We start from the raw sequence: 230,686 nt of genomic DNA, 5'->3' as shown, positions 1-230,686 counted from the left end.
GGATTCGTATATGCACTATCTACAGGGGTTGTTAAAAATTTATCCACAACTGGGGACAAGGTTGTGAGTATTGGGTACTCCAAGGCGAATATCCCTGATATCACGGGGTCTTGGGGCTGTTAATAACCACTAGGCCTCGAGAGTTACACGCTTGTAAGTTATTAACAGTGTGGATAAGCAGTGTGGATAACTGCATTGCTTCTTTTCGAACTATCCCAAGGGCCACTTCACTGCTTCCGTGGAGAGGTAAAGGGCTGCCAGCAACGCAATCGACAAGGCCGTGAGTAAAAGTATCTGGTTACGCGCACGCTGTGGATTACTTCGCGGGATCAGCACAATGCAGCAGGCTGCGAGGATACCCAATATCGCTCCGCCCAGATGCCCCTGCCACGAAATACTGGGAATAACGAAGCCGAGAACGACATTCAGCGCCAGGATAATTCCCATGGAGCGAAGTGCCTGCTTGTTGGAACGGAACACTACAAAAGTTGCGAGGAACAAGCCTGCCAGTGCGCCCGAAGCGCCGAGCGTGGCGCTGATCGGGTTGCTCAGCAGGAGAACGCCCAGTGAACCGCCAAAAGCGCTGAGCAGGTATAGCCAGGTGAAGCGCAGCCGTCCCATCCTTGGTTCGAGCATGGTGCCGAAGATGTAGACGCCGTACATGTTCATGGCAAGGTGCAAGAAGGAGCTCGTCGAGTGGGCAAAGGCGCTGGTGATCAGGCGCCATGGCTCATAGGCGGCCAGAGCCGGCGCAAGTACAAGCTGATTGGTGAATCCAGGGATGATCCACTGCAGCAGATACACCAGCACGTTCAGGCCGATGAAAGTGTAGGTGATAACAGGAGCACCGGATCGAGCCCGGCCACCGAATTGGGTCTTCTGCCGCGGCAGGTTCTTATTGGCTTGCGCGACGCAGTCTACGCATTGCACACCTACAGGCGCAGAGACCTGGCACTGCGGGCAGACCGGACGTCCGCACCGGTGGCATGAAACATAGGACACCGTCTGCGGGTGTCGATAGCACGTCGGAGTTGCTTGGCCCTCTGGGAAAACCTGTCCAAAGGACATCAGTACCTGCCTTGAGTTGGGGGAGAAGGATTAAATACTCGAGGCCCCGACAATGCCGCTAGGGAATCGTCGGAGCCTCGGGTTGGTGCGCCCGTGTTGTTACAGGGTCTCGATGTCGACCGAGTTGATAACGACGTCTTCCAGTGGCTTGTCACGGCCATCGGTAGCAACGGCGTTCAGCGCGTCAACGATCTTGCGCGAGTCAGCGTCAAGGACTTCACCGAAGATGGTGTGCTTGCCCTGCAGCCAGGTGGTAGGAACGGTGGTGATGAAGAACTGCGAACCGTTGGTTCCACGGCCCATGCGGATGCCCGCGTTGGCCATGGCCAGCTTGTAAGGCTCGTTGAAGTTCAGTTCTGGGTGGATCTCATCATCGAACTGGTAGCCTGGGCCGCCGAAGCCCTGGCCCAGTGGGTCGCCACCCTGAATCATGAAATCAGAAATGATGCGGTGGAAGATGGTTCCGCTGTACAGCGGGGTGTTGGTCTTCTTGTCACCGGATTCTGGGTGTACCCACTCCTGCTCACCGGTCGAGAGGCCAACGAAGTTCTTTACGGTCTTTGGTGCGTGGTTGCCAAAGAGATCGACAACGATATCGCCCAAAGTAGTGTGAATCGTGGCTTTATGAGTTGCGTTTGCGGTCATGCCTTCATTCTTCCATGATCTATGCTCGACCCGCTAAATACTGACGTACGCGTTGAGAGAAAATTTGGACCATTCTTAGGTTGCTTGTCCGATACTGCTGGCCACTGGGCATAGAACTGCCTAGTCTTGAACTGTCGGTTAGCGTGAATTTTTTCGGATCGGGAGCAATGCATGAGCAAGAAGAGCAAAGCAGGAAAAGTACTAGCCGTTGGCTTGATTGCGGGACTTGTCGCAGTGCTGGTAGCTGTGTGGAAGGCCTCGAAACCAATTGAGGATCCATGGGAAAACGAACCACTTCCTGCACAACCGCACGAGCCTGTTGAATCGCGTGAAGCCAGCGTGGAAGAAATCCGCGAAATCCTCGAAGATGACAAATAAAGCCGTCTAGGCTGCTTTTGGTTGGGCTTGCCCTCGAATCACGAGGGCAAGCCCAACAAGTATCACGGCCAACCCGGCATAGGTAGCGATAGGAACTACCTGCCCCAAGAACATTGCCGCCAGGATTGCCGCGCCAGGAATCTCGAGCAGAATCAGCGTCGAGACCGTGAGCGGACCGAGCACGCTGAGCAAATGATTCATGGCGGTATGGCCAAAGATCTGCGCGCAAAGCGTCAGCAGAATGATCGCCATCCATCCTCGGGCGTCGAAACCCCAAATCGGCGTTCCAGTCAGGAAACACAGGATTAGCAGCACTGCGGCGGTAATGGCATAGCAGCTCGAGGCATACGTTGTAGTTCCCAAGGTCCTGCGAGCCACGGATCCGGCCAGCGTGTACACAGCGGCCAAGACGCCACCGGCTAGTGCCAAGAGGTCGCCAATGATGGCATCACGTCCCAGCCCCATGTCGAATCCCGTGATGATGATTGCACCAAGCAGCGCAATGCCCATGCCAAGGAAAACCTGCGTTCGATATTTGGTTCCGCGAAGAACCTGGTAAATCGCGATCCAGACACCTTGGATGCACACCAGTGCCGTTCCAGCAGCCACGCTGGTTAGTCGCATCGAATACATGAAGCACACGAAATGCAGTGCGAGAGCTACACCTGCTACCCCGGTGAAGAACCATTCTCGCCCGGTCATCTGCAGATAAGCTTTGGAGTTCTTTCGCAGTGCCGGTGCGCTGAGCGCGGCCGCCGCAGCTCCATTGCGCCAAAAGGCCATGGAGAGAACCGGGACACCAGGGAAGGCGGCAATAATGGGGCCGGATGCCGAAATCCCGAGAATTCCGACCAAGGCAAGCAAGATGGTCACCAATCAAGATTACAGTTTCCCAGCGCATGGGCTTCATTCGAACTCGGAACGTGCCGGATCCGGCGAATACTTGGACAGATCAAGATATTCTTATGATGGAATACTTTTATCCGTGCCCGCACTCTCGAGCTATTTAGCGTCTTTTCTCCGCCAATAAGCTGCGATCAATGCGCCGGACAAGTTATGCCAAACAGAGAATACGGCACCTGGCAGAGCGGCTTCAGGCGAGAAGTATTGCTTCGCTAGCCCACCGGCGAGGCCTGAATTCTGCATGCCGACTTCGATGGCAATTGTGCGCCGGGAAGCTTCGGGAACGCGCAACAGGACACCCATGGCATACCCCAAAGCCAGGCCCAGGGCATTATGCAAAATGACCGCAACCAGGACCAGCAGGCCAGCAGTCAAAATCGTCTGTGCACTGCCCGCGACGATGACCGTCACCACGAAGGTGATGGCTAGCACCGACAGCCATGGCAGCACACCACCGATCTTCGCCACGAACCGGTTGAACAGCATGCGCAGGACGATGCCTAGGACCACAGGGATCAGTACGATCTTGATGACGCTGACGGCCATGGATCCAGCATCGACCGGCATGTACTGGCCAGCCAGCCACAAGGCCAGCGCCGGGGTCAGCAGCGGTGCGAGCAAGGTCGACACGGACGTCATGGCAACGGACAAGGCGACATTGCCTCGAGCCAGGTAGGAAACCACATTCGATGCCGTGCCACCTGGTGCGCAGCCAACCAGGATCAGGCCGGCGGCCAAGGCAGGTTCAAGCTGCAGCAGCGTGGCGACCAGCCAGCCCATGGATGGCATCACGATGAACTGCGCTGCGACACCGCCGAGCACCGGCAACGGGTTCTTGAACACCAAGGCGAAGTCTGGCAAGGTCAGCGTCAGCCCCATGCAGAACATGATCACCATCAGCAGGGGATTTATCCATCCGGAAAACCCCACGAACGCTTGGGGAACGAGCATTCCGCACAGTCCGCCCAGCAAAATCAGCACAGGGAATAGCAACACCGCGATGCGGGAGTCTTTTTCGTTCTTATTGGCATTTACCGCCACGGCGGAAGGGCTGGACTGTTCATAGGGCACCTAGGTATTTTGCCACTAAAGAGTTGCGGCCACAACGAGACAGCTGAAGTTAATCCACTACCCTTGTCATATTCACTTGCGTGTAATTGACGAAAAGCATGCTGAAGATGTGAAGGTAGCAATCGTCGCTGAATCGTTCCTTCCCCATTTCAATGGGGTCACCAACTCAATCCTCAAGACGCTGGATCACCTCAGGCAGACTGGCCAGGAGGCCGTGGTCATTACCCCTGCAGGCTCGCTGGCAGGGGAGCTGTCGGGCCATGGCGTGCCAAAGCTCTATCAGGGCTTCAAGATCCTCACAGTTCCGTCGATGCCTTTGGCAAGCTATCCCGAGGTTCGGGTCGCTACCACCAGTGTGGCGCGCCTGCGCAAGATGCTGGCTCGAGAGCGCGTCGACGTAGTTCATCTGGCTAGCCCGTTCATCCTTGGATGGCAGGCTCTGCGCGCTGCACAGGAACTCGAATTGCCCACCGTGGCGCTGTATCAGACCGAGGTTCCCAGCTACGCGGCACGCTACAAAATGCCGTGGCTGACGCAGAGGCTCTGGGAGCACGTCAGAGCGATCCACACGGGTGCGGACCTCACTCTGGTTCCAAGCACGTTTTCCTACCACCAGCTCGAATCTCTGGGCGTTCCGCGGCTTGCCATTTCAGGCAGGGGAGTAGATACAGCGCAGTTCACGCCAAGACGGCGAAGCGAGCAGTTCAGGCAGGCGGTTGCCCCGAATGACGAGGTAGTCATTGGCTACGTCGGCCGGCTGGCAGCAGAGAAGCAGGTCGCGGACCTGCAGGCCCTGGCGAGTCTTGAGAATACTCGGCTGGTGATCGTCGGTTCCGGCCCACTCGAGGACGAACTGCGCAGCCTTTTGCCCAACGCCCACTTCACCGGTTTCCTTTCCGGGGAACGCTTGGCCGAGGTCATGGCTTCGATGGACATCTTTGTGCATCCTGGCGCCTCAGAGACCTTTTGCCAGACCATTCAGGAAGCCATGGCCTGTGGTGTGCCTGTCGTGGCCGTAGGCCGTGGGGGACCGCTGGATCTGGTGGATTCCTCGCGCACGGGCTGGCTCTATCAGCCAGGAAACCTTAGTGAGCTGCGCAGTCGGGTCAGCGACTTGGCCTATGACGATGCGAAACGGCTGGCTTTTGCCAGCGCTGCGCTTAGCAGTGTCCAGGATCGGTCCTGGCACAGCATTGGCGAGCAGCTTATTGGACACTATGAGCATGTCCGGATGGCCCGGATCCCGCACTAGCGAAATAGAATTTTCTTCTGGATACGCAAAAGGCGGAAAGTTTTCACTTTCCGCCTTTTGGCAAATGTGGAGCCTAGGAGAATCGAACTCCTGACATTCTGCTTGCAAAGCAGACGCTCTACCAACTGAGCTAAGGCCCCGTATTCAATTTTGAAGTTTCCACTCCAAGACCAATCCAACCGGATCAATCAAAAAGAATTAGCGGAAAGTTTTCACTTTCCGCCACTTTCTTTTGTGGAGCCTAGGAGAATCGAACTCCTGACATTCTGCTTGCAAAGCAGACGCTCTACCAACTGAGCTAAGGCCCCAAAAGCTTTAGGAAACTTTATCGGCTACCTGATGCCAGGTTTCCTTCGTTTCCGACGAAGCCTTCGCTTTCTTGACCAAGACTACTGCAGCAGCCGCGATCGATGCGAGAACCAGGAACTTTTTCATTACTCCCTCTTTCTCTCCAGCAAGGTTTCCGTGGGCGTACCAAGACTTGAACTTGGGACCTCTTCGTTATCAGCGAAGCGCTCTAACCGCCTGAGCTATACGCCCTTGCTTTTGTTTTTGTTCCCTTCGGAACGAAATAAAACTTTACCGGTGTTCTCCCAAAGATACAAATCGAGCCCGGGTGTCATGCATCACAGCATGAATCCCGGGCTCGACTTGGGGTGTTCCTAGTCGTCGGTGAGGGTCACTCCGGCTCCGCCGACCAGTGAAGCAGCAATGTTGTACAGCACCGCGCCAAGCATGGAGACCACGGAAATTACCACTACGTTCACCACTGCGATGATCGTCGCGTAGGAAGCCACCTGGCCCAGCGACATGGTGTCGCGCAGGTCGAAGTTGCCGTCGGCGCCAATGGCCTCGCGCATCAGCTGGTTGAACGCATCAAAGGTTCCGGTCAGATCCAAGACAGCCCAGATGCCCACGGCGGCAACCACGGTGATCACACCGAAAGCTACCGAGAGCAGGAAGGCCAGCTTCAGAACCGAGAAGGGCTCCACCTTGGAAACCAGCAGGCGGGCCTTGCGGACCTTCGCCTTGGGCGCTGGACGAACCAGGCGATCCTGGCCATTGGCCGGACGCTGCTGGCTGGTTGGGCGCTGCGGCGCTCCTGTCGGGCGCTGGCCCGCTGGACGTGCCTGGCCTGCTGCTGGTCGTGCGCCGGCGCTAGCCGGACGGGCGCCAGTACCGGTCGGAGCTGGACGCTTTACCTGGGTAGGTCGCGGCGCTGCGCTCTTCGGGGCACCGCCGCTGGGGCGTGGCGTCGAGGGCGTGCTCATGCGTTACCTCCGTTAGTGTTGTCATCATTTTCCGCGCCGGATTCGTTTTCTGGCACAGCCGATGACTCATCGATCGTGTTTTCTGCGTCCAACGTTACGGCATCTTCCTCCAAGTTCTCTTCGAGCTCAGTCTCAGAGTTCTTGGCAACCGCAAGGATCCGGTCCTTCTTGTCCGGCTTGGCGAAGATGACGCCCATCGTGTCGCGGCCCTTGGAAGGAACCTGCGAAACGGCCGAGCGGACCACCTTGCCCGAGCCCATCACCACCAAGACCTCATCGGTCTCGTCGACGATCAGCGCGCCAACCAGCTCACCGCGTTCCTCGTTGAGCTTGGCCACCTTAATGCCCAAACCACCGCGGGATTGCACACGGTATTCCTCGACGGTGGTGCGCTTGGCGTAGCCCTCGTTGGTCACGGTGAAGACATAGGAGCCTTCGCGGACCACATCGGCTGCCAGCAGTTCATCGTCTTCGCGGAACTTCATACCGGTCACGCCCGAGGTTGCACGGCCCATGGGGCGCAGCGCGGTATCGGTGGCGGTGAAGCGGACCGACTGGCCCTTGCGTGAGACGAGCATCACGTCATCGGATTCGCTGACCAGCTGCGCGGAGACCAGTTCATCGTCCTCGCGCAGGTTGATCGCGATCACGCCGGCGGTGCGGTTGGTGTCGTAATCCTCCAGGCGAGTCTTCTTGACCAAGCCGTTGCGGGTAGCCAGCATCAGGTAGGCCGCATCCTGGTAGGTGCGCAGGTCCAGCACCTGGGCAATGTGCTCGTCCGGCTGGAAGGCCATCACGTTGGCTACGTGCTGGCCCTTGGCATCGCGGCCGGCCTCGGCCAGCTCGTAGCACTTGGTGCGGTAAACCCGGCCGTGGTTGGTGAAGAACAGCAGCCAGTTGTGGGTCGAGGTGACGAAGAAGTGCTCCACCACGTCGTCCCCGCGCAGGTTCGCGCCCTTGATGCCCTTGCCGCCACGTGCCTGCGAACGGTAGTTGTCGATGCGGGTGCGCTTGACGTAGCCGCCGCGGGTGATGGTGACGACCATTTCCTCTTCGGGAATCAGGTCTTCGACGCTCATGTCGCCGTCGTAGCCCATCAGCACCTTGGTACGGCGCTCGTCCCCGTGCTTGTCGACGATTTCCTGCAGTTCTTCGGAGACGATCTGGCGCTGGCGTGCCGGATCGGCGATGATCGCCTGGAATTCGGCGATCATGCGCTCGAGCTCGGCATGGCGATCCTGGATCTTCTGGCGCTCGAGGGCGGCCAGGCGGCGCAGCTGCATGTCGAGGATGGCGCGGGACTGCGCCTCGTCGATGTCCAGCAGCTCCATCAGCCCGTCGCGCGCCGCCTCGGTGGTAGCCGAGCGGCGAATCAGGGCGATGACCTCGTCCAGGGCATCCAGGGCCTTGAGCAGGCCGCGCAGGATGTGGGCTTCTTCCTCGGCCTTCTTCAGGCGGTATTCAGTACGGCGGACGATCACTTCGATCTGGTGGGTGACCCAGTGGCGGATGAATCCATCCAGCGGCAGGGTGCGCGGCACCCCGTCGACGATCGCGAGCATGTTGGCCGAGAAGTTGGACTGCAGCTCGGTGTGCTTGTACAGGTTGTTCAGCACTACCTTGGCCACGGCATCGCGCTTGAGCACGATGACCAGGCGCTGGCCGGTGCGGCCCGAGGTCTCGTCGCGCATGTCGGCGATGCCGGCGATCTTGCCGTCGCGGACCAGTTCGGCGATCTTCACCGCGAGGTTATCCGGGTTGGCCATGTACGGCAGTTCGGTGACCACCAGGCAGGTGCGTCCCTGGATTTCCTCCACGTTGACCACTGCGCGCATGGTGATCGAGCCGCGGCCGGTGCGGTAGGCATCGGCGATGCCCTTGGTGCCCAGGATCATGGCGCCGGATGGGAAGTCCGGGCCCTTCACGCGCAGCATCAGCTCGGCGAGCAGCTCCTCGCGCGAAACTTCCGGGTTCTTCAAGTACCACTGCACGCCCTCGGCGACTTCGCGCAGGTTGTGCGGCGGGATGTTGGTGGCCATGCCCACGGCGATGCCGGAGGAGCCGTTGACCAAAAGGTTGGGGAAACGCGCCGGAAGAACCGTTGGTTCCTGGTTCTTGCCGTCGTAGTTGTCCTGGAAATCAACGGTGTTCTCGTTGATGTCGCGGACCATTTCCATGGCCAGCGGGGCCATCTTGGTTTCGGTGTAACGCTGGGCGGCGGCGCCGTCGTTGCCCGGGGAGCCGAAGTTGCCCTGGCCCAGGGCCAGCGGGTAGCGCATGACCCAGTCCTGGATCAGGCGGACCAGCGCATCGTAGATCGCGGTGTCGCCGTGCGGGTGGTACTGGCCCATGACTTCGCCGACCACGCGGGCGCACTTGTTGTACGAGCGCTCAGGGCGGTAGCCGCCGTCGTACATTGCGTACAGCACGCGGCGGTGCACCGGCTTCAGGCCATCGCGCACATCCGGCAGCGCGCGGCCGACAATAACGGCCATGGCGTAGTCGAGGTACGAACGCTGCATTTCGGTCTGCAGGTCGATCTGGTCGATGCGACCGCCTTCTGGGACCGGCTCGATGATCTCGCCGTCCATTGGTGCGTTCTCAGGGGTTTGCTCGTCGCTCAATTTCTTCCCTTACAAGTCAAAAAAGTCTTCGGTGGATATCTGTGGTGGCGGCGGCCGGCTAGATATCCAGGAAGCGCACGTCCTTGGCGTTCTGCTGGATGAAGTTACGGCGGGACTCGACGTCCTCGCCCATCAGCACGGAGAACACCTCGTCCGCGGCGGCCGCGTCATCCATGGTGACCTGGCGCAGCGTACGGTGCTCCGGATCCATGGTGGTGTCCCACAGTTCCGAGTAGTCCATCTCGCCCAGGCCCTTGTAGCGCTGGATGCCGTTGTCCTTGGGCAGGCGCTTGTTGGCGGCCTGGCCGGCAAGCAGCTCCTGGTCGCGTTCCTTGTCGGTGAACACGTAGTCATGCGGCGCATTGGACCACTTGATGCGGTACAGCGGCGGGGCTGCCAGGTAGACGTAGCCGTGCTCGATCAGCGGGCGCATGAAGCGGAAGATCAAGGTCAGCAGCAGCGTGGTGATGTGCTGGCCGTCCACGTCGGCATCGGCCATCAGCACGATCTTGTGGTAGCGCAGCTTGGCCATGTCGAACTCTTCGCCGATGCCGGTGCCGAAGGCGGTGATCATCGCCTGCACTTCGGCATTGCCCAGCGCGCGGTCCAGGCGGGCACGTTCCACGTTCAGGATCTTGCCGCGCAGCGGCAGGATGGCCTGGGTGTGCGGGTCGCGTCCGCGCTTGGCGGAGCCGCCTGCGGAGTCGCCCTCCACGATGAACACTTCGCACTCGGCAGGGTTCTTCGAGGAGCAGTCCGAGAGCTTGCCCGGCATGCCGAAGGATTCCATCGGCGACTTGCGGCGGGCGTTGTCGCGGGCCTTGCGGGCGGCCATGCGGGCCTGCGAAGCCAGTTGGGCCTTGCGGATGATGTCGCGGGCCACGTTCGGGTTGCGCTCGAACCAGTCGCCCAGTTCCTCGTTGACCACGCCCTGGACGAAGCCTCGGGCCATCGAGTTGCCCAGCTTGGTCTTGGTCTGGCCCTCGAACTGGGGCTCGGAGAGCTTGACCGAAATCACGGCGGTCAACCCTTCGCGGGCGTCCTCGCCGGTGAGGTTGTCGTCCTTTTCGCGCAGGATCTTGTTATCGCGTGCGTAGCGGTTGAGCAGGCCGGTCAGGGCCGCGCGGAAGCCCTCTTCGTGGGTGCCGCCTTCATGGGTGTTGATGGTGTTCGCGTAGGTGTGCACGGATTCGGCGTAGGCGCTGGTCCACTGCATCGCGATTTCCAGGCTGATGCCGCGGGTAGCATCTTCGGATTCGAAGGCGATGACCTCGTCGTGGACCAGTTCGATCTTCTTGGCGGCGTTCAGGTGCTTGACGTAGTCCAGCAGGCCGTCCTTGTACAGGTAGTCCACCGTGCGCGGCTTGACTACCTGGTTCTCGATTTCCTCCTCGACCTCGGCCTCGGGCTCTTCGTTGTCCTGCACTCGCTCATCGGTGAGGGTGATGCGCAGGCCCTTGTTCAGGAAGGCCATCTGCTGGAAACGGGCGCGAAGCGTCTCGAAATCGAATTCGGTGGTCTCGAAGATTTCCGGATCCGGGTAGAAGGTCTGGCTGGTGCCGGTCAGCTCGGTTTCTTCGCCCTTGGTCAGCTCCTGGACGGTGTGGCCGCCGTTGCCGAAGCCGATGCGCCACGCATGGCCCTGGCGGCGCACGATGGTGTCGACCTTCTCGGACAGGGCGTTCACCACGGAGATGCCCACACCGTGCAGGCCGCCGGAGACCGCGTAGCCGCCGCCGCCGAACTTGCCGCCTGCGTGCAGGATGGTCATGACAACCTCTACGGTTGGCTTGCCCTCGGTTGGGTGGATGTCTACTGGGATGCCGCGGCCGTTATCTTCACAGCGCACGCCGCCATCGGCCTGCAGCGTGACGTTGATGGTGTCGCAGTAGCCAGCCAGCGCCTCATCGACGGAGTTGTCGACGACTTCGTAGACCAAGTGGTGCAGGCCTCGAGGGCCGGTGGAACCGATGTACATGCCCGGGCGTTTGCGTACCGCTTCGAGTCCTTCGAGGACGGTAATATCCTGGGCGCCGTAAGTGTGTTCGACTTTGGAAGTCATCGATTCCGCGGGGGCTTGGCTTTCAGCCGGTTCCTGCGGTGAAGCATTTTCGGTAGACACGGGTGCTACGAACTCCTCGGATTTGGCGCGCGATTGCCCGCTGCGATGGATTCAGCGCGTCAGGCAATCATGGTCTGGAGGGACACCGCCCCGGGCAAGCCCGCAGCGGAGTCATTTCACTACCTCTAATTCTACCGCGTAGACCAAAATAAACGGTGGCTTTGAGGCCTAAATCGCCCACCAAAAGCTGCTAATTGACGTTCTGAGGCAGTTGGGGCGATCAAGTGTGGGGGGATCCACCCTCCGGGTCCGTGAGTGCGCCATATGCCGTGCCAGCAATTTCTACCCGTATGTGTCGCGTGGACCCCGGCCGGCCACCGAACGCATGCCATGGCGCCAGGAGGGAGCATTAGGCCCGAGCACCTTGATCACGGTGACGATCCCGGGACCCAACTCGGCATCGAATTTCTTCAGAATATCGTGGCTGAGCAGGCGCATTTGCGCAGCTCTCGCTGTTGTATCGCAGCGCATCACCACCACCGTGTCTTCAAAGGATTCCGGCTTGCAGTGCTTCGCGTTCTCCACGCCAATGATGTCGGGCCAGCGGCCGAGTACCGATCCGACCGCGACCTGGGTGTTCCAGCCGCGGGACTTGGACAAGCGGGAGACTACTTCGCCGATGGCGCGCGGATCGCGGATCGCCCCCTCGGCGGATTCCGGCTTTTCAGCGGCGAATCCGCGGCGGGCGGCTTTTCGCTTGCGCACTTTGTCCATGCGCGCCGCATCTATGCGCTTCTCGCCACGTTCTTCGGCGAGCTTCCGCATGCGGTTGAGCAGTGCTTTGGCCGCATCGATCTCTGGATCGAAGCGGTGTTCATCCCGTTCTGATGGCTCATGCATCGACAACCTGGCCAGGGGAGACCTGGAAGAAATGTCCCTTCAGTGCTTCTGGAACATCTTCGACAACGGCGGCGGTCACCAGAACCTGCTCGGCTCCGGCAACGATATGCGCCAAACGATCACGACGGGTGGTGTCCAGTTCGGCAAAGACATCATCAAGGATCAGGATGGGTCCGGAACCTGGGCGCGGATCGTCATCGCCGAAAACACGGTAGGCGGCAAGGCGCAGGGCCAGGGCAAAGGACCAGGTTTCCCCGTGCGAGGCATAGCCCTTGGCAGGGGTCGGTCCCAGGATCAGGGTCAGATCGTCCCGGTGCGGTCCAAAGAGCGAAATTCCGCGGTCGACTTCCCGACTGCGATTAACTTCAATGGCGTTCAGCAGCAGTTCCTGGATTTCTTCTTGGTCCAAGGATTCAAGGTCCTCTGCCGGAGGGCTGTTTTCATCGAGTTCGCCCTCGAGCGAGGACCGGTAGACGGCGCGCGCTTCCTTCGCGCCATCGGCCAAATCCGCGTAGGCGGCCTGCATGTACGGGCGAATCAAGGCCAGGACGTCAAGGCGTCCGCGGATCAATCGAGCGCCCGTCAAGGCCAACTGCAGATCCCAGGCCTTGAGGGTGTTTTCCTGCGAGGTGCTCAGCTTGGACTTGCCGCGGATGGATTTGAGCAGGGCATTGCGTTGCTTCACGATGCGGTCGTAGTCGTTCTTGGTGCCGGCTTCTACCGGGCGCAGGGCTACCAGGAGCTCGTCCAAGAACTTGCGGCGGTTGGACGGGTCGCCCTTGATCAGCGCCATGTCCTCCGGGGCGAAGAGCACGGTGCGCACCATGCCCAGGATCTCCCGAGCGCGAACCGGGTTGGCCCGGTTGATGCGGGCACGATTGATCTTGCCACTGGTGATTTCGACCTCGATCACTGTGGTTTGCGGGCCGCGATGCACGGTGCCGCGGATCAGCGCGCGCTCAGAACCGAAATGCAGCAAAGGGGCGTCATTGCTCACGCGATGCGAAGAGAGATTGGCCAAATAGCCAACGGACTCAACGATATTGGTTTTGCCGACGCCGTTGGGGCCGATCAGAACGTTGATCCCAGGGGCCAGGTGCACGTCGGCCTGCGCATACGAGCGGAAGCCCGTGAGTGAAAGCTGCGAGATATACACCGAGGTCCTGACAGAAAGAAGGTGGTGGATGGCTTTAGCCATCCACCACGAAATTGGCTTAGTTCGAGTTGGGCAACCGAACCGGCATCACGAGGTAGCGATACTGGTCCTGGTCATCCTCATCCAGCTTCTTCTGGCCGGTCAGCATGGCCGGCTTGGGCGCACTGGTGAAGGAGAAGCGCACGAAATCGGTATTGAAGGAGTTCAGGCCTTCGGACAAGAAGGTCGGGTTGAAGGCAACGACGATGTCTTCGCCGCGAAGAGACGCAACAATAGCTTCTTCAGCCTGCGCGTCTTCGCCGGTGCCAGCATCCAAGGTCAGCTGGCCATCGGTAAAAGCCATGCGAACTGGGGTATTGCGTTCGGCAACCACCGATACACGACGAACAGCTTCCATCAGCTCGCTGGTGCGAACGGTGGCATGGATTGGGGTGTCGCTTGGGAACAGCGAGCGGATCTTCGGGTATTCGCCATTGATCAGCAGCGAAGTGGTCCGGCGGTTGGAGCTTTCGAAGCCAACCATTTCTCCGTTCTCGCTCATTGCAAGCTTCAGCTCGCCAGAGCTCGAGAGAGTCTTGGCAACTTCGTTGAGGGTCTTGGCTTTGATCAGGAAGGAGGTCGAGATTTCTGCCTGGTTCGGAGTCCAATTGAGTTCACGCAGAGCCAGACGGTAGCGGTCCGTGGCCAAGAATGTGATCAGGTCATTTTCAATTTCAACCTTGATGCCGGTGAGAACTGGCAAGGTGTCGTCCTTGGACGCCGCAACGATAACCTGCGATACAGCTTCGGAGAATGCTTGGCCATCGATAGTGCCGGCGATAGCTGGAAGTTCAGGCAGGGTTGGGTATTCATCAACTGGCATGGTGGCCAGGTGGAATCGTGAACGGCCACAGGTCAGCGAGATCTTCGAGCCTTCGGTCTCCAAGGTGACCGTCGAGTTAGGCAGCGATCGGGTGATCTCAGCCAAGAGCTTGCCGGAAACCAAGATCGAACCCTGCTCAGAAATGTCCGCGGGAATCTCAATATGCGAGGAAATCTCATAGTCGAATCCCTCGAGCCGAACCAGGCCTTCATGGGTGGTGATGAGAATGCCAGCCAAAACAGGTGATGGTGGTCGCTGTGCCAGGGACCGGGCAGTCCAGGATACGGCGTCTGCCAATACATCCTTTTCAACGCTGAACTTCACGAAAAATCCGCCTTTCGGAACCCATAAGTCTTAAGTCAGGCCAAGAAGGTTGTTCCCTCGCCAAGTTCTTAAGCATAGAGCAGGTAATTGCACGTTTTATCCATCTAATCTTGCCACGCCCTGATAGCGCAACGTCTGCTCAATGAACGAAGTGTGGACGATGCAACAAAAAATTGTTCTGCACAGGATTTGGCTCGAGGGTGTGGAGTGGACTCGTTATTTGGATGATTAAGGGTTTAAAGGAGAAGTGTTAATAACCCTTGTGGATACTGTGGATAAGGCCTGTAACCCCAGACCCGCCCACGATTGTGCATGTGAACAATCTGTGGTTGAACATGAGACTCAGTTCCATCATCCTGTTGATACTCAGTTCCATGATTTTTAACGTCCACATGGTTTGCGCACTTATCCGCAGGTCGTCACCAAATCATCCACAGTCTTATCCACACCTGTGATTTCTCGCCGCTAGTGCTCCCGCTGGCTCTGCTTAATCCGGTTGGTTAGCTCGGTGACCTGATTAAAGATCGCTCGGCGCTCGGCCATGAGCTCACGGATCTTACGATCCGCGTGAATCACGGTGGTGTGGTCGCGGCCGCCAAGTTCTGCACCAATCTTCGGCAGCGACATGTCGGTAAGCTCACGCAGCAAGTACATGGCGATCTGGCGCGCGGTGACCAAAGTACGAGTTCGCGACTTGCTGTTCAGCTCATCAATACTCAGTCCGAAGTACTCTGCGGTCTGCTTGATGATGGTCGACGGCGTGATTTCCTGGGCCCCGTCTTCGCTGATCAAGTCCTTGAGCACGGTTTCGGCCAATGCAAGGTCCACGGGCTGGTTATTCAGCGACGCGAAAGCGGTGACACGGATCAAAGCACCTTCGAGTTCCCGGATATTCGTGGAAATACGCGAAGCAATGTACTCCATGACATCACTTGGAGCTGAAAGATTTTCAGCGTCGGCCTTCTTACGCAAAATCGCAATACGCGTCTCCAGCTCTGGTGGCTGAATATCGGTCAGCAGGCCCCACTCGAAGCGCGAACGCATGCGGTCTTCGAATCCCTGCAGCTGCTTGGGAGGCAGATCAGAGGTGATGACAACCTGCTTGTTGTGGTTGTGCAGCGCATTGAAGGTATGGAAGAACTCTTCCTGGGTAGCGTCCTTGTTGGCCAAGAACTGAATGTCGTCAATGAGCAGAATGTCGACATTGCGGTAAGTCTGCTTGAAACTTGCGCCCTCGTCGTCGCGGATCGAGTTGATGAAATCATTGGTGAACTCTTCGGAGTTCACGTAGCGCACGCGGATGCCCTTGTAGAGATGGCGTGCGTAGTGGCCAATGGCATGCAGCAAGTGAGTCTTGCCCAGACCTGAATCACCATAGATGAACAGCGGGTTGTAGGCCTTGGCCGGCGCTTCGGCAACAGCAACGGCTGCGGCGTGGGCAAAGCGGTTCGATGAGCCGATCACGAAGGTGTCGAAAATGTACTTCGGGTTCAGCCGGCCGAACTCCTGCGAATTCGATGGGGGAGTTGGCTGCGGTGCTGGCTGGGGGCGCGGACCAGGAGTCTCAACGACTGCTGGAGCTGACGGCGCGGCGGCTTTGGCTTCAGGCTCATCTTCTTCGAGCTCATCCGAGAGCGAGAGATCAACGCTGACGGCGCAACGGATCTCGTCCTGGAAGACTTCTCGCAGTGCTTCATCCAGCGGCTCGCGCAGCTGAGTCTGCAGAATATCGCGGGTGAGGTCATTGGGTACCGCAACTAAGAGCGTCGTACCGATTAGTCCCTGAGGTTTAGCCAGCGATACGAAGGCACGGTAACGCGCCTTGACGCGATCATCATCCTCGATCTTCCGGATGACTTGGCGCCAAGAGCTACCAATGCTATTGGTTTCGTCGCTGCTCACTAAGGGCGCCCCGCTTCCGTTTAAATGCAATCTTGGTCACAAGAATCCTGTTTCCAGGCTTCTGAAACGTCGTTTTCTGGACCACGTCTGCATTGATTCTATCCATCATCCACACAGTTATGCACAGCTCCGTGGAAAAACCGGGTGTTATTACTGTGGAAAACGGGTTTTCCCTTGAAATCAAGCGTTTTTCGCTGCGAGATGACTAGCTGTTTTGCGGAAAACTGTGAATTTTCTTTCGTTATGCACAGCCTTAATCCACAAGTCTGGGGTAGATTATTCACAGGCCGACTCTCGAAGTAGGGAGCATGGGCAGAACTCGTGCGCCAATTTGACCTTGCGCGCATAGTTTTCTATTGTTATTCAGTCCTATGCGCATCTTTTTGCGACTTGCTCATTTTTGGAAGAGCCCGCGAAAAAAGCGCATTTTATAAAAAGCACGAGCGTCATCCTGTTGTTATCCAGCTAGCTAGTAACGGGTAGTACGCATCATCTAAAACGTTTTGGAGTGTCACCGTGAGCAAGCGGACTTTTCAGCCTAACAACCGTCGTCGTTCGAAGAAGCATGGCTTCCGCCTTCGTATGCGTACCCGTGCAGGTCGTGCCATCCTTTCGGCACGTCGCGGCAAGGGTCGCACCGAGCTGTCCGCATAAATTTGCGAAACAGCTCTTGGCAGCATGACTTCAACGAGCTCAGCTAAAGAGCAACCCGAAGCCGATGTTGCCTAAGAATCAGCGACTGCGCCTAGCGCAAGACCTTACAGCCACTGTACGTTCCGGCGTCCGAAGCGGACGCCGGAACGTCGTGCTATATGCACGGCACCGAGAAACCGAAGAGTTCCTTGGTGACAGGTTTGGATTCATTGTTTCCAAGGCTGTAGGTATTGCCGTTAAAAGGAATCTCACCAAACGACGAATGCGGGAAATCGCCCACGAGCTGCGGCGCGTGGACGGCGACGTCGATTTCGTCTTCCGTGCACTTCCTGGCGCCGCCGAACTCTCTTGGGAAGAACTCAACTCCCAGGTCAATTCAGCCTTCTCCGCTGTTTTGCGCAAGATTGAGGCGCGCTGATGCGTAAGGACTTAGCTCCGCGTACCGGTTTGCTGTGGTTCATCATCGATATCCCACGCAACATCGTTATCGGGCTGCTCAAGACTTACCGAAAACTCATCTCGCCACTATATGGCGATGTATGCCGATACTTTCCTAGCTGTTCTGCCTATGGGCTCGAAGCAGTGACTCAGCACGGCGTTGTCAAAGGCGCCGGATTGACCACTTGGCGGATTCTCCGATGCAATCCGTGGTCCCACGGAGGCGTCGACCACGTTCCTGAGGGACCGAGGATTTGGCCAGAAGGCAAACTGCCGAGGATCATAGTTCTGAATCATCCTGTGATTCCCGACGATGAAGACGCCGCGGAAAGCGGCCGCAAGGAGCTCGACCACTGATGAACAACTTCCTAGACACGATACTGACTCCGTTTACGTACGTAGTCTCGTGGGTTCTGTGGGCATTCCACGAACTGTTCACCGCGATTGGAATGAACGGGGATTCGGGTGTTACCTGGACCTTGTCGATCATCTTCCTCGTGCTGCTGATCCGTACTTTGCTGATCCCAGTGTTCGTCAAGCAGATCAAGTCCCAGCGCGCGATGCAGGCACTGCAGCCTGATCTGCGCAAGCTGCAGGCCAAGTACAAGGGCAAGACCGACCAGATGTCGCGCCAGGCTATGGTTCAGGAGCAGCAGGCGCTGTTCAAGAAGCATAAGACCAACCCGCTGTCTTCCTGCTTGCCCCTGCTCGTGCAGATGCCGTTCTTCTTCGCGCTGTTCCGCGTTCTGAACGAAGCCTCCCGCGCCAGCGATGATGGACGTTCGATCGGCGCTCTGTCCGCTGAGCACATCCGCAGCTTCGACAATTCCTCGATCCTGGGCGCTCCGCTGTCCGAGACCTTCTTGGGCACCATCAATTCCGGTGCCATCAACTGGGCAGTGATCATCGTTGCGGTGGTCATGATCCTTGCAATGACCGCATCGCAGTTCTTCACCCAGCGACAGCTGATGACCAAGAACATGAGCAAGGAGGCCCTCGAGGGCCCGTTCATGCAGCAGCAGAAGATGATGCTGTACATCCTGCCCCTGGTCTTCGGTATCGGTGGTATCAACTTCCCAATCGGTGTGCTGATTTACTGGACCGCTTCGAACCTGTGGACCCTGGGCCAGCAGTTCTGGGTTATCCGCAACAACCCGACCCCTGGTTCGGAAGCAGAGCGCGAACTTAACGCTCGCCGCGCCGCCAAGGGCCTGCCTCCAGTAGGCGTGAAGAAGGAAGACGCTGATGCCGCTGCCGCCGCCGCGGCAGAGCAGCAGGCCAAGGGCCAGCGTGAACAGCCGCAGCGCAAGAACCGTCGAAAGAAGAAGTAGCCATGACTGCAACTGAGAACATCGACGCACCAGAACTGGAAAACCAGATCGAAGACGACCAGGAAGTTCTGGACGAGGGCGACGTCGCCGCCGACTACCTCGAAGAGCTTCTGGACATTGCAGATCTGGACGGCGATATCGACATCGAGATCCGCGGTGGCCGCACCTACATCTCGATCCTTGCCGAGGACGCAGACGCCTCGTTGGAGAGCCTCGTAGGCAAGGATGGAGAAGTCCTCGATGCCCTCCAGGAACTCACCCGGCTGGCAGTGCTCACTGCTACCGGTGAACGTTCGCGCTTGATCCTGGATATTGCCGGCTACCGCGCAGAGCGCGCAGAACTGCTCCGCAAGATCGCTGAAGATGCTATTGCGTCGGTACGCGAAACCGGCGAGAAGACCCACTTGGATCCAATGAGCGCCTACGAGCGCAAGCTCGTGCACGACGTGATCGCCGATGCAGGACTGCACTCGGAATCCGAGGGTGAATCGACCCGACGCCATATCGTTATTTCGGTACTGGACAGCTAAGAACCATCACGCGAGAGCGTGCTGATCGACCTAAGGACCAACGACCATGACTGAGGACCTCAGCCTTACTGCAGAAGAGACCCTGGCTGCCGAGAAGATCTTCGGTGACCGCCTGGATCTTGCCAAGCGCTATGTGGAGCATCTGGCGACCTCGGGCATTGAGCGCGGGCTTCTTGGCCCACGGGAAGTACCCCGTCTGTGGTCCCGTCACGTGCTCAACTGCGCCGTGATCGAAGAGGTCATGGAGAAGGACGCCGAGGTAGCCGACGTAGGCTCCGGTGCTGGCCTTCCAGGGCTCTGCTTGGCAATTGCCCGCGCGGACCTCAAATTGACGCTTATTGAGCCTCTGGAGCGCCGCTGCATCTGGCTCTCCGAGGTTATCGATGATCTGGGTCTGGACAACGTCACCGTGATGCGTGGCCGTGCAGAGCAGATGGTCGACGTCGTCAACGCACGCTATGTCACGGCCCGTGCCGTATCTGCTCTGACCAACTTGGCTGGACTGACTATTCCATTGCTACACGGACAGGGCGAGCTCATCGCCATCAAGGGCCGCTCCGCTGTCGAAGAGATCGCTAAGGCTACCAAGGCGATCCGCAAGCTTGGCGGCAGGGAAACCGAAGTGCTCACTGTGGGCGAAAGCATCCTTGCAGAGCCAACCACGGTGGTTCGCATCAAGGTTGGCTAAGGTTGACGCGATAGTCTGTTAAATAGTTATAGAAGCGAAATGGCTTTCATCCTCATAGTTTTCGAGGATGAAGCCATTTCGCAATCTGAATGACTTGTTTTGAATGTTTCACGTGAAACATTATCGGTGCACGCCATGAGCATTAGGTGCATCAATTCACGAGGAGGAGTTTTACCTTTGTCTAAGACTAAGGATTCATCGGATAGCGCGTTTGATTTCAACGACTCGTCCTCGCCTTTGGCTACTCAGATAGCTAGTGAACATCGTCGTCGCGAAGCTTTGGAGGCCCGCAAGGTGCCAATGCCTGAGAAGACCCGCTATTTCACCATTTCCAACCAGAAGGGTGGCGTAGGCAAGACGACGACCACGGTCAACCTTGCCGCCGCCCTAGCCAAGGGCGGGCTAAACGTCCTGGTCATTGATATCGACCCGCAGGGCAACGCTTCTACCGCGCTGGGCATTGAACACCACGCTGAAGTAGACAGCATTTATGACGTGTTAATCAATGATCTTCCATTGGCTGACGTAGTAGCTACATGCCCAGAGTTGCCAACCCTGCAGGTCGCTCCTGCAACCATTCACCTGGCAGGCGCTGAAATCGAGTTGGTTTCATTAGTAGCCCGCGAACAGCGCCTGCAGCGCGCCCTGGATGACTACGCGCGTACCCGCCAGCGCAAGGGGCTGCCTCGCTTGGACTACGTCTTCATCGACTGCCCGCCAAGCCTAGGCCTGCTGACCGTTAACGCCTTCGTTGCCGCTCGTGAAGTTCTCATCCCAATCCAGTGCGAGTACTATGCGCTCGAGGGCCTGAGCCAGCTACTGAAGAACATTGAAATGATCCAGAAGCATTTGAACTCCAAGCTGACGGTTTCGACGATACTGCTGACCATGTACGACGGTCGCACGAATTTGGCCGCGCAGGTCGCCAACGAAGTCCGTGAGCACTTCCCAGAGCAGGTGCTCAAGGCCGTCATCCCTCGTTCGGTACGAATCTCTGAAGCGCCGAGCTACCAGCAGACCGTCATTACTTATGATCCAAATTCGACTGGTGCATTGTCGTACTCCGAAGCAGCCGTAGAGATGGCTGAACGAGGCGCGTAAGACCTTATAAATACGTTTCACGCTGGAAAAGATCATCCCCTTAGATTTTCGTTTGTTTTTCCAGATCTATCTGATGCGGATGCGAGATTCGTACGGTGAGAGCCACGGCTGACGCACTGTGCGCATCCCCGGTTCAAAGCCAAAAAAAAGTAGACTAGTCTCGGGCTGAAATTTCGGATGAAAGGGCGTGCGAAGAACATGGCAGATAAGAAGCGGGGATTGGGCAGGGGACTGGGTGCCCTTATTTCCAGCTCACCGGCGACGGCGGCTCCTGAGGAAAACCAGAATGTTTCACGTGAAACAGCTCCTGTAGATCCGGCCGCGGAAGCGTCGAAGTCGCGCGCTACACGTCCTGTCGATATGTTCTTCGAACCGGGACGCAAGTCCTCGGCACCTAAGGCGCCAACCACTCCCGCAAAGCCGGCAAAGCGCGCTCGCGCAACTATGCCTGGCTTGAATACAACTCTTGGGGGAAAGAATACCTCTGCACCTCAGGAAGACGCATCAGCTGAGAAACCAGCACCTAAGAAGACCGAGCCGCAACCTGTAAAATCAGACTCTCCCGATCTTGTCGAAGTTCCTGGCGCACAGTTCGCTGAACTCGACGTCCAGCTGATTCACCCAAATCGCAAGCAGCCGCGTACCAACTTCGATCAGGAGCACATGGATGAACTCATCCATTCGATCCGCGAAATTGGATTGCTTCAACCTATCGTGGTCCGCCCTTCCCGCGAGAAAGATGACGCTCCGTATGAGCTGGTCATGGGTGAACGCCGTTGGCGCGCGACACAGGCGGCTGGCCTAGCGACTATCCCGGCCATTATTCGCGACACGCATGACACCGATCTGTTGCGCGACGCCTTGCTCGAGAACCTGCATCGCTCACAACTGAATCCACTGGAAGAGGCCGCTGCTTATCAGCAGCTTCTAGAAGAGTTCAATTGCACCCAGGAAGTGCTTTCAGAACGAATCGGACGATCCCGTTCGCAGATTTCCAATACGATTCGCTTGATGAAACTACCTCCACTCGTTCAGCGTCGTGTTGCGGCTGGCGTTCTTTCTGCCGGTCATGCGCGCGCGTTGCTAGGACTGTCGAACAACGAAGTCATCGAGCAGCTGGCTCAGCGAATCATCAATGAGGGCTTGTCCGTGCGCGCGACCGAAGAAGCAGTGGCACTGAGTGACGACAAGCCACGAAAGCCAGCAAAGAAGGCGCGAGAGACCCAGCGCAATGAACGCCTGGACTTCCTGGCAACTTCGCTCGCGGACCGCTTGGACACTAACGTCAAGATTCAGCTTGGCAGCCGCAAGGGCAAAGTCAGCATCGAGTTCGCTTCGGTGGATGATCTGAACCGCATCATGCAGGTTATTGATCCGACTATGAACTCGTAATTTCATGAACTGGCGCATGTTTCACGTGAAACATGCGCCTTTCTTGTATCTAGAGCCTGTGTTTCACGTGAAACAAATACTCCATGCGAGGTTACTGCCAACCAAGTATGAGGGCGGCACATGGAGACGAATCGTTGGTGGGTAGGAAACCGCTGCTGTCCATAAACGGATACTTATGTGTGCCCGCATAGCTTTCGCATCAAATGGATCATGAACCACAGCAAGCATAAAACTGATTGTTGGCATCCGCCGTTGGCTTATCAAAGAGGGAACGTACATGCCGATGGCATGAGCACGAAGTAGCCACGACGCTGTCCAGAAATGTAGAGAAAGCAGGACACACCGTACCAGGTTCGGGATTGGCACCGCATCGCTGAGCCGAGCCCTTCACCTCGCTTCGTAACCATTCTCCGATGCCTGCTCCTGAGGATCAGCGAGCCATTCAGTTTAGGTCACCGAAATGCCTCCACTTAATGAATTCTACGGAGAACGGGAAGAGGATAGAACGCATGATTCGACCCGCCTGGCTGCGGGAACTACCCCAGCGGATACGGATTTGGGCAGCCAGTATTCTGCTTGGTAGGACATCCGGGGCGATAGGTGCCGCATTTGGTGCACAGTATTCCGGCTACCTTCCAGTGCGAAGGAGAACACAAGGTGCGATCAGTAGAGACACTGATGGTTTTCGCGGTCTATCCCTGCCTGGCTCTACTCCATCTAATGCACAGTGGCATGTGTCAGCCATGCTTCTTAGATTGTTCGAGGACTGATGTGCAAGGGAGCCAGGATGCTGTCCGCAACTGAGCACAACTCCGAAAACCTTGGACCGAGAAGCCGTATCGGGCGATTCCAAGGGTACGTTTCATCGTTCTTGCTTAGGGCAGATATGCAACGGCGTTGAGTAAGGACTGCATACAGCATGTTCTGGAACAGCAAGATCAGATAGTCAGGCATACCGTGATGACTCTCTGAGCAGCAAGGTGGGCGTATAGCGACGCCACGAGAGCCGGGAGTCGGGTAGGGGAGAGGAAGGCTCGCACGAAGGCCGAGAAGGGCCAAGGAAGGCCGCTATGGACTTATGGCAGGACCAACCGGGGGCAAGTTCGGAGGGGTGCCAACGCTAACTGAATGCTAACCATTGAACGACTTTTGAATATTCACCCCACCTGATCCATTCAACAGACATTCTGAGGGAAGGATCAATGTGGAACAGTACGCAGAGATCCGTCGACTGCATTGAGCAGAAGGCGTGCCAATAACGGCGATCTCGCGGCGACTTGGCATCGCACGTAACACCGTATGTTCAGCATTGGCAGTCACCGAGTCTGCAAATGACCTGCAGACGAAGCGTGGTTCCATCGCTGACGCTTTCGAACCAGAAACCCGCAGGCTGGTCTGCGAGTATCCGCGCATGCCGGCGACGGCCATCGACGAACGAATCGAATGAACGAATTCCATCTCCACGTTGAAGAACCGGGTCGCACTGATATGTCCGGAATACACGAACGTGGGCCCTGCGGACCGGATGTTCCACGAATCAGGGCAAGCCGCGCAAGTGGATCTGTGGTTCCCCAAGCCACGGACATCTGTCGGATCCGACCAGGCTCTGATGCTGCCGGAGCTGATGATGAGGCTGTCGCATTTGAGGGTGTTCAAAGCGCTGATGATTCCTAGCTGGCAATGCCCGGATCTGAGCGTTGGGATGTGGAGCTAGAACGACGATGATGACGCGGTCCTCAAGAGCAGAATCTGGGACCGTGAATCCGCGATTCGGAAGCAAAAGGAAAGACACGGAAGTCAATTCAGTGCTTGCCGAGCCGCTGGCTAGCAGGAGCATTCTGGCTCCACCGAGAGATTCTGAGTTCAAAGAGCAAACCGAATGCAACCAGTTGCTTGAATCCTCTTTCCTTCAGAATCTCAGCAAACAGCTCGACGGGTGTCTACCGAAAGCCAATGTACACCGTTCAGCCCGATCCAGGTCCGGAGCATCGACCGGTCGCCGTAGGCTCTAGGCACAATGATCATCTCGCCTTCGATGCCATCAGTACCGGGCTCAGCCATCGGGCACGATGGAGAAGGACCTATAGCATGAGTCTGGGCCGCAATAATTAATTGGTGCATCCTTCAGACATTGGCCGGATTGTTGATTCCACGGTGACCATGGATAGAGGGTCTGCGGCCAGCCGGTGGTGGCTGATCCTCCGCGGTGCTGGACAAGCTGAATATTGGACTTTTCGAGAGCCGCCAATATTGCGGTTCTGAGCCACCCAGTATTCTGTCCGCGCGCGCCGGTGGTTGCGTCTTGCTGATGGATGAGTGGCTTTTGGATCCTCCAGCCGGCGGGTTGCTGAGAATCATCTTCGAGCTCATAGGGCGGCGGTATGACGCTGCATCCACCATTTTCTGTACGCAGTACAAGCAATCGGATTGGCGTGCCCGGCTGGACGCTGGTGCGTTGGCCGACGCGATCATGGATCATGTCGTGCACGATACGATTTGGGTTGAGACCGGTGGGCGCAACATGTGTGAGGTGTACTCTCGGCCGGAGCATTAGCCACGGGGCGTTGATTCGATGGAATCCCCGTTCAGGACTGCCTGCCGGACTGATGATCCGGCAGGTGGTTCTAAGGGAGACTATTGGGTGGATCTGAACCACAATAACGACTGGCCCAGAAGCGCAATATTGGGTGGCTCTCAAACCACCGAATATTCACAAGCACCAGATGATTACCGATCCGGCACATGTGCAGATTACTGCGTTGTGCGTTGAGCAAGATTCGACGCACAACCGTTATTTGGCCACGACCACGGCTGCGTGGTCGCGTCACGCCAGATATCGGCCGGCAATAGAATCCCTTGCCTGGACATCCACGACTTTCATGATGACCAGTAATGCGTACTTCGGAAGAAACGATTGAGCAGTTGGCGAGAGCCATGAAAATGCCATCAATCTGTCGGACGTGCAAGTAGCATGTTGATCCAGCACATGATGAGGGATGGACTCGTGAACCTGCCGGGCCAGGACGGCGATCATCCCGACAGCTATGCTCGTGACCTGTAGAGGACCGCCATGGGCGGTGAATACTAACTCGCGTATTGCGCTGGGTGTCAAAGCCTGCCGGCAGTGGTATCCAATGCTCTTCGATGAACAGCTCTGGCTGCGCGTAAAGGTTGGTGGCGGCGCATCACGGAGGGAAATCGACTCATGAGTTGCTGCGTCTTATGCAATACAAACTGTTGATCATCGTCAAGGTGGATTACATTCCATTCGGTACTGCGGCCGTTGATGCAGCTGATCGTTATTAACAGAAGTCGGTGCTAACCAGGTCCAATCCGCCGATTGTCCGCTGGGGTGAGGCCAATGGTGACGAGGTTGATGCCTCGGCGAATACTGATTGCTTGGTTCACCCTGAGGAGAGGCTGTCTTCGCCTAACCATCCATATCGGGCGAAGAACCGTCGGGTTTGCTGACCAATGCCGAGCTGGCGTAGGGAGAATTGGACGGTACAGGTCCGATTCCGTTTGACGATAAGAAGGCGATTTTCAGTTGGTGTTGCGGGCATGACCGGAACTTCTTATGTCGAATGCGCCATGCCGTGCGATGGGGGAGTGGTACTAGCCCTTCCCGAAGCCATTACGCGCACCCTGAGCCAGGGCACGCTGATGAGAAGCAACGACTCCATTAAGATTCCTGACGCAGGTGTGGGATTAACATTGGTGCGCACCCTTGCCGAACCGACATCCAGATCTCTAGAAATCCGAGTTCGAGCTGTCATGAAATCGTGTCACCGTCTCTCGAATTTCTTGAATCGGCGACTGCGACTGGTGGGGGGCGGAACCGCAACATGAACACTGAGAGCAGCTGCCTTGAAGCAACGTTTCACGTGAAACATGATCCAGACCACCCTTCGAACCTGCTGACGTCTGCGAAGCGAAACGTGTTTCACGTGAAACATTAACCTGACCGCCCTTTGATTGTCCTGAATTCAACGATGCGCTTGGTGTTTCACGTGAAACAACCAGAACGACCTGAAAGCACATGCAGGGTTGACGTTGCACAGAATGGAGCGGCCACGCACGACCTGGGCACCCCGCCCCCGAGATGAATAGCTAATGATGCTATACCCACTACCCGCAGGCTGACAGCCTTTGCTGAGATGAGGCATAAGAAGCTTGCTGAATACATGCGTAGGCCTGTACGAGCGCCGGAGAGGACCTGTCTGGCCGGTGCCTACGTGAGAGGACAGTGATCAGCCTGCGGCTTGCGGCGCGGACATGAGGAAGTTCGTTCCAGCGCCAAAAACCCGGCGAGCACGCACGGCGTGCAGGAAAGTAAGAGCGTCGCGAGATGCCGAGGGATAACTTGACCCTTGGTCCCATACGCGCGGAAGGTGAAGCCTGGATACGATCGTCCAACCACTTCAACGCCAGCAGCTGACAGGAGGAAATGACGCCAAGGCCCTAGGGAGGGGTCGAGCAACAGATGGCCAGAAAGCCTTAGGAGTGACTTATGAGGCTGCAGAAGCGCGTCCTAGGCGGATGTATGGGTCTCCGGGAGCCCTGTCGGGCATGAGCGGCCCGGCAGCGCTCCAGATCCCGCTCATGAGCAAGGTGAGCGAAGGGAAATCCAGAAGGATCACAACCTTCAATCCAAGAGAGTAGGAGGATTAGCGGTGAAATAGGTTCACTAGAGTCTCCGCAAACCCGGCTCAACCCGCTCCTGCTTTTGTCCCGGTTCGAAGGAACTATTCACTAGAAAAAAGCCCCAAGGTAAATAGCGCGGGAATTCGGACCAAGCTGTCCATGCACCAGCCGCGCAATAGGTAGGCATGATGCCGTGGAGTGCGAAGCCCCAGGTGCCGAAGCCCGTAGTAGTGATCAACCTAAATTTCTCAGGGTTGGAGAACTGGGCGAAGACCTCCATTAATTGAAAGGCAAGAGAACCTGAAGGAGGGAAGCGTGTGAATGAAAGAACTTATATGTGGGGTTAGTACTGGCCCTCGGGGAAACCGACTTCCCGAAAGATAGGTAGCGCGCTGTTCAGAGTTAGTTGATTGCACTAGGACCTAGTGCAGAATTGCAATGACCTGATCAGAGAGAAACCCCTCCGATCACTAGCAGATTGGAGATTCAGGCCTTCTCTTCGCGAGTCGACAGTAGGGCAACGAGCATGAGTCTAAGGCCTTTGTCCCTGATGCAGGTTCTACCGGCAAGCTTCGCCCCGATGGGTATGAACAGCTATTCAGCGATGATGTGGCTCGTTCGCTCCACGGCAATCGACCTCAGATTCATTCAATCTTCGACAGGTCGCACCTCATCATTACCCAGCGGCCCATGTGACAGTTGCGCAGTGGGTGATGACGTATCGGCACGAAACATGGTTTGGGCCGCAGCAACTGACTTACGACAACAACTCACAAGCCGAAAGATTCTGTTCTGCTTACTGCGTGCCAGTTTAGCCAGAGAACGTCCTCAGGAACTCGTTGCTGAACCGTTCGGACTTTGGAGGAGATAGCATCATGGATTCTGACGATTGACGGCGAAACAGTAGGCTCAGTGAGCAACCAGTGGATACGCGGAAGGGGAGTGCTCCGCTAATTCCCTGGAACTCCGTTAGCCCTGGCAGTTCTCACTGCGCGTTGAACCCTCCCCAATAATCAAGACCAAGAGATGCTGTTCCAGCTAAAGACGCCCATGAAAACTGAGTGTCGCGGCGACACGGGGATGCGGCAGTCGGCATGGCCTGGATTATCCATGGACAGAATTTGACGCAATTTCGACCGGAAGCGGATAGTCCCATGAGGAATTGGTTTTGGCTGCCTCTCAGAAAGCACATCCAATCAGCTAGCATGTGCGGCGTATCCGGATGCGTTTCCGCGGCCCTTCACAGTGCAGTCTGGAATTGTGGGCCGAAGTTGAAGGGCTAGAAATACGGCGATCGCGGATCGCTGAATTTTGCATAGGACATCAAGATTCAGAATTCGGGAACCTGTCTAGGTGGCCAGAGAAACGATCAAATGCGAACCCGAACTTGCCGGGTCCATTGCTGAGCATGAAATGCGCATCTTGGCTGACGGGTGCCAAAGAACTGTGCAAAGCGTCATAGAACAGAGCCAGAATAATAAAAACAAATATTTTACCTTGGATATTCGCAACAGCATGTCAAAAGGGCCTTCAGATGAAGAACCGGCTCAACCTGAGCTGGGGTAAGGCTCGGAAACGGCCAGAAAACGAAAGCAAGTGAACTTCTCGCGGCGCCACGGTTAAATAAGAAGTGGGGACCAACCTTGCGGTTGATCCCCACTTCAATCATGTTCTTGGCTTACAGGTATTCTGCGAAGTCCTTTTCGATGACAGCCTTCGGCTTGGCACCGATGGAAGTAGCGACATGCTCGCCGCCCTTGAAGACGTATACGGCTGGGATGCTGGTGATGCCGTACTTCGCGGCAATTGCCTGGTTCTCATCGACGTTGACCTTCACGACGTCGACCTTCGCAGCGTGCTCTTCTGCGATCTGATCCAGGATTGGACCGAGCTGGCGGCAAGGGCCGCACCATTCAGCCCAGAAATCGACGATCACTGGCTTGTCGGCATCCAGGACATCGGCCTGGAAGGTTGCTTCAGTTACTGCTTTTGCGTTGCTCATGAGAGACAACCCCTTTCTGAGAAAACTATTAGGCGGTAGCGAGGGTTTCGGAAACGTTGGCCAGGTAGTGCTCCACGTCCTGGGCCGCGGCGCAGCCCGAGCCGGCCGCGGTAATGGCCTGGCGGTAGGTGGAATCGATGACGTCGCCGGCGGCGAAGACACCTGGCAGCGAGGTCTTGGATGTGCGGCCTTCAACGGCGATGGTGCCTTCGGAAGTCAGCTGCAGCTGGTCCTTGACCAGATCCACGCGTGGGTCGTTGCCGATGGCCACGAAGATACCGGTGACATCCACGGTGGATTCTTCGCCGCTGGTGCGGTTCTTCACGACCAAGCCGTCGACCTTATCGGCACCGTTGATGCCGATGACTTCGGAGTCCCAGATGAATTCGATCTTCTCGTGGGCCAGGGCGCGGTCGGCCATGATCTTCGAAGCGCGCAGCTCGTTGCGGCGGTGCACGACGATGACCTTGGAGGCGAACTTGGTCAGGAACAGGGCTTCTTCCATGGCGGAGTCGCCACCGCCGATCACGGCGATTCTCTGGTCGCGGAAGAAGAACCCGTCGCAAGTGGCGCACCAGGAGACGCCATGGCCAGAGAGGCGCTTTTCGTCCTGCAGGCCCAGCTCGCGGTAGGCGGAGCCGGTGGAGACGATGACAGCACGAGCACGGTAGATGGTGCCGTCAGCCAGGGACAGTGTCTTGATTTCGCCTTCGAGGTTCATTTCGGTGACGTCGTCGAAGAGGATCTCGGCGCCGAAGCGTTCGGCTTGCTTCTGCATGTTGTCCATCAGGTCTGGGCCCATGATGCCCTCGGGGAAGCCTGGGAAGTTCTCCACGTCGGTGGTGTTCATCAGTTCGCCGCCGGCAGTGACTGAGCCGGCGATGACTAGTGGGTTCAGATTCGCACGGGCGGTGTAAACCGCGGCGGTGTAACCGGCCGGACCGGAGCCGACAATGATGACGTCGCGGATTTCGTCGTTCTGTGCTGAAGTCACGGGGGTAGAACCCTTTCGTTCTAATAATGCGAGGTGGATAGCAAGGTCTAACCTCACTATCCACCTCAACGCATTGCTTTCGTAAAAAATTCCGCTTCTATTACTTGGCGGAGAATTCACCGATCTGGAGACCGAATGGACGTGAATCATTGCCGCCGGATGCCTTGCGAGGCAGGTCGGTGATGTCCAGGAACACGTGGGTTCCTTCCATGTAGTCCTTGTCGTCGTCCTTGGCAGTTACCGAAACCGAAGGACCGGAGAATGAACCCTTGGCTACCGACTTGGCATCGCCCAGGTCTTCGGATTCGCCGACGAGGATTTCGTAGTTGCCGCCGGTGCCGTTCAGGCCCTCGAGATTGACCTCGGAGATCTTGGACTGCTCGTCCAGTTCCAGGATGAAGACCATGTTGGAAGCGAAGCCGCCAAAATCAGCGGTGGTGTACGAGTACGTTGAGTAGGTGCTCGAGGCGTTGCCGTCGATCATCTGGCCCAGCTTGCCATCGGTTTCGGAGTTCAGCTGCTGATTGCCGGGAACCAGGCGGGATACGTCGTCGATCTTCGGAGCAGGCAAGGCGTCCTCGGTTGAGTCCTTTTCCTTCTCGGTCTCGGATGGCTTTTCCGGGGACTCCACGGCAGTTGGCTGCTCGCCATCGGCGGTGGTGTTCTTGTCCCCACCAAGGAAGTTGAAAGCGAACACGACTGCAACAATCAGCACGATGAGCAAGACGGCGCCAACCAGCAGGCGAGTTCCCTTGGAACCGCCTTCTTCCTCTTCCTCTTCGCCGACCTGGGGGTCCTGGGCAGAAGCATTCTTGGCAGCTGCGGGGAAGGTCGAGGCTTTCGGGGCAGCGGCAGCGGCGGCACCCGCAGCGGCGCCTGCGCCGGCTACGGCTCCAGCTGCTGCAGCCTTCTTCTTTGCCGGCTTCTCATCTTCCTCGGCAGGCTTCTGGGTAGGCTTGGCCGGCGTCTTGCCCTTGGACTGCGCAGCGGCAGCCAGTGCCGCAGTTGCGGTGACATTAGGCTCGTCTTCGTCTTCCAGGCGGGAGACCTTCGGCTTATCTTCGGCCGCTGGCTTTTCAGCTGGCGCAACCGGGGTAGCCATGGTGGCGGGAACCTGCTCATTAGGCGCAGTCTGGTCGAACTGTTCTTCTTCAGGCTGTTCCTGGTTCTTCTTGCCGAACCGGTTCTTCAGTCCTGCGAAGCCACCAGCCAAGGCGGAACCGATCTTGCCCTGCTGCTCTGGTTCGTCTTCGTACTGCAGCTGGTCGTAGTACTCGTTGTCGTCTTCGTAGGTCTCAGGGACGGCCTGGCGGGACTCGCCGAAGATCTCGGTGCCCAAGGTGTCGGTGAAGAACGGCTCAACATATGGAGCGTCGTCGGTTTCCAATACCAGGTCCAGCAGGTCCGAGGAACGCGCGGTGTTGGCGACGAGGTAGGTCTGGTTGGCATCGGTGATGCCCAGATCCAGCACCTGAACGTTCGAAGCGCGCTCGCCCATGGCGATTTCGCGTGCGCTCGTTGCCAGCTGCGATGAATTCTCCACGGAAGCCACCATGATGCTGACCGAGCGGTTCAGTACCTGGTCTACGCCACCGAGTACCAAGTCTCCTTCAGCTGATGAAAGGACACTCTCGGTTACTTGGTAGCGACCGCTGAGGACAGAGCCGACATCGATTGGCTGCGACACGTGCATCTCCAAGGGGTTGATTTTGGTTCGGTGGCGGTCCACGGACCACCACCTGCCATGTTACCGGTCAGATCAAGCTATTTGGTGCCTATTTGCCCAGAATCACTAGCAAGTTTCAGCGGACCATCAGCGATTGAGTCCCGGGATTCTGCGAAGGATCGGACCCAGGAACGACTGGAGCTCCGGGACCTTGGTTTTGTACAGCAAGCCAATGAAGACGATGCCCATCACCAGCGCGACAATAGCCACCGAAACCAGGGCGCTGAATACGGAGTCGTAGGCGAATCCGAAGTTGAATCCACCCAGCAGCCAGAGCGCGATGCATCCAATGATGGAGGAGAGCGTAGCCATCCAACCGACTCGAATGTAGGTGTCGATGACAGAGGAAACACCGTAGTTGCCGTAGCGGCGCTTGATCAGATAGTGGGTGCCGACGCAGGTCAGCACGTTGGTCAAGCCGTAGATGAAGGCAATGGCGGCGGCGATATGCAGCGGATCGACCACGGCGGCAGCGGCGAACGCCAAGATCAATCCGAGCCCGGCGGTGGCCGACTGGATCAGCATCGGGGTGCGGGTATCTTCCTCTGCGTAGAAGACACGCAGCATGAAGAACTGCAAGGACTTGAACGGCAGCCCAAGCGCGGTGAGCACCAGCAGCTGCCCGAGAGCGCCCGCGGCCTGCGCAGCATTCTCGGAGTTGCCGGCAAAGAGCCTGCCTAGCGGTCCGGCCAGCACGATGAAGACCAGCGTGCAGAACACGATAGGGATTGCGGTGGAGCGCATGCCCTGATTGAGCAGCTTGCCAACATCCTTGCGGCGGTTCTCGGTGAAAGCCCGGGCGAAGTCGTTGAACAGCACGGTGGCGACGGTCAGCGCGAACAGGGAGTGCGGCAGCACGGTGATCAACTGCGAGGTGTTCAACGCGTACTCGCCGGCTACCGAGGCGGCCTGTTCGGGAGGCAGCTGCGCTCGAGCCGCGGTAGCTCCGGACACGATCTTGGAGTACACCAGCGAGGAGAGATTGCCGATCACCATGGCCGCCAGGGTCCAGATCGCCAGCTTGCCCACGTGGCGCAGTCCCATGCCGCGCCATTGGAAGTCCAGTGTCAGTTTCAGCCCGGTCTTCTTCAGTGGCCAGAACAGCGCCACCGACTGCAATACGATACCCAAGGTGGCACCGCCAGCCAGCCACATGGTCTTGACCCCGCTCCAATCCTGCATCGGGTCGCCCGAAGAGTAGGCGCCGAAAGTCAGGATGAAAGCGCCAATGACGATCAGCTGGATGATGTTGTTGACCGCAGGAGCCCACATGAATGCGGCAAAGCGGCCATTCGCGTTCAGCACCTGGCCCAGCACTGCGTAGAGCCCATAGAAGAAGATCTGCGGCAGCGACCAGTAGGCAAAGGCCGTTCCCAACGCGATCATCGGCTCGGTCCAGTTATTGGTGAGCACTGTGATCAATGGCCTAGCGCAGAGCGTGAGGATCAGCGTCAGGATACCCATGCCCACGACGGTCAGCGTCACCAATTTCGACGTGTACGCGGCGCCGCGGTCCTTCGCCTTGGAGGCCTTGATCAGCTGCGGGATCAGCACGACGTTGAAAATGCCGCCGGCCAGCAGCATGTAGATGATAGTCGGGATGATATTGGCTTTTTCAAAGATGTCAGCCACCGAGGTGACCGAACCAATGGCCATCGCCAGCAAGGCCGTGCGCACGAAGCCCAGCAAGCGGGAGACCATCGTGCCGGAGGCCATCAGGGCATAGATCCTGGAGCGCGAGCCAACAGGCTGAGCTGCCTGCTGCGGGGGAGGTCCGGCGACTACGTCCATGGCTCCGGTGTGTAGCTGATCGGAGCCCGCAGATGGATTAGGAACCTGAGACATGCTTTGTAAGGACCTCGCGTGCCAGATCAGCGATCCGGCGCTCATTAGGGAAGGACAGGCGCTTGCCCAGGGAACCGATGGGGACCCAGGCAACATCGACGGCTTCATGATCGGGATCATTCTCGATCGTCAGATGCCCGCCGGTAGCTTCCAGCAGGAAATGGTGCACGGTCTTGTGCACACGGTAATTCGTCACGGTGAACCAGTAGTCGACCGAACCCAGCGGGGCGAGGATGCGTCCGGCAATGCCGGTCTCTTCCTCGATTTCGCGGATAGCCGCTTCCTCATTGGTTTCCACGCCCTCCGGGTGGCCCTTGGGCAGGCACCATTCCAGCCGTCCGCCACGGTTGTACCGGGCAATGATGGCCACTGGGAAGGTGGGGTCGTTGAAGTCGATCACGATGCCGCCGGAAGAGACTTCTTCCACGGTCGGCAGGCTCGTGTGACCGCCAGTTGCCTGCGCGCGAGCCATTGACGCAGTCAATGGGGTGCGCTTTGGGGCAGACGGGATCGGTCGGTTCATGGAACCACTCTATCGAGAAAGTACCGTTCGCCGCCTGATCGACGTGGACAAGTAAGTTATCTCGCAGGCAAATCCGTCGGAATTTCAAGCATTCTTCCGGGATTTCTGGCACGCTTAAGTAACTATGCATGCACTTCCCTCGCCTGACGCACTGCGTCAAATCCTGCCCTCGGTTATTTTCGACTTGGCCGACCGTTTTGTTCGGGCGGGCCATGAATTGTCGCTGGTAGGTGGGCCGGTTCGGGATCTGTACTTGGGACGCGTATCCCCGGACCTCGATTTCACCACCAGCGCTCGCCCGGAAGAAACCATCAAGGTGATTTCCGGCTGGGCCGATAACGTTTGGGATGTGGGACGCGAGTTTGGAACTATTGCCTTCAAGAAGGGCGAACACACGCTAGAGGTCACGACCTACCGCGCTGATGCCTATGACAAGGAGTCGCGCAAGCCGATCGTTGCCTTCGGTGATAACCTGCACGACGATCTCTTCCGTCGGGACTTCACCATGAACTCGATGGCTCTGCGCTTGCCGCAGCTCGAGCTGGTGGATCCTTTCGACGGCGTAAGCTCGCTGGAAGACGGGTCCATCCGCACCCCTGGTGCACCTGATATCTCCTTCTCTGACGATCCGCTGCGCATGATGCGTGCTGCCCGTTTTGCTTCGCAGCTGAAGATCGAAGTCAGTCCAGAGGTGCGCGAAGCCATGAGCGGAATGACCGATCGGATCGACATCATTTCCTCCGAGCGGGTTCGCGATGAACTGGTCAAGCTGATCAACGGTGCAGACCCGCGCGCGGGAATCGACCTTCTGGTGGAAACTGGCCTGGCCGATAAGGTGCTGCCCGAAGTCTCGGCACTGCGTCTGGAAATTGACGAGCACCACCGGCACAAGGATGTCTACCAGCATTCGCTGACCGTGCTGGAACAAGCCATGGCGTTGGAAACCGACGAAGAGGGACCTGTTCCCGGCCCGAACTTCGTGTTGCGCTTCGCGGCGCTGATGCACGATATCGGTAAGCCGGCGACCCGCAAATTTGAACCAAGCGGCGCGGTATCCTTCCGCCACCATGACATGGTGGGTTCGAAGCTCGTCAAGGCGCGTATGCGCGCCCTGCGTTTCGACAAGGACACCACCAAGTCCGTAGCCCGACTGGTCGAGTTGCACATGCGCTTCTATGGCTACGGCGAGGCCGGCTGGACCGACTCGGCGGTGCGCCGTTACGTCACCGATGCTGGAGACCTGCTCGAGCACCTGCACCGCCTGACCCGTTCGGATGTCACCACCCGCAATCGCAAGAAGGCCGACCGCCTAGCTTTTGCCTACGACGACCTCGAGGCGCGCATCGCGCAGATCGCCGAGCAAGAAGAGCTCCAGTCAATCCGCCCGGATCTTGACGGCGAGCAGATCATGCACCTGTTGGGAATCAAGCCGAGCAAGGTCGTTGGCCGCGCATACAAGTTCCTCTTGGAACTGCGTTTGGACGAAGGCCCGCTGGGCGCGGAAATCGCCACTGAGCGCTTGCGCGCCTGGTGGAAAGAACAGCCTGAAGCCCAGGAATCGGCTACCGAGGGGTAACCTCTGACCTGAGCACCAAGGGAAAAGCACCTGAAATCCGCATGGATTCGGGTGCTTTTGCCGTCCCCGGGAAAGTGCTTAAAGTTTCTGCGCAAATTTGTAGCGCATCGGGGATAATCCATGTATGCTGAATACTGTGATTGGGAAGTCTCAATGAGACTTGCGGATCGAGAAAACTTTTCAAAGAGGCCCCATGGCATCCATGGCCGGCCGAGAGCAGATTTTAGGAGGTGGCGAAATGATTAATACCAATTGGTACACAGAGACTCATCGCGGAGCGCGATTTATTGGCGGCTCTCCCATGTCTCGTCTGTGCAAGCTCATTTCCCCAACCTCCGGACAAGCGGATTCCTAACTCACGGTAAATCCCGCATAAGTTCCTGAGGTTGCAGGTCAGTAATCGACTCTCACCCTTAGGAACTTTTTTCATGCCTAGTCCACTGTTCTCCTCATCCGCTCAACGGGCAGTTCGCACCTCGGAATTAATCTTCGCAGGACCAGAAAGCCTGAAAGCTCGCGCCATTTCAACTACGCGCCAAGATCTTCCCTCCCCTTCTACTTTGACCGAAGGGAGGGACAGCAAATGAAAAAGCGTCAAGACAAGCGCAAGTTCACCAACCTTGATAGCACCGAGTTCAACCGCCGCATGCGTCAGCGTGAGCTGAAGAACCACGTGCCACCAGAAATGTACCTTCGAATTCGCTAAGGCCGGCAGCGCCATTACCGTTGCCCGCTAACAAGAATCCGAGGTACCCATGATGAACTCGCAAGGCATCGCCAAGAGGCCCGCCGGCCTGCAAGCCGGCGGGCTTCTCCGCATCCAGAGCACTGTCGAATACAGCAATGGCCAGGACCGAACGGTCCTGGCCATTGCCTTTCCGCTAACGCGGAGGGCTAGCGCTCGATGTCGCCGCGAATGAAGGCTTCCACCTTGTTGCGCGCGGTCTCATCGTCGTACTGCTCTGGTGGCGACTTCATGAAGTAGCTCGAAGCCGACAGGATCGGACCGCCGATGCCGCGGTCCAGGGCGATCTTCGCTGCGCGTACGGCATCGATGATCACGCCGGCCGAGTTTGGCGAGTCCCAAACTTCCAGCTTGTATTCCAGGTTGACCGGAGCATCGCCGAAGTTGCGGCCCTCGAGGCGGACGAAAGCCCACTTGCGGTCATCAAGCCATGCAACGTAGTCGCTTGGGCCGATGTGCACGTCGTCTTCGCCCAGGGCGGCGGAGGTGTTCGAGGTGACTGCCTGGGTCTTGGAGATCTTCTTGGATTCCAGGCGATCGCGCTCGAGCATGTTCTTGAAGTCCATGTTGCCGCCAACGTTCAGCTGGTAGGTGCGGTCCAGGACAACGCCGCGGTCTTCGAACAACTTGGCCATCACGCGGTGGGTGATGGTTGCGCCGATCTGGCTCTTGATGTCGTCGCCAACGATTGGCACACCGGCGTCAGTGAACTTCTGCGCCCACTCTGGGGTGCCGGCGATGAATACAGGCAGGGCATTGACGAATGCAACGCCTGCGTCGATGGCGCACTGTGCGTAGAACTTGGCGGCCTGCTCGGAACCAACTGGCAGGTAGCAAACCAGGACATCGACTTCGTTGTCCTTCAGGGACTGGACGATGTCAACTGGCTCGGCTGCAGACTCTTCGATGGTCTCGCGGTAGTACTTGCCCAGGCCATCCAAGGTGTGGCCGCGCTGAACGGTCACTCCGGTGGTTGGAACGTCGGCAATCTTGATGGTGTTGTTCTCGCTGGCCAAGATGGCTTCCGAGAGGTCGAGCCCGACTTTCTTGGCGTCGACATCGAAGGCGGCAACGAACTGAACGTCGCCCACGTGGTACTGGCCGAACTGCACATGCATGAGACCTGGAACCGTGGAATCAGCATCGGCGTTTCGGTAGTACTCAACACCTTGGATAAGGGAAGTGGCGCAGTTGCCTACGCCTACGATGGCAACGCGAATCGGGTTCGCCGACACATGAACTCCTTATTGAAATGTATAAAACCTTTGGGCAATAGGGCGCGCAAAAGCGCATTGCGCAAATTGACCCATAATGATCTTAAGTCTTAATGGAGTGCAAACATTCCCAATCGTGCCCGGTATCACCGAATAACTATCGGGGCGGCCTCTCTGGGCTAGCGAAACCGAGGTGATTACTGCACTGTCTCAGCGAAGCTGCACCAATAGCAGGTAAAGCACCTAAGGATTGGATACTACTGACAGTGACGATCAATTCAGGCATTAAAGTGACTTCATGGGCTAAGACCTAGTTGGTCATGACCATGAGTTGGCGCCATTTTTGCGTGCTAGCCCGAACTGGTGCCGCAACTTCACCAAAACCCTGACTAGCGGTGCAGGCAACGTGGTTCTGAGGCGGTGGCGCAAAGGCTGGCGGCGAATATGCGCCAGCATTTCCGGATCAGTGTGCAGCTTTCCAGCTCGAGCTCGCTGCGCGAGAATCTCGAGGGACTGAACGAAACTGTGGTCCACCCTGTGGAAGTAGTTTTCCCGCAACCAGGCTTTGGTAGGTTCACCGAAGCTCAAGCCGGCGACGTCATCCAAGGTGCCGATGACGCCGGAGGCAACAAAGACCGTATTGATCATCTGCGCGCTGACGCCGAAGTCGGAAAGGACCAGCGTTGGCAACCCGCGATCAATGGATTCCAAGGCAGCAGTCGAAGACACTGTTACCAAGGCGCTGCCATCGGCCAATGCTTCACTCATTGATCCGGTATCGAAGCGAAGCCGCGACTCGGGCCCGATCCGCCGTTCGGACTGCAACTTCTCGAACAGCGAATCGTACGGGAACGCCTCGAGATGCGTTTGGGGCTCACCGGCCTTGGCGCGGAGCTTGACGATCACCTCAAGTTCGGGATTCATCTTGCTAGCCTGCTCGAGAGCCAGCAGGATCGACTCGCGTTCGCTCTCTTGGGCAGGTACCTTCGCTTGCGGCGCGAACACCAAGCGTTCGACCACCTGCTTTTGCGCTGGCGGGAATCCTGCCGAGTGCAAGAACGGGAGCTTGCTGACCATGATGGTCGGCTGGTGCCCTACCTGGCCTTCGATCATGAATGAGAAATCACGGGCTTCGGCATGCGAATGGCAAATGAACGCATCGCCGGCTCGACGATAGTTCCACCCCTTCTGCGTGGCGGGGAATGCCACGCCAGGCAGGGCGGAAATCAGTGCGGTGCACCGGCCATCAGTCGGCTCGGTGCGAAGCATGCGAGAGTAGATCTCGGCAACTACCGGCCCGGTGGCCGAAGCGAAAACAATGTCTTCATCTACGGTGTCGGCTTCTAATTGGGATACGGAAATCACCTGCAGGATATCCGGATCCAGATCCGTGCCTTCAAAGGCGGCTGCGATCTGGTCGGCGGTCGGCATCACCGGGGTCCGCGCCAAATACACCTTGCGATCCCATGCGGGACCTAGGCGGTTCAGGAAGCTCGTTGCCAGCTTCAGATAGGAATCCGAGTCGGCGATGGCAAGTATTGATGGCTTCATCGGCTGATTCACACCTTCAATGAACTGGATAGGTGCTCGCGCAACTCGGATGGGGTACCAGGGGTCCACCAGCTGTCAATCACGGCTTGCGGATAGAGGCAGCGGGCATCAGGACCCAGCAGCAGGCGCAGGGATGGAATCACCGTGGAAGGCAAGGCGCGGATCTCCTGGCCTGGTCGCAGGACACGCAAACGCATTTCAATGGGAACGGTGTGCTCCTTGAGCACCACCTGATCAATCCCCGAGATCTTCTCCAGCAATTCGGGAGTTTCACGGCGATGCGGGAAGTACGCAACCGGGCCTTCGGAAGCGATCTGCTCAATCCAGCGCAGATACGGCTGCTCAAAAATCAGCTCATCAGCCACCATCGCCGAACCGATCAGCAAGGTAGATTCGGTGAACTGCTCGGCTACCGGCTGGGTAGCGAGCCATTCAAACTTGTGCTGCGCGAATTTGATCCCCAGATCAGCCATCTTCTGACGGGATGCCGGGTCGACATACAACGCTGAAACAATCAACAGGCGATCTTCACGGGCCAGCTGGCGCAAACGATGCCAGGTCGCCAATCCCATGGCCACGCGTGCTGCGGAATTCCTGGTCCGGGCGCGCACCAACGGGGTGGGCTCATCGGAAATGAGCTGCTTGATCAGGGCCAGCGTAGCCATGCCGTCATCGATGATCACGATTTCCTTGGCCCGTACGCCTGCCAGCAGCGTGCGCTGGATCTTGCCCGAGTAGGCGTCGCCAGTGACATACCGATCGGCAGCGCCTTTGGGCTGCGGAGGCTTACGAGCGGCCGGTTCAAAATGAACCCCTGCAGGGGCATGATTCAGCATTGCCTGCGTCGTGGCTTCCAGGGGCATTCCCTGACGGGGGATGATCCGGATGTCCGTGCCCAGCAGCCCTGCGGCATGCGTTTCTACCGCCGAAAGCAGCTGCAGTGGCGACTCCACCCAAACGTGCGCGGTGCCGAAACGCGGGCGTGGCACCTCGTGGGTGTCATGTTGAGTCAGTTTCATCATGGTGAGGGTCATTTTGCCAGTCGGCTCAGGGATTTGGAAAGCGTGTCCAGCTGCTTGGAACCATTGCGCAGCACACGGCGCGAGGCCCCGCGGACTTTGGAAGGCAGCGAGCGGCGCGAGCTGATGTGCGCCCAGCGTGGAGGCAGCTCCAGCCTGGTGATGCGCCGGCGCTTGAAATGAGCCGAGAACTCCGGGTAGTGCGCGGACAAAAAGGACTCGGCCTGCTCGCGCAGGTGAGGCAGTTGCGCGGCCTGCATGCAGTAGGCCACGGCAGCCAGCAGTTCGGTGAGGCGGTCGCTGCCGCCACCGTGCGCCGGAACCGGCACGTCCTGGACGAACAAGGCATGGATGATGGACAACGGGATGCGGTTGGAATTCTCGTAGGGAGCCAGCGCCTGGAGCAGTCTGCCGGTGCCCACTGCGTAGACCTCGGTATCCAGGATGTACTTGGCGGTGGCCAAGCCTGTGGAGAAGCAGGAGATCACCACGGCTGGACGTACCGCCGCGATGACGGTTTCCGCCAGATGATCGGTGCCGACCAACCGGAAATCCAGCCCCATGTCCCTGGCGGCTGCAGACAAGCGTGCCGCTGAGGTGGCGCTGGCCGATGGGTGCGCCTTGAACAGGACGGTGGAAATTTCCCGGCGGGCCACCTCGTTGAGCATTTCCAGATGCAGCTCGAATTCTTCCTCGGCATCCATCAGGCCCAAGGAACCCAGGTACTGGCCGAGGATCAGCGCACTGCCGGTTGGCAGATCGAATTCTGCCCCCTGGGCCAGTTCGCCGAAGATTGCAGCCAGGCCGCCGGTGGCCAAGACCTCGCGCCGCGGCTCGAGCTCTGCGAGCAGGTGAGGCTGCAGTCCTGGAACCAAGTCCACATGGATGGTGCCCATGACGCGCTGGCGAAGCGGCATTGGCAATCGATTACGGGTTGGGCCATAGGACATCAAGCCGTCGGAGTGGATCCACAGCTGGGCATCAAAGAAAATACGCGCCAGCGCACGCGCCGGATTGACCTGGATGGATTCCAGAACCAAGGTCAAGGGTTCATTGCCCAGATCCCAAGCGCTGCGCAGGAGGCGTTCGAAAATATGCAGCTCGTCCTCACGCGGGTTGAACTGTGCCGGGCGACGCGGGGAGGTCAGCGCAGCGAAATCCACCACGCGGTCAAAGCGGGCGGCAAGCTTCTCGAAGCCCGGGACTTCATCCAACGCAGTAGTCAGTTCCGGAACCTGCGAGCCGTTAGCCAAGACGAGAATTCGTTCATCTGCCTCGGGGAGCAGTCCTGCATCGGCCATCGCGGCCAGAGAAGCAAGCTGGAAATAGCTGCTGGCTTCAATCAGTGCGATCACTTGGCGGCCCCGATCTGACCTGGCTGGAGGAAGGAGAGAATATGGCGGCGACGGGCAACGTCCATCTCGAGGGCAACCTGGCGGGCCATCGGCGCATCAATAGTGGTGAATACCTGGCGCAGTTTCTGCTTCATCTCCAAGCGGACTTCCGGCGGGTAGTTCTTCGCGCGCTTCTCGTGGTGGCACACGATGGCGAAGAACTGCCGCATCGCCTTGGGCAGGTGGCGATCCGCGTCCGGGTGCAAGCGCACCTCGGTGAGGATCTGCGAGTAGGCCGGAATGAAGCCGAGCTGACGGTGGTCGAAGACCTGGGTCAGCGAGCCGGGCAGGCCGCGGCGGTAGAACACCCCGGGGGAGGAAACGACGGAATAGCGCTCGGTGTTCAGATGCAGCTTCCATAGCCAGAGGCGGTCTTCGGCGCTGTGCAACTGCGCGTCGAAGTACATCAGTTCGCGGGCGCGCATCAGGTCGGTGCGGTACATGCCCGCCCACACGAAGGCGTAGTCCACCATGGACGGCGAATCGATAGGTTCAATGTCATCGGCCGGGTTCAGCGGCATGCCGCGCAACGCCTGCGGGGCGCGGTGGATGACGCGATTGGTGCCGGTGACACGCACATGATCGCAACGCACGAAGTCCACGTGCAGTTCGGTCAAGGATTCCGCCAGGGCTTCCAAATGCTCGGGGGAGTACCAGTCGTCGGGGTCGAGGAAGGTGAAGTATTCGCCGGTGACCTGTTCCAACCCGGCATTGCGGGCGGCAGAAACTCCGGCATTCTCAGGCAGCGAGATCAGGTTCAGGCCAGGCAATTGGTCTTGGTAGCTGCGAACCAGGGCAGCAGTCTGGTCATCGGAAGCGTCATCAACCACGAGCACTTCCAGCTCCCAGCGTCCCAGCTTCTGCCGGACCAGCGATGACAAGGCATCGCAAATATATGCTTCTTGGTTATAGGCGGGGATAACCACGGAAATGCGCCCGGGGATCAAACTCATCTGTGCTTCAAGGCCTTCCTCATGCAGACAAAAATAAACGGCGGTTGGACCCGTCGGTGAGTCCAACCGCCGGATACGTAGGCGTGCTTAGGCGTCGACGCGGCGCAGGCGCGAGAGCGGTGCCAGCTCGCCTGGGAAGACCTTCTTCACGCCGTCACCCATGGCCTGCTCCAGGATGCGGATGTCGCGGATCAGCGACTCGAAGCCCTTTGGCTCCAGCGACGAGGCCTGGTCCGAACCCCACATGGTGCGGTCCAGGGTGATGTGGCGCTCGACGGTCACTGCGCCCAGGGCAACAGCAGCCAGCGAGATCTGCAGGCCGCGCTCGTGGCCCGAGTAGCCCACTGGGACCTGGTAGCGGTCGCGCAGGGTCTCGATCATGCGCAGGTTGGCCTCTTCAGGAGGCAGCGGGTAGGTGGAGGTAGCGTGCATCATGACCAGGTTCGAGGTACCCAGGGTCTCGACGGCCTTGTCGATCTGCTCGATGGTGGACATGCCGGTGGACAGGATGATCGGCTTGCCGGTCTGCGCCAGGGCCTTGAGCAGCTCGATGTCGGTGACCGATGCGGAGGCGACCTTGTGGGTGACTGCACCCTGCTCTTCCATGAATTCGACCGATGGAACATCCCATGGCGAGGCGAAGGCGTGCAGGCCCTTGGAGGCTGCGTAGGAGATGAGCTCCTTGTACTGCGCCTGGTCGAACTCGACGCGGTAGCGGTAGTCCAGGTAGGTCATGTCGCCCCATGGGGTGGAGCGGATCTTGTCGCGCATGTCCATCGGGGTGGAAATGTCCGGGGTGCGCTTCTGGAACTTCACTGCGTTGGCACCGGCTTCAGCAGAGATATCGATCAGCTGCTTGGCGATCTCGATGTCGCCGTTGTGGTTGATGCCGATCTCGCCGATGACGTAGACCTGCTGGCCTGCGCCAACCTGGACGTCGCCGATAGCAACAGGCTTGATGTCAGTAGTCATGGAAGTCATGGGTATTGCCTTTCAGTGGGTGAAACTTGGAGAACTCTTGGTGGCGGTGCGTGCGGCGAGAACCAGTTCGGCTAGTTCCCGTACCGCTCCGTGCCCGCCCTTGCGGGTCAGTTTGTACCGTGCTGCCCGGTGCACATCTTCCTGGGCATCGGCCACGGTGATCGGCCAGCCGACCAACGCCATCGCGCCCAGATCGTTGATGTCGTTGCCCACGTAGGCAACACGAGCCGGATTGATGGATTCGTCAGCCAGCCAGCGGGCCAGGTATTCGGCCTTGTTGTCGATTCCGTGGGCCACTTCGACGTTCAGCTTGGCGGCGCGGGCGGCGACAACAGGGTTGATTTCCTTGGAGAGAATAAGGAACTTCACTCCGGCAGCCCGCAACCGGGCCACTCCCATTCCATCGGAGCGGGAGACGCGCACGGTTTCGGTTCCGTGCTCATCGACATACGCGGTGTCCGGGGTATGCACCCCGTCGAAATCCGTGATGACCGCGTCGACTTCGATCGGTTCCCGGGTGGCCGGAACGGCCAGCCCAGCGAGCAGCAGGTCTGCCTCGGTATCGATGTCGATGCCGTGCTCTGCTGGAACTTCGTGAACCCGGACCTTTCCGAAGAAACGGTGCCCTGCCTCGCGGAATCCGCGGGTATCCATCACGTAGAAGGCCCCGGTTTCGCGGAAGCGCGGTTCGCGATCCTGGCGACGCGGACGGTGCAGCTTGTCGTGGCCTACGGCGACCGCTTCGCCCTGCGGATCCAGGCCCCAATGGAAACCGTGGTCCGCAACAGCTGCGAAGCTGACGTCGGCGCGTTTCGAAGAAACCGCCGCAATGGCTGCGTCCAGATCCTCCGGATCGATGAACGGGCTGGTGCACTGGATGAACACGGTGATCTCTGGCTGAGATTCCGCATTCGCTAGCGCATGGAGCAGAACTGACTCGCTGCTGGCCGTGTCGCCGGCGATATCTGCCGGTCGATCGATGACTCGCGCCCCGTAGCGAAGCGCTTCGGCCTTGATCTGCTCATGGTCGGTACTGACCACGACGTCGCTGACTGCCGCCGCGGATCTGGCTGATTCGATTGCGCGGCCCAGCAGCGATTTGCCGCCGATCTCACGCAGGTTCTTAAGCCGGATGCCCTTGGATCCTCCCCTGGCGGGGATGATCGCCATGGCATTTGGCTGGTTGGTTTTGCTCACGAGTAAGACGCTATGGGCATAAGTTAACTAAGAGGGGGCATCTGGGTTAACGCACGGTGAAGTGCCGGTGTAATCACCTGTTTGTTTGCTGAATGCGAGGTCAGCAAGCGTTTTACGTACGATTCGGTGAATCCGGAAGAGGGATTTCGAGCCCTCAGAACCGCATAAAAGATCAAAGCGACTAATGAAACATGAGTGTGCAAGGCGGAGCTTAGGCACAGAACATTTAGGCTGGAGGGTATGCACGAGCCAAACCAGTCACAGCCCACGCGTGGCCCCCTGCGGATTACCGTGCCATCACGCGCTGACGGGTTCCTTCGACAGTTCACCGCAATGATCGGTGGCCGCCTGGGACGACACAGCGATCCAGGCCGAGTCGATCCAGGATTCTTCAGCGTGGAACGAGTCATTATCCTGATGACCACCGTGGGCGCCTTGCTGATGCTCCTTGCCAAGAACCCCTGCCGGGTCAACGGGTGGACTGGCAACAACCCGTACGCCTATGCGTGCTACAGCGACTGGGTTCCGCTGTTCTCCGCCCGCGGCTTCGCCGAGAACCCCTGGGCGCCATTCAGCGCGACCGCCCAGTTCGAGTACCCGGTACTGATGAGCACGGTGGCCTCGGCCGTTGCCTCGATCATCCCCACGGGGATCGAAAACCGTTCGCTGCTGTACTTCGACATCAACCTGCTGCTCGTTGCGATCCTGTGGATGGTCACCGTGATCGCCACCCTGCGGATGACCGGGCGCCGCCCGTGGGATGCCGCAATGGTGGCTATTGCCCCGGGCATCATCCTGGCCGGCAGCATCAACTGGGACATGTGGGCTGTGGCCTTGCTGGCCCTGGGCATGCTGGCATTCGCACGAAAGCACACCGTCCTTGCCGGGGTGCTGATCGGCTTAGGTGCCGCGATGAAGATCTATCCGTTCTTCATCCTCGGCGCGGTGCTGATATTGGCCATTCGCACCGGCAGGCTCAAGACCTTCTGGGTGACTGGCGGAACCGCCGCGGCGACATGGGCACTGGTGAACCTTCCCTATGCGCTGGCGTTCCCCGACTCGTTCATGCACTTCTTCAACTTCTCTTCTGAACGCGGGGCAGGCTTCTCCAGCTTCTGGCACGCATGGAATGTCATCGCCGATAACAGGGGAGGGGTCCCGCTCTTTGAAGCCGAACAGATTTCCCGTTACGGCCTGGTCCTCTTCTTCCTGTGCTGCGTGGGCGTCGCAGTGCTGGGCTTGACTGCTAAACGCACCCCGCGCCTGGCCTCCATGGCCTTCTTGATCATTGCTTCCTTTGTCATGGTCAATAAGGTGTATTCACCACAGTTCATCGTCTGGCTGATTCCGCTGTTCGCCCTCGCCTTGCCGCGCTGGCGCGAATTCGTTGTCTGGATGCTCGTGGAAATCGCGCACTTCTACGCTGTTTGGTTCTACCTTGATTCCCTCTCTGCGGAAGAAGCGCAGAAGGCCTTCCCTGAGACCGGTTATGCGGTGCTGGTGCTGGCGCATATGGTGATGCTGGGATACCTGATGTTCTTGGTGGCACGTTCAATTCTTGATCCACGCCACGACCCGATTCGTGCCGTGGGCCAGGATGATCCTTTGGCCGGCCCATTCGCCGGACTGGAGGACCGCTGGACCCTGCGCGGACTGCTGCCTCAATCCAAGAAAACGAATGAAGTGGCGGGAAATAAATCATGAGCGATGTTGCCGTTGTCGGTGCGGGACCCAATGGGCTAGCAGCCGCAGCAGTTGCTGCCCGTGCTGGATTAAGCGTCACGGTATATGAAGCCAACGACACCATCGGCGGGGCCGCCAGAACGCAGCCGCTGAATGGTTCTGCAGCGAAATTCGATTTGGGCAGCGCAGTGCATCCGATGGCCATGCAATCCCAAGCCATGCATGAACTGGGCGTCCACGACAAGGTGGAGTTCATCGTCCCCGAGCTGTCCTTCGCCCATGTGCTGGATCGCCGGACTGCCTACGCGTACAAGGATCTGGAACGCACCGGGCAGGAACTTGGAGGCGCGGACGGCGAGATGTACACCCGGCTCCTGGGCCCGCTGGTCAAGCAGATTGACGGGGTCAGCCAGACACTGCTCAATCCTCTGCTGAGGGTTCCCTCGAACCCCGCAGCGTTGGCGACCTTTGCCGTGAGCACGGTGGCGGGCATGGCCGTCAAGGAACTCTTTTCTGGAAAGTTTGAACGCGCCGCCGCGCTCTACGCAGGCTGTTCCGCCCACGTTGCGGGAGGCTCTCGCGGACCGGCCAATGCCGGGGCAGGACTGTTCCTTGCAGCAACAGCGCACGGCAAGGGATGGGCCATCCCGCGTGGAGGTTCCCAAGCCATCAGCGACGCCTTGGCCGAAGAAGCGATGGCTCATGGAGCAAAAATCCTTACCGGCACCCGCGTCAACCATGTTGATGAGCTTTCTGCGCAGAGCATCCTCTTCGATACCTCCGCCGAAAACGCTGCCAAGCTTTCAACAGGACACCTGCCTGAACGGCTCTCGCACGCGTTGAGCAGCATCCGGCGCTCGCCGGGAAGCTGCCTGGTGCACTACGTCCTTTCGGCACCGGTTCCATGGCGCGACGAGACTCTGGGCAAGGCCGGCACCGTGCACCTGGGCGGCACCGCGGCGCAGGTCGGGAAGGCCGAACGCGCCGCAGTGCGCGGGGGAGCGGCGAAGCCGTTCATGATTGTTGCCCAGCCCTCGCAATTTGATGATTCGCGGGCACCGCAGGGCCAGCACGTCATCTGGGCCTACTGCCACGTGCCACTGGATTCTCCGGTAGACATGAGCCGGGAACTGAAGGAAATGATTGAACAGGCAGCCCCTGGTTTCAGCGAGACAATCATTGAATCCCATGTTGTCACCGCCCAGGACTTGGAAGTGCAGAACTCGGCACTGGTCGGTGGCGATCTTTCCGGGGGAACCATGGACCTGCTGGGCAGCATCAAGCGGCCTCGGATCTCGGCCGACCCGTGGTACCTGCAGTCCAAAGGACTGTACTTGGTATCCTCGGCTGCGCCTCCGGGGCCGTCGGTGCATGGCATGGGCGGATTCCTCGGAGCGCAATCGATGCTCAAACGGGAATACGGAATCGCAAACTGGAAATCGGTGAACTGAGAGGCAATGGAATCAGTGCTCGCGCAGCTCGTTGGCTGGGTCTTCCTGGCAGCACTCTGGTGGCTGTTTATCCGGCAATACCGCAAGGACCCACGCCGCTTGGGTCTGGCTGCACTTCTCTTGCCGCTGGTGTTCTTCACCATTTCGGCGGTCGTCGACCTGTTGACCAGTGTGATCCCCGGGTTTGGGTTCCTCTTCTCCATAGTGCTGGTGCTGACCCCGCTGATGGTCGTTGTCTTCGGTGCCGCGCTGATCTACAACGGGATCCTGATGTGCCGGCGCGAAGGAGCCAAACCTGCGAATCTGCTGTCATTGGCAGCCGGGCTATCCGTCTTTGTCCTGCCAGTCATTGCGGTGCTGCTGATTCGCATCGAATCCTGGTGGACCTATTCGCTGGCTTTCGTCCTGTTCATGGCCTCCGTCTTCACGGCGAGCTTGTTCGCCATGCTGTTGCTGTACGCATGGGTGCACGCCAGATACCCATCCAAGGGCGAAGCCGCCGCCGTGGTGGTCCTTGGTGCCCGCACAATCAACGGCAAGGTCACCCCGTTGCTGCGTGGCCGCTTGGACAAGGGCATAGACCTGCATCAACTGCAGGCATCTGCTCGCCCCTTCATGGTTCCGACCGGGGGACAGGGCCATGATGAGGAAGAACCAGAGGGCGTAAGCATGGCCCGCTACCTGCGTGAGCAGGGCATTGCCGATGAACAGATTCTGGTTGAAGACCGGGCCAGGGACACCCTTGAGAACCTGGAGTTCTCCGACGCCTTGGTCCGTGCCCAGCGTCCGGATGGCCAGCTGTGGTTGGTCACCAGCGACTATCATGCGCTGCGTGCAGCGATGGCGTCACGCAAGCTCGGCTTGGATGCCCGTGCCTTCGGCGGGAAAACGGCGGCCTACTACCGTCCGAGTGCCTTCCTCAGGGAATGCGTTGCGATCGTGCGGGATCAAAAGAAGCTGATGGTTTTGCTGGCCCTGCCCTTCGCATTAGCCGTCGCAGGGATGATGTTCGTGCTCACGACGACCTTCTAACTTCCTTGGCACCCTGGGACCATGCACCATCTGGTGCATGGGCCCAGTTTTCGGTTCCCTGCCATCACCCTTTTGGTTGAGCCATAAATCAGCACTGGGGGCGGTGAGAGCTGGGCTCGAATTCCTTAGGCTGGAAATATGATCCAGGCAGAGCAGTTGACGAAGAAATACGGTGGAAAAACCGTGGTCGATAATGCGTCGTTCACGGTCCAAGAAGGCATGGTGACTGGGTTCCTCGGCCCCAATGGTGCCGGCAAGTCCACCACCATGCGCATGATCGTGGGATTGGCCAAACCTACCAGCGGTGAAGTGCTGGTCAACGGGCACGATTTCAAAAAATCACGTCACCCGTTGACCGAAGTCGGCACCCTGCTGGAAGCTAAGTCGGTGCACAAATCCCTGACTCCGCTGGCGCATTTGCGTGCCATGGCGGCTACCGCGGGGATCCCGAAGTCCCGAGTGCACGAAGTGCTCGATCTGACTGGCTTGTCTAGCGTGCAGCGCAAGAAGGTCGGCGGCTTTTCGCTGGGCATGGGGCAGCGGCTGGGCATTGCCACGGCCCTGCTTGGAGATCCGCAGGTGCTGATCCTCGATGAGCCGGTCAACGGCCTGGATCCCGAAGGCGTGGCTTGGGTCCGCAACCTGGCCCGCCAGCAGGCGGCCGATGGCAAAACCGTTTTCATCTCCTCCCACCTGATGAGTGAAATGGCCCAGACGGCGGATCACCTGATCGTGATTGGCCGTGGCCGCATCATGGCCGATGCGCCGATCACTGAATTCATCGACAACGGTCTTGACCAGACCATTGTGCGTTCAGCCGACATTGAGATCTTGATGAATGCGTTGAATGGTGAAGGTATTCAGCTACGCCGGATTGATGAGCATGGCCTGGAAGTTACCGGCCCCGATTCAGAAACCATTGGCCGCCGTGCCTTGGAATACGGGGTGGTGCTCAGCGAATTGCGTCCGCTGCAACGCACCTTGGAAGACGCCTACATGGAATTGACCCGCGATGCCGTCGAATACCACTCGAACACAGTTGCCGAGACTGGCGGCGGGAAGTAAGGACATGTCTAACCATCTAGCAACCGCACCACATGGCAAGGTCACCCTCTTCGGCGTGCTGCGCAGTGAGTCCATCCGTTTCTTCTCCCTGAACTCCACCCGCATCCTGGTTCTCTTGGCCATCGTGTTCTATGTGGGCATTGCAGCCGTGGCCACTTGGGGCATTGGTTCGCTCAGTGCCAGCATGGGCGACACGGATCAGATGCCGGGCATGGAAGGCCTATCGGCCCCGGGATTCGCCGCTGAGCTCATCGGCTCGGGCCTGGTCTTCAGCCAGCTGATCCTTGGCGTGCTTGGTGTCCTGCTCTTCAGCGGTGAATTCACCACCGGTTCAGCGGTAAGCACGTTCCTGGCCAGCCCGCGGCGACTGCGTGTCCTGGCCGCCAAGGGCATCTTGATCATCCTGCTTACTGCCGTCGTCCAGATCATCAGCTCGCTCTTGGCCTTCGCGATCAGCAAGCCGATTGCCGAGAACTACCAGATGAATCTGGAATTCAGCAGCGACGCCTTCCAACGGGTGCTCTGGTACGGGACGCTGGCGGTGACCATGGCGGCGTTGATCGGTTTGGCGTTGGGGATGCTGCTGCGCAACTCGGCCGGCGGCATCACCAGCCTCGCTGCCCTGTTCTTCGTGCTGCCGATCATCCTTTCCATCCTGACCGCCTTGACCGACTGGGCGCAGAACATCGCGAAGTTCACCCCTGACCAGCTGGGCATGGGGTTGGCAACGCCCGCAAGTGTTGTCACCGACTTGGAGACCTGGCAGCAACTGCTGGGCGTGGCGGGTTGGATCGTGCTTCCACTGGTGTTGGGTGCAATCCTGCTGACCAAGCGGGACATCAAGTAGCGCAGGGATTGATCGAGAAAACTAGACTGGAAACATGAGCCAACCGACGCTGCAGGAAACTGTGGTTTCCTTCGATGAACTGGCCGCCAAGCGCATGGGCCGGATACGCCGTTATTTGCGTACCCACCCGCGTTTGGTGGTCATCGGTGCGGTAGTCATCTATCTGCTGCTCACACTGCCCGGTGTCCTGGTCATGGCAGCGATGCCAGAAGCAAACGCCACCGGCCTGCTGGTCGTCACCCTCGCCGTCAGCGCTGCCTTGTTGTACCGGCGCCGGGCACCGATGACGGTGATCATCCTGGTGTTCATTTTCGAATGCCTGGCCCTGGTGATTGCTGGTCCGCAAGGTGGACTGGGCGGGGTAGGCATGATTATCGCCCTGTACACGGTCGCCACCAGCTATTCGGCCAAACGCACCATCCCGCTGGCCATCCTGGCCGGCAGCTTCCAGACGGTCCTGATGGTGCTGATGGGCTTCCCCGACATGGCCGGAATGGAATTCGACCCGCAAGATGGAATCGACGAAACCATCTTCACGCGCGTCATCATCGCCGTCTCGGGCAGCTTCGTCATCGGTTTCTACATTGCCGCAGCCGCGGTGGGCATGAATGTGCGCAACGCGCGCATCCACGAAGCTGAACTGAACCACTGGGCCTCGCAGGTCTCCGGACTGGCCCAGGTGCAAGAGCGCAACCGCATCGCCCGCGAAATGCACGACGTTGTCGCCCATTCGCTTTCGGTGATGATTGCCCTGTCAGAGGGGGCACGAGTGGTGGCCAAGCGCGATCAGGTCCGTGCCGACGAAGTGCTCAATGAGCTCTCTGGAACCGGTCGCGCCGCCCTGGCGGATATGCGCCGCATGCTGGGCGTGCTTCGCCAAGAAGAATCCGGAGAGCTGGCCCCGCAGCCTACCGGCGGGAACGTGGAGCAATTGCTCGAAGGATTCCGTACCGCAGGTCTGCCGGTCTCATTTACCCATACGGGCGATCCTCTGCCGGAGGACACCACCTTCCAGCTGACCGTCTTCCGTATCATTCAAGAGTCCCTGACTAATTCCTTGCGCTATGCCCGTAACGTAAGTGATGTGCAGGTTCGCCTGGAACGGCGCCGCGAAGAACTGCGCATGGAAATCATGGACAACGGAGATGCAACGAGAGTTCCGAGTATCGGCAGCGGACGCGGTCTGCGCGGCATGCGCGAACGAGCCGCGCTCTTTGGCGGAACGGTTGATGCCGGACCGGTAGCCAGTGGCGGATGGATTGTGAAAGCGGTCCTCAAGCTACCCGAATGCAGCTTGCAGAACGAAAACCAGAAGGCAGTGAAGGAATAAGCGTGGAAGACAAAATCAAGGTACTGCTGGTCGATGACCAGCCCCTCTTACGCATGGGATTCCGCCTCATCCTCGAAGGTGAAGACGACATCGTCATCGCCGGCGAAGCTGTCGATGGACTCGATGCCCTTGCCCAGACGGCCGCACTGAAACCCGATGTGGTCCTGATGGATGTGCGCATGCCCAAGATGGACGGCTTGGAAGCGACCGAACGCATCGCCAAGGACCATCCGGAAACCAAGATCATTATCCTGACGACCTTTGACCTGGACGAGTACGCCTTCTCAGGGCTGCAGGCAGGAGCCAGTGCGTTCCTGCTCAAGGACGTGGCCCCGGAAGAACTGGTCCAAGCGGTGCGCCTGGTAGCTTCCGGCGACGCTGTGGTGGCACCCCGGGTGACTGCCCGCCTGCTGGAAACCTATGTGCGCAACGCTGGCGCCGGGAACCGGAACCAGCCGGCCGAAACTCCGCATGACCCGCTGCTCGATGATCTCACCCCGCGTGAGCAGGAAGTGCTGCGTGCGCTTTCCGAGGGACTATCCAACGCCGAGATTGCACACCGTTTCTTCCTTTCCGAAGCAACGGTGAAAACCCACGTGCGGCGCATCCTGACCAAATTGCATCTGCGCGACCGCGTTCAAGCGGTGGTGTACGCCTACGAGACCGGGCTGGTCATTCCATCCCAAGGCCTGGACTACTAGGCATCGCTGAGGCAGCAAAATGGCCGCCGGGTGAAACCCCATGGGGTTCCGCCCGGCGGCCATGGAGCTTTCTAGCGCTTATTGGCCTTGCGCTGCTTCTTCGCCGTAGAGCGCAGCTGTATCACGCGGGCCACCCCGGCGATCGCGACCACTAGGGCGCCACCAATAGCGGCAAAGAACAATGCCAGCCCGAGGTTGACCTGTCCCTGATACGCGAAGTAGTTCAGGGTCACCTGCTCCTGGTTCTGGGCAATGAAGATGATCAGCAGGATCAGCACGAGCAAGCCGAAGATCGTAGCGGTCCAGATACGACCCAACTTGGTCGCTGGGAGCTTATCTGCACCGGCAGGTTTGGCCCGTTGGACCTTGGAATCCATCGGTACGGTGGTCTCCACTTCGACCTCGCGTGATTCTGCTGGAATGTTCTCTTGCTCTGGTGTTCGATCAGCCGTAGCCATGATGAACTCGCTTTCCTTGTCTCCGGGACTGCTTTCAGCTTCGTCGAGAGCGAGGTGCCAAGTCAAGACCCGGATAGGGGTGTCTGCCAGGTTGCCAGGGCGGAGGCAGGCTCAGCAGGACATCAGCAAATGTGGTTCAGGCTACTAAGCTGGGAGGCAACTCGACTTTTCAGGCGGGAACCAAAACCTGAAGAACCGTCTGACAAACATCTCTTGACAGAAAGAAGTGAGTAACCAGCCATGGCACAAGCCGCAGCAATGGCCCACATTGCAGATCTGGCCGAATACGTCGCAACCTCGCCATCGAGCTACCACGCCGCGGCCTCGGCCGCGCAGCGCTTGGACGCTGTTGGATTCACCGGTCTGGACGAAAAGCAGGCTTGGAACCTGGTCCCGGGTTCCTACTACGTGGTCCGCGACGGTGCGATCATCGCTTGGGTGCAGCCAGAAGCTGCCACTGCGACCAGCGGATTCCATATCCTCGGCGCCCACACCGACTCGCCGGGCTTCAAGCTCAAGCCGAAGCCAACCACCGGTTCCAACGGCTGGTGGCAGGCAGGGGTCGAAGTCTACGGCGGACCGCTGCTGAACTCCTGGCTGGACCGCGAACTGGTGCTCGCCGGCCGATTGGTACTCAAGGACGGTTCCGAGCACCTGGCGAAGACCGAACCAATCCTGCGCATCCCGCAACTAGCGATCCATCTGGACCGCCAGGTCAATGAGGGCCTGACCCTGGACAAGCAGACCCACACCAATCCAATCTTTGGCGCCGGCGATCTGGCGGATGCCGACATCCTGGCGATCCTGGCGAAGTCTGCAGGTGTCGACCCGGCCCAGGTAGCCGGCTACGACATCCTGACCGCGCCCGCGCAGCGCGGCGAGGTCTTTGGCGAGGGCAAGAACTTCTTCGCCAGCGCCCGGCTGGATAACCTCACCTCGGTGCACGCAGGCCTGATTGCGCTGACGGGCCATTCCCGCAAGCCAGCAGGCAACCGCATTGCCATGCTTGCTGCCTTCGACCACGAAGAACTGGGTTCCTCCTCGCGCTCGGGCGCTTGCGGCCCATTCCTGGAAGAGCTGATCAACCGCATCCAGGCATCCATGGATGCTTCAGTTGAAGACACCGCTCGCGCCCTGTCGAATTCTGTATGCCTGTCTGCCGATGCTGGCCACGCGGTTCACCCGAACTACCCAGAGCGCCACGACCCAGCCAACCGTCCGCAGCTGAATGCCGGCCCGCTGCTGAAGATCAATGCGAACCAGCGTTATGCCACCGATGCGGTGGGTGCTGCCGCATTCGCCAACTGGTGCGAGTCGGCGGGAGTTCCCTACCAGGAGTTCGTGTCCAATAACCGCGTACCGTGCGGATCCACCATTGGACCATTGACCGCGACCCGACTGGGCATTCGCACCCTGGATGTGGGAGTCGCGCTGCTGTCCATGCACTCGGCCCGCGAGATGTGCGGCGTTGACGACCCTTGGTATCTGTCCAAGGTCTCTCGCGAGTTCTTCGGAGCCTAGCAAGTCCAACCTGAAAAGCCGGCCTGCGGGCTGGCTTTTCGCCTCCCCGGGGGATCTTCGCCCGATGTGCCTAATCGATGGCATAATCGGCACCATGACGATCCTCAACCAGAACACGTTGATCTTCCAGCAGACGAAGAACATCTCGAAGAACGACTTCGCGATTCTTGATTCTTCCGGGATGCAGATTGCCCACGTGGATACCGGCGGAAGCGCGCTGGGCCGCATGTTCGTTGGGGCTCGCGAACTCACGGTCTTCGATGGACCAGGCAATCCGGTTGTCATCGTCAAGGACACGATGACCATGGGCCGCGATCGTTTTGAAATCCTTGATGGCAACGCTGCCCCGCTGGCCAGCCTGGTCAAGAGGATCACCTTCTTCAAAACAAGGGTCTCCATCTCGATGCTGGGCGAAGAGCTCGAATTACTGGGCAGCATCTGGGACTTCGACTTCCAGATCACCGGTCCCGGCGGGGTTCTGGGAACCGTGACCCGAGAATGGTCCGGGATGGGCAACGCATTGCTCGGCAAGTCAACCTATGCCCTGCGCTTGGCGGAAAACCTCAACGCACAGCAACGCCAGGCAGTGATCGGCTCGGTGCTGGCACTGGATTTGATCCGTGAAAAGCAACAGCGCAATTCTTAACGGAGCTGAGGTAGTCGCCGCCAGGAATACTTCTTCGTCGCAGGCCAGCCTTGGTTCTTGGCCGCTGTCGTGTTGCAGTCGGGTAACTGTCACGTCGATGTCGTGGTGCTTTCGGGGCGCCATTGGCTAGCGTAAGTGGCATGAATGAATCACGGATTGCAGAGCTTCGCCGTGCCAAGGGCTGGACGCAAGAACGTCTAGCCGCCGAAAGCGGCATCACTGTCAGAACGGTCCAACGGCTCGAAGCCGGAAATGATGCGAGCTTGGAGACTATCTCACTGGTCGCCAAGGCCTTGGAGGTGCCGGTTGGAGACCTGTTCAAAAGCGTCCAGACTCCGAAGTTCTCCGAGGCCGTGGATGGGCTTGAAGCGCGGGCCCAAGCAGATCAAGATCGTCGGGATTCGGCAACCAAGGGGATCCTGGCCGTGTTCCGCGGGCTGGGCATCCTGGTCACTTTCGGCACGGTCATCTTGGCTACCACCGGCAACTTTGGGTGGTACATCTGGTTGCTGATCCCGGTGTACTGGGGCGTCGGGCAGCTGCTGCTTGAGGCTGCTTTCCGTCTGAGCCTGGATGCCAAACTCGACGCCAAATACCCGCTGTCCACGGCAAATCGGAAACTGCTGGGCTAGGTCCATGCTGCGAAGCGCAAACCCAGGCACCGCCCATGAGGTTCCCACGGGTCGTTAGACCGACTGTTGCCCATTGATAACCTGCTGTTTACCCCCTGCTGGTCTGATCAATGACTATGAGTTCGAATTCCCTGCAGGTCAAGAATTTCCGCCCGGAGATCCAAGCGCTCCGCGCCTTGGCGGTTCTGCTGGTCGTCGCCTATCATCTTGAGCCATCCGCAGTTCCAGGCGGTTATATCGGGGTTGACATCTTCTTCGTCATCTCGGGCTTCCTGATTACCTCGCACCTGCTGCGTGAAGCCGAACGCACCGGCCGGGTCAGCCTCGCAGCCTTCTTTGCCGGCCGAGCGCGAAGAATCCTCCCGGCTGCCATGCTGGTGATCCTGGTAGTTGTCGTGGCAAGCCTGCTGATCTTTCCCAAAACCCAGTGGGGTGCCTTGGGCACCCAGGCCATCGCCTCTGCCTTCTCGGTGCAGAACTGGGTTCTCGCCGCCGACTCCGTCGACTACCTCGCTTCGGATCAAGCACCCGGGCCGTTGCAGCACTTCTGGTCCCTGGGCGTGGAGGAGCAGTTCTACCTTTTCTGGCCGTTGCTGGTTTTGGCCGTGTGCCTGTTGGCCAAACCGAATGCGGACGCTAGCAGTGGCGATGGATTTGCCCCGCGGCGCCGCATGCTCTGGATCATTTTCTCAGCCACCGCACTTTTGTCGCTGGGATACTCGGCCTATGCCGGTTACTCAGGCAATAGCGCCGGATACTTCATCACCACCACCCGCATTTGGGAACTGGCCGTCGGCGGACTGCTGGCCTTGGCAGTCCAGGCGCACGCCAACGGCGCCTTGAAGCTTCCACCGTGGGCAACCAGCTGGCAGTTCAGAAATCTTGCCGTACTCGTGGCTTTGGCGGCGATCTGCTTCGCGGCATTCAGCTACAACGCCACAACAGTCTTCCCGGGGATTGCGGCGGCCCTCCCGGTTCTTGGCTGCGCCGTGGTGATTGCCGCAGGCAGTACGCGAGGACCTGGTTCCCTGCACCCGCTGGTGAACTGGGCTCCCGTTCAATGGGTCGGCCTCGCCTCGTATTCGCTATATCTGTGGCACTGGCCGCTGATCGTATTCTTCATCGAACTGGCCGGGGGCAACCCGGACCCATTGCAGTCGCTGGCCTTGCTGGCCGGGTCCCTGCTCTTGGCTTGGGCCAGCTTGAAGTGGGTCGAAACTCCCATGCGCCACTTCCGCCCCATAGCCGGTTCTCCTGCCCGCTCCTTGATTGCAGGGGCGGCGATGGTCGGGCTGGCCGCGTCCATCGCGCTATTGCCAGGTGCCATGCAGCAGCATCTTGTGGGCCAGGAGCAGCGTGAGCTGGGCGCGATGATGCAAAACCCGCCAGCTGGTTTTGGCGCGGCCTCCGTGGGCCAGGGCGCACCTGCGTACCTTTCCGGCCATCGCCAGGTCGTCCCGCTTCCTGCGACGGCCGCCGAGGACCAGCCCGAACTGGGAGATTGCGTCCAGGAACCGAAATCCACGCAGATCAAGGAATGCGAATTCGGCAGCGAGGACGCCAGCTACACCGTGGCCCTGGTGGGTGATTCCCATGCAGCCCACTGGTTCGAGGCCGTCAGCCGATACGCCCAAAGCAAGGGCTGGAAAGTGGTGACCTATCTGAAGAATTCCTGCCCGTTCTCCGAGGCCCAGCGCAAGGCGGATCGGGATGGCAGCATCAACTGCGAAGAAGCCATCGACCAGACCATGGAAGCTCTGGCTGCGCGCGATGACATCAACGCGGTGATCACCTCGAGTTGGGGAGGAGCCACCTTTACCACTGACGCGGCACAGGGGCTGGCTTCGACGTGGTCCACCCTTGAAGACGCGGGCCTGCCGGTCTACGCCATTGTGGACACCCCGCGGCCGCCGCAGGATTCCTATGCGCGCGACTGCGTGGAAGAAAACGTGCAGAACCCGGATAAGTGCGCCTTCCCGGAAAAGGGAGCCTATGAAGTGGGCGATGCCACCAAGCAGGCCGCCGAACTGGAGCCGCGCGTCGAAGTGCTCGACTTCAGCGATTACTTCTGCATGGATGGAACCTGCCCGGCAGTGGTGGGGAATGTCTTGGTCTACCGGGACAAGCACCACATCAGCGATACCTACATGCGCACCTTGGCCCCGATCTTTGGCGAAAGGATCGAGGTTGCCTTGGATTCCGAGTAGCCCAGCATGATTTAGGACACCAAGGCTTATGCAAGTTCGGGTCTCTCGGGTAGGATTGGAAGGTCTGTGCCACTGCATGCCCGAAAGTTGGGCGTCTGGTGCACAGATAACGCAAGAACCTCCTGTTGCGGAAATACCGCGACCGTTTAGCCCAAAGGAGGTGGGTTCACATGCGTGCTTATGAACTTATGGTCCTCATTGATCCAGAGGTCGATGACCGCACCGTAGAGCCAACCATCGAGAAGTACCTCGAGGTTGTCCGCTCCAACGGTGGCACTATCGAAAAGGTTGATGTCTGGGGTCGTCGCAAGATGTCCTACGAGATCAAGAAGAAGGCAGAAGCCACTTACGTAGTGGTGAACTACACCGCAGAGCCAGCAGCTTCCGCTGAGCTTGAGCGCCAGCTCAAGATCAACGAACTGATCCTGCGCCACAAGGTCACCCGTCCGGAAGAGGCACGCGTTTAATTACGCGCAACCTTCCGTCGTAGGAATTAACGTTCAATCTTTTTAAGGAGAGTCAATGGCAGGCGAGACTGTTATTACCGTTATCGGAAACCTGACTGCCGATCCGGAGCTGCGTTTTACGCCGTCCGGTTCAGCCGTAGCGAACTTTACGATCGCTTCGACTCCTCGCACCTTTGACCGCCAGTCCAATGAGTGGAAGGACGGGGAAGCCCTGTTCTTGCGCGCATCGGTGTGGCGCGAAGCTGCAGAGAACGTTGCTGAAACGCTGACCAAGGGCATGCGTGTCATCGCCCAGGGCCGGTTGCGTTCACGTTCTTACGACACCAAGGAAGGCGAACGTCGCACCGTCATGGAGCTTGAAGTCGATGAAATCGGCCCATCGCTCCGTTTCGCGTCCGCCAAGGTCACCCGTACCCAGCGCTCCGGCGGTGGCAACGGTGGCTTCGGCAACGGTGGTGGAGGTTTCTCCAACGCACCGCAGCAAAGTGCACCAGCTCAGGCGCCGCGTCAGCAGCAGCCTCAGCAGGGTGGCGGATGGAATGCTCCAGCCGCAGACCCATGGAGCACCGGCGGAAACAACGGTGGCGGCTGGGGCAACCCGGGCGCAGACGAACCGCCTTTCTAAACAATATTTATTCACCATCCCGCAGATCACTCTGCGGGCTCCAAAGCTAAGGAGCTCCACGATGGCTAAGGCTGAAATCCGTAAGCCCAAACCAAAGTCCAACCCATTGAAGGCCGCTGACATCACTGTCATCGACTACAAGGACACCGCACTGCTGCGCAAGTTCATCTCCGACCGCGGTAAGATCCGCGCTCGTCGTGTAACTGGCGTTTCCGTTCAGGAACAGCGCAAGATCGCACAGGCAATCAAGAACGCACGTGAAGTAGCCCTGTTGCCTTACTCCGGCGCTGGCCGCGGCTAAGGAAGAGGGATAGCAAAATGGCAAAGATCATTCTGACTCACGAAGTATCCGGTCTCGGTGCTGCTGGCGATATTGTCGAGGTAAAGAACGGCTACGCCCGTAACTACCTGCTGCCACGCGGCTTCGCAATCGTCTGGACCCAGGGCGGTGAGAAGCAGGTGGAGTCGATCAAGGCTGCACGTGCTGCTCGCGCCGTTGCAAACCTTGAGGATGCTCAGGCACTTGCAGCTAAGCTGAAGTCCCAGCCGGTGAAGATCACCATGAAGGCTGGCTCGAACGGTCGCCTGTTCGGCACCGTTAAGACCACCGAAATTGCTGCTGCCGTAGAGGCTGCCGGTCTGGGTAAGATCGACAAGCGCAACATCGAGGTCAACGACCAGATCAAGTCGACTGGCAACTACACCGCAACCGTTCGCGTTCACGCTGACGTTCTTGCAAACCTGCGCCTGCAGGTTGTAGCTGCTGCCAAGAAGTAAGTCTTCTAGACTCAGCTTCTGTCCAAGAGGTGGCGTGCACTCCGCAAGGAGAGCACGCCACCTCTTGGCGTTAACCCGCCGTCCAGTCTGCTAGCGCCTTGGGTTCAGCCGTTGCTTGAGGTGCGTCCGCTGGACGCCGGGATTAACGGCTGATGGCCACGATGCATTGGCATCGCAGCCACCGATCGGGATTACAGTTTCTCAGTGCGCCATCCGGGATCCGCCAGTTTCATGGCGCATCTGAATGGCAGGGGCAAGCGCGAGCAGGCCGGCAACGACGCCGACGCCACCGCAGATCCACGACATCCAGGCGATACCAGCGGAATCCGTATACGATCCCATCCATGGCGAGGCGAATAGCAAGGCGCTGGCGATGGTCAGTGCCCATTCCATTGAAACCAGGCGTGGCATCATGACGCTCCAGACGCCGGTGATCACCATGAGCAGGCCGAAGGCCACCATCAGCATCATCGAAGTGCTGGTTCCATCGAGCCACGTGGTTGAAACTGCGGCCGCAATACCTGCCGCGACGCCGACCCAGTCTTGCCACCGAGTCCATTTCTTCATTGCAAATACCTCCAACATTCATCGCAGAGGGCTCCTAAGCGGGAGTCGATTTAAAGGTAGGCTCGCGATTGCCGATGCGCAATCCACTTTTGGGAGCATTTTGGTAAATCCTTGGCCCCCATGGCGCCATTTCCCGCCGGCCGCTGGCCGATGCCTTCCTGTTCCAGGATTCGTACCGCCTATGGCGCTTCGGGTCGCTCGTACTGTGGAGCCACCGCGGGTTTGCGCATAATTCACCAGATCGTCTCGCGCAAGGCGCGTCTTAATCGTTGGCGTTGGCTTCGCAGGATCGTAGCGTCGAAGATGAGTACGTCCAAAGCCAGCACGATCGAGAGAAACGGTGGAACAAATGGGTTTTGCGTATGCGGATCCTGAAGTATTGACCGAGGCGCAACGCGAAGCTGTGGCAGAGCATCAGCGCCGTGTCCAAAGCGACTCCCGGCGCCTGTCGTTGCGTGCGCTGCGCGAAGAAGCGGAGCTGAGCCAGGTAGAACTTGCCACCGTGCTGAAGCTGAGCGTAGACCGCATTGCCCGCATGGAGACCGGCGACCTGGACCGCGTCCAGCTGGCCACTTTGCGCCGCTACGCCGAAGCCATGGGTGCCCGCCTGCAAGTAAAGGCGATCCGCGAGGACATGCACGCCGAACTTGGCTAGCGATTCAAGCCCCCGGCAATCACTGCCAAGCCGCCATTCCTTTCCGACCGGTCAACGCAAATAGCGCGCACCTCGTCGATAAATATGCCACCCATCGCTCAGACGCGCCCAGCGAGGTCTGACTCACTGCGCCGACCAGCTAAAGTATTCCGGTGAGATGCGGGTTATAGACCTGTGTCACAAGGAAGTTCTGAAGGGGTTATTTTGCACGAACGTATTCACCACCGGGCCTTTGCTGATCGCTTGATGAGCGCCGAGCAGGCTGCAGAGTTCATCAAGCCGGGCATGACCGTAGCCATGAGCGGCTTTACCGGTGCAGGATACCCGAAGGCCGTGCCCGGGGCACTGGCTGCGCAGATGGAGCGCCAGCACGCTGCAGGCAAGGACTTCAAGATCAACGTGCTTACCGGCGCTTCCACCGCCCCTGAGCTTGATGGCGTGCTGGCCAAGGCCGAGGGCATGAACCTGCGCCTGCCATACATGTCCGACCCTGAGCTGCGCCGCCGCATCAATGACGGCAACATGGAATACATGGACATCCACCTGTCCCACGTTGCCCAGCACGCCTGGTTCGGCTTCTACGGCAAGATCGATCTGGCCATCGTCGAGGTTGTCGGCGTCACCGCCGAGGGCGATTTGATCCCTTCCAGCTCGGTGGGCAACAACAAGACCTGGCTGGAGATGGCCGACAAGATCATCATCGAGGTCAACGCCCAGCAATCCGCGGCCATGGAAGGCATGCACGATGTCTACTACGGCACCGCACTGCCTCCGCACCGCAAGCCAATCGACCTGAGAACCGTGCGTGACCGCATCGGCCAGCAGTACATGGACGTCGACGTCAACAAGATCGTCGCCGTCGTGGAAACCGACGCGCCAGACCGCCTGAGCCCCTTCGCCCCGGTGGACGAGACCAGCGAGAAGATCGCCGATCACCTGCTGACCTTCCTGGATTCCGAGATCCGTGCCGGACGCCTGTCCGAGAAGCTGCTCCCGCTGCAGTCGGGCGTGGGCAATATCGCCAACGCAGTGCTCGCTGGCCTAGCCCGTGGCGGCTACAAGGGCCTGACCGCCTATACCGAGGTCATCCAGGACGGAATGCTGGAGCTGATCAAGGACGGGACCATCGAGTTCGCCTCTGCCACCAGCTTCTCGCTGTCTTCGGAGGGCATCGAGGAATTCAACCGCAACGTCGACCACTACCGCGAGCGCATCCTGCTGCGCGCCCAGGAAATCTCGAACCATCCGGAGATCATCCGCCGGCTGGGCTGCATTGCGCTGAACGGCATGATCGAAGCCGACATCTACGGCAACGTGAATTCCACCAACGTGCTGGGATCGCACGTGATGAACGGCATCGGCGGCTCGGGCGACTTCGCCCGCAACGGCTACCTGTCGGTGTTCATGTCCCCATCGACCGCCAAGGGCGGCAAGATCTCGGGCATCGTTCCTTTTGCTTCGCATGTGGACCACACCGAGCACGACACCATGATCCTGATTACCGAACAGGGCCTGGCCGACCTGCGCGGCCACTCGCCAAAGCAGCGTGCGCAGCTGGTCATCGATAACTGCGCCCACCCGGAGTACCGCCCGATGCTGCAGGACTACTTCGACCGTGCGTGCAAGGAAAGCTACGGCAAGCACACCCCGCATCTGCTGGGCGAGGCCCTGTCCTGGCACCAGCGCTTCCAGGAGACCGGAGACATGCGCCCGGCCAGCTAGTCGCCGGCCAGACGGGGCGCGATGCGCAGGATGCGGTCATCGCCCGCCCCTGGCTGGCCGCGCCCGTCGGTATTGTTGGTCAGCACCATCAGTGCGCCGTCAGGATCCACTAGCACGTCGCGTAGCCGGCCGAGCCGGCCATCGAGCAGTTCATGCTCGGTGGCCGGCTCGTCCTGTTCCACCGCGCGCAGCACTTCTCCGCGCAGATTCGCCAGGTAGAGGGTGCCATCGAGGATCGCGATGCCGCTGGGGCTGGCTTCGGACGGGGACCACTGCGCAATCGGATCGGTGTACGACGGATTTCCGCCGCTTTTTCCCTCGGCTTCGGGCCAGCCGTAGTTTCCCCCGGCTTCGATGATGTTCAGCTCGTCGAAGGTGTTCTGCCCGAACTCGCTGGCGAACATGGTGCCATCAGCACCCCACGCCAAGCCCTGCACATTGCGGTGCCCGTAGCTGTAGACGAGGGAATTCTCGAACGGGTTGTCGTCCGGGACGCTGCCGTCAGGTGCCATGCGCAGGATCTTTCCGCCCAGCTGCTGCAGGTCCTGGGCTTGCTGGGGATTGCCCGCATCGCCCACGGTGGCATAGAGCATCCCGTCCTGACCGATGGCCAACCGCCCGCCGTTGTGGATGCTGGCCGAGGGCAACCCGTCAATCAAGGTGCGCGGGGCCGACAGTGAAAGATTCCCGGCGCTGCCTTGCAACGTGAACCGCTGGATGCGGTTGCCGAATTCCGCGGTGGAATACGCATAGAGCCGGTCCGGTGCGAGGAAGGCCAGGCCCAGCAATCCGCCTTCTCCCGTCGCTACCAGATCATCGAGCCGGGCTAATTCGCGCAGTTCTCCGGACTCCAAAACCTCCACGATCCGCCCGGAATCACGTTCGCTGACCAGCAACCTGCCCTGCGCGTAGACCATGGACCAGGGGGCTTCGAGTCCGGTGGCCAGTGGTGCTGGAACAGCTTGCGATTCGGTAGCCGTGATTGGAGGCGGCGTTGTCGCGGAGCATCCGGCGAGGAACACTGCGCCGAGCACTAGGCAGGTACCCAGAATGCGCTTCATCGAGCTGCTATGCATGGGCTGGTTGATGGCGCGTCGGGCGATAAGTCAGTTCCTGGATCCGTCCGTCCAGCAGCTTGGACTCGACAAGTTCCAGATCGTAGTCATCGACCCCGCCAAGTACCGGGGCGGAACCGCTATGCCCGGTCAGTACCGGGAAGATGGTCACCTGGATGAAGTCCACAAGACCTGCCGCTAGCAGGGAATGGTTCATCGCCAAGCAGCCGTGGGAGCGCAGCGGCACATCTGAAGCTTCCTTGAGCTGTGCGACGACTTCCAGTGCATCAGCGCGCTCCAGCGTGGGGTTTGGCCAGGACAGCGGCTCTTCCAGTGTGGTGGAGATGACGGTGGCGGGCTTGTCGTGCAGGGCCACACCCCACGCGTCTTCAACCTCGGGATTCGCCTCGATTTCTGCCCAGAAGCGGCTGAACAGACGGAAGGTGTTGGCCCCGAAAACCATGCGGCAAGCCGGAGTGTAGAGCGCGAGGCGGTGGGCTAACAGCTCTGGCCCCTGTTTTCCCCAGTAGCCGCCCCAATCGCCGGCGGCGCTGCCGAAGCCATCGAGGCTGCTGAACACATCGAAGGTATAGGTCGCACTCATGGCGAATCTCCTGGAGCTTGAGCGTTAGATGCCCTCTACCGTACGCCCGTGCTCGCGGTGTGAAAACCAGCTAGGCCGGATTCTCAGGCAAATCCACATTCTGGGTGCGCAACTGGCCGCGGGATAGCTGCTTGCCGGTGGATTCATCGGTGATGATGACCTCCCAGAGCTGCTGGGTGCGCCCTTGGAATAGCGCGGTGGCGATTACCTGAACCCGTGCTCCGGTGGAAGGGCGCAGGAAGTCGGTGGCGTTGTGCACGCCCACGGCGAATTGCCCGCGTTCGGCCACCGCGTAGCTGGCGCCCACTGATCCTGCGCTCTCGATGATCGAGGTGTAAACGCCGCCATGCACCACGCCCCAAGGGGTGTGGTGGTTCTCGTCCAGCTGCGCGTGGCCGCGTACTTCCGTGGCCGTGATTTCGTCGAATTCCAGTCCGATGCTTTCGGTGAAGCGGCTGGTCTTGTTGGGAATCCGCGGTGCAGTGTTTTCCAATTGGTGATCCTCAGGCTAGTTCGGTGTGCTGGCTTCGAGCGCCTGGGCGCGCAGGACATTCTTCTGCACCTTACCAGTGGAGGTGCGCGGCAGATCCTGCGGGAAGACGATGGTGCGCGGCACCTTGAAACCGGCAAGCTTTTCGCGGGCGAATTCAATCAGCGTTTGCGCGTCCAGGGAGGATCCGCTGGCGCGGATGACATATGCCACCGGACGCTCGCCCCATTTCTCGTCCGCGATGCCGATGACGGCCAGGTCCAGCACCTCTGGGTGCGAGGCGAGGGCTTGCTCCACCTCGATGGTGGAGATGTTCTCGCCGCCGGAAATGATGATGTCCTTGGCCCGGTCGCGCACCTGGATGTAGCCATCCGGGTGCATGACACCCAGATCGCCGGTGTGGAACCAGCCGCCATGGAAAGCTTGGGTAGTGGCCGCTTCATCGCGGTAGTAGCCGATCATGACGTTATTGCCGCGCAGCACGATTTCGCCCATGGTCTGTCCATCCGCCGGGACATCGTTCATGTTCTCGTCAACAATGCGTGCGGACTCGGCGGTAATCATGCCAACGCCTTGGCGGGCGAGCTTCGCGGCCCGGTCCGGGCCATCGAGGGCATCCCACTCATCCTGGTACTCGCACACCGTGTACGGTCCGTATACCTCGGTGAGGCCATATACATGGACTACCTCGATGCCCAGCTTCTGCAGCTTGGAGATGATTGCCGGGGACGGGGGAGCTCCTGCGGTGGTGATGCGCAGTGGCGCATCGAGCTGGTGGGCGCGGGTGGAGTCGGCGATGATGGAGCAGACGGTCGGAGCGCCGCACAAGTGGGTGGTTCCAAGATCCTCGATGGCATCCCAAACGGAATCTTCGCGCACGCCGCGCAGGCACAGGTGCGTTCCTCCCGCTGCGGTGACGGCCCATGGAGTGCACCAGCCGTTGCAGTGGAACATCGGCAGGGTCCACAAGTAGCGGGTCTTGGCGGTGAAGCCCTGGTGGTGCGCTTCGCCCAACGAGTTCAGGTAGCTGCCGCGGTGCGAGTAGAGCACGCCCTTCGGCTTGCCGGTGGTGCCCGACGTGTAATTGAGAGTGATCGGAGCCCGCTCATCGGCGATGGCGTAGGGAAGTCTTTCATCCGAGGCTTGTGCGATTAGCTCGTCCAAGGTGGCGTCCACGGGCACGTCCGGACGTTCTCCGGCGTACTGGTCATCGGCGATCTCGATGAGCGCCTCCAGCGTTGGGTTCTCGCGGCGCAGGGTCTTCGTGTTCTCCAACAGCTCTGTGTCGGCAAGCATCAGCTTGGCAGCAGAATGATCAATGATGTATTGCAGCTCGTGGGCCGAGAGTCGGGTGTTCAGGGCAACGAGGACTGCGCCTGCCAGCGGTACGGCGTAATGCGCCATGAGCATTTCGGGAGTATTCGGTGCCAGCACGGCCACGCGGTCGCCCGGCTCAATGCGAGCCTTCAGCGCCTGGGCAAAGCGGTGCACCCGTGCTTCGAATTCTTCATAGGAGAAGCTGCGAGTTCCATGGATGACGGCGGTCTTCTTCGGATAGGCCTCGGCTGTGCGTTCCAAGAAACGCAGTGGGGTCAATTCTGAATGGTTTGCCTGAATCTCTACCATGGTGTGGCTATTCCTCAATCGTCATCGATGGTTACGGAGAACAATAAGCAGGAGTGTGACTCAATGCACTCCATGACCAATAGTGGCATGAACCTCAGCGTCATGCCGGGAAACCAAGTTTCATTACGGTGGGCGGTAGGGAATTCGCGCCAGGGCCCCGAGCCCAGGGGAGGAGTTAGTGTTCTGCCGAATCAAGAGCGGCGGAAGCCTGCTGCGATCATGGGGGCCGAGGGGTTCAAGAAGCGCGGCGTATGGCGAATAAAAGACTGCCCAAGGACTTCTGGCGGGGCCTTGGATCGAATATTGCGTCGAATATTGCGATTTGCGAAGTGAAATGTTTGACGGCTGTTCGTCATGAGCCATATCGTTTTAAACAGAATCAAGAGCATCAGCTATAAGCCCTGGCTTGCTGATCGGCAACCCTCTCAACGGTAGTGGGGTGCTCCAGGTGAGGATTCGGTTCCACACAAAATGTGCTGGAACAAGTACCGCACACGGCGCGGAACTTCAGCCCAAGCGGCTTCGAGTAACGAGAAGCCAATGCTTGCAGGCTACTGCGCGGTGGGCAAGACCCAAAGGAATCGAGCCATGTCATTGAATCTTGAACTTGACCCGTTGACCCTGCGCAAGGTTTTCGCTCAGCATCCATCAGGGGTAGCCGCCCTCTGTGCAGAACTGGATGGCGTGAAGACCGGAATTGTCGCTTCATCGTTTACCGTGGGAGTTTCCCTTGAACCTGCACTGGTGATGTTCGCCGTGCAGAAGTCCTCGAACACTTGGCCAAAGCTGCGCGAAGCTGGCCGCATTGGCGTCTCAGTGCTGAGCGAACGCAATGATGGTGTCTGCGCTCAGATTGCGTCGAAAAATGGCGACCGGTTCCGCGGAATCGATACCTATTCCTCGGATCAGGGCGCGCTCTTCGTCAACGACTCCACGTTGTGGCTGGAGACTTCGATCTACAACGAGGTCGAAGCGGGGGATCACTGGGTAGTCCTGATGGAAGTCCACGGGCACCGCACCTCCGAGCACTCGCCACAGATCTTCCATGATTCGCGGTTCCATTCGCTGCCGATTCCTGAGCTCGTATAAGCGCTTCGCATCTTCCAAAGCTCCGGCCAGATCAAATCATCGATCTGGCCGGAGCTTTTTGAATTCCGGTTAGGCGGGTTGAGCCGTTCCCCGCAGCCCTCGACACCGGCAATGCCCGTTCTCTCTCGCCACCCTGAAGACGTGGCAAGATGGCTGGCAATCTCATGGCCTGCCATCTTGGGCCAGCTGCCCCAGGCATTTGGCGATAACCTCGTCATCAAAGTATCTGTCGCGAGAAACCTTGAACTCGCCATATCCGCCACCCGCCTGGGCTGTCGAACAGAACCGCGCAGGTAGCTCATGGATCCTCGCTGCACGCTGGACCGGCCTCGGTTCGTAAGCAAATCAATAACGTGGCCACGGCCGCGGTTGATGAAGCCCTAACTGAGGAGCTCTTGGAATCCCTCAGGCAGCGAGCTGTCCAGGCGGCCGTGGCCGCCGTGACCGAACAGGTGGAGGCCAACGAGGCAGCCGAAGAAGCCCAAGACGACGAGGGCGAGGCTGAACCGGAGGAAACCCTTTACTACGGTTCCGTTGATGAGTTTGTCCGTGAGTACCTGCGCAATGTCTATCGCCGGGCGATCAACGGCCGGTCGCGGGTCTGGGCTGCCCGGTGGTGGGAATATGACGAGGCAGTGATCCGTCTGGAAGCGCTGTGGCGTTCCTGGGAACATCTGCGCATGGACCCCAGCACCGGCATGAGCGTGTGGTGGCGTGACCACGCGGACCACCATATGGCGGTCTTGCTGGACCCGGATGGGCCGTTTTCCTCGGCAGCGGACACCGACGAAAACAAGTCCAAAAAAGGGCAGCCGTTGCCTTATGCAGCGCCGCCGGAGGGCTTGTTCCCTGACCAACGTCAAATCCACCTTCCAGTTGTTGAACCTCCAAAAAAATATTTATTCTAGTGGGTAAGTTTCTTTGATATAGTAACTACGACTGATCAGAGACGGATCTTGTAGTCGATCTTGACTTCGGTCGTGCAAAGCTCCTGCGCATCAATTTTCAGCGCCAAATCTCATTTGGCGAATGGAACTTGGAAGTTAGGAGCAATAACTCAGGGCATGTGAAAATGCGATTCTTCGTGTTTCCACAGGGCCTCAATCAAAAGGAAAAATATGTCAAGCGTTACCTCAGAAAAGAGCACGGTCCAAGCGATCTCGGCAGGAAAAGGGATCATCGTACTTGCGGCAGTCACGGCGTCACTCACCATCCTTCTGGTAGCATCCGCTGTAATGCCAGAGGCACTAGTTGCCTTCTTTGGCTTTACCACGGCCAATGCAACGGCAGCGGCAACAGCAATTCTCGCTGGCATGGATGTTGCGACCGCGGTCTCGCTCTTCGGTGGTGCCACTGTTATCGGTGGTGCTGCCTTGGCTATGCTCCGCCGCGCTATTGGCAAGAAGGCTCTGGTTAAGTAGAAACGATGGGCGGACCGACAAGCTGTCGGTCCGCCTTCGAACCTATGACACATTATTTAAAGGGTCTTTTTGCAAGGCAGCGCTTAGCATTATGCATTGGAGCGTTGCTGTGGCTGGGCGCCGTAGCAGCCGGTATTGCAACGGTACCTCTTGAACAAGAGAGTCATTCAGGTTTGGTTCCGGCATCACCTTCATGGGCCCTATGGTGGAGCATATTATCGAACAATGCAATCATTGCTCTGCTGGCCTTTGCAGGAATTTTGACCTTCGGCATCATCACGGTGTTGTATGCCCTTGCGTCGGGCTTGCTTTTTGGCCATTTTCTGGCACAGGCAGTCAACCTCGCTGGCTTGCTCGGCGTTATTCGAGGGGTTGGACCACACGGGATAGTTGAATTTCCGGCCATTATTATCGCGATTTCAGCAGGGATCTCGCCTCTGGCTTATTTTCTACGGACTGCTCTCGGAGGCAGAAAAGAACCTAGAGAAAACCTGTTTCAGGCCGCACAGGGCGTAATCCTTGATGCGGTCTCCCTACTTTGCATCTCCCTCCTCATGATCGTTATAGCCGCAACTATAGAAACTTGGGTTACTCTCCTATGACACAGAACGACCTTTCCAGCAAAACCTCACTTCTCAACAGCAGGTTTGCTTGGCCTTTGACTATGCTTCTGATCGGGGTCAGTGTTTTCATGCTGATGGGCAGGTTCGTCGGGGTCTACGAACATGAAGTGTCGCTGAAGCTACCTGAAGCACAGCCTGCTGAAATTCGACTTGGGGCCGTCACCGCACTTATCACCAGCGCCCTGCTAAACTCCGTAATCCTTGTTTTACTAACTGCATTTGCCGGTTTCCTCACAGCTCGACTCAATGCGCGTCTTGACGGCGCTGAAACAACCCGCACAACCCGCCGCTCCATTTCGGTAATGGTTGGTCTGTATGTAGCTTTCAGAAGTCTCGGATGGTACCTAGCCTCAGTCTTCGGAGTCGTCGTGCCGACGATAATGGATTCATTCTTTGAGGCTGATATCTCGGTGCTGGTGGTCTATTTTGGTGGAGTTCTGCTACTGGCGCGCGAAGGCGGATCGAGAAAATCAGTGTTCATCGTACCCCTGGTTCCAACCGCCTTGTTTGCGATCGCTTTTTCCGTACTATAAAAATAATAAATCATCTGAACAAAAACCATTAGGGTTTTAAATATGAATAACGTAATCAAAAAAAATAGAACTCGTAATATTTTTTACGGAGCGCTGATAGCACTTTTCCTAACTGCATGGGGACGAGCCGCAATATATTATACAAACCGTGAAGCTATCCAAGAAATGTCGCGATTGAGTCCAGTTGTTGCAAATAATAACCGCGACTTCGTTATCTCTATTCAGGACCCTGCCAACATTGCTTGGATCGCAGCTCCAGTCATTGTTACAGTATTGGCCCTGGTGCCGCTGTTCCTTGGAATTGGGCATCTAGTGCTCATTGGAATTAACGGAGTTATTGGCGCCGTCCTCTTCGCTATCGGAGTTTTCTTTCCAACAACGATCTCGTCGAAAATTCTGGCTGCACTATTCCTGGTTGCACTGATAACCGTCGTTTATCTCGTGGTAGCCAAAGCGGATAAAATCATTAGCTCGGGAAATGCCCAGCGAAGTTCCGAGTAGGAAACAACGAGAACCGACTATGCGTCGCATCAGAAAATTCCCAATAATTGCCGCAGTGCTGGTCTCTGATCGGCGACGGCAACTTAATATGTTGAATGGACGTTCACTTCCATTCCGGGTTCAGATCGCGGGCGTTGTGCTCATCATCCTCTGTATCGTTCTTGCCGGAGCAGTCGTTTTCACTGTTTCCACTCAAGTTGGTAGATTTGCCCCTTTAAACAGCACCACACAGCCCACGTTTCTTCTCATATCGTGGTTCGTGTGGGTGATTCTTCTTGTCGCGCTTGCTGGGAGTATAGATCCAGAATCAGCAAGAGCAGTTAATGAACCAACTGATGCGGCAGTGCTGAGTTCCTTCGAAGTTCTACGCCGACATTTGATATGGTCCCGCCTCTTGATCCCCATGATGGCCAGAGTGCTGGGGATGAGCTTATTCTCCTGCTTAGCCTTTGGCCCGTGGTTGGCATCTTCCAACGCAGGGGTTGAAATGCTCCCTATTGTTTTTGCAGTGCTATTGAGCACCATAGTAGGCGGAAATTGTATTGGAATGGCAGCAACTTTGTTGTTGACTCGATGGGGCAAGGCGTCAACCATTTCGGTCAGACACATAATAATGACGCCCATTCTGGCAATGCTTCTTGGTACTTGGCTTGGACCCAGCGTCAGACAATTCTCGGAGACCAGAAACATAGTCGAATCAGGCTACACCGTATTGGCTGAAATCATCGCGTCATCCCGACCAGACTGGTGGGAAGATCTTTTCCAGACTTCGCCAGTTGCTGTAACAACATACTGCATTGTTCTAACCGGCCTTTCGATCCTTCTTCTTGGCGGTGTGGCGCTGTCGCTGCTCAAAGGCCCTGAGTCTCAAGCTGGATTTAAAGTAGATGATGACCAACGAGCCTCATCTCACGTTTCCCTTGCGATGTCCAAAATGTTCAAAAACATTGCTCTGCGTCGGTCCATGGCATTCCGAGTGCTTGCCAGCGTCATTACCAAGGACGTATTAGCTTGTTTCCGCCAAGATCGGCTCGCGCTCAGAAAGGCCTATCTGACCTTTCTCGGAGGCCTGGCACTCTTGGGGTCCGGCATCGGGGCTTATCTGTCCCTTGATGGCAGGGCTGTTCTGGATGCTCCACTGATTCTGAGTGGCACTCTTATAACGGCATTCATGGTCCTCGCGGCCGATGGATCCGTGCAGATTTCAAGTATCGAGGCTGAACGAAACAATTGGCAGATGCTGTGTTTGATGCCACTGACAACACGCCATCTGCGGGCTACGAAAATCTGCTCCTTTGCAATGGTTACAATCATTATTTCAATGCCGGGAGTGGTCGGAATTGTCTTACTCACATCAGGCCAGACAAGTCAGATGTGGATTCTTTTGGCAATCTCTACTTCCATCAGTCTTTTAGCAGGGCTCAGTTCGGTTTTGACGCAGGTTCTGTCCCCCCTCACCGAAGCCAACTCCATGCGCGTTATTGAACGATCACCCGTGGCGGATCTAGTACAACCAATACTTATTTCTTCTGGTGCTGCCGTAGTAATTTCGTGTGTCGCACTTATGCCGTCACCAGCACTACAGGGACTCGTTGGCTTGGTTCCTCTGGCTTTGACTGTGGTCTTTGTAGTAACACTATTTTTCAAAAACAATAGGGAAGATGTCAAAGTGTATGTTTAGCCTAAAAAACATCAGCGTCCGTTACGGTGAAAATCTTGCCATAGATGACGTGACGGCAGCGTTCGAACCGGGTGATTTTATCGGTATTTTTGGGCATAATGGATCTGGGAAAAGCACCTTACTCAAAGTTATCTCCGGACTTGAGAGGTCCACCTCTGGAAGCATTCTTGTGAATCAACAGGAAATGTCTCAAAATATTCTGAAAAGCCATGCCGTCTTTATTCAAGACAGCCCCGCCCTATACGATTATCTAAGCATCAGGGAGAACGTAGGGTTTGCTTGTTCAATTTGGGGTGAGGATGTATCAGAAACACTAAATAGACTTCTCTTATTCGGTGTGCAGAGCGATTTTGAAACGTTGGTAAAAAACCTTTCTTTGGGCACCAGAAAAAAGATGGGTTACGTGCTATCGACTTTAAAAAAAGGTCCTCTTTTCATACTCGATGAACCCTTTAACGGTTTGGATGCAGAAACCGTTAAGCTGGTTGCCCGCGATCTGCGTCTGGCTAAGGAACGGGGAAGAACTGTCGTGATGACCGCCCATGACCCAAGTCCGATCCTCGACTTGCTGGATCGGCAAATTGTCTTGGAATCCGGGCGGGTACTGGATGACGTTCCGAGACCTTTCAATGGGCCGCTGTCTACTGCAGAATTCCAGGCAAAATGATCACCGCATCAGGTTTGACAAAAAGTTTCGGTGGGAAAAATGTCGTTCGGGAAGTTGACCTAAATGTAGATTCGGGTCAGGTACTAGGATTCATTGGACCCAACGGTTCCGGAAAGACAACAACTCTTCGCATGTTGGTAGGACTTTGCCGGCCGGATGCCGGCTCTGCTCTACTCAACGGTGTGCCGGTGCCACGGATGACTTCGCCCCTTAAAAGTGTAGGTGTCCTCATCGATGCCGCTGCACCTTTCCCGGGCAGGACCGCGTTCGAGCATCTATATGCGTCTGCCTTGGCATCTGGGCTTCGACGCTCTAGGGTCTTGGCTGTGCTTGAAGAAGTCGGCCTGCTGGCAGCCAGAAATACTAAAATTAAACATCTTTCCTTGGGAATGCGGCAAAGGCTGTCCTTGGGTGTGGCTTTCGTGGCGTCCCCGCGTATTTTGATCCTCGATGAGCCGCTTAATGGGCTGGATCCTGAGGGCATCAGATGGTTTAGGGATCTCGTGAATCAATGGAGGAGCGAGGGGCGGACGGTACTCATTTCGAGCCATTTGATGAGTGAACTTTCGCCCATAGTAGATAAGGTCGCTGTCATCAAAGACGGTGCAATTGTTTTCCAGGGCTCCGTCAAGTCTTTGAACAGAGTCGCCGGCGAGCCAGGTTTCATATTACGTTCCGAGGAATCAAAGAGGTTGAGGACAATGTTGGACGGCCTAAACATTGGATGGAAGGAGCTGGAAAGTGAGACTACTCTGATACAGATGGTGGACATAAAACAGGTCGCGCGGTTAGCTGCGGAGGCATCCATCCCAATGTATGAAATCTGCTGGACCGAGCCCTCTCTTGAGCAGGCCTATTTCTCTTTAACCACGGGCATGCACAATGCATCCGTCTAAGCTAAACATCGGGGCCGAGCCGACTTATCCAAAGCCTACTACCAGGCAAGCGGCCAAGAAGAATCGGCCGCGGACCGACTGGTCGATAGCTGATTCAAGAAACCTTTTGTACTCCGAGCTCTTCAAGATACTTACCTGTAGATCGACAATGGGTGCTGCACTGTTCATCGTCGTCCTGACCGCCGTCATCTCTTGCGGATCAGCCTGGGCTGCTTCCCTTCTCATGATGGGTAGCAACGAGGTAGGAAACGACCTGCAAACCCACGATTTCCAAACCGCCGGTGTAAGTATCGGTCAAGTAGCAGCCGTGGTGCTCGGCGTACAGGCCTACTGCACGGATTGCACCGGGCCACATGCTACTGCTTCATTCTGTATCATTTCGCGACGCGCGGTGTTTGTACTGCACAAAGCTGTTACCGTGGGCGCGATAGCTTTCTGTTCCGGTTTGCTCGCTACCATCATCAGCGCATTCTCAATGGCTCTGGTCTCACCTGATATATCGCCGATACAAGATGGCTTGTCTTATCCAGTGTTTGGAGCAGCCCTCTATTTTGCGATGGTGTCAATCATAGCCATGAGCGTTTCTGCACTGTTCCAGGGAAACATACTGTCCATGGCGGTAATCTTTGGTTTCTCCCTTTTTGGTGCCCCAATTTTTTCGCGTTGGCCTGAAACTTCCATTCTCGTGCCGTATTTTCCTGACGTCGCGGGATCACAAATGTTAATCGCTCGGGAAGGCGTTGCGCTGTCCCCCGTACTAGGCGGTACCGTGATGGCTGCCTGGACTTTGGCGCTGTTGATAGCGGGGATCGTTCGGCAAAGGTTTACCAACATATCTTAAAGTTAAGTCCGTGAACCTGCAGGTAGGCATCGACCATCTTTTGATAAACGCAGAGTGGCAGCGAATTGCCGGCAACCCTCGGATGGGGTTTCCGAGCCATGCAAAGGCTGCGCATCACAAATGAAACCGGCGCTTTATGGGGTCTTCACTGGCGCGCGTCGCGGACGCGAAGTGGCGAGAGTGCGCCGGCAGCCCAGTCGCTGATCCAGGTTCGCCCGCCGAGTCGTTGCACACATTAAGTTATCCACCGCCCCCGAACGCAGAAACCCTCGCCGATTGTGGACTACTGAAAGATCCGGCCTTGCTGGCGAATTTAATCCACGGTGACTTAGGGTTTTGTAAATTCACCAGTATCCACAAGGTTATCCACAAAACTGTGGACAAGACATGGGCAAATGTGTGCAAAGGGTGAAAAACCCCGGGAACTGGGCGATTAAGGGTGTTGATAACCTTGGGCCGGTTGGCGTGAGCTTCAATGAATTAAGTTTCTGTCCACAGGTGTGCGAATACAAACAACCAAGTCAACAGATATTAATGATACGTAGAGTGGGGTAATCCACAGAGTTCTCCCCAGACTGTGAACAGGGAACTCCACAGGTAGAGGAGTGTTATCCACATATTCTGTGGATAATGAGGTTTACGCCTGTTAATAACAGCCCTAGTGTTGGGTTCGGGAGAGAAATATCCACAGGCGCCTGACATCCAAATGTCCGTATCGACTGACACGATGAAGCGTTGCCATGAGGCAAGGATAATTTTTCCCAGCGGGTCAATAGGGGATGGAAGTGTCTGCAATGAGTGCTGAGCCGGTTTACGAAGGACGAGATTCCGACGCAGGGCGCAAGCCGCCACAGGATATCGAGGCCGAGATGTCGGTCCTCGGTGGCATGATGCTCTCCAAGGACGCCATTGCTGACGTCGTTGAATCCATTCGCGGCACCGACTTCTACCGTCCCTCCCACGAATCAATTTACGAGGCGATTGTCGACCTCTACGGTCGTGGCGAACCAGCCGATGCGGTCACCGTAGCCGACTTGCTGACCAAGCGCGGCGAGATCTCGCGCATTGGTGGCGCCGCCTACCTTCACAATCTCATCCAGCAGGTTCCAACTGCAGCCAACGCCGGGTACTACGCAGAAATCGTGCGCGAACGCGCCGTGCTGCGCCGATTGGTTGACGCCGGAACGCGTATTGTCCAGATGGGCTACTCTCCAGATGGTGAAGTTGATGCGATCGTCAACGAAGCCCAGGCAGAGGTCTACAAGGTGGCCGAGAACCGCAGCAGTGAAGACTACGTGCGCCTTTCGGACATCATCGAAGACACCGTTGATGAAATCGAGAACGCGGCCAACGCGGGCGATGGCATTACCGGTGTGCCCACCGGATTCTATGAATTCGACGAGCTGACCCAGGGCCTGAAGGGCGGCCAGATGATCATCATCGCCGCCCGTCCTGCGGTGGGCAAGTCAACCTTCGCGCTGGACTTCGCCCGTTCTGCTGCCATCAAGCACAATATGGCCACCGTGTTCTTCTCCTTGGAAATGGGCCGCAATGAAATTGCGATGCGCCTGCTCTCGGCCGAAGCATCCATCCAGCTCCAGGATCTGCGCAAGGGCTCGGTGGAAGACGCGCAGTGGACCAAGATCGCCACGACCATGGGCCGGCTGAACGAAGCCCCGTTGTTCATTGATGATTCGCCGAACATGTCCATGATGGAAATCCGTGCCAAGTGCCGTCGCCTCAAGCAGCGCAACGAGCTGCGCATGATCATCCTGGACTACCTGCAGCTGATGAGCTCGGGCAAGCGTGTGGAATCGCGCCAGCAGGAAGTTTCCGAGTTCTCGCGTAACCTCAAGCTGCTCGCCAAGGAACTCGACGTTCCGTTGATTGCGCTGTCGCAGCTGAACCGTGGTTCCGAGCAGCGTACCGACAAGAAGCCAATGGTTTCGGACCTGCGCGAATCGGGCTCGATTGAGCAGGACGCCGACATGGTGATTTTGCTGCACCGTGATGACGTCTACGACAAGGAAAACCGTCCGGGCGAAGCTGACGTGATTATCGCGAAGCACCGTGCCGGTCCGACCAAGACCATCACCGTGGCCTTCCAGGGCCACTACTCGCGCTTCAACAACATGTCCACCGAGGGTTAGTCCCAGTCAGAACTCATATGGCACCTACTAAGCCAGCGAATTGCTGGCTATAGTGGGTGCCATGTTCGCTTCGATGCAGGCTTTGCTGTGGGGCACTGTGGCCGGCTCGGCCCTGCTGCTGGGATCTGGCGCGGCCTGGTGGCTGAAGATCCCCAAGGTCTGGGTCAGCGCCATCATGGCCTTCGGTGCCGGGGTCCTGGTCAGCGCACTGGCCTTCGAGCTGGTGCTCGAAGCCTATGAAACCGGCGGCCTCGTTGCGACGCTGGGCGGCGTGATCGTGGGCGCTGCCTTGTATTTCGGCGCGAACCGGCTGCTGGCCTGGAGAACCTCAAAGCGGCAGGCGCAGCGCGCAGGAGAGCAGGAGTCATCGGGAACCGCGCTCGCGGTCGGTGCACTCATCGACGGCATTCCCGAGTCCGTGGCCCTTGGACTTTCCGTGGTCGCCACCGCGAGCATTAATCCGGCGATGCTCATCGCCATATTCATCTCCAATGTCCCCGAGGGGCTGGCGAGTACCGCACAGATGAAAGCGTCCGGGCGCAAGGGGTCCTCGATCGTTTTGCTCTGGGGATCGATAGCCATTTCCTGCGGCATCGCTGCCTTCCTCGGAGCGCTGCTGCTGGAATCCATGCCCGGTGAAGTGCTGGCCTTCGCCACCGCGGTCGCTGCCGGAGGCATCTTGACGATGATCGCCGACACCATGATTCCGGAAGCCTACAAGGTGGAGCTCGACTACACAGGGTTGCTGGTGACCTCGGGCTTCCTGGCGGCCTTCAGCCTGCACGTGATCGGCGGCTAGGGGAAACCTGAGATCATGGATGCATGCCCCTGAACCGCAGCAGCCAATCAGCCGAGCGCGCCGAGTCAACGATCTATGCTCCGCAGTATCTTGCCACCACCCTTGGCATGTTCGTGCTCGTCTTCCTGGTCGCTTTCGAATCCATGGCCGTGACCACGGTAATGCCACTGGTCAGCGAGCTGCTGGAGGGCGAACGCTACTTCGCCCTGGCCTTTGCCGCGCCAATCGCCAGCGGGATGCTGGGGATGGTTGCCGCCGGAGAAGTCACCGACCGGTGGGGGCCCAAGCACCCGCTGTCCATCGCCGTGGCCGTTTTCTGCATTGGGCTGCTGATCTGCGGTTCAGCCGAGAACATGCAGGTCCTGATTGCCGGGCGCATCTTGCAGGGAATTGGCGGTGGCGCGATCACCGTCGCCATCTACGTGCTCATTGCCCGCGCGTATCCTGCGCATCTGCATTCCAAGATCTTCGCCCTGTTCGCTACCGCCTGGGTGGTCCCGGCGATGATCGGCCCCTGGCTGGCCGGCTTGATGGCCGTGCACCTCGGTTGGCGCTGGGTGTTCTCCGGCGTGGCGGTGCTGGTGGTTCTCGCGTTCTGCGGGATCGTGCCGGCGTTGAAGTCGCTGAGCTCCCAGCGCAATCCGGACCTGGGGCCGATTTCCAAGAAGCGGCTGATGCTGGCCGGCCTGGCTGGACTGGCTGTCATCTGCATGAACTTGCTCGGCAATGCGCAGGGCAGCTGGTCCCTTCTGGGACTGGTCTTGGCATTGGCGGTAGCCCTTGCGGCGATTCGCCCGCTGCTGCCCCAGGGCACGTTCAGCTTGGCCAAGGGGCTGCCGTCCACCATCATGACCCGCATCTTCGTGGCCGGGGCCTTCTTCGGCGTGGAAGTCTATCTGCCGTACCTGCTGCGCGAGGATTACCAGCTGGGTCCCGACCGGGCGGGCCTGATCCTGACGGCCTCGGCATTGTGCTGGTCGGTGGGTTCATGGCTGCAAGGAAAGCTGGGGGATAAGGTGGAATCCTCCACCTGCATCACCGTGGGTGCGATCGCCGGCAGCGTAGCGATTTCAACCGCATTGGCCACCGCGATCTTCCATCCGCCGGTCCTCGTGCTGGTCTGCGGATGGGCCGTGGGCGGCTTCGGCATGGGGATGATCTTCCCGCGGCAAAACGTGAACATGCTGGCCCTGTCTGCCAAGGATGAACAGGGATTCAACTCATCGGCAATGACCGTGGCCGACTCCCTGGGCAACGCCGGAACCACCGCCATCGGTGGCGTCATCTTCGCGATGGCCGCCACCGGGATGGAGTTCATCTCGGTCTTCAGCTTCAGCCTCTTGCTGATTCTGGTCCTGATCGCGATCTCGCCGCGCACCAAACCTGTTGCGCAGCCAGCAGCCTGACTACGCTGGGATCATGGACACAGAGCTTCCCAAGACGAGCAACCCCGCCGCCAGGGCTTTCGAGCAGGCCGGCATCACCAGTCTCGAGCAGGCGGGGCAAGCCGGCACCGCGGCGCTGCTCGCGCTGCACGGCGTCGGCCCGAAAGCCATCCGCATCCTCCGCGACGAGCTGGCCGCACGCGGCCTCAAGATGAACCCCTGAGATCTCCGGTTTAGCCGCGCGGCAGGATGCCCAGGTGGTCCTTGTCCGGTTCCACGATATGCTGCGCATACTCGGTGTGCTTGGCAACGTAGGCCTTCACGTACGGGCAGACCGGAACGATCCTGGCACCGCTGGCGATGGTGTTCTCCAGCGCGAATTTCACCATGACGCTGGCTAGGCCCTGTCCGCCGTATTCCTCATCCACGGTGGTGTGGAAGAAGATCCGCTCGACGCCTTGGGCCCCATCAAAATCGCGGTAGTGCGCCGCTCCGATGATCTTGCCGTCATCGTCGAGGGCGAAGCGCTGGCGCTCGGGCAGGAATACTGGTCTGATGTCGCTCATTGGGAGTTCCTTACTGGTTAGGCGGGGTTCACGCGCGGGCGCAGGCGAACGGTGGGAAGTGCTGGAGCCGGCAAGGCTGCCGGAGTATTAGGCGGGAAAGGCCCGAAGCGATCCTCGGAGGCATCCCCGGGCTCGGCCCCGATCTCGGCCTGCCATTGCGCGCGGAACGCGAGGACTTCCTCATGGGTGCGGCCTACGAAGTTCCACCACATCAGGATGTCTTCCTTCAGCGGCTCTCCGCCGATGAGCAGCGCCAGAACCGGCTGGTCCCCGGACTTCAGGCGCAGGGTCGTGCATCCCGCACGCACGAACCCGAGATCGCGTGGAGCGAGTTCATGGCCGTTGACTTCAAGATTGCCGGAGTCCAGGAGGATCCCGTGCTCATGGTGCCCGGGGACAACCACTTCGATCTCGGTGTTCGGTTCAAGGCGCAGTTCGGCGCCACCGAGCTCGGTGTGCGTCTTCACCGGGGAGGTGGACGACTTGCCCGACACCCCGTAGGTGCCAAGGAAGACCGACAGCGACCAGCCGGGAGCGGTGAGCGCTTCCGGGCGGTAGTTCTCAAAAGTATGTTCCATATCCCGTGCATGATCCGGCAGCGCGGTCCATAACTGGGCGCCGTGAAGGATGGTGGTGTCTTCGGTGAGGATCTCCGAATGGCTGATTCCGTGCCCGGCGGTCATCAGATTGACCTCGCCGGGTCGCACGGTCGCCTTGAACCCGGCCGAATCCATATGGTTGATCTCTCCGGTGAAGAGCCAAGAGACAGTCTGCAGTCCGGTGTGCGGGTGACGAGGCACGTTCATCCCGCCGGTGACTGCGACATCGTCAGGACCGTAATGGTCCAGGAAGCACCAAGCGCCGATCAGGCTGCGCTGCTTTTGCGGCAGTGTCCGGAAGACCGTCATTGCCCGCGGACCGCCCAAGGGCACTTCGCGTGGTTCCAGGATTTCAACCTCTGCCTGGGAACGCACTGCACTGCAGCCGATCTCCTCAGGCCGGTGCTCAAGATTGCTCATATGCCAAGGCTATTCACTGTGGCCCGCTTTGACTACTTGCGCCACCGATTCGAACGCAACTGGAATTGGCGCTGCGACCCGGGGCAGCTTTCGGCCCGGGCACGGTATTCTCGACCGCGGTACGATCAATGCAGTGGTATTAGGCATCTTTCAAGGAGCTTGCGACAACGTGGACAGTGCTATTCTTCGCGACGAAGATCTTCTCAAGCTGGAAAAGCAGGTGTGCTTCGGCCTGGCCGTAGCCTCGCGCTCGGTGATCTCGGCATACAAGCCCGTGCTGGATCCGCTGGGGCTGACGCATCCCCAGTACCTGGTGATGCTGGCCCTTTGGGACTTGGGGCCGATCAGCGCCCGTGCCCTCAGCGGGCATCTGCACCTGGATCCGGGAACGCTTTCCCCGTTGGTCAAGCGCCTCGAAACTGCCGGTTTGGTGGCAAAGACGAAGAACCCGGACGATGAGCGGGCCGTCATCATTCAGCCCACCGAGAAGGGTGCCGCGCTGCGTGCTGAAGCGGTGGAGGTGCCGCGCGAAATGATGGCCCGGCTTGCCCTGACCGACAAGGATGTGCTGGAGCTGCGCGGCATCCTGGACCGCATTATTGCTGCAGGTTCGAACGCTCCGAAAAGCTAGAACCCCATTTAGTTGGTGCACCAACTAATGACGTATGATTGAAGTGCCAGTACTCGCAAACCCAATGACCGAAGAGGACGACGATCATGGATGAATCACCCCTGCCGATCATTTCCGATACCACCGGACTAAGCGTCGGCTACCGCATATTCTGGCGTCTGAAGTACTTGGGATTGTCCATCTTCGGTCCGGCCGAGCGCCGTGTCCTCGCCAGCCCTCGCGAACGCATCAAATGGGACCGCGCAATGAAGGTCATGCGCGCCCATGAAGCTGCCGGAACCTCGCCGGATGAGCAAACGGTGTACACCGCGAGCCGCATGGAGCCTCGCCGTCCGCAGGGATAGCGGCGCCCGCAGGTGAACCTGATGGCGGGCCGCGATAATATTGACCTTATGGAACCGATGACTGAACTCGTAGTCGCCCGGCAATTTTCCGCACCGAAGAACGCCGTTTGGGCTGCCTTCGTCGAGCCGGAAATCATCGCCCAGTGGTGGGGTCCCGATGGCTGGCTTGTCGAGGAAGATTCCGTCGTATTCGAAGCCAAGGTCGGCGGCCGGCATGAGCTGAATATGGTGCAGGCTGAAAACCCGGATGCCAAGGTGCCGCTCAAGGCGGTCCTGACGTCTTTCGACGAGTACGAATGCCTGGTCAGTGCCGACGGCCCGCACGAAATGACCTTGGACCTCGTGATCGAAACCCGTATCGAATTCAAGGAATTCGCCGGGCAGACGATGCTGACGCTGACCCAAACCCCATTGCCTTATGAGGTTCTCGAATCCAGCACCAAGGCATGGAATTCCGCTTTTGCGAAGCTCGAAGCGCTGCTGGCGGAATTCTTCTAGGCCTTTAGTACGGCAGGGGAAGAACCAGCACAGCAGCTGCGAACGCCTGCCAGTTTCGCGCTCTTGCCGGCGGAGTCAAAGCGCAGCACGTGGCTGAAAGGCGTTTCGCTGCGGCCACTGGCGCAGTTCTGGCAGGTTCATGCCGTGTAGCGCAACCAGAATCCCATGATGATCTGATGGCGCGGAGCATTGCCGCACGCAACCGGAGCATCGACTTGCACGCCAATTTCTTCCTCCGGTTGCCTGCGCCCTAGCCTCGCCCGATGTAGGGCATTCCGCCAGCAGTGATGGTGAATTGGTTGATGGAGGTACCGAGCGGAACCCCGGCGATGTGCGCAACGGCCTCAGCGGCTTGGGCCAGCGGGAATGTCGGCTCGACGAGCCGTTGGCCGCCCGGTTGCAGGGCACCCTGGGTGGCACCGAAATCATCGAGCAGGTCACTGGCGGTGTTGCCGATATCGAGCTGCGTGGCCCTGATCCGGTGCTCCCGTCCATCAAGTTCAAGGCATTTGGTCAAGCCGGCGATGCCGTGCTTGGTGACGGTATAGGCAACGGAGTTCACGCGCGGAACCTGCGCTGAAATCGATCCATTGTTGATGATGCGTCCGCCGTCGTTGGCCTTGAAATGGGCAAAGGCCGTGCGGGCCGCGTTGATGGCCCCGGTGAGGTTGATCCGGCAAACCTCATCCCACTGGGCCGGACTCAGCTCATCGATGGCTGCCGAGGGACCGAAAATCCCGGCATTATTGAACAGCGCATTGACCGTGCCGAAACGTTGCGCCGCTTCGGCAAACAGGTGTTCCACAGCCTGCGGATCACTAACATCCGTGGGAACCACCAAGGCGGAACCGTGGCCTTGCGCCGTCTCATGCAGGTTAGCCGCGGTGCGCCCGGCGAGCACCACATTCCATCCCTGCGCCAGCAGTAGGCGTGCGGTGGCGCGGCCAATGCCTGATCCTGCGCCGGTGATGGCAATCGTGCGCGGGGCCTGCGGGACTCCAGATGCGTGGGACATTAATTCTCCTTGCGGAAAGCTCAACAGTGATCGGACGAGGCGCGTGGTCTCATCCTAGGAATTTGCGCCGCCAAACCCCAGTTTTCGCCTGCATGTTGCGAAGCGCCCCCGAGCGCATTTCCCGGATCAGCCTGGCAAGCAACTAACCTTGAAGTGCTCGGTCCCCGCGACCCCGGCCGAACATTCCCTAAGGAGGCTTGTGTTCCTCGACGTGCTCTATGGCGTGCTGCCGCTGTTCTTCGTCATGCTCATCGGCTACGGCGCCAGCCATGCACCCAAATTCCCGGCCAGCGTGGAACCGGCACTGAATGTGTTCGTCTTCTATGTCGCCTTGCCGGCGCTGCTCTACAAGGTGGTAGCCCGGGCGGATATCAGCGAAGGCGTGCCGCTCGCATTCCTGTGGATCAGTATCGTCTCCGCGCTGCTTTTCGCCCTGCTCAGCTGGCTGGCTTTCCGCTATCTGCTGCGCGCAAACCGGGCGCGGGCGCTCGCCGGCATGCTGACCACCAGCTTCGGCAACGTGTCGTACTTGGGAATCCCGATTATCCTCGGCGTCATGGGCACAGAAGCCGGGTTCGCCGCGGGCATGGGGCAACTGGTCCACAACATCATCTTCATGGTCGGATTCCCCATCCTCGCCCAAATTCTCTTGCCCAACGGCAAAGGAGGCCAGCATCCGGCAAGCGCCGCGCGCATCGCCCGGACCATCCGCAATGCCCTGGTTTGCAGCCCGGTCACCTGGGCCATGGTCCTTGGCGGCACGGTAGCAATCCTCGGTGTGCCCGTACCACGGCCGGTGGACGACACCGTTGACCTGATATCCGCCGCGGCCGCCCCGGGGGCGCTCTTCGTCATCGGCATGTCGCTGAAGCGGACCATTGACCGTTCGCGTGCCAGGAAGCATGCACCGGTTGCTCCGGATGGCTCTGGGGCTGGCGGCAGCTGGGCGAGAACCTCCATCGCGGCCATGGTGCTGGGCAAACTCGTGGCGATGCCATTGCTGACGGTGGCCATGCTGCTTGTTTTCGCCCCGGATCTGGATCGCATCTGGTTCAATGCCGCGGTGCTCATGGCGGCCATGCCGGTCAGCGCAACCGCCTACATCATGGCCCAGAACGACACCGGGGATGGCGAGCCGACCGCGGTGGCCATCGTGATCACCTGCGTCCTGTCGGTCATTGCCTTGCCGGTGCTGGCTCAATTGGTACTGAAGTAGTCCCCGCGCTTTCCTTGACCTTTGCCCCGGTGCGGGGACAGTCTTGTAGCAGCACAGGCTAATCAGCCCGGAGTATCCAGCCCGAGAGATGAGATGCAGGGATTTGATGAAGAAGTTTTCGCTGGCCGCCATCGCCCGAACCCAGCTGAGGGAAGCCGCGGATGCAACCAATGGCCGAGCTGCCAGCACGGTTTTCGGCGGACATGAGCACACCCTGCGCCAAACCGTCATTGGGCTCACGGCCGGCACCGAGCTGCAAGAACATGTGAATCCCGGCGAAGCGACACTGCTGGTCCTCCAGGGCAGGGTCACCGTTTCATCCATGGGCAACCAGTGGGAGGGGCGCAGCCAGGATCTCATTGTGCTTCCCGAGGGGAGGCTGAAAATCAGCGCCACGCAGGATTCCAGCGTGCTGCTCACCGTAGCCAAGATCGATCGCTAGGGGACACCAAAATGCGGGCCAGTTCACATCCATGAACCGGCCCGCATCTGCAGGGGAGAAGGACTGATTAGACGCTGACCGCGTCCTTCTCCCGGTCTCCAGTGCCGCTTTCGCCGGCCGCGGCTTCGGCGTCTGCCAAGTCCCCGGCTTCAGCGTCGATGGCGTCGGCGGATGCCGCGGCTTCGCTCGCCTTGGCTTCAAGCGCCCGGCCTTGCAGCGCGGCGAGCTCCTCGGCGGAAACCGGGTGGCTGGAGGTCTGCACCGGCTTGAGCTGGTCGATGACCATGGTCACGGCCAGGCAGGCCAAGGCCCAAATGGCCAGGACCACCAGGTGGGAGCCGAGCCCGACCCCGTCGAAGTAGACGATCGCGCGGATGGCTTCGACGGCAGCCGGCATCGGCAGGATGTCGTGCAGGATGGTGAAGATGCGCGGTTCCATGTAGATGGACAGCCCGCCATTGGAGGCGGGGACGCCCAGGAACATCACGATCAGCATGGTCGGGACCAGGCAGACCATGCCCAGCAGGCGGTTGAATACCGTGGTGAGCATGGCCACCGCGAAAATAGCGAGCATGCCGACGCTGAACAGCTGCCCGAAGTGGCCCTCCACTGCCCCGGTGAACGGGCCGGCGATCAGGCAGAGCACGGCGGACATGAAGGCCGAGTACACGGCCACCAGCGGGACCAGTTTCTGCAGCGGGGCCATGTGCGGTGCCGCGGTGGCGCCGACCATGATGACCATGAAGCCTGCCATCACCCAGCCCATGCCCAGGTACATGGCCACGGTGCCCATATTGTCGTGCTCCGGAAGCGGGGCCAGCTCCTGGTGGTCCACGTCCATCTGCTGCGCTTGGCCGATCTGCGTGAACACCTGGACCACCAGCTGCGATGCGGCGTTGCCGGAAGCCTGGGCGGTATAGACGGCAGCTTCCGGGCTCTGCTCCGAAGGCAGCACGAAGGCCCCTGTCAGCTCCTGGGACTCGACCAGGTACCGGGCGTCAGCGGCATTGTCCATGGCGGTTAACTCGAACATGCCCTCCATGGATTCGTTCAGCGAATCCACGGTCTGCTGGGCCTGCTCCACGGAGGAGCCCACGACGGCTACCGGCATGTCGCGTGGCACCGGGGTCTGCATGGCGCCGAGCATCGAGCTGAGCATGATGGCGATCATGCCGAAGGGCAGCGCGGCCAAGGTGATGTAGCGCCACGCCTTGTTCTTGGGGCGCGGGCCGCCATGCAGGGAAGCGACATTGATCTGGGTGGGGATATCGCTCTTGCCCTTGGCGATGCGCAGGGCATCGAGCAGGGCGACCAGCAGCAGCGCCGCGACGGCACCGCCGGCGAGAATCAGGATATGCCGGGCCGCTCCGTCGCCGTTGAAGTACAGCACCGAGCGCATGGCTTCGCCCAGGGCGGGCATCGGCAGGAACTGGTGCAGGAACGGGAAGATCTTCGGCAGGGTGTAGACCGACATGCCCATATTGGAGGCCGGCTGGCCCAGAACCATGAACAGGAACATTCCGGGGATGACGGCCATGGCGCCGAATATGCGGGTCAGCAGCAGCTGCCCGGCGCCCACGGCGAAGACGCCCAAGGCCAGGGTCGACCACGCGGGCAGGATGCTCGCGGCAGGAATGACGCCCAGGATCGGGCCGCCGACGAGGATGCCCAGCCCGGAGAGCAGGATCGACCATCCGCCCAGCAGCGGCAGCGCGCGGCGGCGCTTGAGCAGTTCCGGGGAGTTCGAGAAGGCCATCGACCAAGGCATGTAGCCGGCAGTGATCATCGCGGTGGCCAGCAGCATGGCGCCCATGCCCATGGAGTCGTTCTCCGGAAGCGGCACCAGATCCTGGGAAGCCAGTTCCAGCGACTGCTCCATGATGACCGGCGTGAGCACGGCCGTGATGGCAGAGGTGGCTGACATGCCGGCGCCGCTGGCGGTGTACAGCGTGGCCGTATCGCCATCGAGGTCCACCGCAGCGGTGACTTCGCGGTCGTAGACCAGCTCGCGGGCTTCGCGGGCCGAGTCCACGATGCGCAGGTCCACGGCCTCAGCATTGCTGTCCTCCAGCGCCCGGGCAAAGTCACCGGCCGCTGCGCTGCTGGTGGCCGAAATGGCCACCGGCATGTTCGCGGCTGACTGGTGGTGCATGGCTCCCAGGTAGCCCCAGATCATCATGCCCACGATCATCAATGGCATGATGAAGACTGCGACAGTCCTGCCGATCTTTTCGGCCTTGGCGCGTTTGGCGGCCGCTTCCTGCTCGGAAAGAGGCTGCTTCTCGTGCTTGGCCCTGCGGGAGGGCGGCGGGTTTTCAGTGACTGCGGCGTCGTTGCTCAACTGCGCATGCTCCTTGGATTCTCGGTCTGCAGCGGGGTGCGAGGCAACCCGCCAAGGTCTTTAGTTGAATACTGACAACTAATTTACGCCACATGGCGTAAAATTGTCAGCAACTGTGCCGAGGTTCACTTCCTGGACGCCGGGACGAGATGATGCGAGGAAAGGCGGGAATGGTGAGCCGACACGGCGATAAGGCGCGGGAGGTCTTGCTCGATGCGGCAGAAGAGCTCTTCGCGAGCCACGGCATAGACGCCGTATCGAATCGGAAAATTACCGAGCATGCCGGTACTGCCAACCATTCGGCGATCAAATACCATTTCGGGAGCCGCGAGGACCTGTTGCAGGCCATGCTCCAGCGGGCGCTGGACGACATGCGCAGCTGCCGCAATCGCCTGCCATCCCTTGCTGGCGGACCGGAGGCGAGTCTGCGCGAGGTGGTCACCGTGCGGACCCTTCCCTGGATCTATTCCTTTGACGCGCTGCCGCGGCCCTCCTGGCGGGCGCAATTCCTCTACCAGGCACGGCTGCATCCAGGACTGCCGGCGATTGTGGGCGACAGCCTGCGCGACGAGGTGCTGAGCGTGGCGGGCCCAGGACGTGCTCGCAAGGAATTCGAGGGCATTCCGGAGGTCGTGGTCAGGTCGCGTGCGCTGATTCTCGGTCCGATGTTCCTGGGGCTGTGCGCGCAGTACGAGCGCACGGTCAATGAAGGCAAGCAGCAGGGCAACTGGGAATCGCTGGGCTACTTCCTGGTCGATTCCATGGTCGGCATGCTGGCGGCGCCAAGCACCGCTGCGGCCGACTTCATGGGATTCGGCGAGGACTAGCCGGGCTGGCGCGAGGCGCTGCAGCTGGAACTAGAAAAACGCAGAGGCCAGGTCCCGACGCCTCAGGGGTTGGCCTCTGCGTGGTCTTCAGGGGACGCTTAGCGTCCCGGGTGCTGGCCGAACAGGCGGCTCCACAGCGAGGGAGCCTCGCGGGTGATCCGCGGCTGGCGGGCAATATCCGGATCCAGGTTCTCGATGGGCTGGAACAGTCCGGTGCGCAAGGCGTCGGTGGTGGCAATGAGGCGCTGGCCCTCCGGTGTGCAGTTGATCTTGCTTGGGTTGATAGCGGTCATTGCGACCCTCCTTCACGATTTCGCATTTCCACAATATGGAAATTATCTTCTGTGTTGTGAAACCATTATGTGGGCTAGGTCGGAGCGTTTGCAATAGCTGGGCGCAAAATTATCTATCCACGATATGGAAACCGGCAAAAAGTCACACTTGTTAAAGTTTTTCCAGCTTTCGCTTGACTGCGACGCTGTGAGGTGGATTACAGTGGTGACACAAGGTTCCACGAAACCAGCATCGAGTCGAAGCCGAAGTCTCCTTCGGTGGTAAGGGTGTTCAGCCAAGGTCCGTGGAAAGAACGACCGTTTGAAAAGAGCTGATCACCCGATGCGTTTAGACGTATTCAACCAATTGCCCGCAGCCGAGGCCGCTGATTTCCTGCGCCCCTGCGTCGATGTCGACCGCTGGATCGATGCCCTTGTTTCCGCCCGTCCTTTCAGCAGCTTCGATGCGCTTTCCAGCTTTGCGCTGCAGGACGTCGCTCCCTTCAGCCGCGAGGAAATTGCCGCCGCCCTGGCCCACCATCCGCGCATCGGCGAACAGGCGCAGGGAAGCAGCAAGGAAGCGGACCTCTCCCGCGGCGAACAGGCAGGCCTGGACCTTGATGACGATGTCGCCGGCCGCCTGGCAGCAGCCAACCGGGCCTATGAGCAGCGCTTCAACAGGGTATTCCTCATCCGCGCCGCCGGCCGCAGCACCGAAGAAATCCTTGCCGAATGCGAACGCCGGCTGGCCAACGCAGAACAGGCTGAACTGCTTGAAGTAGCCGAGCAGCTGCGCCAGATTGCGCTGCTGCGGCTGGAGAACTCGGTGGACAACTAAGCCCATGCCCGGGGCGAACCCCTGCGCATTTATCGATACCAATCCCTCCGACAGCCAGGAGATGAACATGGCAGATGGAAATGGCGAACGCAGCCACATCACCACCCACATACTCGACACCGGGACCGGGAGGCCTGCCTCCGGTGTCAAGGCCACGCTGGAAGCCAAGACGGCATCCGGCTGGCAAGAAATCGGCTCGGGTTCCACGGATGCCGATGGCCGCATCAAGAACCTCGGACCGATACAGGTTGAAGCCGGCCGCTACCGGATTTCCTTTGAAACCGGCGGCTACTTCGGGAAGCAGGGAACGGAAAGCTTCTTCCCCGCGGTAAGCATCGATTTCTTCGTCAACGACGTCGACGAGCACTACCACGTACCTCTTCTTATCAGCCCGTTTGCATATTCCACGTACCGAGGGAGTTAGAACAATGACTACCGAAATCACCGCCCCAGCAGATACCAAGATCGTGCTGGGCTCCAACCAGTACGGCAAGGCCGAAGTCCGCCTGGTCAAGATCACCCGCGACACCGTGCGCCACCAGATCCAGGACCTGAACGTCACCAGCCAGCTGCACGGCGACTTCACCGCCGCGCACCAGGACGGCGACAACGGCCGCGTCGTCGCCACTGACACCCAGAAGAACACCGTCTATGGCCTGGCCCGCAACGGCGTGGGCGCCATCGAGGAGTTCCTGGTGCAGCTGGGAAACCACTTCACTGGCGAATTCGAGTGGATCACCGGCGGCCGCTGGGCAGCCCAGCAGTTCTTCTGGGACCGCATCAACGACCATGACCACGCCTTCTCGCAGAACAAGTCCGAAGTGCGCACCGCCGTGCTGGAAATCGACGCCGAAGGCAAGAAGTCCATCGTTGCCGGCCTGGAGGACCTCACCGTCCTGAAGTCCACGGGCAGCGAGTTCCACGGTTTCCCGGTGGACAAGTACACGACCCTGAAGGAAACCACCGACCGCATCCTGGCCACCGACGTGACTGCGCGCTGGCGCTACACCGGCCAGGCCATCGCCCAGGGCATCGACTTCGACGCGGTCTACACCTCGGTGCGCCACCTGCTGCTGACCCGCTTCGCCGACACCCACTCGTACGCGTTGCAGCAGACCATGTTCCAGATGGGGCAGGCAGTGCTCGAAGCGCATCCGGAAATCGCCGAAATCAAGATGTCCCTGCCGAACAAGCACCACTTCCTGGTTGACCTGGAAGTCTTCGGCCAAGACAACCCCAATGAGGTCTTCTTCGCCGCGGATCGCCCATACGGCCTGATCGAAGCGACGATCACCCGCGAAGGCACCGAGGCGAATCACCCCATCTGGGCCAATATTCCGGCATTTATCTAACTGAACGGCGTTGAAGGTGGGCCGGCGCTGGCACGCCGGCACACCTTTGGCAGCGACTGACGTAGGAGGTCAGCCTTGAGCGCTACACAAGATGAATCTATCAAAGGCAATCGTCCCGAGGACGCGAAGCTCCCTCTGGGGAAGTCCTTTGCCTATGGCCTGCAGCATGTCCTGACGATGTACGGCGGCATTATCGCCCCGCCGCTGATCATCGGAAACGCTGCCGGCTTGGCCCCGGACGAGGTGGGCCTGCTGGTCGCCTGCTGCCTGTTTGTCGGCGGGCTGGCCACCATCCTGCAAACCGTGGGCATCCCGTTCTTCGGGGCGCAGCTGCCGCTGGTCCAGGGCACGTCCTTCGCATCCGTGGCTACCATGGTGGCCATCGTCAACGGGGGAGGCGGAATCCAGGCGGTCTTCGGGGCCGTGCTCGTCGCAGCGCTGATCGGCTTCCTCATAGCGCCGTTCTTCGCCCGCATTGTCAGGTACTTCCCGCCGGTGGTCACCGGCGTGGTCATTACGATGATCGGCATCTCGCTGACCCCGGTCGCGGCCAACTGGGCCATGGGCGGGGACGCGAAGGCCGATGACTACGGGTCGCTGGCCAACATCGGCCTGGCCGCCGGAACACTGCTGGTGGTCCTGCTGCTGTCCAAGGTCGGCAATGCAGCGATTTCCCGCATGTCGATCCTGCTGGCCATCGTGCTGGGCACCGTCGCCGCAGCGCTGCTGGGCATGGCCGATTTCTCGCAGGTCGGGCACGGCGCGATCTTCGCCTTCCCGCAGCCACTGGCCTTCGGCATGCCGGTCTTCGAAATCGGCGGCATCATCTCGATGACCATCGTGGTGCTGGTGATCCTCACCGAAACCACCGCAGACATCCTCGCTGTGGGCGAGATCGCCGGATCGAAGGTGGATTCCAAGCGCATTGCCGACGGCCTGCGTGCCGACATGGCCTCTTCCGCAGTGGCGCCGATTTTCAATACCTTCACCCAGTCGGCCTTTGCGCAGAATGTCGGCCTGGTGGCCATCACGGGCATCACCAGCCGCTTCGTTGTCGCGGCCGGTGGCGGCATCCTCGTCGTGCTCGGCTTGCTGCCGATCCTCGGACGAGTGGTCGCTGCCATCCCGACTCCGGTGCTCGGCGGCGCAGGCATCGTGCTCTTCGGCACCGTCGCCGCTTCCGGGATCCGGACCCTGTCCAAGGTGAAGTACGACGGCATGAACCTGGTGATCGTCGCGGCATCGATTGCCTTTGGCTGCATCCCGATTGTGAAGCCGGACTTCTACGCTGGATTCCCCACGTGGTTCGAGACGATCTTCCACTCCGGGATTTCCTCGGCGGCCGTGATGGCCGTGCTGCTGAACCTGCTGTTCAACGAACTCAAGTTCGGGAATACAAAGGATGCATCGGTCTTCTCGGCGGCTCCGCCGCGCATGGTCAAGACCGAGGAGATCTGCGGATTGCTCGATGGCGACCACTACGTGGGCGGCAAGCTCATCGACAAGGAAGGCTACGAAATTCCGGTGGTCACACCCGATGAATTCGAGCAGATCCAGACCGGAGCCATCCAGATGCCTGTACCCAGGCCTGCCGAGACATCAGGGCACTGAGGAATCGGCCCCATCCGAACCCGACGTCTACGACGAGCTCGATGACGAGAAGTAGCAGCTAGCGCGAAATGCTCGCAAACTCCGGTTTGCGGGCATTTTGCGCGAGCTCGAGCAGTTGCACTTCACAGCGCGAACAGCCAGGGAGCACCGCCGGACGAGTTTTCCGGGCACCTTGCGCAGGGCTGGCCCAAGTGCTGGATTGCGTTGGAAGTTCCGTGCAGGCACCGGACCAGTCAGGGGCTCCTGTGCGGCAGCGGGAGCATCGGCGTTTTGCGAGGGTCTAAGCTAGATGACTGTGAGTTCAGCAAATCTTTCCATCGGCGTTGACATCGGTGGCACCAAAATCCTTGCAGCCCTTGTGGATCAAGAGGGGAACGCCTTCGGGCAAATCCGCCGCGAGACACCTGACCATGACGTGGCGGGGACCGAACGTGCCCTGGCTGAGATGATCCGCGAGCTCTCGAAGGGCAACGAAGGTCTTCCGGTGGGCATTGGCGCCGCGGGATGGATGGACCGCAAGGGGCAGAACGTGCTGTTCAGCCCCCACCTGTCTTGGCGCAATGAACCGGTGCGCGACCGTCTGATGCAGCTGGTAGGACATGAAGTGACTCTGGTCAACGACGCTGATGCGGCCGGCTGGGCCGAGCATCGTTTTGGCGCGGGCCGGGGCGAAAGCGACATGGTGTGCCTGACCCTCGGAACGGGGATCGGCGGGGCGGTCATCCTCGGAGGGCAAATCCACCGTGGCAAGTCCGGGATTGCTGGCGAATTCGGGCACCAGGTGATCGTTCCCGGCGGCCATCGGTGCGCCTGCGGAAACCGCGGTTGCTGGGAGCAGTACGCCTCTGGCAATGCCCTGGGCCGGGAAGGAGCCGAACTTGTGCGCAGCAAATCACCGGTGGCCTTCCGCCTGCGCGAGGCCGTGGGCGATGATCCGGACGCCGTTACCGGGGCGGAGGTAACTCGACTTGCCGCAGAGGGCGACCCGGCGTGCGCCGACCTCATTGCGGATATGGGCGAATGGCTCGGGTTGGGCATTTCGAATCTGGTCTCGGTTCTGGATCCGGGGACCATCGTTATCGGCGGCGGCTTGGGCGCGGCGTCGAAGCAACTGGTGGCCACCGCGGAGGAGACCTACCGCCGCACCCTCTCCGGCAGGGGCTACCGTCCCTTTGCGAAGATCAGCCAAGCCGAATTGGGTCCGGTGGCAGGCCTGATCGGGGCTGCTGATTTGGCGAGGTTCAATCAACAGCAATAAACATTGACAGGACATTAGGTCTTATCTAGGCTCAGTTTGTTATTCAACACGAGAGCGAGGTTCCGGCATGGTCCTGCCAGAGAAGCCGCCGCAGACCCGTGGCTGGCCGCTAGCAGTCGTTTTGGGAACCTACGCAGTCGCCATGTGCGGTACCACCATGCCGACCGCGCTGTATCCAATGCTCCAGGATGAATACGGCCTGAGCACCGCCGCCTCGACCCAGCTTTTTGCGATATACGCCCTGGTGGTGCTCACGGTGCTGTGCATCTTCGGTTCCCTCTCCGACGCCATTGGCCGCAAGCCCGTCATGATTCTCGGGTTGCTCTCCTCGGCCGCCAGCGGGATGCTTTATGCCGTGGCCACCGACGTTCCCATGCTGTTCATTGCCCGGGCCCTGTCCGGGGTGTGCGCCGGGCTGGTCACCGGAACGGCCACAGCCTATTTGGCGGATCTGGTCTCCAGCTCCGGACGCGGTGCCGCCATTTCCAGCCTGGCGAATATGGCGGGACTAGGCAGCGGGCCGGCCTTGGCGGCATTTCTGACTTTCTTCTTCCCGGCTACCCCCATGATCGCTTTCAGCGTGCACGCGGTGCTTTCGGGTCTGTGCATCGTGCTGCTGGCCATGATCCCCGACAGTGTTGCGCACCGCCGGGGCGGGTGGAAACTCAGCCTTCCGCTGGTGCCGCGTTTGGCACGACGGGACTTCTGCGTGGGTGGACTGATGACCCTGGGCTTTGCGGTCATGGGCGGCTGTACAGCCATGACGTCCATCCTGGTGGTCCGCGCCTTTGGGATTACCGACCTGCGCCTGCTGGGGCTCATCGGTTCGCTGATTTTCGCCGCCACTACCGTGGGCCAGAAAGCGGGCGGGAAGCTGGTCAGCGAAAAAGTGCAGCTGGGCTATGCCGGGCTGGCGGTGGGAGCAGTGCTGATAGCTATTGCCCCGAGGTTGGGCGGGGGCTTGGCGGTCACGGTGTACCTGGTTGGCCTAGTGGTTGCTGGACTGAGCCATGGTGCGCTGTTCCCGGTGGGACTGGGCATCGTACTGCGGCGCATCGAGCTGCGGCATCGAGGCAGCGCCAGCTCCGCCTTCTGGGTACTGGGCTACGCCCTGACCGCACTTGGGGCGCTGGGGCTGGGCTGGGTAGGGCAGATCAGCGGCGAATCGATGGCAGTGACCTGCTTCGGCGCAATCATCGCACTGTGCGCAATCGGGTGCGCCAGGCTTCATCGCCGCTGGGACGATTCTGCAAACTCGCGAATCCCTGCCGGACCCTAGGTCTGCGTGCGGCGGGCATTGCTGGCAGGACAGCCGAGCTCCAGACGAGCCCCGGCCTGCGTGTGGCAGAGAACACGTGGCTTGCCGGAATGAGGTGCAGCCGATCCTCGTTGGGCATTGATAGAAGAAAACCGTATCCGGCAATGGCCCGAACCAGTGGCCTCGGACAGATCTGAAAGGCAATCAATGACAGTTGCATCCCAGGAAATCCAGGCCGACACAGCAACGCTCAACGCCATTTTTGGCGAGGCACGCACCGCTAACGCGTTCACCGGAGAGGTTACCGAGGAGCAGGCCCAGGAAATCTACGAACTGGCCAAGTTCGGTCCAACCGCGTTCAATTCCCAGCCGCTGCGCGTCACCTACGTGCGGTCGGACGAAGCCCGCGCCACCCTGGTCGACGCGCTCTCCAACGGCAACAAAGCCAAGACCGCAGCAGCTCCGCTGGTAGCGATCCTCAGCTATGACACGGCATGGCACGAACAGTGGGACAACTTCCTGCCCGGCTACAACGCGCCCAAGGCCATGTACGATGCTGATGCGGACTTCACCGCATCCACCGGCAACAACAACGCACACCTGCAGGCAGGCTACTTCATGCTCGCCGCGCGCAGCTTGGGCTTCGCGGTGGGTCCAATGACCGGCGCAGACTTCTCCGCCATCGACGCATCGTTCTTCCCGGAAGGCGATCAGAAGAGCTTCCTGGTCGTGAATATCGGCCAGCCAGCCGCAAGCGAGATCGGCTCGCCAAAAGCACGCTTCGGCTACGAAGCAGTTGTCCGCACCGTCTAGGTGCATCGAGTACTTCGAAAACGGCATGCGCCAGAAGCCCGGAATTCACACGGTGAATTCCGGGCTTCTGCACGCCAGCGGGAGGATCCTAGGAGGTTGCGGCCAATGAAGCTTGCAGGGCTGCGTCGGCCTCAATGAGTACCTTGGCGGCGACTTCCAGGCCCTCAACGGCACCTAGCTCGGTGTCCTCGTGTTCGATGTTCACCATCATTTCCGGATCCACCTCGTGCAATGCGCGCAAGAACTCGGTCCAGAATGCGGTGCCATGTCCCTTGCCCAAAGCCACGAAGTCCCAGGCTGAATTCTTCGGCCACTCGTTCGCCCATTCATCCCCGCCGAGGTTGGTGCGTGGTTCGTCTTCGCCCAGTTTGCGGAAGCTGTTATCCAATACGCCCTGGATGGCCGCATTCGGATTGACGCGCACATCCTTGGCTGCTGCGTGGAAGAGCCATGGGCCCAGGTCGCGGACAACGGCCACCGGATCCATCTGCTGCCAGAAGAGGTGCGAAGCATCCAGTTCAACTCCGATGTTGCTGGTACCGGCCCGCTTCAACAGCTCTCGAAAGCTTGCAGGGTTGAAGACCAAGTTCTGCGGGTGCAGCTCCAGAGCGACCTTGACTCCGTGTTCGACAGCCAGCTCATCGATTTCTTTCCAGAATTCCGCGGCAATCCCGAATTGATAGTCCAGCTGGTCCAGAGCTGCCGAATTCCAGGCATTGACTACCCAATTCGGGGTCGAAGCTTTGGGGTCTCCAGCGGGCAGGCCGGACATGGTGACCACGCGGGTCTGGCCTAGGCGCGCGGCCAGCTTGATGGAGCGGCGAATGTCCTCGGCGTGCTTCTGGCCGATTTCGCGATTGGGGTGCAACGGGTTGCCGTTGCAGTTCAGCCCATAGATTTCCACGCCGGTGCCTTCGAATTGGGCGAGGAAAGCATCGCGAGCGATGTCCGATTCCAGGATTTCATCGATGTTCGGCACGTGCACTGGGGGCAAGAAGCCACCGGTATTCAACTCGATGCCGGTCAGTCCCTGGGCGGCAATGACCTCCAGGGCTTCGGCCAGCGGGCGGTTGTGGAGGATTGCGTTGTAGACTCCGAGTTTCACAGTGAAACCTTCTTTCCGTCATTGGCAGCGGACTGCACGACCGCCTGGAGGACCTGCATATTGTGCACGCCCTCGTCGAATGTTGCGTTGATGGGAAGTGCAGTGCCCAGGCCGCAGACCTCGTCGAGGAAGGCGCGCGCCTGGTAGCCGAAGGCATCATTCTGGCCGAAGCCGACACCTGGCGCATCCATGGGCAGTCCGCCACTGAGGTAGGCGTGTTCCGAGCCGAGATTCACCGTGCGGTAGCCATTGGTTGCCGAAGGCCCCTCGGTGAGCATGATTTCGATTTCCGCTGGACGCAGCTGGCTGAAGCGTGCGGCGCCCTTCTCGCAAAAGACCTCGAAGGTCAGCGTATTGGGGTGGCCGGCTGCCACGCGGGAAACTTCCAGGCTGCCTGCGGCCCCGGCGAACTGTACGTTGAACGCCGCGTAGTCGTCGTTTTCTACCGGCTCGGACGTGTCGCTCAGTTCCACGAGATCGTGGCCGGTGACGGCGCCGGCTGGCAGGAAGCGTTCGGTGATGCTGGTGCTCAGCTGGCCGCCGCTGACCGAAAGAATCTCGCCGGCCAGGAATTCGGCAACGTAGGCCAGGTGGCTTCCCACATCGGCCAGTGCGCCCGAGCCTGGCTGGCCCTTGAAGCGCCAACTCATCGGTGCCTGCGGGTTGTGGCCGTAGTCGGTCCAGTAGCGTCCGGAGAAATGCAGCACCTTGCCCAGGGTGCCATCGGCGATCAGGTTCTGGATCGTGGCGATGCCCGGGGTGCGGCGGAAGGTGAAGCCAACGCGGGCCACGGAGTCGGCGTTGCGGGCCGCGGTGGCCATCGCTTCAGCTTCTTGAAGGGTGTCAGCCAGCGGCTTTTCGCACAAAACGTGCTTGCCGGCAGCCAGCAGGCCCTCGACTGCTTCACGGTGGAAACGGTTGGCAATAACTACCGAGACCACGTCGATATCTGGATCTGCGGCCACCTCTTGCCAGGAACCGAGCGCCTTTTCGTAGCCGTAGCGCTTGGCGACCTTGGCTGCGAGCTCGGTGTTCACGTCAGCCACGGCAACGTAGCGAAGCGGTGGCAAGTCGGAGCTGTAGAGGGTGGGTGCCGTGCGGTACCCAGCGATGTGGGACAGCCCGGCCATGCCGGCGCCAATGACGGCAATGCCGATGGTTTTTGTCATGGAATTCTCCTGGATGAAAGCTGTTCATGGAATATTTTGGAGCGCTCCAAAAGAGTCTAGAACCTATTTCAGATCGCGGTCAAGGGGTCTGCAGGAGAAGGTTTGGAAGCGGAAGGAATCAGGGCCGGCGTGGTGCCGCGCAGGTGCCGCGCTCGATGAGCATCGGCTCCATCAGCACGCGCTGGGCTTCGCGTTCGGGATTGGCGAGCCGGGAGAGCACCTGCTGGGCCACGTGCAATCCAAGCTCGTGGTTGCGGCTATCCACGGTTGTCAGGCGCAGCAGGTGGGTGCCGGAGAGCGGCGAGTTGTCGTAGCCGATGATTGACAAATCCCCAGGTGTCGACAGGCCGGCTTCCCGGGCGGCTGCCATGGCTCCCATGGCCATTGAGTCGTTGCCGGCCAAGATGGCCGTTGTTTCCGGGGCTTCGCCCAAAAGCTGCCGTGCGCACTGGTAGCCGGTGTCTTCGGTGGTCAATTCGCTGACCGAAACTATGCGCTCTTCGAGTCCCACGGCCTTCATTGCCTCCTGGTACCCGGCCAGGCGCAGCATCGAGGCTCCGCCGCCACCGGCGATGTGGCCAATATTCCGGTGGCCCAGCGAAACCAGGTACTCGATGGCTTGGCGTGCCCCGAGCCTGTCGTCACTGGAAGAAATGTCCGCGCCGCGAACCTGGGTGGCGCGATTGCCGGCCACAATGACCGGAACCTGCGCTGAAAAGCGCATGGCAGGAGTCGGTTCGGTGGCCAGTACCAAAGCCTCTACCCGGGTGCTGAGGAATCCATCGAGCGGGTCCGACTCGACGTGGGTGTTGAGTGCCCGGTCGGAAACTGCGATGCGCAATCCTGCGCTTGCCAGTCCTTCTTGGAGCCCGCGAAGAAGTTCCACGAACCAGACGTTGGTGTAGTCGTCGATGACTACGCCGACTGTCTGGCTCGTGCCGCCGGCAAGTGCCGTGGCGGCCTGGCTGGGGCGGTAATCCAGTTCCTTGATGGCGGCCAGTACTGCCGCGCGACGTGCTTCCGAGACGCTGGGGGAGCCGCGCAGCACCAGGGACACCAGCGACTTGGAAACACCTGCGGCCTGGGCAACGTCGTAGATGGTCGCTCGACGGCGTGCTGCGGCCACAGTTCCTCCTGGGGGTGTCGGTTGTTCTCGTTAAGAGCCTAGCGTTTTGCTCGAGCGCACGGCCGTTAGGGGGTGGATTCTACTCGTCGAACTTCGCGGGCCACGCCATGAAGCCAAGACATGGCATGTGGAAATTTTTTTATTTTCAACGTCCGAAACAGATGGAATACCCCGGAATTCCGCGGATTTGTCCACACCATGTTACTCATGTTGTAAATATGTCAGTACAAACCTTTGACAGTGCCGAATTCATGGTGCAAAGTATTTCTTGTGGCACCGTTCACATCTTCGGCAGTTGGCCGATCCCTGAACTTCTGACTCGAAAGGACGTCGATCTGCGTGACTTACGACGTACTCACCCTCGGACGCATCAGCGTCGACGTGTATCCGAATGACATCGGCGTTTCCCTCGCGGATGTGAACACATTCAGCAAGTACCTCGGCGGCTCCGCCACCAACGTCGCCGTGGCGGCCGCCCGGCACGGCCGAGCAGCCGGTGTGATCACCAAAATCGGCGACGACGACTTCGGCACATTCCTGGAACGCGAATTGGACCGCTTCGGCGTGGACCGCACCCAGGTAGCCCGCGACGCCACGTTGCAGACGCCAGTCACCTTCTGCGCCATCATGCCGCCGGACGACTTCCCGCTGTACTTCTACGGACGCTTCCCGATGGCGCCGGACTGGAACATCGACAGCAGCGACATCGACCTCCAAGCCGTCAAGGACTCCAGGATCTTCTGGAGCACCGTCACCGGCTTGAGCCGCGAACCTTCGCGCACCGCGCAATTGGCGGCCTATGCCGCCCGCCCAGCAGATTCCCTGGCCCAGGGTCAGTTCACCATTCTGGATTTGGACTACCGCCCGATGTTCTGGGACTCCGTGGAACAGGCCCGCGAACAGGTAGCGCGTGCCCTGCCATCGGCCACCGTGGCCATCGGCAACGACACCGAATGCTCGGTAGCCGTCGGCGAAGGCACCCCGGATGAGCAGGCCGACCGCCTGCTGGAGGCCGGAGTGCAGATTGCCGTGGTCAAGCTCGGCCCCGAAGGGGTCATGGCCAAAACCCGCACCGAGCGCGTGGTTTCCGCGCCGGTCCCGGTGCAGACCGCTAACGGACTGGGTGCCGGAGATTCCTTCGGCGGCGCCTTCTGCCACGGACTGCTCTCCGGCTGGCCGCTGGAACAGGTGCTTGACTACGCCAATGCCGCCGGAGCCATTGTGGCCTCGAAGGTTGCCTGCTCCGACGCCATGCCGGACCCGGAAGAAGTCAATGCCCTGCTGGCCGAGCGCGGCCGCACCGTCCCCGACTCCCAGAAAGACCTGGTCTAGAAATGAAACAGGCATCAGAGCTGCCAGTGGACCGGGAAGACCCGCGCCGCTACGAATCCATCACCCGCCAGCGGCTGGAAGACCCGGCCTCGGTGCAGCGCGCCGCTTCGCTGCGCCGGAAGCACGCCGGCCCGGTGCTGGGACGGCAGAACTTCATCATCGCCGCCGACCACCCGGCCCGCGGCGCCCTGTCCGTGGGCAAGCGCGCCACGGCCATGGCCGACCGCCGCCAGCTGCTGGACCGGCTGCAGATCGCCTTGCAGCACCCCGCCTGCGACGGGGTGCTGGCCTCGCCCGATATCCTCGATGACCTGCTGCTGCTGGGCGCGCTGGAAGGCAAGCTGGTCTTCGGATCGATGAACCGCGGCGGGCTCACCGGCTTGGTCAACGAGATCGACGACCGCTTTACCGGGCACAGCGCGGCCGCCCTGGCTGCCCTGGGCGCCGACGGCGGCAAGATGCTCACCCGGATCAGCTACGAGGATCCGGACACCGTGAAAACCCTGGCCGCTACCGCCGACGCCGTGTCGGATCTGGCCCGGCACCAGCTGGTGGCCATGGTCGAGCCGTTCATCTCCAAGCGGGCCGAGGGCAAGGTAGTCAACGACCTGCGCCCGGAGGCAGTGATCAAGTCCATGGGCATCGCCTCGGGACTGGGCGAAACCAGCGCCTACACCTGGCTGAAGATTCCCGTGGTCCAGGAGATGGAACGGGTCATGGCCGCGACCACCCTGCCCACGGTCCTGCTCGGCGGGGATCCATCGGGCAGTCCCGACGAGGTCTTCGCCTCGTGGCAGGCGGCGCTGGCCCTGCCTTCGGTGCAGGGGCTGACCGTAGGCCGGACCCTGCTGTATCCCGAGGACGGGGATGTGGCCGCCGCCGTGGCAACCGCCGCATCGCTACTGGACACCACCGCAACCGTACGCAGCTGAGAAGGACGAAGCTCGATGACTACACGCACAATGACCGTTGCCCAGGCGGTCGTGGAATTCCTGGGCCGCCAGTACACGGTGGATTCCATCGGCGGCACGCACTACCGCGAACGGCTGATTCCGGGCATGTTCGGGATTTTCGGCCACGGGAATGTTGCCGGGGTGGGCCAGGCGCTGAAGCAGTGGCAGGCCAAGGACCCGAGCCTCATGCCGTACTACCAGGGCCGCAATGAGCAGGCCCAGTCGCACCAGGCCGTCGCCTACGCGCGGCACACCCGCCGGCGCGCCACCTACGCGGTCTCCACCTCCATCGGCCCCGGGTCCTCCAACTTGCTCACCGGTGCGGCGCTGGCCACCGCCAACCGCCTGCCGGTGCTGCTGCTGCCTTCGGACACCTTCGCCACCCGCGCCGCGGACCCGGTGCTCCAGCAGCTGGAAATGCCGCACGGCTACGACATCACCGTCAACGACGCCTTCCGCCCGCTGTCCAAGTACTTCGACCGGGTCACGCGACCCGAACAGCTGGCCAGTGCCTTGCACCACGGGTTGCGGGTGCTCACCGACCCCGCCGAAACCGGAGCGGTGACCATCTCCTTGCCGCAGGACGTGCAGGCCGAGGCCTTCGACTTCCCGGAAGAGCTCTTTGCCGAGCGCGAGTGGAAGATCCGCCGCCCGGCACCGGAATCCGAGGACATCGCGGCCGCCGCGGCCATGATCCGCAAAGCCAAGCGCCCATTGATCGTCGCAGGCGGCGGCGTGCTGTATGCCTACGCCACCGAGGAGCTGGCCGCCTTCTGCGAAGCCACCGGCATTCCCGTGGGCAATACCCAGGCCGGGGTGGGCGTGCTGCCGTGGGATTCCAAGTACTCCCTGGGCGCCATTGGCTCCACCGGCACCACCGCGGCCAATGCGCTGGCCGAGCAGGCGGATCTGGTCATCGGCATCGGCACCCGCTATGAGGACTTCACCACCGCCAGCCGCACCGCATTCCAGAACCCGGACGTGAAGTTCGTGAACATCAACGTCGCCGCGCTGGACGCCTACAAGCACGGCACCGTGCTGCCGGTGGTCGCCGATGCCCGCAAAGCGCTGATCGCGCTGCGCGAGGCGCTGACCGGATACCGGGTCGAGGGGGCCCTGGAAGTCCAGGCCGCCACCGAGAAGCAGCGCTGGGACGCGACCGTTGATGCGGCCTTCGCCGAGCGGCTGAGCCCGCTGGTCAGCCAGAACGCCATCATCGGAGCGGTGAACCAGGCCATGGATCCGCGCGATGTGGTGGTCTGCGCCGCCGGCTCGCTGCCCGGGGACCTGCACAAGATGTGGCGGGTCTCCGACCCGTTCGGCTACCACGTGGAATACGGCTTCTCCTGCATGGGATACGAGATCGCCGGCGGGCTGGGCATCAAGCGCGCCGCCCTTGCTGAAACCGCGCGAGGCTCCGAAGAGCCCCGCGACGTCGTGGTGATGGTGGGTGACGGCTCCTACCTGATGATGCACACCGAGCTGGTCACCGCCGTGGCCGAAGGCCTGAAGCTGATCACCGTGCTGATACAGAACCATGGCTACGCCTCCATCGGAGCCCTGTCCGAATCACTGGGCTCCCAGCGTTTCGGCACCAAGTACCGCACGCTCGATGCCCAGCGCCACAGCTTCGATGATGGTGCGACCTTGCCAGTGGACCTGGCTGCCAACGCCGAGTCGCTGGGCGTGAAGGTCATCCGGATCGAGCCCGGGCCCCAAGCCATCGATGAGCTCTCGGCGGCCATCGCCCAGGCCAAGGCCGCGCCCGAGGGTTCGGGGCCGATCCTGATCCACATCGAATCCGACCTCTACGCCGATGCTCCCTCCAGCGAGTCCTGGTGGGATGTGCCGGTCAGCGAGGTCGCCGAGCTGGACTCCACCACCCAGGCCCGCAAGACCTACGCCGAGCACAAATCCCGCCAGAAGCCCCTGCTGGGCTAGGCGCACCGCACCAGACCAACTCGAATACCGAAAGACGTGAACCCATGACTGCTACCGCTACCGAAGTCACCGAAATCCTGCACTACATCAACGGCAAGCCCAGCGCCGGCACCGGCACCGCCACCCAGCCGGTCTACAACCCGGCAACCGGAGAAATCACCGGCCAGCTGCACCTGGCCAGCGGCGAGGACCTGCAGCAGGCTGTGGCCGTGGCCAAGGCCGCCTCCGAAACCTGGGGCGAAGTATCGATCGCCAAGCGCAGCAAGATCCTCTTCCGCTTCCAGCAGCTGCTCACCGAGCACACCGGCGAGCTGGCCCGCATCGTCACCTCCGAGCACGGCAAGGTCCTCTCCGACGCCGCCGGCGAGATCAGCCGCGGCATCGAAGTGGTGGAGTATGCCTGCGGCATCTCCCAGTCGCTGAAGGGCGAATACTCCGACCAGGTCTCCACCGGCATCGACGTGTTCTCCTTCCGCCAGCCGCTGGGCGTGGTCGCCGGCATCACCCCGTTCAACTTCCCGGTGATGGTGCCGCTGTGGATGGCACCGGTGGCCATTGCCACCGGCAACGCCTTCATCCTCAAGCCTTCCGAGCGCGACCCTTCGGCCGCCTTGCTGATCGCCGAGCTGTTCAAGGAAGCCGGCCTGCCCGACGGCGTTTTCCAGGTGCTGCACGGCGGCAAGGAAACCGTGGACGGGCTGCTCACCCACCCGGATGTGGATGGCATCTCCTTTGTCGGTTCCACTCCGATCGCCAAGTACGTGCACGAAACCGCCACCAAGCACGGCAAGCGCGTGCAGGCCCTGGGCGGAGCGAAGAACCACGCGGTGATCATGCCCGATGCCGATATGGACTTGGCCGCCGACCACATCAACGCCGCCGCTTTCGGCTCCGCGGGCCAGCGCTGCATGGCCATCTCCGTGGCCGTCGCCGTGGGCGATGCCGCCGACGGCCTGGTGGACAAGCTCGCCGAGCATGCCCGCAACGTCAACGTCTCGAACGGCTTCGATGAGACGGCGGATATGGGACCGGTGATCACCCCGGCCTCGAAGTCCCGCCTGCAGAAGATCGTTGGCGAGGCGCAGGAAGCTGGCGCCGCGCTGGTCATCGACGGACGCGACCTGGTGGTCAAGGACCACGAGAACGGGTTCTTTGTCGGCCCGACCATCATCGACAAAGTCAGCCGCGAGATGAGCGCCTACACCGAGGAGATCTTCGGCCCGGTACTGGTGGTGCTGCGCGTAGACAGCCTGGAAGAAGCCATCGAAGTGGTCAACGCGAACCCCTACGGCAACGGCACGGCCATCTTCACCTCCTCCGGCGCCCACGCCCGCACCTACACCCGCCGCATCCAGGTAGGCATGGTCGGGGTCAACGTGCCGCTGCCGGTGCCGGTTGCCTGGCACTCCTTCGGAGGCTGGAAGGACTCGCTGTTCGGCGAGCACCACATCTACGGCCCGGACGGCGTGCGCTTCTACACCCGGGGCAAGGCCATCACGCAGCGCTGGCCGGAGCCGGCCCAGGGCACGGCCGCCACCTTCAACTTCCCCTCCAACTAGGCACCTTGAACAGAAGATAAGGTACGCACCATGGCACAGAACATCACCATTGGGACTGCCCCCGACTCCTGGGGAGTCTGGTTTCCCGATGATCCCCAGCAGACACCCTGGCAGCGCTTCCTCGACGAAGTGGCTGAAGCCGGCTACAAGACCATTGAACTGGGTCCCTACGGGTACCTGCCCACCGACCCCGCGCAGCTGGCCGACGAGCTGGCCGCCCGCGACCTGAAGGTCTGCGCCGGCACCGTCTTCACCGCCTTCCACCGCGGCATCGACGGCAGCGCCAGCGCCTGGGAAGAAGCCTGGGAGCCAGCCCGCAAGGTGGCCGAGCTGACCGCCGCCATGGGAGGCGAGCATATTGTGGTGATCCCTGCCATGTGGCGCGACGACGTCACCGGCCAGGCCATCGAATCGGGCACCCTGGACGGTTCGGCCTGGGATTCGCTGGCCAAGGGCCATGACCGGCTGGGAAGGATCCTGCAGGAGGAATTCGGCCTCAAGCAGCAGTTCCATTCCCACGCCGACTCCCACGTCTGCGGCCAGGGCGACATCGAGAAGTTCCTTGAGCTCACCGACCCGCAATTCACCACCCTGTGCCTGGACACCGGACATGCCGAATACGGTGGAGCTTCCAGCGTGGACTTGATCCGCCGCTTCCCGGAGCGCATCGGGTACCTGCACCTGAAGCAGATCAACCCGGACATCCTGGCCACGGTCCGCGCACAGGACATGACCTGGGCCGCGGCCAACTTGGCCGGGGTGATGTGCGAACCGCCTTCCGGGTTGCCTGACCTCAACGAGGTCTTGAAGGAAGTGGAGAAGCTGGGCCGTCCGATTTTCGGAATTGTCGAACAGGACATGTACCCGGTGGCCGACTTCTCGGTGCCGCTGCCCATCGCCACCCGCACCCGCGACTACCTGCTCAGCTGCGGCTCGCGCAGCCGCGTCTAAGCAATCCCCACCTAGCCAAGAATTCTTGAAAGGACATATCGTGCCAGATAACCTGCGCGTCGCCGTCGTTGGAGCCGGGCGCATGGGCGCCGACCACATACAGCGGATCCACCACCGTATTTCCGGAGCCGAAGTCGCGGCCGTTGTCGATATCGACACCGACCGGGTCGCTGCGGCCATCGACGGGATCCCGGGTGCCAAGGGCTACGCCGACCTGTCCGCGGCGCTCGCCGACGGCGAGGTCAACGCGGTACTGCTGGCGACCCCCGGCTTCCTGCACCACGATGCATTGCTGGCGGTGCTCGAGGCAGATATTCCGGTGCTGTGCGAAAAGCCGCTGACCCCCGATGCCGCTTCCTCCTGGGAGATCGTCGAGGCCGAGGCCAAGCTGGGCCGCAAGCGCATCCAAGTGGGCTTCATGCGGCGCTTCGACGCCGAGTACCGGCAGCTGCGCCAGCTGATCGAGGACGAGAGCCTGGGTGAATTGCTGGTGCTGCACCACCAGCACCGCAACCCCTCCACCCCGGAGGGCTTCACCAATGAGATGCTGATCAACGACTCGGTGGTCCACGAATTCGACGCCATCCGCTACTTCACCGGTGACGAGATCACCTCGGTGCAGGTGCGCTTGGGCAAGGCCACCCGCAATGCTCCCAACGGCCAGCACGACCCCCAGCACGTGCTGCTGGAAACCTCGACCGGAGTGCTCGCCGACGTGGAGATCTACGTCAACGCGAAGTTCGGCTACGAGGTGGCGACCCAGGCTTCCTTCGAGGAGGGCATCGTGTCCATCGGCAATGACGCTGGACCGTATGTGCGTACCGCCGGGCAGTGGGGCGGCAAGGTCACCCCGGGCTTCGAGGAGCGTTTCGGCGCCGCCTACGATACCGAAATCCAGTCATGGGTGGACGCCGCGCTGCGAGGCGAATTGGGCGGGCCCAGCGCCTGGGACGGCTACGCCACCGCGGCCTGCTGCGAGGCGGGAGTCGAAGCCCAGCGCACCGGCGAAAAGGTGGCAGTCAAGCTGAACAGCAAGCCGGATCTCTACAGCTAAGGGCATCATGAAATACGCACTGGACCCGACCCCGTTCCATTCCACCCATTCGCTGCTCCAGTTCCCGGAACTGGCAGCGGAGCTGGGCTATGACAGCATCCAGCTGACACCGCATGCGGACATGATTCCGTTCTTCACCCACCCCAAGGCCGACGATGACCTGGTCGCGCAGCTCGCGGCCCGTTGCCGGGCTTCCGGGGTGGAGATCGCTTCGGTGCTGCCGGTACTGCGCTGGGCCTCGCCCGATGAGAATTTGCGCCAGGCCGCGGTGCGCTACTGGAAGCGCGCCATCCAGATTGCCGTGGATCTCGGCGTGAAGCAGATGAACACTGAATTCTCCGGGCGGCCGGAACGCGCCGAGGAGTCCGAGGCGGCGTTCTACCGCTCCATGGAAGAGCTCGTGCCAATCATTGAGCGCGAGGGCATCAATGTGGCCATTGACCCGCATCCGGATGATTTTGTCGAAGAAGGCCTGGCCGCTTGGCGGGTGATCCGCGGGGTGAACTCGCCGAATCTGTCCTTCGTCTACGTTGCTTCGCATTCCTTCCACATGAAGGACAAGCCGCTGGATATCATGCAGGCAGTGGGAGCGCGGCTGCGCGTGGTGCACGTGGCGGACACCATGAACCATCATGCCTCGCACGGGTTGCGCTACATCACCAACCCGCCGGGCAATGCGGTGCGCGTGCACCAGCATCTGAAGCTTGGCGATGGCGACGTGAACTGGGACGAATTCTTCTCCGGCCTCGTGGCCAACGGATTTGCCGACCGCCAGGACAGCGTGATGGTCTCCTGCGTTTTTGCCGAGAACGAGAACGCCGTAGCAGTCGCCAAGTACCAGTTGGAGCAGATGCGCAGCCGCGTTGACGCTGCCCGTGCCGTGCGCGCCTAGCCAAACCGGCTTCCCGAGCCGAATTGCAACATGACGAAAGCCGAATCCGCAAGGGTTCGGCTTTCGTCGTCCTGCCAGGGGCCATCCTGCGCAGAAGGCGGATCCAGCAAGAGCCGCAAAATGCCGTGATGATCTGTGGGCATGGTCCCGGGAAGTGGCGGACCGGGAGGCTGCGGCAGTCCAAAAAGCAGTATCCGCCAGGACAAAATGTCCAAGAATGCTTGCCCGGAAAACACTGATGACGTATTGTCCTTACATAAGGGCTGTGAAGCCCATCACTTTCAATTATCGACGGGGCCGGAATAATGCTCAATGGCCCCCGCCGCACCGAGTGGAGGAAGCCGGATCGCAGTTGATCCGATGGATGGCCGCAGGCCAGCCACGCTTCCACCCGGGCAATCCAAAGGAGTCCCCATGTCCAGTGCGCAGAGTGCTTCTGCAGAGTCGAGTCTGCCGCCCCTTAGTCCGGGCCCCCATGCAAAACGTCTCGGTTTAATCTCCATCGTTGCCTGTTTCGGCGGCCTGCTTTTCGGCTATGACACAGGTGTTGCCAACGGTGCTGAAGGCCCGATGGCCGCCGAGCTGGGCCTGAATCTCCTGCAGATTGGCGTGGTGATCAGCTCGCTGGTCTTCGCCGCCGCAATTGGCGCACTGGTCGGTGGGCAGATCGCTGACGTGTGGGGCCGGCGGAAAACCATCATCATGCTGGCAGTCCTCTTCTTCGCGGGAAGCCTGCTGGTTGTCTTTTCGCCTGCTGGACCGGAACTGGGAACGTTCTCGCCCTTTGGCTACAGCGTGCTGATTGCCGGACGCATCATGCTCGGATTGGCCGTCGGCGGCGCATCTACGGTCGTACCGGTATACCTGGCTGAACTGGCACCGTATGAAATTCGCGGCTCGATCACCGGCCGCAATGAGTTGGCCATCGTCTCGGGCCAGCTGGCCGCCTTCGTCATGAACGCGATCATTGGAACCGTTCTGGGCGGGACCGTGGATGGCATCTGGCGTATCATGTTCGCGATTTGCGCCTTGCCGGCATTGGCGTTGTTCTTCGGCATGCTGCGCATGCCTGAATCCCCTCGCTGGCTCGTGGAAAAGCGCCGCTATGCCGAGGCGTTGCGGGTGCTCAAGACCGTGCGCTCGCCTGAACGCGCACTGGCCGAAGTCCACGAGATCGAGATTGTCGCCGACGAGGAAAAGCTGGCTAACAAGCCGGTGGGCATCAAAGCGGTGCTGAAGAACAAATGGCTGATGCGCATCATCGCCATCGGCATCGGCGTTTCCATGACTCAGCAGCTCACGGGCATCAACTCGATCATGTACTACGGCACGCGCGTGCTGGAAGAATCCGGGATGTCAGAGCAGCAGGCAGTACTGGCGAATATCGCCTTTGGCGTGGTTGCTGTCATTGGCGGAATTATCGCCCTGCGCAACATGGACCGCATGGACCGCCGCAAGACGTTCCTGATTGGCCTGTCGCTGACCACCACCTGCCACTTGCTGGTGGCTATCGCGGGCATGCTGCTGCCAGTTGGCAGCCCGATCCGGCCAGTGGTGATCCTGATCCTGGTGGTTGCCTTCGTGATGTCCATGCAGACATTCCTGAACGTGGCCGTCTGGGTATGGCTGGCTGAAATCTTCCCGCTGCATATGCGCGGACTGGGCATTGGCATCTCGGTATTCTTCGGCTGGACGACCAACGGCGTGCTGGCACTGTTCTTCCCGTCGCTGGTCTCCGGGATCGGGATTACCGGATCCTTCTTCATCTTCGCTGGCATCGGTGTGCTGGCACTGTTCTTCGTAGCCACTCAGGTGCCTGAAACCCGTGGACGCTCGCTGGAAGCGCTGGAAGAGGATGTTTCCACCGGAGCGATCTACCACGTCAAGCCTGTGGTCAACGCCTGAATCCCGGCGCATCGCTGAGCTGGCAAGCCCAGCCCCCGCCGCATGGCAAGGGGCTGGGCTCGCCGCTATGCCCGGGGCCTTGCCGTGCTGCCTCGCACTACCAGCTGCGGGGCATGGGTGCTGGAAGCGCCCGGGGCGTTCAGGGCCGCGTGCATGGCGGCTTGGGCCAGTGCCGCGACATCTTGCCGAACGCTGGTCAGATCGGCGTGCGCCAGCCTGGCGAATTCACTGTCGTCATAGCCGACCAGGCAGATCTGCTCGGGAACATGCAGGCCGGCAAGGTCGATTGCTTGGCGGGCGCCGAGCGCCGCACGGTCATTGAAGGCCAGTACCGCTGTGGCGCGTTCGGCTGGGGTAGTCGCTTCCAGGTATTCGCGCAGGACCGTGAAAGCGGTGGCGTCATCGGGGCCAGCTGGGAGCACTTGGCCGTGCGCGTTGGCGCGGGCGGCGGATTCGGCAAAGGCATCGCGCCGCTGTTGCGCCGCGATGGCAGATCCGCCATCCAGATGCAGCAGCCGTGTGTGGCCGAGCTGGGCCACATGGCGGACGGCTTGTTCAACGCCGGCAGCTTCGTTGGTAATGACGGATGGGATGCCGTCAATCGTGCGCAGCAGGCTGATTATGGGAAGCTGCTTGGAGGCGTGGACCAGTTGAGCCGGCGGAAGTTCCGGGAACAGGCCGATCACCGCTTCGACTCCCGCATCGATCAGCGTATTGAGCACTCGGCGTTCATCGCGGTGCTTGCCGGTAGCGCCCAGGATGATCTCGAAGCCGTTCTGGTCTGCCTGCTCGTACAGGGCATCGGCCAACTCCGCATGCAACGGTTCTCCCAGCGCCAGGGCCAGACCGATGGTCCGGCTGCGGCTGCTGCGCAGCGACCGCGCGCGCGAATCCGGGCGGTAGCCCAACTCCGCGGCCGCCTGCTTGACTCGGGACCGGGATTCTTCGCTGGCACCCTCGGCATCGCGCATGACAATCGAGGCCAGCGCTACCGAGACCCCAGAGGCGCGGGCGACGTCGGCCAGTGTGGGGCGTTTTGCAGGGGGTGTCGGCATGGGCGGAACTTTCTTCTAGAACGTTATAGACAGTTGCTATCCAGTGTGCCATGATTTTCCTGAACACTAAATCTAGAACGTTCTAGGAGAGACTTCATGGCTTACCAGACCCTGCCAGAAACTTCAGTAAAGCCGCTGCGCCTGGCCGTTATCGGTACCGGGTGGATCGGAGCATTCCACGCCCGCACCGTGGCGCAGCATCTGCCGGATGCGCTATTGCATGTCATAGCGGACCCGGCGCCGGGCCGGGCCGCTGAACTGGCCGCTGAGCTTGGTTGCCCGAATTACACCGAAGACATCGCCGACGTGCTTGCCGACGACAGCGTGGACGCCGTGGTTATCGGGGCGCCTTCGAGCTTCCATGCCGGCTTGATCGCCCAAGCCGCCGCAGCCGGAAAGCACATCTTCTGCGAAAAGCCGGCAGCGCACGCGTTGTCGGACTTGGACGCCGCGCTTGACGCCGTGGAGGCTTCCGGAGTGCTGCTGCAGATCGGTTTCAACCGGCGCTTCTCCCGGGACTTCGCCGTTGTGGCGGAACAGGTGCATTCCGGAGTTATTGGCACCCCGCAACTGCTGCGCTCGCTGACCCGGGATCCAGAAGTGGCCGGCGGGCTGCCCAACGCGGCAAAGATCCGTTCCCACGTCATTTTCACTGAAACCCTGATCCACGATTTTGACACCCTGAACTGGTTGAACCCGGGAGCCGAAGCAGTGGAAGTCCACGTCATGTCCGATGCGCTGGTGGCCCCTGAGCACCGGGGCTCCGGTTTGCTGGATACCGCCGTGGTGAGCCTGCGCTACTCCAATGGGGCAATCGCCGTGGCCGAGGCGAACTTCTCGGCCAGCTACGGCTATGACGTGCGCGGAGAAGTCTTCGGTTCAAAGGGCATGGTGCAGGCAGGCAATCCGGTGCAGCTGGCCGCGGCCAGCTTCGACAGCCAGGGAGCGCATGCGCCAACCGAACGGTTGAACATCGAGCTATTCGCCCAGGCCTACCGCGAGCAGCTCTCGGTCTTCGCCCGCAAGATCCGGGGCTTGCGCGAGGATACGGCTGATGCGGCCCTGGCGGTCCCCACCGGCGCCGACGCCCGCGCAGCCCTGCGCATCGCACTGGCGGCCTTGGAATCCGCAGAATCCGGGCTGCCGGTCAAGTTGGAATCCGCCACCCGCCTTGCGGTGAACCCATGAACGGGCAACTGGCGGTCTGTGCCGAAATGGTCTTCCTGGACCTTCCGCTGATCGACCGGGTGAAGCGCCTGGACGAGGCCGGCTTTGAAATAGAACTCTGGGATATCCGGGGCAAGGACCTGCCGGCATTGGCGGCCACCGGCGCCCGTTTCGGCTCCATGACAGGCTACAGCGCAGGCAGCCTCTGCGATCCGGACAGCGCGGGCGAAGTTGTTCGCACCGCCAAGGAATTGATCCCGGCAGCCCAGCGGCTGGGCATCCACCGGCTAGTTGTGCATCCGGCCCAGCTCGTTGACGGGCAGGCGGCCAGCCCGCAATTCCGGGCTACCGGAGAGATGTGGCTCACCGCAGCGCGAACGCTGGAAGCACTGGGCCGCATCGGCGAAGAGCACCAGGTCACCTTCATGCTGGAGAACCTGAACACGATCCTGGATCACCCTGGAATCCCGCTGGGACGCGCCAAGGACACGATGTCCCTGGTCAAGGCCGTCGGGCACCCGAACGTGAAGATGATGCTGGACCTGTACCACGCCCAAATTGGCGAGGGGAACCTCATCGAACTGGTGCGCTCGGCGCTTCCGCACATTGGGGAAATCCAGGTCGCAGACGTACCCGGACGGTGCGAGCCGGGCACCGGGGAGATCAACTATCTGGCCGTCGCCCGTGTGCTGGCCGAGCTGGGTTATTCTGGCCCGATCGGCATGGAGGCCTACGCCAGCGCAGATTCCGAAGGAGCCATCGCGGCCTTTGCCCAGGCGTTTTCACCGCTGTCCAAGCCCGTGGCGCGCTAGCCATCATGCACCGAGCATCGGAATGAGAGTCTAAAGCCAAGTGGCGGCAGCAGGAAAACCTGCTGCCGCCACTTGGCGTGCGTTCCGAGAAGCTACGCGCCAGCGCCGAAAGGCAAGCGCGAATCCATGCTCTGCGAATCCCAAGTCTGGCGGATCCAGCCGTGGTGGGGATCATCGCTGATCAGCCAATCGCGCACCCGCCCCGGGCCGGCCATGACGTTCAGGTAGTAGAGGTCGTATCCCGGCCCGGCCATGGCCGGACCATGCCAGCCGTAGGGGACCAGGACAACGTCCCCGGTGCGGACCTCGGCATTTACATCGATGGGGCGTTCATCCGAGGCATAAACGCGCGCGTAGCCGATGGGATCGCTTGCCGCCTCGGCGGGCATGCCCTGGGCTAGCTGCGTCTCGAAGTAGTAGATTTCCTCGAGGCTGGTTTCGCCTTCCTTCTCCTGATCATGCTTATGCGGAGGGTAGGAAGACCAGTTGCCCGCCGGAGTGATGACTTCGCAGACGATGAATCGGTCCGCTTCCAGGGCGGCCGGGGTGCCGAAGTTGTGGACCTGGCGGGAGCAGTTTCCTGCGCCGCGCAGCTCCACAGGGGTCTCTTCTGCCCTGATCAGCCGGGTCGGGTAGGACTGCTTGGCCGGGGCCAGTGCGACGGCGACCCGGCCCCCTTTGGCGGAGCTGATGGACAACGCCGTGTTGATGCCGGTGTAGAGGACATCAGCAGGTCCAGCAAAGACTGATTCGCGACCCTTGAGAACATGTTCGGTTCCTGCCATGGCGACAGTGAATGATTCGCCGCTGAGCGGGACCACGATCCGTTCTTCGCCGCAGGCCTCCAGTTCAAGTGTTTGGCCAGGGGCCAGCTCAGCTACCTTGAGTCCGGTGTGTGCCCAGCCGTCTATGGAAACGGCTGAGTCATGGGCACCGAGCGAGATGCTCCATTCTCCGTTAGCGGCCGAACCTGCAGGGTAAATCCAATCGGTCATCAGTCGATCCTTTCGACGGCGGGGGACAGGTGCCTAGCGTTGCACCAAGGTCATTTCAAAACTGTAGGCGTCTGCTCGATAAACATGGGAGCCGGTTTCCACGTTGCGCCCAGTGTCATCCACCGCGGTGCGCTGCATGGTCACCAGGGCCGAACCGGCCGCTGCGTCCAAGGTCTTGGCCTGGGCTTCATCTGCGGTCGTGGCCCCGATGCGCTGCTGGGCCAGGCGGAAGTTCACCCCTGCTTCGCGCAGGAGCTCGTAGAGGCCATGGGCCTGCAAGGACTTTTCGTCCAGCTCGACAATGTCGTCGCGAACCCAGTTCTCCATGAGGGCCAGCGGGCTGCCTCCGGCAGAACGCAGCCGGGTGAAGTGGTAGACAGAGACGTCCTTGGGCAACGAAAGAAGATCCTGGATCTCCGGCGGAGCGGGAATGTGCTCGAAGCTGAGCAGGGTGGTAGAAGGCTTCTTCCCGGCGCGCTCAAGGTCGTCATTCAGGCTGGACAGCTCAAGATGCCGGCGGATCTGGCTGGAAACAACCTGCGTTCCCACACCACGCTTGCGCACCAGCAGGCCGGACTGGACTAGGTCATCCATGGCCTTGCGAATGGTGGGCCGTGAAAGCCGCAGCCGCTGGGCCAGCTCGATTTCATTTTCCAGTCGAGTGCCCGAGGCCAGCGAACCGTCGCGGATCGCGCCTTCGATGCCTTGCGCTACCTGGTGGTAGAGGGGAATGGGCGAAGATCGGTCGATCTTGATGCTCAGTGGTGTGCTCACAGTTGCTCCTTGCCGGCGACTTTGTCATGATATGTCGCTTTGACAGGACAAACTATATATGAAAGTTCATGATTTGGGCATCCTTTGGCTGGAAATCCATTCATTCCAAAGCATTCTCCACGCTAGTTGGTGATCCCCAGCGGCGTTGCCAACCGCGGGGTTCGAGTCAGACATGAGGTCCGACAAGGGGAATTGGACAACAGGTTTGATTGTCCAATTGTCCTGATAAGAAATTCGGCAGATTCCATTGCCCGAGGATTCCAGTGGCACATATGGTTTTTTGGAACGGTCCAAGACTTGAGGCGAGCCGCGGCGGCCACAGAGAATCACGGCGTTAAACGCCGCAGACAGGAGAACATCATGAATGAACAGCGCAGCATCGGCGTGGGGCTGATCTCGGTGGGATGGATGGGCAAGCTGCACGCTCGCGCCTACAGTTCGGTGCCCTATGCTTATCCAGAGCTGGGCATCAAGCCAAGACTGGTCATAGCCGCGGACACCGAACAGTCGCGAGTCGACTTCGCGATCTCAACACTGGGCTTCGAGCGCGGAACACTGGACTACCACCAGGTACTAGCCGATCCCGAGGTGGATGTCGTCTCGATTTGCGCTCCGAACTTCCTGCACGCCGACATGGCGATCGCCGCAGCAGAGGCCGGCAAGCACTTCTGGATCGAAAAGCCCGCCGGTCGAAGCCTTGCCGAAACGCAGGCTATCGAGCAAGCCGCCATCCGCAATGGCGTGGTCACCTCGGTCGGGTTCAACTACCGGCATGCGCCAGCTATCGCACGCGCCCGCCAGCTGGTGCAAGAAGGCCGGCTGGGATCCATCACGAATGTCCGCGCCAGCTTCCTTGCCGGATATGCGGCAGACCCCCGGGCCGCTTTATCGTGGCGCTTCAACCGGGAGCTGGCCGGCAGCGGGGTGCTTGCTGACCTGTTCAGCCATGCAGCTGATCTATGCAGCCATGTTGTCGGCCCCATCCAGGGTATTTCCGCATCCACCAATGTCATGATTCCGTCCCGGCCGAAACTATCCATGGGCCAGGGCACGCACTTCGACCTGATCGAAGGCGGTGACCAAGGTGAAGTCGAGAATGAGGATTACGCCGCAGCGTTGGTGCGTTTCAGCCCAGAAGGCGTGGCGGACCGCGCGATCGGAACTATCGAGGCATCCCGGGTGGCTGTGGGACCGCAGTGCGGTTACCGGCTGGAAATCTACGGCACGGAAGGTTCGGTCAAGTGGGATTTTGAACGCATGAATGAACTGGAAGTCGTGCTCGGTCGAGACAACGAAGAACAGGGATTCACGACGGTGATCGGCTCGCCAAAGCATGGCGAATACTCCCGGTTCCAGCCAGGCCCAGGGAACGCGATGGGCTTTGACGACCTCAAGACCATCGAGGCCAAGAAGTTCCTGCTGGCTGTCGCCGGTGGCGAGAAAACGAACTCCACCATCGCCGATGCGGTGGCGGCAGCCGCAGTGGTCGAAGCGGCCGAAGCATCTGCCGCAAGCGGCACGTGGCAGGCGCTGGATGAGCCGGTGCGCGCTGCGAGTGTGCAATACTGACCGCCATGCCTGACTCGTCGCGCCGCCGCCCCACGATCCGGGACGTCGCCAAGCATGCCGGGGTCTCAAAATCCTTGGTCTCCCTGGTGCTCTCGGATCCTAGCAAGGTCAGTTCGATGCGGCGTTCGCTGGTCGAGGACTCCATCCGCGAGTTGGGCTATCAGCCCAACCTGGCAGCGCGCTCGCTTTCGGCCGAGAACCGGCATGCCATTGGCGTCGTCCTGGGGGAACTGCATAATCCCTGGGTTCTGAGCGTCGCGGAAGTGGTGCGCGAACAGTTGCAAGCAGCAGGGCTTGACGTGCTGTTCAGTGCGGCCGCGATCCACGACGGGCAGGGCGTTGGGCCCGCGGAACTGCAGACCTTGCGCGATTTGCGGGTCAGCGGAATCCTCGTCGTCGGATCAGCCGATGACGCAGTCAGCTTCGAAGCCGCCTTGGGTGAGACTCCCGCTGTATTTGTTGGCGGCGGGCGCCAGGCCCAATCAGGCACTGGCGCGGTTTCGGTTAATGATGAGCAGGGCTTCGGCATGGTGGTTGACCACTTGGTCGATTGCGGAAATGCGCGGATTACCCATATAGCCGGTGGCGCTGGTCCGGTTTCTGCGACGCGCGAAGCTGCCTATCATCGGGCGATGCTGCGCCATGGCTTGCGCCAGCATGTACAGGTGGTGGAAGCCGGGCCAACGATTCAGGCCGGGCATGAAGCCGTAGCGCGGTTGCTGGCCTCGGGAGCACGGCCTGAATCGCTGGCTTGTTTCAATGATCTTTCCGCCATTGGGGCGCTGCAGGCTCTGGATGAGGCTGGCGTGTCTGCGGCGGTGACTGGCTACGACAATATTTCCCTATCGTCGCTGGGAAGAATTTCGCTGACCAGCATCGGCTCGGATTCGGAAGATCTCGGTCGCAGCAGCGTGCGGCTGCTGCTCCAATTGATGCGGAATCCGGAAGGAAAATTTGCACGTCAGTTGATGATTCCACCGCGGCTTATCGTGCGCTCCTCGTCGCAGCTGCACCGTTGAACCCTGTGAAAGCGGCGTTTCGCCGTGCTTGTCGAGGTCGGCAAATTACTCGTCTTCACATCCTTATGTCTTAACAAAGTCTTGACGGATCGCTTTTCGTCACGCACACTTTAGGCATCTTGTGATTCAAGTCACGGAACATCTTGTTAAGGCGGCCCGCCCCAGGGGACAATCGGGGTGCGCCGGGGATTCCTGAAGGGGAAACGAATATGGGAAAGCCAATTTGGCGCAAACTCGCAATCACGCTCGCCATCATTCCAGCATTGGGGCTGGCGGCTTGCTCGTCCACTGGCGGGCGTGCACCGGAACCGGAAAGCAATGCCGGTGGCGGTGCGGTGGCGGCTACTGACCGCATCAAAATCGCGGTCATCACCCACGCGGCTCCAGGAGATACCTTCTGGGACATTCTTAGAAAGGGCGCTGAAGAAGCTTCGGCCAAGGACAACGTAGAACTCCAGTATCTGAGTGATCCTGATGGCGGACGCCAGTCCCAGCTGATCGAGCAGGCTATTGACCAGGGCGTCGACGGCATCGCCGTGACCCTGGCCAAGCCCGACGCCATGGCTGGAGCGCTAGGCAAGGCTGCCGATGCCGGGATCCCCATTGTCAGCTTGAATGCCGGTGAAGCCCGATTCAAGGATCTCGGAGCATTTGCCCACTTCGGTTCCAATGAGCAGCTTGCAGGCCAGGCCGCTGGCGAAAAGCTGAAGGAGGCGGGAATCAAGAAGCCGATATGCGTCATCCAGGAACAGGGGCACGTTGGGCTTGAAGCACGTTGCGCCGGCGTGAAGAAAATCGTCCCAGACACCGAAATACTCTACGTGCAGGGCACTGACATGACCCAGGTTGAATCAACGGCAACCGCAAAGCTCCAAGCCGATAAGCAAGCCGACGCGATCATCGGCCTGGGCGCACCCATCACGATGACACTGCTCAAGGCTAAAGCCACGGCGAAGTCCGAGGTCGAGGTAGCTTCCTTCGACATGAACTCGCAGTTGGTTGAAGAAATCACCAAGGGCAATGTGATGTTCACCGTTGACCAGCAGCCTTGGTTGCAGGGCTACATGGCAGTTGATGCGCTGTGGCAGAACAACCGTGGCGGCTTCACCATCGGCGGTGGACAGGCGACGTTGACCGGCCCGGCTGTTGTAGACAAAGCCGTCGCTGAGCAAATTACCAGTTTCGCCCAAGAAGGCGTCCGCTAGCCACATCCCCTCGGCGCGCGCCTGATCTGCCGGTAGCGGCGATCCGGCGCGCAGCCTGGACACGGAGGAAATCCCATGTCATCTATAACAGCTTCACCCTCTCAAAAGAGAAAATCTCCGGCTCTGGACGAGCGCGTCGGCAAGAAAAGCGCATTGTCTATCCTTCTGGGCCGTCCGGAGATCGGTGCTCTCGTGGGCGCCATCGCCCTCTTCGTATTCTTCGCCGTCGTCGCTCCGGTCTTCCTGGCCCCCGCATCCTTGGCCACCGTCCTCTATGGGGCTTCGACCATCGGCATCATGGCCGTTGGCGTGTCACTGCTGATGATCGGTGGCGAGTTTGATCTATCCACCGGTGTGGCCGTCATTTCTTCGGCGCTCAGTGCATCGATGATCTCCTGGTACTTCGGTCTCAACGTCTGGGTCGGCATTGCCTTGGCCCTGGTCGTCTCGCTGCTGATCGGTTTCATCAACGGAATCATCCTGATCAAGACCAAGCTGCCATCCTTCATCGTGACGCTGGCCAGTTTCTTGATGCTCACCGGCCTGAATCTGGGCCTGACGCGAGCCATTGGCGGCTCGGTGTCCTCTCCATCTATTGCGGATATCGAAGGATTCCAGAGCGCAAAGGCGGTCTTTGCCTCTTCAGTCAATATCGCCGGGATCGACGTCAAGATCACCGTGTTCATCTGGATCGCCATGGTGATCATCGCTTCCTGGATCTTGCTCCGAACCAAGATCGGGAACTGGATCTTCGCCGTAGGCGGGGATGAGAAGGCCGCTCGCGCCGTCGGCGTTCCAGTGGTCCGCACCAAGATCGGACTCTTCATGGCCGTTGGATTCTGCGGCTGGGTGCTGGGCATGCACAACCTCTTCGCCTTTGACTCGGTGCAGTCCGGCGAAGGCATCGGCAATGAATTCCTCTACATCATTGCCGCGGTCATCGGCGGCTGCCTGCTCACCGGCGGTTACGGTTCAGCCATTGGCGGCGCTATCGGGGCGTTCATTTTCGGCATGGCGAACAAGGGCATCGTGTACGCGGAATGGAATCCGGACTGGTTCAAGTTCTTCCTTGGCCTGATGCTGCTCTTGGCTACGGTGGTCAACATCGTGGTGAAAAAGCGTGCGGAATCCAGCAAGTAGGAAGCCAAGGACAAAAATCATGAAGACTCGCAAGAATAAGAAGACCGAAGACCTGCTCGAGAAGCTCGAGCCCAAGATCAGCGACAACCTGCTGACCCTCAAGGGAGTTGGCAAGCACTACGGAAGCATCATCGCCCTGCGCGGTGTCGACATGGTGGTGGATCCGGGCAAGGTCACCTGCGTTCTCGGGGATAACGGCGCCGGCAAGTCCACGCTGATCAAGATCATCGCCGGCTTGCACCAGCACGATGAAGGAGAGTTCAGTTTGCATGGCTCGGCCATCAAGCTCAAGAGTCCCCGCGTCGCACTGGATGCCGGCATCGCCGCGGTGTACCAGGACCTGGCGGTCGTTCCTTTGATGCCGATCTGGCGCAACTTCTTCCTCGGCTCGGAACTGACCACCGGGGTTGGGCTGTTCAAGAAGCTTGATGTGCAGAAAATGAAGGACATCACCAAGCAGGAGCTCTCCGACATGGGCATTGATCTGCGTGACGTCGAGCAGCCGATCGGCCAGCTGTCCGGCGGTGAACGCCAGTGCGTAGCCATCGCTCGCGCGGTATATTTCGGAGCCAAGGTCCTGATCCTCGATGAGCCTACCGCCGCCTTGGGCGTCAAGCAGTCCGGCGTGGTGCTGCGCTACATCCTCCAGGCGCGCGACCGCGGGTTGGGTGTCATCTTCATTACGCACAACCCGCATCACGCGTATCCGGTAGGGGACTCGTTCCTGTTGCTGAAACGCGGCCGCTCCATCGGGTACTACTCGAAGTCGGAAATCACCGTCGAAGAGCTGACCGCCCAGATGGCCGGTGGCGCTGAACTCGCTGAACTGGCTCATGAGCTTGAACAGCTTGGTGGACATGATGAAGAGCTGGCAGAGGCAGAGGCGGGCGCGAACTCTCAAGCAACAGCCTGACCCAACCGCAGCTAAGGCCTGGGCTTCTTCGCGATGGTGAAGAAGCCCAGGCCTTAGCTGTCCCAGTGCTTAGAGCGAGTAGTCAATCATTTCACTATGGCCAGTAGCGATGGAACGCACCGCGGCCTGGGCGATGGCCTGGGATTTGAGCCCCTCACGCAACGTGACAGGTACTTCCCGGTCTTCGTCCAGTGCCTGAACGAAGGCTCCCAAGCTGGCGGCATAGGTTGGCTGGACCCTGTCGAACCAGTTGCCGTGCAGCCCGTGGGATTGCGCGTGCTGCCCTTGGAACAGGCTGACGTGCCCCGAGGGTTGCCGTTCAGATGCGGCCATGGCTTCAGACCCCAGCGCTTCGATGCGTTCGTCATAGCCGTAATTCGTATGGCGCACACAATCTATTTGGGCCATCGCTCCACTAGGGAACTGCAGCGAACTGATCGAAGTGTCCACATCGCCAAATTCCGCAATCTCCGGGACGGCCAGGGCCGAGCCGAAGGCGTGCACCTGCAGGGGATCCTGGCCTGATATCCAGCGTGCCAAATCATAGAAGTGCACGGCCTGATCGCGGAACTGGCCGCCAGAATTTTTCAGGTAAGCCAGTGGTGGCAATGCCGGGCCACGCGAAGTCAACTGGAGCAAAGCCAGATCGCCGATTCGCCCGGAGTGCACGAGCTCCTTGAGCTCTGCGTGAGCGCGATCGAAGCGCCGGTTGAAATTGACCATGGCCTTGATTCCTGAACGTTCAACGTAGGCTACCGTCGCCTTTGCCGTTTCCAAGTCGAGGTCGATTGGCTTTTCGACGAGAGCCGCCAGGCGCGCATCGGCTGCAAGGCGGAGGTTCTGGGCGTGGGAATCCGTTGATGACGCGATGAACACTGCGTCCAGGCCGTCGTTGCCGAAAATCTGGTCGAGCGTTGCTGCTGCCTTGGCGCCATGTCGCGAGGCCAGAGCAGCAGCTCGCTGAGGGTCAATGTCGTAGACCAGTTTAAAGTCGATCTCCGGGTGTGCGGCCAAGTTGTGTGCATGCACCGAGCCGATGAAGCCGGCGCCGATCAGGGCGAATCTTTGCATTGAAGGCACCTCGTGAAGTTGGTTGAAGTCAGGAGATCATGATGTCCAGAAGATTGCGCATGGTGCTGGCAACCTTGTGGAAGTCGTGCTCATTGGCGCGGTCAGAGAACATCTCGGAAACCCACCAGCCGTCATAGCCGGTGGACTTGATCGCGTCCACCCACTGCTGCAATGGGATGGCGCCACCGCCGATGACGACATTGCGGTGCACGTCCTGGGCCGGAACCTCATGGCGCCGATCCAGATCCAACCCGTCGGAAATATGGGCCGCCTTGATCAGTTCCTTGGGCAACGCGGCCACTTCTTCCAAGGTGTCCCCGACGGTCCAGAAATGCCAGGTGTCCAAGGCGATGCCAACGTTCTCGCGGCCGCAGCGCTCAATAATTTCCAGGGCTTGCCGACACCGATTGATATTGGACCAAGCCAGCGGTTCCAAGTAGATCTCCAGCCCGTGCTCTGCGGCGATCCCGGCGGCAGCAGATACATTATCGGCGGCAATGGCCATGGCTTCCGGTTCCGAGAGGCCGAGTGTCCCGCGGTAGCGATCATCAGATGCTGCGAGTTTTCCGGACTTGAAATCCTTGACCACATTCCAGTCCACTGGCCCGGTGCACATTTGCAGGATCGGTGCGCCGACCACTGTGGCGATTTCGGCCATCCGCCTGACTTCCCGGAGCATGTCATCACGTGCGGTGCCTTGGCGTTCAAGGTCAAGGACTGCGCCGATTCCTGTCACTTCAAGGCCCGTGAGCATTTCTGGAAGCGTGTGCACAGAAAAGCCGGCATCAAGATAGCGGTAGAGTTTCGGGCTTTGCAACTCGATGCCGCCGAATCCGGCCGACCGTGCCGTTGCAATGTCGGTGGCAACATTCCCGTAGAAACTTGTTGTGACATTCATGGACAGTTTTGCCATTGGTCCTCCTTGGCGTGTGGAATGCATGCGTGGAAACGAAATGTACAGTTGTCAGTACAAAGGTGCTTCCAAGATCATATGCCCACTGCTCCCCGGAAAGTAATACGCTCGGGCATATTCTCCATGAATTTTTTCCGAGCCGCCGCTAGGCTGGTCTGCGAGTGCAGGATACGTCTGTTCATCACCGGTTTTTCAATGGTTCAAGGCGAAAGTGCGTTATATACCTTCAAGGGAATGCAGTAATCCGGCTCGCTGATTGACTGGATATTCGCCCGCGACAGTGGCTGTTTCGAAGGTGTTTGCAATAATGACCGTTGTGAACATTGCTCAGCCCGGTGAAGGGCGCCCAGGAAACCGGCCCCCGTCGATGGCGGATGTGGCGGCCTTGGCCGGGGTGTCCCATCAGACGGTTTCCCGCGTGCTCAACGACCATCCAAACGTCAGGGCGGGAACCCGCGACCAGGTGCTGGATGCCATCCGGCAGCTGGGTTATCGCCGCAACCGAGCCGCGCGGGCACTGGCCACATCGCACTCGAGCACTATCGGCATTCTGACCATCGGCAGCGAATTCTTCGGACCGCAATCCACCGTGCTGGCCATCGAGGCCGCTGCCCGTGCGCAGGGATATTTCGTGACCGTTACCGCACTGGATCGCTATGACGCGCACAGCGCGAGCGAAGCCCTCAGCCACCTGGTGGACCAGGGCGTTGATGGCGTGGTGATGGTTGCGCCCTTCGAAAAGGTGATCGATGCCCTGGATGATGCTGCCCTGACGATTCCAGTGGTGGTCGTGGCCGCTCGCACCGAGGTTCCCGACGCGGATCCGGCGCATTACGTGTACATCGACCAGCGTGAAGGCGCGCGCTTGGCCACTGGTCATCTTCTGGCCCTGGGGCACCGCAAGATCGTCCACGTGTCCGGGCCGACCGGCTGGTTCGACGCCACCGAACGGCAAATCGGCTGGCGGGAAAAAATGCTGGAAGCCAAGGCCCCGATTGTTGAGGTGCCAGCTGAATCCTGGCAGGCCCAGAGCGGCTATGAGGCAGGCCAGCGTCTGGTTGACCCGATACGCGCCGGCGAAGTTACGGCAGTATTCGCAGCGAATGATTACCTTGCCACCGGTGTTCTGCGTGCTTTCTGGGAAGCCGGGCTGGAAGTGCCCAATGACGTTTCGGTTATCGGTTTCGACGACCTGCAAATCTCCAATTTCCTGATCCCTTCGCTGACCACGGTTCGCCAGCCTTTCCGCGATGTCGGCCATGCTGCGCTGATGGAATTGCTGGAAGGCGCCACGGCTGACAGGGTCCCGAAAGTGATTGCGCCAACGCTGGTAATCCGGGCGAGTACCGCACCGCCCAACGCCCGCTAGCCAAGCGCTACATTCCCCGAGTCCGGGATCCGGTATTGCGGATCACAAATTGTTAGCGCTAACATTGGATCGAGGTTTTGTTCTGCCAGCGCATTTTTCGCGAGTGGAGCAGGAAACGATGGCTATGGCGCTGCTCACCGAGCTGTGCGAACGGAGATTTCATGGCAACACAGCTCAACGGGCCAACCGCCCGCGAGATCATCAGCAACGGCGAAGCCGTGCTGGGCATCGAGTTCGGTTCAACGAATATCAAAGCCAGCCTGATCGGCCCCGGCCACCAGCAGCTTGCCAGCGGCAGCCACGCCTGGGAGAACCAGTACGAAAACAGGAATTGGACCTACTCCCGCGAAGCCATCGTCGCCGGCCTGCAGGACTCTATGGCCCAGGTGCTGGCAGATGCCCAAGAGCGCCACGGAGTACGCCCAACGCAGCTAGGAGCCGTTGGAATCTCCGCGATGATGCATGGCTACCTCGCCTTCGACGCCGACCGGGAACTGCTGGTTCCCTTCCGCACCTGGCGCAACACCTCCACGGCTGAGGCGGCCGCGATGCTCAGCGAGGAACTGGACTTCAATATCCCGCAGCGCTGGTCCGTAGCGCACTACTTCCAAGCGCTGCTCAACGGCGAAGAGCACGTGTCGAAAGTTTCCCGCCTGAACACGCTGGCCGGATTCGTGCATGAGCTTCTCACCGGAAATTTTGTGCTTGGCGTGGGCGATGCCGCGGGAATGTTCCCCATCGATTCAGCCACCGGCAGCTACGATGCACGGATGCTTTCCGCCTTTGACGCGGTGGCTGCCCAGCATGGCGCGACCGCAGGGCTTTCCTCAATGCTGCCCGCGGCAGTGCCTGCCGGTGCAGATGCCGGCACGCTAAGCGAAGCCGGGGCCTTGCTCCTGGATCCCACCGGACAGCTCCAGCCTGGCAGCCCGCTGTGCCCACCGGAAGGTGATGCCGGAACCGGCATGGTGGCCACCAATTCGGTAGCCCAGCGCACCGGCAACATCTCCGCCGGAACCTCCATTTTCGCGATGGTGGTCCTCGACGCGCCGCTCAAGGAAGTGCACCACGAAATCGACGTGGTCACCACGCCCGATGGGCATCCGGTAGCCATGGTCCACTGCAATAACGGCGCCAGCGAATTTGCCGCCTGGGCCCAGGTCTTCGGGCAGTTCGCCCGGGCGCTGGGCAGCGACGCCGACGACAACGCGGTCTTCGAAACCCTGCTGCGTTCGGCCCTTCAGGGTGCTGCCGATGGTGCGGGGCTCTTGGCCTACAACAATCTTTCCGGCGAACCGGTAGCGGGTCTTGCCGAAGGCCGTCCGGCCATCCTGCGCACCCCGGACTCCACGCTGAACCTGCCCAACTTCGTGCGTGTTCAGGTGTACGCCATGTTCGCCACGCTGAGCCTCGGACTGCGCGTGCTGGCCGCCGAAGGCGTCGAGGTCAAGCAGATGTTTGCCCATGGCGGCATCTTCCGCACCGCCGGGGTGGCCCAACGGCTGCTGGCCGCTGCGATCAACACTCCCGTCCTTGTCGGGGACAGCGCCGGACACGGAGGTGCATGGGGCATCGCCGTCCTGGCAGCGTACCGGCGCCGAGTCCTCGATGGCCTGCAGCAGTCCCTGCCTGAATTCCTGGATTCCGAAGTCTTCGCCGGTGCCGCTTTGAGCCTCGCGGAGCCGCAGGCCGATGACCGTGCCGGCTTCGAGGCCTACCTGGAAACCTATGAAGCCGGCCTGGCCATTCAGCGCACCGCCATTACCGCCATCTAGGCATCGCACACAGTTTCGGACGAAAAGAGAAACCGATGAATCAACCACGAATCCTGGCGGATTACCCGCAGTCAATGCAGGACGAGGTGGCCACGGTCCGCCAGATTGTTGCCGACCTGCACGCCGAATTGCCGCGCTATGAGCTGGTGGTCTGGACTGCTGGCAACGTGTCGCAGCGCGTGCGCCACCCGGAAATCGCCGACGGCTCCGCGGACCTGTTCGTGATTAAGCCATCGGGCGTCGCCTACGACGAGCTGACCGCGCAGTCCATGGTGGTCTGCACCTTGGACGGCAAGCTGCTCGATGGCACCCGCGCCCCGTCCTCGGACACCGCGGCCCATGCCTACACCTACGAGCACATGCCGCAGGTGGGCGGCGTGGTGCATACCCACTCCACCTACGCCACCGCATGGGCGGCGCGCGGCGAGGAAATTCCCTGCGTGCTGACCATGATGGCCGACGAATTCGGCGGCCCGATCCCGGTAGGCCCCTTCGCCATCATTGGCGATGATTCGATTGGCCGCGGCATCGTGTCCACGCTGAGCGAGTCCCGCAGCCCGGCCGTGCTGATGCGCAACCACGGTCCTTTCACTATCGGAAAGGACGCCAAGGCCGCAGTCAAAGCCGCGGTGATGTGCGAGGAAGTGGCGCGAACCGTGCACATCTCGCGCCAGCTAGGCAACCCGGTCGCGATCGACCAGAAGCATATCGACTCGCTCTACGAGCGCTACCAGAACGTCTACGGACAGTAAGGACATCATGGCCAAGGCATATAACACCCAAGAAATCTGGTTCTTCACCGGCAGCCAGGACCTGTACGGCGAAGAGACGCTGCGCCAGGTGGCGCAGCAGTCCACCGAGGTCGCGCAGGCCCTGGATGCGTCCGCCGACGTTCCGGCAAGGATCGTGTGGAAGCCGGTCCTGAAGGACTCCGAATCGATCCGCCGCGCAATGCTGGAAGCAAACTCGGATGACAAAGTGCTGGGCGTCATCACCTGGATGCACACCTTCAGCCCGGCCAAGATGTGGATCAACGGCCTGAAGGCCCTGCAGAAGCCGCTGCTGCACCTCCACACCCAGGCCAATGTCGAACTGCCCTGGGATTCGATCGACTTCGACTTCATGAACCTGAACCAGGCCGCCCACGGCGACCGCGAGTACGCCTACCTGGCCACCCGCCTGGGCGCGGCCCGCACCACCGTGGTCGGCCATGTCTCCAACCCGGCCGTATCCCGCCGCGTGGGCACCTGGATCCGCGGCGCTGCCGGCTTCAACGCCGTGCAAAACCTGAACCTGGTCCGCTTCGGCGACAACATGCGCAACGTCGCGGTGACCGAGGGGGACAAGACCGAGGCGGAGATCCGCTTCGGCGTCTCGGTGAACACCTGGGCCGTCAACGACCTGGTCGAAGCGGTCCAGGCCGTGGCCGAGGCCGACATCGATGCGCTGGTCGCCGAGTACGAGCGCGAATACGACGTCGTGCCCGAACTGCGCGCCGGCGGTGCCCGCCACGAGTCGCTGCGCTATGCCGCATCCCAGGAAATTGCTCTGGAAGCCTTCCTGTCCAAGGCCGGCGCCATGGCGTTCACGACCAACTTCGAGGACCTGGGCGGGCTCAAGCAGCTGCCGGGCCTGGCTGTGCAGCGCCTGATGGGCAAGGGCTACGGCTTCGGCGCCGAAGGCGACTGGAAGACCGCGGTACTGGTGCGTGCCGCCAAGGTCATGGGCGAGGGCCTGCCGGGCGGCGCCTCGCTGATGGAGGACTACACCTACGACCTGACTCCCGGCAAGGAGCTGATCCTCGGCGCCCACATGCTCGAGGTCTGCCCGTCGCTGACCACCTCCAAGCCGCGGGTTGAAATCCACCCGCTGGGCATCGGCGGCCGCGAGGATCCGGTGCGCATGGTCTTCAACGCGGACGTTGCCGAAGGTGCGGTGGTCGTGTCCATGGCCGATATGCGCGAGCGCTTCCGCCTGACTGCCAATGTGGTGGATGTGGTCACCCCGCCGGCGGATCTGCCGAACCTGCCGGTGGCGCGCGCGGTGTGGAGCCCGCGGCCGGACTTCAATATTTCCGCCGAGTCCTGGCTGGCTGCCGGCGGTGCGCACCACACGGTGATGTCCACGGCCGCGGGGATCGAGGCTTTCGAGATCTTCGCCGAAATCGCAGGCACCGAGCTGCTGGTTATCGATGAGGAAACCACCCGCCGGAACTTCGCGCAGCAGATTCGCGTGAACCAGAGCTACTACCGCTTGGCGCAGGGTTTCTAGCGGTTCGAACAACCCTTGCCCAGGTAATGCGCGCCCCGTGGCGGGGCGTGCATTACCAGTGAGTAAGGAATCTTAATTTATTTACATCGAGGGTGGCTGAAATCACTGTGTTAGCGCTAACATAGTGTGAGTCCAGTCTCACTCGCAGATATGGCAACCTTTCAAGGAGGAAAAGATGGCATGGAATAATTGGACCCGCAAGGCCGCGGCGACCATGGGATCGCTGGCACTGGTCGGCGCATTGGCAGCGTGCAGCGGCGGTGGCGCTGGCGGCGGAGCAGGAGCCGGTGAAGGCGAGTCGACTGCACCTGAGGACATCCAGGTGGGCGTGGCAATGCCAACCGAGACTTCCGAGCGCTGGATTGCCGACGGCGAAGCCGTCAAGTCCCAGCTGGAAGCCGCTGGCTTCGAAGTCGACCTGCAGTTCGCGAATGACGACATCCCCACCCAGCAGCAGCAGATCGACCAGATGATCACCAAGGGCAGCGACATCCTGGTAGTCGCCTCCATCGACGGCACCGCGCTGTCCACCCAGCTGCAGGCCGCAGCGGACCAGGACATCCCGATCATCTCCTACGACCGCTTGATCAACGGCACCGAGAACGTCGACTTCTACGTCACCTTCGACAACTACAACGTCGGCGTCCAGCAGGCAACCTCGCTGCTGACCGGCATGGGCCTGGCCGATGAGGAAGGCAAGCGCACCAGCAAGGAGGGCAAGTTCAACGTCGAGCTCTTCGCCGGTTCGATCGACGACAACAACGCGCACTTCTTCTGGAAGGGCGCCATGGATACCCTCAAGCCCTACCTGGATGACGGCACCCTGACGGTCAAGTCCGGGCAGACCAAGATCGAGCAGGCAGCTACCCTGCGCTGGAGCCAGGAAGAAGCCCAGTCGCGCATGGAAGACCTGATCACCGCCCACTACCAGGGCGGCAAGACCAAGATCGACGGCATCCTCTCGCCATTCGACGGCATCTCCCGCGGCATCATCACCGCACTGTCCAACGCCGGCTACGGCAAGACCATCGAGGCCGGCCTGCCGATCATCTCGGGCCAGGATGCAGAAATCGCTTCGGTGAAGCTGATCGACGATGGCGTGCAGTACGCAACCATCTTCAAGGACACCCGCAAGCTGGCTACCCAGGCTGTCGAGGCAGTGAAGTCCTACGCAGGCGGCGGCGAGCCGGAAGCCAATGACACCGAAACCTACGACAATGGCAAGAAGGTTGTTCCTTCCTACCTGCTGGATTCGGACATCGTCGTCAAGGACAACATCACCTCCCTGCTGGTCGACTCCGAGTACTACACGGCCGAGGAAGTCAAGGCCGGCCAGACCAAGTAGTCTCCCAGGCCGCAATCCGGTGGGCGGGAGGGCAAGCCGCCCTCCCGCCCACCGGATGCACCGCTCACAGCACACACCAAGGACGTCTGCACTATGGACACCACGATCCTGCACATGCAGGACATCACCAAGACTTTTCCCGGAGTCAAGGCGCTGGACGGCGTCAACCTTTCGGTTAGCAAGGGCGAGATCCACGCTATCTGCGGAGAGAACGGCGCCGGAAAATCCACCCTCATGAAGGTGCTCTCCGGGGTCTACCCGCACGGCAGCTACGAGGGCCAGATCATTTTCGAAGGCGAAGAGCTCAAGGCCTCGAACATCAAGGACTCCGAAGCCCAGGGCATCGTGATCATCCACCAGGAGCTGGCGCTGGTGCCGTACCTGTCGGTGGCCGAGAACATCTTCCTCGGCAACGAAACCGCGCGCGGCGGCTTCATCGACTGGAACGAGACCAACCACCGCGCCGCGGACCTGCTGGCCCGCGTGGGCCTGGACGAACTGCCGGTCACCCCGGTAGGCCAGCTGGGCGTGGGCAAGCAGCAGCTGGTGGAAATCGCCAAGGCGCTGAGCAAGAACGTCAAGCTGCTGATCCTGGACGAACCGACCGCCGCGCTGAATGACGACGACTCCGAGCACCTGCTGAACCTGCTGCGCGGACTGCGTGAACAGGGCATCACCTCGATCATCATTTCGCACAAGCTCGGCGAGATCGAGGACATTGCCAACACCACCACCATCATCCGCGATGGCCAGTCCATCGAGGCGCTGGACATGGCCGATCCCGAGTCCAACCAGAACCGCATCATCCGCGGCATGGTGGGCCGCGAACTGTCCTCCCGCTACCCGGAACGCGTACCGCAGATCGGCGACGTGGTCTTCGAGGTCCAGGACTGGTCGGTCCAGCACCCGGTCCAGCAGGACCGCACCGTGGTGGAAGGCGCCAACCTGGAGGTCCGCGCCGGCGAAATCGTCGGCATTGCAGGACTGATGGGCGCCGGGCGCACCGAATTGGCGATGAGCATCTTCGGCCACAGCTATGGCCGGAACATCACCGGCACGGTCAAGATGGACGGCAAGCCGGTGGACACCTCCACCGTGGGCAAGGCCATCAAGGCCGGCATCGCCTACGTTTCCGAGGACCGCAAGAAGTTCGGGCTGAACCTGATCGAGGACATCCGCGTGAACACCACCGCGGCCGGTCTGGACAAGATCTCCTCCAAGGGCTTCGTGGACGGCAACAAGGAGATCCAGATTGCCGAGCACTACCGCAAGTCCATGCGCATCAAGACCCCGAACGTGATGGCGAAGGTCGGGAACCTCTCGGGCGGCAACCAGCAGAAGGTCGTGCTGGGCAAATGGCTGCACACCGCACCCGAGCTGCTGATCCTCGACGAGCCCACCCGCGGCATCGACGTCGGCGCCAAATACGAGATCTACACCATCATCAACGAGCTGGCGGCTGCCGGCAAGGCCGTGCTGGTGATCTCCTCCGAACTGCCAGAGCTCTTGGGCATCTGCGACCGCATCTACACTCTGGCCTACGGCCGAATGACCGGCCAGCTGCCCAGCAGCGAAGCCACCCAGGAACGCCTCATGGAACTCATGACCATCGAGAAGGAAAGCACCCGATGACCATCACAAGCGAGCTGAAGGATATCTTCACCAAGAACCTGCGCACCTCGGGCATTTACATTGCCTTCGTGCTCATCGTGGTGCTGTTCACCATCCTGACCAACGGGCTGCTGCTCAGCCCGATCAACATCACCAACATCATCTTGCAGTACTCCTACGTGCTGATCCTCGCCCTGGGCATGATCCTGGTGATCGTCGCCGGGCACATCGACCTGTCGGTCGGCTCCCTCGTGGCGCTGACCGGTGCGGTCTCCGCGGTCATCGTCATCAAGGGGGATCTGCCCTGGTGGGTCGGCATGCTCGCCGGCATCGCCGTGGGCGCCCTGTGCGGCCTGTGGCAGGGCTTCTGGGTGGCGTACGTGGGCATTCCCGCGTTCATCGTGACCCTGGCCGGCATGCTGCTCTTCCGCGGCCTGACCTACGAAGTGCTGAGCAACGTGTCGCTCTCGCCGTTCCCCGGCGAATACGGCCAGATCGCCGGCGGCTTCCTCAACGGGCTGCTGGGCGGCAACGGATTCGACCTGTTCACCGTGATCATCGGCGTGATCGCCGTGGCCGGACTGTTCGTTTCGCAGTGGCGCAACCGCGCTGGACGCGCCAAGTACGGCCAGAGCGTTGAATCCATGGCCATGTTCCTGGCCAAGAACATCATCTCGGGCATCATCATCCTCTGGTTCTTCTGGCAGATCGCCACCAGCCGCGGCATGCCGATCGTGCTGATCATCCTGGCTGCCCTGATCCTGGGCTACCACGTGCTGACCACCAAGACCGTTTTCGGCCGCCACGTCTACGCCATCGGCGGCAACCTGTCCGCCGCGAAGCTTTCGGGCGTGAACGTGAAGAAGATCAACATGTGGATCTTCATCAACATGGGCCTGCTTTCGGGCGTGGCCGGCGTGGTCTTCTCCTCGCGTTCCAACGGCGCCCAGCCGGGTGCCGGCAACATGTTCGAGCTGGACGCCATTGCGGCCTGCTTCATCGGCGGCGCTTCGACCACCGGCGGCGTGGGCCGGGTGACCGGCGCGATCGTCGGCGGCCTGGTGATGGCGGTGCTCTCCAACGGCATGCAGCTGATGGGCGTGGGCGCCTCCACCCAGCAGATCGTCAAGGGCGTTGTGCTGCTTCTGGCAGTCGCCTTCGACATCTACAACAAGCGCCGCGCGGGCGCTGGCAACTAGCCTGCCGCTGGTGCCATGGGCCCTCCCGCACGCGATTGCGGGAGGGCCCATGCGTGCCCGACGTTTTTGATGGCCCAGCAAGAAGGAAGAAGACATGGACCGCCTCGCACTGCCCCTGAAGGACACCGCCAATGGAACGGTGCTGACGCTGCAAGCCCATGGCTTCACCGCGCAAGTGGCCACGGTGGGCGCCACCCTGGTTTCCCTCCAGTACGGCTCCCGCCCGCTGGTGCGCGCTTTCGACCCGCACGGGCCGCGCCCGGTTTTCGCGGGCGCCATCCTGGCCCCGTGGCCCAACCGGGTGATCGACGGGGCCTACAGCTGGGAAGGCCAAGAGCTGCAGCTGCCGATCACCGAGCCGGAGCGCGGCCATGCCCTGCACGGCCTGGTGATCGATACCGGCTTCGAGATCATCGAGCACCGTGCCGAGTTCGCCCAGCTGCGCACCGTCATCGCCCCGAGCGCCGGCTATCCGTACGAGGTGCAGCTGGTGATCGGCTACCGGCTGGAGGCCGGCGGGCTGCGCACCGTCGCTGCCGCCACCAACCTCGGGACGGGCACCGCGCCCTTCGGCTGGGGTTCGCACGCCTACCTGGTCGCCCCGGGCAAGAAGGCGGATGAATGGACCTTCACCCTGCCAGCTGGCAAGGTGCAGCTGACCGAAGGCCCGCGCCTGCTGCCGCGCGACACGGTTCAGGCCGCCGGCACCGAGCTGGATTTCCGCACCCCGAAGCCCATCGGGGATCTCTTCATCGACCATGCCTACACTGGCCTGGCTGCCCGCGCGGACGGTTCTTTCCGCGCGGAGATCACCGACGCCGGGGGCGTCGGATCGCACATCACCTGGGACGAAGCCTGCCCGTGGGTCCAGATACACACCGCCGACCGCGATGATCCGGCCCTGGACCGCACCGGCCTGGCCATCGAGCCGATGACCTGCCCGCCGGGCGGCTACAACTCCGGCCAGGACGTCATCGCCCTGGCACCGGGCGCCAGCCACGAAGCCAGCTGGCTGATCGGCCCGGTCCAGCCGCGCTAGCATCCCAGGCGCCACCCACCTTTGGAACCACCACGAGTCAACTGGAGAGATTGCAATGCCGCAGGGCTCCGCAGCACATGAACCGACCCACCGGGTCCATCACCTGGCCGATGGCCGCGAGGCGATTTTCTTCGCCGACGCCAATGCCGCCGTGCCCGAACCGGTGGCCGACACCCGGCCGCTGGATCCGCGCGGGGAGCCTGGCGAACTGCGCTACGACCGGCTGACCGGGGACTGGGTGGCCGTAGCGGCCCACCGCCAGTCGCGCACCTACCTCCCGCCCAAGGAAGAATGCCCGCTGTGCCCCAGCGTCCACGGGCGGCAGAGCGAAATCCCTGCCGAGGACTTCAACGTGGTGGTTTTCGAGAACCGCTTCCCGTCCCTGGGCCCGGCACTGGGCCGGATTCCAGCGGCCGCACCGGTGCAGCAGCCGGCCCCGGCCTACGGGCGCTGCGAGGTCGTGGTGTTCACCCCCGAGCACACCGGTTCCTTCGCATCGCTGGATGATGCCCGGGCGCGCACCGTCATCGAGGCCTGGGCGCAGCGCACCGCCGCCCTGTCCGCCATGGAGGGCATTGCGCAGGTGTTCGTGTTCGAGAACCGCGGCCAGGATATCGGCGTGACCCTGCACCACCCGCATGGGCAGATCTACGCCTACCCGTACCTCGCGCCAACCGCCGCCAAGATGGCCGGCCAGGGCATCGCGCACCTGGAGAAGACCGGGCGCACCCTGATGGGCGACATCCTGGACTTCGAGCGCAAGGAGGGCACGCGCATGGTCGCCCAGGGCCAGCACTTCTCCGTGTTCGTGCCCTACGCGGCCCGCTGGCCGCTGGAAGCGCACCTGGTGCCGCACCGCCACGTGCCGGACTTCGCCGCGCTCAATGCGGACGAAAAAGCCGAGTTGGCCGTGATGTACCGGGACCTGCTGCGCGGATTCGACGCGCTGTACCCGACGCCCACCCCGTACATCGCCGCCTGGCACCAGGCTCCGCTGGAGCCCGTGGCCCGCAAGGCCTCACGGCTGCACCTGCAGCTGACCAGCCCGCGCCGGGCCGCTGACAAATTGAAGTTCCTGGCCGGATCGGAAGCTGCCATGGGCGCTTTCATCAACGACGTCCCGGCCGAGCAGACTGCTGCACGGCTGCGCGAGGTCATGCCATGAGCCGCAGCGGAACGAAGGAAACCGCGGTGCGCGTCAACGCCCTGCGCGAGAAGTTCACCAAGGCCTACGGCCACCACCCGGAAGGCATCTGGCGGGCCCCGGGACGGGTGAACCTGATCGGCGAGCACACCGACTACAACATGGGCTATGTGCTGCCCTTCGCCATCGACAAGAACGCGCTGGTGGCCGTGCGCCGCAAGTCGCAGCTGGAGCCGGGCAGCCAGGTGCTGGATTTCGCCTCCACCTACGGGGCGGGCGACGAACCGCCGGTCACCTCCATTACCCTCGATGAGCTGGTGCCCCGCGCGGTGCCCGGCTGGGCCGCCTACCCGGCCGCCGTGCTGTGGGCGCTGAGCCAGCTCGATGGCGTGCACATTGGCGGGCTGGAGCTGATGGTGGACTCCGATGTCCCGGTGGGCTCGGGCTTGTCCTCTTCGCATGCCCTGGAAGTGGCGACCATCGTGGCGCTGGACGATCTCTACGGCCTGGGCCTGTCCAAGGTGCAGATGGCCCAGCTGACCCAGCGTGCCGAGAACGAATTCGTGGGTGCTCCGACCGGGATCATGGACCAGAGCGCCTCGCTGATGTCCCATGCCCAGCATGCGCTGTTCCTGGATTGCCGATCCATGGAATCCCAATCCGTGCCGCTGCCGCTGGCGCAGCATGACGCGGTGGTCCTGGTCATGGACACCCGCGTAGAGCATTCGCACGTGGATGGCGGCTACGCCGCCCGTCGCACCAGCTGCGAGCAGGCCGCCGCGGTGCTGGAGGTAGCATCGCTGCGCGAGGTGCACAGCATCGAAGAGCTGGAGGCCATTGGGGACCCGGTAGCCAAGCGCCGCGCCAAGCACATCGTGACCGAGAACCGCCGCGTCCTGGATACTGTCCTCGCGCTGCGCGAAGGCGACCTGCCCGCGGTGGGCAAGCTGCTTTGCCAGTCGCACGAATCCATGCGCGACGACTACGAGATTTCCAGCGAGGAACTGGACGCCGCCGTGGAAGCGGCCATGGCGGCCGGGGCGATCGGAGCCCGGATGACCGGTGGCGGTTTTGGCGGCAGCGCCATTGCCTTGGTCAAGCGCGAGCAGATCGAACCGGTCAGCCAGGCCGTCCGCGAAGCCTTTGACCAGGCCGGCTATGTCGAGCCGGCCATTTTCACCGTAATTGCAGACGAAGGAGCAGGCCGGGCATGAGTTGGCTAGTGACCGGCGGAGCCGGATATATCGGATCCCACGTGGTGCGTTCGCTGTCCGCGGCAGGCCTTGAGCCGGTCGTCGTGGACTCGATGTCCAGCGGGGTGCACGGCTTCGTTCCCGAACAGGTGCCGTTCTACCAGCTGAACATCCTGCAGACCGAAAAGCTCGTGGAAATCATGAAGCGCCACGAGGTCACCGGGGTCATCCACTTGGCCGGCTACAAGTATGCCGGCGAATCGGTGAAGCACCCGCTGCTGGCCTTCGAGCAGAATGTCACCGGCACCGCGCACCTGCTCGAAGCCATGGCGTCCTCCCGCGTGCACAACATGGTCTTCTCCTCCTCGGCAGCCGTCTACGGCACCCCGGACGAAGATGTGGTGACCGAATCCACCGGCACCTTCCCCGAATCCCCGTACGGACAGAGCAAGCTCGTGGGGGAATGGCTGATCCGCGACCAGGCGGTGGCTACCGGGCTGAAGCACACCTCGCTGCGCTACTTCAACGTGGTCGGCTCGGGCAGCGAAGAACTCTACGATGCCAGCCCGCACAACCTGTTCCCGCTGGTGTTCCAGGCGCTGAATGCCGGAAAGACGCCGAAGATCTTCGGCACCGACTACGACACCGAGGACGGCACCTGCGTGCGCGACTACGTGCACGTCGCCGACCTGGCGCTGGCGCACGTGGAGGCGGCCAGGAAACTGGAAGCCGGCGAGGTATTGGAGCCGGTCTACAATTTGGGCTCCGGCGATGGCGTCTCGGTGCGCCAGATCATGGATGCGGTAGCGAAGGCCACCGGCATCGGTTTCACCGCGGTGGAAGAAGCGCGCCGCCCGGGCGACCCGGCGCGCATTGTCGCCGACGGGAAGCTGGCCGCCCGCGACCTTGATTGGCAGATGCGCCATAGCCTGCAGCAGATGGTCCACAGCGCCTGGAAGGCTTCGGCCCAGCGCGGCTGATTGCGCCAAGCTGAAGCGCAGCGGCCTGGGAAACTAGCTGGTGCGCAGCGTGGCCGCGATCTGATCCATGGTCTGCGCAATCGCCAGCGATTCAGCCAGCGGCATGACCGGGGATTCGGCCAGGCCCAGGGCAATGCACTGGGCCACGTGGGCCGCTTCCCAGCCCAAACCGGCAGTAGGCGAGGTTTCCGTGAACTCGCGGCTGTCGGCGATCTTGCCGTCGGCACTGCGCAGCACCAGCCCGGAACCGCAGCACATCGGGCGCTGGAGTTCCAAGGTGCCCTGCGTGCCGGCAATCCATGCGCCCTGCGGCGAATCGGTTTCGATGCTGCTGAAGACCATTGCCGTGGAACCGTCTACATTGGAAAGGACCGCGGTGAAGGTAGCGTCAACCCCGGTTTTGGCCATGCGTCCCGAAGCGTGCAGGAGCTGCTTGGCAGGGGAGACCATGGCGCTGAAGGCAATAGGGTAGACGCCGACATCCAGCAGGGCCCCGCCGCCGAGCGCCGGGTCGTAGATGCGCGAGTCGTAGTCGACCTCGAACTTGGCGCCGAAATCAGCCTGGACGGTGATGATCTGCCCCAGGATTCCGGACTTGACGACCTGTGAAACCACATTGCCGATGGGCAGGAATCGTGACCACATGGCTTCCATGGCGAAAACTCCGGCAGCCTTGGCCGCCTCGATGATCCGGGAAGTTTGCCCGGCGTCCAGGCTCATTGGCTTCTCCACCAGGACATGCTTGCCCGCGGCGATCGCCTCGAGCGCAAGTTCCGCGTGGCCGCTGTGCGGGACGGCGATGTAGACGACATCCACCCCAGGGTCCCCGAGCACCTCGGCATAGGAGCCGAAGGCCCGGGTTCCGGCGTCTCCGTAGGTGCGTGCGAACTGCTCGGAGCGGGCCAAGGTGCGCGAGCCGACTGCTGCGAGCCGGCTGGCGGTCAAGTCGTTCAGCGATGCGGCAAACTGCGAGGCGATCCACCCCGGCCCGAGGATGCCCCAATTCAGCGCAGGAGCCGAGGAGGGATGGGGCAGCGTGGATTCGGGTAAGGCTAGTGGCACTGAAGGCTCCGATGGCAGGCAAAATTCATGGTGGATCCTAATCAGACTAGTGGAAGGCGCAAGGCGGGGGAAGAGCAGTATTCCAACGACTATTCACCGATCAGCAGCATCTGGGGTTAGCGGTATGCGGCCCCAGGGCATCCTCGGTTAATCAGTGTGCATCCTCGTGACCGCCAAGGGCAGCGTCCGGGCCACGGTTGGCAGGCCGGCAGGCGGGCCGCGAGTAGTGCTGGCGATTCATCTGGCGACCGCAACACCGCTACGCTTCTGCCTCGCTTTCGCTGAATTCGCGACTAGATCCAGCGGAATATCCCTGCTATCGCGCAGCGGGCGGGCGGTAGCCTCGCGGGCTTCTCGCACTTAGCGGTGGGCCATGGCATCGAAAAGCGCACGGGCGGAAACTCGGATTGGGCGAGCACATCCCCTCAAGGGTCCTGCTGGAAGCGCGCAGTAATATCCGGGATCCCATCCTCGCCGCCGGCGCCAGCGATGGGCTGGCTGGTAAGCCTCAATTGCTGAGCCAACCGCCTGGCTACAGGTCGACCGCGTTGGCCAGCACCGGTAGCTGCTTGCGAGCGGCCTGGACCTGGCTGAGATCCAGATCGACTACCAGCAGCTCGGGTTCTGCACCGGCCCGGGCAATAATGCGTCCTAGCGGATCAACCACCACCGAATGCCCGACGCCCAAAGGCGCGGTACCGGTGATCTTGCGTCCAATGCTTTCAGGATCAGCCTGGTCCACTGCCACCACGAACGTCGTCGCGTCCAAGGCGCGGGCCTGCGCAAGGGTGGTCCACTGCTCGGCCTTGCCCTCGCCCTGGCCCCACGAAGCGCTGACGATATTGACCGCTGCACCAGCCTTCGCATGGCGGGTGAACAAGCGCGGGAACCGCAAGTCGTAGCAGGTGGCCAAACCGATCGTCGTTCCCTCATGCTCGAACTGCACCGGAGAAGTTCCGGGCGTCACCGAATCCGACTCGGCATAGCCGAAGGCATCGTAGAGGTGGATCTTGTCATAGTGGGTATCTACGCCTTCACCGGCGACCAGCAAGGTGTTGCGTACCCGGCCGCCTTCACCGGGGGTGAACATGCCCACGGCAATGGTGATGCCTATATCCCGCGCCTGCTGGCGGATCAGTGTAGCCCAGGGCCCATCCAGGGGTTGCGCGTACTTGGCGAGATCGTGGCCGAAGGAAACCTGCATGGCCTCGGGGAAGACCACCAGCGAGGCGCCTGCTTCCTTTGCCCGGCGCGCATGATCGCGCACTGTTACCAGATTGCGCTGCGGATCAGCGGTGCTCAGAACCTGCGCCAAAGCGATTCTCATGGGATAGTCCTTTCCTGCTGCCAGCTGCTGGCTATGCGCTACCTTCACGACTCTACGCAGTAGCGATCAGCGAAGCTACATCCGGGCCATCTGCACCTCTTCACGGCCCTTGGACACCGACATCACGTCCTTTTGGCGCTCACCGTCCACCTGGGCAGCCAAGGCATCCAGCTGCGACATTGATTCCAGGGATAAGCGGACATCCAGCGCCCCCAGATTATCCTCGAAGTGCGCGCTGAAGCGGGTCCCCGGAATCGGGGAGACGGCCACGTTGAATGCGCGTGCTTTTTCATAAACCCACGCCAGTGACGCCTGGGCGGTTGAAACACCTTCGCGCTGGGCCACCTCCGCGATGACTTGCCGCAATGGATGGTTGTGCTGCATGCGGGCCGCTTCGAAGCGCGGGAAGTTATGGCGGATGTCGTTGGCTTCAAGCTGCTGCAGGGAATCAACTTCCCCGGTGAAGTACCCGCGACCCAGCGACGCGTAGGTCACCAGGCCCACGCCGAGTTCACTGGCGGCTGGCAAGAGCCATCTTTCGATGTCCCGGCTGAAAATCGAGTACTCCATCTGGATCGCGGAAATTGGATGCACCTTGTGGGCTCGGCGCAGCTCCTCGGAAGTCACTTCGGACAAGCCGATGTGCCGGGCCTTCCCTGCTTCGACTAGCTCCTTGTAGGCTCCGACAGTCTCCTCGATTGGCACCCGGGAATCCACCCGGTGGTAGTAGTACAGGTCAACGTGGTCTACGCCCAGCCGCTGCAGGCTCGCATCCATGCATTTCTTGATGAAGTCCGGGTCGCCATTAGCGCGTGGGTCTCCCGGATTCTTCGGACGCACGATGCCCGCCTTGGTTGCCAGGGTGACTTCGCCGCGACGGGTTTTGAGCACCTGCGAGAGCAGGGTTTCGTTGTGCCCTTCGCCGTAGATGTTGGCGGTATCCAGGAACGTGACGCCGCGATCAAGAACATGGTTCAAGGTGCGCAGGGATTCGGCATCGTCGGCCGATCCGTAGGGCCCGCTCAGGGACATGCAACCAAAACCCTGCGAGGTGGCTTCCAACCCCTGGCCGAGGTCGATGCTGTTTGCGATCTGCTGTGCCATGGTGGTCCTTCGAGTAGTCAGTTTCTCTCTTCTTGAGCCTAGCGAAGAAGGATTCAGCGGTCATCATGTTCCGTGATTTATTGAGTTCCGTGAACTGCGGCCGAAACGACACACCGTAGCTAAAGTGGCAATGACCAGCATAAAGAGACTGTGTCTCACTTCTGTCCTTGAATCTCAGAGTAAAATTCTTGCCATGGGAAGCGTGGTTCGCGATCGAGTGCGCGAAAAGATGAAAGTCGAGTTGGCGGAACAGGTTTATGCCGTGTTCGCCGAACGCGGCATGGAGAACGTCACCGCCCAGCAGGCAGCCCAGGCAATCGGAATATCCCGTGCCACGTTCTTCCGGTACTTCTCGTCAAAAGAGGACGCGGTAGTTACTGCGTTGCGTTCCATGACCGCGCACTTCTCCGACATGGCCAGCTCCATGTCTTCGCATCCGGGCGAGAGCTTGTTGGAGCTTTTGCGCCGCAGCTTTGAATCGGCAGTAGTATTCGCTGAGCAGGATCCGGTGGCGATGCAGGGCCGCATTGAGCTGGTCAGGAGCACCCCTGCGCTCCGGGCCAGCTGGCAGGAATCCCGGCGAGAGCAGCAGGTAGCGCTGGCCCAGGCGCTGTCGCCGTTCTGCGCGAACCAGCGGCTGGCTGAAACCGCCGCGTTGCTGGGTCTGGCCCTTTACGACCATGCACTGACCCGTTGGGTTGGGACGGCGGGCAGTACACTTCGCGAGATCCTCGATGAAGCCTTCGACTTCGCGGCCATGATCGATGACAACTGGGCGGAGAAGCGCTAGCAACCGCTACAGGCTACGGCAAGCGAAGCACCTTGATCGCCTCGGCCAAGTACGGTTCCGGGCTGGGGTCAGCAGATTGCGCCCAGCTGATCCATGCTGCAAAAGTCACCGTGCCGAAGGCCAGCGCCAGATAGGGCGCCGTCTGCGCGCTGACCCCGCCTTCCGAGAAATGCCGCAGCACCCGCTCGTTGTCCTTGCCCATCCGCATCGAGGCCTGGGCCAGGAGCTCGGGCTGGTCAGCGATAAGCCGCAGGCGTCCTCGCGTGACCTCCGGATCCGGCAGCGAATCGAAAGCTGCCACCGCAGCAGCGTGCATGGCACCCACCAGGTCGTGGCCCTCCTGCTTCGCCGAGGCGAAGGCGCCGTCTGAAATGGCCGAAGCTTCCAGCAGGCCGCCCCACACCAAATCCGCCTTGGAAGCGAAATAGCGGTAGAGGCTCTTGCGTCCGATTCCCGCTTCTTCGGCAATTTGCGCCATCGAGACTTCGCCATAGCCATGCTTGGCGAAGAGCGCCAGGGCGGTGCGGGCCACGGAGTCGGGATCAATGGACTGCGGGCGCCCAGGCAGGTGCGTGGCAACGGAATCTCGGGTGTCAGGCATATCCCAATTATGGCCCATTGAGTTAAGACACAGTGTGTCATAACATGAAACTACCAATTCATCGGCAACCAGAAGGAACGGTTATGGGCATGGAAAACGCATGGCAGGAAAAGGTCACCGCAGAACGTTTTGCCGGCAAGACAGTGGTGGTTACCGGCGCCGGTTCGGGCATCGGCAAGGCCACCGCGCTGCGCGTGGCCAAGGAAGGCGGCAAGGTGATCGCCGCGGACATCAGCCGCGAATGGCTCGATGAGCTTGTTGCCGAGAACCCGGATCTGGACGTTGCCGTTGTGGCCGGCGACATCACCGACCAAGCGGTAGTGGACCAGGTAGTGGCAGCTGGCGAGGGGCGGATCGATGCGCTGGCCAACGTCGCCGGCATTATGGACAAGTTCGAGCCGATCCACGAGATCGAGGACTCGATCTGGGAACGGGTCATGAATGTGAACGTCAATTCCGTTCTGAAGCTGACCCGTTCGGTGGTCCCGCTGATGCTCGAGGCCGGCCAGGGCAACGTGGTCAATGTGGCTTCGGAAGCTGGCCTGCGCGGCTCGGCCGCCGGCGTCGCATACACGGCCTCGAAGCACGCGGTCATCGGCATGACCAAGAACTCGGCTGTCATGTACGGCAAGAAGGGGCTGCGTTTCAACGCAGTGGCTCCGGGTGCGGTGCAGACCAATATCGAGGCTCCAATGGCCTCCGAATTTGCCCAGCAGGTAATCCCTCCGCTGATGGGCATCATTCCGGGCATGGCTACCGCAAGCCAGCTCGCCGCCTCGATCACCTTCCTGCTCAGCGAGGACAGCACCAACATCAACGGCGTGGTCCTGGCTTCAGATACCGGCTGGAGCGCCATCTAGCAAGGCCTGCCTGGAGACGAGTTTCCCTGCCAGCAGGTGGAACGGCCATCGGCCGGGGTGCACTGGAAAGCTCCAGTGCACCCCGGCCGATTAGCTCTCAAGGTCCCCGCAGTTTTCCGTGCGGCAACCGCCTGACTCAGCTGCGCGCTTCTGCGCGTTCCTCATCGGGGTAGCTTTTTTGCGTGGCCGCAGCTGCTTCGGCTTCGGTTGCCGGGCTCATATCGAACTTGAGCAGGGCCTCCGGGGTGGGGCCACCGCCGAACTTCGGTGAAGGCTGGCCGCCGTTGGCTACGCGTTCGGCCTCCATGGCTTCCCATTCCTCATCGCGTCCGAGCATGCGGGCCGAGTCCTCATTGGTGATTTCCCCGGCGAAGGCGCGCTTCATTGCCTCGCGGTCGAACTGCCCTTCCCATTTGGCGACCACGAAGGTGGCCACGCAGTTGCCCAGCAGGTTCACGGCAACGCGCATCGAATCCATGATGCGGTCCGCGCCCAGCAACAGGGCCACGCCGGCCACCGGGAAGATGCCCAGGGCGGCTGCCGTCGCCGATAGGGCCAAGAACGAGGATCCAGGGACGCCGGCCATGCCCTTGGAAGTCAGCAGCAGGATGCCCAGGGCGGCAAGCTGCTGGCCAAAGCTGAGATTGTGGCCGAACGCCTGGGCCAGGAACAGCAGCGAGATGGACAAGTAGATGGCCGCACCGTCGAGGTTGAAGGAATATCCGGTCGGGACCACCAAGCCGGTGGTGGCGCGGGAGCATCCGGCGTTGGTCAGCTTGGTCATGATGCGAGGCATCACCGACTCGGTTGATGCGGTGCCCAGGGCCAGCAGGAATTCCTCGCGGGTGTACTTGATGAATTGCCACAGCGGAACCCGGGCAAATCCCCAGGCGATCAGGAAGAGGATGCCGATGAACAGCAGGGCCGCGGCGTAGCAGGCGAGAATTAATTTCGCATAGGTGCCCAGTGTCTCGATGCCGTATTGGCCGATGATGAAGCCCATGGCGCCGAAGGCACCCAGGGGTGCGACCCGCATGACCCAGCTCATGACCTTGAAGATCAGCTCCAGGACGTTCTCGAACACCGCGAGCAGTGGTGCGCAGCGTTCCTGGCCGACCACCACGATGGCTGCGCCGAAGAAGACCGAGAAGAACAACACCTGCAGCAAGTTATTATCCGCGAAGGCGCCGATGACGCTGACCGGGATGATTCCCAGGATGAAGTCGGCGGCCCCCTTGGCCTCTCCGGATTTCTCTTCGATGGCCCCGGCGTCGAGGGATGACGGGTCGATGTTCAACCCGGCGCCTGGCTGGAAGAGGTTGGCAATGATCAGGCCGAAGACCAGGGCGAAGAGTGTGGCGCAGGTGAAGTAGACCAATGCCTTGACGCCAACGCGTCCCACTGCCTTGACATCGCCCACCGCCGCAATGCCGGTGACAATCACCAGGAAGATCAGCGGGGCGATGATCATCTTGATCAGCATGATGAATCCGTCGCCCAGCGGGCGCAACTCGGATCCGACCTTCGGCAGGAAGTGGCCGATCAAGACGCCGGCGACGATTGCGACGCCAAGCTGGAAGAACAGGGAAGTGTAGAAAGGTTTCTTGGGGGTTGGCTCAGCGACCCGGAAGTCGTCTGCGGATTTGATTTTCATGGCTGCTCCTGAGGATGGACTCGCTCCGAGGTATGTGCCCGTGGCTTGGATGGTGTCAACTGTAAGGCACGTCACAATATTCCGCAATGAAAAAAGATAATTTCGTTATGCGGAATGGATTCCTTCTGGATTATGGAATTAATCCGTGTTTGATAGGCATTTATCTGGCTCCGAGTACCGCTGTGCCGATGGCGGCAGCGTTGAGCGTGTCACGCGCCATCGGGGGCTCGTGCTGTGCCGCGCGGGGCCGGCGAGGAATGAACCCGGGGGTACCGCTGTTCTTGATGCAGGGATCCCGGTTATTGCGCGTCGGGCAATCGGGCTGTGTCGCCCGGGCTGGCCGCCGTAAGCTGACCCTACCTGGAAGTCGCGGATGGCTTACTGGGATCATGGACAAAGGTGGAACCCACCGATTACTTCCAGCAGGATTGAGAGCACTCACTTATGAGCATGGAAAGCGCCGCCTGGCATTCGCTATGGAAGCTGTCAGGAGACAAGGGCAAGGCCTACGCTCCAACCACGCCTAAGCGAGTGCTGAAGTTCGCAGCCAGCTACAAGTCCCGGCTGCTGGTCTTCGTCGTCTTCTCCATCTTCGCCGCAGTCCTGGCCGTGATCACCCCGGTGCTCGCTGGACGGGTGGTCGACGAAGTCGTCGCGCAATCCGGGGTGCGGACGATCATCAACTTGGCTCTGGTCATGGCGGGGATCGCGATCCTGGATGCGGTGGTGTCCGTAGTGGTCCGCTGGTTCTCCTCGCGCTTGGGCGAGGGCATCATCTATGACCTGCGCACCGCAGTCTTCGACCATGTGCAGAAGATGCCGGTGGCATTCTTCTCGCGCACCAGGACCGGTGCGCTGGTCAGCCGCTTGAACAACGATGTCATCGGCGCGCAATCCGCCTTCGCCGGAACCCTTTCCGGGCTGGTCTCCAATACCGTGGCGCTGGTGCTCACCGCTGCGGTCATGTTCACCACCTCGTGGCAGGTCACGCTGATCGCTCTGGTGCTGCTGCCGATTTTCCTCTTGCCCGCCCGCCATTTCGGCAGGTCCGTGGCCCTGCTGCGCCGTGAATCCGCGGACCTGAACGCGACCATGGGCAACCAGATGACCGAGCGCTTCTCCGCCCCCGGCGCCACCTTGATCAAGCTTTTCGGCCGTCCCAAGGACGAGTCCGAGCAGTTCGCGCTGCGTGCCGGCAAGGTGCGGGATATCGGCGTCAAGATGGCCATGCGCCAGTTCTACTTCGTCGCCGCACTGACCCTGGTTGCGGCCCTGGCACTCGCCCTGGTCTACGGTCTGGGCGGCATGTACGCGGTACGTGGCGATCTGGCCGCCGGCGACGTGGTGGTCCTGGGCATGCTGCTCACCCGCCTCTACACGCCGCTGACCGCACTGGCCAACGCGCGCGTGGAAATCACCAGCGCGCTGGTCAGCTTCGACCGGGTCTTCGAGGTGCTGGACTTGGAGCCGCTGATTGCCGATGCCCCGAACGCCCGCCGCCTCGAGGCCGGGGCGGTGCCGGTGAGATTCAACCACGTGAGCTTCTCCTACCCGAGCGCCGACAAGGTCTCGCTGGCTTCGCTGGAAGAAGTCGCCATCCTGGACACCCGCGGCGGCGAAGAGGTCCTGCACGATATCGACTTCGAGATCCCCGCGGGCCAAACCTACGCGCTGGTCGGCTCCTCGGGTGCGGGCAAGTCCACCATCGCCTCGCTGCTGGCGCGCCTGTACGACGTGGATTCGGGCAGTGTTGAACTGGCCGGCGAGGATATCCGCCAGCTTGAGCTCGATTCGCTGCGTTCGACGGTGTCCATGGTGACTCAGGACGGGCACCTCTTCCACGAGAGCATCCGCTCCAACCTGACGCTGGCCCGGCCCGAAGCGACCGAAAAGCAGATCTGGGAGGCGCTGGAGCGTGCCCGGCTGAAGCCGGTGATCGCTTCCTTGCCCGATGGCCTGGATACCGTGGTGGGCGAGCGGGGCTACCGGCTTTCCGGTGGCGAACGCCAGCGCATGACCATTGCCCGTCTGCTGCTGGCAGCACCCCAGGTAGTCATCCTGGATGAGGCGACGGCGGCCCTGGACTCGTCGAATGAAGCGGCGGTGCAGGCGGCGCTGGGCGAGGCGCTGGCAGACCGCACGGCGCTGATCATTGCCCACCGCCTGTCGACCATCCGCTCGGCGGACCAGATCCTGGTCGTGGAGGGCGGGCGCATCGTCGAGCGCGGAACCCACAGCGAGCTGCTGGCCTTCGGCGGACGCTATAGCGAGCTGCACGAAACCCAGTTCGCGCAGTAGCACGCCTGTTCGCCGGCTCCATAGGTGTTCCGGCACCAGCGCGAACTGAGATGCCCGCCTGGGCGGTCGATGCCATCGACTGCCCAGGCGGGCATCTTTGCTTGCGTGCCGGAATCGCCAAGCGCGGCTAGTCCGCCGCGGCCACCAGCTGGCGTCCCAGCTCGCGGGCCGCCTCCTGCAATACCGGCACCGCGCTGACGATGAAGGCCTCGTCAACGCGGGTCACCGGCCCGGAAACCGAGATGGCCATCGGCGTTGGCGCGCCCGGTACTGGCACGGCGATGCAGCGAACCCCTAGTTCCTGCTCTTCCTCGTCGATGGCGTAGCCGCGTTCGCGGGTGGCCTCGACATCGGTGAACAGCTTGCCCAGGGTGGTGATGGTGTTCGCGGTCTTCGGGGGCATGCCCGCCTGCGAGACCAAACGCTGCACGCGCTCGTCATCCAGCACCGAGAGCACGGCCTTGCCGACCCCGGAATTGTGCAGCATGGCGCGGCGTCCGACTTCGGTGATCATGCGCATCGAGTGGGCTGACTGCACCTGGGCGATGTAGGTGACCATGTCTCCGTCGAGCACCGCGATATTCGCCGATTCGCCCAGCTTCGCGACCAGATCCTTCAGCGCAGGGGAGGCCAAGGCGCCCAGCTGGCGGTTGGCTACCTCGCCCAGCCGGATCAGCCGCGGGCCCAGTGAATAGCGGCGGTTGGGCAGCTGGCGCACGTAGCCCACTCCGACCAGGGTGCGCAGCAGGCGGTGGATGGTCGGCAATGGCAGGGGAGTATCGGCGGCAAGCTCGCTGAGCGCGGCTTCTCCGCCGGCACGGGCGATGACTTCCAGGAGCTCGAAAGCACGTTCGACGGACTGGACGCCGCCGGTGGTGGACTTGCTGGAAGTCTGCGTCATCTTTGCTCCTAATAAAGGCACTGGTTTCGGAAGAGGGCTACGCATTACTTCTACGATGCGAAATCCTAGTCCCAAGAATAGCGCAGAATCAGGCTTTTCTTCCACGATCCGATATTAACTCGGCAAAAAATCGTGCCGGGCGCCACAAAACACTCTTGCATTTTCATTTTGAGGATAATAGTATCCACTATACGGAAACTTTTACAGGAGGATCAGATGGCAGCACCAAGCCCGGGATATTCACTCACGCTTCGCGTCCAGACACCTGCGTCGATTACCGCTACCAGCGAGCTGGCCGGCGCGGTCGGTTCGGCCGGCGCGCACATCACCGCCCTGGATGTCACCGAGTCCAACCACACCCACATGGTGGTGGACGTTTCCTGCAACACCACCGACGTGGCCCACGGCGAGACCGTGCGCGCGGCGCTGGATAACCTCGATGGCGTAAGCGTGCGCAACGTCTCGGACCGCACCTTCCTGATGCACCTTGGCGGCAAGCTCTCGGTGACCCCCAAGGTCGCCCTGCGCAACCGCGATGACCTCTCCCGCGCCTACACCCCGGGTGTCGCCCGCGTCTGCATGGCCATCGCCGAGAACCCTGCCGATGCGCGCAACCTGACGGTCAAGCGCAACACCATCGCCGTGGTCACCGACGGCTCGGCCGTGCTGGGGCTGGGCAATATCGGCCCGGCCGCAGCCCTGCCGGTCATGGAAGGCAAGGCGGCGCTGTTCAAGCAGTTCGCCGATGTCGATGCCTGGCCGGTCTGCCTGGACACCCAGGACACCGAGGAGATCATCATGATCGTCAAGGCGCTGGCACCGGTCTACGGCGGGGTGAACCTCGAAGACATCGCCGCCCCGCGCTGCTTCGAAATCGAGGCCCGGCTGCGCGAAGAACTGGACATCCCGGTCTTCCACGACGACCAGCACGGCACCGCAATTGTCACCCTGGCCGCGCTGCTCAACGCGGTGAAGGTCGTGGACAAGAAGATCGAGGACCTGCGCATCGTGGTCTCCGGGGTCGGCGCGGCCGGCAACGCGATCATCCAGCTGCTCATGGCCCGCGGCGCGCAGAACATCATCGCCTGCGGACGCAATGGCGCGATCACCCGCAACGAAGCCTACGCCGATGCGCACCGCACCTGGCTGGCGGAAAACACCAATCCGCAGAACTTCACCGGCACCCTGAAGGAAGCCATCGCCGGCGCGGACGTCTTCATCGGCGTCTCGGCCCCGAACGTGCTGGACGAAGCCGATATCGCCGCCATGAACGAGCGCGCCATCGTCTTCGCCATGGCCAACCCGGATCCCGAGGTGGACCCGGAACTGGCCGGTCGCCACGCGGCGGTGGTCGCCACCGGGCGCAGCGACTTCCCCAACCAGATCAACAACGTCCTGGCATTCCCAGGTTTCTTCCGCGGGCTGCTGGATGCAGGCGTCACCGAGATCACCGACGCCATGCTCCTGGCCGCCGCGGACGCCATTGCCGCGCGGGTCAGCGAATCAGAGCTGAACCCCGGATTCATCATCCCGTCGGTATTCGACCCACAGGTCGCCTCCGATGTGGCCATGGCAGTGCAGGACGCAGCCGCCGCCAAGTAGGCGCTGCGCAGCAAGACCTTAGGGTGCATGTCAACGCACCCTTCATTGGAACAGAGCACAAGAAGTTAAGGAACAACCCATGAGTATTGAAATCACCAGCATCCCCGACGCCGCCGATGCCCAGCAGATCCTCTCGGGCGAAGCGCTGGCCTTCATCGAGAAGCTGCACCAGAAGTTCGCTGGCACCCGCGATCAGCTGCTGGCCGCACGCGGCGTGCGCCGCCAGCAGTTCTCCGATGCCAAGTCCATCGACTTCGATCCGCAGACCGAATCCGTGCGCACCGGCGACTGGAAGGTCGCCGAAGCCCCAGAGGCGCTGCGCGACCGCCGCGTGGAGATCACCGGCCCGGCCTCCCCGGCCAAGATGGCCATCAACGCGCTGAACTCCGGCGCCAAGGTCTGGCTGGCCGACCTGGAAGATGCTTCCACTCCGAGCTGGTTCAATGTCATCGATGCGATCTCCAATCTCTCGGCCGCCGCCCGGGGCACCTTGGCCTTCACCGATGCGAAAACCGGCAAGTCCTACGCGCTGCGCACCGACGCCCCGCGCGCGGTCGTGGTGGTCCGCCCCCGCGGCTGGCACCTGCCGGAGAACAATGTGCTCATCGACGGCAATCCGGCGGTCGGTGCACTGGTCGACTTCGGCCTGCACTTCTTCCACAATGCCAAGGTGCTCGCCGAATCGGGACAGGGCCCGTTCTACTACCTGCCGAAGATGGAGCACTACCTGGAATCGCGCCTGTGGAACGAGGTCTTCACCTTCGCCCAGGCCGAGCTGGGCATCGCCCACGGAACCGTGCGCGCCACCATGCTCATCGAGACCATCCCGGCCGCCTTCCAGATGGAGGAATTCCTCTACGAGCTGCGCGAGCACGCCTCTGGCCTGAACGCGGGCCGCTGGGACTACCTGTTCTCCATCATCAAGACCTTCCGCGAAGCCGGCGAAGCGTTCATCATGCCCGACCGCTCGGCCGTATCGATGACCGCGCCGATGATGCGCGCCTACACCGAGCTGCTGGTCAAGACCTGCCACAAGCGCGGGGCTTTCGCCATGGGCGGCATGGCGGCGTTCATCCCGAACCGCCGCGAACCAGAAGTTACCGCCGCCGCCTTCGACAAGGTCCGCGAGGACAAGTCCCGCGAGGCCAACGACGGATTCGACGGCTCCTGGGTCGCCCACCCTGACCTGGTTGAGCTGTGCAAGGAGATTTTCGACGCGAAGCTCGGCGAGAAGCCGAACCAGATCGACCGCCAGCGCCCGGAGGTCGAGGTCACCGCGGCCCAGCTGCTGGACGTGGCCAGCGCTCCTGGCGATGTCACCGAGGCCGGCGTGCGCGCCAACCTCTACGTGGCCGTGAACTACGTGGCCGTGTGGCTCTCGGGCAACGGCGCGGTCGCCATCCACAACCTGATGGAAGACGCCGCCACCGCGGAGATCTCGCGCTCGCAGATCTGGCAGCAGATCCGCAACCAGGTGGTCGCCGCCGACACCGGCAACACCATCACCGCCGAACTGGTTGCTGGCATTCTCGCCGAAGAGGTTGAACGCCTGCGCGCGGAGGTCGACAATGAAGAGCACTTCAACGCCTACTACCAGCCGGCAGCGGAACTGATCGCGAAACTGACCAGCGGCAAGGACGAGGATTTCGCGGACTTCCTCACCACCCCAGCCTACGAACTCTTGGAAAAGGAATACGTGACCAAGCCATGAGCAACACCTTCGATGAGTCCACGCTTGCCAGCGTAGAAGCAAAGCTGGCAGCCACCGACCGGCTGCTGGAAACCTCCTACCCGGGGGATACCGGAGCCCGCCAGCCGATCCATACCGTGTACGTCCCCGGGGACAAGTACACCGTGGACCTCCCAGAACGTTGGGGCCACAATGCAGTAGCCACTGCCGGAGGACTGATTGGCCTATCCGCCTTGGCGGCCAAGCTCAAGCTGGCCGAACCAGAGCGCTTGGCGGAACTGGTTGGCGCGAAGCTGGCAAGCGAACCCATCGAAGATCTGCGCCTCGATTTCGAGGACGGCTACGGCAACCGCACGGATGCGGAGGAGGACGCCGCAGTGCTTGCCGCGGCCGACTCGGTATCCGCCGCGGTGGCCGCCGGCAAAGCCCCGGCCTGCATCGGCATCCGCTTCAAATGCTTCGAAGCACCCACCCGGGCCCGCGGGATCCGCACCCTGGACCTGTTCATCACCCGGCTTCTGGCCAACGGTCCGCTGCCCGAGGGCCTGCGCCTGACCCTGCCCAAGGTGACCACCGTGGCCCAGGTCGAGTCCATGGTCTACCTGGCCGAGAAGCTGGAAGAAGCCCACGGGCTGGAAGCCGGACGCATCCGCTTCGAAGTGCAGGTGGAAACCCCGCAGGTCATCCTGGCCGCCAACGGAACCCATCCGGTGGCCCAGCTGATCGCCTCGGGCAAGGGCCGGGTATCCTCGCTGCACTACGGAACCTACGACTACTCCGCGTCGCTGGGCGTGGCCGCCGGATACCAGTCCATGGAGCACCCGGTAGCGGACTTCGCCAAGGACGTCATGCAGGTGGCCGTAGCCGGCACCGGGGTGGAACTGTCCGACGGCTCCACCAACATCATCCCGGCCGGCGACCCGGAGAACATTGCGGCCGCCTGGGAACTGCACGCCCGCCTGGTCTCCCGCCACCTGTCCCGCGGCATCTACCAGGGCTGGGACATGCACGAGAATCAGCTGGTCACCCGCTACCTGGCCACCTTCGCCTTCTTCCGCGAAGGCCTGCAGGCAGCCGGAACCCGGTTGCGCAACTACGTCCACCAGATCAACTCGGCCATCATGGACGAGCCGGCCACCGCACGGGCCCTGGCCCGCTACATCCACCGCGGGGTGGCCTGCGGTGCGGTTAGCGCCGACGAGGTCACCGAACTAGCCCAGATCACCCTGCCCGAACTCGAGGCGATCGCCTTGAACCGCTCCCACGCCTAAGGACAACACCATGACTGTTCCAGCCATCCAGAACTCCTCGTCGTACTACTCGGACTTCGGCGGCCACCCGCCGCAGAGCGATCTGCTCACCGACCGGGCCATCGTCACCGAGGCCTATACCGTGATCCCCAAGGGCGTGCTGCGCGACATCGTCACCAGCGTCTTCCCCGAGTGGACCAACACCCGTGCCTGGGTGCTCAACCGCCCGGTCGCCGGCGGGGCCACCACCTTCTCCCAAGCCATCGTGGAAGTCGCCCCTGGCGGCGGCGCCACCAAGCCGGAGCCGCAGGCCCAGGTGCAGGGATTCATCTTCGTGCTCACCGGGCAGCTGACCCTTCTCATCGAGGGCACCGAGCATGTGCTGGTGGACGGCGGCTTCGCCTACCTGCCAGCCGGCGCTACGTGGTCCGCCCGCAATGACGGCACCGAGACCACCAGCTTCCACTGGCTGCGCAAGCGCTACGAAGTGCTTGAAGGCGTCGCCGCACCGGCTCCCGTGGTGGGCAATGAGCGCGACATCGAACCTGGCCCGATGCCGGGCACCGATGGCAAGTGGCGCACCACCCGCATGCTCGATCCCAACGATGTGGCCTTCGACTTCGGCGTGAATATCGTGACCTTCGAACCGGGCGCATCCATCCCGTTCGCCGAAACCCACGTCATGGAGCATGGCCTGTACGTGCTTGAAGGCAAGGGCGTGTACCGGATGAATGGCGACTGGGTCGAGGTCGAAGCCGGGGACTACATGTCGCTGCGCGCCTTCTGCCCGCAGGCTTGCTACGCCGGCGGCCCGGAGAACTTCCGGTACCTGCTCTACAAGGACCAGAACCGCCAGATCGCGTTGTAAGCGTTCATTTCCAGAGACTGCCGGGGCCGCACCCCGCGCTGACCCGCCGGCCATCGGCGCACCGTGTCCATTTCATGTTCCAGTGATGTTTCTTTTGCTCGGACATGGTGGGCTGACGGCAGGGTCGCGCGGGATGCGGCCTTCGGTTTTGGCGACCCGGGGCTGTTTCGTGAAGATCCAAGGATCACTTGGAACCGCTCATCGAAACCATCGGCAATACCGGGCGTCATCCCGGCAATCGCGGGGAGCACGGAATCGTCCAACGTTGGACGGGTTGGAATTGGGACTCATCACTGGAGTCGCGGGCAGTACTTGAGTTATTTCCGAAGGCTTGGCCTGTTTGGGACGTGCCCCTATGCACCGGGCGCGAACTGGATGCGAACGCAGCTCGATGTTGCAGGTCGAGACGGGGCAGCGGATGCCCTCGTTGCCAACTCGCAGGCATCAGTGCCGCAGCAGCTAGAACTCTTCAGCGTCAACCTTGGCCGGAGCATCTGCTGCATCGCTGCTCAAAATCAACCGCCGTTCCAAACGGGTGAGATTTCCCGGCGAAGGATCAAGTCGTGCTGGTTCCAAGGCGGCCGCTAATGCCGCGCCAACCGCTTCCTCGTCCAAGTTCATTCCCACGGCGACCAGCGCGTCATTGGCCGGATCGCTGTGGGCCGTTGCTTTCGCGAAATGGATCTGCCGGCCCACCATATTGACCAGGAAACGCTGCGTGCCGCGATCGGTGCGCAGTTTTACATGCCCCTTGAGCCGGTAGGCCGCAACCGGCGGGTGCTCCAGCAGGTCCAAGAGGGCACCCGGATCCGCCGCTTCGGGGCAGCGCACCGTCACCGCGTTGGCGTGCGGAGCATGCTCGTGGTCGTGGTGCGGGCGGGAGGCAGCCGCCAACGGCAACTCGTCGATCGGGTCTTCGTTCAGGGCGATGTCGAAGACCAGCTCGGGGTCTATGGCGGCGTGCGACGCCGGGATGATGGCAACGTGCGGGTTGATTTCGCGGATCCGTCCGCTGATCCTGGCCAGGACCGCGTCGCGGTGTTCCGGGGCAATGCGGTCCAGCTTGTTGACCACCGCCATGCTGGTGGCGCTGAAGCGGGCCGGGGCCATCGCCGCGGTATCCACGTTGTGCTCATGCTCCACCGCGTCGATCACGTCGATGATGCCGCCGAAGCGTACCCCGTGGGCCTTGCCGAAACGCAGCAGCCGATCCACGTTCAGCGGGTCGGCCGCGCCGCTGGCCTCCACGATGATGGCATCCAGGCGCAGCTTCGGCTGGCCCAGCTTCTCCAGCAGCTCGTCCAGGCCGCTGCTATCGGACAGGCAGCAAACGCAGCCGCCGGCAATGGATTCGGCCGCATCGATCTGGCCGGTGATCAGCCCGGTATCCACGTTGACCTTGCCGATGTCGTTGATGATGACCCCGACGCGGGTACCCGGGCGGGTCAGCAAGCGGTTGAGCAGGCTGGTCTTGCCTGCACCCAGATATCCGGTGAGCACGATGACAGGGATCAATGCCGGCTCCTTTTCACTTCGACAAGCGGGCCGAATCCATTCTCCTTGCAGGGCCAACCGTTGCCGCGTGCTGACACGCCTGCCAGAAGATGGTTACCAGGAAGGCAAAACCGGAATCGGGCCATCGGCCTCGATATGCCGGGCCTGGCCGCGGGCCAGCCATTCGATCAAGCCTTCGCGGTCCGAGCGCACCTTCAGCGCGCCATCGCCGATGACCCATTCGTCGCCCTCTTCGGTCACCAGCGTCATGCCCGGAGCGTTCTTCACGCGCATGGTCCGCACGGCGGCCTCGACGGCGTTCTCCTGGGAATCCGGATCGGCTTCCTCGATGGTCCACGCGGTATCCAGATCATGGTGGTGGATGACCACCTCTGAGATGCGCAGGGCCACGATGGAGGTCGCCGGAATGATCTTGCCGTGAAGGTCCACCTCTTCCACGGCCAGTTCGCCGCTGAGCCGTTCGCACTGCTCGGCGAAGTATGCGGCGGCGTCCTGGAACTTCTTGACCAGTTCCTCGCGCGGCAGGGCCGCCAGCTCGTCGATCTCCGCGTCGCGGGCCTCGCGCGAGGCGTAGAGCTCCTGCGGTTCTCCGCTGGTGGCCCAGTCGATGAGCTTGACCAGGCTCCGGCCGTTGGAGGCCAAGTGCGCAATGACCTGCGCCCGGCTCCAGCCTTCGCACAGCGAGGCGGCGGCCATTTCTTCGGTGGACAGGGTTTCGATCGTGGCCGACATCATCGCGGTTTCGCGGTTGAGTCGTGACAGGTCCGAGTGCAAACGAGCAGTATTGATCATGAAGTCACCCTACCAACGCGGGCGCTCCAGCAGTACGGGTTACGCCATAGATATCGAAAGCGACTCGATTCATATCCGCGCCGTGCGGGCCCTGGCGGTGCCTGGCTGCGACGGCAGGAAGCTGTCCAGCAGAACACGTGCCAGGCATGCTTCTTCAGGAACCAGCAGCCACGTAGCCTAGGGGGAGAAGCAAACGACCAGGAAAGCAGTCCGATGGCGAAGAAAAAGAAGAAGCAGAAGCCCAAGCAGGGGCATCCGGCACGCCTGCAAGAGGGCGTCGTCTCCCTGGACCGGGTGAAGGTGGGGCGCGGCCTGGACGCGCTCACGCCGCAGTTCGTCCGCTGGTTCTCCGAGAACCGCGATGACCCAGAACTGGCCCTGATGGTCCTTGCCGCAGTGCGCGAAACCCTGGGCATCTACGCCGAAGTCGTCGGCCTGGACAAGGTTACCGATTTTGATCCGCCCAAACTGCTGGCAGTGCTCAGCTCGATGATTGAATTCGAAGAGGCCGAGAATCCCGATGCCGCCGATAATGGGCTGGGAACCATGATCTATATGGCCTGGGCGGATTACGTCGAGTTCTTGCGCGATGCCGGTCTGTGGGAGCGCGAGGCCGAAAGCCTGGAGTGGTTCCGGAAGTCGCTGGAAGCCCAGGATCCATTCGCCGGTGATGACGGCATCGATGAAAACGATGAAATTGACGAGATCATGGCATCTGACGAGGCCTCTCAAGCGGCCCTGGCTGAAATCGCCGCCATGCCGATCAGCAAGCTGGGCCGTGCCTTCTTGGCTTGGACCCTCACCGAGGGCAAGAATCTGTGGGCCAGCTTGCCGGCGTCTGAATTCTTGGAAACGGCCGCAATAGCGCTCGCCGACCAGCTGCCTCCGGAAGTCCACGAATCGCGCAGGGGCCTGATGGTTGCGGTCGTGCTCTCGGCACTGGAATCGGTCAGCGCCATCAAGCTGCCCGAACAGGGCAAGCCGGAGCGCGGCGTGACGTACGAAGACATCATGCAGCATGAAGACGCCGACTCCTTCGAGCCGAACTTCTACTTCATCCAGGCCTGCCTGGACTCGTTGCTGGAAAAGCCGGAAGGCGGCGATGACGCCAGCCTTGAAGCCTGGGGGCTGGCAGCGTTCTGGATCGTCGAGGGGATCGAAGGCAACCCGCATCGCGTGGCTGACCCGCGAGATGATCAATGGTCGCCAAAGGTATGGGAAACCGCGCATGTGCGCATGCATGAACTGCGCGTACTTGGCCTTATCGAAGATGGCGAAGCGTACTCGGTGCCCACTATCGTCCGCCTGGCGATTACCGACGTTGAACAGGACCTGCTCGATGAGGATGAATTCGACGACACCGATCTCGACGCGATGTTCGGGCCGGACGATGACGAGCCGAAACGCCTGAAGCGCGAAACACCGTATACCGGCAAGGTGCTGCAGCTGAAGCTGACCCTCAAGGACGCCAAGCCGCCGATCTGGCGTCGCGTGCTGGTGCCCATGGACCTGAACCTTGGCGACCTGCACGACATCATCCAAGCGAGCTTCGACTGGTACGACGGGCACCTGCACAGCTTCTACGAGGGTGGCTTCGGCGGCACTTCATATGGTCCAGAGATTGACGACATGGACTACCAGAAGAACGAAGCGGAAACCCTGGTTTCCTCGTTGCTGCAGAAGGAAAAAGACCGCCTGGATTACCTGTACGACTTCGGGGACAACTGGGAAGTGCGCATCGACGTCGAGAAGATCCTGGATGCCGATGGCGGCCAGCTGCCGCGATGCACCGGCGGCCGGCGCATGGCTCCGATGGAGGACAGCGGCGGGATCGGTGGCTGGGAAGCCAAGCTGGATATTCTCGATGATCCGACGGACCCGGAGTACGAGGAAGTGCAAGACTGGCTTTCGAACTTCGGTTACGAAGAGGAATACGAGATCGATCCGGCGTATTTCAACAAGGACGAAGTCAATGCCCACCTGGAGTTCGAGTTCTAGGCGGCTGATTCAAGCCAGTGAAAATGCCCGTGGGTTGCCAAACTTTCAAACTTGGCAACCCACGGGCATTTTTGGTTTTCGGCTGGTTGGCCCTCTGGCCTAGTCGTCGTCTAGCGCGGCTCCATGCGGCGTCGCTCCGCCTTCATCGGTCCAGTCCTGGCCAACTTCATCATTCAAAGCAGGGTCGGAAATGGTATCGGGCTCTTCGGCCTCTGCCTTGTGCAGTCGGGCTTCAGGGTTGTTCTCGCTCATAAATCCATCCCTCTCGTTGCTTGGAATGCCAACCTAGCAAGAACCGCTGGGCATCAGAAGCTGCAGAACCCGCTTTTCAGGAACCCCTAAGGTAAACGTCAGCGCGCTTGGCTCGGGGCCACAGTCGATGCACGGATAACGAGCTTGGGAGTGAAAACGAATTGCTCGCGGACCGCTTGATCGCCCGCTTCTGCTTCGCGCAGCAAGACGTCGACAGCGGTTCGCCCGATTTCTTCTGCTGGCTGGCGCACGGTGGTAATCGGGATGACGGCCGACTCGGCGAAGTCGATATTGTCGTATCCCACCAGAGCAATATCCTCGGGAACACTGAGTTCGCCGGACATCACCAGGGCCTGCAGTATGCCCAACGCGAGCAGGTCGTTGGCCGCAAAGATCCCGTCGGGGCGCTGTGCAGGATCCATGGCAAGAATACGCTCTCCGGCTGCCCGTCCTTCCAGCACAGTCAGGTTCTTGGTAGGCATGTGCTCCAGCACGGCATCCGGGGCTTGGGCCAATACCGATTGGGCTCCCGTTAATCGGTGCTGGACCTGTTCGATGCTCGGCGGTCCGCCGACGAAGGTGATCCGCTTTCTGCCAATGTCCAGCAGGTGCCGTACGGCAATTCTTCCGCCTTCCACATCGTCCACGGAGACCGATGAAAAGCTGCGGTCGCCACTTCCGCGGTCCACCAGCACCACTGGCGTGCCCGCTTCGCGGATCCGCCAGAGCCGGCTCAAGTCGCTGTGCAAGGGGGAGATGAGTACTCCGGCGACGCGTTGCTCTTCGAAGAGATCCAGCAGTTGCTGTTCGGTGCTCAGGGAATTGTCGCTGGCTCCCATCAGCACGGTGTAGCCGTTGTCCAGGGCACGATGCTGGGCGCCCTGGGTGACGTCCATGAAGAACGGGTTGCGTGCATCGAGGACGACGAGCCCGAAGCTCCGGCTGCGGCCGGCACGCAGTTGCCTGGCCGCATCGTTGCGGACAAAGCCGAGCTTCTCGATGGCTGCGGTGACCTTGGAAACGGTGTGTTCGGAAACAACCTGGGGCCGGTTGAGCACGTTGGAGACGGTGCCTACGGAAACGCCCGCCTCGGCGGCAACTTCCTTGACGCTGACGGCCACAGAGCTTTCCTGTTCTTCGGTGAGTTGTTCTTCTGCGAGTATAACTGGCGCACGGATGGGAACTGGAATCCCGACAGCTTTTTGAAAGGATTCAAAAGAATGCGGCATTCGCTCGACCGACCGCTTGCAATTCAAGTGTGACCTGCTCTACACTCGAATTTCGAAGCGATTGAAACGATTCATTTTTGTGCAAAGCGAATCGGATCGCACAGTTTTGCCCACCCAGTTCCAGCGCTCCGGAAGAGTAGTACGATGCGAGTTTGCTTTCAATTGCAGGTCAATCCCGACCTGATCGACGAGTATGTGTCGCGCCACCGGGAAGTGTGGCCGCAGATGCTCCAAGCCATCGAAGAAGCCGGGCGTCGCAACTACTCACTCTTTCTGCGCGAGGACGGGTTGCTGATCGGCTATTACGAAACCGATGACGACAGCGCTGCCCAGGCCGCCTTGGACTCCGACCCGCGCACCTCAGCGTGGGAAGCGGAAATGAGCCGATTCTTCCTCAGCCTGGGCGGCCGGCCAGATCAGCAAGCGCCGCGTCTGCGCGAGGTCTTCAATCTCGAAAACCAGCTGGCCGCACTTGCCGCATCCCAGCAGTAGTAGCCCGCAGAATTACTAGAAATGGAGAGTTCCATGAGCTCGAAGCTGAGCCCTGAGCACCTGCAAATCCTTGACCGCCTTGCCATCGAAGTCCCTTCCTGGGCCTATGGAAATTCGGGCACTCGCTTCAAGGTCTATTCGACCCCCGGGACCCCGCGCGATCCCTTCGAAAAAATCGCCGATGCGGCTGAAGTCAACCGATTGACCGGACTGGCTCCCTCGGTGGCCCTGCACATTCCGTGGGACAAGGTCGAGGACTTCACCGTGCTGCGCGAGCATGCAGAAGGCCTGGGCGTCAGCCTCGGAACCATCAATTCGAATACCTTCCAGGATGACGATTACAAGTTCGGCGCCTTGACCCATGAGGATCCGAAGATCCGCCGCAAGGCAATCGACCACCACCTCGAATGCATCGACGTAATGGATGCCACCGGAAGCCAGGATCTGAAAATCTGGCTGGCAGAGGGCTCGAACTATCCAGGCCAAGCGGATATGCGCGGGCGCCAGGACCGGCTAGGCGATTCGCTGGCCGAAATATATGCGCGGCTTTCCGGAGAGCAGCGCCTGGTGCTGGAGTACAAGTTCTTCGAACCGTCCTTCTACCACACCGACGTGCCCGACTGGGGAACGTCCTATGCCCAGGTTGCGGCCTTGGGGGATCGGGCCATGGTTTGCCTGGACACCGGGCACCATGCGCCAGGCACCAATATCGAGTTCATCGTGATGCAGCTGCTGCGGCTTGGCAAGCTCGGATCCTTCGACTTCAATTCCCGCTTCTACGCGGATGACGACTTGATCGTTGGCTCGGCAGACCCGTATCAGCTGTTCCGCATCATGGCCGAGGTGATCCGCGGTGGCGGACTGGACCAGGACACGCCTGTGGCCTTCATGCTCGATCAGTGCCACAACGTGGAGAACAAGATCCTGGGCCAGATCAGAAGCGTCCAGAACGTGCAGGAAATGACGGCCCGGGCGTTGCTGATCGACCGCGTAGCGCTGACTGAAGCACAGATCTCCGGTGATGTCCTGGCCGCCAACGAGATCTTCATGGATGCCTTCTACACCGACGTGCGGGCCGACCTGGAAGCATGGCGCGCAACGCGCGGCCTGCCAGCCGATCCGATGCAGGCCTTCCGCGCCTCCGATTACCAGAGCCGAATCGAAGCATCGCGCGCTGGTGGCGTGCAAGCAGGATGGGGAGCCTGATCATGAGCACCGCAGCAAAGAAGCGCGGCATCTCCGGATGGAAAGCCACCATTGCCGTAGCCATGAGCAATTACATAGAAGCCGGAGCCATCATTGCGCTGGCCACCAGCCTCAGCCTGTGGCAGGGCGCGTTCGGATTCGACGACGCGCTGGTCGGTGTCATCGCTGCCGTGTCGGCCAACGCGTTCGGCGCGGCCCTGGGTGCGCTGATCGGCGGACCGCTCTGCGACCGTCTGGGCCGCAAGTTCATCTATACCTACGACCTGATCGTGTTCATGGTCGGCGCCCTGATGATCACCTTCTCCTCCGGTACGAGCCTGCTGATCATCGGCGTGGTCCTCATGGGCATTGCCGTGGGCGCAGGCGTTCCAGCCTCCTGGACCTACATTGCCGAGGAGGCTCCGCAGGAATCGCGTGCTGCGCACGTGGGCACCGCTCAGCTGGCGTGGTCGATTGGCCCAGCCATCGGTTTCGCGCTGGCGATCCTGGTTGAGCCTTGGGGCGTGAACGGCTCCCGGGCAATCTTCTTCCATCTTTTCCTGATCGCCGCTGTCACTTGGTGGGTCCGCCGCGGATTGCCCGAGTCCAGGAGGTGGAAGGAGCAGCGTGCCGCGGAAACGGCTGCTGGCGTGAAAGCCTCGTTCTTCTCCGGCATGCGCGGGCTGCTGGCCGACCGCCGCAACTGGAGCGCGCTCTTCTTCCTGCTCGGCGTCTATGGGCTATGGAATACCGTGGCAGGGCAGGCTGGCATTTTCCAGCCTCGCGTCTATGCTGCCGCTGGCGTTGAATCCGCTACCCAGCAGAACCTGCTCCAGGTGCTGGTCTGGGTGCTGACCGCCGCCGCAACCTATTTCGGATTCATGAAATACGGAGACCAGGTCTCGCGGCGTTGGCTCTACTTCGGTGGCGCCCTGCTGGGTGTTGCGGCCTGGACCGTGCTGATCTTCGCTCCTCCAGGTGCCTTCTCCCTGCTGTTCTACGCAGTGGCCTGGGGCATCTCGGCGGGTATCGGCGCGCAGGCTTTCTACGGGCTATGGACCGCGGAGCTCTTCGCCACGCGCTACCGCGCCAGTGCACAGGGCGTGCTGTTCATGCTTGCCCGGGTGCTTGTCGGACTGCTCTCGTTGGTGTTCCCGGTACTGCTCACCAACCTGGGCTTGGAAAAGCTTGGCCTCCTGATCATCGGCCTGCTGGTCGTCGCGTTGCTGATCGGCACCATTTGGGCGCCGGAAACGCGAGGCAAGTCGCTGGAAGAGATCGAACTGGAGCGCTATGGATATGAAACCAGGGCCACCAAAGTCGACGCCTGAGAACCACTGCCCCCATGCACATTAACGAGTCGGAAGACAAGAACACCATGAGCAACACCATCGCGACACGCACCACCGCACAGGAACTGATTCAACGATCCAACCGGTTGGGTGCAGACAAGAAGAACACCAACTACGCCGGTGGAAACACCTCGGCCAAGGGCACCGCGAAAGACCCGGTCACCGGTGAGCAAATTGAGCTGCTCTGGGTCAAGGGATCGGGCGGGGACCTCGGCACGTTGACCGAAAAGGGGCTGTCGACTCTGCGCCTGGACCGCATGCGATCGCTGGTGGACGCCTACCCGGGCGTGGAGCGCGAAGACGAGATGGTCGCGGCCTTCGATTACTGCCTGCACGGCAAGGGAGGCGCCGCGCCATCCATTGATACCGCAATGCATGGGCTGGTCAACGCAAACCACGTCGACCACTTGCACCCGGACTCCGGCATTGCCATTGCCACTGCCAAGGACGGCCGGGAGCTGACCGCAAGGATCTTCGGCGACAAGGTGGCTTGGGTGGACTGGCGCCGCCCCGGCTTCCAGCTGGGACTGGATATCGCCGCGATCAAGGACGCCAATCCGCAGGCCGTGGGCTGCATCCTCGGCGGCCATGGCATCACCGCTTGGGGCGATACCTCCCAGGAATCCGAGGCCAACTCGCTATGGATCATCGACACCGCCGCTGCCTACCTTGACGAGCACGGCGCACCGGAGCCCTTCGGTCCTGTGGTTCCAGGATTCGAGCCGCTGGACGAGGAGGAACGCCGGACCCGCGCCGCCGCATTGGCCCCGAGCATCCGCGGCCTGGCCAGCACCGACAAGCCCATGGTGGGGCACTTCAGCGATGACCAGCGAGTCCTGGATTTCCTCTCGCGCCAGAAGCTGGCGCAGCTGGCGGCCCTGGGCACCAGCTGCCCGGACCACTTCCTGCGCACCAAGATCAAGCCGATGGTGCTGGATCTTCCCGCTACCGCAGGCGTATCGGAGCAGATCGCGCGCCTGGAAGAACTGCATGCGCAGTACCGTGCTGACTACCAGGCCTACTACGAGGCCCACAAGGACCTGGACTCTCCGGCGATGCGCGGGGCCGACCCGCTGATCGTGCTGGTCCCGGGCGTCGGCATGTTCTCCTATGGGGCGAATAAGCAGACCGCACGGGTCGCTGGCGAGTTCTACCTCAATGCCATCAACGTCATGCGCGGCGCCGAAGCGGTCTCCAGCTATACGCCGATTTCCGATGCCGAGAAGTTCCGCATTGAATACTGGGCGCTGGAGGAAGCCAAGCTGCAGCGCATGCCCAAGCCCAAATCCCATGCCGGGCGCATCGCCCTGGTCACCGGTGCCGCGTCGGGCATCGGCAAGGCCGTGGCGCAGCGGCTGGCAGCCGAGGGAGCCTGCGTGGTCATCGCAGACCTGGATCTGGACAAGGCGCAGGCCGCCGCGGCGGAGCTGGGTACAGCAGATGTGGCCGTTGGCGTCGCCGCCAACGTGGCCGATGCGCACGCCGTGCAACGTGCCATCGATGAGGCGGTGCTGGCATTTGGCGGATTGGACCTGGTGGTGAACAACGCGGGCCTCTCGCTTTCGAAGCCCTTGCTGGAAACCACCGAGGCCGACTGGGACCTGCAGCATGATGTGATGGCCAAGGGATCGTTCCTGGTTTCCAAGGCCGCGGCCAAGGTGCTGATCGAGCAGAAGCTCGGCGGCGATATCATCTATATTTCCTCCAAGAACTCGGTCTTCGCAGGTCCGAACAATATTGCCTACTCGGCCACGAAGGCCGACCAGGCGCATCAGGTGCGCTTGCTGGCCGTAGAATTGGGCGAGCATGGCGTGCGCGTGAACGGCATCAACCCCGATGGCGTAGTGCGCGGCTCCGGGATCTTCGCCTCCGGCTGGGGTGCCCAGCGTGCGGCGACCTATGGCGTGGCAGAGGAGGATCTGGGGCAGTTCTACGCAAACCGCACGATCCTGAAGCGCGAGGTCATCCCGGAGAACATTGCCGATGCCGTGTTCGTGCTGACCGGGCCGGAACTGACCCGGACCACCGGATTGCACATTCCGGTGGATTCCGGAGTGGCGGCAGCCTTCCTGCGATGAGCAAGCAAGCAGAGAGCGCGCCGGTCGCAGCTATCGACCTCGGCGCCACCAGCGGACGTGTCATGATCGGCCAGATGGTGGACGGGAAGCTCCAGCTCACTGCCGTCCACCGTTTCGCCAACGGACCGGTTCCGCTGTCGAGCCTGGAACCAGGGGCGCGGCAAGAAGCGCTGGCCTGGGATATCGATGAGCTCTGGGCGCAAATTCGCCACGGCCTCTCGCTGGCTTTCGCGCAGCGCGGGGATATCGCCAGCATCGGGGTGGACTCCTGGGCGGTGGACTATGCGTTGCTCAAGGACGGCAAGCGCCTGGGAGAAGTGCGGCATTACCGGGATCCGCGCAATGAGCGCGCGGTTGCTGCGCTGGAACAGAAATTCAGCCGGCGCGAGTTGTTTGCACGCAATGGGCTGCAATTCCTTCCGTTCAACACCGTGTACCAGTTGCAAGCCGAGAAGTTGGAAAACCGGTTGGCGGACGCCGAGGCGCTGCTGCTGGTTCCCGACTATTTCAACTGGATGCTCACAGGGCATCGGCGCAGCGAGTGGACGAACGCTTCCACTACCGGGTTGCTGAACCACAGCACCGGTACATGGGACGAGGATCTGGTTGCTGAACTGGGGCTTTCGGGAAAGCTCGCGCAGCTAGTGCACCCTGGCCAGCCGGTGGGCGCACTGCTGCCCGAGCTGGCTGCGGAATTCGGAGCCAGCCACGAAGTCCAGGTAGTGGCGGTCGCTTCCCATGACACGGCCAGCGCAGTGGTCGCGACCCCGCTCTCCAGCGGGCAATCCGCCTATATCTCTTGCGGAACGTGGGGATTGGTTGGTGTGGAGCTGGACCGCCCGGTACTCACCGAGCAAGCGCATCAAGCGGGATTCACCAACGAGCTGGGGCTGGATTCCAGTGTCCGGTTCCTGAAGAACGTCGCCGGAACCTTTCTGCTCAGCGAGTCGATCCGCCAATGGAACGACGACGCGGAAGCCGCCGGAAGGGAAGAAACCAGCTTGGAGCAGCTCCTTGCCGAGGCCGCGGAATTGCCTGTTCCGCAGGTGCTGATCGATCCTCAAAGCGAGCGGTTCCTGGCTCCTGGCCAGATGGCCCAGCGCATCTGCGATGCGGTGGAAGCCGCCGGCGGGCAGCGCCCGTGCTCACCTGCCGAAGTGATCAGGGTGGTCGTCGAGTCGCTGGCTCAGAGTTTCGCCCGCCAAGCTGCAGAAGCCGCGCGGTTGGGTGGATTCGAGCTGGAGAACATCCATATTGTCGGAGGCGGCTCGCAAGGCCAGCTGCTGTGCCAGCGCACTGCAGACCATGCGCGCGTGCCGGTCATTTCCGGACCCGTGGAATGCACCGCCCTGGGCAACGTGCTCGTGCAGTTGCAAGCGGCTATGCCTGCGGGCGGTGATGCATTGAACCTGCGCGACGTGGTGCGCGACTCGGTGCCGCTAGGCGCCTACGCCCCGTCGCAGGCCCTGAAGCTGGCCTAGATCCGTGTGGGATATCTAGGCCGTCGTTGACCCTCCAGCCCGATGGGGCTGGAGGGTCGAACTTTTTACACCTTGCGCTGCACGAATACCACGGCATCCTCCAGGGTCGCCGGATTGCCATCGGGACCGATGATGGTGCGTTCGCGGACCTCGGCGCACAGCACCTCCCACTGCGCCGGATCCAGAGCCAAAGCTTCCAGTTCCTCTTCGGGGCTGGGGAACACGGGCATCTGGTGATCGGGCTTGCTGGCGAAGGACGGCATCGATGCATGGGACAGGGCCAGCAGGTGGCCGCCGGGTGCGACCAGGGTCGCTGCCTTGCGCAGGAAGCTGGCGCGAGGGAATTCAAAGGGTGCCTGGAAGAAGCTCAAGGTCACCAGGTCGAAGGTTTCCCCGGTATTCCACGCAGCCAGATCCGAGGCGATGAAGCGGGTCTGCCCCGCGTCCAGACCGTGCTTGGCCGCTTCTTCCTGCGCGCGCTTCACCGCGGTGGGCGAGATGTCGACCCCGGTAGCCTTCCAGCCATGGGTGGCCAGCCACAGCGCATCGCCTCCCTCCCCGCAGCCGATATCCAGCGACGTGCCGGGGGCCAGCGGGGCGACAAGGTTCTCGATGACCTGGTTGACCTTGCCTGACCAGACCCGCTCGGACTGGCCGTAGTGGTTCTCCCAGAAGGCGACATCATCATGTTCTTTGGTGTGGTGTTCGTGGTGGTGGCTCATTTTCGTTGTTCCCCATTCGTCAGTAAGGCCGTTGTTATCGACCCTACTGACGATCGACCCCATGCGCGATCAGTTTTGCGCCAGAGGCAAGAATCGCTGCTCCTACCTTGCACTGACCTTGCCGAAGAGCCGGGCAATGGATGCGAGGATCATTGGCCGGCAGGCCAGCCAGGCGCCGGCGATTACGAGCAGCGAGAGCGCGAAGAAGAGCAGTCCGGTCCAGTTATCCGCGTACGCGGCTGGATCCGTGGAACCCTGGGCCGCGTACATGTGGTTCAGGTTGCGCAGCGCCCCGGTGGAGAACACCAGGATCACGTGCACGAGGATGAACACAGCGAAGTACAGCATGGTTGGGAAGTGCAGCGCGCGGGCAACCTCGATCGGGTACTTCGCGGTCAATGCTGGCATGTTCTTCGGCCAGAAGGCGCTGAGCCGGAAGCCGGTGATCGCCGCGACCGGGGCCGCGATGAATACGGTGGTGAAGTAGGCCAGCTGCTGCAGCGAGTTGTAGTTCACCCAGCCGTTTTCGGTGGGCCAATCCAGCGTCAGGTACTGCAAGGCCGCCGAAATCGCGTTGGGGAAGACCTCCCACGACGTCGGGACGATGCGCATCCAGTGGCCTGTGGCGAACAGCAGCACGAGGAACACCAGGCCATTGATGATCCACAGCAGGTCTAGACCCTGATGCAGCCAGAGGTTGATGCTCACCTTCGGGCTGCGCTTCGAGGACCAATAGGCAGGCGGCTTCTTCTGGTGCCTGACCAGCATGCCAGAACGGATGATCAGGACCATCAGGAAGAAGTTGAAGAAGTGGTTCCATGCCAGCCAGCCAGGGAACCCGAGAGGTGCCGAGTCCGGCAGGTGGTACTCACCCGGGTAGCGTTCCATGAATGACTCCACGGCATCGATGCCGGCAATGCCGCGGGCAACGAGCACCACGGCGGTGGCGATGCCCAAGGCGCAGAATGCGCCAAGGATTCCAGCCAGCACCCACTGCTTGGTCGTCAGCGGGCCATGCTTGGCCGCTTCTTTCTTGCTCTTTGCCGCTGCCTGGGGTGCCGGCTTGGTCGCGCGCCCGGCGGCCGGCGCGTTACTTGCCGCGGCTGCTGGCGCGGCAGGTTCCTGCGCACCCATGCGGGTACGGGCAGGAGCAGCCTGCGCCTCGGCGGCCGCAGGCTCCGAGGCCAGCGCGGCGCCGGATGCCTGGGCCACCGGATCTGCGGGTGCTGGCTCTGCCCTCGGCGGGGTGGCCGGTGCGGCCTGGGCCTGGGCAGCTTCCGCAACCGGTGCCGGCGGGAGCGCAGGCGCTGGAGCCGCTGGAGCTGCGGCAACAACGGGAGCTGCCACGAATGAACTTGGCGGCCACGGTTCTGCACCGGCGGTGCGCGGCAGGCCACGGCGAACTGCTGGTGCCCCGGCACTGGAAACCGCTGTGGCCGGGGCGGTACCCGCGGTGGCAACTGGTTCGGGGGCCGCCGGCGCTGATTCAGCTACCGGTTCGGCAACCGGTTCGCCAACTAGCTCGGCAACCGGCTCGGGTGCTGGTGCAGCGGAAGCGTTCTGCGATGCGGCTGGAGCGTTCGCGGCGACCGGCGTTCCCGCAGGCGGCCACGGCCCGCCGCCGGCAACCCGTGGCAGGCCCTGGCGAAGAAGCCCGGCAACCGCGCCCTGATCTGCAACAGGTTCCGCGGCCGGTGCGCTGGCTCCGGAACTAGCAGATGCTTGGCCAGGCGTTGGTTCCGCAGGCACCGACGGGCCAACGGGCTGGTCGAGAACTGGTTCTGCAGCATCCTCGACCGCGCTAGGCCCTGCCGGGACCGCGGCGCCTGCAGCGGGAGCGAACAGCTCGGCTGGCGGCCAGGGATCGCCGCCTGCCACGCGCGGCAGCCCCTGGCGGATGGATTGGTTTGGTGCGTTCATGGCGATCAGGCCTTGCGTGCTTCCAAGGCGGAAATCAGCTGGGGCACGACCTTGAAGACATCCCCCACCACGCCGAAGTCGGCGATCTCGAAGATCGGCGCATCGGCATCCTTGTTGATGGCGATGATGGTCTTGGCGGTCTGCATGCCCGCCTTGTGCTGGATGGCTCCGGAAATGCCCAGTGCCACGTACAGCTGGGGAGAAACTGCCACGCCGGTCTGGCCCACCTGGGCGGCATGCTCGACGTATCCGGCATCCACCGCCGCACGCGACGCGCCCACGGCAGCGCCCAAGGCATCGGCCAGCTGGTGCACCAGGTCGAACTGCTCCGCGCTGCCCAACCCGCGGCCACCGGAGACCACGCGTGCCGCGGAACGCAGCTCGGGACGGGTGGATGCCGTTTCGGCCGTTCTCAGTTCCTTGACCTCGACCTCCGGCTTGGCGCTGGCGGCTACCTCCAGCGGGATCGCGCTCGCCGGTTGGGCCTGGGCACGCTCTTCGATGCTGCCCACGCGCACGGTGATCACCGGCGCGCCGAAGGTCGGGGCGCTGTGGGTCGAATACGCGCCGCCGTAGATCGAGTGGGCTGCGATGATTCCCTGGTCATCACGCGAAACACCGAGCGCATCGACGCTCAGCGCCAAGCGGTGGCGCACCGCGAAGCGTGCGGCCACTTCGCGCGAAGCCAGGGTATGCCCCAGCAGCACGGCTTGTGGCTGGATTTGCCCGAAGGCCTGCTGCAGCGCGTCAGCCATCGGCGCGGTCAGCACCGGAGAATCGACGGCGGCGGTGAGTACCTGCGCGGCGCCAGACTCGCTGGCTTGCGCCGCCAGTGAATCAAGGGATCCGGCCGGAGCGGCGAGAAGCGCTACCGGGGTGCCCACGGCAGAGGCGGCGCCGAGCAGTTCCGCGTGGTTCTTGGCCAGCGTTCCAGTGGCCGTGGTCTCGAGGAAAACAAGAATTGAATCAGAAGCAAAGGAAGTCATGGTTTTCTTTCCGCTCACACCAGGTTGTTCTTGACGAGGAATTCGGCCACTGCGTTACCGGCATCGCCGTCATCGGCAATGACAGTTCCGGCGGTGCGGGGCGGGCGCTGGGCCACCGAAACCATGATGGAACGCGCAGTATCCGCAGGCAGGGACTCGACGCCCAAATCGGCCAGGGACAGGGACTCGACCGGTTTCTTCTTCGCGGCCATGATGCCCTTGAAATTCGGGAAGCGGGCATCTGGCAATGCCTCGGTGATCGAAGCGACCGCTGGCAATGGAGCGCTGATCTGGGCGGCAGCGCCATCCAGCTCGCGCAATCCGCTGATCGCGCCGTCGGCAATTTCTACCGAGGACAACGAGGTCGCCGCCGGAAGATCAAGCAGCTCGGCCAGCATGACCGGGAGCATGCCCGCGGAGCCGTCGGTGGACATGTTGCCGGTGAGGACCAGATCGTAGCTGCCTCGGCGCAAAGCCGCCGCCAGGACCTGCGCGGTGAGGACCAGATCGGCGCCGAGAAGCTCCTCGTCGCTGATATGCACGGCGCTGGCAGCACCCATGGCCAAACCCTTGCGCAGGGTGGCCTGAGCTGAATCCGGGCCCATGGTCAGCACGGTGATTTCAGTTCCAGGGTTCGCATCAGCATGCTTCAGCGCAACTTCCAGGGTCCGCTCGCCGATTTCATCGAGCACCACTTCTGAAGCGGCACGGTCGGCCAGGCCGGTCTCCAGATCCAGCAGGCGGTCCTCTCCGGTATCTGGGACTTCTTTGATCAAAACCGCGATCTTCATTATTTTCTCCCTCTTATCGCAGTAGCATCTGCCAGGACAGCCGATGGCCGGAAATCACCAATGATCCGGGGCTTCGCGGACCACTGAAGCGGCCCCCGCCGAAACTACTAGGAAATCCAAGTTCATTAATAGGCCACGGCGCAGATTTTCTGCAGAGCTGAAAGCATTGTGTCGCAGGCTACGTCTGTCTTTGCTGTTCATCTTGTCGGATTCAGCGCCATTGGTCAATGAAAGTGGACAAGAAAACAGCAAGTGAGCACCTTGAACACCAAAGGTCCACGGTCCGGCGGGGTCATCCGGGCATGCTTCCACGCAGGTGAGCCGCATCGCGCTATTCGCCCGGCTTCGGGCGGGCACCGTAGGCTTTAACCAGAGACCAATTTCGGAACCAAAGGACGGCTCATGGCCAGCAAAAAGCGTCAAGGCAAGAAGAACTCGGGCGCAGGAAATCCTGCCAAGGCGGCAGCGCGCGGTCGCAGCGTGTTCCTGGTCCAGGCTGAACAGCAGATCAATGCGCTTCGCCAGGACTACACAACTTGGGTAGCGCAGCAGGTTCCTGCCTTTTCGCCTGAACAGGCGGCGCAGGCAGCGGGCATGCAGCTGGACGTCATCGGGCAGATCGCCGGCCAGTACGCCGAGAACGCCCGCAGCTCGAACCTGTTCGACCTGGACATCGATGTCTTCGGCGAGACTCTGGCCGAGCACCTGGGCAACCTGCCGGAATCCTTGGCTCCGGAGCCGATCTTCACCACATGGCTGGAATACTTCAGCTTCATCGAGCAGCGCATGCTCTGGCAGGGCCCTGCGGAGAACCTCGAAGCCCTGCGCGAGATGCTGGAAGATACGCTCAATGGTTTTGCCGAGGGCGACGCGGAGCTATGCGGATTGCTGCGCGAAACCAGGTTGTTCAGCCAGGTCAAGGCCTATGCCCAGGCGGTGGCCGAAGGCGTGGACATGGAGGACTTCAGTGCAGCAGCCGAAGCGCCGCGCGCCAAGGTATTGACTGCCGTTGGCCTGGATGCCGAAACCTTCGACCCGGAAGGCCCGGCGCCACTAGCCTTCAACTACATCTGGAGCGCCGGCCGGATGTCCGTCGTGGAGTCGGAAGGATCGGTGTTGCGCACGGATCCGGACGCCTACGAATTGCTGGTTGCCGGCGAGGAAGCGGGCAGCGCGCAGCTGCTCTTCGAGATGGCTGTCGGCTGCGTCCAGGCGCACCTGAACCCGACCTTCGATGTCACCTTGCGGGATGAAGCCCATTACCTGGTGCTGCGTAACCTGCTGGTCACCGCATCCACCGGCCGCGAAGGGGACTTGGAGGGCCTGCGCCGCAACTGCGGTCCGAAGATCTACGATGCCGTGCTTCCAGAAGCCCGCATCGCCATGGATTCCTTGGTCGGCTACGGTCTGATTTCCAAGGACGGCGAGCACTACAGCATCGACGAGCGCCTGGTTCCGGTCATCTCCGCCGGCATCTCAGAGGTCGAGGCCTTCTTCGAAGAAGCCGAATAAGGCAGGGGATGATACCCGCAGCGGCACCAGTCTGCGGGTATCATCCAACCTAGGAAGATATTCGCTAGTAGCAAGCAGGCAATCGCTAATGGGCAAGAAAAATAATCGGCCAATGAGCTGGCTGCCTGCAGCCAGCGGGATCCTCTTCGCGGTGCTGCTGCTGATCGTGGATCCGCTGATCGCGGATGCCCCATGGTGGTCCGAACCCGACCTGTGGGTGCCCTTGGCGTTCCCGCTGCTTCCATGGCTGGCAGTTGCCGGCGTGATGGCATGGCTGGGAAGCGCAACCGAGCGCTGGCTGCACGCTCTGGTGTTCAGCTTCAGCGCCCTGGCCGCCGGGGTGATTCCCGGCCTTTTCTGGACGCTACTGCTCTTTGACGCTTTCCCGGATTCCGCCAGCCCGCAGCTTCCCATGGCCGTCTCGCTATTCTCGGGTGCGGTGGCAATTGTGCTGGGTGCAGTTGCAGGCGGGCGGGCAATTTTCAGGGGTTTCAGGAAGGCCCGGCTGGCCGCCGTGGCGAACTAGGCGGCGGAGCGAAGCCCCTGGAGGCTATCGAGCCTGGTCGTCCTGCCGCGAGGCAGCGATGGAGATCAGTTTCCGCAGCACCTCCAGGTCGATGTCCTCCAGCTTTTTCACGTACACGCAACCGGCTCCCTCGGTGTATTTGCCCAGCTGCGGCAAGAGCTGGGCGCCCTCGGGAAGGTCCTTCAGCCCGTAGAGCGAGAGCTGGGCCTTGCGCGGCGAGAAACCGGTCTTAGGCCAGATGCCCGTGGTGCGCGCATTGGCAGGGGAGATATAGGTGTAGCTTCCGTAGCCCACCATGCTCGGTCCCCACATCACCGGCTGCTCGCCGGTGGCTTCGCGGAAGATGCGGTCCAGTTCGTGGCCGTCAACCCGGCGCTTGGCCGGGGTTGCCGCCTCAATGAATTCCTCCACGCTGGCCTCAGTTGGAAGGGTCTTCTGACTTGTTGGCAAGTGATGCCTCCTCGGGTGCTCCAGGTGATTCGGCCTGGAAAATTGTCGACAGCTTGCGGTACTGGCTGGTGCCCATGGCCAGCAGCGCCACCACAATCATGATCAGCCCGCCGGCCAGGAATATCAAGGCGATGCCGCGCGCCTGGCCTTGCCCCACCAGCCAGCCGAAGCGGTCGTCGCCCGCTGGCGAGCGCATGAAGGGGATGACCAGGTACTGGGCAATCGGCGCGATCAGGAAAGCGGTAATCGGCGCCGCGGCGGCTTCCATCATCTGGGCGAAGCCGAACACCCGGCCCTGGCGGCGGAAGGTGACCACCTTCTGGATCACCGTTTGCTCCGAGGCTTCCACCGCCGGGATCAGCATCATGTAGAGCCAGATGCCCAGCACATAGAGCCACGTCCATTCGCGGATGGTGAAGATCGCGCCGAGGAATCCCATGACGGCAACCAGCAGGAGCATGGTGCGGATCGGGTTGGCCCCCAGGCCGAACTTGGCGATGGCCAAGCCGCCGATGATGAAGCCGGTGGATGCCAGCCCGAAGGTGATGCCCCAGGCTTCGACCGGCATGATGGTCAGCCCGTAGGGATCCATCAGCGCCATGTAGGTGCCGCCGATGAAGTTGTTGAACATCGAGAAGATGATCAGCGCGAATAGGCCAGGGATGGCCATCACTGTAGTGAAGCCCAGGCGCAGGTCGCTGGTCTTGGTCCGCCCTTCCTCCTTTTCCGGTTCCTCCTCCGGGATGGAGATGCCCAAAAGGTGCAGCATCGTGACCACGACCATCACGATGGCAATGGCCAGCGTCCATCCCATCCCCAGCAGTCCGATGGACAGCCCGGAGAACACGCTGGTGATGATGAAGGCGATGCCCTGCACCGTGCCTACCAGTCCGTTGGCGTTGGCATGGCGCTCGACCGGGATCAGCAAGGTGACCGTCGTGGACAGCGCGATGCCTCGCATCTGCTCCACGATCGCGCCGAACAGGATGACCAGGCAGAAGATCCAGAACTGCCATCCTCCGATATCCAGGATGTCCTTCGTGGGCAGCCAGAGGTAGATCAGCCCAGCCAGGGAAAAGGCCACAGCGGTGATCATCGCGGAGAAGACGAAGACCGATTTCTTGCGGTGGTTGTCCACGATCGTCCCGAAAACCATGGAGAACACGGAGATCAGCAGCATGAATGCGCCGCCGATGATGCCGGTGGCCATGACGTTCTCGGTCTCCAGGTACACCCAGAAGGTCAGCGCGAACCACAGGTAGCTGGTGGTGAGGTTCGCGACGGCGGTGTTGACCAGGATGTGCATGAAAGAGCGCTGGCCCTGCGGCGGAACTTCGGGGTTCTGGCCGTGGGCTGGCGGGAGATCAGGGGGTCCTTCATCGCGCATGGGCAAGCCTGCTTCGAAAAAGTGGCTGGTGGTCGTAGCAAAAGAATACGCCGATGCATTGATAGGCAACAGGTGTGAATTCAGACGATCGAAAACATAGTAGTCAGATGCCTAGCCCAAGCCTAGGCATAACCCTAGTGTGACCGCCCGCACTTTCTGCCAAGGTTGAATCCATGCAAACCGGCTGCAGCGGTTTCCCCTTTAAACGAGCATTGAATGGACGGAGCACACCACGCCATGACCGAGACCCTGAACGAGGTATCCAGCCTGCTGGATAACGCGCTGGTTGACAGCCCGGAAACCGGAGAGTTCCGCGCCAACCGAAATATCTTCACCGACGAAGAGATTTTCGAGATGGAAATGAAGCACATCTGGGAAGGCAACTGGGTGTACTTGGCCCACGAGTCCCAGATCCCGAACATCGGCGACTACTACACCACCAACATCGGCCGCCAGCCCATCATCATCTCGCGCAACAAGCAGGGCGAACTCAACGCGCTGATCAACGCCTGCAGCCACCGCGGAGCCATGCTCTGCCGGCGCAAGACCGATAACCGCACCACCTTCACCTGCCCGTTCCATGGCTGGACCTTCAACAACTCCGGCAAGCTGCTCAAGGTCAAGGATTCGCGGGGAGCTGGCTACCCGGAGCAGTTCAACAAGGACGGCTCCCACGATTTGACCAAGGTCGCCCGTTTCGAGAACTACCGCGGTTTCCTCTTCGGCTCGCTGAACGCCGATGTCCTGCCGCTGGAAGAGCACCTGGGCGAGGCCACGAAGATCATCGACATGATGGTTGACCAGTCCGAAGAAGGCCTGGAAGTGCTGCGCGGCGCCTCGACCTACACCTATGACGGCAACTGGAAGCTGCAGGCGGAGAACGGCGCCGACGGCTACCACGTCTCGGCCACCCACTGGAACTACGCCGCCACCCAGGCCCGCCGCGCCAACGGCGAATCCTCCAACGACACCAAGACCATGGACGCCGGCGGCTGGGACAAGCAGAAGGGCGGCTACTACTCCTTCGAGCACGGCCACCTGCTGCTGTGGACCGAATGGCTGGACCCGGCCAACCGCCCGCTGGCCGAGAAGCGCGACGAGCTGGTCGCCAAGTTCGGCGAAGCCAAGGCCGACTGGATGATCGGCATTTCGCGCAACCTGTGCCTGTACCCGAACGTGTACCTGATGGACCAGTTCGGCTCGCAGATCCGCGTCTTCCGGCCGATCTCCGTGGACAAGACCGAGGTGACCATCTACTGCTTCGCCCCGGTGGGCGAATCGGACACCGCGCGCGCGGCCCGCATCCGCCAGTACGAGGACTTCTTCAACGCCTCGGGCATGGCCACCCCGGATGACCTGGAAGAATTCCGCTCCTGCCAGAAGACCTACCTGGCCACCTCGGCGCAGTGGAATGACCTCTCGCGCGGCCAGGCCCACCAGATCACCGGCCCGGATGAGAACGCGGACAAGGTGGGCCTGAAGCCCATCTCCTCCGGAGCGCGCACCGAGGACGAGGGCTTGTACCCGATCCAGCACGGCTACTGGCTGCAGACCATGCGCCAAGCCGTGGATAACGAACGCGAAGCACAGAACTAAGGTCGAAGGGACAAGACAGATGAGCACCATCGCACTGACCGAGGCGCCGACTTCCAACGGCGCAGTCACCACCGCGGATATCGCGCAGTTCCTCTACCAGGAAGCCCGCTTCCTCGATGACCGCGACTTCGACCGTTGGCTGGACTGCTACCACCCGGAAGCCACCTTCTGGATGCCGGCCTGGGCCGATGACGAGCAGCTGACCGAAGATCCGCAGCGCGAGATCTCGCTGATCTACTACGCTAACCGCGGCGGCCTGGAAGACCGCGTCTTCCGCATCAAGACCGACCGCTCCTCGGCCACCTCGCTGCCCGAGCCGCGCACCGGGCACAACATCACCAACGTGGAGATCGTTGCAGTGGACGGCGACAAGGTGGACATCCGCTTCAACTGGTTCACCCTGTACTACCGCTACCAGAACGTGGACACCTACTTCGGCACCTCGTTCTACACGATCGACTACTCCGGCACCGCGCCGGTGATCACCGCGAAGAAGGTCGTTCTGAAGAACGACTACATCCACCACGTGGTGGACATCTACCACATTTAAGCGACACCCATTGGGCGGCGGGGCCAGTGCAGGCCCCGCCGAATCGCCCATCCCCGAATCCTGTGAAATGAGCATGCCATGTCCCACCAGGTAGCCCTCGCCTTTGAAGACGGAATCACCCGCTTCATCAAGGTCGGCGCGAACGAAACCGTCGCCGATGCCTCCTACAAAGCCCGCATCAACATCCCGCTGGACTGCCGCGACGGCGCCTGCGGCACCTGCAAGGCCTTCTGCGAGTCGGGCAAGTACGACGGCGGCGACTACATCGAAGAAGCCTTGACCGACGACGAGGCAGAGGCCGGATACTGCCTGCCCTGCCAGATGGTCCCCGAATCCGACCTCGTGCTGCAGATCCCGACCACCTCGGATGTCGCCAAGACCTCGGCCGCCTCCTTCGAATCCACGCTGAGCGAGATCCGCCGCATCTCCGAAACCACCTACGCCTTCAGCCTCGAGGTGGACAAGCGCGAAGACCTCTCCTTCCTGCCGGGCCAGTACGTGAACATCGAGGTCCCCGGCTCCGGCGGGCAAACCCGTTCCTACTCCTTCAGCTCGGGCCCGGAAGTGGACATCGTCTCCTTCCTGATCCGCATCACCGATGGCGGTCTGATGTCCACCTACATGCGCGATACCGCGCAGGTGGGCGACCGCATCACCTTCACCGGCCCGATGGGCAGCTTCTTCCTGCGCGAACCCAAGCGCCAATCGCTGCTGCTCGCCGGCGGTACCGGCCTGGCCCCGCTGCTGGCCATCCTGGAGAAGCTGGCCGGCATGGACAACCCGCACCCGGTGCACCTGATCTACGGCGTGAACACCGACATCGACCTGGTCGAACTCGATGTGCTGCAGGACTACACCCAGCGCATCGCGGGCTTCAGCTTCGACACCGTGGTGGGTGACCCGGACAGCGCTTCACAGAAGAAGGGCTACGTCACCAACCACTTCGAGCCGCAGCACCTGGCCGAGGGCGACGTGGATATCTACCTTTGCGGCCCGCCTCCGATGGTGGAGGGCGTGCGCCGCCACCTGGAAGCCGAAGGCCTCAAGCCGCAGAATTTCTACTACGAGAAGTTCGCGCTGGCCGTCGTTCCGGACGCCGAGCCTGCCGCCCCGGCTGCCGAGGCGCCCGCCGCGCAAGCCGCCGCCGACCAGGGCTACGAAATCGGCGAGGAGCACGCCAGCTTCGAGGCCCAGTTCGATGCGCGCATGGCCTTGGAACTGGCCGTCGTCGAGCTGACCATGGGCAAGCTGGCCGAGGGCCAGCTGGGCGAATTCAAGGTCCTGGCCGAACTGGCCGGCAAGACCCTGGACGGCGAGAAGTTCATCAACGCCGAGGAATTCACCGTCACCAATGACGCCTTCCACGAATTCCTGTTCAAGGCCGTGGGCAACGAGCACCTGCTGCAGGCCTACCGCCGCCTGGACGTGCCGGCGCTGATGGCCGCCGTGCTGCGCCAGGAGCACTGGATCGACGGGGCCGTGGACGCCGACCACCTGGGCATCGTCGCCGCTTTCGAGAAGCAGGACATCGCCGCTGCCCGCGCAGCGATCACCGCGCACAACCAGCACGCCAAGGCCACCATGGCCGCCGCTTCCAAGGCAGCGGCCCAGTGAGCGCCGGGCTGCCCGAGTCCTTCCATCCGGGACGCTTTGCCGGCAAGGTCGTCATGGTCACCGGCGCCGCCCAGGGCATCGGCTGGTCCGTGGCCCGGCGCATCGCCGCCGAGGGCGGGGAAATGGTGCTCGTGGACCGCGCGGCGCTGATCCACGAGGTGGCCGGGGCCCTGCGCGCCGACGGCGCCACCGCGCTGAGCGTGACCGCCGACCTGGAAACCTACGAGGGCGCGCTGGCTGCGGTCACCGCCGCGAAGGACCAGTTCGGACGCATCGATGTGCTGGTCAACAACGTGGGCGGAACCATTTGGGCCAAGCCCTACGAGCACTACGCGCCCGAGGAGATCGAAAAGGAAATCCGGCGATCGCTGTTCCCGACCTTGTGGATGTGCCGTGCGGTCTTCGAGGAAATGGTCCAGGCCCGATCCGGAACCATCGTGAACGTCTCCTCGGTCGCCACCCGCGGCATGAACCGCGTCCCGTACGCGGCGGCCAAGGGCGGGGTCAAGGCCATCACCTCGGCGCTGGCCATGGAGGGCGCCGAGTTGGGCATCCGCGTGGTCGCCACCGCGCCGGGCGGCACCGAAGCCCCTGAGCGGGTAGTCAAGCGCGGGCCGGTGCCCACCGGCGAGCAGGAAAAGGCCTGGTACCAGGCCATCGTGGACCAGACCGTGGACTCCACCTTGCTCAAGCGCTACGGCACCTTGGACGAGCAGTCGGCGCCCATCGTGTTCCTGGCCTCGGATGAGGCCTCTTACATCACCGGTTCCACCCTCGCGGTGGCCGGAGGTGACCTCGGCTAGCGGCAGTACCGGCACCACAAACGCACCACCATGGAACAAACGGCTCGTGATCACGGGCCGTTTGTTCCATCCAGCACCAACCCGGCCGTGCTTCCAGCGCCGGGCACGTATTTTCCGGGGAACAACGAGGTTCCCCGGTCACCGCAAACGAACGGAAAAACACGTGAATACCAGCCCAATGACATCCAGCAATGCCGCCAATGGCGCCGTGCGCTGGGTGGTGGTGATCGCCGCCATCGCCCTGATCTTCGACGGCTACGACCTGGTGGTTTTCGGAACCATCGTCTCCACGCTGCTGGCGGACCCCAGCCAGCTCGGCCAGCTCGATGAAGCCGCCGCCGGATTGCTGGGCAGCTACGCGCTGCTCGGCGTGATGGTCGGTGCGCTGTCCACCGGCGCGATCGGCGACTACATCGGCCGGCGCAAGGCGATGATCACCGGCATCATCTGGTTCTCCGTCGGCATGGGCCTGACCGCGCTGGCCCCCGACACCCTGTGGTTCGGCATCCTGCGCTTCCTCACCGGCATGGGCGTGGGTGCGATCGTGGCCACCGCTGGCGCGGTGGTGGCCGAGTTCGCCCCGAAGAACCGCCGCAACTACTACAACGCGATCGTCTACTCGGGCGTGCCGGCCGGAGGCGTGCTCGCCTCGCTGCTGGCCATGGTGCTCAGCGACGTGATCGGCTGGCGCGGGCTGTTCCTCATCGGCGCGCTGCCGCTGCTGTTCCTGCTGCCGATGGCCTGGTTCAAGCTGCCCGAATCCCCGCAGTGGCTGCTCTCCCGCGGCCGCGTGGCCGAAGCCCGCGAGGTGGCTGCGCGCACCGGAATGCTGCTGGAACTTCCCAGCGACGCCGATGCCGGGCAGCTGAAGGCCGAACGTGTCGGCTTCGCCGCGCTGGCCACAAGGCGCTACGCGCTGCCTACCGCACTGCTGGGCATGATGAGCTTCGCCGGGCTGCTGCTGACCTATGGGCTGAACACCTGGATGCCGGAAATCATGCAGCAGGCAGGCTACGGCAAGTCCCATTCGCTGCTCTTCTTGCTGGTGCTGAACCTCGCCGCGGTCTTCGGCGGGCTGCTGGCTTCGGTGGCCGCCGACCGCGTCGGACCCAAGCAGGTCGTGGCGCTGACCTTCTTCCTGGCCGCGCTGGCGATGGTGCTGCTGACCCTCAAGCTCCCGCTGGGCTTGCTGCTGTCCCTGGTGGCAGTGGCAGGTGTGGGAACCATCGGCACGCAGGTGCTGATCTACGGCTTTGTGTCGAACTACTACCACAGTGCCGCCCGCGGGGCCGGGGTGGCCTGGTGCGCCGGATTCGGCAGGCTGGGCGGGATCTTCGGCCCGCTGCTGGGCGGAGTGCTGCTTTCGGCGGGAGTTTCCCCGGGAACCGCATTCTATGTCTTCGCCGCAGTTGCTATCGTTGGAACGCTGGTCACCACCTGCGTCCCGATGACCCGTTCGGCCGCGCAGCGCAGCGCGCAAGAAGAGCTGGCTGCCGCGGGAGCAGGGAAGTAGCAGCACATCGAAACGCAACGCGGCGACGCAGGAAGGCTGGTGAACGCCATGCTCAGTGCCCAGCAGGGCCAGGATGCGCTCATCGGCCTTTCCCGCGAAGTCCAGCAAACTGGCAGTACCCTGGCCGTGCTGAAGGGTCCGCGCGGCAGCGGCAAGAGCACCATCATCAAGGCGCTGCTAACCCGGTTGGCCAGCCAATCGGTGCAGCTGGTGACCGCCTCGCGCTGGGAAACCGCGCAGCCCGGAGCGGCCTTGGGCCCGTTGCTGCAACGCAGCCACGCAGGCTCGGCCGGGGCGCTGGGCGAGGCCTTGCTGGAATACCTGCGCAGGGAGGCGCCGCAACCCCGTGTGCTGGTGCTGGAAAATGCGCAATGGGTCGATGACCTGAGCTTCCAGGCGCTGCACTACGCCTGGCGCCGCTTGCGCAATGAACCGGTACTCATCGTGCTGGTGATGCGCGACCAGAACCTGGCCAGGCTTTCACCGGAAACCCGGGAATTCCTGGCCGACAGCCAATTGAAGATCCTGCAGCTTCAAGTGCCCGATCCAACGCATGCGCGCGAGATTATCTGCGCCAGGACGGGGATCGACCTGCCGCCCATGGCCGTCGAGCAGCTGGTGGACTACACCGAGGGCAACCTGCAGGTGGTCATCGAGCTGGCCCAGGAGAATCCGGAGCACAGCTGGGAGCAGTTCGACCGCTGGCCGCCTGCCCCTCACGCCCTGTCCTTGCACGTCATCGAGCTATTGGAGGGGTTGGAACCGCGGGCGCGGGCGCTGCTGGAAGCGGCCGCGGTGCTCGGCGCGCAGGCCCGGATCGACAATATCGCCAAGCTGGTGGGCGAGGATAATCCGCTGCTGCCGATCCAGCAGATTCTCGACTCCTCGCTGGCGCAAACCCACGGCCATAGCGGGAAGGTGCGGCTCGGGTTCGAGAACGCATTGACCCAAATGGCTGTCTACCATCAGATCCCGCTGAGCACCCGCATCCGGTTGCATGCTTGCGCCGCGGACATCGTCGAGGACCAGGGGGCCAAGCTGGGCCATCGGGCCGATGCGAGCATCCTGCCCGATGGCAGCTTGTCGATGGAACTGCAAGACTACGCGCGGTCCCAAGGCAAGCGGGGCGAGTGGTCTTCGGCCGCTACCGCGTACTTCAGGGCCATGCACTTGTCCCCGGAACCGATGCGCCGCGACTCCCTGCTGCTCAACGCAGTGGATGCGATTGTCGCCGCCGGCGAGCTGCCGCGGGCGCAAACCTTCGCGCATCAGCTTTCGAGCTTGGAAAGCAGTCCGGAACGGGACGTGCTTTCCGGATACATCTCGATCCTGCAAGGCCGCGCCAACACCGCGCAGCGCTGGCTGTCCAGTGCCTGGCAGAACGCGGTCCAGCATCAGGACAACGATGTGATGGCCGCGATCGCCCAACGCCAAGTCCTCGATTCGCTGTGCCGTTTGAAGGGGCAGAAGATCATTGACTGGGCTGAGCAATCGCTGCGCCTTGCCCAGGTGGGCAGCCCGCTGGCCATTGAGAACGCAGCCATCCAAGGGCTCGGCCTGGCAATGATGGGCCGGGCTGATGAGGGGGAACAGGTCTTGATGGACCTGCTGGCCACCCTTCCGGCGGGAGCACAGCGCCAGCGCGCGGAAATGTCACTGGGCTGGGTCTACCTCGCGACCGATCGCGTGGAGCTAGCCCGGCACGAGCTCTCCGCAGCCAGCTCCACGGACTTCAGCGATGGTTCCCTGCGCATCTCGCTGTGGGCCAAAGCCTGGTCGGCGCGCGCTGAATTCCTCATGGGCGACTGGGACCAAGCGCTGGAGACGGTTCGATCCGCGCAGTCCCTGCAGGAGCGTTCTGAAATCCAGATCCTGCGTCCGCTGATCCAGCTGACCGCGGTGCAGATTCACGCATTGCGCGGCAATTGGGAGCAGGCGGATCTGCACCTACGCAAGTCGTGGGCACGCACCGGCAGCTATGCCATTATGGAGATGCCTTACCGGATGGCGCGGGCCGAGATTGCCCGGGCGCAGGCAAACCATGAAGAGGTTGTGCGGACGCTGGAACCATTGCTTCGGCTGGACCGTACGCAGGGCATCGACCAAGCAGGTTTCTGGACCTGGCAGGATACATACGCCATGGCGCTAATCCGTTGCGAACGCCTGGATGAAGCAGAAAAATTCGTACAGCCGTTGCTGGAGAGTGCTCTCGCTTCAGGCCACCAGAGCGGAGCCGCTCGATTCCTGAGCGTGCAAGGCACCTTGCTGGCAGCCCGCGGTGATATCGACGCAGCCCGTTTGGCCTTTGAAGATGCCATCCGCCGTTTGGAAGGCATCGGGTCGGTCTACCACCGGGCAAAAATTGATTTCTACTACGGGCAATGCCTGCGCCGAGCCGGCAAGCGAGCCGAATGCGTTGCGCCGTTGACCCGCGCGCTGGCGATTTTCACGCACTTCGATGCATCCGTGTACATCGACCGCTGCACTCGTGAGCTCCAGGCAAGCGGAACCGGGATGCTGCGCAGGGAGAGTGCTGACTGGTCGACGCTGACGGCGCAGGAACAAGCCGTGGCCAAGCTGGTTTGCGAAGGTGCAAGCAATCGACGTGTCGCTGAAGAGCTGTATATAGGAACCAAGACAGTGCAATACCACCTGACCAAGATCTACACGAAGCTGGCGGTCTCAAACCGTACTGAGCTTGCTGCGCTGGCGCGTTTCGACCTTGAAGGATAGTGCCTTCCGACTGAAAAAAATTTTCATTCCCGAGGGCAGCAGAACCATGCGGAGTTCGAGTTGACCTACGCGCTGTGACTGTAGATTTTTTTCATTCAGCACGAATCGCTTGAATCGAACGCGGCCGGGATTCTTGATTCAGGCCGCGTCCAGCATTGCAACCAGACTCAAAGCCGTTGCTCCTGCGAAGTATGGGTGGTGTGGTGGTGCTAGTGACTGAAAAAATTTATCGCTCGAAATCCAAATCAGGTACTGGCTCTAGCTGGTTTCGGTTCCGGGCAGGCCCTCATCTTGGCCGAGCCCCAGTACTCGCCGCACTTCGGGGGTCAATTGCACCTCGCAGGCCGCAGCCTCCTGGGGACGTTGAGGACAACGATCGTTGACATGATCAAATTTCTCCACGTTGTCCACGCTCTCGGGAACCGTGATTGACCGCAGCCCGTGCGGAGATACCCACGTCTTGGAGCCATCCGGGCAAGCGAAGACCTTCCAGCCAAGCGCGTGCTTGTACATCTGATGCTGCTTGCACAAGAGATGAGTGTTCTGCCGGGTAGTGTGGCCGCCCTGTCCATACGCTTCGATGTGATCAATTTCCGAACGATCGGGCAGGCGGCGGCAACCAGGGAAACCGCAATGCTGGTCGCGGTAACGCAGCAAATCGCGCAACCCCTGGGAAGGCCGATATTTCTTGGGCTCCACATCAATTGCGGCTCCCGTCCACGGGTCGGTCAGAACGCGCTGGAACGACGGAGCATCCGCGGCGATTTCCAACGCTACGCCGATTGGGATCGGCCCGTAACCTTCCAAATCAGCGAGGGCGCGAGCGGGATTCGCGAGCATTTCAATGGCTGGGATCGTGATGGCAACCCGTGGCTTCAGCGGCATGCCTTCCATTCCGGGCCAGCCATGCAGATACACGTCCGCAAGCACATCGGCTTCAACCTGCGTTTGCGTGCGCAGATCCTTGGAATCAGTGATCTGGGCGGCTGCCTGCTTTATCGAGTTGCGAATCGAATGGATGACATCAGCGCGGTGATGCAGCTGCAAGGTAGCCATGCCATTCTCCTCATTCCACACCTTGAGATTACGGGCTGCGAATGCGTTCTTCTGCCGGTTCTCTGCCGAATTGGGATTCATCCGGTCGTGAAAGCGACGGGCCCGCTGGTAGACGGTCTCGTCGCAGGCTGTTCTTGCCAGAGGCAGCAAATTTTCCTCCATGCGGCCGACCTGCTCCGGGGAAAGGTCTTGCGAGTATTTGACGATGTCGTGGGCGGCCTTAACGGTAATCTCACCTGCAGCGAGCGCGGCAAGGGTGGCTTTGCAGGCGTGGCGCAAGCCCTTGGCATGGAACATCCGCTTGCTGGCTTTACGGACGGATTCGCGCAATGCGACAGCTGACTCAGCTACGAAATTGGAGTTGATGACCTGCTCGCTGCCACGGTCTATGCCATAGTATTCGGCACTCTTGCTGGCTTCGGCTTCCTCGTCTGGGGTGTGGGCATGCTCGGTGGCAATCAGGTCATTGAAGGACGCGCTGACCTGCTCGACTCCGTCTGCCAGTAAAACGCAGATAGCGGCTTCAGCGCTGCTCATCAGGCGTTGGAGTTTCTTCAGGCGTTCCAATGCGTCTCCGGGCCCATCCACGGGGCCCGCATTGAATAGTTCGTCGGCAACCTGCTTGATGGGTCCGAAGAACAACTGGTGCTCGCGATGGGCGTCGAGCGCTGACGCTCTGTGCGACTCCATGCGGGTGCCCGGCGGGCGCAGTGGAAGGCGATGTTCATCGTCGTGATCGTCTAGATATGCGGGAATAGTCATAGTTAACGTTCGCGCAGATTATCGACAGTATCTTCTGGTTCGAAACCAATTGTGGATAAGTTCTAGAAAGTTTATACGAATGCGATTAAGCGTGATTCCGGCGCGAAAATCGCTAGATCAGGGAAGGCAGTAATGGGTGCCGTGCTAGTTGCTAGTTGGATGCAGGGGGCGCGGCGGGCGGGTGAAGGCAGTTCGGATGCCAAAGGCTGCCATGGCTGCGAGTATGGCAAAGGCGAGGACGCTGGCCATGTACAGGGGTGCGGCTAGATCCGCGGCGGCATCGGCGTTCCAATCGGCAAAGGTGTCGCCCACCGAGTTCATATTGGCGAAGGAAGCGAAGAAATAAGCCGGTGCGCCTAAGGCAATGATCAGGCTCCAAGCTCCGATAGCCGCCCAGGCGGGCAGCTTGCGTCCGGCGGAAACTACCGGAACGAGCCAAGAAATGGCGAGGGCGGTTCCAGTGGCTGCGAAGACCCACCCTCCAAGCGAGTCGTAATTCTGGTCCATTGAGGCCATCTCGGAAATGGTTTCATCGAGGGAGAGTCCACTTGCTGCGGTCACGGCCCAATTGTTCATGAGCAGTGAGCCGTAAGCCGCGTAAGCCACGATCATGGCGAACCCGGAGATGGCTAGAAGTTTACGCATGTCAGTAGCCTAACAGTGCACTAGTCAACTCGGTGGGATAACCAATACGCGTATGAGTTGGGCGTCCATGCTACTTCCTTGCACGATCAAGCTGTCCTGAGGCCAGCTGCCTGTATTCCAGTGCAAGAATCCGTGAATCAGATGCCCTTAGTCGGTAAGGTGCATTATGTGCCGATCGGGAGCCCAAAGCGATCGCGCGAGCGATACCACCCAGCGCCGCAATGAGGCGCCAACCGTTAGAAGGAGACTAGGGATGATCTTCACCAAAAAAGGCGACGCCGCAGTTCTGGCCAAGCTCAGCACAGCTCCAGCACCCTATCGCGAGATTGCCGAACGGCTTCACACCATAATCATGCAGAGCGCACCATCGCTGGAGCCGATCGTCCGCTGGGGACTTCCGTTTTACGTCCGGGATGGCAAAGACGTCTGCTACATCAAGCCTGACAAGGACTTCGTAGCTTTCGGTTTTGGAGAAGTCGTGAATCCTGCCTACGAGGAAGGCTCCCACATGCATCCAGTTGCATGGACTATCACCTCGCTGGATTCTGCAACGGAAGACAGGATCCGGGACCTGGTGAAGAAGGCCGCGGGCTGATCCCGAGCAAGCTAGCTGGCCGCAAGATGAACAGTGCGCCCGCTGCAGGCAGCCGCATTGCCTGGAGTCCGTCCTCAAGTGCGCCGAAGGTCCCGGCAGCGTCATTGCTGTCGGGACCTTCCGCTTCGCGTCGGTAGTACTGAGGGCAAAAGCCTAGGCGGCAAGCATCGAGGTGCCGTGCTCCTCTTCTGGCATCCATCCGGTCCAGGCCCAGTGGTTCTGGGGTTCGCTGGCATCGGCAGCTCGGTGCGCGATGGATTGGGGTTGGAACTTCCCGGCTGGATCGTTCAGTGTTGAAGCATTCATGCTGCGCTCCCATTGGATTGGCGGGTGTTCGCCCGTTCGTCGAGGTTCCGGGTACGGCAACGGCGGGGGTCCGGCCAATGCTGCCGGGACCCCCGCCGTGTTGAGGCGCGCTGGGGCTTACTTCACAGGGTCGAGCACGAAGTCGTAGGTGACCTGCTTGCCGTTGCCCGATGCTGCTGGGTGCACGTCGAGCATCAGTTCCGGCTTCACCGCGGTGGCGATGTCGTCGTCGTTGTGCGCATCGCCCGGGAAGTACAGCTGGGCGGTGAGCAACTCGTGGCCCTCGGCGGAGACCTTCAGGTGCAGGTGCGCTGGGCGCCACGCGTGCCAGCCGGCGGCGGCGATCAGCTGGCCGCAGGCGCCGTCGGTCGGGATCTGGTACGGGGCTGGCTGCATGGTGTTGATCTGGAAGTTGCCTTCCTCGTCAGCAATGAAGGTGCCGCGCAGGTTCCACTCGGGGATGCCAGGGGCGAACTGCGAGTAGAAGCCCTCTTCGTCTGCGTGCCACAGCTCGATCTTGGCGTTCTTCAGCGCCGAGCCGTCGGTGGAGCGGACCTGGCCCTGGAAGAGCAGGTTGGTGCCCTTCTCGTCCTCGCGCATCGAGATGGTGGCAGGGGTGTTCTGCGAAGGCGCTTCGGGCACGTAGTAAGGGCCTTCGATCGAGCCCTTGTTGCCTTCGCGGTGGTCGGTGGCGACCTCTTCCACCGAGTGCTCCAGCCACACGTCCAGGAACAATGGCCATTCGCCGTCGTCGCCAACCTTGATCAACCATGCCTTCAGGGCATTGAACTCGTCGTAGCTCACGCGCTCTTCGAGGATGATGTCGTTGGCGGCCTTGACGAGCTTGGAAGCAAGCATGTTCACGCGCTCGGTGGAGGTCGCGATGCTGCCGAGCTTGCCGGAGTTGCGGAAGCTGTCGGTGGCGGCGTTGCCGGACTTGGCTGCAGTTGCGTCTGCTGGAGTTTCAGTGGTCATGGTGACTCCCCTAAATTATGTGGTGTGGCGGATGCGGATCCATACTGTGACCCCCATCATCCCGGGTGATTGATATTCAATGTAGTGCAGCGTCTATGCCAAGTGAAATACTCATTTGTCGGCCATTGGAACGTTTTGAATATCAATGCTTGTGGGCTGGGACACGGAGGGTATCCGCCGGTCCGGAAAAGTCCTAGGCCAGCGAATTCGGATGCTTGGCCAGCGCGGTGACCTTGATCTTCATGTACGGGTACATCGGGAAGCCGCTGAGGATTTCGTGCAGTTCGTCGTTGGATTCGACGTTGTACAGCGAGTGGTTCGCGTACTCGCCGACCACGCGCCAGATGCCCTGCATCTTGCCGCTGCGCTGCAGGCTTGCGGAGTACTCCTTTTCCCGGGCCTGGAAGTCAGCGACTTGCTCATTGGTCAGGTGGTCCGGGAAAACAACGTCCATACGGGCGAGGAACAACATGGGGATCTCCTTCAGTTCGAGGTGGAAAGCACGTGGTCCTGGCGGTAGCGCGCCAGCTTGGATTCGTCGATGGCGGCGCCCACGCCGGGCACGGTGCGCACCGGAATGCGGCCGTTGACGATCTGCAGCGGCTCGGCGAGCAGGTCATCGGCCATGTCCAGGAAATTGGACAATTCGCCGGCGCGGCGGCTGGTGGCTTCGAAGGCCGCGCCGAAGGTCACCGTGGCCAGCGAACCGACCTGGGTGTCGATCTGGTTGCCCATGGTGACATCCACGCCCAGCCCGGTGCACAGGCCCAGGATTTCGGTGGCTTCGGTGAAGCCCGAGCGGGCGGTCTTGATGCAGATCGCGTTCGCGCCGCCGGAGAGCAGCTCGCGCGAGGCATCGCCCGCGGTGGGCGCGGACTCGTCGGCGACGATCGGGATCGGGGAGCGTTCGACCAGGCGGCGTCGGCTCATCGCTTCCTTGGCATCGCACGGCTCTTCGAGCATGGTCAGACCCAGGCCCTCGGTCTTGCGCAGCACCTCCATGGACTCGTTCGCGCTCCAGCCGCGGTTGGCGTCCAGGTAGAGCTCCACGTCCTCGCCCAGCCCTTCGCGCAGCACGCGGCAGGCCTCGATGTCCAGGGCGAGCGGGCGGCGGCCGACCTTGAGCTTGAAGGTGGTGATGCCGTACTGTTCGCCGAAGCGCAGGGCCTCGTCGAGCAGCGCCTGGGCGGGCTTGAAGCCGAGCATGTGGCTCACGCGCATCGAGTCGGTGAAGCCGCCAAGCAGCTTGTGCACCGGCGTGCCCAGCGCCTGGCCGATGGCGTCCCAGACGGCGATGTCGATCGCGCCCTTGGCCACCTGGTTGTGGATGGTCCTATCCAGCACCTGGCGGATCTTGGCGCGGTCCATGATCTCCAGGCCGATCAGCTGCGGGGCGAAGACATCCTGCACGATCGCGACGATGGACTTCTGCGTCTCGCCGTAGGTGTACGGGCGCGGCGGGGCGTCGGCGGTGCCGATCACGCCTTCGTCGGTGTGCACGCGGATGAGCACGTGCTCGGCGGTGTGCACCTCGCCGCTGGCAAAGCGCAGCGGGTGGTTGTAGGGGATGGCGTAGGGGATTGTTTCAATCCGCTGGATTCGCATCGGGGTCCAGCCTTTCTAGGGGGTTGAGCAATGTGCAAAGTTCCAGGAAGTTGCGCACCAGCGCAGACTCGTTGCCGGCCTTCCAGGCGATCGCCAGGTCGACGGCCGGTGCGTTGCGCAGCGACCGGAAGGTGATCCGGGTGCTGTGCGGCAGGTAGTGGGTGGTGGGCAGCAGCCCGATGCCCAGGCCCGCGGCGACGAAGGTGAGCAGGGTGGAAGTCTCGCTGGCCACCTGCGCGATCTGCGGGGCGAAGCCCACGCGGCGGCAGGAGTCCATGATGATGTTGTTCACCGCGGAGGATGGCGGGTAGCAGATGAACTTCTCGCCAGCCAGCTGTTCCAGGTCCAGCTCATCGTGGGCGGCGAGGGGGTGGCCCAGCGGCAGCGCCACGGCCAGGTGGTCGCGGTCCAGCAGCATGTAGTCCACCTCGGTGCCGCGCACCGGCGGGCGCAGGATAGCCAGGTCCAGGCGTCCCTCGACCAGTCCCTCGACCATCTGCGGGGTGAGCATTTCGCCCTGCACGTTCAGCTGCAGGCCCGGCATCTGCTGGGAGCTGGCTTCGATGAGCTTGGGCATGATGCGCGAGGTGGCGCTGCCGGTGGAACCCAGTCGCAGCACGCCCAGCGCGCCTTGGCCCACGGTGCGCACATCGCGGGAGAGCTGGTCGAGCTCTGCAAGCAGGATGCGCCCGCGGCGCAGCAGCAGCTCACCGGCGTTGGTCAGTTCCACCTTGCGCGTGGTGCGGATCAGCAGCTGGGTATCCAGGGTCTCTTCGAGCTGCTTGATCTGCTGGGAGAGCGGTGGCTGCGCGATATGCAGGCGCGCCGCTGCGCGGCCGAAATGGCGTTCTTCGGCGACGGCGACAAAGTAGCGAAGTAGTCTCGTGTCCATGGTGCTCCGATCGTCGGACCGCGCGTCGAATGCGCAGAAGACGCTTGCTGGCAACTCTAACGCGGCGATCCAAGAGGGTAAAATACTTATTCTGGGTCGATTGAGAGTCTACAAGTATGAATGCTTGGGTCGCACTGTATTCAACGATTGATTTCCAGACCGGAATCACGCCGGGAGGCACTGGACTGCCATGGACCGCCACGGCCCCATGTCGCCACTTGGCCACCAGCACGGCTCCTTCCTGGTGCTTGGCAGCGGGACAGCTCGCGGCTAGGGTGTGAATGTGACGCTGGGCACATGTTTCGTGTCCGCGCAGATTCCGACGAGGCGATCCATGAAGGGGTACGCAGATGAAGGCTTATGCCCAGGGCGAGAGCGGACCGCAGCTGATCGAAGAGACGATCGGAGCCAACTTCGAACGCACCGCTGCCCGCTTCGGCCCGGCAGAAGCACTGGTTGAAGCGGCCAGCGGACGGCGTTGGTCATGGAGTGACCTGGATGCGCAGATCAACGCCCTGGCCAAGGGCCTGCTGGCCGCCGGCCTGGAGGCGGGAGACCGGGTGGGCATCTGGGCGCCTAACTGCGCGGAATGGGTATTCGCGCAATACGCCACCGCGAAGATCGGCGTCATCCTGGTCAACGTCAATCCTGCCTACCGCACCCACGAATACGCCTACGCGGTCAACCACTCCGGGGTGCGCCTGCTGCTGGCGGTCTCCGAATTCAAGACCAGCAACTACCGTTCGATGGTGGAGGCGACCCGCGCCGACACCCCGAGCCTCGAACGCGTGGTCTACGTGGACACCGGGGACTTCGCGCAATTGCTGGCCGAGGGCGAGCAGGTCAGCGACGAGGAGCTGGCCCGGCATCTGGCGGCCACCAAGCCCGGGGATCCGATCAACATCCAGTACACCTCGGGCACCACCGGCTACCCCAAGGGCGCGGTGCTCAGCCACCGCAACATCCTGAATAACGGCTACCAGGTCACCGGCATGATCGACCTGGACGAGCATGACCGGCTGTGCATCCCGGTGCCGTTCTACCACTGCTTCGGCATGGTGATGGGCAACCTGGGCTGCACCTCCCGGGGCGCGACCATCGTCATCCCGGCCCCGGGCTTCGACGCCGACACCACGCTGCGGGTAGTGGCGGAGGAGAAGTGCACGGGCCTGTACGGGGTGCCCACGATGTTCATCGCCATGCAGAACCTGCCCAATTTCAAGGTCTTCGACCTCTCGTCGCTGCGCACCGGCATCATGGCCGGATCCATCTGCCCGGTCGAGGTGATGCGCCGCTGCATCGACGAGATGGGCATGGACGGGGTGTCCATTGCCTACGGCATGACCGAGACCTCGCCGGTCTCCTGCCAGACCCGCAGCGACGACGATATCGAGCGCCGCACCTCCACCATCGGCCGGGTGCACCCGCATGTGGAAATCAAGGTGGTGGACCCGGTGAGCGGCGAAACCCTGCAGCGCGGGGAAACCGGCGAATACTGCACCCGCGGCTACTCGGTGATGCTCGGCTACTGGAACGACGAAGACAAGACCCGGGCGGCCATCGACGACGAGGGTTGGATGCACACCGGCGACTTGGCGGTGATGCGCGAGGACGGGTACTGCACCATCGTGGGCCGCATCAAGGACATGGTGATCCGCGGCGGGGAGAACATCTACCCGGCGGAAATCGAGGAATTCCTCTACAAGCATCCGGATATCGAGGACGTGCAGGTGATCGGGGTGCCCGATGAGAAGTACGGCGAGGCGATCTGCGCCTGCATCCGCATGAGGGACGGCCGCGAACCCCTGGACGTCGCGGCCATCGGCGAATACTGCACCGGGCATCTGGCGCATTACAAGATCCCCGCCTACGTGCAGATCCTGCAGGATTTCCCGACCACCGTCACCGGGAAGATCCGCAAGAACCAGCTGCGCGAGGATGCGGCGAAAGTGCTCGAACTGTAGCCAAATGCCACCAGGCAGGGGCGCAAGGCACAGCGTTGCTTTGGGTGGAGGTGACCTTGGACATAAATACTGCGTCGATGATTTTTCCGACTGCTAGTTTTCCAAGTAGCTTGCCTTGGGCAAGCCCGGCATGATTCGCTGATCCAGATCAGGTCCAGGCCAGGGGTTGCCAAGGAATCCGAACGTGAATGGGGCGCGTACTTGCAGAAACATTTCAGCCGCTTAGTGGGCATCGCTGTCATTTTGATCGTCGTTCTCGCGGCCTCGCTCTTGGCCTGGGCGTTGAGCATGACGGGGAAGCCTGCGCTGATGTGGAACCCGATCGAGGTCCATATCGGAAAACTCTGGACTACTTTCTACAGCACCGAGCTGCCGGATCTGTCCATCCTCGCTTTCGCCGTCGCCGCAGCAGTCTTCCTGGTGCTGCTGGTGGTCCTGGGCGAACGCTTTGTCACCTGGCGCTATCGCCGGACGCCGATCCAGAAATCGAGCCGGCCGCTGGCGCCCAAAGCGGTGATGGCCCGGACGCGGGGCATCTACGCCGGGCCGGTGACCGTGACCGTGCTGATCCCGGCGCACAATGAAGAAGCCTCCCTGCCGTACACCCTGAAAGCACTGGAAGAGCAGAGCTTTGCCCCCTCGAGCATCATCGTGGTTGCCGACAACTGCACCGACCGGACCGTGCAAGTTGCCCGCGAGCACGGGGTCGAGGTGTTCGAATCGGTGGAGAACAAGCACAAGAAGGGCGGCGCGCTGAACCAGGCGCTGCACTCCATCCTGCCCGGGATGGGCGATAACGACTGCGTCATGGTGATGGATGCCGACAGCCAGATCGGCGCGGACTTCCTGGCAACCGCCCGGGACCGCTTCACCTGGGACCGCGCGCTGATGTCCGTGGGCGGGCTGTTCCACGGAGAAGAGGGCCATGGGCTGATCGGCCAGTTCCAGCGCAATGAGTACACCCGCTACCAACGCGAAATCGGCCGTCGCGACGGCCGGGTCTTCGTGCTGACCGGAACGGCCTCGGTATTCCGCGCGACGGCCCTGCGCGAAGTGGCTGCGGCACGCGGGAGCATGCTGCCGGGCACCTGCGGCGAGGTCTACGACACGGAGGCTCTGACCGAAGACAACGAACTGACCATCGCGCTGAAAACCCTCGGCGCGCTGACCACATCGCCGCAGGACTGCACGGTGGTCACCGAGCTGATGCCCAACTGGAAGATGCTGTGGGCGCAGCGGCTGCGCTGGCAGCGCGGCGCCTTGGAGAACCTGGGCGCGTACGGAGTCACCCCGCAGACCACGCGGTACTGGGCCCAGCAGATCGGCATCGGCTACGGCGTGATCGCGCTGTTCAGCTATTTCGCGCTGATGATCATCATGCTGGTCTCCATGGACAACTGGGTGTGGTTCCCCTTCTGGATGCTGCTTGGAGCGCTCTTCGCTGTCGAGCGCGTGGTCACGGTCTGGCACGGCGGCTGGAAAGCCAGGATTATCGCCGCGCTGGTGATTCCGGAATTGGTCTATGACGCCTTCCTGGACCTTGCGTTCCTCAAGGGCGTAGGGGATATCGCGTTTGCCCGGAGCGCGGATTGGAAGCACGTCGACCACGCGGGCGCCGCACGTAAGGAAAGCACCTCATGATGAATCACCTCGTCCAGATTCCACATGGAATCATTCTTCCCGAGAGCGTTCTGCTCAGTGATTGGTTCGCGGTGCTCGCTTCGTTCGTCGCGATCAACACCGTGCTCTATCTGGTCCTGGGACTGGCCAAGCTGCTGCCGGTGATCCGGATCCGCAGCTCGCGGGGACGGGAACGGCGCTCAGAAACCCGGAATATCGATCCCGAGGCGTCCGTGTAGCTCATGCATCGCAGCTGGCAACCCCGCAAGCTCTATGCCCGGGCTGAAATAGAAGCCCTGCGCATAGTCGAAGTCCAGCTTCCGGGCCAGATCCAGATGTTCACCGGTTTCGATCCCCTCGACCAGAGTTCTGGCACCGATCTCGCGGGCAGCGGCCAGCAGGATGTCAACGTGTTCGCGAGCCTGCGTCGATGCCAGGTAGCGGATGAAAAGCGAACGGTCCAGCTTCACAATGTGCGGCTTCAGCCGGAGGATGCGCCCCCGCGTTGCATAGCCGATGCCGGCATCGTCAACCAGCAGCAGGCAGCCGAGCTCATCTGCATGGATGCGGGCGGCATCGCAAACTTCCGGCGCGGACTGCTCGTGCAGTTCCAGGCCCCAGAGCAGCCGGGGATCGAGTGCCGGCTCTGAGTGCGCGAACGCCCTGATCGCTGGACCCGAAGCATTCATGGTGAGCAGCAGCCCGTCGGGCAGGCCTTGGCTGGATTCGACAATGCGCTCCAGAGCGCGAAGCTCAAGTTCTACCAGGTTGCCTTCGGTCCGGGCCGCGGAGAAATGCTCGTCAGGGCTGCGCCCGTCGCTGAAGCGCGCCAGTGCCTCGAAACCCAGCAGCGTTGTGGAACGCAGGTTGATCAATGGCTGGAATACGAACTTCATGGACTACCTAACCTGGCGGTATGGGCTGGCAACTTGATTGCTGATTAGGCTGTTGCTACGAATGAGATCTTACCGCGCCACTGGCCGGGATCACGCGGTTAAGATGAATTAAAGAGAAAGCGGGTGATGGCATGCCGAGGACAATGGATCGGCGGTCAAACGACGACGGAATTTGGTGGAGCCGGTTCCTGCCAGCCAGGCTCCGCCGCATCAAGCGATTGGAAGTGGCTGTCACAGGGATGGTGGCAGTTTTCCTGCTGCTTTTCTATGTGGTCAACCTGGGCAATGATTTCAGCTCTCCGCTCTTCCAGAAGCTGGCGGTAGCCAGGGTTGCCGGGGCGCTGGGGCTGGTGATCGCCGTGTGGTGGATGCTGGATCGTTTTCCGTTGTGGATCGCCTATCTCGGGGCCCTGGCCGAACTGTCGGCCTTCGTGGTCTTCGTGGGTTTTTCGCTAAACCATGAGCAGATCGTCTTCAGGCTCCAGGAATTTCCGCTCATCGCACTGTACATGTCGTGGCTCTTTCCCCCGGCCGTCACCCGGTGGACCATCTACCCGATCATGGCTTTCACGATTCCCTACTCGGTGTTCTTCGGCCCTGCTGTGGGCACCGAGCACCAAAGCGGGCTGTTGAACGTGCTGAGCTTGGTCTTCTTCACCGTCGCCGGGATGTTCGTCGGCCTCTACGTCAAGCGCCGGTTCCGCCAGCAAACCCAGATCGACGCATTGACCGGGGCCTTGAACCGCGTCGGGCTGGCCGTGCGCGGCGATGCCGCCTTGCTCTCCTCCCGGAAATACCGCAGGCCCCTGGCTGTGGCGCTGCTGGACCTGGACGGATTCAAGGAGATCAACGACCAAGGCGGCCACGAAGCCGGGGATCTTGCCTTGAAGCAACTGGTGCGGCATCTGCGCAGTGCCACGCGGGCCGGGGACCTGGTCAGCCGCTTGGGCGGCGATGAATTCGTGCTGGTTTTCCCTAATACGACCCGTGGCCAGGCTCAGGTGCTGATGGAGCGCATCGAGCTTACATCGCCGCTGGCGTGGAGCTTCGGAACGGCAGAAGCCCGCACGGATGACAACTTGAGCACGATGATTCTCCGTGCCGACCGGGACATGTACTCCTCCAAGCGCCTGCGGACGGCCGAACGCGGAAAGAGCGCGGAGGGAAGCTGAGCTCCGTGCCCTAGTTCAGCTTCCCGCCCAGGCGGTCCTGCATCGTCTGGCTGGCCTCGTTCAGGCCGCGGATTTCCACGGTTTTCCCGTAGTTCTGGTACTTGGTGCGGATCGAATCCAGGGCGGCGATGGTCGAGGCGTCCCACAGGTGCGAATCGGACATGTCGATGATGACCTTCTCGGGGTCCTGCGCGTAGTCGAACTGGGTGTACAGGTCGTTCGAGGAGGCGAAGAACAGTTCGCCGTTGACCTTGTACACGGCGGCATCCGGGGTTGCGCTGCGATCCACGGTGACCATATGCGCCACGCGATTGGCGAAAAGCACCATCGCCGAGAGGATGCCCGCCCCCACGCCGATGGCCAGGTTGCTGGTGATCACGGTGAGCGCCACGGTGATGGCCATGACGAAGGTTTCGCTCTTGGGCATCATCTTCAGCGTGCTCGGTCGGATGGAGTGCCAGTCGAAGGTGGTCGCCGAAACCACGATCATCACCGCCACCAGGGCCGCCATCGGAATCTGCGCGACAATGTCGCCGAGCAGCACCGCCAGCAGCAGCATGAAGATGCCGGCGAAGGCGGTGGAGATGCGGGTGCGCCCGCCGGAGACCTTCACGCCCACCATGGTCTGGCCGATCATCGCGCAGCCGCAGATGCCGCCGAAGAAGCCGGTGACGATATTCGCGGTGCCCTGTGCCCAGGACTCGCGGGTCTTGCTCGACGGGGTGTCGGTGATGTCATCGACCAGCTTGGCGGTCAGCAGCGATTCGAGCAGCCCCACGAAGGCCACCGCGATCGCGTAGGGCGCGATGATCTGCAGGGTCTCCATGTCCAGCGGCACCCCGGGCAGGTGGAAGATCGGCAGAGAATCAGGCAGTTCGCCCTTGTCGCCCACGGTCGGAACGGCGACCTTGGCAAAGATGGTGATCGCGGTGAGCACCACGATGGCGATCAGCGGAGCCGGAACCGCCTTGGTGATCTTCGGGAAGAAGCAGACGATGGCCACGCCCAGGATCACCAGCGGGTAGACCATCCACGGGACATTGCGCAGCTCGGGCATCTGCGCCCAGAAAATCGAGATGGCCAGGCCGTTGACGAAGCCGATCATCACCTGGCGCGGGATGAAGCGCAGCAGCTTGGCCACGCCCAGCAGCGCCAGCGATACCTGGATGATGCCGGCCAGGACCACCGTGGCGAAGAGGTATTCCACCCCGTGGGTACGAACCAGCGGGGCGACCACCAGAGCCACCGCGCCGGCAGCTGCCGAAATCATCGCCGGGCGCCCGCCAGTGATCGCGATGACCACCGACATCGTGAAGGACGCGAAGATGCCCACGCGCGGGTCGACTCCGGCGATCACGGTGAAGGCGATGACCTCGGGGATCAGTGCCAGGGAGACTACCAGGCCGGCGAGCAGCTCTGTCTTGAGCAATCGCGGGGACTTCAGGGTGCGTAGCACCGACTGTCGTTGCAGGGGCGTCAGTTCAGCGGTCGCGGTACTCACCGGGGCTCCGTTTCGTCAGATGTCCCAGGGAAGGGAAATTGGGAACCCGTCTACGTTATCGCACCTATGCCCGATTGGGCTCAGGGCTGCAGATCGGACGCAGGCGCTGACCGTCATTCGGGAGGTACGCGCTCGCCGGTTGGGAGAATGAACAGATTGCTCAACAGTCAGAGCCCAGGCCTGGTACTCTCCACGAGGTCTTTACTGAGAAAGCACCGTTTCCTGCCAAATTACGCTGCGGAGCCAATCAATCCACGGTGGGTTGTGGTTACGACTACTGAATGTTCCTATCGACGAGATTTCCATTCCGCTGTCGAAGTTTCGTGGTGACGAGCGGTGCATGCTCGAATCCACATGGAGGAAGGTCGGTACTTTGTTCGCACGGATTTCATCAGTGCTGCGCGGTCCTGCGAATCGTTACTTTGGTGCCGGTGAGGGGTGAATATCAAAACTGCCGTCACAACCCTGCTGTGGGTCTGAGTCGGAGAAATTGAAGCGCACGGTAGGCACAGCCGACTTATTTAACTGCTGAACCAGATCGTATGGCCTCCATCGGCATGCCACATGACCGGAGGCCAAATGCAGTGTCTGAATCACAATATTGAATTGTAGGCTCGATGGCTCGTCTGCTGGTCTGACAGCCGGTTGCATACGGGTCAACCTGTCTCCTTTGGTGCGGCCATCATCACGCTGAGAAGCCACGCCTGGTTTGCCCCCTTTTCACGTTTGGCAACTTCACATACTGGCGTAAGGAACTGTAAGGAACTGGATGCTTATCACAAAAGCTCGCCGACACCGCGAAGGTTTATTTCACCGAGGCTGACTCTGTGCAGATATTGACCCGGTGCTTCTTGCTCAGCGGTGTCCCGACTGCAATATAGGCCTGTAGGCTGTGGGGACTCCATGATTCCGAAGATTGGATTCCCATCGCCATCCTCGTCGTACGGCAATAAAGTAGTATGCGTGAGATACAGAATGCCGCCCCCTGTCAGTTCCATGCCTTCAGTATTCTGGACCTTCCGAGCTTCCCAGCTGACTTGAGTTTCTGGGTACTTTTCCTGAATCTCATAGCATTCACGCTCACTGGCCACGATCGCAATTATTGGCTCTATGTGTTCTAGATCTGGAAACGGGCTGGGTTGTTTACCGTAGACAACGAAAACCATCAGTTCCTCTGAATATTTCGATCTAAGACGATTCTTGATTTTTGTCAGGATATTGCTTAGAGGCGGCATCGAACCCCCTTCTGCACAGGAGCATAAGCATCAGCATAGTAAGTCTTGCCATTGTAGACAATTGTTCCGAGGGTGCGACCTGACCAAGTGGTCGTTTTTGCAGATTTACATGTCAGCGCGTGATTTGTCTGCTGGAAGACAGTCGGGTAGTAGGTGCCATTATGTTTACCAGCTTTTATCTTTTGGGCTGGCTGGCCAATCGCGCGACCTCCCTTGACCCACCACGCAAGCCGCTTAAAACGTGCCGGGGGAAGAATGGTGGATCGCAGTGACTTTCTTGGTGCAATAGGTAGTGGATTTGAAGCCACCCGTCTCGTACTTCCCGGATTTTCTGGTGTGAAAACCTTCGGCCACGATCTTGCAAGGCCCATAGTTAACCTTTGCCATGGTCCCCACGTTGAATCCCGCTTGACGCAGTTCATCCATCATGTTCATTTTGGCTACTGCTTCGGCAGGTGATGCCGCTTCAATGTAGTTGGATTCTGCAGAGGTCTTTTCGGAGAAAAAATCTTTCGTTGAAAGGGCGTATTCCGAGGACTGCTGCAACGTGTAGGTTTCGCCAACCGGAGTTTCAACAGCTTGCGCCGTCCCCGGCGATACAGTCACCAAAGACAATGCAAGGGGTAATGCGACAAAGGAAAATTTCATCATTATGGCCTAAGTCGAATATTAAACATTTAGATATGAATGGGACGTTTTTATTATCGATAGTAGTGTAACCGATTTTCGAGAATCTACCATTGGTCCAAGTCCGCACATGGAATTTAGGTTCCACGGCCGCGGGGTGCGGTTATTAGGAACTTTGGCCATTCTGATACCCCTGGTAGCCCTGATCGCAGCTCTCCTTCCATGCCGTAATCATGATGCCCAAATTCTCCTTCGCACGGTCGATGCCGTTGGTTACGAGATCTTGGGCCGCGCCTTCGTATTTCTCGATGGTTAGACATAAGGTTCTGCTTACAAGGAGCCCATAACCGTCAGCCGGAGCTGCGATTTAGGAGTCAAGCGAAATTAATAGTCACAATTCAGTCACTCCGGATGTTTTTAAGCCCGACGTTAATGCATATAGGACAGGCTCGACTTAGCCCCTCAGCCGACCGATTCACATCGGGGTCACTAAATCAGGTCGCAGATGGCACCTAGATCGTAAGACTTGTGGACGGACCAGGCTGTTGCCGAGGACCGCGGATAAAAGTATTGAGAAATTCAGGACATGATAGCCCCGGGGGGCGAATCGGGGTTAGATTCACGAACGACTTTCAATGCCAAAATGTATACCCTTTTCGATATGTCCATCCATGAAAGCGTGTGTGAGCGGAGCCAAAAGTTGCAGGTGAGCGAGCTGCGATCGACCGGAACAAGTGTTTGCCGAACGTGGGGTATCGTCATGGTAAGTAGTGCCTCCGAGGTGGAACAAGGGCAAGGCGCTATTGAGGCCAGAGGGCGGGTCGTTGATCCAATCTGTTCAATAAAGGGCGAGTAGCTCTGTAGGGCAACTCACTTAAAGTGGGCACCCAACTACCCGACTATCCGCCGGCCGGTTAAAATCGTAACCCCGGCGAATTGCTTTGCCGGGGTTACTCGATCATCACTCGCACCTTCATGAGGTATTTACCACTGTAGGGTGCAAAGCTATGCCGGCGCTGAGCGCCAACTGCAGGTTTGGGGAATTGCTTCAACTCCATGAGGGCGGGCCGCAGGGCCGGCGGACTGCTGGACACGAGCAAAAAGGTTTTGGATACAGAAACTGGCACTGTCGCAAGACCGACAGTGCCAGTTTCTACGTCATCACTCGCACCTTCATGAGGTACTTAATACTCTAGGTTGGCATTCTGTGGATGCGGTAAGCATGCACTGCGCGTAGGCCATGGATCCCTGGAGGTGAACTAGATCTTCTCCGGGGCGGGCTTGGCCAGTGCCGGGATGCACAGGGCGATCAACCCCGCCAGCAAGGAGATTCCCGCACCGAGCCACAGGGTCATGTGGAACCCGGCTTCGGAGGGCAGCACCGTGCCGTGGAAGTCGGTGGTCATCTGGGCCAAAACCAGGCCAATCACTGCCGCACCCGAGGTGGTACCCAGCGAACGCATCAGGGTGTTGAAGCCGTTGGCGGCACCGGTTTCGCTGCGTGGCACTGCGCCCATGATGATGGCTGGCATTGCGCCGTAGGCCAGGGCCACGCCAGAGTTGATGACCAGGCTGGTGATCAGCAGGCCCCAGAGGCTGCCCATGCCAATCTGGCCCACCGCGTAGCCAGCGGACATGATGAAAATACCCAGCACCAGGGTGAACTTTGGGCCCTTGGCGCTGGTCAGTCGACCGCCCACAGGGGAGAGGAAGAGCATCATCAGGCCGGCTGGAGCCATCCAGAGGCCGGCGGCCAGTACGCCCTGCCCCAGTCCGTAGCCTGCCTCGGTAGGCATCTGCAGGATCTGCGGCATCACCAGCGAGCTGGAATACATGCCGAAGCCCACGAAGATCGAGGCGATATTGGTCAACAGCACCCGGGGTATTGCGGCGGTGCGCAGGTCCACCAGCGGTGCACTGGTGCGTAGTTCCCATACTCCCCACAGCAGGAAGACGATGACCGCGCCGATCAGCAGGCTCAGTACCAGCGGGGAAGCCCAGCCCCAGGTGGAGCCCTTGGAAACGCCGAGCATCAGGGCGATCAAGCCGATGGCCAGGCCGATGGCACCAAGCCAATCGAAGCGGGTTTTCGCGCCGATGGTTGGAATTGCCGGAATGAACTTCAAGATCAGTGCGGTCACCACAACGGTAATCGCCGAACCGAAGAAGAACAGCACGCGCCAGGAAGAGAACTCGATCAGCGCTGCGGAGAGCGGCAGGCCGATCGCACCGCCCACACCAAGGGTGGCGGAAACCGTGGCGATGGCTGCCGGCAGATGCGCCTTATCCACGAGGTCGCGCAACATTGCGATACCCAGAGGGATCATGCCTGAACCAAAGCCTTGCAAGGCCCGGCCGATGATCATGACGGTGACATTTGGTGCCAGGGCACAGATGATTCCACCGAGGATCAGCGGGATGGCCAGGATCAGGATCATTCGGCGTTTGCCGAACATATCACCGAGACGACCGGAAATCGGCATCACTACGGCAGCTGCCAGCAGGGTCGCGGTGATGATCCATGCGGTGTTATCCGGTGAGGTGCTGAAGATTCCAGGCAGCTGGGGGATCAGTGGGGCAACCATCGTCTGGGTGAGCGATGAGGCGATGCCTGCCGTGGCGAGGATGCCGACGGCGAGTCCGGATTTCGGATGTCCGGTGGGGGTGGGGTTGGGCACAAGAGCCTTCCGGGATAAATGTGTAAGCTACATACTATATGTATTTTACACATTGGAGAAGTTCGGAATGAAGCGCCATCTGGAACAGATCGAATACGAGCAGCTCATGCTCAGCCGCTACACCATCGCGCAGCAGCGCCAGTTCGGTGGTGTCGATCGCAGCGTGTACCTGCTGATGAGTCGCATTCAGGCCCAGGGTCCGCTGAGTATCGCGGAACTAAGCCACGGGCTGAGGCTGGACAACTCCACCCTGCAACGCCAGGTAACCCATGGAATCGACGATGGCTACCTAGAACGCATCGCAGATCCCGATGGCCATATTGCGCGTAAGATCACGCTGACCGACCTGGGGTTGGCGAAGCTGGAGCATGCCCGCGAAGTAACCCTCCATGCCCTGGATCGAATCCTGAATGAGTGGGAGGCTGAGGATGTTGAGCAGTTCGCCGGCTACCTGCAGCGCTTCAACGCTTCCATCGAGGAGTACCGCGACTCCCAGCGGGACTAATCACGAACTTGGTTAAAGAAAGATTCCCGCCGGGCAATATCCGACGGGAATCCTTACGATCATCACTCGCACCTTCAAGAGGTGTTTTAAACTCTAATGCCGCTTTCTGTGCCATTCCTTTGGCAGAGCTAGCTATTAGCGATGCACTTGAAAAGCATCTGCGAGCCAGACAAATGCACATAAGCAGGCCCCGAACTTCGCTCGAACTACAGTCAAAAGACCATAGGTGCAGGTCTCAAGAGTGCCTAGGCTGATGGGTATGACTTCAACCCAGCATTCGATGCCCTGCAAGGTGGCCATTGTGCCCGACTCCTTCAAGGGAAGTGCCCGCGCCAGCGGGGTAGCCGCGGCCTTGGCACGAGGCTTCAGCAAGGGTGCGGCTAGCCGGTCGCGGGCGGTCGAGATTACCGCGGTGCCCTTCGCCGACGGCGGCGAGGGAACCCTTGAAGCGTTGATCGACACCTGGGGGACCGAGGCGATCGCACTGGAGACCACCGACGCCTTGGGGCGCCCGGTCACCTCCCGGCTGGGGCTTTCGGCCGACGGGAAAATCGCGGTGGTGGAAGCGGCCGAAGCAGCCGGGTTGCCGCAGGTGAGCGACGTGCCACGGCAACCACTGGATGCCACTACCTATGGGTTGGGCACACTGGTATCTCACGCGCTGGACCTAGGGGTCGCCCGGATCATCCTGTGCCTAGGCGGTTCAGCAACCACCGATGGCGGAACGGGTTTGCTCAGCGCACTGGGCGCAAAATTCTTGGACGCCAACGGGGAGCAGCTTCCCGCAGGGGGCGGGGCACTGAACCAGCTGTCGCGGATCGACGTTTCGCAGCTGGATGCCCGGGCCGGGCAGGTTAACTGGCAAATCGCCTGCGATGTCACCAACCCGCTACTGGGCGCCAAGGGTGCGGCTGCGATCTTCGGTCCGCAAAAGGGCGCCAGTGAAAATGATGTCCAGATTCTGGATAAGGGGTTGGCGCAACTGGCCGATGTTTTGGAAGCCAATACCGGCCGGGCACTGCGTGAGCAGCCGGTCATGGGGGCTGCCGGCGGGATTGCGGTGAGCCTAGGGTCCTACTTCGAGGTGGAGCTGGTGCCGGGCTGGGATTTGGTGGCCAAGGTACTTGGTGCCCATGAAATTCTGGCCGACGCTGACCTGGTGATCACCGGTGAAGGCCGGCTGGATGCGCAATCCTTGGACGGCAAGGTAGTTTCCGGGGTGTTGCAGGCTGCCGGTGAACAGGCCGAGGTGATCGTGGTGGCCGGTTCGGTGCAGCTGTCCGATGAGCAGCTGGAGGCCTCGGGAATCCTGGCCGCGTACTCGATTGCGCCAGGTCCGGCCACGCTGGCAGAACTTTCAGCAGACACCATGGAGCTAGCCGAGCGCACAGCTTTCAGCGTGGCCCGAACCTTCCTGCGCTAGGCGCTAGAAAATATCCAGCTTGAGCAGGCCGGCATCCAGAATAATCTTGGCCGAAGCCTCATAGTGGGTTCGCAAGCGCGCAGCCAAGGCAGGTGCATCCCGATCAAGTGCCGCCTGCAGCATGGCCTCATGCTCGGCCTCAACATTTCGGTGCGTGGCACCCTGCGAAGCGGCCGCCCAACGCCGGTAGAGCAAGGTGGAATTGGCCAGGTTGGCCGACAGCTCAAGGATCGGCGGGCAGGCGCATGGAGCCAGCAGCAGCTGATGGAAATCGCGGTGCGCCTTACCCCATTCAGGGGTGAACTGCTCCGGGTTATCTTGTTGCCGGCGCGGTGCCTTGGACAGCCTGTAATGCGTGGCAATCAGCGCGGACTCCCACTCCAGATCCCCGCGGGTGATGGCCAGATTGACCGCCAATTCCTCGGTGACACAGCGCAGCTCAGTCTGATCCTGCAACTGCTGCAGGTTCAGCTCCGGTACGAAAAATCCGCGGTTGGGGATCGCCGCCACCAAACCCTCACCGGAAAGCCGGGTGAGGGATTCGCGGATAACGGTGGTGCTGGTGGAAAAACGCTGGGCCAGATGCGGGGGAGCAAGGCGCTCGCCGGGCATCCACGCGCCATCAAGGATGGCTTCGCGGATGCCGGACAGGGCAGCTTCTGCTGGCCTAGCCACGAGTTCCTTGTTTGGCGGCACCGAAGGTGCGCAGCACGGTGGCCTTGGCGCTGAGCGCTTCCAGAAGTTGGTCGACCTCGCGTGCTGGTGCAATGCCTGCTACATAGTAGTCTGGACGCACCAGCAGTACGGTACCGGTGGCGGTATCGAAGACCCGGTTGATGTCCTTGGCCCTCACGCTATCGCCGTCCTGATTGGTGAAGACCAGCTGGGATCCGGCAGCCACCTCAATGGTGTTCCAGCCGGCCGACAGCAGCTCGTCGAGCATCACAGTGGCGCCATTGACCTCAAGGTTTGGCTGCGGAAGCATGCGACCGGCAAAGTTCTGGGCCAGGTGCGGAACCCCGGAAACCGGTGCGGCGACGGTGCCGGTGGTGTAGTGAGGCTGCTTGAGGAAGCGCATGCCGGTTAGCCAGCGGTTCAGCGGTGGGATGATGCGGGTGCTGGTGACCACGGCATCGCGCACGCGGGTGATCACGGGGTTGGTGTTCATCACTACCCAGCCGATGCGCTTGGAAAGCTTGACCATTTCCTCGGCATGCGGGCGACGCTCGGTTTCGTAGTCATCGATGAGCACTTCGCTTGCTTCACCCTTGATGACCGCGGCCAGGCGCCAAGCAGCACCCACGGCGTCGCGGATGCCGGCGTTCAGCCCCTGCCCTGCGAAGGGCGGCATCAGGTGCGCGGCGTCGCCGGCCAACAGGATGCGTCCCTTGCGGTAGGTGTCGGCGATGCGCTGGTGTGCGGTGTAGACCGCGGCGCGGCGTACGGAGACCACGTTGGTGTCCTGGAATGGTGCGACCAGGGCGGTGATGGATTCGGGGGTGATCATCGCGTCGCCATCTTCGTGATCGAAGAGCATGAATTCATAGCGGCGGCGGCCACCGACCCCGGGGACCACTACGGCCGGGCGCTGCCCGTTGCAGTGGAAGGACGCGAAAGGTTCGGGGTTGCCCGGCACATCCAGCAGATCCACCACGATCCAGCGTTCGGTTTGGGTGGAACCCTGCAGGCCGATGCCCAGTTCGCGGCGGGTGAAGGAGCGACCGCCGTCGCAGGCAAGTACCCATTTGGCTTTGAACTCGAGGGCGGTTTCTTCGCCTTCTGCTACTGCGTAGGGGTTCTGCCCGGTGTCTGCTGCCTTGGAGCTGTTGAATCCGGTGGTGGCTTCGCCGGTGCGGGTGGCGTGCACGATCACGTGGTCGGCATGCTGTTCGATCCTGGTGGCCGCGGTGGCGTAGTGCAGATCCAGGTTCTGGCGCAGTGTGGCGGCCTCGTAGAGCAGGCCTTCCATGATTGGCTGGTCGAACTGGCTCTTGCCGGGCTGACCTAGGCGGGGTGTGCCGGGGCGAACGTCGGCAATGACCTTGCCGCCCAGGCCGAAGTAGCGGGCACCGGTGTCCATGAGCATCTGCGGTCCCAGCTCATCCATGATTCCCAGGTGCGCCATGACGCGCAGGGTTTCATCGGTGGCGCTGATGGCACGTGGCTCATCGCCACTGCCCGGGTTCTTTTCGATCAATGCAACCTGCAGGCCGGTATCTGCCAGCAGGTTGGCGGCGGTCAGGCCGGTGGGACCCGAGCCGATGACCAGGACGTCGATTTCATGAGACTGTGCCACTGCCCGCTACTTCCTTTGTGCTTCGTGTATTAACAGTGCGCGGCTGCGCGTCAGGCGGTGGCGCCGGCGGTGGCCTGTGCACCGGCCAGCAGCGTAGCCTCGTCGGCCACGGTGTTGCGCAGGATGCCCAGGCCGGTGATCTCGACCTCGACGACGTCGCCGTGGTTGATCAGGCCCTCTGGACCGTAGAACAGGCCCACTCCGCCCGGGGTGCCGGTGACGATCACGTCGCCCGGGTTCAGCTGGGTGAAGCCGGTGACGTAGTTGATCAGGGTCGGGATGTCGAAGACCAGGTTGGATACCGGGGCGTTCTGGCGCACTTCGCCGTTTACGCGGGTTTCCAGTACGGCGGTGGTGATGTCGCCCAGATCGGCTGCAGGAACCAGGTACGGTCCGAAGCCGCCGGTGCCCGGGAAGTTCTTGCCCGGGATCCACTGGCTGGCGGCCTTCTGCCAGTCGCGCACCGAGAAGTCGTTGTAGCAGGAGTAGCCGGCGATGTGGTCCCAGGCGTCTTCCTTCTCCACGTGGAAGGCTTCCTTGGAGATGACCAGGGCCATTTCGCCCTCGTAATCGAACTTGGTGGTGGAAGTCGGCTTGACCGCAGGAGCCAGGTGGCCCATCTGCGAGTCGGCGAAGCGGGTGAAGACGGTCGGTGCGGTCTGCCCGGTCTTGCCCGACTCTTCCTGGTGGGCCAGGTAGTTCACGCCGATGCAGATGATCTTGCCCGGGTTGGTCACCGAGGGCAGGAAGTCGATCTCGGCCTCGGCAATGGTTGGCGCGCCGGACAGGTCCAGCTGGGTGCCGAAAATGCCCTTTTCGATCGCGTCGCGGGTATTGGCGGCCAGGTTCTTGCCGGTGGGGCCCAAGTCGTAGACGGTGCCGTCGATGGACACGCCCCAGGTTTCGGTGCCGTCAGCTGCCTTGAAGGATACGTACTGCATGGTGGTGCCTTTCGGGTGCTCTAGATGAAGGTTTTCAGTTCGGTGACAGTGGGAATGCCGAAGGTGCGGAAGTCCTCGGTGCGGCGGTTGGACCACATGTTCCACCAGTTCTCGTCTTCGCCCCAGACAATGGGATCGCGCTCATCGTCGTAGATCTGCTCCAAATCGGTGTAGAGCTCCACGACCGCGCCGGAGGTTTCCACGTAGTAGGCGGCGATATTGTGGCCGGCGCCGTGGCGGACCGGGCCCCAGATCAGTTCGCGGCCGGCCGCGCCCAGGCGGTCGCCGAGCTTGGCGAGGTCGCCGATCGACTGGACCTGCCAGGCGTGGTGGTGGAAGGTACCCTGGCCCTTGATCAGCGCGATGCCGTGGTGATCCGGGTTGCAGCGCATGAAGTAGGCGAAGTCATCCCCGATGACATCCGAGAGGCGGAAGTCGAAGATCCGTCGCAAAAATTCCATCATGCCGCGCACGTCGCGCGGGTGGAAGTTGATGTGGCCGTAGCGGTCCGGGCCGAAGGAAAGCAGGCCGCGGTCGTTGTGCTGCATGCCGGTGTAGACCTCGAAGATCCAGCCTTCGGGGCCGATGAACGAGAAGCCGTCCTGAACGCCGGCGGAGACCGGGGTTTCGGAGACGATTCTGAAGTTCTCGTTGGCTACGCGCTTGCGGATCTCGCGCAGCGCGTCGCCGTTCTGCGCGATCAGGCCCAGGGAGTGGATGCCGTTGACTTCGGACTCGACGTAGGTCAGCTCGTGGTGCACTGAGTTCGCTGCGAGGTAGACCTCGTTGCCGGTGCGTTCGGTGACGCGCAGGCCGAGCAGCTGCGTGGCGTCGAAGATGGATCCTTCGATGTCATTGGTCTGGATGGACACGTGGCCCATTTCCCTGATTAATCCCCAAGCCATGGTGGATCCCTTCTGTAGACGATAAAAATATTATGATCTAGATAATTAGATTATTCACATTAAGTTAGATTGTCTAGTGTTTTCGGAAAAAGACTCGCGCGCCTGCCCAAGTGGACCTGCTGGTCCGCAAGAATAGGCGCGCAAAGACTAGGCCAAGACCGGGCGCCTGGTGCTGAACTGACGCTGAATTTCGCGCTTGATCAGGCCTGTTTCCCCCAGTGCTGTCAGCGATTGAGCACCCTTCTGATGCACAGCAAGAGCGTTATTATCGCTGGTAGCTGCGGTTCCCAGGCGGATAAATGACCCTAGGGCATCACCCAGAACCTTCGCCGTTTGCTCGAAGAGCTCATCGGCCACGCCATCGAGCATCGGGGCATCCTGCCAGCGCTCACGGTTGCCAAAGAGGAACGGCAGCTCTAAGCAGTGGGCCGAACCAGCGTGAGGCAACGGGGAGCGAACTTCGAAGCCCAGGAGCTGCACCTGGATGCCGGCAGCGGCTGCCGCATCGGCCAATTCCACGGCATAGAGTTGAATCTGGTGCAGGCTCATCGCCCTAACCATGAGTGACTTGGCCGTTGCTTGCGGTTCTGCGGCAATCAGTGCGTCGAAGACTTCTTGCGGTTCATTGAAGTTCCCTGCAATAAACCCGCGCACACTATCGAGGGTGAATGCCTGCTCGGGGGCCATGCCAATGAAGGCACTTGCCTCATCGGCGGTGTAGGACAGCAATAGCTGCTTCACATGCAGGCGTTCGACTGCCCGCGCGGTATCAAAAAGATCCGCCGGAACGGACTCATCGGCACTCGGGTAGAGGCCCAAGCCGCGCCCGGCCCAAGCCTGGGCCAGTGCTGTGCCGGCAGCCAAGAGCTGCTCGGTGCTTGCCTCGGCCAAGGCGGTGCCATTAAGCGCCTGGGCCATCACCGCATTGCGTTCCTGCGCCTGGGTTTCACCCATCGGCGGCTGGAAGGACAGCGAACCAACGTAGAGCCTGTCGAACAGTCCACGGGCTGCCTCAAGCTGGGCCAATACGAAGGCCCAGAAGGCACCCGCGGACTGGCCTGCCAGGGTGACTTCTTGCGGGTTGCCACCGAGTTCAGCAATATTGCGCTGTACCCATTCGAGCGCCAAGAGCAGTTCTTCGGGCGGCGTATTCCCGCCGCCCACCTGCTGGTTGTGGGCCAGCAATCCGATGCGGTAGTTGACCACGGCCACCACGCAGTTCTGCTTCTCGGCAAAGTCCTGCGCGTCGTACCAGCGCACGGTGCCGGCGCCGGAAACGAAGCCGCCGCCGGGAAGGAAAACCATCACCGGAAGGTCCTGGGCGCTCTCGGGCGCGAACACCGCAACCTGGAAAGCATCCTCGGACTGCGGCAGTTCCTGCAAGGCAGGGCCCAGCAGCCAGTCGAGCGAACCTGGGGCCTGCGGGAAAATTGCCGGCTGCGCTGCGGTGAGTCCGGTGGCTTCACTGAGCTTGCCGAAGCGCCCGGCGCTGCGCTGCGCGTAGCTGTAAACCCCCATGCCTAGCGGATTTCCGTGTACTGCGACTGGTCGACCGCGCGGGTGATGTTCCAGTACTCGACGATCGGGTAAGGCCAGATCTGCGAGACGCGGCCGAACTTGTTCTTGTACCAGGTGTGCACCTCGGGGTGGCCCCAGGCCTTCTGCGCGTTGGCGGCATCGAGATCCGCCACGAACGCATCGAGCACCTCCTGCTTCAGGTCCAGTGCCTTCAGATCCTTCTCCAGCACAATGTTCAGTGCATCCAGGATGTAGGTCAGGCCGTACTCGATCATCGAGAACAGCGAGCCGTTGACCACATGCCCGGTATTCGGTCCGGAAACGATGAACAGGTTCGGGAAACCCGGCACGGTGGCCCCGGCAAAGGCGGTGGCGTTGCCGCCCCAGTATTCGTGGATGTCCTTGCCCTCGCGGCCGGTGATGCGCAGCGGCTCGAGGAACTCGGAAGCCTGGAAGCCGGTGGCGTAGATGATGACGTCCAGCTCGTGCAGGGTGCCGTCGCCATCGATGATCCCGGCCTCGGTCATTTCGCTCATGCCCGAGGTGACCAGGGTGGTCTGCGGCTTCTTCAGGCTCTTGGCCCACACGCCGTTATCGCGCAGCATGCGCTTGCCGCCCACGATGTAGTCCGGGGTGACCTTGGCCAGCAGGTCCGGGCGATCGGCGTACTGCTCCTTGAGCATCTCGGTCAGCTGCTGGCGCACGCGCTCGTTGACCGCGGACACTGAACCTTCCTTGGTCCAGTTAGGATCCGCGGCGGTGGTGTGCTGGCGGCCCTCGACGCCCAGCCAGTGCTGCCAGAAGCGCAGCCACTGGCCGTACTGCGGCAGGTGCTCGACTAGCCAGGTCACCGATTCGGGCATGTCCTCGTAGTAGAACGGGGTAGGCAGCATCCAAGGGGAGGAGCGCTGGAAGATCTTGAGCTCTTCGACCTCGTCCACGATGGCTGGGACGATCTGGTAGGCGCTGGCGCCGGTGCCGATGACGGCAACCTTCTTGCCCTTCAAATCGATGCCCGGCTTCCATTCGGCCGAATGCACGTGGACGCCGGCGAACGTGTCGTGGCCCGGGGTATCGGGGAACTTCGGGCGGTCCAGCTGGCCGACGGCGGTCAGGACGGCATTGAAGCGGCGTTCCTGGACTTCGCCGCCGTCCACGATCATGGACAGCACCCAGCGTCCGTCTTCTTCATCCCAGGTAGCCGAAAGCACCTCGGTGCCCATCTGGATGTTCTGCGTGATGCCGCCGCGTTCCGCGACGTCGCGGGTGTATTTGTGGATCTCGGGGCCTTCGGAGAACTGCTGGGGCCAGTCATCGCGCTGCGCGAAGGAAAATGAATAGGCGTAGTTGGGGGTATCGAGGCGCACGCCCGGGTAGGTGTTCTTCCACCAGGTACCGCCGACTTCGTGGCCCTTCTCGAAGACGGTGTAGTCCAGGCCGGCCTGCTTCAGCCGGTAAGCGGCGGCCATGCCGGCCACGCCCGAGCCGATGACTGCCACGGTGAAGTCGCGGGTGGGAGCAACCTGTTCCTTGGTGAAGGCCGGTGCGCCGCTCACTTCGGGAACCAATGCCATGTCGTGCTTGAGCATCTGGTGGTAATCGGTGGTGGCCTGGTTGGTGATCCAGTCCAGGATCGTGGTGGCCTGCTCGTCGTCCAGGGTCTCCACCGAGGTGATTTTTTCATCGCGGATCCGGCGCAGTGCTTGGAAGGCCAATTCGCGGGCCGCTTCCTGAGCTGCGGCGTCCATGCCACCGTGCGGCTGGCCCACGGTGTCAACCGGCGGCTGCGGTGGACGCAGCTCATCACGAAGGATCGAGTAATCGCCGGTTGCCGCGGCCAGGGCCACCATCAGTGGCGGCAGGTCGGTGCTTGCAACGATCTTGCGCAGCTGCTCGTCGCTTTCGGTGATAGCAGAGTAGTTTGCGCGCCAGTACAGGTCATCTACCTGTTTGGTGGCGGCGGTCTCGATCAGTGATTCGCTCATTGGTTACTCCTAGCAAGTCTTTTCGGGCCGTGCGCGACAGGGTCTGGCAGGCGCGTGATGTAACCAGTGTCACCTCTTGGTTATGCATAAGTCAACTAAAAATGTATTCTTTGCCGACTTTGGTATGATTTGTGTCATGGCGAAACGCACCGATTCAGAGACGATGTCAAAGCACATCCGCGACACCCTGCGCACCGATATCCTGGATGGGCGCTGGGAACCAGGTGCCCGGCTGCAGCTCACGCATCTTTCTGAGCATTACGAAACCTCCAGTACGGTCATTCGCGAAGCGTTGACCCGGCTGGTGGGGGACAAGCTCGTCACCCTTCGCCCCAACAAGGGCTTCTTTGTCCCGGAACTGTCGTTGGCCGACTTGAGCGACATCGTGGAGATGCGCTGCGTCAACGAGCAGCTGGCAATTTCGCTGGGCTTCGAACGTGCGCCATTGGAGTGGGAGAGCGAGCTGATGGCAGCGCACCACACCCTGGAGCGCACGCCGCGCCGTTCGGACGAAGACCCGGATAACCACACCCCGGCATGGAATCACGCGCATCAGAACTTCCATGACAAGCTCGTTGAGGCCTGTGGTGTTCCGCTGCTGACCGAGGTGACTCGCACCCTGTCTGACCTGATCCAGCTCTATGGACGCTGGGCCGGCCCGGCCACCCGTGACGCCAAGCGGGACCTGGACAAGGAGCATCGCGATATCCTCAACGCCGCCCTGGACCGCAATGCGGAACTGGCTGGCCAGCTATTGCGCGCGCACTACGAAACCACGCTCAGTGCGGTGAAAAACGGTGGCGAGGTCGGGCTAGCCTGCTTGCCGCACGTGAAGCTGCTCAAGTAGCCAGAACCTTCGTGGGCATTCCCACGCCCAGACCCTGACCCGGATTGCTGCAGCGGGAACATTTCCGACTGGTTCCGGAGCCGGCGCAAGCGCAGTTTCCATCATGATGCTGCACGCATCCGGGCTCTATCCCGGCAGTGTTTTGGCAACGCGGATGGCCGGCAAGCCTGTTTTGCGGCGCTATCAAGGCAAGAGCTGGGTCGCCGCTTTTCGCAGCGACCCAGCTTAAGAAGCCAGAATGGGAGTTCAGTAGCGTGAATGCTTTCGTTCAAGGAACTGATTGCGCAAGGAATTGATAGCCTGGAGTGCCTGGCCCTCGCCGGTGTACACCGATGAATACGGGCCCAAGGGCATACGCATGAATAACGTGCTTCCCGGCTTCACCAAGGAAGACCCGAGCACGGTTCCTGAAGCATGGGTCCAGAAGATTCCATTGCGCCGTGCTGCCAGCACCACCGAGATTGCCAAGGCCGTGCGCTTCTTGGCCAGCGACGAGTCAAGCTACATGACCGGACAGAACGTTCGCGTTGACGGTGGCTTTGCGCGCGGTCTCTAGCAGCGGCGTGGATGCGGATGCTGGCGGGAACGAAACTAGTGCCAGCAGGAGATTATTTCTTTTTGCCCGATGCCAGAGCCCGCTTTTTCAGTTGGCGGCGTTCGCGTGCATCTTCGATGAATAGCTCGCATACAAGGAGAACTGCGCCAGCGCCGACCATGATGAAAAATACTCGGATGCCTTCTGCCGGTGAATCAAAGATACTGCTCAGAAGTCCTGACATCAGAGCTGTTGGCACTGCGATCAGAATCAGAACCACGATAGCGATGAGGATCGCAAATGCACGCTTGGACAGGGACTGGAAGAAGTCTTTCACTTAACTGCTCCTCTGGCGCTCATGCGGGATTCGTCGGTTTGCATATGCTCAATACCAGTGTGATCACGATTGCGCGTTGTGCCCGATCTTCTCCACTTTATATCAATGGTTCATTAAATCAACGCATGTAAAAAATGGAATGTGCTGTACTTTCCTAGCATCTTCCGAGCTGGCGGGGGCGTATGCCCAATTCTCTGCCGATGCTAATTCCGGGGAAGAGCCATATGAAAATCCCCCCACTGCCTATTGCGGTGAGGGGATCATGCGTGGCTCAAGGCACGGGCTTGGGGCTAGACGCTGGAGCGCTGATCGCGGAAGCGCGCAGGCCAGACGCCCTGTTTGCCAGGGGCCAGGATCCCCGCCGGATCCAGTGCATCCTTGATCTTCTCCTGCAGGCGGCGTGCTGCGTTGTCGTTGAAGTCGAAGCCGTCGGCAATGCGGTCCATGTAGTCCACGTGGCTGCGGTACGGTGCGTAGCCGCGGGCGCGGGCCGCATCGAGCAGCTCGGAGTACAGGGCGCGCGCACGGGCGAGCATCTCCTGGTTGCCGCGCTCGAAGAAGATCATGGTCACGTGAACCATATGCCGGGGGTACAGGTGGTACCCGATGTACAGGTCGAAGCCGTGCTTCGCGTAGAGCTTCTTGGCTTCCTGGTAGAACTCGGCCACGAGTTCGCCGCGGGCCGGGATGATCGGCGCCGCGTCGATGTGTCCGCCGTTTTCAGCGGCCCAGCCCACGGTGGACAGCGGCTTCAAGGTCGGGACGCCGGCCATCTGGGTGCGGTCCTGGGCGGCGATGTCCTCATGCTGCAAGGCCAAGCCTTCTTCTCCCGAGTAGAACCGGGCGTCAACGCGGGCACCGGGGATCACGCTGATCCTGTCCTTGACGATTTGCAGGCGGCGTTCGCACAGTTCGCGGTCGCCGTAGAAGGCGAACTTGCAGTTCCACTGGCCAATGCCGAATTCCTGGCGCATTTCTTCCAGGCGCCAGTCGGGAATGGAACCTTCGCCATCCCAGAAGTCGGCGCGCGATCCGCGCATGGTTGCCGCGCGCACCACATTGCCGCAGAGGGCATTGTTCTGGATGATTTCCTCGCGGCGCAAGGTGGTGAGGATGTCGATCAGTTGCGGCAGGTGCGCCTCGTCGTCGACGAAAATATCGCCATTGACGTAGGTGTGCGGTGCCGGCATCAGCCACAGTCCGACCTGGGTAACCACGCCGTAGTTGGACTGGGTGAACAGTCCGTCCAAGGTCGGGCCGAAGCCGCCCTGGAAGATCGGGCCCAGCTCGGTGCCGTCCATCGCGCCCATGCCGGTGCGGACCAGATCGCCGTCGGGCATGACCACTTCCATGCCGCACAAGGACTTCACGTGGTCGCCCAGCGGGGTCATGCCGTAGCCGCGGTCGAGCATATTGCCCATGACCGAGCCCCAGCCCAAGGCCGGAACCGACATCCAGACCTTCAGGCCGCGTTCCTTGATGTATTCGAAGAGATCGAAGAAGGTGACGCCGGGCTCCACCACGGCGTAGCACAGCCGGTCATCGACCGCGATGATGCGGTTCATGCGGCTCAAATCCAGCGCCACCATCCCGGTATCGCGTGGTTCGGGGCCGCCATAGCCCAGGTTCTTGCCGCAGGAGAAGGTCCACAACGGTACCTCGTGCTCGGTGGCCAGCTTGACGATGGCCTGCACTTCCTCGGTGCTAGCCGGGCGGATGCCGGGCCAAGGGGTACGGCCCGGGTTCAGCGGGTAGGGATCCAAGTAGCCCTCGGAATCTCCCAAGGAAACAACGTTTTCTGCGCCAACGATTTCCTTGGCTGCCTCAAGAAATTCTTCACGACGATCCATGATTCACCCTTCCACTGGCCATCGGCGAACGCCGCGGCCCCACTGTCTTAATCTAAAAAACTTGCTTTGTTTCGTGCCGTCATCAATATGCTTGATGACATGAATCTTGTGTCCCACCCGCAACTGACCTTGCGCCAGCTTTGGCACTTCGTTGTCGCGGCCGAGGCTGGAACCATGGCCGAAGCTGCCCGCCGGCTGCATCTGGCGCCTTCGGCAATTTCCATGTCCATCGCGGAACTCGAACGCATCGTCGGTGCCGAGCTGGCGATCAAGCGCCGGGCCAAGGGGCTGACGTTGACCGCGACCGGCAAGACCGTGCTGCTCCAGGCCCGGGAACTGCTGGAGCGGGCCCATGATCTGGAAACCATGGGCCAGGGAACCCGCGAAGAGCTTGCCGGCCCGTTAACCGTTGGCTGCTTCATGCCCCTGGGCCCGATCATCATTCCGCCTATGCTCAGTGCCTTTGCCCAGCAATGCCCGAAGGTGGAGGTCGATTTCCTGGAGGGGTTCCACCAGGAAATGCAGCATGCGCTGCTCGATGGTTCCATCGATGTCGCCTTCCTCTACGGATCGGAGATCTCACCAGCCTTGCGTTCGGCCACCGTGGCGATGGCCGAGGCCCAGATACTGCTGCCTTCCGGGCATCCGCTGGCCGCCAGCCCGTCGGTGTCATTGCGTGAAATCGCGAACGAGCCGTTGGTCCTCTTCGAATCCGAGCCGATCACCCAGCGCATCCTCGGCCTGTACCAGGGCAGCGGGCTGGAACCGATGATCCGGCACCGCTCGCGTTCCTATGCGACCGTGCGCTCGCTGGTCAGTACCGGCCGCGGGGTGGCTGTGCTGTTCCAGCAGCCGGCCCTGGAAGCACCCTATGAAGAGCTGAACGTGGTGCTCAAGCCGCTGAAACTCGATGACGAAAATATCGCCGTGGTTCCGGTTTCGGTGGCTTGGCCTCGCAGTTCGCGGCTGAACTCCCGTGCCCAAGCCTGGGTGGAAGTCGCCGCGGAACTCTTCGAGAATGCGGGCCGGCGCAGCTAGCGGCTAGACGCGCGTGCGGATCGAGGACGGGTAGGACAATCCGAAGTTATCCCGCAGGGTGGTGCCCTCGTATTCGGTGCGGAAGTAGCCGCGATTCTGCAATTCAGGGATCAGCTTGTCGCAGATGAGCTTGAAGCCGCCTGGGTTGAACGGGGCGTTCAGGTTGAAGCCGTCGCAGGCCTTGGAATCGAACCAGTCGATCATGCGGTCTGCCACTGCCGAGGCGGTGCCGGCCATCCACTGGTGTCCGGTGGAGCGGGCCAGGTCAACGATCAGCTCGCGCAGGGTCATGCCCTGGTCCACCGACTTGCGGCGGTAGATCTGGTAGCGCGAACCCAGGGCCGGGTCATCGGAGAACCACTCGGCGGGAATCTTCTCGTTGAAGTCCAGCGAGGACAGATCCATCTTCAGATCGGCACCCACCTGCACGCGGCCGTTTTCCAGGTGGATGTGGTTGGCCAGTTCCTCGGCCAGCTCATCTGCTTCGGCCTGGGTGTCGCCGAGGATCGGCAGGATGCCCGGGATGATCTTGATGTCGTTGGGGTTGCGGCCCTTGGCAGCCGCCATCGCCTTGAACTTGGCGTAAAACTCCACCGATGGTTCCTTCAGCGGCTGCGCGGTGTAGATGCCATCGGCCACCGAGGAGCCCAGTTCCATGCCTGGTCCCGAGGAGCCGGCCTGCACCAGCACCGGGCGGCCTTGCGGGCTGCGCGGCATGTTGATCGGGCCCTGCACCTTGAAGAATTCGCCCTCATGGTTGATCGGATGGATCTTGTCGGTGTCCACGTACCATGCCGACTCCTTGTCGTTGGTGACGGCGTCGTCTTCCCACGAATCCCACAACTGGTTGGCTACCTCGACGAACTCGGTGGCGCGGCGGTAGCGGGTGGCCGGATCCGGCGCGCAGTCCATGCCGAAGTTCTGGAAACCATCGGAGCTGGTCACGATGTTCCACCCGGCGCGGCCACCTGACATGTGGTCCAGTCCGGCCATCTGACGGGCCAGGTTGTAAGGCTCCGAGAAGGAAGTGGAAACGGTTCCGATCAGGCCAATGTTCTTGGTGCGTGCTGCCAGTGCGGAAAGTACCGAGATCGGCTCGTAGAAGCCGTTCATCTTGATATCGCCGCGCATCACGGTGTTGGCATGGACGATGTCGCCGAAGAAGATGGCGTCCAGCTTGGCGTCTTCAGCCATCTTGGTCAGGTCGTAGACGAATTCCAGGTTGGCCAGCTCCTCGGAGCGCGAGCCGTCGATGCGCCACGAGTCCTTGTGGTAACCAGCGGGGAGCATGAAGGTCGTGAGCACCATGTGCTGGGGGTTCTTGGGAGTCATTGAAACTCATCCTTTCCTGCGGATGTGACGGGAAGCACTGAGTCCATGGTTTCAAGAGTCTCTAAAGTCGTAAATGGAGAACTTTTGCGCCATAGGGTTCAGAAAAATTGATGTTAGGTGTTAAAAGCTGGTCCGCGTATCAACTGATACGCGGACCAGTGCCGGGGTTCAGGCGTTCAGCTTTGCGTTGGACGGCGCTGACGCGGCTGCCTTGGGAGGCAGGGCGGCGCCTTCCGGGCTGATGCGGATGGCGACCAGCCCGACGATCAGGATTGCCACCCAGAAGATGCCTACGGCGGTGATGCCGAAGCTGACGGCCAGCGCGGTGCAGATCATCGGGGTGAAGCCGGCCCCAAGGGTCGAGGAGCCCTGGTAGGCCAGCGAGGCGCCGGTGTAGCGGACATCAGCTGGGAACAGCTCGGAGATGTAGGCGCCGATCGGTCCGGCCAGGATGCCCTGGATGACGCCGTTGCCGACGATGACTGCAACTGCGAAGCCCCAGCCGGTGCCGTTGCTCATCAGGAAGACTGCCGGGAAAGCCCAGAGGATGCCGGCGGTGCCGCCGATGGTCAGGATCATCTTCCGGCCGTACTTGTCCGAGAGCTTGGCGGCCAACAGGCAGACCACGATGGTGACCATTGCCGCGTAGCCCTTGGTGTTCAGCACAAAGGAGCGGTCCACGCCCTGGGCCGCGGCTTCGGAAACGCCCCACGAAGTCAGCACGCCCTGGCAGGTGTAGAAGCCAAGGGAAGCGATCAGGGTGATGATCACGGTGCGCGAATGGTTCTTCAGCACCAGCGAGATAGGAGTCTTGCGCTCCTGCTTGCGCTCGGAGGCCTTGGCATCCAGCTCCTGGAAGACCGGAGTTTCTGCGACCTTCAGGCGGATCACCATGCCGATGATGATCAGGACTGCCGAGAAGATGAACGGAATGCGCCAGCCCCATTCCAAGAACGCATCACCGGTGGAGAAGGAGATGAAGGAAACCAGGAAGGTGGCCAGCAGGCCACCGGCCGGTGCGCCGGCGTTAGCGAAGGATGCTGCGAAACCGCGCTTGGAAGCGGGTGCATGTTCCAGGGCCATCAGGGTGGCGCCGCCCCATTCGCCGCCAACTGCGACTCCCTGGACCACGCGGAGCAAGACCAGGATGACCGGGGCAGCTGCGCCAATGGTTGCGGTAGTCGGCAATAGGCCAATGGCAACGGTGGCTACGCCCATCATCATCATGGAAAGCACCAGCATCTTCTTGCGGCCAAGGCGGTCGCCGAAGTGGCCGAAGACGATGCCGCCCAGCGGGCGGGCAATGTACCCGACGGCCAAGGTGCCGAAGGAGGCGAAGAGTGCCAAGCCCGGGCTCAGGTTGCCGAAGAAGACCTTGTCGAAAATCAGCGACGCCGCAGTGGCGTACAAGATGAAGTCGTAGTACTCGATGACGCTGCCCAAGAAGCTGGATCCGAGAATGCGGCGCAAATCCCTGGTGTTGAGGGAGTCGCTTGGCTCCATTGCCGGCACTGGCTGGTTCTGTTGCGAGTCGGACACGTCGAGAACCCTTCCTGATCGCTGATGTGACTTAAGCCATAGTGGCCCATTTCACTAACCTTGTCCACTTTTTACGCATTTTAAGACAGATAATATTTTCTTCGGCCTTTGAAAACCCTGTAATCCTGCGGGTTTGAAAAAATTCTTCGGTCCAGAGCTTGATCTGGGTCACACAAGTTATATAAACTGATGCACAGAATATATTTTTGAACCCGCTCAGCGGGACGCCCGATAAGGAGCAGCGAAGATGAGTGCACGCACTGGAGAGCAGTACCTGGCAGGGCTCAAGGATTCCCGCGAGGTCTGGCTGGGCGATCAGCGCATTGACGTCACCGAGCACTCGGCATTTGCCGGCTCGATCAACGGCATGGCCGCCTACTTCGACTACCAGCACAAGTACGCCGATGACTGCCTGATGAACGACGAGCAGACTGGCGAACAGCACAACGTCTCCCTGCTGCGTCCCAAGAACGCAGAAGACATCGCCCGCCGCCACCGCGCGTTCGACCGCCTGGCCCGCTACTCCAATGGCATGCTCGGACGCACCCCCGACTACGTCAACGTGGTGCTCGCCGGCCACGCCTCGCGCCCGGACATCTTCGCCAAATCCGGCGACCCGGTCTACTACGAGCGCCTGGAGAACTACTGGCGCCATGTGCAGGAAAACGACCTGGCGCTGACCCACACCATCGTGCATGCGGCCATCGACAAGTCGGTCGGCGAACTGCAGGGCATCAATGAAGAGCTGACCTTGCGCGTGGTGGACCGCACCGCTGAAGGCCTGATCGTGCGCGGCGCGAAGATGCTCGCCACCCTGGGCCCGATCGCCGACGAGCTCTATGTCTACCCGGCGGTGCCCATCCAGAAGGGCTACGAGGAATACGCGCTGTCCTTCGCGATCCCGGTCGCCACCAGCGGCGTGGTCTCGGTCTGCCGCGACCACTACGGCGTGGACCAGCCGGTAGTGGACAAGCCGTTCTCCTCGCGCTTCGACGAGCAGGATGCGGTCATCATCTTCGACGACGTGCTGGTCCCTTGGGATCGCGTGTTCATCGACGGCCAGCTCGATGTCTACAATTCCCTGAACGCCGGCACCGCCACCGGCAACACCCAGCAGCAGACCGCCATCCGCGCCTCGGTGAAGCTGGAGTTCGCCTACGACCTGTGCGTGCAGATGGCCAAGGTCACCGCCACCGACAACAAGCCGGACACCGCATCGATGCTCGGCGAGATCTATTCCTACCTGCGCATCGCCCGCGCCGTGATCCACTCGGCCGAGGTTAACGCGTCGGAATGGGGCGGCGGGGCGTTCTTCTGCCACGACGACATCTCCGCGCTGCGCACCATGATGCCCATCTGGATGGCCCGCGTGAACGACATCATCAAGTCCATGGGCAGCCACAACCTGCTGGCCACCCCGACCGCGGCCTCCTTCGAGGACCCGCGCCTGGGCCCACTGCTCAAGAAGTACCTGCCGGGAGCCAACGGCATCGCGCCAGAGGAACGCGCCAAGATCTTCCGCACCGCTTGGGACTTCGCCGGATCCGCCCTGGGCAGCCGCATCGAACTGTACGAGCGCTTCTACCTGGGGTCGGTCAGCCGTGCCCGCGGGCTGGATCACCGCAAGGCGCAGATGAAGGGCGAGACCGGTGCCTTCGAGGCGATGTTCGCCGAGGTGGGGATCAGTCCGGTCATCGCCGAGCAGGCCGCGCTGGACCTGGACGCCGCGGCAACGCGCGCCTAGGGAAGCAGGAAAATCATGGCTAACCCGACGCCCGATGTGCTCGATGCGCTGCTCGAGCACCTGTTGGAAACCCAGTACGGCCAGCTGCCGACGGCCACGATCCAGCGCGTGAAGCAGCGCCTGCTGGATTCGGTGGGCGTTGGGCTGGCAGGGCACCGTGCCGACGACATTGCCGGACTTATCGAAGCGGCGCAGGCCTGGGGCCACGGCGATGAAGCAACCGTGCTGGGTACCGGAATCAAGCTTCCGGCCACCTCCGCGGCCTTCGTCAACGCGGCCCTGATCCGCTCCTTCGACTTCGAGCCGGTGGAAGCCGAAGGCCCGGCCGGCAAGCAGGTCGCCGCCCACATCTCCGGAACCACCGTGGCCGTCGTGCTGGCCCTGGCCGAAGCCACCGGCGCCACCGGAGAAGAAGCACTGGCCGCGCTGGCGCTGGGCGATGACCTGGCAGCCCGCCTGGCCATCGCCGGCGGCTTCGACGTGTACTCGGGGCAGGATAATACCGGCACCTTGAATGCCCTGGCCGCCGCTGGAATCGCCAGCCGGATGCTGGGCCTGGACAAGGCGCAGGCACGCCATGCCATCGGCATTGCGGTCAACCAGGCTTCGGGCAATGTGGCGGCGATCTTCGATGGGGCCAACGGCTTCAAGCTGCCCATGGCCTTCGCCGCCCGCTCCGGAATTTCCGCCGCGCAGCTGGCCAAAGCCGGCATGAAGGCGGCGGATGATCCGCTGACCGGCAAGCACGGCTACTTCCAGCTGTTCGGCATCGACGCGCAGCCGGAACTGGCGGTGGCGGATCTTGGCGTGAGCTTCCATGGGGACTGCACGATCAAGCCCTTTGCCAGTTGCCGGGCCGCGCAGCCTTCGCTGCAGGCCTGCGCTGAACTGGTGGCCGACGGCACGGTGGGCTACAAGGACATCGAATGCCTCACCGTCCACCTGAGCGAGCGGACCCTGAACGGATTCGTCGGGGCGCGCTTCGAAGCGGGGGACACCCGCACCGTGGCAGCCCTGTTCTCGGTGCACGCCACCGCGGCGATCGCCTTGATCCACGGAACGGTTCGCCCCGAGCACCTGACCGCCAGCGCGCTGGCGGACCCGGAGCTGGCGCAGATGCTCGGGCGCATCGAGCTAGCCGGCACCCTGCCCAACAGCCAGCGGCTGACGGCGGAGATCACTGCACGGCTGCGCAGCGGCGAGGTGCGCCACGTGCGCGTGGAGCACCCGGACGGAAACATCTTGCGCACATCCCTGGAGCATGACCAGGTAGTTGAGAAGTTCTCGAAGAATCTCGAGTTCTCGCATCCAGAACTGGCAGCACGCAAGGACGCGTTGCAGCACCAGCTCGAACACCTCGCCAGCGCACCGGATCTGACTGATCTGATGGCGGCGCTGGACCCCGCTAGAAACTTCACCCCGAATTACCAGGAGCAACTCCCATGAGCATCACCAACCTTGAATCGGTCACCCCAGTAGACATGAACACCTTCCGCAACGTCGTCGGCCACTTCGCCTCCGGCGTCACGGTGATCACCACGGCCGTGGACGGCCAGCTCTACGGCACCACCGCTTCGGCAGTGTCCTCCCTGTCGATGGAACCGCCAATGATGCTCGCTTGCCTGAACCGCTCCAGCTCCACCCATGACCGGGTAGTTGAAGCAGGCGTCTTCGGCATCAACATCCTGGCCGAGGACCAGGGCGCGCTGGCCTTCCACTTCGGCCGCAAGGGCGAGGACAAGTTCGCCACCGTGCCGCATACCCTCTCCGCGGAGGGCATCCCGCTGATTGACGGCGCATTGGCCACGATCGTATGCCATGTGGCCGAAACCCCGACCGGCGGTACCCACACCGTCTTCCTGGGACTGGTCAGCCACGCTGAAGCCCATGACCGCGAACCGCTGGCCTACTACCGCGGAACCATGGGCCGCCTCGAGCCCACCAAGGAGTTGGCTGCCTACCAGGCCACCCGCACCTGGGTGCTGCTGCGCACCAGTCCACTGGGCGAAGACCTCGACGTGGATGCCATCGCCGCGGCTTCCCGGGCCGACGCTGATCATGTAGCCAACGCGCTGGTGAAGCTGGAAAGCGAGCACCTGGTCTTCCGCACCGAAACCGGAAAATACCAGCCAAAGCCGATTACCGCAGAATTGACCGATTCGGCCTACGACTCGCGCGCCACCATCGAGTCCGGGGTGATCGCCTCGCACCTGGGCAAGATTTCCGAAGAGACCATTTCCAGCCTGCGCGAGATCACCGCGAAGCTGGCTGACCTGCGTGAGACTTCGGAATCCGACCTGGAAGAGTTCTTGGCCCTGAATGTCGCCTACCACGATGCTCTGGTTGGCGTTGCCGGCTCCAGCCAGCTGGTGGATTCCTTCCGCCGTTTGGGAATTGGCACCGTCTGGCGCCAAGCGCTGACCGCAGAGCAGTGGTCGCGCCAGCTGGACCACCGCCACGTTGCCGAATTGACTGAAGCGCTGGCTGCCGGTGACGCGCCAGCGGCCCAGGCAGCGCTTGCCGCGCACACCGAGTTCGGCAAGGCGCTGGCTCGTGAAGCAGTGGCCCGCCATGGCGGCCAGGTTTAGGCATTGAGGCGATAGCCACTGTGGAAAGGCGGCAGGTTGGAAGATCCAGCCTGCCGCCGTGGCTTTATAAAGCGTCGAAGTGCGGGCCTATTGCGCTGTGGCTCCGACAAAGAGGCGCAGCTTCCACTGGCCGCCGGTCTTGGCCCACACCGTGCGGTTGGCAGTTGCCAGATGCTTTTCGACGCCTCCGGAAATCAGATGCATTTTCATGCTGCCTTCGACGACCACCACGTTGCCCTCCTGGGTAACGGACTCGAAGTCGTGGCTGAGCGCCAAATATTCGACGGCTCCGGAACCGAGCAGTTCCAGCAATGAGTCGCGGTCATCGACACGACCGGTGGAGTGGGTGTACTGCAAATCCGGCTCAAGCAGGTTCCCCAAGGTTTCGAGGTCACGGGCGAGCATGGCCGAAAGGCGCCGTTCTTCTGCGATGCGCAGTTCCGATTCAAGTGCCGCAGGGTCAATAGTCGTCAACGGTGATGGCTCCTAAGTAGCGTTTGGTTCGTAGGCAATCTACCAATAAGCAGTGGCGATGTGCGGATATTAGCGAGTGCTTTTACTGGGTGAGATGGAGTTTCAGGGTTGATCCCAGAAGTGGAAACTATCAGCCGAGGGTATGAGCCGGGCACGGGATAGTTACCTCGCATCGCTGATTCCCCGGGCCGCGGAAATTTCTACGATGGAATCATGCTCAAGAAAAAGTACCTCGCCACTGGCGCGCTCGCCCTTCCCTTCGCTCTCCTGCTCACCGGCTGCAGCGGTTCTGATCTCTTCGTCGACAAGTACGATGAATCCACCACTCGAACTGCCAAAACTTCAGAGAAGGCCGTGGCCGATGGTGTGCTGCCCGACTGGGTTCCGTCCGGCGGCACCGACGTTCAGCTGGTCCAGCGCAATACCGGCGCTGAACGCATCTTCGTGCTGAACTACGACGGCAAGCTGGACAGCGAACAGTGCAAGGCGCTGGAAACCGTTGGGAATCCGACCGAAGCCGAACTGGCCAAGGCCTACGCTTCTGACCCGCGCACCAAGAACCTCGAGCCTGACGAGATCTCAGCTACCCGCACCTTGGATGCCGACTGGTGGCCAGCCGATGGCCAAAGCGAGACGACTGATCTGTGCGGGCGCTTCTGGGTCCATCAGTCAGAGGGCAAGCTCTATGCCTTTGCTCCGGACATGGTTGCCCAGGTCCAAGCCATCGAGAAGGAGCGGGCCGCCAAGGAAGGCAAATAGAGGCTGGCCGCCACTAGCTGGGCTGCAGGCCGCGAACCAGGAAACTGGTTCGCGGCCTGCAGCTTGTTGCTCATGCGGATCAGAAGCGGATCACGCTGCGGGCGATGGACCCGGTTTCCTGCTTTGCATAGGCTTCGTTGATCTCGTCGAGCTGGATCTCCTGCGCCACCAGGTCATCGAGATTCAACCGGCCCTGCAGATAGAGCTCGGCGTAGTAGGGAATGTCATTGCGGACCGTGGAGGAGCCCATGTAGATGCCGTGGAGATTGCGCTGCGGGATCAGCAGGTCCAGCATGATATTCATTTCCAGCGGCTTGCCCTGGGGAATGCCGATGAAATACACGTGTCCGCCGGTTTTGGCGACTTCCAGGGCCTGGCGCTGCGTGGGGGCAATGCCGATGGCTTCGAAGGAATGGTGGACTCCGCGGCCGGTGATGGCGCGGATGGCGCTGACCACGTCTTCGGTGCCGCCGTTGATGACATGGGTGGCTCCGAATTTCTTGGCCAGCTCCAGCTTCTCTGGCTGCAGGTCAATGCCGATGATGGTCTTGGCGCCGGCCAGCTTGGCTCCCTGGATGACATTCAGGCCGATGCCGCCCAAGCCGATGACCGCGACGGTTTCCCCGGGAGAAACCTTGGCGGCGTTGAGCACCGCGCCCACGCCGGTGGCTGTCGCGCAGCCAAGCACAGCAGCCTGCGCGAATGGGATTTCCTTGGGCACCCTGACCAGCTTGTTCTGGTGCAGGACCGTGTACTCGGCGAAACCGGCCACGCCGAAGCCTTCTACGCGCTCGCCGTTGCGCGTCAAGCGTGCCGGGGTATCCGGTCCGCGCAGCGCATGCTGGGGATTCAAGCAGCGGTAGGTCGCTCCGTTGACGCATTCTTCGCAGCTCCCGCAGAAGCTGATTTCCGTGGCGATGACATGGTCTCCCACTTCGAAGTCGGTGGCTTCGGGGCCTAGCGCGACGACGGTGCCAGCCATTTCGTGGCCAACCACCATCGGCAAGGGGCGCCCGCGGTCTACGGTGGCAACTATGTGGTCCGAGTGGCACAGGCCTGCGGCTTCGACCTTCACCAGAACTTCTTGCCCCCGCGGCTCGTCGACTTCGAGTTCCTCGATGCTGAAACCTTCGCCGATGTAGTTGATGACCGCTGCGCGCATTGCAGATCCTTCGTTAGATTCTTCTTCTAAAAATGCATTATTTCTAATAGTATATTTTCATTAGTGTTCTGCGTCACCCCCTTTGCGCGACTATTTTCCGGAGGAAGCATGAAAGCAGCAGTCGTTTCTGAAGTTGCCGGCTCTTTTGATGTCCTGGACATCAGCATTGACAACCCCGAAGCCCATGAAGTCCTCATTGACGTGAAGGCCAGCGGCCTGTGCCACTCGGATTTGCACGTGGCGACGTCGGACATCGGCTTCCCCATGCCAGCGGTGCTCGGCCACGAAGTCTCGGGTCTGGTCGTGGGCGTCGGTTCGGCTGTCACCTCGCTCTCGGTGGGGGACCGCGTGGTGACTTCTCCAGTGCACAGCTGCGGGGTCTGCAAGGGATGCCGCACCGGCAAACCCTACCAGTGCCGCGTGCCCTCGCACACCGACCGCACCGCGCAGCAGAATCCGCGATTGTCCCTGGGTGGGCAGCGGCTCACCCAGTTCATCGGTGTTGGCGGCTTCGCGGAACAGGTGCTGGTGCATGAGAACACCGTCGTAAGGGTTCCGGACGCTATCCCGTTCGACCGCGCGGCGCTGCTTGGCTGTGGAGTGGTCACGGGTGCTGGCGCGGCTATTAATACCGCGCGCATCCGTCCAGGCGATACCGTTGCCGTGATCGGCGCCGGTGGTGTCGGGCTGAACGTCATCCAGGGCGCGAAACTGGCTGGCGCGACCCGCATCATCGCTATCGACCTGCAGCCGGCCAAGCTGGAGCTGGCCAAGGTCTTCGGTGCCACCGACGTCATCAACGGCGGGGAGGGCGATGCGGTGGAAACCGTCAAGCGGATTGCTGGCGGGGGAGTGACGCATGCCTTCGAGGTCATCGGCCTGCAAGCCACCAGCGAGCAGGCGGTGGCCATGCTGGAAATCGGCGGCACCGCGTACCTGATTGGCGTTCACAAGCCCGGCGCGCAGATCAGCATCACCCCATTTGGAGACCTGATGGGACGCCAGAAGGGCATCCGTGGCGTGGCCATGGGGTCGAGCAACATCCAGGTGGACATCCCCATGTACGCCGAGTTGTATCTGCAGGGCCGTTTCAAGCTCGACGAACTGGTGTCAGCGCATATCAGCTTGGATGAAATCGACAAGGGATACGAGCAGCTGCGTGGCGGTGCGGTGGCCCGAAGCGTGATTACCTTCTAGATTTATCGACGCCGGTCGCTGAACGAAGCAAGGCCAGCAGTTCACTGATCTGCTGGCCTTGTTTCATGTTCTGGGGGGTGCTGCTACTCTCCGGTCTGCGCGCGGCGCTGTATGCGCGTGGCGTACAAGACGCAGCCCAGCAACCCGATGAAGCTGAGCGCAACCGCCACGGACCCGGTGATGCCGGGCAGGTGCTGGTTCCAGGTCATGTTCAGGGTGACAAGCAGAGACACCAGAAATCCTCCGGTGAGGTAACTGATTGCCGAACTCATGGTGAACCTTCCGTGGGCAGAACGTGCTCCCGTGAGCCTAGCATCGCGCCAGTCGCTGTCCAAGGATTTGCCGGTGCTGGTTATTTGCGAGACGCGTGCTCCCAGAGCACTTCATCCACTGTTACGGGCTTGTCAATGAGCTCGAAGCGTGCCATTGCATCCAGGCCTGACTGGGAAGCCTCTGCATCGAACGCGGTGCCTGCCAAGGCGAACCGCGTTGGAGCTTTTTCCACCGGAATCTGGTTGACCTCGGCGTGTATCTTCTGCACTTCCTCGAGGTTTGCTGCATCGGAGTAGAACTCCACTGCCTCTTTCATGGCCGATACGAAGGCCTTGGCAGTATCTGGATTCGCACCGGCCCACTGGGAAGTGCTCAGCCACAAAGTGCCCGGCTGATTCCCCTGGTACTCGCGGACCGGGTTGCCCAAGGAGGGGAAGCCGGCCGCAATCATCTGGTGGTAGAAGACGTCGCTGGGGACGACCGCGTCAACGGTCCCAGTCTCCACCGCGGCCTGCATCCCGGCGTAGGGCATGCCCACTTCGCTGAACTCCTCGGCGCCCACCCCTGCGTCTTCCAGGGCTTGGAAGACCGGCAGATCGCTGCCGGTCTTCACGCCGATGACACCGATGGTCTTACCCTTGAGATCGGCAAGCCTCGCAATCCCAGAGTCCTTGGCGACGAGCACTCCGGAGTTATCGACGTTCGGGTCGACCACGCCATTCGAAGCCAGCGCTTCGATCGGCAGGCCCTTTGACACGGAGGTGGCGACGTTGACCCAGGAACCGGTGGCGATGTCCACCTCGCCGGAGATAGCAGAAGCAATCTGGGCGGCGGGGTCTGCGCCATTGATGATTTCAACGTCCAAGCCATGGTCTTCGAAGAAGCCTTGGGATTCGGCGAGGTAAGCCGGCTCGAACTGGATGCCGGCCACCGAGACCTTCAGCGGGATCAAGCCGCCCGGTGTTTCGGCGCCTTGCCCAGCGTTGCCGCAAGAGGCCAAGGCCATGGTGGAAACGAGCAGGACCGCGGACAGGGGCAGGGCCCGGCGCGCGGAAGATGGAGTTCTCAAGATGGCCTCGTCGTGCTTGAAGGGGATATGAAGTGGCAGGCAATCAGCTGAAATCTGTGATGACCGAACGGGCAACGCCCTGCCCGGCCTTCATCGCTGCGAAGCCCTCGTTGATCTGCGAGATATGAAGTTCCCGGGCAACGAGCGCGTCGAGCTTGAGGCGCCCGGCAAGATAGTGCTCGGTGTATTTGGGGACATCACGTTGCGGGCTGGAAGAGCCCATATAGATCCCGTGCAGGCTGCGCTGCGGCCCAATGATGTCGGCCATGGCATCCAGCGGCAGTTGCGCGCCGGGCTTATGCAACCCGACCAGATAGGCATCCCCGCCTACACGGGTCATGCGCACCGCCTGCAAGCTGGTGGCCTGCAGGCCGATCATCTCGAAGGAATGATCCACCCCGCCGCCGGTGATTTCCTGGACCTTGGCGACAGCGTCTCCACTGCCGCCATTGATCGTGTGCGTTGCCCCGAATTCGCGGGCCAGTTCCAGCTTCTCATCGCTCAGATCCACTGCGATGATCTTCGAAGCGCCGGCGATCTGGGCAGCATTGATCGCGTTCAACCCGATGCCTCCAGCGCCAATGACTGCGACGGATTGCCCCTGGGCCACCTGGGCGGAGTTGAACACTGCCCCGGCACCGGTCAGCGTGGAGCAGGCCATCACCGCGGCTTGGGCGAAGGGCAACTCCTCGGGAATCCTTACTGCCTGGTTGGCATGCACCAAGGTGTACTGGGAAAATCCGCCGGTGCCGAACATCTGCATCACCGGCTGATCCTTGCAGCTGGCGCGCGGTGCTTGGCCGGCCGTGCGCAGCGTGCTGGGGCGGTTGGCGCAACGGTATTCCTGGCCCGAAAGGCACAGCGCACACTGCGCGCAGTACTGGATCAAGGCGGCCAGCACGTGGTCGCCCGCAGTGAAACCGCAGGCTTGGTTGCCGGTGCTGAGCACCACCCCGGCGACTTCATGGCCCAGCAGCAGCGGGGCGGGAAGTCCCAGATCCATGCCCGCCAGGTGGGCATCGGACTGGCACAGTCCAACTGCTTTGACTTCGATCAGCAATTCCGCGCCCAGCGGAGCATCAACGTGGATGTCCTCAATGCTGAAGCTGCCATCGCCGTGCCTTGCCAGTGCTGCCCGTGCGCTGAGTGCCATGGGGATCAGTCCTTGCGCAGGCGCACGAGGATCCGTGCACGGGCCTCGGTGAAGCGCGGGTCAGCCTTGGTGGCCAGCTGGTCGCGGGTCTCGCCGAAACCGGTGACGATCTCGTCGACTACGGTGGCCGGCTTCTCCGCGATCACGACCACCTTGTCGGCCAGGTACAGCGCCTCGTCGATGTCGTGGGTGACTAGCAGGATCGTCACACCCAGCTTGTGCTGCAAGTCCAGCACGAGGTCTTCGAGGTCGAAGCGGGTCTGCGCATCAACCGAGGCGAAGGGCTCATCCATGAGCAGCACCTTCGCGTTGTAGGCCAAGGCGCGGGCAATGGCCACGCGCTGCTGCATGCCTCCTGACATTTCCCAGGGGAACTTGCCGCCTTGGCCTTCAAGGCCCACGGCAGCCAGATGCTCATCGGCCAGCTTGTTGCGCTCGGCCTTGCCGATGCCCTTGCCCTGCAGCGGGAAGGCCACGTTTTCGCGGGTGGTCATCCATGGCATCAGCGAACGCGAGTAGTCCTGGAAGACCACGGCGAGATCGGGGTGCGGGCCGTTGATCTTCGTGCCGGAAACCTCGATGGTTCCGGCTTTTGGCTTCAGCAAGCCGGAAAGGCATCGCAGCAAGGTGGTCTTGCCGACGCCCGAAGGGCCGACTATCGAGATGAATTGGCCATACTCCACGTCCAGATCCAAATTCTCCAGGATCTTGTTTTCGGCCGGGCCGGCGCCATAGCTCATGGACATGCCGCGAACCTTCATGAGCAATGGTTTGGTTTCCATGGTCGTTTCAACGGGTGCTTGGGTGGTCATGGGATTCTCCTTGGTCAGAAGATGGAAGGTCGGACGGAAACGGAGGCTACTGGGCGCCGGAGGCGTGGTACCAGCGCAGGATCCGTTTCTCGACGAGCACGAAGAGGATCGAGATGATGTAGCCGATGACACCGACCAGCAGTGCGCCGGCCCATGTCTCCGGAACCTTGAAGGTGGCCGAGGAATTCAGGATGTAGAAGCCCAGGCCTTCAATGGAGGCGAACATTTCCGAAACCACCATCACGGTGATGCCGATCGGCGATGCGACGCGGATGCCGGCCACGATCTGCGGGGTGGCACCGGGCAGGATCACGCGGCGGAAGTGCAGGCCGCGCGGGATGCGGTAGACCTTGGAGAACTTGCGCACCGTTGGCTCGATGCCCAGGATGCCGTCGATGGTGTTCAGCAGGATCGGCCACATGCAGGCGAAGGCGATGGTGCCCATCTTCGGGCCCTGCCCCATGCCGAAGACGCCGATGATCATCGGAACCAGTGCTGCCTGCGGGACAGCGCGGAAGAAGTGGATGATCGGGTCAACGATCTTCAGCAGCAACGGGACTTCGCCCAGCAGCAGTCCGCCGCAGATGCCGAAAAAGGCAGCCAGGGCCAAGCCGACAAAGAGGTTGGACAGCGAGTACCAGGCGCCGGAAATAATCACGCCGTTGCCCAGGTCGCGGACCAAGGCTTCGAGGATGGACTCCAGCGAGGGGATGAAGAAGTTCGTGGAGTTTGCCGAGCCGAACCACCAAGCCGCAACCACGGCAACGATGAGCCATGAAGAAACCAGTATCTTGCGTCCGGCGGCCGCCGAGGAGCTCGGAGCCTTGGCCTTCGAAGCGCGTGATGGCACTGCCGGGGCGTTCAAAGTTGCGTTAGTCATCGTTCTGCCTCTTCCACTTCAGCAAACGGTTTTCGGCCTGTTGCAAGAGCAGGGCGATGGCCCATCCGGTCAGGCCGGCGAAGAACAGGTAGGCGAAGGCCAGATCCCAACGCTGCGCCTGCTGCATCAGCGTGATCTGGCGTCCAATGCCTGGCGCCTGGGAGATCACTTCAACGCCCACCGCCACCAGGATGGCGATGGCCGAGGAAATGCGCACACCGGTCGCGATCAGCGGCAGGGCAGAAGGCAGCAGGACCTTGGTGAAGCGCAGCATCGGCGGGATGCGGAAGACGGCGACGGTGTCGGCAACCGCGGCTTCCTGGCGGCGTGCACCGTAGATGGTCTGGATCAGCACTGGCCACAGGCAGGACAGCGCGACGACGACGATTTCCATCATGGTGTTCGAGCCGAGCAGCATGATCACTACCGGCATCAGGGCCAGTACCGGGAACGAACGGCCGAAATCGATCAGAATCGAGGTGGAGTTGTCGAGGAAGCGAACTGATCCAATGACCAGGCCCAGGACGACACCCACGACCGAAGCAATGAGCCAGCCGGTGAGGGCTGCGAGCAGGGTCTTGCCTAGCCCGCCCCAGAAGGCCGCTTGGCCCAGGGCTTCGGCGATGGCAGAGAAGATCTTTTCCACGCCGGGGAGCATGGAGGGCATGGTTCCTGAGGCGATCACCAGTTGCCAGATGCCCAGCAGGGCGGCGATGGCCACGATGCGCAGGGTCCAGAGCAGACCCGGTGAAATCGTTGACTCTTTCATGGGAATCCTTGAGTAAGCAGTTGCAAGCTAGGGGTGCTGGTGGCGCCAGCGCAGGGGATGGCGCCACCGGTTGGGCGAAGCGGACGTGGGCTACTTGGCGTCTGCCGAAGCCCGGGTAGGGGCTTCGTCCCAGAGCACATCTTCGACGATGACCTTGTTCTCGACCAGGCCGAAGTGGACCATGGCATCGATGCCGGATTGGGCTTCAGCCACGTTGAAGGTGACGTCCGCC

Annotated in this window: 212 protein-coding genes, 3 tRNA genes and 1 riboswitch (1 of these 216 running past the window's edge); of the genes, 121 read left to right on the top strand and 94 right to left on the bottom strand. The window is 61.3% G+C overall.

From position 1 onward, the window contains the following. Positions 1-210: 210 nt before the first annotated feature. Both M2368_RS14530 and M2368_RS14525 read right to left on the bottom strand, forming a co-directional pair. On the bottom strand, positions 211-930 hold the full coding sequence (locus tag M2368_RS14530; RefSeq protein ID WP_166650743.1) for a rhomboid family intramembrane serine protease: 720 nt from the start codon (positions 928-930) through the stop codon (positions 211-213). 237 nt (positions 931-1,167) lie between these two features. Then, complete coding sequence (locus tag M2368_RS14525; RefSeq protein WP_105658683.1) at positions 1,168-1,713, bottom strand: peptidylprolyl isomerase; 546 nt, start codon at positions 1,711-1,713, stop codon at positions 1,168-1,170. 171 nt (positions 1,714-1,884) lie between these two features. Here M2368_RS14525 and M2368_RS14520 point away from each other — a divergent pair, with 171 nt between their 5' ends. Next, complete coding sequence (locus tag M2368_RS14520; RefSeq protein WP_105658684.1) at positions 1,885-2,091, top strand: hypothetical protein; 207 nt, start codon at positions 1,885-1,887, stop codon at positions 2,089-2,091. A 6-nt stretch (positions 2,092-2,097) separates the two neighbouring features. On the opposite strand, the gene M2368_RS14515 is transcribed toward M2368_RS14520, so the two are convergent. Continuing rightward, on the bottom strand, positions 2,098-2,964 hold the full coding sequence (locus tag M2368_RS14515; protein WP_105658702.1) for a DMT family transporter: 867 nt from the start codon (positions 2,962-2,964) through the stop codon (positions 2,098-2,100). Between the two features lie 129 nt (positions 2,965-3,093). Continuing rightward, positions 3,094-4,065: a bile acid:sodium symporter family protein gene (locus M2368_RS14510; RefSeq protein WP_332594769.1), complete on the bottom strand. Its 972-nt coding sequence runs from the start codon at positions 4,063-4,065 to the stop codon at positions 3,094-3,096. 109 nt (positions 4,066-4,174) lie between these two features. Between M2368_RS14510 and M2368_RS14505 the strand changes: the two genes are divergently transcribed. Then, a complete protein-coding gene (locus tag M2368_RS14505) occupies positions 4,175-5,317 on the top strand; it encodes a glycosyltransferase family 4 protein (protein ID WP_400341851.1) in 1,143 nt (380 codons plus the stop codon). Positions 5,318-5,384: 67 nt separating this feature from the next. Here M2368_RS14505 and M2368_RS14500 read toward each other — a convergent pair. From M2368_RS14500 to dnaA, 11 genes are all read right to left on the bottom strand, one after another. Further along, positions 5,385-5,457 (bottom strand) — tRNA-Ala (locus M2368_RS14500). 95 nt (positions 5,458-5,552) lie between these two features. Continuing rightward, positions 5,553-5,625 (bottom strand) — tRNA-Ala (locus tag M2368_RS14495). Positions 5,626-5,632: 7 nt separating this feature from the next. Beyond that, entirely contained in the window at positions 5,633-5,752 is a 120-nt protein-coding gene (locus tag M2368_RS14490) for a DLW-39 family protein (protein WP_219844366.1), read from the bottom strand. A gap of 31 nt (positions 5,753-5,783) precedes the next feature. Further along, a tRNA-Ile gene (locus tag M2368_RS14485) sits at positions 5,784-5,857 on the bottom strand. A gap of 122 nt (positions 5,858-5,979) precedes the next feature. Beyond that, positions 5,980-6,588 carry a DUF3566 domain-containing protein gene (locus tag M2368_RS14480; RefSeq protein WP_105658687.1) on the bottom strand — a complete coding sequence of 203 codons (609 nt, stop codon included), beginning with the start codon at positions 6,586-6,588 and terminating at the stop codon, positions 5,980-5,982. Beyond that, positions 6,585-9,212, bottom strand: coding sequence for a DNA gyrase subunit A (gyrA, locus tag M2368_RS14475; RefSeq protein ID WP_105658688.1), 2,628 nt, complete (start codon positions 9,210-9,212; stop codon positions 6,585-6,587). The genes M2368_RS14480 and gyrA overlap by 4 nt, the downstream gene beginning before the upstream one ends. 58 nt (positions 9,213-9,270) lie before the next feature. Beyond that, positions 9,271-11,274, bottom strand: coding sequence for a DNA topoisomerase (ATP-hydrolyzing) subunit B (gene gyrB / locus M2368_RS14470; RefSeq protein WP_402741640.1), 2,004 nt, complete (start codon positions 11,272-11,274; stop codon positions 9,271-9,273). Between the two features lie 342 nt (positions 11,275-11,616). Next, complete coding sequence (locus M2368_RS14465) at positions 11,617-12,174, bottom strand: DciA family protein (RefSeq protein WP_105658690.1); 558 nt, start codon at positions 12,172-12,174, stop codon at positions 11,617-11,619. Continuing rightward, positions 12,167-13,330, bottom strand: coding sequence for a DNA replication/repair protein RecF (gene recF / locus M2368_RS14460; protein WP_498724614.1), 1,164 nt, complete (start codon positions 13,328-13,330; stop codon positions 12,167-12,169). The genes M2368_RS14465 and recF overlap by 8 nt, the downstream gene beginning before the upstream one ends. Positions 13,331-13,388: 58 nt before the next feature. Further along, the gene (dnaN, locus tag M2368_RS14455) at positions 13,389-14,516 is read right to left on the bottom strand and encodes a DNA polymerase III subunit beta (protein WP_105658692.1); all 1,128 of its coding nucleotides are present in this window, start codon (positions 14,514-14,516) and stop codon (positions 13,389-13,391) included. Between the two features lie 465 nt (positions 14,517-14,981). Next, positions 14,982-16,418 carry a chromosomal replication initiator protein DnaA gene (gene dnaA / locus M2368_RS14450; RefSeq protein WP_105658693.1) on the bottom strand — a complete coding sequence of 479 codons (1,437 nt, stop codon included), beginning with the start codon at positions 16,416-16,418 and terminating at the stop codon, positions 14,982-14,984. A gap of 516 nt (positions 16,419-16,934) precedes the next feature. Here dnaA and rpmH point away from each other — a divergent pair. The 8 genes from rpmH (at position 16,935) to M2368_RS14410 (ending at position 22,552) form a co-directional block, all read left to right on the top strand. Further along, the gene (gene rpmH / locus M2368_RS14445) at positions 16,935-17,072 is read left to right on the top strand and encodes a 50S ribosomal protein L34 (RefSeq protein ID WP_075972541.1); all 138 of its coding nucleotides are present in this window, start codon (positions 16,935-16,937) and stop codon (positions 17,070-17,072) included. Between the two features lie 64 nt (positions 17,073-17,136). Then, complete coding sequence (rnpA, locus tag M2368_RS14440; RefSeq protein WP_105658694.1) at positions 17,137-17,490, top strand: ribonuclease P protein component; 354 nt, start codon at positions 17,137-17,139, stop codon at positions 17,488-17,490. Further along, on the top strand, positions 17,490-17,867 hold the full coding sequence (gene yidD, locus M2368_RS14435) for a membrane protein insertion efficiency factor YidD (protein WP_105662201.1): 378 nt from the start codon (positions 17,490-17,492) through the stop codon (positions 17,865-17,867). The genes rnpA and yidD overlap by 1 nt, the downstream gene beginning before the upstream one ends. Further along, entirely contained in the window at positions 17,867-18,841 is a 975-nt protein-coding gene (gene yidC, locus M2368_RS14430) for a membrane protein insertase YidC (RefSeq protein WP_105658696.1), read from the top strand. Before yidD ends, yidC begins: the two co-directional genes overlap by 1 nt. 2 nt (positions 18,842-18,843) lie before the next feature. Next, positions 18,844-19,371, top strand: coding sequence for a Jag family protein (locus tag M2368_RS14425; protein WP_133833763.1), 528 nt, complete (start codon positions 18,844-18,846; stop codon positions 19,369-19,371). Between the two features lie 46 nt (positions 19,372-19,417). After that, entirely contained in the window at positions 19,418-20,059 is a 642-nt protein-coding gene (gene rsmG / locus M2368_RS14420; RefSeq protein WP_105662203.1) for a 16S rRNA (guanine(527)-N(7))-methyltransferase RsmG, read from the top strand. 177 nt (positions 20,060-20,236) lie between these two features. Continuing rightward, positions 20,237-21,160 (top strand): ParA family protein, encoded by a 924-nt coding sequence (locus tag M2368_RS14415; protein ID WP_402735399.1) that lies wholly within the window; start codon positions 20,237-20,239, stop codon positions 21,158-21,160. 198 nt (positions 21,161-21,358) lie between these two features. Continuing rightward, on the top strand, positions 21,359-22,552 hold the full coding sequence (locus tag M2368_RS14410) for a ParB/RepB/Spo0J family partition protein (RefSeq protein WP_332486933.1): 1,194 nt from the start codon (positions 21,359-21,361) through the stop codon (positions 22,550-22,552). A gap of 1,131 nt (positions 22,553-23,683) precedes the next feature. On the opposite strand, the gene M2368_RS14405 is transcribed toward M2368_RS14410, so the two are convergent. Next, entirely contained in the window at positions 23,684-24,208 is a 525-nt protein-coding gene (locus M2368_RS14405) for a hypothetical protein (RefSeq protein WP_146112360.1), read from the bottom strand. 550 nt (positions 24,209-24,758) lie between these two features. Here M2368_RS14405 and M2368_RS14400 point away from each other — a divergent pair. Beyond that, complete coding sequence (locus M2368_RS14400) at positions 24,759-25,106, top strand: ATP-binding protein (protein ID WP_105656614.1); 348 nt, start codon at positions 24,759-24,761, stop codon at positions 25,104-25,106. 3,443 nt (positions 25,107-28,549) lie between these two features. Further along, the gene (locus tag M2368_RS14395) at positions 28,550-28,762 is read left to right on the top strand and encodes a hypothetical protein (RefSeq protein WP_133833767.1); all 213 of its coding nucleotides are present in this window, start codon (positions 28,550-28,552) and stop codon (positions 28,760-28,762) included. Positions 28,763-28,874: 112 nt separating this feature from the next. Here M2368_RS14395 and trxA read toward each other — a convergent pair whose 3' ends face one another. From trxA to M2368_RS14370, 5 genes are all read right to left on the bottom strand, one after another. After that, on the bottom strand, positions 28,875-29,198 hold the full coding sequence (gene trxA / locus M2368_RS14390) for a thioredoxin (RefSeq protein WP_105656613.1): 324 nt from the start codon (positions 29,196-29,198) through the stop codon (positions 28,875-28,877). Between the two features lie 28 nt (positions 29,199-29,226). Then, positions 29,227-30,192, bottom strand: a complete 966-nt coding sequence (trxB, locus tag M2368_RS14385; protein ID WP_426735879.1) for a thioredoxin-disulfide reductase — start codon at positions 30,190-30,192, stop codon at positions 29,227-29,229. Between the two features lie 100 nt (positions 30,193-30,292). Beyond that, a complete protein-coding gene (locus tag M2368_RS14380) occupies positions 30,293-31,879 on the bottom strand; it encodes a hypothetical protein (RefSeq protein ID WP_400341840.1) in 1,587 nt (528 codons plus the stop codon). A gap of 126 nt (positions 31,880-32,005) precedes the next feature. Beyond that, a complete protein-coding gene (gene murJ / locus M2368_RS14375) occupies positions 32,006-33,709 on the bottom strand; it encodes a murein biosynthesis integral membrane protein MurJ (RefSeq protein ID WP_332595065.1) in 1,704 nt (567 codons plus the stop codon). Positions 33,710-33,746: 37 nt separating this feature from the next. Next, complete coding sequence (locus tag M2368_RS14370) at positions 33,747-34,286, bottom strand: NUDIX domain-containing protein (RefSeq protein WP_105656609.1); 540 nt, start codon at positions 34,284-34,286, stop codon at positions 33,747-33,749. Between the two features lie 124 nt (positions 34,287-34,410). Between M2368_RS14370 and M2368_RS14365 the strand changes: the two genes are divergently transcribed. After that, positions 34,411-35,862, top strand: a complete 1,452-nt coding sequence (locus M2368_RS14365; protein ID WP_105656608.1) for a CCA tRNA nucleotidyltransferase — start codon at positions 34,411-34,413, stop codon at positions 35,860-35,862. A 583-nt stretch (positions 35,863-36,445) separates the two neighbouring features. After that, positions 36,446-36,568, top strand: a complete 123-nt coding sequence (locus tag M2368_RS14360; protein WP_255209577.1) for a hypothetical protein — start codon at positions 36,446-36,448, stop codon at positions 36,566-36,568. Positions 36,569-36,756: 188 nt separating this feature from the next. On the opposite strand, the gene M2368_RS14355 is transcribed toward M2368_RS14360, so the two are convergent. From M2368_RS14355 to M2368_RS14325, 7 genes are all read right to left on the bottom strand, one after another. Continuing rightward, positions 36,757-37,842 carry an inositol-3-phosphate synthase gene (locus M2368_RS14355; protein ID WP_105656607.1) on the bottom strand — a complete coding sequence of 362 codons (1,086 nt, stop codon included), beginning with the start codon at positions 37,840-37,842 and terminating at the stop codon, positions 36,757-36,759. Positions 37,843-38,139: 297 nt separating this feature from the next. After that, entirely contained in the window at positions 38,140-39,372 is a 1,233-nt protein-coding gene (locus tag M2368_RS14350; protein WP_286134086.1) for a DUF6716 putative glycosyltransferase, read from the bottom strand. Positions 39,373-39,380: 8 nt separating this feature from the next. Further along, positions 39,381-40,406, bottom strand: coding sequence for a hypothetical protein (locus M2368_RS14345; protein ID WP_426735882.1), 1,026 nt, complete (start codon positions 40,404-40,406; stop codon positions 39,381-39,383). After that, positions 40,403-41,746, bottom strand: a complete 1,344-nt coding sequence (locus M2368_RS14340) for a polysialyltransferase family glycosyltransferase (protein WP_105656604.1) — start codon at positions 41,744-41,746, stop codon at positions 40,403-40,405. The genes M2368_RS14345 and M2368_RS14340 overlap by 4 nt, the downstream gene beginning before the upstream one ends. Further along, complete coding sequence (locus M2368_RS14335; protein WP_105656603.1) at positions 41,743-42,738, bottom strand: glycosyltransferase family 2 protein; 996 nt, start codon at positions 42,736-42,738, stop codon at positions 41,743-41,745. The genes M2368_RS14340 and M2368_RS14335 overlap by 4 nt, the downstream gene beginning before the upstream one ends. Before the next feature lie 87 nt (positions 42,739-42,825). Beyond that, positions 42,826-43,719 (bottom strand): N-acetylneuraminate synthase family protein, encoded by an 894-nt coding sequence (locus tag M2368_RS14330; protein WP_105656602.1) that lies wholly within the window; start codon positions 43,717-43,719, stop codon positions 42,826-42,828. A 12-nt stretch (positions 43,720-43,731) separates the two neighbouring features. Further along, positions 43,732-44,916 (bottom strand): acylneuraminate cytidylyltransferase, encoded by a 1,185-nt coding sequence (locus M2368_RS14325; RefSeq protein ID WP_105656601.1) that lies wholly within the window; start codon positions 44,914-44,916, stop codon positions 43,732-43,734. 240 nt (positions 44,917-45,156) lie between these two features. On the opposite strand from M2368_RS14325, the gene M2368_RS14320 reads away from it, so the two are divergent. The 7 genes from M2368_RS14320 to M2368_RS14290 all read left to right on the top strand — a co-directional run bounded on the left by M2368_RS14320 (position 45,157) and on the right by M2368_RS14290 (position 53,025). Continuing rightward, entirely contained in the window at positions 45,157-46,620 is a 1,464-nt protein-coding gene (locus M2368_RS14320; RefSeq protein ID WP_105656600.1) for a glycosyltransferase family 87 protein, read from the top strand. After that, positions 46,617-48,050 (top strand): phytoene desaturase family protein, encoded by a 1,434-nt coding sequence (locus M2368_RS14315; RefSeq protein ID WP_105656599.1) that lies wholly within the window; start codon positions 46,617-46,619, stop codon positions 48,048-48,050. Before M2368_RS14320 ends, M2368_RS14315 begins: the two co-directional genes overlap by 4 nt. A gap of 6 nt (positions 48,051-48,056) precedes the next feature. Beyond that, positions 48,057-49,082, top strand: coding sequence for a YdcF family protein (locus tag M2368_RS14310; protein ID WP_105656598.1), 1,026 nt, complete (start codon positions 48,057-48,059; stop codon positions 49,080-49,082). Between the two features lie 138 nt (positions 49,083-49,220). Beyond that, positions 49,221-50,147, top strand: a complete 927-nt coding sequence (locus M2368_RS14305) for an ABC transporter ATP-binding protein (protein WP_105656597.1) — start codon at positions 49,221-49,223, stop codon at positions 50,145-50,147. Positions 50,148-50,151: 4 nt separating this feature from the next. Further along, on the top strand, positions 50,152-50,994 hold the full coding sequence (locus tag M2368_RS14300; protein ID WP_332502719.1) for an ABC transporter permease: 843 nt from the start codon (positions 50,152-50,154) through the stop codon (positions 50,992-50,994). A gap of 34 nt (positions 50,995-51,028) precedes the next feature. Further along, positions 51,029-52,324, top strand: a complete 1,296-nt coding sequence (locus M2368_RS14295) for a sensor histidine kinase (RefSeq protein WP_105656595.1) — start codon at positions 51,029-51,031, stop codon at positions 52,322-52,324. After that, positions 52,282-53,025: a response regulator gene (locus M2368_RS14290; protein WP_105656594.1), complete on the top strand. Its 744-nt coding sequence runs from the start codon at positions 52,282-52,284 to the stop codon at positions 53,023-53,025. The genes M2368_RS14295 and M2368_RS14290 overlap by 43 nt, the downstream gene beginning before the upstream one ends. A 71-nt stretch (positions 53,026-53,096) precedes the next feature. Here M2368_RS14290 and M2368_RS14285 read toward each other — a convergent pair whose 3' ends face one another. Further along, positions 53,097-53,483, bottom strand: a complete 387-nt coding sequence (locus M2368_RS14285) for a LapA family protein (protein ID WP_133833776.1) — start codon at positions 53,481-53,483, stop codon at positions 53,097-53,099. Positions 53,484-53,723: 240 nt separating this feature from the next. On the opposite strand from M2368_RS14285, the gene M2368_RS14280 reads away from it, so the two are divergent. The 8 genes from M2368_RS14280 to rplI all read left to right on the top strand — a co-directional run bounded on the left by M2368_RS14280 (position 53,724) and on the right by rplI (position 60,358). Next, a complete protein-coding gene (locus M2368_RS14280; RefSeq protein WP_105656592.1) occupies positions 53,724-55,004 on the top strand; it encodes a M18 family aminopeptidase in 1,281 nt (426 codons plus the stop codon). A gap of 94 nt (positions 55,005-55,098) precedes the next feature. After that, entirely contained in the window at positions 55,099-55,650 is a 552-nt protein-coding gene (locus M2368_RS14275) for an LURP-one-related/scramblase family protein (RefSeq protein ID WP_166650745.1), read from the top strand. Positions 55,651-55,790: 140 nt separating this feature from the next. Beyond that, positions 55,791-56,282, top strand: a complete 492-nt coding sequence (locus tag M2368_RS14270) for a helix-turn-helix domain-containing protein (protein ID WP_105656590.1) — start codon at positions 55,791-55,793, stop codon at positions 56,280-56,282. Positions 56,283-56,398: 116 nt separating this feature from the next. Further along, the gene (locus M2368_RS14265) at positions 56,399-58,489 is read left to right on the top strand and encodes an acyltransferase family protein (RefSeq protein ID WP_402741404.1); all 2,091 of its coding nucleotides are present in this window, start codon (positions 56,399-56,401) and stop codon (positions 58,487-58,489) included. 170 nt (positions 58,490-58,659) lie between these two features. Next, positions 58,660-58,956, top strand: coding sequence for a 30S ribosomal protein S6 (gene rpsF, locus M2368_RS14260; protein WP_060703203.1), 297 nt, complete (start codon positions 58,660-58,662; stop codon positions 58,954-58,956). 55 nt (positions 58,957-59,011) lie between these two features. Beyond that, positions 59,012-59,581 (top strand): single-stranded DNA-binding protein, encoded by a 570-nt coding sequence (locus M2368_RS14255; RefSeq protein WP_013350684.1) that lies wholly within the window; start codon positions 59,012-59,014, stop codon positions 59,579-59,581. Positions 59,582-59,642: 61 nt separating this feature from the next. Next, positions 59,643-59,882: a 30S ribosomal protein S18 gene (rpsR, locus tag M2368_RS14250; protein ID WP_013350683.1), complete on the top strand. Its 240-nt coding sequence runs from the start codon at positions 59,643-59,645 to the stop codon at positions 59,880-59,882. 17 nt (positions 59,883-59,899) lie between these two features. Then, positions 59,900-60,358 carry a 50S ribosomal protein L9 gene (rplI, locus tag M2368_RS14245; protein WP_105656588.1) on the top strand — a complete coding sequence of 153 codons (459 nt, stop codon included), beginning with the start codon at positions 59,900-59,902 and terminating at the stop codon, positions 60,356-60,358. 201 nt (positions 60,359-60,559) lie between these two features. On the opposite strand, the gene M2368_RS14240 is transcribed toward rplI, so the two are convergent. Continuing rightward, positions 60,560-60,925: an SPW repeat domain-containing protein gene (locus tag M2368_RS14240; protein WP_402697035.1), complete on the bottom strand. Its 366-nt coding sequence runs from the start codon at positions 60,923-60,925 to the stop codon at positions 60,560-60,562. A 349-nt stretch (positions 60,926-61,274) separates the two neighbouring features. Between M2368_RS14240 and M2368_RS14235 the strand changes: the two genes are divergently transcribed. Both M2368_RS14235 and scpC read left to right on the top strand, forming a co-directional pair. Then, complete coding sequence (locus M2368_RS14235; RefSeq protein WP_402697037.1) at positions 61,275-61,580, top strand: helix-turn-helix domain-containing protein; 306 nt, start codon at positions 61,275-61,277, stop codon at positions 61,578-61,580. A gap of 204 nt (positions 61,581-61,784) precedes the next feature. Next, positions 61,785-63,302, top strand: a complete 1,518-nt coding sequence (gene scpC, locus M2368_RS14230; protein ID WP_402697039.1) for a succinyl-CoA:acetate CoA-transferase ScpC — start codon at positions 61,785-61,787, stop codon at positions 63,300-63,302. On the opposite strand, the gene M2368_RS14225 is transcribed toward scpC, so the two are convergent. From M2368_RS14225 to M2368_RS14210, 4 genes are all read right to left on the bottom strand, one after another. Beyond that, positions 63,299-64,363: a PQQ-dependent sugar dehydrogenase gene (locus M2368_RS14225; RefSeq protein WP_498724613.1), complete on the bottom strand. Its 1,065-nt coding sequence runs from the start codon at positions 64,361-64,363 to the stop codon at positions 63,299-63,301. The genes scpC and M2368_RS14225 overlap by 4 nt on opposite strands. Before the next feature lie 7 nt (positions 64,364-64,370). Then, positions 64,371-64,961 (bottom strand): dihydrofolate reductase family protein, encoded by a 591-nt coding sequence (locus tag M2368_RS14220; protein ID WP_105656584.1) that lies wholly within the window; start codon positions 64,959-64,961, stop codon positions 64,371-64,373. Positions 64,962-65,031: 70 nt separating this feature from the next. Then, positions 65,032-65,454 (bottom strand): PaaI family thioesterase, encoded by a 423-nt coding sequence (locus tag M2368_RS14215; protein ID WP_105656583.1) that lies wholly within the window; start codon positions 65,452-65,454, stop codon positions 65,032-65,034. 15 nt (positions 65,455-65,469) lie between these two features. Continuing rightward, positions 65,470-67,077 (bottom strand): long-chain-fatty-acid--CoA ligase, encoded by a 1,608-nt coding sequence (locus M2368_RS14210; protein ID WP_105656582.1) that lies wholly within the window; start codon positions 67,075-67,077, stop codon positions 65,470-65,472. 377 nt (positions 67,078-67,454) lie between these two features. Then, positions 67,455-67,571, top strand: a riboswitch (SAM riboswitch). A 94-nt stretch (positions 67,572-67,665) separates the two neighbouring features. Here M2368_RS14210 and M2368_RS14205 point away from each other — a divergent pair. From M2368_RS14205 to M2368_RS14140, 14 genes are all read left to right on the top strand, one after another. Next, positions 67,666-68,166 (top strand): flavin reductase family protein, encoded by a 501-nt coding sequence (locus M2368_RS14205; RefSeq protein ID WP_105656581.1) that lies wholly within the window; start codon positions 67,666-67,668, stop codon positions 68,164-68,166. A gap of 431 nt (positions 68,167-68,597) precedes the next feature. Next, the gene (locus M2368_RS14200) at positions 68,598-69,074 is read left to right on the top strand and encodes a DUF4913 domain-containing protein (protein ID WP_105656634.1); all 477 of its coding nucleotides are present in this window, start codon (positions 68,598-68,600) and stop codon (positions 69,072-69,074) included. 327 nt (positions 69,075-69,401) lie between these two features. After that, positions 69,402-69,587 (top strand): hypothetical protein, encoded by a 186-nt coding sequence (locus M2368_RS14195; protein WP_498724612.1) that lies wholly within the window; start codon positions 69,402-69,404, stop codon positions 69,585-69,587. Between the two features lie 44 nt (positions 69,588-69,631). After that, positions 69,632-70,189 carry a stage II sporulation protein M gene (locus tag M2368_RS14190; protein WP_181148789.1) on the top strand — a complete coding sequence of 186 codons (558 nt, stop codon included), beginning with the start codon at positions 69,632-69,634 and terminating at the stop codon, positions 70,187-70,189. Continuing rightward, the gene (locus tag M2368_RS14185; protein WP_332503204.1) at positions 70,186-70,743 is read left to right on the top strand and encodes a hypothetical protein; all 558 of its coding nucleotides are present in this window, start codon (positions 70,186-70,188) and stop codon (positions 70,741-70,743) included. Before M2368_RS14190 ends, M2368_RS14185 begins: the two co-directional genes overlap by 4 nt. 42 nt (positions 70,744-70,785) lie before the next feature. Further along, positions 70,786-71,244 (top strand): hypothetical protein, encoded by a 459-nt coding sequence (locus tag M2368_RS14180; RefSeq protein WP_146112230.1) that lies wholly within the window; start codon positions 70,786-70,788, stop codon positions 71,242-71,244. Positions 71,245-71,299: 55 nt separating this feature from the next. Continuing rightward, positions 71,300-72,925 (top strand): hypothetical protein, encoded by a 1,626-nt coding sequence (locus tag M2368_RS14175; RefSeq protein WP_146112229.1) that lies wholly within the window; start codon positions 71,300-71,302, stop codon positions 72,923-72,925. Then, positions 72,918-73,592: an ATP-binding cassette domain-containing protein gene (locus M2368_RS14170; RefSeq protein ID WP_181148788.1), complete on the top strand. Its 675-nt coding sequence runs from the start codon at positions 72,918-72,920 to the stop codon at positions 73,590-73,592. Before M2368_RS14175 ends, M2368_RS14170 begins: the two co-directional genes overlap by 8 nt. Beyond that, positions 73,589-74,488 (top strand): ABC transporter ATP-binding protein, encoded by a 900-nt coding sequence (locus M2368_RS14165; RefSeq protein ID WP_105656574.1) that lies wholly within the window; start codon positions 73,589-73,591, stop codon positions 74,486-74,488. The genes M2368_RS14170 and M2368_RS14165 overlap by 4 nt, the downstream gene beginning before the upstream one ends. A 148-nt stretch (positions 74,489-74,636) precedes the next feature. Next, complete coding sequence (locus tag M2368_RS14160; RefSeq protein ID WP_146112228.1) at positions 74,637-75,329, top strand: hypothetical protein; 693 nt, start codon at positions 74,637-74,639, stop codon at positions 75,327-75,329. Between the two features lie 794 nt (positions 75,330-76,123). Further along, the gene (dnaB, locus tag M2368_RS14155) at positions 76,124-77,479 is read left to right on the top strand and encodes a replicative DNA helicase (protein ID WP_105656572.1); all 1,356 of its coding nucleotides are present in this window, start codon (positions 76,124-76,126) and stop codon (positions 77,477-77,479) included. A 61-nt stretch (positions 77,480-77,540) separates the two neighbouring features. Further along, on the top strand, positions 77,541-78,278 hold the full coding sequence (locus M2368_RS14150; RefSeq protein ID WP_105656633.1) for a ZIP family metal transporter: 738 nt from the start codon (positions 77,541-77,543) through the stop codon (positions 78,276-78,278). Positions 78,279-78,301: 23 nt separating this feature from the next. After that, positions 78,302-79,684, top strand: a complete 1,383-nt coding sequence (locus tag M2368_RS14145) for an MFS transporter (RefSeq protein ID WP_332486304.1) — start codon at positions 78,302-78,304, stop codon at positions 79,682-79,684. Between the two features lie 13 nt (positions 79,685-79,697). Continuing rightward, a complete protein-coding gene (locus tag M2368_RS14140) occupies positions 79,698-79,886 on the top strand; it encodes a helix-hairpin-helix domain-containing protein (RefSeq protein WP_105656632.1) in 189 nt (62 codons plus the stop codon). Between the two features lie 10 nt (positions 79,887-79,896). On the opposite strand, the gene M2368_RS14135 is transcribed toward M2368_RS14140, so the two are convergent. Beyond that, positions 79,897-80,229 carry a GNAT family N-acetyltransferase gene (locus tag M2368_RS14135; RefSeq protein WP_105656570.1) on the bottom strand — a complete coding sequence of 111 codons (333 nt, stop codon included), beginning with the start codon at positions 80,227-80,229 and terminating at the stop codon, positions 79,897-79,899. A 17-nt stretch (positions 80,230-80,246) separates the two neighbouring features. After that, complete coding sequence (locus tag M2368_RS14130) at positions 80,247-81,248, bottom strand: pirin family protein (protein WP_105656569.1); 1,002 nt, start codon at positions 81,246-81,248, stop codon at positions 80,247-80,249. Between the two features lie 169 nt (positions 81,249-81,417). On the opposite strand from M2368_RS14130, the gene M2368_RS14125 reads away from it, so the two are divergent. From M2368_RS14125 to M2368_RS14115, 3 genes are all read left to right on the top strand, one after another. Next, entirely contained in the window at positions 81,418-81,879 is a 462-nt protein-coding gene (locus M2368_RS14125; RefSeq protein WP_105656568.1) for a MarR family winged helix-turn-helix transcriptional regulator, read from the top strand. An 86-nt stretch (positions 81,880-81,965) separates the two neighbouring features. Further along, a complete protein-coding gene (locus tag M2368_RS14120) occupies positions 81,966-82,223 on the top strand; it encodes a hypothetical protein (protein WP_332594590.1) in 258 nt (85 codons plus the stop codon). A 57-nt stretch (positions 82,224-82,280) separates the two neighbouring features. After that, positions 82,281-82,721 carry an SRPBCC family protein gene (locus M2368_RS14115; RefSeq protein ID WP_332486309.1) on the top strand — a complete coding sequence of 147 codons (441 nt, stop codon included), beginning with the start codon at positions 82,281-82,283 and terminating at the stop codon, positions 82,719-82,721. A 250-nt stretch (positions 82,722-82,971) separates the two neighbouring features. Here M2368_RS14115 and M2368_RS14110 read toward each other — a convergent pair whose 3' ends face one another. After that, on the bottom strand, positions 82,972-83,736 hold the full coding sequence (locus M2368_RS14110) for an SDR family oxidoreductase (RefSeq protein ID WP_388024738.1): 765 nt from the start codon (positions 83,734-83,736) through the stop codon (positions 82,972-82,974). A gap of 199 nt (positions 83,737-83,935) precedes the next feature. Between M2368_RS14110 and M2368_RS14105 the strand changes: the two genes are divergently transcribed. Next, entirely contained in the window at positions 83,936-84,952 is a 1,017-nt protein-coding gene (locus M2368_RS14105) for an AEC family transporter (protein ID WP_498724611.1), read from the top strand. Positions 84,953-85,058: 106 nt separating this feature from the next. Next, on the top strand, positions 85,059-85,394 hold the full coding sequence (locus M2368_RS14100) for a cupin domain-containing protein (RefSeq protein WP_133833835.1): 336 nt from the start codon (positions 85,059-85,061) through the stop codon (positions 85,392-85,394). A 67-nt stretch (positions 85,395-85,461) separates the two neighbouring features. Here the strand turns inward: M2368_RS14100 and M2368_RS14095 are convergent, their stop codons facing one another. Continuing rightward, complete coding sequence (locus tag M2368_RS14095) at positions 85,462-87,735, bottom strand: ABC transporter permease (RefSeq protein WP_332594587.1); 2,274 nt, start codon at positions 87,733-87,735, stop codon at positions 85,462-85,464. A gap of 170 nt (positions 87,736-87,905) precedes the next feature. Between M2368_RS14095 and M2368_RS14090 the strand changes: the two genes are divergently transcribed. Further along, a complete protein-coding gene (locus M2368_RS14090) occupies positions 87,906-88,562 on the top strand; it encodes a TetR/AcrR family transcriptional regulator (RefSeq protein ID WP_181148786.1) in 657 nt (218 codons plus the stop codon). Between the two features lie 98 nt (positions 88,563-88,660). On the opposite strand, the gene M2368_RS14085 is transcribed toward M2368_RS14090, so the two are convergent. After that, complete coding sequence (locus tag M2368_RS14085) at positions 88,661-88,855, bottom strand: hypothetical protein (RefSeq protein WP_105656560.1); 195 nt, start codon at positions 88,853-88,855, stop codon at positions 88,661-88,663. Positions 88,856-89,177: 322 nt separating this feature from the next. On the opposite strand from M2368_RS14085, the gene uraD reads away from it, so the two are divergent. The 7 genes from uraD (at position 89,178) to M2368_RS14050 (ending at position 95,964) form a co-directional block, all read left to right on the top strand. Continuing rightward, entirely contained in the window at positions 89,178-89,672 is a 495-nt protein-coding gene (gene uraD / locus M2368_RS14080) for a 2-oxo-4-hydroxy-4-carboxy-5-ureidoimidazoline decarboxylase (RefSeq protein ID WP_105656559.1), read from the top strand. A 67-nt stretch (positions 89,673-89,739) separates the two neighbouring features. Then, entirely contained in the window at positions 89,740-90,096 is a 357-nt protein-coding gene (gene uraH / locus M2368_RS14075; protein ID WP_105656558.1) for a hydroxyisourate hydrolase, read from the top strand. 4 nt (positions 90,097-90,100) lie between these two features. After that, positions 90,101-91,024 carry a factor-independent urate hydroxylase gene (gene pucL / locus M2368_RS14070; protein ID WP_105656557.1) on the top strand — a complete coding sequence of 308 codons (924 nt, stop codon included), beginning with the start codon at positions 90,101-90,103 and terminating at the stop codon, positions 91,022-91,024. A 75-nt stretch (positions 91,025-91,099) separates the two neighbouring features. After that, complete coding sequence (locus tag M2368_RS14065) at positions 91,100-92,635, top strand: nucleobase:cation symporter-2 family protein (protein ID WP_105656556.1); 1,536 nt, start codon at positions 91,100-91,102, stop codon at positions 92,633-92,635. A 295-nt stretch (positions 92,636-92,930) separates the two neighbouring features. Further along, positions 92,931-93,893 carry an ROK family protein gene (locus tag M2368_RS14060; RefSeq protein ID WP_286134082.1) on the top strand — a complete coding sequence of 321 codons (963 nt, stop codon included), beginning with the start codon at positions 92,931-92,933 and terminating at the stop codon, positions 93,891-93,893. A gap of 67 nt (positions 93,894-93,960) precedes the next feature. Beyond that, positions 93,961-95,172 (top strand): MFS transporter, encoded by a 1,212-nt coding sequence (locus tag M2368_RS14055; RefSeq protein WP_105656554.1) that lies wholly within the window; start codon positions 93,961-93,963, stop codon positions 95,170-95,172. 186 nt (positions 95,173-95,358) lie between these two features. Next, the gene (locus M2368_RS14050) at positions 95,359-95,964 is read left to right on the top strand and encodes a malonic semialdehyde reductase (protein WP_105656553.1); all 606 of its coding nucleotides are present in this window, start codon (positions 95,359-95,361) and stop codon (positions 95,962-95,964) included. Between the two features lie 88 nt (positions 95,965-96,052). On the opposite strand, the gene M2368_RS14045 is transcribed toward M2368_RS14050, so the two are convergent. The 3 genes from M2368_RS14045 to M2368_RS14035 form a co-directional block, all read right to left on the bottom strand. After that, the gene (locus M2368_RS14045) at positions 96,053-97,069 is read right to left on the bottom strand and encodes a sugar phosphate isomerase/epimerase family protein (RefSeq protein WP_105656552.1); all 1,017 of its coding nucleotides are present in this window, start codon (positions 97,067-97,069) and stop codon (positions 96,053-96,055) included. Then, complete coding sequence (locus tag M2368_RS14040) at positions 97,066-98,238, bottom strand: Gfo/Idh/MocA family protein (protein ID WP_105656551.1); 1,173 nt, start codon at positions 98,236-98,238, stop codon at positions 97,066-97,068. Before M2368_RS14040 ends, M2368_RS14045 begins: the two co-directional genes overlap by 4 nt. A 118-nt stretch (positions 98,239-98,356) precedes the next feature. Next, positions 98,357-99,364: a LacI family DNA-binding transcriptional regulator gene (locus M2368_RS14035; protein WP_402741409.1), complete on the bottom strand. Its 1,008-nt coding sequence runs from the start codon at positions 99,362-99,364 to the stop codon at positions 98,357-98,359. A gap of 339 nt (positions 99,365-99,703) precedes the next feature. Between M2368_RS14035 and iolC the strand changes: the two genes are divergently transcribed. The 8 genes from iolC to M2368_RS13995 all read left to right on the top strand — a co-directional run bounded on the left by iolC (position 99,704) and on the right by M2368_RS13995 (position 109,951). After that, positions 99,704-100,696 carry a 5-dehydro-2-deoxygluconokinase gene (gene iolC, locus M2368_RS14030; RefSeq protein WP_105656549.1) on the top strand — a complete coding sequence of 331 codons (993 nt, stop codon included), beginning with the start codon at positions 99,704-99,706 and terminating at the stop codon, positions 100,694-100,696. Between the two features lie 2 nt (positions 100,697-100,698). After that, the gene (locus M2368_RS14025) at positions 100,699-101,628 is read left to right on the top strand and encodes a Cgl0159 family (beta/alpha)8-fold protein (RefSeq protein WP_498724610.1); all 930 of its coding nucleotides are present in this window, start codon (positions 100,699-100,701) and stop codon (positions 101,626-101,628) included. 30 nt (positions 101,629-101,658) lie between these two features. Beyond that, the gene (gene iolD / locus M2368_RS14020) at positions 101,659-103,590 is read left to right on the top strand and encodes a 3D-(3,5/4)-trihydroxycyclohexane-1,2-dione acylhydrolase (decyclizing) (protein WP_498724624.1); all 1,932 of its coding nucleotides are present in this window, start codon (positions 101,659-101,661) and stop codon (positions 103,588-103,590) included. A 44-nt stretch (positions 103,591-103,634) separates the two neighbouring features. Beyond that, positions 103,635-105,149 carry a CoA-acylating methylmalonate-semialdehyde dehydrogenase gene (locus tag M2368_RS14015; RefSeq protein WP_105656546.1) on the top strand — a complete coding sequence of 505 codons (1,515 nt, stop codon included), beginning with the start codon at positions 103,635-103,637 and terminating at the stop codon, positions 105,147-105,149. A 30-nt stretch (positions 105,150-105,179) separates the two neighbouring features. Next, positions 105,180-106,100, top strand: a complete 921-nt coding sequence (locus tag M2368_RS14010; RefSeq protein ID WP_105662240.1) for a sugar phosphate isomerase/epimerase family protein — start codon at positions 105,180-105,182, stop codon at positions 106,098-106,100. A gap of 40 nt (positions 106,101-106,140) precedes the next feature. Further along, complete coding sequence (locus tag M2368_RS14005; protein WP_133833847.1) at positions 106,141-107,154, top strand: Gfo/Idh/MocA family protein; 1,014 nt, start codon at positions 106,141-106,143, stop codon at positions 107,152-107,154. Between the two features lie 7 nt (positions 107,155-107,161). Next, the gene (locus M2368_RS14000) at positions 107,162-108,046 is read left to right on the top strand and encodes a sugar phosphate isomerase/epimerase family protein (RefSeq protein WP_498724609.1); all 885 of its coding nucleotides are present in this window, start codon (positions 107,162-107,164) and stop codon (positions 108,044-108,046) included. Between the two features lie 414 nt (positions 108,047-108,460). Further along, the gene (locus M2368_RS13995) at positions 108,461-109,951 is read left to right on the top strand and encodes a sugar porter family MFS transporter (protein WP_105656542.1); all 1,491 of its coding nucleotides are present in this window, start codon (positions 108,461-108,463) and stop codon (positions 109,949-109,951) included. Positions 109,952-110,016: 65 nt separating this feature from the next. Here M2368_RS13995 and M2368_RS13990 read toward each other — a convergent pair whose 3' ends face one another. After that, positions 110,017-111,006, bottom strand: a complete 990-nt coding sequence (locus M2368_RS13990; RefSeq protein WP_332486346.1) for a LacI family DNA-binding transcriptional regulator — start codon at positions 111,004-111,006, stop codon at positions 110,017-110,019. A gap of 96 nt (positions 111,007-111,102) precedes the next feature. Here M2368_RS13990 and M2368_RS13985 point away from each other — a divergent pair, with 96 nt between their 5' ends. Together M2368_RS13985 and M2368_RS13980 are read left to right on the top strand one after the other, a co-directional pair. After that, a complete protein-coding gene (locus M2368_RS13985; RefSeq protein ID WP_105656540.1) occupies positions 111,103-112,194 on the top strand; it encodes a Gfo/Idh/MocA family oxidoreductase in 1,092 nt (363 codons plus the stop codon). Beyond that, the gene (locus M2368_RS13980; RefSeq protein WP_332486350.1) at positions 112,191-112,985 is read left to right on the top strand and encodes a TIM barrel protein; all 795 of its coding nucleotides are present in this window, start codon (positions 112,191-112,193) and stop codon (positions 112,983-112,985) included. The genes M2368_RS13985 and M2368_RS13980 overlap by 4 nt, the downstream gene beginning before the upstream one ends. Positions 112,986-113,077: 92 nt before the next feature. Here the strand turns inward: M2368_RS13980 and iolB are convergent, their stop codons facing one another. After that, positions 113,078-113,980, bottom strand: coding sequence for a 5-deoxy-glucuronate isomerase (gene iolB / locus M2368_RS13975; RefSeq protein WP_332726998.1), 903 nt, complete (start codon positions 113,978-113,980; stop codon positions 113,078-113,080). A 33-nt stretch (positions 113,981-114,013) separates the two neighbouring features. Continuing rightward, a complete protein-coding gene (locus M2368_RS13970) occupies positions 114,014-114,754 on the bottom strand; it encodes a UTRA domain-containing protein (protein WP_332486354.1) in 741 nt (246 codons plus the stop codon). A 360-nt stretch (positions 114,755-115,114) separates the two neighbouring features. Here M2368_RS13970 and M2368_RS13965 point away from each other — a divergent pair, with 360 nt between their 5' ends. The 5 genes from M2368_RS13965 to M2368_RS13945 all read left to right on the top strand — a co-directional run bounded on the left by M2368_RS13965 (position 115,115) and on the right by M2368_RS13945 (position 120,600). Continuing rightward, positions 115,115-116,323, top strand: coding sequence for a Gfo/Idh/MocA family protein (locus tag M2368_RS13965; RefSeq protein WP_332486356.1), 1,209 nt, complete (start codon positions 115,115-115,117; stop codon positions 116,321-116,323). A gap of 5 nt (positions 116,324-116,328) precedes the next feature. Then, on the top strand, positions 116,329-117,342 hold the full coding sequence (locus M2368_RS13960; RefSeq protein WP_332498182.1) for a LacI family DNA-binding transcriptional regulator: 1,014 nt from the start codon (positions 116,329-116,331) through the stop codon (positions 117,340-117,342). A 209-nt stretch (positions 117,343-117,551) separates the two neighbouring features. Next, positions 117,552-118,547: a substrate-binding domain-containing protein gene (locus tag M2368_RS13955; protein ID WP_105662246.1), complete on the top strand. Its 996-nt coding sequence runs from the start codon at positions 117,552-117,554 to the stop codon at positions 118,545-118,547. A 75-nt stretch (positions 118,548-118,622) separates the two neighbouring features. Beyond that, positions 118,623-119,687 carry an ABC transporter permease gene (locus M2368_RS13950; protein WP_105656533.1) on the top strand — a complete coding sequence of 355 codons (1,065 nt, stop codon included), beginning with the start codon at positions 118,623-118,625 and terminating at the stop codon, positions 119,685-119,687. A 19-nt stretch (positions 119,688-119,706) separates the two neighbouring features. Then, positions 119,707-120,600, top strand: a complete 894-nt coding sequence (locus tag M2368_RS13945; RefSeq protein ID WP_105662247.1) for an ATP-binding cassette domain-containing protein — start codon at positions 119,707-119,709, stop codon at positions 120,598-120,600. A 69-nt stretch (positions 120,601-120,669) separates the two neighbouring features. Here M2368_RS13945 and M2368_RS13940 read toward each other — a convergent pair whose 3' ends face one another. Both M2368_RS13940 and M2368_RS13935 read right to left on the bottom strand, forming a co-directional pair. Further along, on the bottom strand, positions 120,670-121,671 hold the full coding sequence (locus tag M2368_RS13940) for a Gfo/Idh/MocA family protein (RefSeq protein WP_105662248.1): 1,002 nt from the start codon (positions 121,669-121,671) through the stop codon (positions 120,670-120,672). Positions 121,672-121,699: 28 nt separating this feature from the next. Then, positions 121,700-122,584 (bottom strand): sugar phosphate isomerase/epimerase family protein, encoded by an 885-nt coding sequence (locus tag M2368_RS13935; protein ID WP_388024756.1) that lies wholly within the window; start codon positions 122,582-122,584, stop codon positions 121,700-121,702. A 307-nt stretch (positions 122,585-122,891) separates the two neighbouring features. Between M2368_RS13935 and M2368_RS13930 the strand changes: the two genes are divergently transcribed. From M2368_RS13930 to galE, 11 genes are all read left to right on the top strand, one after another. Beyond that, positions 122,892-123,953 (top strand): LacI family DNA-binding transcriptional regulator, encoded by a 1,062-nt coding sequence (locus M2368_RS13930; protein WP_105656529.1) that lies wholly within the window; start codon positions 122,892-122,894, stop codon positions 123,951-123,953. 161 nt (positions 123,954-124,114) lie between these two features. After that, the gene (locus tag M2368_RS13925) at positions 124,115-125,728 is read left to right on the top strand and encodes a xylulokinase (protein WP_402697079.1); all 1,614 of its coding nucleotides are present in this window, start codon (positions 124,115-124,117) and stop codon (positions 125,726-125,728) included. Between the two features lie 35 nt (positions 125,729-125,763). Continuing rightward, a complete protein-coding gene (locus tag M2368_RS13920; RefSeq protein ID WP_105662251.1) occupies positions 125,764-126,480 on the top strand; it encodes an L-ribulose-5-phosphate 4-epimerase in 717 nt (238 codons plus the stop codon). Positions 126,481-126,487: 7 nt separating this feature from the next. Beyond that, positions 126,488-127,999, top strand: coding sequence for an L-arabinose isomerase (gene araA, locus M2368_RS13915; protein ID WP_402697081.1), 1,512 nt, complete (start codon positions 126,488-126,490; stop codon positions 127,997-127,999). A gap of 175 nt (positions 128,000-128,174) precedes the next feature. Beyond that, the gene (gene chvE, locus M2368_RS13910) at positions 128,175-129,344 is read left to right on the top strand and encodes a multiple monosaccharide ABC transporter substrate-binding protein (protein WP_332502731.1); all 1,170 of its coding nucleotides are present in this window, start codon (positions 128,175-128,177) and stop codon (positions 129,342-129,344) included. Positions 129,345-129,437: 93 nt separating this feature from the next. Continuing rightward, on the top strand, positions 129,438-130,976 hold the full coding sequence (mmsA, locus tag M2368_RS13905; protein ID WP_105656524.1) for a multiple monosaccharide ABC transporter ATP-binding protein: 1,539 nt from the start codon (positions 129,438-129,440) through the stop codon (positions 130,974-130,976). Next, on the top strand, positions 130,973-132,154 hold the full coding sequence (gene mmsB / locus M2368_RS13900) for a multiple monosaccharide ABC transporter permease (RefSeq protein ID WP_105656523.1): 1,182 nt from the start codon (positions 130,973-130,975) through the stop codon (positions 132,152-132,154). Before mmsA ends, mmsB begins: the two co-directional genes overlap by 4 nt. Before the next feature lie 94 nt (positions 132,155-132,248). Continuing rightward, positions 132,249-133,193: an aldose 1-epimerase family protein gene (locus tag M2368_RS13895; protein ID WP_402697083.1), complete on the top strand. Its 945-nt coding sequence runs from the start codon at positions 132,249-132,251 to the stop codon at positions 133,191-133,193. 55 nt (positions 133,194-133,248) lie between these two features. After that, the gene (galT, locus tag M2368_RS13890) at positions 133,249-134,358 is read left to right on the top strand and encodes a galactose-1-phosphate uridylyltransferase (RefSeq protein ID WP_426735923.1); all 1,110 of its coding nucleotides are present in this window, start codon (positions 133,249-133,251) and stop codon (positions 134,356-134,358) included. Beyond that, complete coding sequence (gene galK, locus M2368_RS13885; RefSeq protein ID WP_332728162.1) at positions 134,355-135,551, top strand: galactokinase; 1,197 nt, start codon at positions 134,355-134,357, stop codon at positions 135,549-135,551. Before galT ends, galK begins: the two co-directional genes overlap by 4 nt. Further along, a complete protein-coding gene (galE, locus tag M2368_RS13880; RefSeq protein WP_105656519.1) occupies positions 135,548-136,510 on the top strand; it encodes a UDP-glucose 4-epimerase GalE in 963 nt (320 codons plus the stop codon). The genes galK and galE overlap by 4 nt, the downstream gene beginning before the upstream one ends. Before the next feature lie 33 nt (positions 136,511-136,543). On the opposite strand, the gene M2368_RS13875 is transcribed toward galE, so the two are convergent. From M2368_RS13875 to M2368_RS13865, 3 genes are all read right to left on the bottom strand, one after another. Continuing rightward, complete coding sequence (locus M2368_RS13875; RefSeq protein ID WP_402697086.1) at positions 136,544-137,572, bottom strand: Gfo/Idh/MocA family protein; 1,029 nt, start codon at positions 137,570-137,572, stop codon at positions 136,544-136,546. Between the two features lie 532 nt (positions 137,573-138,104). Next, entirely contained in the window at positions 138,105-138,899 is a 795-nt protein-coding gene (locus M2368_RS13870; protein WP_105656517.1) for a carbon-nitrogen hydrolase family protein, read from the bottom strand. A 75-nt stretch (positions 138,900-138,974) separates the two neighbouring features. Continuing rightward, the gene (locus tag M2368_RS13865; RefSeq protein ID WP_332486390.1) at positions 138,975-140,003 is read right to left on the bottom strand and encodes an aldo/keto reductase; all 1,029 of its coding nucleotides are present in this window, start codon (positions 140,001-140,003) and stop codon (positions 138,975-138,977) included. A gap of 193 nt (positions 140,004-140,196) precedes the next feature. On the opposite strand from M2368_RS13865, the gene M2368_RS13860 reads away from it, so the two are divergent. Further along, complete coding sequence (locus M2368_RS13860) at positions 140,197-140,793, top strand: TetR family transcriptional regulator (protein WP_181148784.1); 597 nt, start codon at positions 140,197-140,199, stop codon at positions 140,791-140,793. A gap of 13 nt (positions 140,794-140,806) precedes the next feature. Here M2368_RS13860 and M2368_RS13855 read toward each other — a convergent pair whose 3' ends face one another. Next, complete coding sequence (locus M2368_RS13855) at positions 140,807-141,394, bottom strand: TetR family transcriptional regulator (protein ID WP_105656514.1); 588 nt, start codon at positions 141,392-141,394, stop codon at positions 140,807-140,809. Between the two features lie 89 nt (positions 141,395-141,483). Here M2368_RS13855 and M2368_RS13850 point away from each other — a divergent pair, with 89 nt between their 5' ends. Continuing rightward, positions 141,484-142,254: an SDR family NAD(P)-dependent oxidoreductase gene (locus tag M2368_RS13850; RefSeq protein ID WP_498724608.1), complete on the top strand. Its 771-nt coding sequence runs from the start codon at positions 141,484-141,486 to the stop codon at positions 142,252-142,254. Positions 142,255-142,390: 136 nt separating this feature from the next. Here M2368_RS13850 and M2368_RS13845 read toward each other — a convergent pair whose 3' ends face one another. Further along, positions 142,391-143,908: a cation:dicarboxylate symporter family transporter gene (locus tag M2368_RS13845; RefSeq protein WP_105656512.1), complete on the bottom strand. Its 1,518-nt coding sequence runs from the start codon at positions 143,906-143,908 to the stop codon at positions 142,391-142,393. Positions 143,909-144,352: 444 nt separating this feature from the next. Between M2368_RS13845 and M2368_RS13840 the strand changes: the two genes are divergently transcribed. After that, complete coding sequence (locus tag M2368_RS13840; RefSeq protein ID WP_133833865.1) at positions 144,353-146,206, top strand: ABC transporter ATP-binding protein; 1,854 nt, start codon at positions 144,353-144,355, stop codon at positions 146,204-146,206. 127 nt (positions 146,207-146,333) lie between these two features. On the opposite strand, the gene M2368_RS13835 is transcribed toward M2368_RS13840, so the two are convergent. Continuing rightward, a complete protein-coding gene (locus M2368_RS13835; RefSeq protein ID WP_402697091.1) occupies positions 146,334-147,107 on the bottom strand; it encodes an IclR family transcriptional regulator in 774 nt (257 codons plus the stop codon). Between the two features lie 216 nt (positions 147,108-147,323). Here M2368_RS13835 and M2368_RS13830 point away from each other — a divergent pair, with 216 nt between their 5' ends. The 4 genes from M2368_RS13830 (at position 147,324) to M2368_RS13815 (ending at position 152,517) form a co-directional block, all read left to right on the top strand. Beyond that, entirely contained in the window at positions 147,324-148,709 is a 1,386-nt protein-coding gene (locus M2368_RS13830; protein WP_332486400.1) for an NAD-dependent malic enzyme, read from the top strand. A gap of 79 nt (positions 148,710-148,788) precedes the next feature. Further along, positions 148,789-150,420 carry a malate synthase A gene (gene aceB / locus M2368_RS13825; RefSeq protein ID WP_402697093.1) on the top strand — a complete coding sequence of 544 codons (1,632 nt, stop codon included), beginning with the start codon at positions 148,789-148,791 and terminating at the stop codon, positions 150,418-150,420. Then, positions 150,417-151,670 carry a DUF6986 family protein gene (locus M2368_RS13820; RefSeq protein ID WP_105656507.1) on the top strand — a complete coding sequence of 418 codons (1,254 nt, stop codon included), beginning with the start codon at positions 150,417-150,419 and terminating at the stop codon, positions 151,668-151,670. The genes aceB and M2368_RS13820 overlap by 4 nt, the downstream gene beginning before the upstream one ends. Before the next feature lie 10 nt (positions 151,671-151,680). Beyond that, entirely contained in the window at positions 151,681-152,517 is an 837-nt protein-coding gene (locus M2368_RS13815; protein WP_105656506.1) for a bifunctional allantoicase/(S)-ureidoglycine aminohydrolase, read from the top strand. A 459-nt stretch (positions 152,518-152,976) separates the two neighbouring features. Here the strand turns inward: M2368_RS13815 and M2368_RS13810 are convergent, their stop codons facing one another. Together M2368_RS13810 and M2368_RS13805 are read right to left on the bottom strand one after the other, a co-directional pair. Continuing rightward, positions 152,977-154,032: a CobW family GTP-binding protein gene (locus M2368_RS13810; RefSeq protein ID WP_498724606.1), complete on the bottom strand. Its 1,056-nt coding sequence runs from the start codon at positions 154,030-154,032 to the stop codon at positions 152,977-152,979. A 93-nt stretch (positions 154,033-154,125) separates the two neighbouring features. Beyond that, a complete protein-coding gene (locus M2368_RS13805; RefSeq protein WP_105656504.1) occupies positions 154,126-154,824 on the bottom strand; it encodes a maleylpyruvate isomerase family mycothiol-dependent enzyme in 699 nt (232 codons plus the stop codon). Here M2368_RS13805 and M2368_RS13800 point away from each other — a divergent pair. Together M2368_RS13800 and M2368_RS13795 are read left to right on the top strand one after the other, a co-directional pair. Continuing rightward, a complete protein-coding gene (locus M2368_RS13800) occupies positions 154,823-155,005 on the top strand; it encodes a hypothetical protein (RefSeq protein WP_388024788.1) in 183 nt (60 codons plus the stop codon). The two genes, M2368_RS13805 and M2368_RS13800, sit on opposite strands and share 2 nt — an antisense overlap. Before the next feature lie 32 nt (positions 155,006-155,037). Beyond that, positions 155,038-156,822, top strand: coding sequence for a plasmid pRiA4b ORF-3 family protein (locus M2368_RS13795; RefSeq protein ID WP_332486409.1), 1,785 nt, complete (start codon positions 155,038-155,040; stop codon positions 156,820-156,822). A gap of 99 nt (positions 156,823-156,921) precedes the next feature. On the opposite strand, the gene M2368_RS13790 is transcribed toward M2368_RS13795, so the two are convergent. Further along, positions 156,922-157,074, bottom strand: a complete 153-nt coding sequence (locus tag M2368_RS13790) for a hypothetical protein (protein WP_166650735.1) — start codon at positions 157,072-157,074, stop codon at positions 156,922-156,924. 98 nt (positions 157,075-157,172) lie between these two features. Continuing rightward, a complete protein-coding gene (locus M2368_RS13785; RefSeq protein WP_498724605.1) occupies positions 157,173-158,195 on the bottom strand; it encodes a LacI family DNA-binding transcriptional regulator in 1,023 nt (340 codons plus the stop codon). Positions 158,196-158,447: 252 nt separating this feature from the next. On the opposite strand from M2368_RS13785, the gene M2368_RS13780 reads away from it, so the two are divergent. From M2368_RS13780 to M2368_RS13760, 5 genes are read left to right on the top strand one after another with little or no spacing between them, the layout of a single operon-like run. Beyond that, complete coding sequence (locus M2368_RS13780) at positions 158,448-158,795, top strand: L-rhamnose mutarotase (protein WP_498724604.1); 348 nt, start codon at positions 158,448-158,450, stop codon at positions 158,793-158,795. Between the two features lie 33 nt (positions 158,796-158,828). Beyond that, complete coding sequence (rhaI, locus tag M2368_RS13775) at positions 158,829-160,001, top strand: L-rhamnose isomerase (protein WP_498724603.1); 1,173 nt, start codon at positions 158,829-158,831, stop codon at positions 159,999-160,001. A 2-nt stretch (positions 160,002-160,003) separates the two neighbouring features. Then, complete coding sequence (locus M2368_RS13770; protein WP_332730802.1) at positions 160,004-161,311, top strand: MFS transporter; 1,308 nt, start codon at positions 160,004-160,006, stop codon at positions 161,309-161,311. Between the two features lie 47 nt (positions 161,312-161,358). Further along, positions 161,359-163,410, top strand: a complete 2,052-nt coding sequence (locus M2368_RS13765) for a bifunctional aldolase/short-chain dehydrogenase (RefSeq protein WP_498724623.1) — start codon at positions 161,359-161,361, stop codon at positions 163,408-163,410. Further along, complete coding sequence (locus M2368_RS13760; RefSeq protein ID WP_332730803.1) at positions 163,407-164,891, top strand: rhamnulokinase; 1,485 nt, start codon at positions 163,407-163,409, stop codon at positions 164,889-164,891. The genes M2368_RS13765 and M2368_RS13760 overlap by 4 nt, the downstream gene beginning before the upstream one ends. A gap of 65 nt (positions 164,892-164,956) precedes the next feature. Here M2368_RS13760 and M2368_RS13755 read toward each other — a convergent pair whose 3' ends face one another. From M2368_RS13755 to M2368_RS13740, 4 genes are all read right to left on the bottom strand, one after another. Then, positions 164,957-165,613: a class I SAM-dependent methyltransferase gene (locus M2368_RS13755; RefSeq protein WP_105656498.1), complete on the bottom strand. Its 657-nt coding sequence runs from the start codon at positions 165,611-165,613 to the stop codon at positions 164,957-164,959. 102 nt (positions 165,614-165,715) lie between these two features. Further along, on the bottom strand, positions 165,716-167,533 hold the full coding sequence (locus M2368_RS13750; RefSeq protein ID WP_105656497.1) for a cytochrome b/b6 domain-containing protein: 1,818 nt from the start codon (positions 167,531-167,533) through the stop codon (positions 165,716-165,718). A gap of 5 nt (positions 167,534-167,538) precedes the next feature. Further along, the gene (locus M2368_RS13745) at positions 167,539-168,519 is read right to left on the bottom strand and encodes an electron transfer flavoprotein subunit alpha/FixB family protein (protein ID WP_105656496.1); all 981 of its coding nucleotides are present in this window, start codon (positions 168,517-168,519) and stop codon (positions 167,539-167,541) included. 14 nt (positions 168,520-168,533) lie between these two features. Then, positions 168,534-169,310, bottom strand: coding sequence for an electron transfer flavoprotein subunit beta/FixA family protein (locus M2368_RS13740; protein ID WP_105656495.1), 777 nt, complete (start codon positions 169,308-169,310; stop codon positions 168,534-168,536). Between the two features lie 402 nt (positions 169,311-169,712). Here M2368_RS13740 and M2368_RS13735 point away from each other — a divergent pair, with 402 nt between their 5' ends. Further along, the gene (locus tag M2368_RS13735) at positions 169,713-170,822 is read left to right on the top strand and encodes a hypothetical protein (protein WP_498724602.1); all 1,110 of its coding nucleotides are present in this window, start codon (positions 169,713-169,715) and stop codon (positions 170,820-170,822) included. Between the two features lie 112 nt (positions 170,823-170,934). Further along, the gene (locus tag M2368_RS13730; RefSeq protein ID WP_105656493.1) at positions 170,935-171,348 is read left to right on the top strand and encodes a hypothetical protein; all 414 of its coding nucleotides are present in this window, start codon (positions 170,935-170,937) and stop codon (positions 171,346-171,348) included. Positions 171,349-171,372: 24 nt separating this feature from the next. Here the strand turns inward: M2368_RS13730 and M2368_RS13725 are convergent, their stop codons facing one another. Beyond that, positions 171,373-171,798, bottom strand: coding sequence for a DUF1801 domain-containing protein (locus M2368_RS13725; protein ID WP_105656492.1), 426 nt, complete (start codon positions 171,796-171,798; stop codon positions 171,373-171,375). Next, positions 171,767-173,185 (bottom strand): MFS transporter, encoded by a 1,419-nt coding sequence (locus M2368_RS13720; protein WP_105656491.1) that lies wholly within the window; start codon positions 173,183-173,185, stop codon positions 171,767-171,769. Before M2368_RS13720 ends, M2368_RS13725 begins: the two co-directional genes overlap by 32 nt. A 237-nt stretch (positions 173,186-173,422) precedes the next feature. Here M2368_RS13720 and benA point away from each other — a divergent pair, with 237 nt between their 5' ends. The 6 genes from benA to M2368_RS13690 all read left to right on the top strand — a co-directional run bounded on the left by benA (position 173,423) and on the right by M2368_RS13690 (position 181,994). Beyond that, on the top strand, positions 173,423-174,781 hold the full coding sequence (gene benA, locus M2368_RS13715; protein WP_133833874.1) for a benzoate 1,2-dioxygenase large subunit: 1,359 nt from the start codon (positions 173,423-173,425) through the stop codon (positions 174,779-174,781). 19 nt (positions 174,782-174,800) lie between these two features. Continuing rightward, a complete protein-coding gene (gene benB, locus M2368_RS13710; RefSeq protein ID WP_105656489.1) occupies positions 174,801-175,331 on the top strand; it encodes a benzoate 1,2-dioxygenase small subunit in 531 nt (176 codons plus the stop codon). Positions 175,332-175,409: 78 nt separating this feature from the next. Beyond that, entirely contained in the window at positions 175,410-176,945 is a 1,536-nt protein-coding gene (gene benC / locus M2368_RS13705) for a benzoate 1,2-dioxygenase electron transfer component BenC (protein ID WP_105662267.1), read from the top strand. Beyond that, positions 176,942-177,748, top strand: coding sequence for a 1,6-dihydroxycyclohexa-2,4-diene-1-carboxylate dehydrogenase (locus M2368_RS13700; protein ID WP_498724601.1), 807 nt, complete (start codon positions 176,942-176,944; stop codon positions 177,746-177,748). The genes benC and M2368_RS13700 overlap by 4 nt, the downstream gene beginning before the upstream one ends. 178 nt (positions 177,749-177,926) lie before the next feature. Next, a complete protein-coding gene (locus tag M2368_RS13695) occupies positions 177,927-179,261 on the top strand; it encodes an MFS transporter (RefSeq protein ID WP_332486427.1) in 1,335 nt (444 codons plus the stop codon). A 48-nt stretch (positions 179,262-179,309) separates the two neighbouring features. After that, positions 179,310-181,994: a helix-turn-helix transcriptional regulator gene (locus M2368_RS13690; protein ID WP_483561957.1), complete on the top strand. Its 2,685-nt coding sequence runs from the start codon at positions 179,310-179,312 to the stop codon at positions 181,992-181,994. A gap of 258 nt (positions 181,995-182,252) precedes the next feature. Here M2368_RS13690 and M2368_RS13685 read toward each other — a convergent pair whose 3' ends face one another. Together M2368_RS13685 and M2368_RS13680 are read right to left on the bottom strand one after the other, a co-directional pair. Further along, complete coding sequence (locus tag M2368_RS13685) at positions 182,253-183,812, bottom strand: HNH endonuclease signature motif containing protein (RefSeq protein WP_133833879.1); 1,560 nt, start codon at positions 183,810-183,812, stop codon at positions 182,253-182,255. Between the two features lie 144 nt (positions 183,813-183,956). Then, positions 183,957-184,457: a hypothetical protein gene (locus M2368_RS13680; RefSeq protein ID WP_105656484.1), complete on the bottom strand. Its 501-nt coding sequence runs from the start codon at positions 184,455-184,457 to the stop codon at positions 183,957-183,959. A 253-nt stretch (positions 184,458-184,710) separates the two neighbouring features. On the opposite strand from M2368_RS13680, the gene M2368_RS13675 reads away from it, so the two are divergent. Then, entirely contained in the window at positions 184,711-185,052 is a 342-nt protein-coding gene (locus M2368_RS13675) for a DUF1801 domain-containing protein (protein ID WP_332486432.1), read from the top strand. 153 nt (positions 185,053-185,205) lie between these two features. On the opposite strand, the gene M2368_RS13670 is transcribed toward M2368_RS13675, so the two are convergent. From M2368_RS13670 to M2368_RS13650, 5 genes are all read right to left on the bottom strand, one after another. Continuing rightward, positions 185,206-185,358 (bottom strand): hypothetical protein, encoded by a 153-nt coding sequence (locus M2368_RS13670; RefSeq protein WP_332486434.1) that lies wholly within the window; start codon positions 185,356-185,358, stop codon positions 185,206-185,208. A 117-nt stretch (positions 185,359-185,475) separates the two neighbouring features. Then, positions 185,476-186,333 carry a catechol 1,2-dioxygenase gene (gene catA, locus M2368_RS13665; protein ID WP_105656483.1) on the bottom strand — a complete coding sequence of 286 codons (858 nt, stop codon included), beginning with the start codon at positions 186,331-186,333 and terminating at the stop codon, positions 185,476-185,478. A gap of 193 nt (positions 186,334-186,526) precedes the next feature. Continuing rightward, a complete protein-coding gene (gene catC / locus M2368_RS13660; RefSeq protein ID WP_105656482.1) occupies positions 186,527-186,805 on the bottom strand; it encodes a muconolactone Delta-isomerase in 279 nt (92 codons plus the stop codon). 11 nt (positions 186,806-186,816) lie between these two features. Further along, positions 186,817-187,938: an enolase C-terminal domain-like protein gene (locus M2368_RS13655; protein ID WP_498724600.1), complete on the bottom strand. Its 1,122-nt coding sequence runs from the start codon at positions 187,936-187,938 to the stop codon at positions 186,817-186,819. Continuing rightward, a complete protein-coding gene (locus M2368_RS13650; RefSeq protein ID WP_498724599.1) occupies positions 187,919-188,830 on the bottom strand; it encodes a LysR substrate-binding domain-containing protein in 912 nt (303 codons plus the stop codon). Before M2368_RS13650 ends, M2368_RS13655 begins: the two co-directional genes overlap by 20 nt. Before the next feature lie 350 nt (positions 188,831-189,180). Here M2368_RS13650 and M2368_RS13645 point away from each other — a divergent pair, with 350 nt between their 5' ends. The 3 genes from M2368_RS13645 to M2368_RS13635 all read left to right on the top strand — a co-directional run bounded on the left by M2368_RS13645 (position 189,181) and on the right by M2368_RS13635 (position 192,653). Then, a complete protein-coding gene (locus tag M2368_RS13645) occupies positions 189,181-190,794 on the top strand; it encodes an AMP-binding protein (protein ID WP_105656480.1) in 1,614 nt (537 codons plus the stop codon). 201 nt (positions 190,795-190,995) lie between these two features. Next, positions 190,996-192,435, top strand: coding sequence for a glycosyltransferase family 2 protein (locus tag M2368_RS13640; RefSeq protein WP_498724598.1), 1,440 nt, complete (start codon positions 190,996-190,998; stop codon positions 192,433-192,435). Continuing rightward, on the top strand, positions 192,432-192,653 hold the full coding sequence (locus tag M2368_RS13635) for a hypothetical protein (RefSeq protein WP_286134077.1): 222 nt from the start codon (positions 192,432-192,434) through the stop codon (positions 192,651-192,653). The genes M2368_RS13640 and M2368_RS13635 overlap by 4 nt, the downstream gene beginning before the upstream one ends. On the opposite strand, the gene M2368_RS13630 is transcribed toward M2368_RS13635, so the two are convergent. After that, positions 192,615-193,310 (bottom strand): EAL domain-containing protein, encoded by a 696-nt coding sequence (locus tag M2368_RS13630; protein ID WP_105662275.1) that lies wholly within the window; start codon positions 193,308-193,310, stop codon positions 192,615-192,617. The genes M2368_RS13635 and M2368_RS13630 overlap by 39 nt on opposite strands. 143 nt (positions 193,311-193,453) lie before the next feature. Between M2368_RS13630 and M2368_RS13625 the strand changes: the two genes are divergently transcribed. Continuing rightward, positions 193,454-194,482, top strand: coding sequence for a GGDEF domain-containing protein (locus M2368_RS13625; protein ID WP_498724597.1), 1,029 nt, complete (start codon positions 193,454-193,456; stop codon positions 194,480-194,482). Between the two features lie 10 nt (positions 194,483-194,492). Here M2368_RS13625 and M2368_RS13620 read toward each other — a convergent pair whose 3' ends face one another. The 4 genes from M2368_RS13620 to M2368_RS13605 form a co-directional block, all read right to left on the bottom strand. Next, entirely contained in the window at positions 194,493-195,983 is a 1,491-nt protein-coding gene (locus tag M2368_RS13620) for a SulP family inorganic anion transporter (protein ID WP_426735956.1), read from the bottom strand. 776 nt (positions 195,984-196,759) lie between these two features. Beyond that, complete coding sequence (locus M2368_RS13615) at positions 196,760-197,218, bottom strand: hypothetical protein (RefSeq protein ID WP_133833883.1); 459 nt, start codon at positions 197,216-197,218, stop codon at positions 196,760-196,762. Positions 197,219-197,452: 234 nt separating this feature from the next. After that, on the bottom strand, positions 197,453-197,869 hold the full coding sequence (locus M2368_RS13610; protein ID WP_426735958.1) for a hypothetical protein: 417 nt from the start codon (positions 197,867-197,869) through the stop codon (positions 197,453-197,455). 1,235 nt (positions 197,870-199,104) lie between these two features. Then, the gene (locus M2368_RS13605; protein ID WP_426735959.1) at positions 199,105-200,523 is read right to left on the bottom strand and encodes an MFS transporter; all 1,419 of its coding nucleotides are present in this window, start codon (positions 200,521-200,523) and stop codon (positions 199,105-199,107) included. A 67-nt stretch (positions 200,524-200,590) separates the two neighbouring features. On the opposite strand from M2368_RS13605, the gene M2368_RS13600 reads away from it, so the two are divergent. Both M2368_RS13600 and M2368_RS13595 read left to right on the top strand, forming a co-directional pair. After that, positions 200,591-201,028, top strand: a complete 438-nt coding sequence (locus M2368_RS13600) for a MarR family winged helix-turn-helix transcriptional regulator (protein WP_105656474.1) — start codon at positions 200,591-200,593, stop codon at positions 201,026-201,028. Between the two features lie 259 nt (positions 201,029-201,287). Next, a complete protein-coding gene (locus tag M2368_RS13595; RefSeq protein ID WP_498724596.1) occupies positions 201,288-202,451 on the top strand; it encodes a glycerate kinase in 1,164 nt (387 codons plus the stop codon). Between the two features lie 3 nt (positions 202,452-202,454). Here the strand turns inward: M2368_RS13595 and M2368_RS13590 are convergent, their stop codons facing one another. The 6 genes from M2368_RS13590 to M2368_RS13565 form a co-directional block, all read right to left on the bottom strand. Continuing rightward, the gene (locus M2368_RS13590) at positions 202,455-203,126 is read right to left on the bottom strand and encodes a GntR family transcriptional regulator (protein ID WP_105662279.1); all 672 of its coding nucleotides are present in this window, start codon (positions 203,124-203,126) and stop codon (positions 202,455-202,457) included. Further along, complete coding sequence (locus M2368_RS13585; RefSeq protein ID WP_498724595.1) at positions 203,119-204,747, bottom strand: FAD-dependent monooxygenase; 1,629 nt, start codon at positions 204,745-204,747, stop codon at positions 203,119-203,121. Before M2368_RS13585 ends, M2368_RS13590 begins: the two co-directional genes overlap by 8 nt. A 50-nt stretch (positions 204,748-204,797) precedes the next feature. Then, positions 204,798-205,688, bottom strand: coding sequence for a fumarylacetoacetate hydrolase family protein (locus M2368_RS13580; RefSeq protein ID WP_498724594.1), 891 nt, complete (start codon positions 205,686-205,688; stop codon positions 204,798-204,800). Positions 205,689-205,708: 20 nt separating this feature from the next. Further along, a complete protein-coding gene (locus tag M2368_RS13575) occupies positions 205,709-206,593 on the bottom strand; it encodes a VOC family protein (protein ID WP_332498763.1) in 885 nt (294 codons plus the stop codon). Between the two features lie 147 nt (positions 206,594-206,740). Next, positions 206,741-208,111 (bottom strand): carboxylesterase family protein, encoded by a 1,371-nt coding sequence (locus tag M2368_RS13570; protein ID WP_498724593.1) that lies wholly within the window; start codon positions 208,109-208,111, stop codon positions 206,741-206,743. A gap of 2 nt (positions 208,112-208,113) precedes the next feature. Further along, on the bottom strand, positions 208,114-210,096 hold the full coding sequence (locus M2368_RS13565) for a flavin-containing monooxygenase (protein ID WP_498724592.1): 1,983 nt from the start codon (positions 210,094-210,096) through the stop codon (positions 208,114-208,116). A gap of 136 nt (positions 210,097-210,232) precedes the next feature. On the opposite strand from M2368_RS13565, the gene M2368_RS13560 reads away from it, so the two are divergent. Together M2368_RS13560 and M2368_RS13555 are read left to right on the top strand one after the other, a co-directional pair. Then, positions 210,233-210,943: a GntR family transcriptional regulator gene (locus M2368_RS13560; protein ID WP_166650759.1), complete on the top strand. Its 711-nt coding sequence runs from the start codon at positions 210,233-210,235 to the stop codon at positions 210,941-210,943. Between the two features lie 280 nt (positions 210,944-211,223). Next, complete coding sequence (locus M2368_RS13555; RefSeq protein ID WP_402735450.1) at positions 211,224-211,499, top strand: SDR family oxidoreductase; 276 nt, start codon at positions 211,224-211,226, stop codon at positions 211,497-211,499. Between the two features lie 52 nt (positions 211,500-211,551). Here M2368_RS13555 and M2368_RS13550 read toward each other — a convergent pair whose 3' ends face one another. After that, complete coding sequence (locus M2368_RS13550) at positions 211,552-211,815, bottom strand: hypothetical protein (protein WP_105662284.1); 264 nt, start codon at positions 211,813-211,815, stop codon at positions 211,552-211,554. Positions 211,816-212,105: 290 nt separating this feature from the next. Then, complete coding sequence (locus tag M2368_RS13545; protein WP_105662285.1) at positions 212,106-213,665, bottom strand: FAD-binding oxidoreductase; 1,560 nt, start codon at positions 213,663-213,665, stop codon at positions 212,106-212,108. A 99-nt stretch (positions 213,666-213,764) separates the two neighbouring features. Here M2368_RS13545 and M2368_RS13540 point away from each other — a divergent pair, with 99 nt between their 5' ends. Then, positions 213,765-214,703 carry a LysR substrate-binding domain-containing protein gene (locus M2368_RS13540; protein WP_166650760.1) on the top strand — a complete coding sequence of 313 codons (939 nt, stop codon included), beginning with the start codon at positions 213,765-213,767 and terminating at the stop codon, positions 214,701-214,703. Between the two features lie 3 nt (positions 214,704-214,706). Here the strand turns inward: M2368_RS13540 and M2368_RS13535 are convergent, their stop codons facing one another. Next, complete coding sequence (locus M2368_RS13535) at positions 214,707-216,035, bottom strand: NtaA/DmoA family FMN-dependent monooxygenase (protein ID WP_498724591.1); 1,329 nt, start codon at positions 216,033-216,035, stop codon at positions 214,707-214,709. Positions 216,036-216,203: 168 nt separating this feature from the next. Next, the gene (locus tag M2368_RS13530; RefSeq protein WP_498724590.1) at positions 216,204-217,574 is read right to left on the bottom strand and encodes an MFS transporter; all 1,371 of its coding nucleotides are present in this window, start codon (positions 217,572-217,574) and stop codon (positions 216,204-216,206) included. 247 nt (positions 217,575-217,821) lie between these two features. On the opposite strand from M2368_RS13530, the gene M2368_RS13525 reads away from it, so the two are divergent. From M2368_RS13525 to M2368_RS13515, 3 genes are read left to right on the top strand one after another with little or no spacing between them, the layout of a single operon-like run. Beyond that, a complete protein-coding gene (locus M2368_RS13525) occupies positions 217,822-219,318 on the top strand; it encodes a 4-hydroxyphenylacetate 3-hydroxylase N-terminal domain-containing protein (protein WP_498724589.1) in 1,497 nt (498 codons plus the stop codon). Positions 219,319-219,333: 15 nt separating this feature from the next. Further along, a complete protein-coding gene (locus M2368_RS13520) occupies positions 219,334-220,764 on the top strand; it encodes an MmgE/PrpD family protein (RefSeq protein WP_498724588.1) in 1,431 nt (476 codons plus the stop codon). Beyond that, positions 220,761-221,906, top strand: a complete 1,146-nt coding sequence (locus M2368_RS13515; protein ID WP_105656459.1) for a flavin reductase — start codon at positions 220,761-220,763, stop codon at positions 221,904-221,906. Before M2368_RS13520 ends, M2368_RS13515 begins: the two co-directional genes overlap by 4 nt. A gap of 87 nt (positions 221,907-221,993) precedes the next feature. Here M2368_RS13515 and M2368_RS13510 read toward each other — a convergent pair whose 3' ends face one another. Further along, a complete protein-coding gene (locus M2368_RS13510; RefSeq protein WP_105656458.1) occupies positions 221,994-222,380 on the bottom strand; it encodes a nuclear transport factor 2 family protein in 387 nt (128 codons plus the stop codon). Positions 222,381-222,593: 213 nt separating this feature from the next. Here M2368_RS13510 and M2368_RS13505 point away from each other — a divergent pair, with 213 nt between their 5' ends. Continuing rightward, positions 222,594-223,139 carry a hypothetical protein gene (locus tag M2368_RS13505; protein ID WP_332498767.1) on the top strand — a complete coding sequence of 182 codons (546 nt, stop codon included), beginning with the start codon at positions 222,594-222,596 and terminating at the stop codon, positions 223,137-223,139. A gap of 79 nt (positions 223,140-223,218) precedes the next feature. On the opposite strand, the gene M2368_RS13500 is transcribed toward M2368_RS13505, so the two are convergent. Then, positions 223,219-224,301: a zinc-binding dehydrogenase gene (locus tag M2368_RS13500; RefSeq protein WP_498724587.1), complete on the bottom strand. Its 1,083-nt coding sequence runs from the start codon at positions 224,299-224,301 to the stop codon at positions 223,219-223,221. A gap of 108 nt (positions 224,302-224,409) precedes the next feature. Here M2368_RS13500 and M2368_RS13495 point away from each other — a divergent pair, with 108 nt between their 5' ends. Further along, positions 224,410-225,498 carry an alcohol dehydrogenase catalytic domain-containing protein gene (locus tag M2368_RS13495; protein ID WP_105656455.1) on the top strand — a complete coding sequence of 363 codons (1,089 nt, stop codon included), beginning with the start codon at positions 224,410-224,412 and terminating at the stop codon, positions 225,496-225,498. A gap of 83 nt (positions 225,499-225,581) precedes the next feature. Here M2368_RS13495 and M2368_RS13490 read toward each other — a convergent pair whose 3' ends face one another. The 7 genes from M2368_RS13490 to M2368_RS13460 all read right to left on the bottom strand — a co-directional run. Beyond that, positions 225,582-225,731, bottom strand: coding sequence for a hypothetical protein (locus M2368_RS13490; RefSeq protein ID WP_166650762.1), 150 nt, complete (start codon positions 225,729-225,731; stop codon positions 225,582-225,584). A gap of 119 nt (positions 225,732-225,850) precedes the next feature. Beyond that, positions 225,851-226,840, bottom strand: coding sequence for an ABC transporter substrate-binding protein (locus M2368_RS13485; RefSeq protein ID WP_105656453.1), 990 nt, complete (start codon positions 226,838-226,840; stop codon positions 225,851-225,853). A gap of 43 nt (positions 226,841-226,883) precedes the next feature. Further along, the gene (locus M2368_RS13480) at positions 226,884-227,993 is read right to left on the bottom strand and encodes a zinc-binding dehydrogenase (RefSeq protein WP_332486484.1); all 1,110 of its coding nucleotides are present in this window, start codon (positions 227,991-227,993) and stop codon (positions 226,884-226,886) included. Positions 227,994-227,998: 5 nt separating this feature from the next. Continuing rightward, positions 227,999-228,805, bottom strand: a complete 807-nt coding sequence (locus tag M2368_RS13475; protein WP_332486486.1) for an ABC transporter ATP-binding protein — start codon at positions 228,803-228,805, stop codon at positions 227,999-228,001. 46 nt (positions 228,806-228,851) lie between these two features. Further along, positions 228,852-229,685: an ABC transporter permease gene (locus M2368_RS13470; protein ID WP_498724586.1), complete on the bottom strand. Its 834-nt coding sequence runs from the start codon at positions 229,683-229,685 to the stop codon at positions 228,852-228,854. Further along, positions 229,678-230,454, bottom strand: a complete 777-nt coding sequence (locus M2368_RS13465; protein WP_332486489.1) for an ABC transporter permease — start codon at positions 230,452-230,454, stop codon at positions 229,678-229,680. Before M2368_RS13465 ends, M2368_RS13470 begins: the two co-directional genes overlap by 8 nt. 90 nt (positions 230,455-230,544) lie before the next feature. After that, a protein-coding gene (locus tag M2368_RS13460; RefSeq protein ID WP_332595029.1) for an ABC transporter substrate-binding protein crosses the window boundary here: on the bottom strand, positions 230,545-230,686 show its final stretch. 863 nt of this gene lie beyond the right edge of the window; only the last 142 of its 1,005 coding nucleotides appear in the window; the start codon falls outside the window, past its right edge; its stop codon occupies positions 230,545-230,547.

This window comes from Arthrobacter sp. JUb119 (assembly GCF_024807995.1).
Taxonomy (GTDB): Bacteria; Actinomycetota; Actinomycetes; order Actinomycetales; family Micrococcaceae; genus Glutamicibacter.
Note: the sequence above shows the minus strand (reverse complement) of the source record. Positions and strands in the feature narration are given on the sequence as shown.

What these genes read in the sequence shown, in the direction of transcription:
- M2368_RS14185 (WP_332503204.1), top strand. Translation starts at nt 70,186, where the DNA reads ATGACACAGAACGACCTTTCCAGCAAAACCTCACTTCTCAACAGCAGG.
- M2368_RS14135 (WP_105656570.1), bottom strand. Translation starts at nt 80,229, where the DNA reads ATGAGCGACATCAGACCAGTATTCCTGCCCGAGCGCCAGCGCTTCGCC.
- M2368_RS13465 (WP_332486489.1), bottom strand. Translation starts at nt 230,454, where the DNA reads ATGAAAGAGTCAACGATTTCACCGGGTCTGCTCTGGACCCTGCGCATC.
- M2368_RS14180 (WP_146112230.1), top strand. Translation starts at nt 70,786, where the DNA reads ATGAATAACGTAATCAAAAAAAATAGAACTCGTAATATTTTTTACGGA.
- M2368_RS14360 (WP_255209577.1), top strand. Translation starts at nt 36,446, where the DNA reads ATGAAAAAGCGTCAAGACAAGCGCAAGTTCACCAACCTTGATAGCACC.
- M2368_RS14490 (WP_219844366.1), bottom strand. Translation starts at nt 5,752, where the DNA reads ATGAAAAAGTTCCTGGTTCTCGCATCGATCGCGGCTGCTGCAGTAGTC.
- M2368_RS14050 (WP_105656553.1), top strand. Translation starts at nt 95,359, where the DNA reads ATGACAGTTGCATCCCAGGAAATCCAGGCCGACACAGCAACGCTCAAC.
- rsmG (WP_105662203.1), top strand. Translation starts at nt 19,418, where the DNA reads ATGACTGAGGACCTCAGCCTTACTGCAGAAGAGACCCTGGCTGCCGAG.
- M2368_RS13985 (WP_105656540.1), top strand. Translation starts at nt 111,103, where the DNA reads ATGGCTTACCAGACCCTGCCAGAAACTTCAGTAAAGCCGCTGCGCCTG.
- M2368_RS13740 (WP_105656495.1), bottom strand. Translation starts at nt 169,310, where the DNA reads ATGAAGATCGCGGTTTTGATCAAAGAAGTCCCAGATACCGGAGAGGAC.
- M2368_RS13845 (WP_105656512.1), bottom strand. Translation starts at nt 143,908, where the DNA reads ATGAAAATCAAATCCGCAGACGACTTCCGGGTCGCTGAGCCAACCCCC.
- M2368_RS14365 (WP_105656608.1), top strand. Translation starts at nt 34,411, where the DNA reads ATGCATGCACTTCCCTCGCCTGACGCACTGCGTCAAATCCTGCCCTCG.
- M2368_RS14100 (WP_133833835.1), top strand. Translation starts at nt 85,059, where the DNA reads ATGAAGAAGTTTTCGCTGGCCGCCATCGCCCGAACCCAGCTGAGGGAA.
- M2368_RS14040 (WP_105656551.1), bottom strand. Translation starts at nt 98,238, where the DNA reads ATGACAAAAACCATCGGCATTGCCGTCATTGGCGCCGGCATGGCCGGG.
- M2368_RS13895 (WP_402697083.1), top strand. Translation starts at nt 132,249, where the DNA reads ATGGACCGCCTCGCACTGCCCCTGAAGGACACCGCCAATGGAACGGTG.
- M2368_RS14055 (WP_105656554.1), top strand. Translation starts at nt 93,961, where the DNA reads ATGGTCCTGCCAGAGAAGCCGCCGCAGACCCGTGGCTGGCCGCTAGCA.
- rplI (WP_105656588.1), top strand. Translation starts at nt 59,900, where the DNA reads ATGGCAAAGATCATTCTGACTCACGAAGTATCCGGTCTCGGTGCTGCT.
- mmsA (WP_105656524.1), top strand. Translation starts at nt 129,438, where the DNA reads ATGGACACCACGATCCTGCACATGCAGGACATCACCAAGACTTTTCCC.
- M2368_RS14520 (WP_105658684.1), top strand. Translation starts at nt 1,885, where the DNA reads ATGAGCAAGAAGAGCAAAGCAGGAAAAGTACTAGCCGTTGGCTTGATT.
- M2368_RS14310 (WP_105656598.1), top strand. Translation starts at nt 48,057, where the DNA reads ATGGAATCAGTGCTCGCGCAGCTCGTTGGCTGGGTCTTCCTGGCAGCA.
- M2368_RS13930 (WP_105656529.1), top strand. Translation starts at nt 122,892, where the DNA reads ATGACCGTTGTGAACATTGCTCAGCCCGGTGAAGGGCGCCCAGGAAAC.
- M2368_RS14150 (WP_105656633.1), top strand. Translation starts at nt 77,541, where the DNA reads ATGTTCGCTTCGATGCAGGCTTTGCTGTGGGGCACTGTGGCCGGCTCG.
- M2368_RS14210 (WP_105656582.1), bottom strand. Translation starts at nt 67,077, where the DNA reads ATGGTAGAGATTCAGGCAAACCATTCAGAATTGACCCCACTGCGTTTC.
- M2368_RS13470 (WP_498724586.1), bottom strand. Translation starts at nt 229,685, where the DNA reads ATGACTAACGCAACTTTGAACGCCCCGGCAGTGCCATCACGCGCTTCG.
- rnpA (WP_105658694.1), top strand. Translation starts at nt 17,137, where the DNA reads ATGTTGCCTAAGAATCAGCGACTGCGCCTAGCGCAAGACCTTACAGCC.
- M2368_RS14010 (WP_105662240.1), top strand. Translation starts at nt 105,180, where the DNA reads ATGGCACAGAACATCACCATTGGGACTGCCCCCGACTCCTGGGGAGTC.
- M2368_RS14110 (WP_388024738.1), bottom strand. Translation starts at nt 83,736, where the DNA reads ATGTCCCACGCATCTGGAGTCCCGCAGGCCCCGCGCACGATTGCCATC.
- M2368_RS13795 (WP_332486409.1), top strand. Translation starts at nt 155,038, where the DNA reads ATGGCGAAGAAAAAGAAGAAGCAGAAGCCCAAGCAGGGGCATCCGGCA.
- M2368_RS14195 (WP_498724612.1), top strand. Translation starts at nt 69,402, where the DNA reads ATGCCAGAGGCACTAGTTGCCTTCTTTGGCTTTACCACGGCCAATGCA.
- M2368_RS13675 (WP_332486432.1), top strand. Translation starts at nt 184,711, where the DNA reads ATGATCTTCACCAAAAAAGGCGACGCCGCAGTTCTGGCCAAGCTCAGC.
- araA (WP_402697081.1), top strand. Translation starts at nt 126,488, where the DNA reads ATGGCCAAGGCATATAACACCCAAGAAATCTGGTTCTTCACCGGCAGC.
- M2368_RS13600 (WP_105656474.1), top strand. Translation starts at nt 200,591, where the DNA reads ATGAAGCGCCATCTGGAACAGATCGAATACGAGCAGCTCATGCTCAGC.
- M2368_RS13685 (WP_133833879.1), bottom strand. Translation starts at nt 183,812, where the DNA reads ATGACTATTCCCGCATATCTAGACGATCACGACGATGAACATCGCCTT.
- M2368_RS14370 (WP_105656609.1), bottom strand. Translation starts at nt 34,286, where the DNA reads ATGAACCGACCGATCCCGTCTGCCCCAAAGCGCACCCCATTGACTGCG.
- M2368_RS13520 (WP_498724588.1), top strand. Translation starts at nt 219,334, where the DNA reads ATGGCTAACCCGACGCCCGATGTGCTCGATGCGCTGCTCGAGCACCTG.
- iolB (WP_332726998.1), bottom strand. Translation starts at nt 113,980, where the DNA reads ATGACCGATTGGATTTACCCTGCAGGTTCGGCCGCTAACGGAGAATGG.
- M2368_RS14410 (WP_332486933.1), top strand. Translation starts at nt 21,359, where the DNA reads ATGGCAGATAAGAAGCGGGGATTGGGCAGGGGACTGGGTGCCCTTATT.
- M2368_RS14255 (WP_013350684.1), top strand. Translation starts at nt 59,012, where the DNA reads ATGGCAGGCGAGACTGTTATTACCGTTATCGGAAACCTGACTGCCGAT.
- M2368_RS14190 (WP_181148789.1), top strand. Translation starts at nt 69,632, where the DNA reads ATGACACATTATTTAAAGGGTCTTTTTGCAAGGCAGCGCTTAGCATTA.
- yidD (WP_105662201.1), top strand. Translation starts at nt 17,490, where the DNA reads ATGCGTAAGGACTTAGCTCCGCGTACCGGTTTGCTGTGGTTCATCATC.
- M2368_RS13690 (WP_483561957.1), top strand. Translation starts at nt 179,310, where the DNA reads ATGCTCAGTGCCCAGCAGGGCCAGGATGCGCTCATCGGCCTTTCCCGC.
- M2368_RS13580 (WP_498724594.1), bottom strand. Translation starts at nt 205,688, where the DNA reads ATGCAGTACGTATCCTTCAAGGCAGCTGACGGCACCGAAACCTGGGGC.
- M2368_RS13770 (WP_332730802.1), top strand. Translation starts at nt 160,004, where the DNA reads ATGAGCACCGCAGCAAAGAAGCGCGGCATCTCCGGATGGAAAGCCACC.
- M2368_RS13990 (WP_332486346.1), bottom strand. Translation starts at nt 111,006, where the DNA reads ATGCCGACACCCCCTGCAAAACGCCCCACACTGGCCGACGTCGCCCGC.
- M2368_RS13980 (WP_332486350.1), top strand. Translation starts at nt 112,191, where the DNA reads ATGAACGGGCAACTGGCGGTCTGTGCCGAAATGGTCTTCCTGGACCTT.
- M2368_RS14085 (WP_105656560.1), bottom strand. Translation starts at nt 88,855, where the DNA reads ATGACCGCTATCAACCCAAGCAAGATCAACTGCACACCGGAGGGCCAG.
- M2368_RS13565 (WP_498724592.1), bottom strand. Translation starts at nt 210,096, where the DNA reads ATGAGCGAATCACTGATCGAGACCGCCGCCACCAAACAGGTAGATGAC.
- rpsF (WP_060703203.1), top strand. Translation starts at nt 58,660, where the DNA reads ATGCGTGCTTATGAACTTATGGTCCTCATTGATCCAGAGGTCGATGAC.
- M2368_RS13625 (WP_498724597.1), top strand. Translation starts at nt 193,454, where the DNA reads ATGGATCGGCGGTCAAACGACGACGGAATTTGGTGGAGCCGGTTCCTG.
- M2368_RS13650 (WP_498724599.1), bottom strand. Translation starts at nt 188,830, where the DNA reads ATGGACACGAGACTACTTCGCTACTTTGTCGCCGTCGCCGAAGAACGC.
- M2368_RS13515 (WP_105656459.1), top strand. Translation starts at nt 220,761, where the DNA reads ATGAGCATCACCAACCTTGAATCGGTCACCCCAGTAGACATGAACACC.
- benA (WP_133833874.1), top strand. Translation starts at nt 173,423, where the DNA reads ATGACCGAGACCCTGAACGAGGTATCCAGCCTGCTGGATAACGCGCTG.
- M2368_RS14280 (WP_105656592.1), top strand. Translation starts at nt 53,724, where the DNA reads ATGGCACAAGCCGCAGCAATGGCCCACATTGCAGATCTGGCCGAATAC.
- M2368_RS14235 (WP_402697037.1), top strand. Translation starts at nt 61,275, where the DNA reads ATGGGTTTTGCGTATGCGGATCCTGAAGTATTGACCGAGGCGCAACGC.
- M2368_RS13855 (WP_105656514.1), bottom strand. Translation starts at nt 141,394, where the DNA reads ATGCCTGACACCCGAGATTCCGTTGCCACGCACCTGCCTGGGCGCCCG.
- M2368_RS13720 (WP_105656491.1), bottom strand. Translation starts at nt 173,185, where the DNA reads ATGCGCGATGAAGGACCCCCTGATCTCCCGCCAGCCCACGGCCAGAAC.
- M2368_RS13800 (WP_388024788.1), top strand. Translation starts at nt 154,823, where the DNA reads ATGAAGTCACCCTACCAACGCGGGCGCTCCAGCAGTACGGGTTACGCC.
- trxA (WP_105656613.1), bottom strand. Translation starts at nt 29,198, where the DNA reads ATGAGCAACGCAAAAGCAGTAACTGAAGCAACCTTCCAGGCCGATGTC.
- M2368_RS13960 (WP_332498182.1), top strand. Translation starts at nt 116,329, where the DNA reads ATGCCTGACTCGTCGCGCCGCCGCCCCACGATCCGGGACGTCGCCAAG.
- M2368_RS13630 (WP_105662275.1), bottom strand. Translation starts at nt 193,310, where the DNA reads ATGAAGTTCGTATTCCAGCCATTGATCAACCTGCGTTCCACAACGCTG.
- M2368_RS13575 (WP_332498763.1), bottom strand. Translation starts at nt 206,593, where the DNA reads ATGGCTTGGGGATTAATCAGGGAAATGGGCCACGTGTCCATCCAGACC.
- M2368_RS14170 (WP_181148788.1), top strand. Translation starts at nt 72,918, where the DNA reads ATGTTTAGCCTAAAAAACATCAGCGTCCGTTACGGTGAAAATCTTGCC.
- M2368_RS13830 (WP_332486400.1), top strand. Translation starts at nt 147,324, where the DNA reads ATGGCAGCACCAAGCCCGGGATATTCACTCACGCTTCGCGTCCAGACA.
- M2368_RS13755 (WP_105656498.1), bottom strand. Translation starts at nt 165,613, where the DNA reads ATGAGCCACCACCACGAACACCACACCAAAGAACATGATGATGTCGCC.
- benC (WP_105662267.1), top strand. Translation starts at nt 175,410, where the DNA reads ATGTCCCACCAGGTAGCCCTCGCCTTTGAAGACGGAATCACCCGCTTC.
- M2368_RS13840 (WP_133833865.1), top strand. Translation starts at nt 144,353, where the DNA reads ATGAGCATGGAAAGCGCCGCCTGGCATTCGCTATGGAAGCTGTCAGGA.
- M2368_RS14270 (WP_105656590.1), top strand. Translation starts at nt 55,791, where the DNA reads ATGAATGAATCACGGATTGCAGAGCTTCGCCGTGCCAAGGGCTGGACG.
- M2368_RS14000 (WP_498724609.1), top strand. Translation starts at nt 107,162, where the DNA reads ATGAAATACGCACTGGACCCGACCCCGTTCCATTCCACCCATTCGCTG.
- M2368_RS14130 (WP_105656569.1), bottom strand. Translation starts at nt 81,248, where the DNA reads ATGAGCAATCTTGAGCACCGGCCTGAGGAGATCGGCTGCAGTGCAGTG.
- M2368_RS13610 (WP_426735958.1), bottom strand. Translation starts at nt 197,869, where the DNA reads ATGATGAAATTTTCCTTTGTCGCATTACCCCTTGCATTGTCTTTGGTG.
- M2368_RS13730 (WP_105656493.1), top strand. Translation starts at nt 170,935, where the DNA reads ATGAGCTGGCTGCCTGCAGCCAGCGGGATCCTCTTCGCGGTGCTGCTG.
- M2368_RS14285 (WP_133833776.1), bottom strand. Translation starts at nt 53,483, where the DNA reads ATGGCTACGGCTGATCGAACACCAGAGCAAGAGAACATTCCAGCAGAA.
- M2368_RS13955 (WP_105662246.1), top strand. Translation starts at nt 117,552, where the DNA reads ATGGGAAAGCCAATTTGGCGCAAACTCGCAATCACGCTCGCCATCATT.
- M2368_RS14240 (WP_402697035.1), bottom strand. Translation starts at nt 60,925, where the DNA reads ATGAAGAAATGGACTCGGTGGCAAGACTGGGTCGGCGTCGCGGCAGGT.
- M2368_RS14160 (WP_146112228.1), top strand. Translation starts at nt 74,637, where the DNA reads ATGGGTGCTGCACTGTTCATCGTCGTCCTGACCGCCGTCATCTCTTGC.
- M2368_RS14345 (WP_426735882.1), bottom strand. Translation starts at nt 40,406, where the DNA reads ATGACCCTCACCATGATGAAACTGACTCAACATGACACCCACGAGGTG.
- M2368_RS14115 (WP_332486309.1), top strand. Translation starts at nt 82,281, where the DNA reads ATGACTGAACTCGTAGTCGCCCGGCAATTTTCCGCACCGAAGAACGCC.
- uraH (WP_105656558.1), top strand. Translation starts at nt 89,740, where the DNA reads ATGGCAGATGGAAATGGCGAACGCAGCCACATCACCACCCACATACTC.
- M2368_RS13995 (WP_105656542.1), top strand. Translation starts at nt 108,461, where the DNA reads ATGTCCAGTGCGCAGAGTGCTTCTGCAGAGTCGAGTCTGCCGCCCCTT.
- M2368_RS13500 (WP_498724587.1), bottom strand. Translation starts at nt 224,301, where the DNA reads ATGCGCGCAGCGGTCATCAACTACATCGGCGAAGGTTTCAGCATCGAG.
- M2368_RS14120 (WP_332594590.1), top strand. Translation starts at nt 81,966, where the DNA reads ATGGATGAATCACCCCTGCCGATCATTTCCGATACCACCGGACTAAGC.
- M2368_RS13645 (WP_105656480.1), top strand. Translation starts at nt 189,181, where the DNA reads ATGAAGGCTTATGCCCAGGGCGAGAGCGGACCGCAGCTGATCGAAGAG.
- galK (WP_332728162.1), top strand. Translation starts at nt 134,355, where the DNA reads ATGAGCCGCAGCGGAACGAAGGAAACCGCGGTGCGCGTCAACGCCCTG.
- M2368_RS14205 (WP_105656581.1), top strand. Translation starts at nt 67,666, where the DNA reads ATGTCATTGAATCTTGAACTTGACCCGTTGACCCTGCGCAAGGTTTTC.
- M2368_RS14425 (WP_133833763.1), top strand. Translation starts at nt 18,844, where the DNA reads ATGACTGCAACTGAGAACATCGACGCACCAGAACTGGAAAACCAGATC.
- M2368_RS14465 (WP_105658690.1), bottom strand. Translation starts at nt 12,174, where the DNA reads ATGCATGAGCCATCAGAACGGGATGAACACCGCTTCGATCCAGAGATC.
- M2368_RS14290 (WP_105656594.1), top strand. Translation starts at nt 52,282, where the DNA reads ATGCAGCTTGCAGAACGAAAACCAGAAGGCAGTGAAGGAATAAGCGTG.
- M2368_RS14525 (WP_105658683.1), bottom strand. Translation starts at nt 1,713, where the DNA reads ATGACCGCAAACGCAACTCATAAAGCCACGATTCACACTACTTTGGGC.
- chvE (WP_332502731.1), top strand. Translation starts at nt 128,175, where the DNA reads ATGGCATGGAATAATTGGACCCGCAAGGCCGCGGCGACCATGGGATCG.
- M2368_RS14090 (WP_181148786.1), top strand. Translation starts at nt 87,906, where the DNA reads ATGGTGAGCCGACACGGCGATAAGGCGCGGGAGGTCTTGCTCGATGCG.
- M2368_RS13950 (WP_105656533.1), top strand. Translation starts at nt 118,623, where the DNA reads ATGTCATCTATAACAGCTTCACCCTCTCAAAAGAGAAAATCTCCGGCT.
- mmsB (WP_105656523.1), top strand. Translation starts at nt 130,973, where the DNA reads ATGACCATCACAAGCGAGCTGAAGGATATCTTCACCAAGAACCTGCGC.
- M2368_RS13670 (WP_332486434.1), bottom strand. Translation starts at nt 185,358, where the DNA reads ATGAATGCTTCAACACTGAACGATCCAGCCGGGAAGTTCCAACCCCAA.
- M2368_RS14265 (WP_402741404.1), top strand. Translation starts at nt 56,399, where the DNA reads ATGAGTTCGAATTCCCTGCAGGTCAAGAATTTCCGCCCGGAGATCCAA.
- M2368_RS13860 (WP_181148784.1), top strand. Translation starts at nt 140,197, where the DNA reads ATGGGAAGCGTGGTTCGCGATCGAGTGCGCGAAAAGATGAAAGTCGAG.
- M2368_RS13535 (WP_498724591.1), bottom strand. Translation starts at nt 216,035, where the DNA reads ATGACTCCCAAGAACCCCCAGCACATGGTGCTCACGACCTTCATGCTC.
- M2368_RS14480 (WP_105658687.1), bottom strand. Translation starts at nt 6,588, where the DNA reads ATGAGCACGCCCTCGACGCCACGCCCCAGCGGCGGTGCCCCGAAGAGC.
- M2368_RS13680 (WP_105656484.1), bottom strand. Translation starts at nt 184,457, where the DNA reads ATGCGTAAACTTCTAGCCATCTCCGGGTTCGCCATGATCGTGGCTTAC.
- M2368_RS13760 (WP_332730803.1), top strand. Translation starts at nt 163,407, where the DNA reads ATGAGCAAGCAAGCAGAGAGCGCGCCGGTCGCAGCTATCGACCTCGGC.
- M2368_RS13615 (WP_133833883.1), bottom strand. Translation starts at nt 197,218, where the DNA reads ATGCCGCCTCTAAGCAATATCCTGACAAAAATCAAGAATCGTCTTAGA.
- M2368_RS13505 (WP_332498767.1), top strand. Translation starts at nt 222,594, where the DNA reads ATGCTCAAGAAAAAGTACCTCGCCACTGGCGCGCTCGCCCTTCCCTTC.
- M2368_RS13570 (WP_498724593.1), bottom strand. Translation starts at nt 208,111, where the DNA reads ATGGGGGTTTACAGCTACGCGCAGCGCAGCGCCGGGCGCTTCGGCAAG.
- M2368_RS13850 (WP_498724608.1), top strand. Translation starts at nt 141,484, where the DNA reads ATGGAAAACGCATGGCAGGAAAAGGTCACCGCAGAACGTTTTGCCGGC.
- M2368_RS14295 (WP_105656595.1), top strand. Translation starts at nt 51,029, where the DNA reads ATGAGCCAACCGACGCTGCAGGAAACTGTGGTTTCCTTCGATGAACTG.
- M2368_RS13540 (WP_166650760.1), top strand. Translation starts at nt 213,765, where the DNA reads ATGAATCTTGTGTCCCACCCGCAACTGACCTTGCGCCAGCTTTGGCAC.
- M2368_RS13790 (WP_166650735.1), bottom strand. Translation starts at nt 157,074, where the DNA reads ATGAGCGAGAACAACCCTGAAGCCCGACTGCACAAGGCAGAGGCCGAA.
- M2368_RS13870 (WP_105656517.1), bottom strand. Translation starts at nt 138,899, where the DNA reads ATGAGAATCGCTTTGGCGCAGGTTCTGAGCACCGCTGATCCGCAGCGC.
- murJ (WP_332595065.1), bottom strand. Translation starts at nt 33,709, where the DNA reads ATGGACGTAGTCGCCGGACCTCCCCCGCAGCAGGCAGCTCAGCCTGTT.
- M2368_RS14305 (WP_105656597.1), top strand. Translation starts at nt 49,221, where the DNA reads ATGATCCAGGCAGAGCAGTTGACGAAGAAATACGGTGGAAAAACCGTG.
- M2368_RS14140 (WP_105656632.1), top strand. Translation starts at nt 79,698, where the DNA reads ATGGACACAGAGCTTCCCAAGACGAGCAACCCCGCCGCCAGGGCTTTC.
- uraD (WP_105656559.1), top strand. Translation starts at nt 89,178, where the DNA reads ATGCGTTTAGACGTATTCAACCAATTGCCCGCAGCCGAGGCCGCTGAT.
- M2368_RS13780 (WP_498724604.1), top strand. Translation starts at nt 158,448, where the DNA reads ATGCGAGTTTGCTTTCAATTGCAGGTCAATCCCGACCTGATCGACGAG.
- M2368_RS13865 (WP_332486390.1), bottom strand. Translation starts at nt 140,003, where the DNA reads ATGGCACAGCAGATCGCAAACAGCATCGACCTCGGCCAGGGGTTGGAA.
- aceB (WP_402697093.1), top strand. Translation starts at nt 148,789, where the DNA reads ATGAGTATTGAAATCACCAGCATCCCCGACGCCGCCGATGCCCAGCAG.
- M2368_RS13635 (WP_286134077.1), top strand. Translation starts at nt 192,432, where the DNA reads ATGATGAATCACCTCGTCCAGATTCCACATGGAATCATTCTTCCCGAG.
- M2368_RS13835 (WP_402697091.1), bottom strand. Translation starts at nt 147,107, where the DNA reads ATGACGCAGACTTCCAGCAAGTCCACCACCGGCGGCGTCCAGTCCGTC.
- galE (WP_105656519.1), top strand. Translation starts at nt 135,548, where the DNA reads ATGAGTTGGCTAGTGACCGGCGGAGCCGGATATATCGGATCCCACGTG.
- galT (WP_426735923.1), top strand. Translation starts at nt 133,249, where the DNA reads ATGCCGCAGGGCTCCGCAGCACATGAACCGACCCACCGGGTCCATCAC.
- M2368_RS13595 (WP_498724596.1), top strand. Translation starts at nt 201,288, where the DNA reads ATGACTTCAACCCAGCATTCGATGCCCTGCAAGGTGGCCATTGTGCCC.
- M2368_RS14220 (WP_105656584.1), bottom strand. Translation starts at nt 64,961, where the DNA reads ATGAGTGCGACCTATACCTTCGATGTGTTCAGCAGCCTCGATGGCTTC.
- gyrB (WP_402741640.1), bottom strand. Translation starts at nt 11,274, where the DNA reads ATGACTTCCAAAGTCGAACACACTTACGGCGCCCAGGATATTACCGTC.
- benB (WP_105656489.1), top strand. Translation starts at nt 174,801, where the DNA reads ATGAGCACCATCGCACTGACCGAGGCGCCGACTTCCAACGGCGCAGTC.
- M2368_RS13965 (WP_332486356.1), top strand. Translation starts at nt 115,115, where the DNA reads ATGAATGAACAGCGCAGCATCGGCGTGGGGCTGATCTCGGTGGGATGG.
- M2368_RS14015 (WP_105656546.1), top strand. Translation starts at nt 103,635, where the DNA reads ATGACTGCTACCGCTACCGAAGTCACCGAAATCCTGCACTACATCAAC.
- catA (WP_105656483.1), bottom strand. Translation starts at nt 186,333, where the DNA reads ATGACCACTGAAACTCCAGCAGACGCAACTGCAGCCAAGTCCGGCAAC.
- M2368_RS13925 (WP_402697079.1), top strand. Translation starts at nt 124,115, where the DNA reads ATGGCAACACAGCTCAACGGGCCAACCGCCCGCGAGATCATCAGCAAC.
- M2368_RS13820 (WP_105656507.1), top strand. Translation starts at nt 150,417, where the DNA reads ATGAGCAACACCTTCGATGAGTCCACGCTTGCCAGCGTAGAAGCAAAG.
- M2368_RS14025 (WP_498724610.1), top strand. Translation starts at nt 100,699, where the DNA reads ATGAAACAGGCATCAGAGCTGCCAGTGGACCGGGAAGACCCGCGCCGC.
- M2368_RS13920 (WP_105662251.1), top strand. Translation starts at nt 125,764, where the DNA reads ATGAATCAACCACGAATCCTGGCGGATTACCCGCAGTCAATGCAGGAC.
- M2368_RS14330 (WP_105656602.1), bottom strand. Translation starts at nt 43,719, where the DNA reads ATGACTTCCATGACTACTGACATCAAGCCTGTTGCTATCGGCGACGTC.
- M2368_RS13560 (WP_166650759.1), top strand. Translation starts at nt 210,233, where the DNA reads ATGGCGAAACGCACCGATTCAGAGACGATGTCAAAGCACATCCGCGAC.
- M2368_RS13655 (WP_498724600.1), bottom strand. Translation starts at nt 187,938, where the DNA reads ATGCGAATCCAGCGGATTGAAACAATCCCCTACGCCATCCCCTACAAC.
- rhaI (WP_498724603.1), top strand. Translation starts at nt 158,829, where the DNA reads ATGAGCTCGAAGCTGAGCCCTGAGCACCTGCAAATCCTTGACCGCCTT.
- M2368_RS13805 (WP_105656504.1), bottom strand. Translation starts at nt 154,824, where the DNA reads ATGATCAATACTGCTCGTTTGCACTCGGACCTGTCACGACTCAACCGC.
- M2368_RS13945 (WP_105662247.1), top strand. Translation starts at nt 119,707, where the DNA reads ATGAAGACTCGCAAGAATAAGAAGACCGAAGACCTGCTCGAGAAGCTC.
- M2368_RS14335 (WP_105656603.1), bottom strand. Translation starts at nt 42,738, where the DNA reads ATGAGTTTGATCCCCGGGCGCATTTCCGTGGTTATCCCCGCCTATAAC.
- M2368_RS13695 (WP_332486427.1), top strand. Translation starts at nt 177,927, where the DNA reads ATGACATCCAGCAATGCCGCCAATGGCGCCGTGCGCTGGGTGGTGGTG.
- iolD (WP_498724624.1), top strand. Translation starts at nt 101,659, where the DNA reads ATGACCGTTGCCCAGGCGGTCGTGGAATTCCTGGGCCGCCAGTACACG.
- M2368_RS13815 (WP_105656506.1), top strand. Translation starts at nt 151,681, where the DNA reads ATGACTGTTCCAGCCATCCAGAACTCCTCGTCGTACTACTCGGACTTC.
- M2368_RS13745 (WP_105656496.1), bottom strand. Translation starts at nt 168,519, where the DNA reads ATGACTTCCTTTGCTTCTGATTCAATTCTTGTTTTCCTCGAGACCACG.
- M2368_RS14275 (WP_166650745.1), top strand. Translation starts at nt 55,099, where the DNA reads ATGACGATCCTCAACCAGAACACGTTGATCTTCCAGCAGACGAAGAAC.
- catC (WP_105656482.1), bottom strand. Translation starts at nt 186,805, where the DNA reads ATGTTGTTCCTCGCCCGTATGGACGTTGTTTTCCCGGACCACCTGACC.
- M2368_RS13475 (WP_332486486.1), bottom strand. Translation starts at nt 228,805, where the DNA reads ATGACCACCCAAGCACCCGTTGAAACGACCATGGAAACCAAACCATTG.
- M2368_RS14300 (WP_332502719.1), top strand. Translation starts at nt 50,152, where the DNA reads ATGTCTAACCATCTAGCAACCGCACCACATGGCAAGGTCACCCTCTTC.
- M2368_RS13525 (WP_498724589.1), top strand. Translation starts at nt 217,822, where the DNA reads ATGAGTGCACGCACTGGAGAGCAGTACCTGGCAGGGCTCAAGGATTCC.
- rpsR (WP_013350683.1), top strand. Translation starts at nt 59,643, where the DNA reads ATGGCTAAGGCTGAAATCCGTAAGCCCAAACCAAAGTCCAACCCATTG.
- M2368_RS13940 (WP_105662248.1), bottom strand. Translation starts at nt 121,671, where the DNA reads ATGCAAAGATTCGCCCTGATCGGCGCCGGCTTCATCGGCTCGGTGCAT.
- M2368_RS14145 (WP_332486304.1), top strand. Translation starts at nt 78,302, where the DNA reads ATGCCCCTGAACCGCAGCAGCCAATCAGCCGAGCGCGCCGAGTCAACG.
- M2368_RS13495 (WP_105656455.1), top strand. Translation starts at nt 224,410, where the DNA reads ATGAAAGCAGCAGTCGTTTCTGAAGTTGCCGGCTCTTTTGATGTCCTG.
- M2368_RS13545 (WP_105662285.1), bottom strand. Translation starts at nt 213,665, where the DNA reads ATGGATCGTCGTGAAGAATTTCTTGAGGCAGCCAAGGAAATCGTTGGC.
- M2368_RS13765 (WP_498724623.1), top strand. Translation starts at nt 161,359, where the DNA reads ATGAGCAACACCATCGCGACACGCACCACCGCACAGGAACTGATTCAA.
- M2368_RS14165 (WP_105656574.1), top strand. Translation starts at nt 73,589, where the DNA reads ATGATCACCGCATCAGGTTTGACAAAAAGTTTCGGTGGGAAAAATGTC.
- M2368_RS13735 (WP_498724602.1), top strand. Translation starts at nt 169,713, where the DNA reads ATGGCCAGCAAAAAGCGTCAAGGCAAGAAGAACTCGGGCGCAGGAAAT.
- M2368_RS14315 (WP_105656599.1), top strand. Translation starts at nt 46,617, where the DNA reads ATGAGCGATGTTGCCGTTGTCGGTGCGGGACCCAATGGGCTAGCAGCC.
- yidC (WP_105658696.1), top strand. Translation starts at nt 17,867, where the DNA reads ATGAACAACTTCCTAGACACGATACTGACTCCGTTTACGTACGTAGTC.
- M2368_RS14350 (WP_286134086.1), bottom strand. Translation starts at nt 39,372, where the DNA reads ATGAAGCCATCAATACTTGCCATCGCCGACTCGGATTCCTATCTGAAG.
- dnaB (WP_105656572.1), top strand. Translation starts at nt 76,124, where the DNA reads ATGAGTGCTGAGCCGGTTTACGAAGGACGAGATTCCGACGCAGGGCGC.
- M2368_RS14225 (WP_498724613.1), bottom strand. Translation starts at nt 64,363, where the DNA reads ATGAAGCGCATTCTGGGTACCTGCCTAGTGCTCGGCGCAGTGTTCCTC.
- M2368_RS13935 (WP_388024756.1), bottom strand. Translation starts at nt 122,584, where the DNA reads ATGGCAAAACTGTCCATGAATGTCACAACAAGTTTCTACGGGAATGTT.
- pucL (WP_105656557.1), top strand. Translation starts at nt 90,101, where the DNA reads ATGACTACCGAAATCACCGCCCCAGCAGATACCAAGATCGTGCTGGGC.
- M2368_RS13480 (WP_332486484.1), bottom strand. Translation starts at nt 227,993, where the DNA reads ATGGCACTCAGCGCACGGGCAGCACTGGCAAGGCACGGCGATGGCAGC.
- M2368_RS14320 (WP_105656600.1), top strand. Translation starts at nt 45,157, where the DNA reads ATGCACGAGCCAAACCAGTCACAGCCCACGCGTGGCCCCCTGCGGATT.
- M2368_RS13750 (WP_105656497.1), bottom strand. Translation starts at nt 167,533, where the DNA reads ATGAACGCACCAAACCAATCCATCCGCCAGGGGCTGCCGCGCGTGGCA.